The organism is Acuticoccus sediminis (assembly GCF_003258595.1).
Lineage (GTDB): Bacteria > Pseudomonadota > Alphaproteobacteria > Rhizobiales > Amorphaceae > Acuticoccus > Acuticoccus sediminis.
Genome location: NZ_QHHQ01000008.1, coordinates 114393 through 300241 on the forward strand (window position 1 = coordinate 114393; position 185849 = coordinate 300241).

At 69.7% G+C, this 185849-nt stretch carries 171 protein-coding genes and 3 tRNA genes (1 of these 174 only partly in view); 83 read left to right on the plus strand and 91 right to left on the minus strand.

Going from position 1 to position 185849, the window contains the following annotated elements; translation table 11 throughout:
- The 4 genes from hppD to DLJ53_RS28090 all read left to right on the plus strand — a co-directional run.
- Nucleotides 1–401, plus strand: partial view of a 4-hydroxyphenylpyruvate dioxygenase gene (gene hppD / locus DLJ53_RS28075; protein ID WP_111351536.1) — the end only. It extends 712 nt beyond the left edge of the window; only the last 401 of its 1113 coding nucleotides appear in the window; its start codon lies off the left edge, out of view; the stop codon is at nucleotides 399–401.
- A 114-nt stretch (nucleotides 402–515) separates the two neighbouring features.
- Nucleotides 516–1817: a homogentisate 1,2-dioxygenase gene (gene hmgA, locus DLJ53_RS28080; RefSeq protein WP_226578337.1), complete on the plus strand. Its 1302-nt coding sequence runs from the start codon at nucleotides 516–518 to the stop codon at nucleotides 1815–1817.
- 3 nt (nucleotides 1818–1820) lie between these two features.
- The gene (fahA, locus tag DLJ53_RS28085; protein ID WP_111351539.1) at nucleotides 1821–3098 is read left to right on the plus strand and encodes a fumarylacetoacetase; all 1278 of its coding nucleotides are present in this window, start codon (nucleotides 1821–1823) and stop codon (nucleotides 3096–3098) included.
- Complete coding sequence (locus tag DLJ53_RS28090) at nucleotides 3095–3481, plus strand: Rieske (2Fe-2S) protein (protein ID WP_211100694.1); 387 nt, start codon at nucleotides 3095–3097, stop codon at nucleotides 3479–3481. The genes fahA and DLJ53_RS28090 overlap by 4 nt, the downstream gene beginning before the upstream one ends.
- Before the next feature lie 25 nt (nucleotides 3482–3506).
- Here DLJ53_RS28090 and DLJ53_RS28095 read toward each other — a convergent pair whose 3' ends face one another.
- Both DLJ53_RS28095 and DLJ53_RS28100 read right to left on the minus strand, forming a co-directional pair.
- Nucleotides 3507–4529, minus strand: coding sequence for an alpha/beta fold hydrolase (locus DLJ53_RS28095; RefSeq protein ID WP_202913399.1), 1023 nt, complete (start codon nucleotides 4527–4529; stop codon nucleotides 3507–3509).
- The gene (locus tag DLJ53_RS28100; protein WP_111351542.1) at nucleotides 4526–5554 is read right to left on the minus strand and encodes an NAD-dependent epimerase/dehydratase family protein; all 1029 of its coding nucleotides are present in this window, start codon (nucleotides 5552–5554) and stop codon (nucleotides 4526–4528) included. Before DLJ53_RS28100 ends, DLJ53_RS28095 begins: the two co-directional genes overlap by 4 nt.
- Before the next feature lie 601 nt (nucleotides 5555–6155).
- Between DLJ53_RS28100 and DLJ53_RS28105 the strand changes: the two genes are divergently transcribed.
- From DLJ53_RS28105 to ccoS, 10 genes are all read left to right on the plus strand, one after another.
- The gene (locus tag DLJ53_RS28105) at nucleotides 6156–6884 is read left to right on the plus strand and encodes a Crp/Fnr family transcriptional regulator (protein WP_111351544.1); all 729 of its coding nucleotides are present in this window, start codon (nucleotides 6156–6158) and stop codon (nucleotides 6882–6884) included.
- 127 nt (nucleotides 6885–7011) lie between these two features.
- Nucleotides 7012–8637 (plus strand): cytochrome-c oxidase, cbb3-type subunit I, encoded by a 1626-nt coding sequence (gene ccoN / locus DLJ53_RS28110; RefSeq protein ID WP_111351545.1) that lies wholly within the window; start codon nucleotides 7012–7014, stop codon nucleotides 8635–8637.
- Between the two features lie 93 nt (nucleotides 8638–8730).
- Nucleotides 8731–9438, plus strand: a complete 708-nt coding sequence (gene ccoO / locus DLJ53_RS28115) for a cytochrome-c oxidase, cbb3-type subunit II (protein WP_202913413.1) — start codon at nucleotides 8731–8733, stop codon at nucleotides 9436–9438.
- Nucleotides 9435–9677 (plus strand): cbb3-type cytochrome c oxidase subunit 3, encoded by a 243-nt coding sequence (locus DLJ53_RS28120; RefSeq protein ID WP_111351548.1) that lies wholly within the window; start codon nucleotides 9435–9437, stop codon nucleotides 9675–9677. Before ccoO ends, DLJ53_RS28120 begins: the two co-directional genes overlap by 4 nt.
- The gene (gene ccoP, locus DLJ53_RS28125; RefSeq protein WP_111351550.1) at nucleotides 9674–10555 is read left to right on the plus strand and encodes a cytochrome-c oxidase, cbb3-type subunit III; all 882 of its coding nucleotides are present in this window, start codon (nucleotides 9674–9676) and stop codon (nucleotides 10553–10555) included. Before DLJ53_RS28120 ends, ccoP begins: the two co-directional genes overlap by 4 nt.
- A 58-nt stretch (nucleotides 10556–10613) precedes the next feature.
- Nucleotides 10614–11255: a pyridoxamine 5'-phosphate oxidase family protein gene (locus DLJ53_RS28130; protein ID WP_111351551.1), complete on the plus strand. Its 642-nt coding sequence runs from the start codon at nucleotides 10614–10616 to the stop codon at nucleotides 11253–11255.
- A gap of 136 nt (nucleotides 11256–11391) precedes the next feature.
- Nucleotides 11392–13008, plus strand: coding sequence for a cytochrome c oxidase accessory protein CcoG (gene ccoG / locus DLJ53_RS28135; protein WP_111351553.1), 1617 nt, complete (start codon nucleotides 11392–11394; stop codon nucleotides 13006–13008).
- A gap of 18 nt (nucleotides 13009–13026) precedes the next feature.
- Nucleotides 13027–13518 (plus strand): FixH family protein, encoded by a 492-nt coding sequence (locus DLJ53_RS28140; protein ID WP_111351554.1) that lies wholly within the window; start codon nucleotides 13027–13029, stop codon nucleotides 13516–13518.
- Nucleotides 13515–15704: a heavy metal translocating P-type ATPase gene (locus DLJ53_RS28145; protein ID WP_111351556.1), complete on the plus strand. Its 2190-nt coding sequence runs from the start codon at nucleotides 13515–13517 to the stop codon at nucleotides 15702–15704. The genes DLJ53_RS28140 and DLJ53_RS28145 overlap by 4 nt, the downstream gene beginning before the upstream one ends.
- Nucleotides 15704–15844, plus strand: coding sequence for a cbb3-type cytochrome oxidase assembly protein CcoS (gene ccoS / locus DLJ53_RS28150; RefSeq protein ID WP_111351557.1), 141 nt, complete (start codon nucleotides 15704–15706; stop codon nucleotides 15842–15844). Before DLJ53_RS28145 ends, ccoS begins: the two co-directional genes overlap by 1 nt.
- Here the strand turns inward: ccoS and DLJ53_RS28155 are convergent.
- Nucleotides 15841–17022, minus strand: a complete 1182-nt coding sequence (locus DLJ53_RS28155) for a YeeE/YedE family protein (protein WP_111351558.1) — start codon at nucleotides 17020–17022, stop codon at nucleotides 15841–15843. The two genes, ccoS and DLJ53_RS28155, sit on opposite strands and share 4 nt — an antisense overlap.
- Before the next feature lie 244 nt (nucleotides 17023–17266).
- Here DLJ53_RS28155 and DLJ53_RS28160 point away from each other — a divergent pair, with 244 nt between their 5' ends.
- The 8 genes from DLJ53_RS28160 (at nucleotide 17267) to DLJ53_RS28195 (ending at nucleotide 25800) form a co-directional block, all read left to right on the plus strand.
- A complete protein-coding gene (locus DLJ53_RS28160; protein ID WP_146620118.1) occupies nucleotides 17267–18511 on the plus strand; it encodes a tetratricopeptide repeat protein in 1245 nt (414 codons plus the stop codon).
- A 148-nt stretch (nucleotides 18512–18659) separates the two neighbouring features.
- Nucleotides 18660–19925 (plus strand): OpgC family protein, encoded by a 1266-nt coding sequence (locus DLJ53_RS28165; protein ID WP_244935179.1) that lies wholly within the window; start codon nucleotides 18660–18662, stop codon nucleotides 19923–19925.
- A 57-nt stretch (nucleotides 19926–19982) separates the two neighbouring features.
- Complete coding sequence (gene surE, locus DLJ53_RS28170) at nucleotides 19983–20777, plus strand: 5'/3'-nucleotidase SurE (RefSeq protein ID WP_111351561.1); 795 nt, start codon at nucleotides 19983–19985, stop codon at nucleotides 20775–20777.
- Between the two features lie 654 nt (nucleotides 20778–21431).
- On the plus strand, nucleotides 21432–21797 hold the full coding sequence (locus tag DLJ53_RS28175) for a DUF423 domain-containing protein (protein WP_111351562.1): 366 nt from the start codon (nucleotides 21432–21434) through the stop codon (nucleotides 21795–21797).
- 1712 nt (nucleotides 21798–23509) lie between these two features.
- Complete coding sequence (locus DLJ53_RS28180) at nucleotides 23510–23947, plus strand: helix-turn-helix domain-containing protein (RefSeq protein WP_111351563.1); 438 nt, start codon at nucleotides 23510–23512, stop codon at nucleotides 23945–23947.
- A gap of 74 nt (nucleotides 23948–24021) precedes the next feature.
- Nucleotides 24022–25410, plus strand: coding sequence for a class II fumarate hydratase (gene fumC, locus DLJ53_RS28185; protein ID WP_211100695.1), 1389 nt, complete (start codon nucleotides 24022–24024; stop codon nucleotides 25408–25410).
- Nucleotides 25407–25592, plus strand: a complete 186-nt coding sequence (locus DLJ53_RS28190) for a DUF4169 family protein (protein WP_111351565.1) — start codon at nucleotides 25407–25409, stop codon at nucleotides 25590–25592. The genes fumC and DLJ53_RS28190 overlap by 4 nt, the downstream gene beginning before the upstream one ends.
- A gap of 34 nt (nucleotides 25593–25626) precedes the next feature.
- Entirely contained in the window at nucleotides 25627–25800 is a 174-nt protein-coding gene (locus tag DLJ53_RS28195) for a ribbon-helix-helix domain-containing protein (RefSeq protein ID WP_244935180.1), read from the plus strand.
- A gap of 253 nt (nucleotides 25801–26053) precedes the next feature.
- Here DLJ53_RS28195 and DLJ53_RS28200 read toward each other — a convergent pair whose 3' ends face one another.
- Both DLJ53_RS28200 and DLJ53_RS28205 read right to left on the minus strand, forming a co-directional pair.
- On the minus strand, nucleotides 26054–29782 hold the full coding sequence (locus DLJ53_RS28200; RefSeq protein WP_162409632.1) for an AsmA family protein: 3729 nt from the start codon (nucleotides 29780–29782) through the stop codon (nucleotides 26054–26056).
- Nucleotides 29783–29875: 93 nt separating this feature from the next.
- The gene (locus DLJ53_RS28205; protein ID WP_111351568.1) at nucleotides 29876–31279 is read right to left on the minus strand and encodes an FAD-binding oxidoreductase; all 1404 of its coding nucleotides are present in this window, start codon (nucleotides 31277–31279) and stop codon (nucleotides 29876–29878) included.
- An 81-nt stretch (nucleotides 31280–31360) separates the two neighbouring features.
- Between DLJ53_RS28205 and DLJ53_RS28210 the strand changes: the two genes are divergently transcribed.
- Together DLJ53_RS28210 and DLJ53_RS28215 are read left to right on the plus strand one after the other, a co-directional pair.
- Entirely contained in the window at nucleotides 31361–31864 is a 504-nt protein-coding gene (locus DLJ53_RS28210; protein WP_111351569.1) for a thioesterase family protein, read from the plus strand.
- Nucleotides 31864–33642, plus strand: a complete 1779-nt coding sequence (locus tag DLJ53_RS28215; protein WP_202913400.1) for a chloride channel protein — start codon at nucleotides 31864–31866, stop codon at nucleotides 33640–33642. Before DLJ53_RS28210 ends, DLJ53_RS28215 begins: the two co-directional genes overlap by 1 nt.
- Before the next feature lie 36 nt (nucleotides 33643–33678).
- Here the strand turns inward: DLJ53_RS28215 and DLJ53_RS28220 are convergent, their stop codons facing one another.
- The 7 genes from DLJ53_RS28220 to DLJ53_RS28250 all read right to left on the minus strand — a co-directional run bounded on the left by DLJ53_RS28220 (nucleotide 33679) and on the right by DLJ53_RS28250 (nucleotide 40705).
- Complete coding sequence (locus DLJ53_RS28220; protein ID WP_111351570.1) at nucleotides 33679–34455, minus strand: HpcH/HpaI aldolase family protein; 777 nt, start codon at nucleotides 34453–34455, stop codon at nucleotides 33679–33681.
- Nucleotides 34456–34688: 233 nt separating this feature from the next.
- Nucleotides 34689–35918 (minus strand): OmpA family protein, encoded by a 1230-nt coding sequence (locus tag DLJ53_RS34885; RefSeq protein ID WP_202913401.1) that lies wholly within the window; start codon nucleotides 35916–35918, stop codon nucleotides 34689–34691.
- A gap of 205 nt (nucleotides 35919–36123) precedes the next feature.
- On the minus strand, nucleotides 36124–36663 hold the full coding sequence (locus tag DLJ53_RS28230) for a hypothetical protein (RefSeq protein WP_111351571.1): 540 nt from the start codon (nucleotides 36661–36663) through the stop codon (nucleotides 36124–36126).
- Nucleotides 36663–37787, minus strand: coding sequence for a hypothetical protein (locus DLJ53_RS28235; RefSeq protein ID WP_146620120.1), 1125 nt, complete (start codon nucleotides 37785–37787; stop codon nucleotides 36663–36665). Before DLJ53_RS28235 ends, DLJ53_RS28230 begins: the two co-directional genes overlap by 1 nt.
- Nucleotides 37788–37832: 45 nt before the next feature.
- Nucleotides 37833–38321 (minus strand): hypothetical protein, encoded by a 489-nt coding sequence (locus DLJ53_RS28240; protein ID WP_111351573.1) that lies wholly within the window; start codon nucleotides 38319–38321, stop codon nucleotides 37833–37835.
- The gene (locus DLJ53_RS28245; RefSeq protein WP_146620121.1) at nucleotides 38318–39805 is read right to left on the minus strand and encodes a hypothetical protein; all 1488 of its coding nucleotides are present in this window, start codon (nucleotides 39803–39805) and stop codon (nucleotides 38318–38320) included. The genes DLJ53_RS28240 and DLJ53_RS28245 overlap by 4 nt, the downstream gene beginning before the upstream one ends.
- A 117-nt stretch (nucleotides 39806–39922) precedes the next feature.
- The gene (locus tag DLJ53_RS28250; protein WP_111351575.1) at nucleotides 39923–40705 is read right to left on the minus strand and encodes a 3-deoxy-manno-octulosonate cytidylyltransferase; all 783 of its coding nucleotides are present in this window, start codon (nucleotides 40703–40705) and stop codon (nucleotides 39923–39925) included.
- Nucleotides 40706–40832: 127 nt separating this feature from the next.
- Between DLJ53_RS28250 and kdsA the strand changes: the two genes are divergently transcribed.
- The gene (gene kdsA / locus DLJ53_RS28255; protein ID WP_111351705.1) at nucleotides 40833–41678 is read left to right on the plus strand and encodes a 3-deoxy-8-phosphooctulonate synthase; all 846 of its coding nucleotides are present in this window, start codon (nucleotides 40833–40835) and stop codon (nucleotides 41676–41678) included.
- Nucleotides 41679–41781: 103 nt separating this feature from the next.
- Here the strand turns inward: kdsA and rnhA are convergent, their stop codons facing one another.
- The 3 genes from rnhA to ispH form a co-directional block, all read right to left on the minus strand.
- The gene (rnhA, locus tag DLJ53_RS28260) at nucleotides 41782–42270 is read right to left on the minus strand and encodes a ribonuclease HI (RefSeq protein WP_111351576.1); all 489 of its coding nucleotides are present in this window, start codon (nucleotides 42268–42270) and stop codon (nucleotides 41782–41784) included.
- A gap of 102 nt (nucleotides 42271–42372) precedes the next feature.
- Nucleotides 42373–43332 carry a homoserine kinase gene (locus DLJ53_RS28265; RefSeq protein WP_111351577.1) on the minus strand — a complete coding sequence of 320 codons (960 nt, stop codon included), beginning with the start codon at nucleotides 43330–43332 and terminating at the stop codon, nucleotides 42373–42375.
- Nucleotides 43333–43338: 6 nt separating this feature from the next.
- Nucleotides 43339–44301, minus strand: a complete 963-nt coding sequence (gene ispH / locus DLJ53_RS28270) for a 4-hydroxy-3-methylbut-2-enyl diphosphate reductase (RefSeq protein ID WP_226578342.1) — start codon at nucleotides 44299–44301, stop codon at nucleotides 43339–43341.
- On the opposite strand from ispH, the gene DLJ53_RS36190 reads away from it, so the two are divergent.
- Nucleotides 44191–44433, plus strand: coding sequence for a hypothetical protein (locus DLJ53_RS36190; protein WP_226578394.1), 243 nt, complete (start codon nucleotides 44191–44193; stop codon nucleotides 44431–44433). The genes ispH and DLJ53_RS36190 overlap by 111 nt on opposite strands.
- Before the next feature lie 28 nt (nucleotides 44434–44461).
- Nucleotides 44462–44998, plus strand: coding sequence for a hypothetical protein (locus tag DLJ53_RS28275; protein ID WP_162409614.1), 537 nt, complete (start codon nucleotides 44462–44464; stop codon nucleotides 44996–44998).
- Between the two features lie 36 nt (nucleotides 44999–45034).
- On the opposite strand, the gene DLJ53_RS28280 is transcribed toward DLJ53_RS28275, so the two are convergent.
- Nucleotides 45035–45958, minus strand: a complete 924-nt coding sequence (locus tag DLJ53_RS28280; protein WP_111351579.1) for a DMT family transporter — start codon at nucleotides 45956–45958, stop codon at nucleotides 45035–45037.
- A 256-nt stretch (nucleotides 45959–46214) separates the two neighbouring features.
- On the opposite strand from DLJ53_RS28280, the gene DLJ53_RS36195 reads away from it, so the two are divergent.
- Nucleotides 46215–46679: a PaaI family thioesterase gene (locus DLJ53_RS36195; protein WP_244935181.1), complete on the plus strand. Its 465-nt coding sequence runs from the start codon at nucleotides 46215–46217 to the stop codon at nucleotides 46677–46679.
- Between the two features lie 75 nt (nucleotides 46680–46754).
- Here the strand turns inward: DLJ53_RS36195 and DLJ53_RS28290 are convergent, their stop codons facing one another.
- From DLJ53_RS28290 to DLJ53_RS28300, 3 genes are all read right to left on the minus strand, one after another.
- Entirely contained in the window at nucleotides 46755–48932 is a 2178-nt protein-coding gene (locus tag DLJ53_RS28290) for an acetate--CoA ligase family protein (RefSeq protein WP_111351581.1), read from the minus strand.
- Between the two features lie 116 nt (nucleotides 48933–49048).
- Nucleotides 49049–52072, minus strand: a complete 3024-nt coding sequence (locus DLJ53_RS28295) for a FecR family protein (RefSeq protein WP_111351582.1) — start codon at nucleotides 52070–52072, stop codon at nucleotides 49049–49051.
- Nucleotides 52072–53388, minus strand: coding sequence for a tetratricopeptide repeat protein (locus tag DLJ53_RS28300; RefSeq protein ID WP_146620123.1), 1317 nt, complete (start codon nucleotides 53386–53388; stop codon nucleotides 52072–52074). Before DLJ53_RS28300 ends, DLJ53_RS28295 begins: the two co-directional genes overlap by 1 nt.
- A 289-nt stretch (nucleotides 53389–53677) precedes the next feature.
- Between DLJ53_RS28300 and DLJ53_RS28305 the strand changes: the two genes are divergently transcribed.
- The 6 genes from DLJ53_RS28305 to DLJ53_RS28325 all read left to right on the plus strand — a co-directional run bounded on the left by DLJ53_RS28305 (nucleotide 53678) and on the right by DLJ53_RS28325 (nucleotide 59339).
- On the plus strand, nucleotides 53678–55909 hold the full coding sequence (locus DLJ53_RS28305; protein ID WP_162409634.1) for a CHASE2 domain-containing protein: 2232 nt from the start codon (nucleotides 53678–53680) through the stop codon (nucleotides 55907–55909).
- Between the two features lie 126 nt (nucleotides 55910–56035).
- Entirely contained in the window at nucleotides 56036–56194 is a 159-nt protein-coding gene (locus tag DLJ53_RS35340; protein WP_162409636.1) for a hypothetical protein, read from the plus strand.
- Nucleotides 56195–56376: 182 nt separating this feature from the next.
- Nucleotides 56377–57237: a transporter substrate-binding domain-containing protein gene (locus tag DLJ53_RS28310; RefSeq protein ID WP_202913402.1), complete on the plus strand. Its 861-nt coding sequence runs from the start codon at nucleotides 56377–56379 to the stop codon at nucleotides 57235–57237.
- Between the two features lie 28 nt (nucleotides 57238–57265).
- Entirely contained in the window at nucleotides 57266–57907 is a 642-nt protein-coding gene (locus DLJ53_RS28315) for an amino acid ABC transporter permease (RefSeq protein ID WP_202913403.1), read from the plus strand.
- Nucleotides 57908–57916: 9 nt separating this feature from the next.
- Nucleotides 57917–58582 (plus strand): amino acid ABC transporter permease, encoded by a 666-nt coding sequence (locus tag DLJ53_RS28320; protein WP_111351585.1) that lies wholly within the window; start codon nucleotides 57917–57919, stop codon nucleotides 58580–58582.
- Nucleotides 58575–59339, plus strand: a complete 765-nt coding sequence (locus DLJ53_RS28325; protein WP_111351586.1) for an amino acid ABC transporter ATP-binding protein — start codon at nucleotides 58575–58577, stop codon at nucleotides 59337–59339. The genes DLJ53_RS28320 and DLJ53_RS28325 overlap by 8 nt, the downstream gene beginning before the upstream one ends.
- Before the next feature lie 277 nt (nucleotides 59340–59616).
- On the opposite strand, the gene DLJ53_RS28330 is transcribed toward DLJ53_RS28325, so the two are convergent.
- The 18 genes from DLJ53_RS28330 to DLJ53_RS28410 all read right to left on the minus strand — a co-directional run bounded on the left by DLJ53_RS28330 (nucleotide 59617) and on the right by DLJ53_RS28410 (nucleotide 81759).
- Nucleotides 59617–61404 (minus strand): ABC transporter ATP-binding protein, encoded by a 1788-nt coding sequence (locus DLJ53_RS28330; protein ID WP_111351587.1) that lies wholly within the window; start codon nucleotides 61402–61404, stop codon nucleotides 59617–59619.
- Nucleotides 61401–62252: an ABC transporter permease gene (locus DLJ53_RS28335; protein ID WP_211100700.1), complete on the minus strand. Its 852-nt coding sequence runs from the start codon at nucleotides 62250–62252 to the stop codon at nucleotides 61401–61403. The genes DLJ53_RS28330 and DLJ53_RS28335 overlap by 4 nt, the downstream gene beginning before the upstream one ends.
- Before the next feature lie 65 nt (nucleotides 62253–62317).
- On the minus strand, nucleotides 62318–63259 hold the full coding sequence (locus DLJ53_RS28340; protein ID WP_111351588.1) for an ABC transporter permease: 942 nt from the start codon (nucleotides 63257–63259) through the stop codon (nucleotides 62318–62320).
- Between the two features lie 126 nt (nucleotides 63260–63385).
- Nucleotides 63386–63838, minus strand: a complete 453-nt coding sequence (locus tag DLJ53_RS28345; RefSeq protein ID WP_111351589.1) for a GFA family protein — start codon at nucleotides 63836–63838, stop codon at nucleotides 63386–63388.
- Nucleotides 63839–63895: 57 nt separating this feature from the next.
- Nucleotides 63896–65440 carry an ABC transporter substrate-binding protein gene (locus DLJ53_RS28350; protein WP_111351590.1) on the minus strand — a complete coding sequence of 515 codons (1545 nt, stop codon included), beginning with the start codon at nucleotides 65438–65440 and terminating at the stop codon, nucleotides 63896–63898.
- A gap of 131 nt (nucleotides 65441–65571) precedes the next feature.
- The gene (locus DLJ53_RS28355) at nucleotides 65572–66285 is read right to left on the minus strand and encodes an SDR family NAD(P)-dependent oxidoreductase (RefSeq protein WP_111351591.1); all 714 of its coding nucleotides are present in this window, start codon (nucleotides 66283–66285) and stop codon (nucleotides 65572–65574) included.
- Complete coding sequence (locus DLJ53_RS28360) at nucleotides 66278–67411, minus strand: NAD(P)/FAD-dependent oxidoreductase (protein WP_111351592.1); 1134 nt, start codon at nucleotides 67409–67411, stop codon at nucleotides 66278–66280. Before DLJ53_RS28360 ends, DLJ53_RS28355 begins: the two co-directional genes overlap by 8 nt.
- Nucleotides 67408–68775: an FAD-dependent oxidoreductase gene (locus DLJ53_RS28365; protein ID WP_162409638.1), complete on the minus strand. Its 1368-nt coding sequence runs from the start codon at nucleotides 68773–68775 to the stop codon at nucleotides 67408–67410. Before DLJ53_RS28365 ends, DLJ53_RS28360 begins: the two co-directional genes overlap by 4 nt.
- Entirely contained in the window at nucleotides 68772–69035 is a 264-nt protein-coding gene (locus DLJ53_RS35345) for a (2Fe-2S)-binding protein (RefSeq protein ID WP_162409640.1), read from the minus strand. The genes DLJ53_RS28365 and DLJ53_RS35345 overlap by 4 nt, the downstream gene beginning before the upstream one ends.
- Nucleotides 69032–70138 carry an NAD(P)/FAD-dependent oxidoreductase gene (locus DLJ53_RS28370; protein WP_111351594.1) on the minus strand — a complete coding sequence of 369 codons (1107 nt, stop codon included), beginning with the start codon at nucleotides 70136–70138 and terminating at the stop codon, nucleotides 69032–69034. The genes DLJ53_RS35345 and DLJ53_RS28370 overlap by 4 nt, the downstream gene beginning before the upstream one ends.
- Complete coding sequence (locus tag DLJ53_RS28375) at nucleotides 70135–71298, minus strand: NAD(P)/FAD-dependent oxidoreductase (protein WP_111351595.1); 1164 nt, start codon at nucleotides 71296–71298, stop codon at nucleotides 70135–70137. The genes DLJ53_RS28370 and DLJ53_RS28375 overlap by 4 nt, the downstream gene beginning before the upstream one ends.
- Nucleotides 71295–72596 (minus strand): NAD(P)/FAD-dependent oxidoreductase, encoded by a 1302-nt coding sequence (locus DLJ53_RS28380; protein ID WP_211100696.1) that lies wholly within the window; start codon nucleotides 72594–72596, stop codon nucleotides 71295–71297. Before DLJ53_RS28380 ends, DLJ53_RS28375 begins: the two co-directional genes overlap by 4 nt.
- Nucleotides 72597–72612: 16 nt before the next feature.
- Nucleotides 72613–73641 (minus strand): ABC transporter ATP-binding protein, encoded by a 1029-nt coding sequence (locus DLJ53_RS28385; protein ID WP_111351597.1) that lies wholly within the window; start codon nucleotides 73639–73641, stop codon nucleotides 72613–72615.
- Complete coding sequence (locus DLJ53_RS28390) at nucleotides 73638–75488, minus strand: dipeptide/oligopeptide/nickel ABC transporter permease/ATP-binding protein (RefSeq protein ID WP_111351598.1); 1851 nt, start codon at nucleotides 75486–75488, stop codon at nucleotides 73638–73640. The genes DLJ53_RS28385 and DLJ53_RS28390 overlap by 4 nt, the downstream gene beginning before the upstream one ends.
- The gene (locus DLJ53_RS28395; protein ID WP_111351599.1) at nucleotides 75485–76441 is read right to left on the minus strand and encodes an ABC transporter permease; all 957 of its coding nucleotides are present in this window, start codon (nucleotides 76439–76441) and stop codon (nucleotides 75485–75487) included. The genes DLJ53_RS28390 and DLJ53_RS28395 overlap by 4 nt, the downstream gene beginning before the upstream one ends.
- On the minus strand, nucleotides 76441–77973 hold the full coding sequence (locus DLJ53_RS28400; protein WP_111351600.1) for an ABC transporter substrate-binding protein: 1533 nt from the start codon (nucleotides 77971–77973) through the stop codon (nucleotides 76441–76443). Before DLJ53_RS28400 ends, DLJ53_RS28395 begins: the two co-directional genes overlap by 1 nt.
- A 64-nt stretch (nucleotides 77974–78037) precedes the next feature.
- Nucleotides 78038–79654 (minus strand): hydantoinase B/oxoprolinase family protein, encoded by a 1617-nt coding sequence (locus tag DLJ53_RS28405; RefSeq protein ID WP_111351601.1) that lies wholly within the window; start codon nucleotides 79652–79654, stop codon nucleotides 78038–78040.
- Nucleotides 79654–81759 (minus strand): hydantoinase/oxoprolinase family protein, encoded by a 2106-nt coding sequence (locus tag DLJ53_RS28410; RefSeq protein ID WP_244935182.1) that lies wholly within the window; start codon nucleotides 81757–81759, stop codon nucleotides 79654–79656. The genes DLJ53_RS28405 and DLJ53_RS28410 overlap by 1 nt, the downstream gene beginning before the upstream one ends.
- Before the next feature lie 137 nt (nucleotides 81760–81896).
- Here DLJ53_RS28410 and DLJ53_RS28415 point away from each other — a divergent pair, with 137 nt between their 5' ends.
- Complete coding sequence (locus tag DLJ53_RS28415) at nucleotides 81897–82565, plus strand: GntR family transcriptional regulator (RefSeq protein WP_202913404.1); 669 nt, start codon at nucleotides 81897–81899, stop codon at nucleotides 82563–82565.
- 12 nt (nucleotides 82566–82577) lie between these two features.
- Here DLJ53_RS28415 and DLJ53_RS28420 read toward each other — a convergent pair whose 3' ends face one another.
- The 10 genes from DLJ53_RS28420 to DLJ53_RS28465 all read right to left on the minus strand — a co-directional run bounded on the left by DLJ53_RS28420 (nucleotide 82578) and on the right by DLJ53_RS28465 (nucleotide 91766).
- Nucleotides 82578–83210 carry an isochorismatase family protein gene (locus tag DLJ53_RS28420; protein WP_111351602.1) on the minus strand — a complete coding sequence of 211 codons (633 nt, stop codon included), beginning with the start codon at nucleotides 83208–83210 and terminating at the stop codon, nucleotides 82578–82580.
- Nucleotides 83211–83221: 11 nt separating this feature from the next.
- Nucleotides 83222–83962: a maleate cis-trans isomerase family protein gene (locus DLJ53_RS28425; protein ID WP_111351603.1), complete on the minus strand. Its 741-nt coding sequence runs from the start codon at nucleotides 83960–83962 to the stop codon at nucleotides 83222–83224.
- A complete protein-coding gene (locus DLJ53_RS28430) occupies nucleotides 83962–84810 on the minus strand; it encodes an MBL fold metallo-hydrolase (protein ID WP_111351604.1) in 849 nt (282 codons plus the stop codon). Before DLJ53_RS28430 ends, DLJ53_RS28425 begins: the two co-directional genes overlap by 1 nt.
- A gap of 162 nt (nucleotides 84811–84972) precedes the next feature.
- Nucleotides 84973–85719 (minus strand): maleate cis-trans isomerase family protein, encoded by a 747-nt coding sequence (locus tag DLJ53_RS28435; RefSeq protein ID WP_111351605.1) that lies wholly within the window; start codon nucleotides 85717–85719, stop codon nucleotides 84973–84975.
- A 176-nt stretch (nucleotides 85720–85895) separates the two neighbouring features.
- Entirely contained in the window at nucleotides 85896–86483 is a 588-nt protein-coding gene (gene leuD, locus DLJ53_RS28440; RefSeq protein ID WP_111351606.1) for a 3-isopropylmalate dehydratase small subunit, read from the minus strand.
- 1 nt (nucleotide 86484) lies between these two features.
- Nucleotides 86485–87876: a 3-isopropylmalate dehydratase large subunit gene (gene leuC, locus DLJ53_RS28445; protein ID WP_111351607.1), complete on the minus strand. Its 1392-nt coding sequence runs from the start codon at nucleotides 87874–87876 to the stop codon at nucleotides 86485–86487.
- A gap of 1 nt (nucleotide 87877) precedes the next feature.
- Nucleotides 87878–89404, minus strand: coding sequence for a tripartite tricarboxylate transporter permease (locus tag DLJ53_RS28450; RefSeq protein WP_111351608.1), 1527 nt, complete (start codon nucleotides 89402–89404; stop codon nucleotides 87878–87880).
- A 4-nt stretch (nucleotides 89405–89408) separates the two neighbouring features.
- Nucleotides 89409–89888, minus strand: coding sequence for a tripartite tricarboxylate transporter TctB family protein (locus DLJ53_RS28455; protein ID WP_111351609.1), 480 nt, complete (start codon nucleotides 89886–89888; stop codon nucleotides 89409–89411).
- Nucleotides 89889–89895: 7 nt separating this feature from the next.
- The gene (locus DLJ53_RS28460; protein WP_111351610.1) at nucleotides 89896–90903 is read right to left on the minus strand and encodes a Bug family tripartite tricarboxylate transporter substrate binding protein; all 1008 of its coding nucleotides are present in this window, start codon (nucleotides 90901–90903) and stop codon (nucleotides 89896–89898) included.
- Nucleotides 90904–91025: 122 nt separating this feature from the next.
- On the minus strand, nucleotides 91026–91766 hold the full coding sequence (locus DLJ53_RS28465) for a GntR family transcriptional regulator (RefSeq protein ID WP_111351611.1): 741 nt from the start codon (nucleotides 91764–91766) through the stop codon (nucleotides 91026–91028).
- A gap of 233 nt (nucleotides 91767–91999) precedes the next feature.
- Between DLJ53_RS28465 and DLJ53_RS28470 the strand changes: the two genes are divergently transcribed.
- The 12 genes from DLJ53_RS28470 (at nucleotide 92000) to DLJ53_RS28525 (ending at nucleotide 103108) form a co-directional block, all read left to right on the plus strand.
- The gene (locus DLJ53_RS28470) at nucleotides 92000–92878 is read left to right on the plus strand and encodes a polysaccharide deacetylase family protein (protein ID WP_111351612.1); all 879 of its coding nucleotides are present in this window, start codon (nucleotides 92000–92002) and stop codon (nucleotides 92876–92878) included.
- A gap of 19 nt (nucleotides 92879–92897) precedes the next feature.
- Nucleotides 92898–93836 (plus strand): hypothetical protein, encoded by a 939-nt coding sequence (locus DLJ53_RS28475; RefSeq protein ID WP_111351613.1) that lies wholly within the window; start codon nucleotides 92898–92900, stop codon nucleotides 93834–93836.
- Complete coding sequence (locus DLJ53_RS28480) at nucleotides 93833–94396, plus strand: TRAP transporter small permease subunit (protein WP_111351614.1); 564 nt, start codon at nucleotides 93833–93835, stop codon at nucleotides 94394–94396. The genes DLJ53_RS28475 and DLJ53_RS28480 overlap by 4 nt, the downstream gene beginning before the upstream one ends.
- Nucleotides 94393–95682, plus strand: coding sequence for a TRAP transporter large permease (locus tag DLJ53_RS28485; protein ID WP_111351615.1), 1290 nt, complete (start codon nucleotides 94393–94395; stop codon nucleotides 95680–95682). The genes DLJ53_RS28480 and DLJ53_RS28485 overlap by 4 nt, the downstream gene beginning before the upstream one ends.
- Nucleotides 95683–95760: 78 nt before the next feature.
- Complete coding sequence (locus DLJ53_RS28490) at nucleotides 95761–96789, plus strand: TRAP transporter substrate-binding protein (RefSeq protein WP_111351616.1); 1029 nt, start codon at nucleotides 95761–95763, stop codon at nucleotides 96787–96789.
- Between the two features lie 73 nt (nucleotides 96790–96862).
- The gene (locus DLJ53_RS28495) at nucleotides 96863–97486 is read left to right on the plus strand and encodes a GAF domain-containing protein (protein WP_111351617.1); all 624 of its coding nucleotides are present in this window, start codon (nucleotides 96863–96865) and stop codon (nucleotides 97484–97486) included.
- 131 nt (nucleotides 97487–97617) lie between these two features.
- Nucleotides 97618–98136 carry a MaoC family dehydratase gene (locus DLJ53_RS28500; RefSeq protein WP_111351618.1) on the plus strand — a complete coding sequence of 173 codons (519 nt, stop codon included), beginning with the start codon at nucleotides 97618–97620 and terminating at the stop codon, nucleotides 98134–98136.
- 23 nt (nucleotides 98137–98159) lie between these two features.
- Nucleotides 98160–99314, plus strand: coding sequence for an acyl-CoA dehydrogenase family protein (locus DLJ53_RS28505; protein ID WP_202913405.1), 1155 nt, complete (start codon nucleotides 98160–98162; stop codon nucleotides 99312–99314).
- Between the two features lie 99 nt (nucleotides 99315–99413).
- Entirely contained in the window at nucleotides 99414–100403 is a 990-nt protein-coding gene (locus DLJ53_RS28510) for a TRAP transporter substrate-binding protein (RefSeq protein WP_111351620.1), read from the plus strand.
- Between the two features lie 40 nt (nucleotides 100404–100443).
- Entirely contained in the window at nucleotides 100444–101016 is a 573-nt protein-coding gene (locus DLJ53_RS28515) for a TRAP transporter small permease subunit (protein ID WP_111351621.1), read from the plus strand.
- Nucleotides 101013–102305: a TRAP transporter large permease gene (locus tag DLJ53_RS28520; RefSeq protein ID WP_111351622.1), complete on the plus strand. Its 1293-nt coding sequence runs from the start codon at nucleotides 101013–101015 to the stop codon at nucleotides 102303–102305. The genes DLJ53_RS28515 and DLJ53_RS28520 overlap by 4 nt, the downstream gene beginning before the upstream one ends.
- A complete protein-coding gene (locus DLJ53_RS28525) occupies nucleotides 102302–103108 on the plus strand; it encodes an enoyl-CoA hydratase-related protein (RefSeq protein ID WP_111351623.1) in 807 nt (268 codons plus the stop codon). The genes DLJ53_RS28520 and DLJ53_RS28525 overlap by 4 nt, the downstream gene beginning before the upstream one ends.
- Nucleotides 103109–103152: 44 nt before the next feature.
- Here the strand turns inward: DLJ53_RS28525 and DLJ53_RS28530 are convergent, their stop codons facing one another.
- Genes DLJ53_RS28530 through DLJ53_RS28540 form a run of 3 tightly spaced genes read right to left on the minus strand, consistent with a single transcriptional unit; the run spans nucleotide 103153 to nucleotide 107239 of the window.
- Nucleotides 103153–104451 carry an amidase gene (locus DLJ53_RS28530; RefSeq protein WP_111351624.1) on the minus strand — a complete coding sequence of 433 codons (1299 nt, stop codon included), beginning with the start codon at nucleotides 104449–104451 and terminating at the stop codon, nucleotides 103153–103155.
- A complete protein-coding gene (locus DLJ53_RS28535; protein WP_202913406.1) occupies nucleotides 104448–105851 on the minus strand; it encodes a phenylacetate--CoA ligase family protein in 1404 nt (467 codons plus the stop codon). Before DLJ53_RS28535 ends, DLJ53_RS28530 begins: the two co-directional genes overlap by 4 nt.
- Nucleotides 105848–107239: an MmgE/PrpD family protein gene (locus DLJ53_RS28540; protein ID WP_146620125.1), complete on the minus strand. Its 1392-nt coding sequence runs from the start codon at nucleotides 107237–107239 to the stop codon at nucleotides 105848–105850. Before DLJ53_RS28540 ends, DLJ53_RS28535 begins: the two co-directional genes overlap by 4 nt.
- Before the next feature lie 226 nt (nucleotides 107240–107465).
- Between DLJ53_RS28540 and DLJ53_RS28545 the strand changes: the two genes are divergently transcribed.
- Nucleotides 107466–108224, plus strand: coding sequence for a GntR family transcriptional regulator (locus DLJ53_RS28545; protein ID WP_111351626.1), 759 nt, complete (start codon nucleotides 107466–107468; stop codon nucleotides 108222–108224).
- 3 nt (nucleotides 108225–108227) lie between these two features.
- Here the strand turns inward: DLJ53_RS28545 and DLJ53_RS28550 are convergent, their stop codons facing one another.
- From DLJ53_RS28550 to DLJ53_RS28565, 4 genes are all read right to left on the minus strand, one after another.
- Nucleotides 108228–109385: a CaiB/BaiF CoA transferase family protein gene (locus tag DLJ53_RS28550; RefSeq protein ID WP_111351627.1), complete on the minus strand. Its 1158-nt coding sequence runs from the start codon at nucleotides 109383–109385 to the stop codon at nucleotides 108228–108230.
- Nucleotides 109382–110572, minus strand: a complete 1191-nt coding sequence (locus DLJ53_RS28555) for a CaiB/BaiF CoA transferase family protein (protein WP_111351628.1) — start codon at nucleotides 110570–110572, stop codon at nucleotides 109382–109384. The genes DLJ53_RS28550 and DLJ53_RS28555 overlap by 4 nt, the downstream gene beginning before the upstream one ends.
- Nucleotides 110569–111426: an HpcH/HpaI aldolase/citrate lyase family protein gene (locus DLJ53_RS28560; RefSeq protein WP_111351629.1), complete on the minus strand. Its 858-nt coding sequence runs from the start codon at nucleotides 111424–111426 to the stop codon at nucleotides 110569–110571. The genes DLJ53_RS28555 and DLJ53_RS28560 overlap by 4 nt, the downstream gene beginning before the upstream one ends.
- Nucleotides 111427–111577: 151 nt before the next feature.
- Entirely contained in the window at nucleotides 111578–113167 is a 1590-nt protein-coding gene (locus tag DLJ53_RS28565; protein WP_111351630.1) for a bifunctional AfsR/SARP family transcriptional regulator/alpha/beta hydrolase, read from the minus strand.
- A 171-nt stretch (nucleotides 113168–113338) separates the two neighbouring features.
- Here DLJ53_RS28565 and DLJ53_RS28570 point away from each other — a divergent pair, with 171 nt between their 5' ends.
- The 4 genes from DLJ53_RS28570 (at nucleotide 113339) to DLJ53_RS28585 (ending at nucleotide 116712) form a co-directional block, all read left to right on the plus strand.
- Nucleotides 113339–114640: a cytochrome P450 gene (locus DLJ53_RS28570; protein WP_111351631.1), complete on the plus strand. Its 1302-nt coding sequence runs from the start codon at nucleotides 113339–113341 to the stop codon at nucleotides 114638–114640.
- Nucleotides 114641–114708: 68 nt separating this feature from the next.
- Nucleotides 114709–115248, plus strand: a complete 540-nt coding sequence (locus DLJ53_RS28575; RefSeq protein ID WP_111351632.1) for an STAS domain-containing protein — start codon at nucleotides 114709–114711, stop codon at nucleotides 115246–115248.
- A gap of 97 nt (nucleotides 115249–115345) precedes the next feature.
- Nucleotides 115346–115576, plus strand: coding sequence for a DUF1127 domain-containing protein (locus DLJ53_RS28580; RefSeq protein WP_111351633.1), 231 nt, complete (start codon nucleotides 115346–115348; stop codon nucleotides 115574–115576).
- A gap of 44 nt (nucleotides 115577–115620) precedes the next feature.
- Nucleotides 115621–116712 (plus strand): glutamine synthetase beta-grasp domain-containing protein, encoded by a 1092-nt coding sequence (locus tag DLJ53_RS28585; protein WP_111351634.1) that lies wholly within the window; start codon nucleotides 115621–115623, stop codon nucleotides 116710–116712.
- Between the two features lie 455 nt (nucleotides 116713–117167).
- Here DLJ53_RS28585 and DLJ53_RS28590 read toward each other — a convergent pair whose 3' ends face one another.
- From DLJ53_RS28590 to DLJ53_RS28605, 4 genes are all read right to left on the minus strand, one after another.
- Nucleotides 117168–119144: a calcium-binding protein gene (locus tag DLJ53_RS28590; RefSeq protein ID WP_111351635.1), complete on the minus strand. Its 1977-nt coding sequence runs from the start codon at nucleotides 119142–119144 to the stop codon at nucleotides 117168–117170.
- Nucleotides 119145–119406: 262 nt separating this feature from the next.
- Complete coding sequence (locus tag DLJ53_RS28595; RefSeq protein WP_111351636.1) at nucleotides 119407–120711, minus strand: TRAP transporter large permease; 1305 nt, start codon at nucleotides 120709–120711, stop codon at nucleotides 119407–119409.
- Nucleotides 120712–120762: 51 nt separating this feature from the next.
- Nucleotides 120763–121287 carry a TRAP transporter small permease subunit gene (locus DLJ53_RS28600; protein ID WP_202913407.1) on the minus strand — a complete coding sequence of 175 codons (525 nt, stop codon included), beginning with the start codon at nucleotides 121285–121287 and terminating at the stop codon, nucleotides 120763–120765.
- Nucleotides 121288–121437: 150 nt separating this feature from the next.
- The gene (locus DLJ53_RS28605) at nucleotides 121438–122436 is read right to left on the minus strand and encodes a TRAP transporter substrate-binding protein (protein ID WP_111351637.1); all 999 of its coding nucleotides are present in this window, start codon (nucleotides 122434–122436) and stop codon (nucleotides 121438–121440) included.
- 243 nt (nucleotides 122437–122679) lie between these two features.
- On the opposite strand from DLJ53_RS28605, the gene DLJ53_RS28610 reads away from it, so the two are divergent.
- Genes DLJ53_RS28610 through DLJ53_RS28620 form a run of 3 tightly spaced genes read left to right on the plus strand, consistent with a single transcriptional unit; the run spans nucleotide 122680 to nucleotide 127119 of the window.
- Nucleotides 122680–124770 carry a hydantoinase/oxoprolinase family protein gene (locus tag DLJ53_RS28610; RefSeq protein WP_202913408.1) on the plus strand — a complete coding sequence of 697 codons (2091 nt, stop codon included), beginning with the start codon at nucleotides 122680–122682 and terminating at the stop codon, nucleotides 124768–124770.
- Nucleotides 124767–126422 carry a hydantoinase B/oxoprolinase family protein gene (locus DLJ53_RS28615; protein WP_111351638.1) on the plus strand — a complete coding sequence of 552 codons (1656 nt, stop codon included), beginning with the start codon at nucleotides 124767–124769 and terminating at the stop codon, nucleotides 126420–126422. Before DLJ53_RS28610 ends, DLJ53_RS28615 begins: the two co-directional genes overlap by 4 nt.
- Nucleotides 126423–126456: 34 nt before the next feature.
- A complete protein-coding gene (locus DLJ53_RS28620; RefSeq protein WP_111351639.1) occupies nucleotides 126457–127119 on the plus strand; it encodes a TetR/AcrR family transcriptional regulator in 663 nt (220 codons plus the stop codon).
- 339 nt (nucleotides 127120–127458) lie between these two features.
- Here the strand turns inward: DLJ53_RS28620 and DLJ53_RS28625 are convergent, their stop codons facing one another.
- Complete coding sequence (locus DLJ53_RS28625; protein WP_146620126.1) at nucleotides 127459–128697, minus strand: MFS transporter; 1239 nt, start codon at nucleotides 128695–128697, stop codon at nucleotides 127459–127461.
- A gap of 378 nt (nucleotides 128698–129075) precedes the next feature.
- Here DLJ53_RS28625 and DLJ53_RS28635 point away from each other — a divergent pair, with 378 nt between their 5' ends.
- From DLJ53_RS28635 to DLJ53_RS28660, 6 genes are all read left to right on the plus strand, one after another.
- The gene (locus DLJ53_RS28635) at nucleotides 129076–129744 is read left to right on the plus strand and encodes a Crp/Fnr family transcriptional regulator (RefSeq protein WP_111351642.1); all 669 of its coding nucleotides are present in this window, start codon (nucleotides 129076–129078) and stop codon (nucleotides 129742–129744) included.
- Nucleotides 129745–129831: 87 nt separating this feature from the next.
- Complete coding sequence (locus tag DLJ53_RS28640) at nucleotides 129832–130038, plus strand: YgaP family membrane protein (RefSeq protein WP_111351715.1); 207 nt, start codon at nucleotides 129832–129834, stop codon at nucleotides 130036–130038.
- Between the two features lie 69 nt (nucleotides 130039–130107).
- Nucleotides 130108–130992 carry an MBL fold metallo-hydrolase gene (locus tag DLJ53_RS28645; RefSeq protein WP_111351643.1) on the plus strand — a complete coding sequence of 295 codons (885 nt, stop codon included), beginning with the start codon at nucleotides 130108–130110 and terminating at the stop codon, nucleotides 130990–130992.
- A gap of 73 nt (nucleotides 130993–131065) precedes the next feature.
- Nucleotides 131066–132763, plus strand: coding sequence for a bifunctional protein tyrosine phosphatase family protein/NAD(P)/FAD-dependent oxidoreductase (locus tag DLJ53_RS28650; RefSeq protein ID WP_111351644.1), 1698 nt, complete (start codon nucleotides 131066–131068; stop codon nucleotides 132761–132763).
- Nucleotides 132764–132917: 154 nt separating this feature from the next.
- Nucleotides 132918–133931, plus strand: a complete 1014-nt coding sequence (locus DLJ53_RS28655; RefSeq protein WP_111351716.1) for a L,D-transpeptidase — start codon at nucleotides 132918–132920, stop codon at nucleotides 133929–133931.
- A 200-nt stretch (nucleotides 133932–134131) separates the two neighbouring features.
- The gene (locus tag DLJ53_RS28660; protein WP_111351645.1) at nucleotides 134132–135001 is read left to right on the plus strand and encodes a universal stress protein; all 870 of its coding nucleotides are present in this window, start codon (nucleotides 134132–134134) and stop codon (nucleotides 134999–135001) included.
- A gap of 39 nt (nucleotides 135002–135040) precedes the next feature.
- Here DLJ53_RS28660 and DLJ53_RS28665 read toward each other — a convergent pair whose 3' ends face one another.
- Together DLJ53_RS28665 and DLJ53_RS28670 are read right to left on the minus strand one after the other, a co-directional pair.
- Nucleotides 135041–136117 (minus strand): NAD(P)-dependent alcohol dehydrogenase, encoded by a 1077-nt coding sequence (locus DLJ53_RS28665; RefSeq protein ID WP_111351646.1) that lies wholly within the window; start codon nucleotides 136115–136117, stop codon nucleotides 135041–135043.
- 216 nt (nucleotides 136118–136333) lie between these two features.
- Nucleotides 136334–136819, minus strand: a complete 486-nt coding sequence (locus DLJ53_RS28670) for an Hsp20/alpha crystallin family protein (protein ID WP_146620127.1) — start codon at nucleotides 136817–136819, stop codon at nucleotides 136334–136336.
- Between the two features lie 443 nt (nucleotides 136820–137262).
- On the opposite strand from DLJ53_RS28670, the gene DLJ53_RS28675 reads away from it, so the two are divergent.
- The gene (locus tag DLJ53_RS28675) at nucleotides 137263–138444 is read left to right on the plus strand and encodes an alpha/beta hydrolase (RefSeq protein WP_111351647.1); all 1182 of its coding nucleotides are present in this window, start codon (nucleotides 137263–137265) and stop codon (nucleotides 138442–138444) included.
- A 79-nt stretch (nucleotides 138445–138523) separates the two neighbouring features.
- Here DLJ53_RS28675 and DLJ53_RS28680 read toward each other — a convergent pair whose 3' ends face one another.
- From DLJ53_RS28680 to acs, 6 genes are all read right to left on the minus strand, one after another.
- The gene (locus DLJ53_RS28680) at nucleotides 138524–139948 is read right to left on the minus strand and encodes a 3'-5' exonuclease (protein ID WP_111351648.1); all 1425 of its coding nucleotides are present in this window, start codon (nucleotides 139946–139948) and stop codon (nucleotides 138524–138526) included.
- Nucleotides 139945–140457, minus strand: a complete 513-nt coding sequence (locus tag DLJ53_RS28685) for a hypothetical protein (RefSeq protein WP_111351649.1) — start codon at nucleotides 140455–140457, stop codon at nucleotides 139945–139947. Before DLJ53_RS28685 ends, DLJ53_RS28680 begins: the two co-directional genes overlap by 4 nt.
- Before the next feature lie 74 nt (nucleotides 140458–140531).
- Complete coding sequence (locus DLJ53_RS28690) at nucleotides 140532–142343, minus strand: DUF294 nucleotidyltransferase-like domain-containing protein (protein ID WP_111351650.1); 1812 nt, start codon at nucleotides 142341–142343, stop codon at nucleotides 140532–140534.
- Nucleotides 142344–142427: 84 nt separating this feature from the next.
- On the minus strand, nucleotides 142428–144206 hold the full coding sequence (locus tag DLJ53_RS28695; RefSeq protein ID WP_111351651.1) for a sodium:solute symporter family protein: 1779 nt from the start codon (nucleotides 144204–144206) through the stop codon (nucleotides 142428–142430).
- Nucleotides 144207–144210: 4 nt separating this feature from the next.
- Nucleotides 144211–144492: a DUF4212 domain-containing protein gene (locus DLJ53_RS28700; protein ID WP_111351652.1), complete on the minus strand. Its 282-nt coding sequence runs from the start codon at nucleotides 144490–144492 to the stop codon at nucleotides 144211–144213.
- Between the two features lie 66 nt (nucleotides 144493–144558).
- A complete protein-coding gene (gene acs, locus DLJ53_RS28705) occupies nucleotides 144559–146508 on the minus strand; it encodes an acetate--CoA ligase (protein ID WP_111351653.1) in 1950 nt (649 codons plus the stop codon).
- Nucleotides 146509–147278: 770 nt separating this feature from the next.
- Here acs and DLJ53_RS28710 point away from each other — a divergent pair.
- On the plus strand, nucleotides 147279–150206 hold the full coding sequence (locus DLJ53_RS28710; RefSeq protein WP_226577731.1) for an EAL domain-containing protein: 2928 nt from the start codon (nucleotides 147279–147281) through the stop codon (nucleotides 150204–150206).
- Nucleotides 150207–150306: 100 nt separating this feature from the next.
- Here the strand turns inward: DLJ53_RS28710 and DLJ53_RS28715 are convergent, their stop codons facing one another.
- Together DLJ53_RS28715 and DLJ53_RS28720 are read right to left on the minus strand one after the other, a co-directional pair.
- The gene (locus DLJ53_RS28715) at nucleotides 150307–153345 is read right to left on the minus strand and encodes a tetratricopeptide repeat protein (RefSeq protein ID WP_111351655.1); all 3039 of its coding nucleotides are present in this window, start codon (nucleotides 153343–153345) and stop codon (nucleotides 150307–150309) included.
- A gap of 195 nt (nucleotides 153346–153540) precedes the next feature.
- Nucleotides 153541–154524 (minus strand): Hint domain-containing protein, encoded by a 984-nt coding sequence (locus DLJ53_RS28720; protein ID WP_111351656.1) that lies wholly within the window; start codon nucleotides 154522–154524, stop codon nucleotides 153541–153543.
- A 486-nt stretch (nucleotides 154525–155010) separates the two neighbouring features.
- Between DLJ53_RS28720 and DLJ53_RS34890 the strand changes: the two genes are divergently transcribed.
- Together DLJ53_RS34890 and DLJ53_RS28725 are read left to right on the plus strand one after the other, a co-directional pair.
- Nucleotides 155011–155376, plus strand: a complete 366-nt coding sequence (locus DLJ53_RS34890; protein WP_146620128.1) for a hypothetical protein — start codon at nucleotides 155011–155013, stop codon at nucleotides 155374–155376.
- Nucleotides 155356–155439: transfer RNA gene (locus tag DLJ53_RS28725), tRNA-Leu, on the plus strand. The genes DLJ53_RS34890 and DLJ53_RS28725 overlap by 21 nt, the downstream gene beginning before the upstream one ends.
- Nucleotides 155440–155521: 82 nt before the next feature.
- On the opposite strand, the gene DLJ53_RS28730 is transcribed toward DLJ53_RS28725, so the two are convergent.
- Nucleotides 155522–156073 carry a MarR family winged helix-turn-helix transcriptional regulator gene (locus tag DLJ53_RS28730; protein WP_111351657.1) on the minus strand — a complete coding sequence of 184 codons (552 nt, stop codon included), beginning with the start codon at nucleotides 156071–156073 and terminating at the stop codon, nucleotides 155522–155524.
- A gap of 153 nt (nucleotides 156074–156226) precedes the next feature.
- Between DLJ53_RS28730 and DLJ53_RS28735 the strand changes: the two genes are divergently transcribed.
- The 8 genes from DLJ53_RS28735 to DLJ53_RS28770 are packed head-to-tail and all read left to right on the plus strand — an operon-like array spanning nucleotide 156227 to nucleotide 163623.
- Nucleotides 156227–157267, plus strand: a complete 1041-nt coding sequence (locus DLJ53_RS28735; RefSeq protein ID WP_111351658.1) for an ABC transporter substrate-binding protein — start codon at nucleotides 156227–156229, stop codon at nucleotides 157265–157267.
- Entirely contained in the window at nucleotides 157268–158323 is a 1056-nt protein-coding gene (locus tag DLJ53_RS28740) for an ABC transporter ATP-binding protein (RefSeq protein ID WP_111351659.1), read from the plus strand.
- A complete protein-coding gene (locus tag DLJ53_RS28745) occupies nucleotides 158320–159168 on the plus strand; it encodes an ABC transporter permease (protein ID WP_111351660.1) in 849 nt (282 codons plus the stop codon). The genes DLJ53_RS28740 and DLJ53_RS28745 overlap by 4 nt, the downstream gene beginning before the upstream one ends.
- Nucleotides 159165–159950 carry an ABC transporter permease gene (locus tag DLJ53_RS28750; RefSeq protein ID WP_226577750.1) on the plus strand — a complete coding sequence of 262 codons (786 nt, stop codon included), beginning with the start codon at nucleotides 159165–159167 and terminating at the stop codon, nucleotides 159948–159950. The genes DLJ53_RS28745 and DLJ53_RS28750 overlap by 4 nt, the downstream gene beginning before the upstream one ends.
- Before the next feature lie 8 nt (nucleotides 159951–159958).
- Nucleotides 159959–160777: a polysaccharide deacetylase family protein gene (locus DLJ53_RS28755; RefSeq protein WP_111351661.1), complete on the plus strand. Its 819-nt coding sequence runs from the start codon at nucleotides 159959–159961 to the stop codon at nucleotides 160775–160777.
- Nucleotides 160774–161490, plus strand: coding sequence for an SDR family NAD(P)-dependent oxidoreductase (locus DLJ53_RS28760; RefSeq protein WP_111351662.1), 717 nt, complete (start codon nucleotides 160774–160776; stop codon nucleotides 161488–161490). Before DLJ53_RS28755 ends, DLJ53_RS28760 begins: the two co-directional genes overlap by 4 nt.
- A complete protein-coding gene (locus tag DLJ53_RS28765; RefSeq protein WP_111351663.1) occupies nucleotides 161490–162218 on the plus strand; it encodes an SDR family NAD(P)-dependent oxidoreductase in 729 nt (242 codons plus the stop codon). Before DLJ53_RS28760 ends, DLJ53_RS28765 begins: the two co-directional genes overlap by 1 nt.
- A gap of 7 nt (nucleotides 162219–162225) precedes the next feature.
- Nucleotides 162226–163623, plus strand: coding sequence for an amidase (locus DLJ53_RS28770; RefSeq protein WP_111351664.1), 1398 nt, complete (start codon nucleotides 162226–162228; stop codon nucleotides 163621–163623).
- Between the two features lie 24 nt (nucleotides 163624–163647).
- Here the strand turns inward: DLJ53_RS28770 and DLJ53_RS28775 are convergent, their stop codons facing one another.
- Nucleotides 163648–164724, minus strand: coding sequence for a GGDEF domain-containing protein (locus DLJ53_RS28775; protein ID WP_244935186.1), 1077 nt, complete (start codon nucleotides 164722–164724; stop codon nucleotides 163648–163650).
- Between the two features lie 378 nt (nucleotides 164725–165102).
- Here DLJ53_RS28775 and DLJ53_RS28780 point away from each other — a divergent pair, with 378 nt between their 5' ends.
- Together DLJ53_RS28780 and DLJ53_RS28785 are read left to right on the plus strand one after the other, a co-directional pair.
- Complete coding sequence (locus DLJ53_RS28780) at nucleotides 165103–165885, plus strand: Stf0 family sulfotransferase (protein ID WP_162409646.1); 783 nt, start codon at nucleotides 165103–165105, stop codon at nucleotides 165883–165885.
- A gap of 67 nt (nucleotides 165886–165952) precedes the next feature.
- A complete protein-coding gene (locus DLJ53_RS28785; RefSeq protein WP_111351667.1) occupies nucleotides 165953–166750 on the plus strand; it encodes a glycosyltransferase family 25 protein in 798 nt (265 codons plus the stop codon).
- A 56-nt stretch (nucleotides 166751–166806) separates the two neighbouring features.
- On the opposite strand, the gene DLJ53_RS28790 is transcribed toward DLJ53_RS28785, so the two are convergent.
- From DLJ53_RS28790 to DLJ53_RS28810, 5 genes are all read right to left on the minus strand, one after another.
- Nucleotides 166807–166883: transfer RNA gene (locus DLJ53_RS28790), tRNA-Arg, on the minus strand.
- Nucleotides 166884–167172: 289 nt separating this feature from the next.
- Nucleotides 167173–168301 (minus strand): peptide chain release factor 2 gene (prfB, locus tag DLJ53_RS28795; RefSeq protein WP_111351668.1). Its coding sequence is split into 2 segments (ribosomal slippage): nucleotides 167173–168231 and nucleotides 168233–168301, totalling 1128 coding nucleotides; the frame shifts between segments, so codons are not numbered across the junction.
- Between the two features lie 74 nt (nucleotides 168302–168375).
- Nucleotides 168376–168486 (minus strand): DUF2474 family protein, encoded by a 111-nt coding sequence (locus tag DLJ53_RS28800; RefSeq protein WP_111351669.1) that lies wholly within the window; start codon nucleotides 168484–168486, stop codon nucleotides 168376–168378.
- A gap of 113 nt (nucleotides 168487–168599) precedes the next feature.
- Nucleotides 168600–169622 (minus strand): cytochrome d ubiquinol oxidase subunit II, encoded by a 1023-nt coding sequence (gene cydB / locus DLJ53_RS28805; RefSeq protein WP_111351670.1) that lies wholly within the window; start codon nucleotides 169620–169622, stop codon nucleotides 168600–168602.
- 57 nt (nucleotides 169623–169679) lie between these two features.
- Nucleotides 169680–171110: a cytochrome ubiquinol oxidase subunit I gene (locus DLJ53_RS28810; RefSeq protein ID WP_111351671.1), complete on the minus strand. Its 1431-nt coding sequence runs from the start codon at nucleotides 171108–171110 to the stop codon at nucleotides 169680–169682.
- Between the two features lie 322 nt (nucleotides 171111–171432).
- Between DLJ53_RS28810 and DLJ53_RS28815 the strand changes: the two genes are divergently transcribed.
- On the plus strand, nucleotides 171433–172218 hold the full coding sequence (locus DLJ53_RS28815; RefSeq protein ID WP_162409650.1) for an MBL fold metallo-hydrolase: 786 nt from the start codon (nucleotides 171433–171435) through the stop codon (nucleotides 172216–172218).
- 42 nt (nucleotides 172219–172260) lie between these two features.
- Complete coding sequence (locus DLJ53_RS28820) at nucleotides 172261–173265, plus strand: asparaginase (protein WP_111351673.1); 1005 nt, start codon at nucleotides 172261–172263, stop codon at nucleotides 173263–173265.
- A gap of 34 nt (nucleotides 173266–173299) precedes the next feature.
- On the opposite strand, the gene hmuQ is transcribed toward DLJ53_RS28820, so the two are convergent.
- From hmuQ to DLJ53_RS28840, 4 genes are all read right to left on the minus strand, one after another.
- The gene (gene hmuQ, locus DLJ53_RS28825) at nucleotides 173300–173614 is read right to left on the minus strand and encodes a heme-degrading protein HmuQ (protein WP_111351674.1); all 315 of its coding nucleotides are present in this window, start codon (nucleotides 173612–173614) and stop codon (nucleotides 173300–173302) included.
- A 65-nt stretch (nucleotides 173615–173679) separates the two neighbouring features.
- Nucleotides 173680–174294: a hypothetical protein gene (locus DLJ53_RS28830; protein ID WP_111351675.1), complete on the minus strand. Its 615-nt coding sequence runs from the start codon at nucleotides 174292–174294 to the stop codon at nucleotides 173680–173682.
- A gap of 27 nt (nucleotides 174295–174321) precedes the next feature.
- The gene (locus DLJ53_RS28835; protein WP_111351676.1) at nucleotides 174322–174690 is read right to left on the minus strand and encodes a DMT family protein; all 369 of its coding nucleotides are present in this window, start codon (nucleotides 174688–174690) and stop codon (nucleotides 174322–174324) included.
- A gap of 116 nt (nucleotides 174691–174806) precedes the next feature.
- Nucleotides 174807–175451, minus strand: coding sequence for an inner membrane-spanning protein YciB (locus tag DLJ53_RS28840; protein WP_162409652.1), 645 nt, complete (start codon nucleotides 175449–175451; stop codon nucleotides 174807–174809).
- A 107-nt stretch (nucleotides 175452–175558) separates the two neighbouring features.
- On the opposite strand from DLJ53_RS28840, the gene DLJ53_RS28845 reads away from it, so the two are divergent.
- The 5 genes from DLJ53_RS28845 to DLJ53_RS28865 all read left to right on the plus strand — a co-directional run bounded on the left by DLJ53_RS28845 (nucleotide 175559) and on the right by DLJ53_RS28865 (nucleotide 178804).
- Nucleotides 175559–176167 carry an ATP-dependent Clp protease proteolytic subunit gene (locus DLJ53_RS28845; RefSeq protein WP_111351678.1) on the plus strand — a complete coding sequence of 203 codons (609 nt, stop codon included), beginning with the start codon at nucleotides 175559–175561 and terminating at the stop codon, nucleotides 176165–176167.
- Complete coding sequence (locus DLJ53_RS28850; protein ID WP_202913409.1) at nucleotides 176167–176994, plus strand: aldo/keto reductase; 828 nt, start codon at nucleotides 176167–176169, stop codon at nucleotides 176992–176994. Before DLJ53_RS28845 ends, DLJ53_RS28850 begins: the two co-directional genes overlap by 1 nt.
- Nucleotides 176995–176998: 4 nt before the next feature.
- Entirely contained in the window at nucleotides 176999–177844 is an 846-nt protein-coding gene (locus tag DLJ53_RS28855; RefSeq protein ID WP_111351679.1) for a YdcF family protein, read from the plus strand.
- A gap of 126 nt (nucleotides 177845–177970) precedes the next feature.
- Nucleotides 177971–178621, plus strand: a complete 651-nt coding sequence (locus DLJ53_RS28860; RefSeq protein WP_111351680.1) for a glutathione S-transferase family protein — start codon at nucleotides 177971–177973, stop codon at nucleotides 178619–178621.
- 108 nt (nucleotides 178622–178729) lie between these two features.
- Nucleotides 178730–178804: transfer RNA gene (locus tag DLJ53_RS28865), tRNA-Val, on the plus strand.
- A 64-nt stretch (nucleotides 178805–178868) separates the two neighbouring features.
- Here the strand turns inward: DLJ53_RS28865 and DLJ53_RS28870 are convergent.
- From DLJ53_RS28870 to DLJ53_RS28915, 11 genes are all read right to left on the minus strand, one after another.
- The gene (locus DLJ53_RS28870) at nucleotides 178869–179771 is read right to left on the minus strand and encodes a tyrosine-type recombinase/integrase (RefSeq protein WP_162409654.1); all 903 of its coding nucleotides are present in this window, start codon (nucleotides 179769–179771) and stop codon (nucleotides 178869–178871) included.
- Nucleotides 179735–180019: a helix-turn-helix domain-containing protein gene (locus DLJ53_RS36725; RefSeq protein WP_111351682.1), complete on the minus strand. Its 285-nt coding sequence runs from the start codon at nucleotides 180017–180019 to the stop codon at nucleotides 179735–179737. The genes DLJ53_RS28870 and DLJ53_RS36725 overlap by 37 nt, the downstream gene beginning before the upstream one ends.
- A 407-nt stretch (nucleotides 180020–180426) precedes the next feature.
- Nucleotides 180427–180552 carry a hypothetical protein gene (locus DLJ53_RS36460; RefSeq protein ID WP_280525526.1) on the minus strand — a complete coding sequence of 42 codons (126 nt, stop codon included), beginning with the start codon at nucleotides 180550–180552 and terminating at the stop codon, nucleotides 180427–180429.
- On the minus strand, nucleotides 180549–180971 hold the full coding sequence (locus tag DLJ53_RS28880; protein ID WP_146620129.1) for a hypothetical protein: 423 nt from the start codon (nucleotides 180969–180971) through the stop codon (nucleotides 180549–180551). The genes DLJ53_RS36460 and DLJ53_RS28880 overlap by 4 nt, the downstream gene beginning before the upstream one ends.
- Nucleotides 180968–181249, minus strand: coding sequence for a hypothetical protein (locus DLJ53_RS28885; protein ID WP_111351684.1), 282 nt, complete (start codon nucleotides 181247–181249; stop codon nucleotides 180968–180970). Before DLJ53_RS28885 ends, DLJ53_RS28880 begins: the two co-directional genes overlap by 4 nt.
- Nucleotides 181246–181767 (minus strand): hypothetical protein, encoded by a 522-nt coding sequence (locus DLJ53_RS28890; RefSeq protein WP_111351685.1) that lies wholly within the window; start codon nucleotides 181765–181767, stop codon nucleotides 181246–181248. Before DLJ53_RS28890 ends, DLJ53_RS28885 begins: the two co-directional genes overlap by 4 nt.
- Nucleotides 181767–182264 (minus strand): Arc family DNA-binding protein, encoded by a 498-nt coding sequence (locus DLJ53_RS28895; RefSeq protein ID WP_111351686.1) that lies wholly within the window; start codon nucleotides 182262–182264, stop codon nucleotides 181767–181769. Before DLJ53_RS28895 ends, DLJ53_RS28890 begins: the two co-directional genes overlap by 1 nt.
- A complete protein-coding gene (locus DLJ53_RS28900; protein ID WP_111351687.1) occupies nucleotides 182261–182509 on the minus strand; it encodes a hypothetical protein in 249 nt (82 codons plus the stop codon). Before DLJ53_RS28900 ends, DLJ53_RS28895 begins: the two co-directional genes overlap by 4 nt.
- Entirely contained in the window at nucleotides 182506–182868 is a 363-nt protein-coding gene (locus DLJ53_RS28905) for a DUF6283 family protein (protein WP_111351688.1), read from the minus strand. Before DLJ53_RS28905 ends, DLJ53_RS28900 begins: the two co-directional genes overlap by 4 nt.
- Nucleotides 182865–184196, minus strand: coding sequence for a hypothetical protein (locus DLJ53_RS28910; protein ID WP_111351689.1), 1332 nt, complete (start codon nucleotides 184194–184196; stop codon nucleotides 182865–182867). The genes DLJ53_RS28905 and DLJ53_RS28910 overlap by 4 nt, the downstream gene beginning before the upstream one ends.
- An 11-nt stretch (nucleotides 184197–184207) precedes the next feature.
- Nucleotides 184208–185131, minus strand: coding sequence for a PD-(D/E)XK nuclease-like domain-containing protein (locus tag DLJ53_RS28915; RefSeq protein ID WP_146620130.1), 924 nt, complete (start codon nucleotides 185129–185131; stop codon nucleotides 184208–184210).
- A 343-nt stretch (nucleotides 185132–185474) separates the two neighbouring features.
- Here DLJ53_RS28915 and DLJ53_RS35800 point away from each other — a divergent pair, with 343 nt between their 5' ends.
- A complete protein-coding gene (locus DLJ53_RS35800) occupies nucleotides 185475–185795 on the plus strand; it encodes a hypothetical protein (RefSeq protein WP_111351691.1) in 321 nt (106 codons plus the stop codon).
- The last annotated feature ends 54 nt before the right edge of the window (nucleotides 185796–185849 follow it).

Below are 185849 nucleotides of genomic sequence, written 5' to 3' on the forward strand. Positions count from 1 at the left end.
TCAAGGAGTACAAAGGCGAGGGAATCCAGCATATCGCCGTCGGCACGGAGCGGATCTACGACGCGACCGACGCGCTCGCCGCGAACGGGCTCGAGTTCATGCCGGGGCCGCCGGACACCTACTACGAGATGTCCCATCGCCGCGTGCACGGCCACGACGAGCCCGTCGAGCGGATGAAGCAGCACGGCATCCTCATCGACGGCGAGGGCGTGGTGGGCGGCGGGCACACCAAGATCCTGCTGCAGATCTTCTCCAGAACGGTCATCGGGCCGATCTTCTTCGAGTTCATCCAGCGCAAGGGTGACGACGGGTTCGGCGAGGGCAACTTCAAGGCGCTCTTCGAGTCCATCGAGGAGGACCAGATCCGTCGCGGCGTGCTGTCGCCGGAAGCTGCCAAGTAACACCGGCCCGGAAGAACGAGGGGACAACCCCATGGAGGATCGCCGATGAACAAGCTGGAGCGGATCGCGGGCGATCCGGCCACCCGCCCGCGCGTCACCACGCACGAAGGCTACATGCCCGGCTTCGGCAACGACTTCGAGACGGAGGCGCTCTACGGTGCGCTGCCGGTCGGCCGCAACTCGCCGCAGCGCTGCCCCTACGGGCTCTATGCCGAGCAGCTCTCCGGCTCGCCCTTCACCGCGCCGCGCGTCGCCAACGAGCGCTCCTGGCTCTACCGGATGCGCCCGACGGTGCGCCACTTCGGCGCGATGGTGCCCGTCGACCTGCCGTTCTGGCGGTCGGCCCCCGTCCGCGGCGAGGCCAGGACCCCGCCGGTCCCGCTGCGCTGGGGCGCGACGCCGATCCCGGACGAGCCGCTGACGTTCCTGACCGGAATGCGCACCGTGTGCGCTGCGGGTGACGCCTCCGGCCATCAGGGCTCGGCGACGCACCTCTACCTCGCCACCCGGTCGATGGAGGACGACTATTTCTACAACGCCGACGCGGAGATGCTGGTCGTCCCGCAGGTCGGTGCGCTCACCTTCTTCACCGAGATGGGCATCATCGACGTCGCGCCGGGCGAGATCGCGATCCTGCCACGGGGCTGCAAGTTCAAGGCGATGCTGGGGGACGGTCCGGCGCGGGGCTATGTCTGCGAGAACTACGGCGCGAAGTTCACCTGCCCGGACCGGGGTCCGATCGGTGCCAACTGTCTCGCCAACCCGCGCGACTTCCTCACCCCCGTCGCGGCCTACGAGGAGAAGGACGGCACCGCCTGCACTCTCACGGTGAAGTGGGGCGGCGACTTCCACGTGACGCAGATCGACCATTCGCCGCTCGACGTCGTCGCCTGGCACGGCAACTACGCGCCCTATAAGTATAACTTGCGCAACTTTTCGCCGGTCGGTCCGATCCTGTTCGACCATGCGGACCCGTCGATCTTCACCGTGCTCACCTCGCCGTCCGGCGAGCCGGGGACGGCCAACGTCGACTTCGTGATCTTCCCGCCGCGCTGGCTGGTGGCGGAGAACACGTTCCGCCCGCCCTGGTACCACATGAACATCATGAGCGAGTTCATGGGCCTGATCGAAGGCGTCTACGACGCCAAGCCGGAGGGGTTCGTGCCGGGCGGCATGAGCCTGCACAACTGCATGCTCCCGCACGGCCCGGACACCGAGGCGTTCCTGAAGGGCTCGTTCGCGCCGATGGAGCCGGCCAAGCTCGACAACACCATCGCCTTCATGTTCGAGACGCTGCTGCCGCAGCACCTGACCCGCTACGCGGCCGAGCACCCGGAGCTGCAGGCGAGCTATCCGCAGTGCTGGGCGGGGATCGAGAAGAACTTCGACCCGACACGGCCGGAGTGGAGCGGCTGAGGGATGCGTGACGAGACTCACGACCCGGCCCGCCAGAGCTGGGTTCCCGGTGCGGCGGGCCACCCGGACTTCCCGCTGCAGAACCTGCCGTTCGGCGTCTTGTCGACCGGCGACCGGCCGCGGGTCGGCGTCGCGATCGGCGACCACGTCCTCGACCTGGCGGCCCTCGAGGCGGCCGGTCTCGTGCGCCCCGATCCCGAACGGACGGTGTTCGACGCCCCGGCGCTCAACCCCTTCATGGCCCTCGGGCCGGCGGCGTGGCAGGCGACGCGGGAAGCCCTGTCACGACTTCTGGGCGGCGAGGACGCGCGGCTGCGGGACGACCCGGTGCTGACCGGCCGTGCGCTGATCCCGGCGGAGCGGGCGATGCTCCAGCTTCCGTTCAAGGTCGCCGAGTACACCGACTTCTACGCCTCGCGCGAGCACGCGACGAACGTCGGCACGATGTTCCGCGGGCCGGACAACGCCCTCCCGGCCAACTGGCTCCACATCCCGATCGGCTACAACGGGCGGGCCTCGACGGTGGTCGTCTCGGGCGGCGGCATCGTGCGGCCGATGGGCCAGCTCAAGGCGCCCGGCGACCAGGCGCCGCGCTTCGGCGCGTCCGAGCGGCTCGACTTCGAGCTCGAGGTCGGGGCCGTCGTCGGTACCGCCACGGCGATGGGGACGCGCCTGTCGACGGCGCAGGCGGACCGGGCGATCTTCGGCTACGTCCTCCTCAACGACTGGTCCGCGCGCGACATCCAGGTGTGGGAGTACGTGCCGCTCGGGCCGTTCCAGTCGAAGGCGTTCGCGACGTCGATCTCTCCCTGGGTGGTGACGGCGGCCGCGCTCGAGCCGTTCCGGACCGAGGCGCCCGGGCGCCTCGCCCCGCTGCTGCCCTACCTGCACGAGGATACGCCCAACAACCTCGACCTGGAGCTCGCCGTCGACCTCGCGCCGGCGGACGGCGAGCCGGCGACGATCGCCCGCACCAATGCGTCGGGGCTCTACTATTCTTCGGCGCAGCAGCTTGCGCACCATACGGCGTGCGGGTGCGCGATGTCGGTCGGGGATCTCCTCGGTTCGGGCACCGTCTCGGGCCGGGCGCCGGGCAGCTACGGCTCGCTCCTCGAACTGGCGTGGAACGGCGCCCACCCGGTCCGCCTCTCCGACGGCACGTCGCGAACCTTCCTCGCCGACGGGGACACTGTCACGCTGCGCGGCTGGTGTGCGCGGGACGGGGCCGCGCGCATCGGGTTCGGGGCCTGTCGCGGGACGATCCTCCCGGCGCACGCGTGAGCGGGGTGTTGGACGGCGAGGCCTGGCGCGCCTACGCCTCCGCCCCGCCCGACGGGACGCCCGTCATCGCGGCGAGCGAGGTGGAGACGGTGCGGAGCGTCCCGGTGGTTTCGCCCCGGGGAGAGTTTCCGCTCCTCCTGGTGCGTGTCGGCACGGCGGTGGCCGCCTACGTCAACGCCTGTCCGCACCAGTACCTGCCGCTCGACTACCGCGGGCCGCAGATCCTGTCGGCGGACGGGGCGCGGCTCCTGTGCACCTCGCACGGGGCGCAGTACGACGCGGCGACCGGGGAGGGCGTCGCCGGGGTTGGTCTCGGCTGCTCCCTCGACCCCGTTCCGGTCCACACCGATGCCGACGGCCTCCTCAGGTTCGGCCGCGCCTAGCAGGGGGCTGCCGGTCGCGGCCGCGCTAGACGAGGGATTTGGCGGAGAGCCAGGCGTCGATGGCGCGGTTCACCTCGTCCGGCTTCTCGAGCATCAGGTGGTGGCCGGCCTCGACGCTCGCCTCGGAGAGGTCGGTGCAGTCCTCGCGCATGGGGTCGGCGAGGCGCCCGGCGGTGGTCTGGCAGACCGTGTCGAGCTCGGCATGGATGAAGAGGACGGGCATCGTGAGGCGCCCGAAGTCCGGCGCGGCGGCCGCGTGGGCCGCGTTGAGGCGGTCGTTCATGTACCATGCGTCGGCGCCGCGGAAGCCGGTGGCGCCGAACGCCGCGACGAGGGCGGCGAAGTCCGCGTCGGACATCAGCTGCGTGTGGCGGGGGGCGTCGGGGGCGCGGCCGGCCTCGCCGAACCAGCCGCCGCGGGCGCACACGTTCGCCGTGATCGCCGGCTTCCCGGCCGAACGGCGCGAGCCGAACCGGAAGAGCGCGGCCATGGTCGCCGGGATGTCGGCCTCGAAATGGCGCGCGGCGGCGGCGAAGCTCTCCCGGTAGTGGAGCCAGTAGTCCCACTGGCCGACGGGGTAGGTGCCGGCCGGGTAGATCGACCGGTCGACCAGCGGCACCAGCGTCTCCAGCGTGAAGCCGCGCGCGAGGTAGGGCACGCACATCGACACGACGCCCCGGCAGCGCTCGGCGTGGTGCGCGGCGAGGCCCCAGACGACGGGGCTGCCCCAGTCGCGCCCCACCCAGACCGCCGGCGCGCCGCCGAGCGAGTCGTGCAACTCGACCATGTCGGCGACGATCTCCGGCACGGCGTAGGCGTCGATCCGGTTCGGCACCGAGGAGCCGCCGTAGCCGCGCATGTCCGGGGCGATGCAGCGCCAGCCCTGCCGGGCGAAGTGGGTGAGCTGGTGGCGCCACAGGAGGCCGAGCTCCGGCCAGCCGTGGCACATGATCATCAACGGGCCGGTCTGCGGTCCCGCGTCGAGGTAGGCGGTGCGGTGTCGCGGGGACGTGGTGACGCCGAGGCGCACGGCGGGGGCGTCGGTCATGACGGGAGTTCCGAGGTGTTGTTCGGGGCGGTGCTCGAGGTGCCGGACGGCTCGCCGGGCTCGGGTTTCGTGGGACAGCCGAGGCCATGGAGCGTGATGCGCACGGCGTTGCGCAGCGGCGTGTGCGGCTCAGGGCCGATCGCGGCGACGAGGGACGCGTTGTCGAGCCGGTAGGGCGCCCGCCAGAAGGATTTGACGCGTGCGGACTCCCGCATCGTCTCGTTGAATAGCCCCAGCACCGCGAGCGCCGTCCACGGGACCCGTGTGATGCGCACGCGCGGCTCGGTCGAGAGCCGTGCGACGGTCTCCACCATCGTCGTCCCCGTCTCGTCGAGGTGGCCGGCGAAGTGGTAGCGCGCGAACGGGGGAAGGGTGGCCTCGATGTCGGCGAGGCGGGCGAGGGCCTCGGCGCCGTCGGGCGCGTAGGTCCAAGGGTGCGCGATGCCGGCCCGGCCCGGGTTGAAGACGCCGGTGATCGGCCGGCCCGGCCGGACCATGCCCTGCCGGAACCAGCTGCTCCTGAGGCGCGGGCCGAAGAAGTCGCCGAAGCGCAGGATGATGGTGCGTACGCCGTCGTCCGCCGCCGCCTCCAGCCGGCGCTCCAGCGCGACGCGCACGCGCCCCTTCTCGGTGCGCGGGTTCTGGGGTGAATCCGGGGCCAGCACGGGCATCGCGTCGGGGCCGTAGTTGTAGACGGTGCCCGGCAGGACGATGCGCGCCCCGCTCGCCCTGGCGGCGGCGATCACGGAGTCGGCCATCGGCAGCACCAGGCGCGACCAGCCGCGATAGCTGGGCGGGTTGGCCGCGTGGACGATCAGCGAGGCGCCGCGCGCCGCCTGCACCACGCTGGCGGGGTCCGTCGCGTCGCCCTCGACGAAGTAGAAGCTCGCTCCGGTGCGGGCGGCGCGGTCGACGTCGCGGGTCAGGGCCCGCACCACCCAGCCGTGGGCGTCTAGCGCTCGTGCCGCCTCGTAGCCGATGCTGCCGGTCGCCCCGAGCACGAGCGCAATCTTCGACGCCGTCATGTCCGCCTCCGCCCCGTCCCGAAGAGGGGTGCCACGACTGGCCGGGCCCTGTCGACCGGGCGTTTACGCTCGTGTGCAAGAGATGAGGCCTGCCGCAGACAGTAGGGGTGCAGAAGGCGGCGGCGGCCCCTCTGGCGGTTTGCCGGCGAAATATTGCAGGGTAGCCAGGACGAGGGTGGAGAGTGCCGCTCCCGGCCGGTCTCATGGAGGCGAAGACTTCGCTCGATGGGAAATGGTTCAGCGATGCGCCGCCGGGGCCGTACTCGACGCCATGCGTCCTCGGCATGTCTGAACGCGCTTCGAGGAGCGGTTGTCGGGGTCGCCGCCGTCGTTGAGCGGTCCGGATCAGGGCTCGCCCGGTGCGCGATCGAATGCGGATGAACCTCACGGATTGTCCGGACAAGCGGGGGAGGGAACATGAGGTGGCGGTCCGTTCGGGGATGAGGATTGCCAGACGCGCGGCACAGGGCGAGCCAAGCGCGAGACGCATGGCCGCACCCGCCTCGCGGAACATGTCGGGATTTGTGAAGAGCGATAAGACGTAATAATACGCAAGTGAATCGTTTCTCATTGATCGGCGGTGAGCCGGTCGGAGTAGGCCATGGGTACGGACATCAGCGGTTTGCCGCCGCAGTGTAGGCAGTGTGGGGTCCGCAGCCGCGCGCTCTGCAGTGTCCTCACCAACGAGGAACTCTCGCTGCTGAACGCGTCCTCGCGACACCGCCATTTCGACGAGGGGCAGACGATCGTCACCGAGGGCGACCCGGCCATCGTCGGCAACATCCTCTCGGGCGTGTGCATCGAGAAGAAGGCGATGCCGGACGGGCGCGAGCAGATCGTCTCGATCCTCTTCCCGTCGGACTTCGTCAGCGGGGACCTCGACGGCTCGTCGGATACGACGGTGCAGGCGGTCAGCGAGGTGCGCCTGTGCGTCCACGACCGCAACGGCTTCCAGAAGCTGATGGACGATCACGCCGGCCTTCAGAGGGCCTACCTCGCACACGCCCGGCACGAACTCTCCAACGCGCGGGAGTGGATGCTGCTGCTTGGCCAGAAGACCGCGGAGGAGCGTGTCGCGACCTTCCTCCTGCGTCTCGCCACCCGCTACACCGAGGCGGGCTGCCGCCACTACCCGCTGACGGAGGCGCGCGACGGGATGATCTTCGAGATTCCGATCACCCGCGCGCAGATCGCGGCCCACATCGGCCTGACGATCGAGACCGTCAGCCGCAAATTGCGCGCGCTATGCGACCAAGGTGCCATCGATCTGATCGGCACGCGATCCGTGAAAGTTAAAAACGTCGCTCGATTAAGGGCGATAGCAAGCTGACGTCGACTTCGGAGACACACCGAAAAATGTGTCTTCGGGGAGAATACTGGAACTTGATCAAGGTCAAAGATCGGGTGACCCTACCCCCCTAGCGTGCAGCGCAATTCGCGTACCCGCCGAGGAGCCCATGGGAAACGTCGCCCTTATACCGATCTTCGGTATTCTCTCTTTGCTGGCCGTCGTTGCTGCGGCGGTCGCGCGTGACTCACAGTTCGCGACCCACATGTGGGTCGTCGCGGTCATCACCGCGGTGGTCGCCATCATCAACGTCAGGCGCCTGCACTGGGAGCCGGACGGCTCGCTGACCAGCCGCAAGCCCGTCGACCTCGAAGCCTATGTCGACGGTCCGATCCGCGCCGGCGTCATCGCCGTCATGGTGTGGGGCACGGCCGGCTTCCTCGTCGGCGTCTTCATCGCCCTCCAGCTCGCCTTCCCGGACCTCAATATCGAGCCGTGGTTCAACTTCGGCCGGCTGCGCCCGCTGCACACCTCGGCGGTGATCTTCGCGTTCGGCGGCTCGGTGCTGATCCTCACCGCCATGCACGTGGTGCAGCGCACCACCCATGCGCGCATGTTCGGCGGCGAGGCGCTCGGCTGGTTCATCTTCTGGGGCTACCAGGTCTTCATCGTGCTGGCGGCGACCGGCTACCTGATGGGCGTCACCCAGTCGCGCGAGTACGCCGAGCCCGAATGGTACGTGGACCTGTGGCTCACCATCGTCTGGGTCGCGTTCCTGGTGATGTTCGTCGGCACCCTGGTGAAGCGCAAGGAGCCGCACATCTACGTCGCCAACTGGTTCTACCTCGCCTTCATCGTGACCATCGCGATGCTGCATGTGGTGAACAACCTGGCGGTCCCGGTGTCCTTCTTCGGGTCGAAGTCGTACTCGCTGTTCGCGGGTGTGCAGGATGCGCTGACGCAGTGGTGGTACGGCCACAACGCGGTCGGCTTCTTCCTGACCGCCGGCTTCCTCGCGATGATGTACTACTACATCCCCAAGCGCGCGGACCGGCCGGTCTACTCGTACCGCCTGTCGATCGTGCACTTCTGGTCGCTGATCTTCCTCTACATCTGGGCCGGGCCGCACCACCTGCACTACACCGCGCTGCCCGACTGGGCGCAGACGCTCGGCATGACCTTCTCGATCATGCTGTGGATGCCCTCCTGGGGCGGCATGATCAACGGCGTCATGACCCTGTCCGGCGCGTGGGACAAGCTGCGTACCGACCCGGTGCTGCGCATGATGGTGATGGCCGTCGCCTTCTACGGCATGTCGACCTTCGAGGGCCCGATGCTCTCCATCAAGTCGGTCAACTCGCTGTCGCACTACACCGACTGGACCATCGGACACGTGCACTCCGGCGCGCTCGGCTGGAACGGCCTCATCACCTTCGGCGTCGTCTACTACCTGGCGCCGGTGCTGTGGAACCGCACGCAGCTCTACTCGATGCGCCTCGTGAACTGGCACTTCTGGCTCGCCACGCTCGGCATCGTGCTCTACGCGGCGTCCATGTGGGTGTCCGGCATCACCCAGGGCCTGATGTGGCGCGAGTACTCGCAGGAAGGCTACCTCGTGTACTCCTTCGTGGAGACCGTGGCGGCGCTGCACCCGTACTACATCATGCGGGCGGTCGGCGGCATGTTCTACCTGGCCGGCGGCATCCTCTTCGTCATCAACATCACCCAGACGATCCGCGGGAAGGTGGCCGGCGAGCCGGCCTACGCGGGTCAACGCCTCGCGCCTGCGGAGTAAGCACCCGTGTCCGCCACTGACGCCAACACCACCCCCCCGCCGTCCGAGGACCCGCACGAGAGTTCCAGGGCGCCCGTCTGGGACCACGGCAAGATCGAGCGCAACGTCACGCTGCTCCTCGTCCTGTCGTTCATCGTCGTCGCGATCGGCGGCATCGTGGAGATCGCGCCGCTCTTCTACGTCGACAACACCATCGAGGAAGTGGACGGGGTGCGCCCCTACACCCCGCTCGAACTGGCGGGCCGCAACGTCTACGTCCGCGAGGGCTGCTACGTCTGCCACAGCCAGATGATCCGCCCCTTCCGTGACGAGGTGGAGCGCTACGGCCACTTCAGCCTCGCGGCGGAGTCGATGTACGACCATCCGTTCCAGTGGGGCTCGAAGCGGACCGGGCCGGACCTCGCCCGCGTCGGCGGGCGCTACTCGGACGCCTGGCACGTCCAGCACCTCATCGAGCCGCGCTCGGTGGTGCCGGAGTCGATCATGCCGAGCTACTCGTTCCTGATGAACCGCCCGGTGGACGGGGCGATGATCGGCGACGACCTCGTGGCCAACTCGGCCGTGGGCGTGCCCTACAGCGACGAGATGATCGAGAACGCGCGGCTCGACATGATGGCCCAGGCCGGCATGAGCGACGAGACCGACGGCCTGCTCGAGCGCTACGGCGACGACGTCAACGTGCGTGACTTCGACGGCAACCCGCGCCGCCTCACCGAGATGGACGCGGTTGTCGCCTACCTCCAGGTGCTCGGGACGATGGTCGACCTCTCGACGTTCGAGCCGGTGCGAGAAGGGCGATGAGCTACGACGCCTTCCGCCATTTCGCGGACACCTGGGGACTGGCGCTCCTCGTCATCGTCTTTCTGCTGATGCTCGTCTTCATCTTCCGCCGCGGCTCGACCGAGAAATACAAGCGCGCCGCGCGCATCCCGATGGAGGCGCCCGAGAGCCCGGCCGACAGCGACCAGAAGATCAATACCATCAAGGCTGAGGGGGCCGGCGCGCCCCGCGCCTCATCCGAGCGTGAGGACAGGACATGAAGCCGAACGGCAAACCGGTCGACGAGGTGACCGGCACGGAGACGACCGGCCACAGCTGGGACGGCATCTCCGAGCTCAACAATCCGCTGCCGCGCTGGTGGCTGTACCTCTTCTACGCGACCATCGTCTTCGCGGTGGTCTACTGGGTGCTCTTCCCGTCGTGGCCGCTCCTGACCCGCGGCACCACCGGCGTGCTCGGCTGGTCGAGCCGCGGCATGCTGATCGACGAGATGGCGACGGTGGCGGCCGCCCGGGCCGACTTCGACAACAAGATCGCCGACCTTTCGTTCGCCGACATCAACAACGACCCGGCTCTGGCGGACTACGCGATCCGCTCCGGCGCCTCGGCGTTCAAGATCGTCTGCACCCAGTGCCACGGCTCGGCCGCGCAGGGCAGCCAGGAGTACGGCTACCCCAACCTTTCGGACGACGACTGGCTCTGGGGCGGCACGCTCGAGGACATCTTCTTCACGGTCAGCCACGGCATCCGCAACGAAGAGGACCCGGACGCCCGCTTCTCCGAGATGCCGGCCTACGGTGCGCTCGACATGCTGAGCCGCGACGAGATCCGCGACGTCGCCAACACGGTGCGCTCGCTCTCCGGTCTCGACCACGACCAGGCGGCGGCCGAGCGCGGCCGGGAGACGTTCGAGACCCAGTGCGCCGCCTGCCACGGCACGGACGGCGAGGGCAGCATCGACGTCGGCGCCCCTGCGCTCAACGACGCGATCTGGCTCTACGGGTCGGACCTCGACCAGATCGTCGCGCAGATCAACAATCCGCGCATGGGCCAGATGCCGCCGTGGTCGGAACGCTTCGACGAGGCGACGCGCAAGAAGCTGACGCTCTACGTCCACTCGCTGGGCGGCGGCCAGTAGGTTTGTCGTGCCGCGGGGGTCGGGTGTACCCTTGCGGCACGATCCGGAGCGGGGCGGCATGGTTGAAAGCGACTTTGCCAGGTTCGACGGGGTGATCGGCAGCGAAACCGAGCTGGCCGAGCTCATCGGCACGCCACCGCCCAAGGTGGTGGACAAGGTGATCGACCGGCTCGACGACATCTGCCGCGCCTTCATCGCCCGCTCACCGTTCTGTATCATCGCCACCGCGACGCCCGGAACGCACATCGACGTCTCGCCGCGCGGCGACCCCGCAGGCTTCGTCACGGTGCTGGACGACCGGCACGTCGCCATCCCGGACCGGCCGGGTAACCGGAGGGTGGACACCTTCCGCAACATCCTCGCCGATCCGCACGTCGGCCTCATCTTCCTCGTGCCGGGCAAGGGCGAGACGCTACGTCTGCGGGGGGAGGGCCGCATCGTGCGCGACGAGGCGCTGCGCCGGTCGATGGCGGTCGACGGCAAGGTCCCGGCGCTGGCGCTGGTGGTGCGCGTCGACGAGGCGTTCGTGCACTGCCCCAAGGCGTTCATCCGCAGCGGCCTCTGGGACACGAACACCTGGCCGCAAACGGACACGCTGCCCGACATCGGCCGTGCGATGATCCGCCACGCCGGGCTCGACCAGTCGCCGGACGACCTGTTCGCCGAGGCGACGGCGGAAGGCCTGACGACACTCTACTGACGCCGGGTCACGACCGCCCGGCGCCGTGCCGCCCGTCCCGGCGGGGACCGGCCGACGTGGAATTGATCTAAGTCAACGCCCGCGCAACCGTGTGGGCGTACGGCGTGGCCTTCGCGAGTTTTCAGGAGTTTCTGAAATGTCTGTTACTCTGGTCGGAAACCGCACCCCCTCGGGCACCGCGCCGGAGCGTGCGAACGGCATTTCACCGTCGGTGGCCGACCCGGTGCCCGGCGCGCCGGTCAACCCGTCCGGCGTCCGCCAGTATCCCGACCAGGCCGTCAACAAGGGCAGGAAGCCGAAGCTCTACAAGGGCCGCGAACCGATCTATCCTCGCCGCGTCCACGGCCGGTTCCGGACGCTGAAGTGGATCATCATGGCGGTGACCCTGACGATCTACTACGTGGCCCCCTGGGTGCGCTTCGACCGCGGTCCCTATGCCCCGGACCAGGCGATCCTCGTCGACCTCGCGAACCGCCGCTTCTTCTTCTTCTGGGTCGAGATCTGGCCGCAGGAGTTCTTCTACGTCGCCGGCCTGCTCATCATGGCGGGCATCGGGCTGTTCCTGGTCACGTCCGCCGTCGGGCGCGCGTGGTGCGGCTACGCCTGCCCGCAGACGGTGTGGACCGACCTCTTCATCTGGATCGAGCGGCTGGTGATCGGCGACCGCAACGCGCGCATCAAGCTCGACAACTCGCCCTTCTCGGCCCGGAAGGCGCGCCTCAAGATCACCGTGCACACCATCTGGCTGCTGATCGCGGTGGCGACGGGGGGCGCCTGGATCTTCTATTTCGCCGACGCGCCGACGCTGGCCAAACAGTTCATCCGCGGTGAGGCGCCGGCAACGGCCTACATCACCGTCGCGATCCTCACCTTCACGACCTACACGCTCGGCGGCCTGATGCGCGAGCAGGTGTGCACCTACATGTGCCCGTGGCCGCGCATCCAGGCGGCGATGATGGACGAGCACTCCCTCACCGTCACCTACAACGACTGGCGCGGCGAGCCCCGCTCGCGGCATGCCAAGCGGATGGAGCGCGAGGGCAAGGTCGTGGGCGACTGCATCGACTGCAACGCCTGCGTGGCCGTCTGCCCGACCGGGATCGACATCCGCGACGGCCAGCAGCTCCCCTGCATCACCTGCGCCCTGTGCATCGACGCCTGCGACGAGGTGATGGAGAAGGTCGGCAAGCCCCGCGGCCTCATCTCCTACACGACGCTGTCCGACTACGCCGCGAACGCCGCGCGCGCCGCGACCGAGGGCGTCGAGGCGGCCAAGGCCGGCCAGGTCCTGCCCGGCTGGCGGGAGGTCATGCGTCCCCGTGTCTTCCTGTACTTCGGCTTGTGGAGCGCCATCGGCATCGGCATGGTGATCGCGGTTCTGGCGCGCGACCGGCTCGACCTCTCGGTGGCGCACGACCGCAACCCGCGCTTCGTCCAGCTGTCGGACGGCGAGGTGCGCAACGGGTACACGGTGAAGATCATGAACATGGAGCCCGAGCCGCGGGAGTTCGATTTCGGCATCGAAGGCCTGCCCGGCGGCCTGATGTGGAGCCCCAACATCGTCGACGAGCCGGCACGCCGCTTCGCCGTGCCGGTCGGGCCGGACCAGGTGCGCGAGTTCCGCGTCTTCGTGAAGGCCGACCCGAAGGACCTCGACAGCGAGACGACCCCCTTCAACTTCCGCACCTATGAGATCGGCGGGCGCGAGAACTCCGAGTTCGACGCCGTGTTCGATGCGCCGCCCAGGCGATAGGCGGCTGAAAGGCGAGCGATGGCGACGAAGACACCCAACGTGAAGGGGCCGCGGGAGTTCACCGGGCTGCACATGCTGATCGTCATGGTGACGTTCTTCGGCGTGGTCATCACGGTGAACGTCATCATGGCGGTCTACGCCAACACCACCTTCACGGGCCTGACGGCGAGGAACGGCTACGTCGCCTCCATCGACTACGCCAAGGACATCGAGAACCGCGCCCGCGCCGCCGAACTCGGCTGGACCGTCGACATCGTCGCCGACCATCACCGCATCGGCGTCGACCTCACCGGCCGCGACGGTGCGCCGCTGGTCGCCGTCGTGACGGGCACGATCGAGGCGATGGTCCGCCATCAGGAGCCGATCCCGCTCGAGTTCAGCGCCGTCGGCACCGGCCGCTACCGGGCCGATTCGCCGGTCCCCGCCGGGGAGTGGGTGGTCCGCGTCACTATCGAGCGCAACGGCGAGACGCTCGCCTGGCACGCCCCGCTGGAGACGTACACGCCGTGAGCTGCTGCGCGGACCCTCGCGCCGGCTTCTCCAACCAGTGGGGCACGCTGCCCGACTCGATCCGGGCCGCCATCACGCCGGAGGGGACCGGGGGACGGCTCGTCCTCCATGTGCCGGACATTCATTGCGCGGCCTGCATCTCCACCATCGAGGGCGCGCTCGCCCCGTGCGGCGGCAACGCGCGTGTGAACCTCACGCGCAAGACCGTCACGCTGGGGTGGGACGCACCGACCTTCGACCCGTCGGTGCCGGTCGGGGTCCTGCGCAACCTCGGCTACACGCCGCAGCCGCTCGCCACCACGACCGAGGTTCGTGACCGGCGCGGCGCGGAGCTGATGCGCTGCGTCGCCGTCTCCGGCTTCGCGGCGATGAACGTGATGCTGCTCTCGGTCTCCGTCTGGTCCGGCGCCGACGGGTCGACGCAGCAGCTCTTCCACTGGTTCTCGGCGCTGATCGCGCTGCCGGCGCTGGCCTACGCCGCGCGGCCCTTCTTCCGCTCCGCCTTCGGGGCGCTGCGCCACGGCCGCCTCAACATGGACGTGCCGATCACGCTCGCGATCGTGCTCGCCGCAGCGCATTCCCTCGCGACGACGATTTCCGGCGAGGGCGAGACCTACTTCGACGCGGCGATCACGCTGACCTTCTTCCTGCTGATCGGCCGCCTGCTCGACCACCTGACGCGGGAACGCGCGCGGCTTTCGGTGACGCGCCTCGCCGCGATGCGCCCGCCCTTCGCGCATGTCGTCACGGCCTCCGGCGTCGCGCCCGTCGCGGTGGAGGAGATCCGGCCCGGCAGCGTCATCGAGGTGGCGGCGGGCGAGCGCGTGCCGCTCGACGGGCGCCTCCTGCTGGGCGAGGCGGCGTTCGACACATCGCTCGCCACAGGGGAGTCGCATCCGGAGACGGTCGCCGCCGGCGGGGAGATCATGGCCGGCGCGCTGGCCGTCACCGGGCCGCACCGGCTCACGGTGCTGCGTCCCTCGGCGGACTCGTACGTCTCCCGCCTCGCGGCGCTCCAGGCGGCGGCGGAGAACGTGCGCTCGCGCCATGCCCGGATCGCCGACCGTGCCGCGGTGGTCTACGCGCCGACCGTGCACATCCTGGCGCTGGCGACCTTCGTCGGCTGGCTCGCGGCCGGTGCCGGTCCGGGCGCCGCGCTCACCACCGCGATCGCCGTCCTCGTCATCACGTGTCCCTGCGCGCTGGGGCTCGCGGTGCCGGCGGTCCACGTGGCGGCGTGCGAGCGGCTCTTCCGCCAGGGCCTCGCCATCAAGGACGGTGCGGCGCTGGAGCGGCTGGAGCGCATCGACGAGGTGGTCTTCGACAAGACCGGCACGCTCACCGTCCCTTCGCTCGCCGAACCGTCCGCCATCGCCCCGCGGGACCTCGCCGCGGCGACGGCCCTCGCGCGCCACTCCACGCACCCCGTCTCGCGCGCCATCGTCGAGGCGGCGGAGGCACAGGACCTGCCGCGCGTCATCGCCACGGACGTGACCGAGCTGCGGGGCCGCGGCATGGAGGGACGCATCGACGGCCGCCGGGTCTTCCTCGGCCAGGGCGCCCCGGCATGGGCCGAGGCCGCCGGCGAGGGGCTCGTCTTCGTGCGCGAGGGCGAGGCGCCGCTCGCCATCGCCGTCGAGGAGCGGCTGCGCCCCGGTGCCGAGACCCTGGTGGGCGACCTCAAGGGCCGGGGCCTTCCGGTCACGATCCTCTCCGGCGACCGGCCCGAGGCCGTGGCGCGCGTCGCCGGCGAGCTGGGCGTCGCCGACTGGCGCGCGCAGCTCACCCCGTCGGACAAGGTCGACCATCTCGCCGCCCGCCAGCGTGCCGGCGCGAACCCGCTGATGGTCGGTGACGGCCTCAACGACGGTCCGGCACTCGCCGCGGCGACGGCCTCGATCGCGCCCGCCGGAGCCTCGGACCTCTCCCAGACGGCGGCGGACCTCGTCATGACCGGCACCTCGCTGTCGGGCGTCTGGACCGCGCTCGCCACGGCCCGTGGAGCGCACCGGATCGTCCTGCAGAACCTCGGCGTCGCGCTCGCCTACAACTGCATCGCTGTGCCGATCGCGGTTTTGGGGTATGCCTCGCCCCTGGTGGCGGCGATCGCGATGTCCTCGTCGTCGATCGTGGTGACCCTCAACGCGCTGCGTCTCGTGCGCGGCCCGAGCGAAGGGAGGGAATAATGTCGGTCCTCGTCTTCCTCATCCCGATTGCCCTGCTCCTGGGCGGTCTCGGTCTTGTCGCGTTCATCTGGTCCGTCCGCTCGGACCAGTATTCGGACATGGAGGGTGCCGCGCGCCGGATCCTCAACGACCCCGACTAGGCCGGCACGGGGCGCGGCGCGTCCATCCCGATCAGCCCGCGCATCCTCACCCCGGCGATGGAGCCGAGGAAGGCGAACGCGAACCAGCCCCACCCGTGGAGGCTCCCCGAGGCGACGCCCGACAGCAGCGCGCCGATGTTGCAACCGGTGGCGATGCGAGCGCCGTACCCCATCAGCAGGCCGCCGACGACGGCGGTCGCGATGTCGCGGAGGGAGAGGTTGAAGGTCGGCGCGAACCGTCCGGCGAGACCGCTCGCCAGCATGGCGCCGGCGATGATGCCGAAGTTCATGACCGACGTGCCGTCCGCCAGCAGCGGCGCCTCGACCCGGTCCATGCCGGAGCGCCAGTAGGTCCACGTCTCGATCGGCACGCCCGCCACGTGGGCCAGCTTCGCGCCCCACAGCGTGAACCCCGAGGTGATCCCCCAGGGCCGGCCCAGGATCACCAGCGTCGCGGCGACCACGAGCGCCAGCGACAGCGCCCCCAGCCGGGGCGACCAGCGCGCGAGGGAGGGGGCGAGGTCGCCATGACGCGCCTTCTCCGCCCGCACGGTGGCGACCGCGATGACGCCGCACACCGCGAATGTCAGCAGGATCGCCCCCGGCACGCCGAAGAGTGTCGCAAGGCCGATCGCCGGGAGCCGGGGGAGGGCGGACCAGAAGTCCCAATGGGCGGTCGCGATCACCCCGCCGGCGATGAAGAAGACGAGCACCAGGACCATCCGGACCGATCCGCCGCCCACGGTAAAGAGCGTTCCCGAGGCGCATCCGCCGCCGAGCTGCATGCCGAGCCCGAACAGGAACGCCCCGACCGCCACCGCGACGCCGAAGGGAAAGACCCAGCCGCCGGCGTGAATGCCGAGGAGATCGCCGCCGTGGATGATCGGCAGCGCGAAGAGCGCGGCCAGCATCAGCATCAGGCATTGCGCGCGAATGCCGGCGCCGCGCCGCTCGACGATGAAGCGCCGCCAGGACCCGGCGAACCCGTACGCCGAGGAGACCAGAGCGAACCCCGCGAACGCGCCGATCAGCAGAGCGGGTCCGAACTCCGGCCGCTGCCGCGCGGCGGCGATGGTCAGCGCCGCGATCGCGGCTGCCGCGACGGCGACGACGAGCGGCTGGCGCTGCGGCGGTGTGCCCGCCGGCCGGGGCTCGTCGCGCCGTGTGGCGTTGCGCATGGATCTCTCGCGGGTTCGGTCGGGGAGGCAGAGCAAGGCTCTAGCACGCCAATAATCACATCCGCTTCAAACAAGAGTGATGTGGTTTCAAAGCCTCTCCGGAAATCGGTTCGTACATGATGTGTGCAACGGGCTCACCACGATGGCCCGAACTTGCGAGGATATCATGGTCGAATACACGGCGCCGCCGGTGCCTGCGTCCTTGCGCGGGCACGTCTCAGCGTGGACGTCCCTGACATCCGGCGTGCTCCAGCATGCCGCAAGTCTTCCCCGGACGCTCGGTCGCGCGCTCGACGAGGCGCCGGAGGCCCCGGCGCTCCTCGCCGCCAAGGGCATCATCATGATGCTCGCCGGACGCCGCGAGACCGTGTGCGAGGCGCGGGCCGCCGAGCGGGCCGCGGTGCGCGCGCTCGAGCGCTCCCGCGACCCTCACGACGCGGCCTACGTGCGTGCCCTCTCGCTCTGGCTGGAGGGACGCCCGTCCGAGGCGGCGGACGTGTTCGACGCCCTGCTGGAGCGCTGGCCCGGCGACGCGCTGGCGCTGAAGTTCGGCCAGGCCATCCGCTTCATCTACGGCGACGTCGGCGGCATGCGCGCCTCGGCGGACGCCGCCATCGACGCCTTCGCGGACGATCACCCCCACGCGGGCTACGTCCACGGGTGCCGCGCCTTCGCGCTGGAGGAGAGCTTCGGCTACGACGCCGCGCTCGAGGCCGGCTACCGCGCGCTGGCGCTGTGCGACGACGACGCATGGGGGCTCCACGCGGTGGCGCACGTCTACGAGATGACCGGCGCGCCGGAGGAGGGGCGGGCCCTCATCGCGGCGAACCGCCGGGCCTACGAGGGATGCAGCACCTTCCGCCATCACGTCGACTGGCACGCCGCGCTGTTCGAGCTGGAGCTCGGCAACACCGACGCGGCGATGGCGCTGTACGACGGCGCGGTGCGCTTCGACCGGACCGACGACTACCGCGACATCGCCAACGCGGTCTCGCTGCTCGCGCGGCTGGCGGCCGAGGGGGTCGACGTGGGCGAGCGGTGGGAGGAGCTCGCCGACATCGCCGAGCGGCGCGCCGACGATGCCTGCATCACCTTCGCGGACCTTCACTATCTGATGGCGCTCCTCGCAGGCGGCCGGGAGGAGGCGGCGGGCCGGATGCTCGCGCGCCTCGCCGGACCGAGCGACGGGACCGAACCCGGCGACATCGCCGCAGCGGCGGGCGGCCCGGCCTCCTCGGGGCTCGCGGCGTTCTACCGGGGGCGCTACCGCGCCGCGCTCGACAGCCTGCTCGCGGCGGGGGAGGTGATGCAGCGCGTCGGTGGCAGTCATGCGCAGCGCGACGTTTTCGCGCGGATCACCATCGACGCAGCGGTAAGGGCCGGGCGGCCTGATGTCGCACGCCGGCTGATCGCGGAGCGCGCGTCCATGCGGGGTCGCGACCGGTTCGCCCGCTCGCGCCTCTCCAAGTGCCTGCGGAGCGTCGCGTGAGACACCGGGCTTGTGGAGGCGCTTGGTCGCTGGGCTTGCGTTCAGCTTATCGTGTTACCTTTGTGGCGGGTCGCTCGACGCCGCCCTGCGTCGCGCCCATCCACATGGAGCCTGGAATGCCGTCACCGATCCCATCCGTGGACCGTTCGTGAGCACGCACCAACGGGCGCGCCGCCCACGCGATCTTCGGCTCGACTTCTTCCGGGGTCTGGCGATGTTCATCATCTTCATCGCCCACGTGCCCCACAATCCATGGAAGGCCTGGATACCGGCGGCGTTCGGCCCGTCCGATGCGACGGAACTCTTCGTGTTCTGCTCCGGCATGGCCTCGGCCATGGCGTTCGGCTCGCTGTTCCGCGACCGCTCCTTTTTCCTGGGAACGGCGCGCACGGCCTACCGGGTGTGGCAGGTCTACTGGGCGCATGTGTGCCTCTTTGCCGTGATGGTGACCATGATCGCCATCTTCGATCAGATGCACGGCGACGACTTCTACTCGACGCGCCTCTACACGCGCCCGATCTTCGACGACACGGCGCGCCACCTCATCGGGTTCATGACCCTGCAGTACGTGCCGAACTATTTCGACATCCTGCCGATGTACATGGTCATCCTGATGATGATGCCGGTCGTCATGGCGCTCAGCCGGATCAGCCGGTGGGCGGTGTTCGCCTTCATCGGCGGCGTCTGGTTCCTGACCCAGTTCGACATCCTGCAGCTCGGCGCGGAGGTGCGCGAGGGCAACGACCGCGAGTGGTTCTTCAACCCCTTCGGCTGGCAGATCATCTTCTTCCTGGGGTTCAGCTTCGTCATGGGCTGGATCAAGCCGCCGCCGCGCTCCTGGTGGCTCGTGCTGGCGGCGGCGGTGATCGTCGGGCTCGGCGTGCTCACCGCGTCGCGTTACGGCTGGGGCAACTTCGACTGGGTGATCCCGTTCCGGCGCGCCAACCGCTGGCTCTTCTGGAAGACGGACCTCGGCATCTTCCGCATCGTCCACTTCCTGGCGGTCTGCTACCTCGCGTGGTTCGTCGTCGGTGAGGGGGGCAAGCGGCTCGCGATGTCGGGCATCCCCGGCCGGATCGTCGACGTGATCCGCAAGGTGGGGCAGCAGTCGCTGGCGGTGTTCGTGTCCGGGATGGTGCTGTCCCAGTTCATGGGCGCGGCGCTGGACCAGACGGCGGAGCGGGGGCCGGTGGCGCTCGCCTGGGCCAACCTGACGGGCTGCGCGATCCTCATCGGCATCGCCTACCTGGTGGGCTGGTACAAGTCCGAGCCGTGGCGGCGCGAGGTGGTTGTGCCGGCCAAGCGCGTCGCCGAGCCGAGGGCCGAGCCGCGGTCCGAGGCCCGCGGCGGCGAGGCCACGTCCGCCGAGGTCCGCACGCTGGAGCCGCGGACGAAGGGGCGTGCCGCCGTCTGAGTGCTTGCGGGGCGCCGGCCGGCGGGGTACGGCGCCTTCGCACCAACGAGGACGGCGATGCGAATCCTAATCACCAACGACGATGGCGCGCGCGCTCCGGGCATCAAGCTCCTGGAGGAGATCGCGCGGTCTTTCACCGACGACGTCTGGATCGTCGCTCCCGAGTTCGACCAGTCCGGGGTCAGCCACGCCATCAGCCTGCACGAGCCGCTGCGCGTGCACCACGAGGGCGAGAAGCGCTATTTCGTGCGCGGCACCCCGGCGGACTGCGTGATCCTGGCGGTCGAACACCTGATGGACGGCAAGCCCGACCTCGTCCTGTCGGGCGTCAACCGCGGCGGCAACATGGCCGATTCGATCGCCTATTCCGGCACCGTCGGTGCGGCCATGACGGCGCTTACCGTCGGCGTCCCGGCGATGGCGCTCAGCCAGTACTTCCAGGGCACCGAGGTGAAGTGGGAGTGCGCTCGCGCCTACGCCAAGCCGCTGATCGAGCGCCTCCTCGAGGTCAAATGGCCGTCGAGCGTGGTGCCGAACATCAACTTCCCGCACCGCGCGCCGGGTGAGATCGCCGGCGTGAAGCTCTGCCATCCGGGGCACGGCTTCATCAGCGGCGTCAACGTGGTGGAGCGCGTCGACGTGCGCGGCCTCTCCTACCACTGGCTGCAGTTCCGCCGGGCGGCGGAGGACATCGACGATCCCGAGTGCGACATCAGCCTGCTGCGCGACGGCTACATCACCATCACTCCGCTGCGTCCGGACCGGCACGGCGAGTGGAACTGGGGCGATATGCGCGCCGAGTTCGGCGACCTCCTGACCGTCGCGCCGCTCGCCGACCTCAGCGGCGACTGAGCGGGGGAGGGGCGCGAGGCGCCTTTCGCCCACCGATTTCAGCGCGGCGCGCCCGGCGTGCCGCGCTTTTTTGTTCCCACGGTTGGGTGTAAGCTCCGCCTATGGGAAAATGCTGGGCTGGCTTATCGGCGGCGCTCCTGCTTCTCCACCCGGCGAGCGGATGGGGGCAGCAGGTGGCTGCTCCAAATTTATCCCGCCCTCCACCGAAGGAGGGATATTCGTACCCGGAATGCTACTGCACGGACTCGGATGGGGGACGCGTCGAGATCGGCGGCCAGGCGTGCCTGCGCCTCGGAGAGCGGCGCATCCTCGCCCGATGCGGGATGTCGCAGAACGTGCCCGCGTGGCGCAGGGAGGCCGAGGGGTGCCCGGTCAGCTGACGGACCGTCGTCGCGGTCATCGCGGATCGATTCGCGGGCAGGGCGATACGGCGGCGTGCGGATACGTCGTCCGGCGACTTCACAACGAATTCTTATTGCGCCGATTGCGCCCGGATTTGCAGTTAAATCCGGCATTTGATGGGCATGGACCCGGTGCGTCCCGGCCGAAGCCGCCAAAAAATCCAGACACCATGCATGGTTCTTGCTAGGCGGAGATGAGCGGTCCAGCCATCCACGGCTTGGCGGCAGCTGAACGGAAGACAAGAGGAATCTGATGCGGGTTGTTGTGGTTGGCGCTCTCTATGGCGCACTTGCGGTAGGACTTGGCGCGATCGGGGCGCATGCGCTCGACAGCAATTTCGTGCCGCAGAACGCCGAGATGTTCGACAAGGCCGTCTTCTACCAGCTCATCCATGCGCTGGCGATGGTGGCGATCGGTGGGCTGAAGGACCGCGTGCTGCCGGTTCTTCTCGGCGCGGCGTCGTGGGCGTTCGGGCTCGGCGTGCTGCTGTTCTCGGGCTCGCTCTACCTGCTGGCTCTCGGTGGTCCGGCCGACGTCATGTATGCGACGCCGATCGGCGGCGTCCTCCTGCTGCTGGGCTGGCTGATCCTCGCCGTCGCCGCCGCGCGGCGCATGTAAGCGTCCGGCCGACGGCGTCCGGATCCGCAAGGACGCCGTCGGCCGGCTTTCCCTCCTCACCGACGCCGCGGCTCGCAGCGTCGATGTGCGGCCCGCCGGCACGGACCCGGCGAGTGGCGCAGGACCGGGCCGAGGTGCATGTCGACCGTGCACCGCCCTCCGCCGCCATGCGACCGGCTTCGCCGGCGACGCGTCCCCTGCCGGCCGCGAAGGCCAGGCATCGCCAACCGGGCGCGGGCGCTTTCAGACCTACCGATCAACCCCTGGCGGCGCCTTCATCAACTCTGGGTTACCTGAGAATTCCGTCCTCGCCGCGTTGAAGTGTCAACACTTCGGTCTCGCGGTCCAGGCGGATCGGAATCCGGCAGTTCGATGGCGCCGCCGGTCGCAGAGGCCATCAGCGGGTCAGCCGGACCCGGCGATGCGGGTCGCCATCCTGTTCCTGACTGTTGATAAGTGGTCGTGACGCCTGCTTTGCGCGCGGCTCAGATATGCGGATTTGTGTTGGGTCTCCGCAGAATACAGTAGGGAAGTCGCCTATATTTGTAGAATTCGAGATATTCTAAGTCGATCTCGGAATGTACATCTAAAGCTATTGTAAAAAAGCTCGATTGATCTCGTCCGCTCCGGAAATGCGGCAAAACCATGATGGATCGCGGGGGATTTCGGTCGATCCCCGGGAGGGAAAGGGACGGATCGTCGGCAGGAAAATACAGCTTTCGGTTGCATGCTCCGTGATGCCAGGCGCCACCGTCGGGTCACCTCATCGGAATATTCGGTAGATGCGTACCGGGCAGCGAAACAGCGCGTGCGACAAACCCACGCGTATCGCGCCGGTCTCACACATCTCGAAGCTGCAGGAAGCTTGATCTGGTGCCGCAGGGGAGGATTGAACTCCCGACCTCACCCTTCGTACCACTTCGGCTTTCGCCGCCGCACCGAGGTGCGTTCGTGGTCTGGACTATCCCTTCACCCTTTTCCGGGAACCGGAAGGAGGGTGCCGCCCGTCTAGTCTCTACACCGTTCCGCCAAGCGGACTTGGCTCGGGATTGGCATTTCAGCTTTCCCCGAGTTTGAGCGGTTTTCATCCCACGGTTTCCCGTGGGTGAGGCAATCTGTTACCAAGGGTGCGCTCTACCACTGAGCTACTGCGGCAACGGGGGCGTCTATAGCCGCTCTCGGAGCGTCCGTCCAGTACCCTCTGTCTCTCTTTCCACCGGCCCGAGCGCTGCCGGTGATTGCATCATTTTGTTTCCAAGGATATGAATGACATGCGGACAGAAGCAGATGGTTACCTGTGAACGTCACGTTTTTGCCGCGAACGCGGTGAGCTGAAGTCAAAGATACCGCCGAAACAGCGCTGCCCCGCGAGTTTCAAAGTTCAAGTTGGGATGATTCTAAGAATACGGTCTTGAGCGGCCAGGCTGTCATCTGCCTGCGGCGTCACCACAAACCCTATAAATAGTCATTTCTTTCGGTGGCTTTGTGTAGAGACTGGTCATTCTTGGGTTGTCCAACGCGGACGTATCCGTTAGTTGCACAGCAGCTAACTTGTTGTGGATGTTGCCTTTCGTCGATGACACCCGCAACACCCTGCCCCACTTGCCTGAATTGAGGCGCCTCGCCATTCAACGCGTAATGGCAAGTGGGTCGGATCCGATCGGTCGAAGAGGACGTGGGAAATGTCGACAGCTGTAAGCGAGCCAAGTCAGATGAGTGAGCCGCGCTCAGAACCTGTTCCCAATCAGAGGTCGGCCAACTCCGTCGACGGACATGTTGGCTCCCGGGTGCGCCTCCGCCGGCTCGAGCTCGGCCTCAGCCAGGAGAAGCTCGCCGAGCAGCTCGGGATCACCTTCCAGCAGGTGCAGAAGTACGAGCGCGGCACCAACCGCATCGGTGCCAGCCGGCTCCACCAGATCGCGATCGTGCTCCAGGCACCGATCACCTATTTCTTCGAAGGGGCCACTGACGCCGGGATCTCCCGCGTCAACGACGCCACGCCGCTCTCGCAGGCGCTGAGCGATCCGGCCACCGTCCGCCTGGTGCGCGCCTTCGCGACCATCTCCGATCCGCAGCTCAAGCAGAAGGCTGTCGGGATCATCGAGGCCATCGCCGAGACGCCGGCCCTCAAGAACGGCACGGACGGATAACGGATCCACGCTCAAGAGCGTTGGACCCCTGCCGAAAACTTGGTAACTGACGCGGGCACGCAAGAGGCCCGCTGATGACCACCCGCACAGAAACGGATTCCTTCGGACCGCTCGAAGTCCCGAGCGAGCGCTACTACGGCGCTCAGACCGCCCGAAGCCTGATCAACTTCAAGATCGGCGAGCAGAAAATGCCCGCCCCTCTGGTCCGCGCTCTCGGCGTCATCAAGAAGGCCGCCGCGCTCGCCAACAAAGAGCTCGGCAACCTCGACGCCAAGATCGCCGACGCCATCGCCGACGCCGCCCAGGACGTGATCGACGGCAAACGGGGCGAGGATTTCCCCCTCGTCATCTACCAGACCGGCTCCGGCACGCAGTCGAACATGAACGCCAACGAGGTCATCTCGAACCTCGCGATCGAGCGTCTCGGCGGCGTGATCGGCTCCAAGGACCCGGTTCACCCGAACGACCACGTCAACCGCTCGCAGTCGTCGAACGACACGTTCCCGACCGCGATGCACGTCGCCGCCGCCGAGGAGATCACGCACAAGCTGATCCCGGCGATGACGCACCTGCGCGACGCGCTGAACGCCAAGGCGGAAGAGTTCGCCGACATCATCAAGATCGGCCGCACCCATACCCAGGACGCGACGCCGCTCACCCTCGGCCAGGAATTCTCCGGCTACGTCGCGCAGCTCGACTTCGCGATCCAGCAGGTGACGGCCTCGCTGGGCGCCCTCTATCCGCTCGCCCAGGGCGGCACCGCCGTCGGCACCGGCCTCAACGCCAAGCCGGGCTTCTCCGAGGCGGTCGCCAGGCACATCGCCGAGATCACCGGGCTGCCGTTCGTCACCGCGCCGAACAAGTTCGCCGCGCTCGCCGGCAATGACGGCTACGTCGCCGCCCACGGCGCGCTGAACACCGCCGCCACCGCGCTCTTCAAGATCGCCAACGACATCCGCTTCCTCGGCTCCGGTCCCCGCTCGGGCCTCGCCGAGCTCTCGCTGCCGGAGAACGAGCCGGGCTCGTCCATCATGCCGGGCAAGGTCAACCCGACCCAGTGCGAGGCGATGACGATGGTGGCCTGCCGCGTGTTCGGGAACCAGACCACGCTGACGGTCGCCGGCAGCCAGGGCCACTTCGAGCTCAACGTCTACAAGCCGGTGATGGCGGACGCCTTCCTGCAGTCGACGCGCATCCTCGCCGACGCCTGCGTGAGCTTCACCGACAACTGCGTCGTCGGCATCGAGGCGAATCGCGACCGGATCAAGGACCTGATGGAGCGCTCGCTCATGCTGGTCACGGCGCTGGCGCCGGAGATCGGCTACGACAACGCCACGAAGATCGCAAAGACCGCCCACAAGAAGGGCACTACGCTGCGCGAGGAGGCCGTCGGCGGCGGCTACGTCACCGAGGAGACCTTTGACCGGGTCGTGCGTCCGGAGAAGATGACGGGTCCTTCGTGACCGGCGAACTCGTCAACCTGCGGCGGGAGCGCAAGCGCCGCCAGCGGGATGCCGACCGGGAGGCCGCGGCCGAGAGCCGCGCCCGCCACGGACGGACCGCCGCACAACGCAACTCTGAGACGCTGAGCAAGGAGCGCGAAGATGCCCGGCACGAAGCGCACAAGCGCGACCGGACTTCATAAGCGCTCGGTCACTCTGCATGGCCACGCCACCAGCGTGGCCCTTGAGCCGGCCTTCTGGGATGCGCTCCAGCTCTGGGCGCACGAGGAGGGGGTGTCGCTGGCGGCGCTGATCGCATCGATCGACCGCCGCCGCGAGGACGGATCCCTCGCCTCGGCCCTGCGCCTCGCCGTGCTCGCCTATGCCTTCGCCCGCGAGCCCAGCCGCTGAAGCCTCCAGGCCGCCGCCCCCCGCGGCGGCTTTTTCTTTCGGAAGGCCAGGGCACCGCCGCGACGGTTCCGGTTGACGGTCGCCACATAGCAGTTATCGCCCGCGGTCCTGCCGATTTCGTCGGATACAGCGTACCGGCGCCCATCCCCCCGTCACCCGAAGCGGCGCGGGGCGTGTCCCACCGCCGGTCGTCACGTGCGCCGTCATTTGTCCCCGATCCTTGCGAGCGCCCTCCGGTGGCGCTCCGCTCGCGTCAGTCGGCGAGCGCCGGCTCGCGCGTGGCGCCGCCCGCCGGCCCCGGGCCGTCCGCGGCAGGATCCCCCGAGGGCTCGCGCGATTCGTAGGTCGTGACCGGCGGGTCGAGCGAGTGCGTGTTGCGGATGTAGTCGCCGACCGGGTCGGACGAGGCACCGGAATTCTCGGACCGCTGGGCGGGCGTCGCCTCCGCAGGGCCTGCCGGCGCCGCCGGAGTTGGCGCGCCGGTCCCGGCGCTCCGCCCGTCCTCCGGCGGCGCCGGGAGCGCGGGCGGGGGCGATGGGGTCGTTGCCCCGGCCGGGTCCGGGCCTCCGTCCTGCCCGGCCGAAGGGGCGGCCGGCGTCCCGGGCGCAACGCCCAGCTCTTCCAGCGCGCGGGAGGACGGTGCGCCCTGGGCGTCGGCCTCGGCGGCCAGCGCCTCGTTGTCGCTCTCCACCGCCTCGACCAGCCGCTCGATGCTGCGCAGCGCCGCCCAGGCGGTGAGGCGCGAGACGTCCACGGCCCGGTCCGGCTCGCCCATCGGCCCGGCGAAGATCACGCCGATCGGCACCGCCGGCGTCCCGGAGACGATCGTGCGCAGCGAAACGTCGGCGCGGAGCTGCCACGCGCCGAGGTCGAACGTCGCCGTCGAGACCGTCAGCTCCTGCGGCGGATCGAACGCGACGTGGCTGAGCCGCGCGGTCCCGTTGGCAATGGCGATGTCCGCTGTCAGCGTGTCGAATCGGGTGTCGGCCGCGCCGAGGTGCTGCACGAAGTCGTCGCGGACCTCTCCCTCCTGCGGCGCCGCGCCGGAGGCGTCGGGCCAGTCGAAGGGCGCGGCGTTGAAGGCGCGCAGCCGGCCGTCCGCCACGCTGAGCGTCCCTTCGCCCTCCAGTGCCGTGACGAGGTCGGCAACGGTGTAGCCGCGCGACATGAAGCGCGTCGCGAGCGACAGCGCCCCTTCGGCGACGGGTTCGCCGCCGGACGTCCACAGCAGCGGCGCAACGTTCGCGCCGGTGAGGTCGAACGCACCGCTCAGCTCCGCCGCGGCGCCGTTGCGCGCGATCTGGAGCGAGCCGCTCGCCTCGCCGTCCGCGAGGCGGCCGCTCGCGTCGGAGATGGTGAGGCGATCCCTGGCGAGGTCCAGCTTGAACCGGGCGTCGGCGAGGCTGTTGCGACCGAGCGCCAGGCTGTCGGCGGCGATGTCGAGCGTGACCGGGAGCGCCGGTCCCTCGATGCGTGCGAAGGCCGTGGCCGGCCACGCCGCGCCGTCCCCCGTGCCGGTCCAGGCGTCCGGGCCCAGGATCAGCGACGTCAGCGCCGCGAGGTCGGCCGCCCCGATGTCGAGCGATCCGCTGATCCCCTCGCGCGTCGCGCGCAGGCCTCCGGCGACGGCGACGCCGTCCACCATGCCGGAGATGTTGTCGAGCACGACCGCGTCCTCGGTGCGGACGTCGGCGCCCAGCGAGAGGGCGGCACCGGCCGGCAGCGGCAGATCGGTGAGGGAGGCGAGGGGGCCGAGCGTCTCGGCGTCGGCGGTCAGGTGGCCGTCGAGCCCGGTGTCCTCGCCGTACCGCAGGCCGCCGGCATAGCCGAGCGTCGTGCCGAAGGCGGTAAGCCGGACCTCCGTGTCGGCACCCGTCGCGGGCGTTCCGTCGACGCGGACGGTCAGCGATCCGGGTCCCGATCCCTCCGGCGGGACCAGGCCGAACTGCTGTGCCAGAATCGACGCGTCGGCGTTCGCGACGTCGAGCGAGAGGCTCGCCGGACGGCTCGTCCAGTCCGGGTCGAAGGGGTTCCCCGCCGTCTCGAGCGTCAGCGACGTCCCGTTGGCGCTCCCGTCGAGCGAGACGGCGAGCTTCGGCGCGTCCGGCGCGGTGTCGCCGACGATCCGGAAGGAGAAGTCGCCCGGCGCGAGGTGCGGGGCGATCGCGCCGAACCGCCGCGCCATGTCGCTGAGCGGGAAGAGCTGGCGCACGCTGGCGGCGAGCGCGTCGCCGTCGACGACCTTGATCGTTCCGGTGATGGAGCCGATCGGCTCGTCCTTCAGATCGCCGAGCTGGCCGATGGCGAATACCGATATGCCGCCGAACCGGTCCGCCTCCAGCGCGTCGATCTGCAGCGTCCCGTCGGCGTAGCTGGCGTTGACGTTGAGCGTGGACCCTTCCACCGAACCGATCACCACCCGGTCCACCGTCAGATTGACGGAGACGTCGGTGCCGTTGGTGGGCACGAGGCGGCGGGGCATGATCGCGACGGCGTCCATCACGTCGTCCACGTCGACGATGGGCGCTCCGAGCGAGATGTCGACCTTGCGGCCCGCCGGCGTCGAGCGCATCCGCCAGCGCCCGGTGGCGCGACTGTCGCCGACACGGATGGAAAGCCGCCGCGCGTCGAGCGATTGCGAGGTCGCGTCGATGTCCGCCTCGACGAGGATCGGGTCGACCACGGCCCCCGCGAACTCCTCTCCCGACCACCAGTGCGCGAAGATCGAGGGCTGCGAGGCGGATACGCGCACCGCTCCCGCGTACCCGTCAGACGTGATGCGGCCGTTGGTCTCGACGTGGGTGTCGCCCGGCAGCAGCGCCTCCGCGCGCTCCACCGTGAGCCCGCTGGCACCGGTCGCGAGCCGCACCGAGACGTCCCGTGTCACCGCGCCGCCGGCGATCAGCGTGCCGATGTCGATGTCGGCGGTGATCGGCACGTTCGGGAGCGTCAGGGAGCCGAGGCCGGAGACGGCGGGGGAGAGGTGGTCGACGAGCCGGTCCAGCATGTCCGCCGGGGCCGTCGGCTCCTCGGTCTCGCGCAGCGCGCGGTCCACCCGGTCGAGGTCCATCTGGCGGGCGGCGAAGGCGAGGGCGATCGGATCGGATTTCGTGAGGTTGTAGACCGCGCTGCCCGCGAGCTGCATCGGCGTATCGCCCTCGCCGTAGCTCAGCGTGGCGCGCCCGAGCCGCAGCGCGACGGGGTCGAGCGCCATGTCCCCCTGGATCGACCACGGCACGCCCGACGCGCTGGTGACGGCGAACGACCCTGCGAGGCCCGGCGCCGTCGGCTGGGGCGACAGGGCGCCGTCGAACGTCATCGCGACGCTCGTCCCCACCGGCGCGAGGCGGACGGACAGGGGGATCGTGCCATTGTCCAGCGCACCGGCCGAAATGCTGACGTTCTGGGTCCAGCCGTCGGCCTTGAGGCTGCCGGCGAGGTTGAAGGGCCCCTTCAGGGACCGCGCGCTTCCCGAGAGGGTGATGTTGTCCAGGGTGCGCCGGACGCCGGTCCGGTCGTCGACCACCACCAGCGTGGCGTCGGTGAGCGTGACGGTGTCGATCATCACGTCCGAGACGTCGAAATAGGACGCGATGGTGTGCTCGGCGGTCAGGTCCGGCAGCTCCATCCGCCCGTTCGGGGAGATGCGGGCGAAGATGATCGGCGCCTCGATGGCGAGGTTGGTGATCTGGATCTCGCGCTTCAGCAGCGGCGTCAGCTCGAGCTGCATCTCCACCCGCCGCGCCATCATCAGCGGGCGGGACGCGGGGCCGAGAGTGACGTTCTCCACGGTGACGCGCGGACGCGGCAGGATGCGCACGTCCGCGCCGCCGGCGAAGGCGACCTCCGTGCCCAGCGCGCGCTCGGCGTTCGCCTCGATCTGCGCGCGATAGAGGGTCCAGTCGATGAAGTGGGGGCCGACGACAGCGGCGGTCAGCGCCAGCACGATGGCCACGCCGACGCTGATTATGAACCAATTCACGCAGTTCACCTCGTTTTCGCCGGGCTCAGCTTAGCTGAGCCCGTGCGGTCGACATCCAGTCGCCCAAGCCGCGCCGATTGCTATCCTCGTCTTTTATTGAAAGATTTTGCCGGGATTGAGGAGCCCGTCCGGGTCGAGAGCGGTCTTGATGGCGCGCATCACGTCCACCGTGCCGCCCAGCTCCCGGCGCAGGTACTTCATCTTGCCCTGGCCGACGCCGTGCTCGCCGGTGCAGGTGCCGTCCATGTCGATGGCCCGCTTGGCGAGACGCTCCAGGAACTCCGAGGCGCGGTCGCGCTCGGCCATGTCCTCAGGATCCATCAGGATGAGAACGTGGAAGTTGCCGTCGCCCACGTGGCCGACGATCGGGCCGATGAGGTCGAGCACCTCGAGGTCGGCCCGCGTCTCCTCCACGCATTCGGCGAGGCGCGAGATCGGCACGCACACGTCGGTCGAGAAGACCGTGCAGCCCGCGCGCAGGCCGATGGCGGCGAAGTAGGCGTCATGGCGCGCCTGCCAGAGGCGCGTGCGTTCCTCCGCGCGGGTGGAGAAGTGGAAGGGGCCGCCGCCGAGATCCTCCGCGATCGCGGCCACCGCCTCGCTGTCAGCCGCGACGCCCGCCGCCGAGCCGTGGAACTCGAGGAACAGCGTCGGCGTCTCGGCGAGGTCGAGCTTGGAATGGGCGTTGACGGCCTTCATCTGCAGCGCGTCGAGAAGCTCGATCCGGGCGACGGGAATGCCGGACTGGATGGTCGCGATCGTCGCCTGGCACGCTGCCTCGACGGAGGGGAAGGGGCACACGGCGGCCGAAATCGCCTCCGGGATGCCCGAAAGCTTGAGGGTGACGGCGGTGATGATGCCGAGCGTCCCCTCCGACCCGATGAGCAGGCGGGTAATATCGTAACCCGCGGACGACTTCTTCGCCCGGCTCGCGGTGGTGATCTTTTCGCCGTTCGCCATTACGGCCTCCAGCGAGATCACGTTGTCGCGCATCGTGCCGTAGCGCACGGCGTTGGTGCCGGACGCGCGGGTCGCGCACATGCCGCCGATGGTGGCGTCCGCGCCCGGATCGATGGGGAAGAAGAGCCCCCGGTCGCGCAGGTACGCGTTGAGCGCCTTGCGGGTGATGCCCGGCTCCACCGTGCAGGTGAGGTCCTCGTCATGGACGTGGAGAACCCGGTTCATCCGGCTGAAGTCGATGCAGACGCCGCCGAGGGGGGCGTTGACGTGCCCTTCCAGCGAGGTGCCGACCCCGAAGGGGACGATCGGGACGCCGTGTTCGCGGCAGATGTCGACGACGGCGGTGACGTCGTCGGCGCTCTCGGCGAAGACCACCGCGTCCGGCGCCTCTGTGGGAATCCAGGTGGTTGTGTGGCCGTGCTGTTCGCGGATGGCCTGTCCGGTCTCGCACCGATCGCCGAATCGCTGCTTTAATATCGGCACGGCAAGGTGAATTCCGGAGTCGTTTCGTGATTGGCGCGTGAGGGGCGCGGCCATTGGAAGAGTCCCGTTCGTGTGGCTTATGCGGCACACTAACAAAAGCCAGCACCTGCACAAAGGGAGCCGACCGCGTCCATTATGCTTTCGCCGAACGAGCCCCCCTTCGGTCCGGACGGACTGATCTGGTCAGAGCCCTACGACATCGAGCTCGATTGGCTGGATTATAACGGCCACCTGAACATGGCCTACTACCATGTGATGTTCGACCGGACGGTGGACATCGCATTCGATATCCTGGGCCTCGGCCGCGCCTACCGGTCGAGCCAGCAGGCCTCTATCTTCAACGTCGAGACGCACGTGGTCTACCGCCGCGAGGTCTCGGCGCACGATCAGGTGCGCGTGAGCTTCCACCTCATCGGCCGGGACGACAAGCGCCTGCACGGCTTCCAGACGATGGTGCGGCTCGGCGACGACCAGCTCGCAGCGACCTCCGAGTCGCTGTTCATCCATGTGGACATGACGAGCCGCCAGGTCTCGCCGCTCCCGGCGCGGGGGATCGCGGCGGCCGACGAGATGATCGCGCGGCAGGCCGGTGTCGGCATGCCCGCCATGGCAGGACGACGCATCGCGCCGCTCAACTGATGACGCCCGACGACAAAGACCAGACCGACCCTTCCGCCGACGACGACGCCGAAGAAAGCGCCGACGCCATGGGAGAGGAGCTCGCCGACCTCGTCACCGGCCCCGTCGAACCGACGCCGCCGGCCCGCCGGTTCGAGCGCATCGCGACCAAGCTCGCCAAGATCAGCACCTGGTCGCTCGAACAGTACCGACGCTCCGCCGAAAACTTCTCGACCTTCCTCGCCGACCGGCAGCCGGGCCTCTGGCTCATCGCGTTGGCGGTGGGGCTGGCGATCGGCACCGCCGCGGTGGTCTTCCGCATCGGCATCGGCTGGGTCCAGTGGCTGTGGGTGGGGGAAACGAGCGAGTACGTCATCGACCATATCCGCGGGCTGCCGCGCTGGGTGGTCTTCTTCGCGCCGGTGGCGGGCGGTCTCGTGGTGGGGCTCCTCAACCAGTTCGTCCTCTCCGGCCGCCGCGCGGGGGCCGTCGCGGACGTGATCGAGGTGTCGGCCCAGGGCGGGCGGGGGCTCGGCCTCGCCAACGGGCTCTGGTCGGCGCTCGCGACGGTCATATCCCTCGGCGCCGGGGCGAGCGCGGGGCGCGAGGGGCCGGTGGTCCACCTCGGCGCCACCCTCGCGACGACGATGACGCGCGCGTTCAGCTACCCGGCCCCGGCCGCGCGCATCATCCTCGCCTGCGGTGTCGCCAGCGCCATCTCCGCGTCCTTCAACGCCCCCATCGCCGGCGTCCTCTTCGCCCACGAGGTGGTGCTGCGGCACTACGCGGTGTCGGCGTTCGTGCCGATCGTCATCGCCTCGGTGGCCGGAACGCTCGCCGGGCGGGTGCTCTTCATCGGCGACATGGCCGCGTTCCAGATCCCGGCCTACGCCATCGGCTCCTACTGGGAGATGCCGGCCTTCGCGCTCCTCGGCCTGACCGCGGCGGTGGTGGCGATCAGCTTCCAGTTCGCCCTCATCGTCTTCGACCAGACCGCGCGCTCGATCATGATGCCGGCGTGGTCGCGCCCGGTCGTGGGCGGCGCCGTCATGGGTCTCTTCGGCCTGACGCTGCCGCAGGTGCTGGGCGTCGGCTACGAGGCGACGGACATCGCGCTTCACGGCGGCTTCGGCCTCTGGATGATGATCACGCTGCTGGTCGCCAAGATCATCGCGACGTCGGTGGCGCTGGCCTTCCGCTTCGGCGGCGGCATCTTCTCGCCCGCGCTCTACCTCGGCGCGATGACGGGCGGCTCGTTCGGGATGATCGCCGCCGCGCAGGCCCCGGACCTCGCCTCCGACCACGGCCTCTACGCGATCCTCGGGATGGGCTCGGTCGCGGCGGCGCTGCTCGGTGCGCCGATCTCCACGACGGTGATGGTGTTCGAGCTGACCGGCGGCTACGCGCTGTCCATCGCGCTCTTGTTGTCGGTGTCGATCGCGACGGGGCTCCACCTCGCGATCCATGGCCGCTCCTACTTCTACCACCAGCTCGAGACGCGCGGCGTCGTCCTGGCGGAGGGGCCGCACCGCTTCTTCCTGAAGACGGTGACGGTCACCTCGTTCATGAGCCCGCTGGAGGAGGAGGCGAGCCTCACCGACCGCGGCGACCCCCGGACGGTGCGTGAGTTCGACACGCTGGAGACGGTCCTGCGCGTCTTCAACGAGACGGGCGCCGATGCGCTCGCCGTCATCTCGTCGCGGGATCCGGAGCTCGTCGTCGGCACCGTGACCCACGTGCAGGCCCTTCGCGCCTACAACCGCCGCCTGGTGGAGACGAGCGTCGAGGAGCACCGCTAGCGCCGTCCGGTCCCCGCCCGCACGCCGCGGGCGGCGTCAGTCGCCGACGAGGCCGCGCCACTCGCGGACGCTGGCGTCCGCCGCCGCCGCCAAAAGGCGCACGTCGCCGGAGACCGTCGTCATGTCGAAGCCCCAGGCGATGGCCTTCGCGGCGTATTGGGCCGAGCCGCAGTGGAGGGCCGCCCGTTTCCCCGCGTCCTTCGCCGCGGCGAGGATGGACTTGATCACGGTGACCATCTCCTCCTCCTGCCGGTCGAAGCCCGGGGGGAGGCGCCCCTTGGTGACGCCGAGCGTGAGGTCGGCGGGGCCGATGTAGAGGCCGTCGAGGCCCGGCGTCGCGGCGATCTCGGCCACGTTCTCCACCGCCTCGGCCGTCTCGATCATCGCGAAGGCCAGGATGGAGGCGTTCGCCTCCCCATAGTAGCCGGGGCCGGCGCCGACGGAGACGCGGGTCGGACCGTAGGAGCGCGCGCCGTCGGGCGGGTAGCGCATGGCGGCGACGAGCGCCTCCGCCTCGGCGCGGCTGTTGACCATCGGGCAGATGATGCCTTCCGCGCCCGCGTCGAGTGCCTTCATGATGATGCCCGGCTCGTTCCACGGCACCCGCACCAGCGGTGTCACCCCGGTGCCGCGCAACGCCTGCAGCATGGGAAGGGCCATGGAGTAGTCGAGCGCGCCGTGCTGGATGTCGATGCAGACGCTGTCATAGCCCTGCGCGGCCATGATCTCGGCGGTGAAGGGGCTGCCGATCGAGCACCAGCCGTTGATCGTTCCCCGGCCGTCCGCCCAGATTTCTTTGAGTTTATTTGGCATCGTCGTTTCCGCGTTTCGCCATTGGTGGCAGAACCCGGCACCCGTGTCGACGCCGCGCCTGGCGATCCCGGCGGGGCGTAACCGACCCTTTCGACGCAGCGTGCCAGAGGAATGGCAGCGGCCGGATCAGCGGTCCGGCGCCCCGAACGGCCGGGTGCGCGGGCGGCTTCACGCAAAAAAGAGACCGTCCGGCACGCGGACGGTCCTTCGGGGCGGCCCGGCCGGTGACGGCCTTACTGGTGGCCCTCGCGCGGGTCGCAGGCGACCGGCGTGCGGTAGCCGCCGAAGTCGTCGAGGTTGTGGCGCGGCGGGCGGGAGTCGTAGTAGCCGCGCGCCGTGGCGCAGACCGGGTTGTAGCCCATCGGCATCATCGGCTGCGGATGCATGTCGTAGAGCGGGGCGATCGACGCGGTGTAGGCGAAGTCGTCGAGGCCGTAGCCCGGCGCGATGGGGACCTCGGCCAGCGGCGCCATGCTGCGCGCGGAGGGATCCTCGATCAGCGTCACCTCGATGCGGCGGTTGACCGGGTCAGTGCCGTCGACGGCGTTGAGCGGGTAGTCCTCGCCGAAGCCGACCGCGACCAGACGTTCCGGCGCGATGTTGTGCTCCATGATGAGGAAGGCGCGCACCGCGTGGGCCCGCTTCTCGGAGAGCCAGTGGTTGTAGTCCGCCTCGCCGGTGGTGTCGGTGTGACCGCCGATGAGGTAGCGCTCGCCCTCCACGCCGGGTGCGGCGAGGGCGTCGGCGAGAACGTCGAGCTCGATCATCGCCTCGGGCGTCAGCGCGTATTCGCCGGTCTCGAACGGAAGCGGGATCACCTGCGAGTGGTTGGTGTTGAGGATGAACGTGCGCGCGACGCGCGGGCTGCGCGGATCGTGGTGCATCTCCTCGGCGATGTCGGGACGCATCATCGTCGGCGTGCGGTAGATGTTGCGCAGGTACTCCGTGCGCCCGTAGTCGACGCTGGTCCCCGGCGTCAGGACCGATTCCATCTCGGCGGCCGACATCGACGGCATCTCGTGGATCACCATGTCCACCTCGTCCATCGCCATCTCGGGGATCTCGTCGCCATCCGCCTCGACGATGCCCTCGGGGCCGTCGTCGCGCCCGACCTCGACGTCCTCGTCCTGATCCCCGGCGTCGGCCGGATCGGGCGCTGCGGCCGTGGCGACGTCGGTGTCGACGGGCTTGCCGGCGTCGGGGTCGAAGCCATCCGCCGTCTCGGTCACGGCTTCGTTTTCAGCCTCGGTGGACGGCGCGGTGCTCTCCGGAGCCGCCGCCGGAGCCGCCTCGGGCGTCGCCTCCGCCTGTTCGACCGGCATCGCCGCCGGCTCGGCGGCTGGCGGTGTCTGCTCGATCGGCGCCACGGCTTGCTCACGGGCGGCCTGCGTCTGCTGTTCGGCCACCGGGGGCGCGGCAAGCGCCTCGGCCTGCGGGCCGGCGGCAGGGGCCTGTTCGGGCATCGCGGCGGCGTCCTGAACGGTCTCCTGCGCGGCGACGGGTGTGTCAGGCGCAGGATTCGTCGTCTGGGCCATCGCAACGATGGGGGTCGTCGTCAGTAAAGCGGCAAGTAAAATACGTGTCGTCAACATCGGGAACTCCTCTCACCGGCCGGACCGGCCTCCTGAACAGGGGATGGAGAGCCCAGAGAGTTTTGCGCGCGGCGCCCTACCTGTCGACGAACGAAAGCGTGAACGTCTGGACATCTGCGCGTGATGCGGTTCCGGACCAGAAGACGTCGACAGGGACGTCGAGCCGGCCCACCGGCAGATGGCGGAGCGGGACGGTCGTGGTCTGGTTCGGCACCAGCGTCAGGCCGCGGAAAAGACGTTGGTCGGCGGTGATGGCGAGCGTCGCGAGGTCCTCGCCGACGCGCAGCTCCAGCGTGCGGTCCGGCGCGTCGTTGCGGAACTCCACCAGGCAGAGCCCGCCGAGCTCCAGCGCCAGGGCGTCGCCGGCGGAAGCCTCGAACCGGGTGCGCACCAGCGGGCGCGCGTCGAAGAGGGCGTCGCGGCAGGTTTCGCCCGGCAGGGGACGCCCGAGGATGATCCGCAGCGCGCTCACAGCCTCGTCGGTGACGGGATAGGCCTCCCTGGCCTCGCCCGACGGCCCGGCCGCCTCGCCGATGGCCGAGTTGATCGCGTCCTGCTGCGCGCCAGCCGGTCCGGCGGCCAGCAGCAGCGCGAGGGAGACGGCGAGGGCGCGCATCACCGGTCCTCCGCGCCGAAGGCGAGCGTCCTGCGCTCCTCCCGGCCGCCCGCGCCGAGCGTCAGCCCGGTGGTCCGGCCCGCCGGCGAGGCGCGGAAAACCAGCGTGTAGTGCGAACCGTTGACCACCGTGATCGCACGCCCGACCGGGGCGTCCGCTGCGATCAGCGTGTCCTGGAGGCGGTCGTCGAAGCGCACCGTGACCGGGGTGGCGCCGAGGGTCACGAACCGCAGCGCGCAGGTCGCCGGCGTGGCGGGGATCTCCAGCACCGGTTCGTCCAGCGGCAGGCGCCTCGCCGTCAGCGCTCCGCCGGAGAGGACCGCGTCGATACACGCCTCCCGGGTGGGCGCGGTGAGCTGTTCCATCCTGATCATCGCCGCGAGGCGCTCCCCTGTGCCGGTCTCCTCACCCAGAATGGACACGCCAAACGCGATCGCGGCAGCGAGCGCCGCCAGCACCGCCGCGCGAATCAGGATCGCGGCGGGCTTCGCGGTGCGGACCTCGCCCTTGCCGGCGGGGGGATTCGCGGGCGCGGGCGTGCGTGACCCGATGACCGCGTCGAGCATGCGCTCGATGTCCTCGAACGTCGAGAAGGTGTGGGCCGTGCCGCCGATCCGGCGGGCGGCTTCCGCGACCAGCGCGCCGTCCGGCGCATCGACGGCGACGAGAAAGTGCGCGCGCGGCCCCGCCACGTCGAGGGACGGCGCGCTGTGGGCGAGCTTCTCGGCGAGGTAGCGCGCCTCGCCGGCGGGCGCGAGCGCTGCGTCCACCGCGCCCGTCGCCCAGATCACCGTGTCGGCCTCGGTCACGTCGCTGAGCCGGGCGCCACGGGCGACGGCGCGGTGGGCGAGGACCACCGGAAGCTCCCAGCTCCGTCCGGTGTCGATGCGCTCGGTGAGGGCGAGGTGCCAGGGCGTCGGCGCCTCGTCGTGCGTGGCAAGGGGGCCCTCGACGAGACGGTGGTAGCCCTCCGCGATGGGGAGCGGACGGAAGTCGTCGACGTGCGTCGCCATCGAGCGGGCGAGGCGCGGGCGCCGCTCCAGCGAGGCGACGCGCGCGCATCCCCCCGTGGTCGGGACCAGGATCGCCAGCCGGGGCGGTTCGGGAGCGTGAGGCGTTTGCACCGGCCCGGTATGGGGCCGCTCCGCCCGCCCGTCCAGCGCGTCCCGCTACAGCAGGAAGATCGCGGTCGACGGATTCTCCAGGAGCGCGATCGCCTCGCGGCCCGCGAAGGTGGATCGGGAGAAGCCGACCTGCTGGACGCCGTCGATCGGCGGGTCGAGCGGCAGTCGCACCACGTTTCCCTCCGGGCCGACGAGCTCAAGCGTGACGGGGACCTCGGTGTCGCCGAGCTCGATCACCAGCCAGGTGACGTCCTCCTCGTGGACGGTGCGCAGGGTGACGCCGCCGACCGTCCGCTCCTGGTCGACCCCCGTGGCCGCCGCGCGCGCCATCGGGGAGGCGACGACCGCCTGGCTCGCCCGCAGCGCGCGGTAGAGCGGCAGCGCCCCGATGGGAATGACGCTCGGCCCGGTCCCGTCCGCGGCCAAGGCGCCGGAGACGATGGAGGAGACGGGGAGGGCGTTGCCGGGCCCGGCCTCGTCCGCCTCGGCGACGAGGGTCGCGGCGGCGAGGCGGTCGATGTAGTCGCGGGTCATTGAACGCCTCCCTCCGGGTCGTCTGCTGCGTCGTCGTGTAGGGCGTCGCTGTCCGGCCCGCCGCGGCCGAGGTAGCGCCTGGCAAACTCGGCGGCGAAGACCTCGCGGTCGTCCGCGAAGGTGGACTGGAGCCGCCCGCCCTCAGGGCCGTCGAAGGCGGCGACCACGCCGCGCACGTCCGCCGTCATCTCGGCGAGCGCGACCAGACTGGGCGCGATGCGCGAGAAGTGGGCGGCAAGCTCCGCCGGAGGGCGCGCGAACGACTTCGATCGCGACCGCGACAGGAGCATCGCCCCGGTGCGCGCGATCGCCGAGCGGTCCTCGCGCTGCGGAGTGCCGGCGGTCAGCGCGTAGTGGGCCGCGAGCCAGCCGGCGGTCTTGTCCTGCAGCGCGTCGATGCGCTCCAGGACCTCTCGGTACGTCGCCGCTTCCACGCAGGTCACCCTCTCTTCGACGGGCACCTTCGCCCGGCCGGTACGAAGGGTGTTGGAAAGGCCAGACTGGATCGGGTGGAACGCCAGGAGCCGCAGGACCGAGCGAACGTTGAGCCGGGCATCCGGCCACACGCTCTCGAGGAGGTCCGCGAAGTCCACCTCGGCCCTGGTGTAGACGTTGAGCGGCGTCGACTTCAGCGCCATCAGCATCGAGCCGGGATCGATGTCGGCGGTGTAGAGCAGGGCGAGCGGCGAGGGCGGGCCGCCGCCGTCGTCGTCCGGCACGATGCCGCGGTCGTTGCCGGGCTCGTCGACGGAGCCGGCGCCGGTGACCGCGGCGCGCTCCTCCACCTCGCGGCGCGACTTCAGGAAGGCGAGCGCGGCCGCGAAGGCGGTCCGGTAGGTGCCGAAGTGCGAATTGTCCGCGTCCGTCCAGAGGGCGAGGATGTCCGCGTCGGTCGGGGTCGCCTGGCCCAGCTTGCGGCGCACGTAGTCGAAGCTCGACGCAGCGTGCCCCTCGGCGAAGTGGGTCTTGCGGTACTCGTAGAGACGGCGGGCGAGGCTGCGGACCCCCTCCTTCAGCGTTTCCTGCGAGGGGCCGCGGGCCAGCGTCTCGAAGGTGGCGACGACCTCGGCCGCCCTCGCGTAGCCGTCCGCGGCGATCAGGAACTCCGCGATCTTGCGCAGGAGGCCGAGCCGCGTCCGGCTGAGGACGATGCTGGCCTCGTTCACATGGAGGCGCACGGCGGTGTGGCTGGCGGCGGAGGCGATGCCGGGCAGCCCGCGCTCGGCCGCCTCGAGCAGGCTGGAGAGCACGTCGCTCGGCCGCATCGCCAGGATCTCGAGACCGCTGGGGCGGCGCTGTGTCGTGCGGCCGAGCGCCTCGACGACGAGGGCGAGCGCCCAGACCGGCTTGTCGCGGTTCGGCGGCCAGCCGCGGATCAGTGCATCCGCGACCTTCTCGATGAACACCGGGGCATGATCGGCGTCCTCGAACAGCGCGGCGAACTCGTTCTGCGCCGTGTCTGACCAGTAGCGTGGCTTCAGCATGCGCGTCACCGATTGCATCGCCGTCACAATGGCCGCGCGCAGGCCATTGGGCAACGCTCCGGCCCCGGTGCGTCCCTCATGCGGCCGTCCGCCGGTGAGCGGACGGCGTCGTTCCGCCTACTCGATGCCCAGCTTGGCGAGCGCCGCCTCGACCCGCGGCACGTCCTCGGGGTTGTTCACCTCCCAGAACATGCTCTGCCGCGACTCGACCGTGACGCACTGAACGTCGATGCCGTTCTCGAGGAAGCGGAGCTGCTCGAGCCCCTCGTGCGTCTCCAGCGGGCCCGGCTCGAAGCCGACGTACTGGCGCAGTGCCGCCGGGCGGTACGCGTAGAGGCCGACGTGATGGTAGACCGGCGGGGCCGGCTTGTCGTCGGCGACGTAGGGGATCACTTCCTTGGAGAAGTACAGCGCGCGGCCGGCGCGGGTCATGACCGCCGTGGTGCCGCCGACGCGGCCGGCGGCACGGTCCTGGCGAAAGCGCGAGAGCGTCTCGTCGTCGCACAGGAGGGCAGGCGTCGCGACCGCGGCGTCGCCGATCCCGTCGATCAGCTCGGTCACGAAGTGCGCCGGCGTCAGCGGGGCGTCGCCCTGGAGGTTGACGACGAGGTCCGGCTCGGACGGCAGCTTGTCTAGGGAGTCCTCGCACCGCTCGGTGCCGTTGCGGCACTGGTCGGACGTCATCAGCACCTTGGCGCCGAAGGTGTCCGCGTGTTCGGCGATGCGCTCGTCGTCGGTGGCGATATAGACGGCGTCGATCCCGGGAACGCGCAGGGCCACGTCGTGGGTGCGTTGCAGGAGGGTCTTGGCGACCCCGGTGGCGCCGCGAAGCGGTTGCAACGGCTTCCCGGGGAACCGCTGGGACGGAAACCGCGCCGGGATGATAATGACGGTACCCAATTGTGACTCCCTCAGAGGCGAGGCTCGGCCATACAAGCTGACCGGAACGGCTGCAACCGCGTGGATCTTGTCGGCGCCGCCCAAGAGGGGCATTGAGACGCCGCAATCCCAACCCAGCGAGGCGATGATGGACCAACCGACGACCGTTCAACCCTCCAGCCGGGTCGACGTCGGCGGCGTCACGTTCGCCAACGACGCGCCGCTGACCCTGATCGCCGGTCCCTGCCAGATGGAGAGCCGCCAGCACGCCTTCGACATGTGCGGCGCGCTGGTGGAGATCACCGGCAAGCTCGGCATCGGCCTCGTCTACAAGTCGAGCTTCGACAAGGCGAACCGCACGTCGCTGAAGGGCGTGCGCGGCATGGGCCTCGACAACTCGCTCCCGGTCTTCGCCGACCTGAAGCGCGAGTTCGGCGCCCCGGTGCTGACCGACGTCCACACGGCCGAGCAGTGCGCCGTGGTGGCCGAGACATGCGACATTTTGCAGATCCCAGCCTTCCTCTGCCGCCAGACGGACCTTCTGGTGGCCGCGGCCGGGACCGGACGCGTCGTCAACGTGAAGAAGGGCCAGTTCCTGGCGCCTTGGGACATGACGAACGTCGTGCGCAAGGTGACCGAGAGCGGCAACCCGAACGTGCTCCTCACCGAGCGCGGCGTTTCCTTCGGCTACAACACGCTGGTCTCGGACATGCGCTCGCTGCCGATCATGGCGGAGACCGGGGCGCCGGTGGTGTTCGACGCGACGCATTCGGTGCAGCAGCCGGGGGGGCAGGGCGGCTCGTCCGGCGGGGAGCGGCGCTTCGTGCCGACGCTGGCGCGGGCGGCCGTCGCGGTCGGCGTCGCGGCGGTCTTCGTCGAGACCCACCAGGACCCGGACAACGCCCCGTCCGACGGCCCGAACATGCTTCCCCTGACCGACATGCCGGCGTTCCTGGAAACGCTGATGACGCTCGACAGGGTCGTCAAGGGCTGACGCGGCGCACCGGCCGCCCGGCTCGCGGGGCGGCCGCGGCGCGCTCCCGCGGGCACGGCAGGGCGCCCGTCCACGCCGAGACCCGTGCGACGCCGGGCCTCGGCTACCCGGCGGCCTTCTTGAGGTCCTTGATCCCGCGCCGGGCGAGCTCGTCGGCGCGCTCGTTCTCCGGGTGTCCGGCGTGGCCCTTGACCCACTTCCAGGTCACGTCGTGGCGCTCGGTGAGCTCGGAGAGCTCGCGCCAGAGGTCGTCGTTCTTGACGGGTTTCTTCTCGGCGGTCTTCCAGCCGTTGCGCTTCCAGCGCTGGAGCCACTGGGTGATGCCCTGCCGCACGTACTGCGAGTCGGTGACGATATCGACCTCGGTCGGGCGCTTCAGGGCTTCGAGGCCCCTGATGGCCGCCGTCAGCTCCATGCGGTTGTTGGTGGTGTGCGCCTCGCCGCCGTAGAGCTCCTTCTCGTGCGGTCCGAATGTGAGGATCGCACCCCAGCCGCCCGGACCCGGATTCCCGCTGCAGGCGCCGTCCGTATAGATGACGACCCTTGCGGGCGCGGAACGCTCCTCGGGGGCCGGGCTGGCGTCGGCGGTCATGGGGGCCTCATCGATGGGGTACGCGACGGGTGGTGGAACCACGGCCACCGCCCCCGCGCAACCGTCGCGGCGGCGGCGCGCACAGCCGCGCGCCGGTCGGCGCTACAGTCCGTACTCGGTGGCGCTGGAGACGCTGCGGTGGAAGCGCAGGCGCTCGTAGTAGGGACGCGGATCCTTCGGCGTCACGAGAGCGTCCTCCGGCACGCGCAGCCAGTCGTGCAGGCGCGTGAGGCAGAAGCGCAGCGCCGCGCCGCGGCACAGCAGCGGCAGCGCGTCCCGCTCGGCCGCCGACAACGGCCGCACGGCGTTGTAGCCCTGGATCATCGCCCGCGCCTTGGTGACGTTGAAGGCGAGATCGTCCTCGAAGCACCAGGCGTTGATGCAGATGGCGAGGTCGTAGGCCAACGTGTCGTTGCAGGCGAAGTAGAAGTCGATCAGCCCCGACAGCGCATCGCCGATGAAGAACACGTTGTCCGGGAAGAGGTCGGCGTGGATGACGCCCTGCGGAAGGTCCGTCGGCCAGGAGGCGTTGAGGACGCCGAGCTCGTCGTCGACGAGGGCGACGAGACCCGGCACCACCTCGTCCGCCTGATCGCGCGAATCGGCGAACAGTGGCCCCCAGGAGGCGACGCCGAGCGCGTTGGGCCGGCGCAGCCCGAAGTCGAGCGTCGCGTCGTGGAAGGCGGCGAGGCCCCGACCCAGCTCGGCGCAGTGCAGCGGCTTGGGTTTGCGCGTCGCCATCCCGTCGAGATAGGTGACGATGGCGGCGTGGCGGCCGCACAGCTCGCCCAGCAGCGTGCCGTCCTTGCGCGGCAGCGGCTGGGGTGTCGCGATGCCCTTGTCCGCGCAATGGTTCATCAGGTTGAGGAAGAACGGCAGGTCCGCCGCATCCACACGCTGCTCGTAGAGCGTGAGGATGTAGGTCCCCTCCGTCGTCATCATCACGTAGTTGGTGTTCTCGACACCCTCGGCGATGCCCTTGGCGGACAGCAGGTCACCGATGTCGTAGTCGTGAAGAAAGGCCGTCAGCGCTAGATCGTCGACGGCGGTGTAGACCGCCATGGAGTGTCAGCCAGAGACGGATTCGGTCAGCGACGGCTCGACCGGCTTGGTATCGCGCAGCGCGCGGGGGAGGGCGAACTCGATGTTCTCGTCGGCCGTGCGGGAGGTGGTCACTTTGATGTCGAAAGCCTCTGCAAAGCGATCCAGCACCTCCTCGACGAGAGCCTCCGGGGCGGAGGCGCCCGCGGAGATGCCGAGGGTCTTCACGCCGGCATACTGGGTCAGGTCGATCTCCGCCGCGCGCTGGATGAGCTTTGCATTACGGCAACCCGCCCGCAAGGCGACTTCGCGCAGGCGCTGCGAGTTGGACGAGTTCGGCGCACCGACGATGATCATCGCGTCGCACCCGGCGGCGACGGCCTTCACCGCCTCCTGCCGATTCGTCGTCGCGTAGCAGATGTCGTCCTTGTGGGGGCCGACGATGGCCGGGAACCGCTCGTTGAGCGCGGCGACGATATCGCGCGTGTCATCCACAGAAAGCGTCGTCTGGCTGATCCAGGCGATGTTCTCCGGGTCGCGGGGGGCGAGGCCGGCGACGTCCCGCACCGTCTCCACCAGGGTGACCGCGCCCTCGGGGAGCTGGCCCATGGTGCCGATGACCTCGGGGTGGCCGCGGTGGCCGATGAGGATGATCTCGCGCCCGCGCCTGAAGTGAATCTCGGCTTCCTTGTGTACCTTGGAGACGAGCGGGCAGGTGGCGTCGAGGTAGAAGAAGTTCCGCGAGGCCGCGTCGGACTTCACCTCCTTGGGCACGCCGTGGGCGGAGAAGATCACCGGGCGGTCGTCCTCCTCGATCTCGTCGAGCTCCTCGACGAAGACGGCGCCCTTTTCCTCGAGCGAGGTGACGACGTACCGATTGTGGACGATCTCGTGCCGCACGTAGACTGGAGCGCCGAATTTTTCCAAAGCGATTTCAACGATTTGAATAGCTCTATCAACGCCGGCACAGAAGCCGCGGGGCGCACACAGGACGACGTTGAGTTCGGCACGCTCGGACATCACGGCGTCACTCCGGATTTGATTGGCGTTCACGAACGTCATACAGGAGCGAAGCGCGACGAAGTCAAGGAGCGCAAGCGTGATGGAGTGGGATCGGCGTGAAACGTCGCATCGGACTTTGAAGACGAGTTTGGCCAAACGCCTCCTGCCAGCCGCGGCTTTGAGCGTCGCGTTGGCGCTGTCGGGGTGCGGCGCGGCAAACGACGCCGCGTCCGGCGTCGCCTCGGTGCTCAACATGGGCGCCGGGCCCGACAAGCCGCCGCCCGCACCGGTCGAGGACAAGCCCGACGTGTCGTGCCCGCAGGTCTACGTCCTCCCCGACAAGGAGGTGATTCGCCGCGAGGCCGCCGGCGGCGGTGCCGGGGCGCTGCAGTGGCAGGCGACGATCGGCAAGACCGCGCGGGAATGCGAACCGGGCGGCCAGGGCGTCGTCGTGCGCGTCGGTATCTCCGGCCGGCTGGTGCAGGGCGCCAAGGGCGGCAGCGGGACGCTGAGGCTGCCGGTCCGCGTCGCCGTGCGCGAGGGTGACCAGACCACCTACGACAAGACGCACACGATCACGGTCCAGCTCGATGCGCCCTCCAAGGACTGGGCCTTCGTGGACGAGAACGTCACCGTGAGCACGCCGCGCCGGGCGCAGATCTTCGTCGGCTTCAACGAGACCTGACCGGGTCACGGTCCGGTCCCGGCCGCTGGCGGCGCCTCAGGCGCGGCGCCGGCGGCGGCTGAGGAAGCCGATCGAGGTGAGGAGCCCGACGACGACGACCGCGATGCCGACGACCTGCATCGTCGTCGGCCATTCCCCGGTGATGGGCACACCGATCAGGATCGCGATTCCCGGCACGAGGGCCGGGAAGGCGGATGCGCGCCCCGCCCCGATGAGCTGGGCCGTGCGCGTGAACGTGATCGTCGCGATCAGGCCCGACAGCACCCCCTGGACCAGAACCTGACTGACGAGGCTCGGTAGCGGCAGCGCGAGGATGCGGTCGAACGTGTCCGTCAGCAGGAAGAAGGGCACGAACACCACCCCCGACAGGACGGAGATGACCGCGGTCGCGGCGAGCGGCTGCACGGCCCAGCGCTTGGCGAGCGCCGTGAACAGACCCCAGGAGCTGCCCGCGGTGAAGAACAGGAGATCGCCGAGCCAGGCATGGTTTCCGCCGCGGAAGAGGTTCGGCCCCGCCACCAGCGCGAGGCCGGAGATGATCACGACGAGACCGATGATCTGGGTGGGGCGGATCGTCTCGCCGAGGATCACGGTGCCGAGCACCAGGCCGGAGATGATGAGCCCCGACGGCTGGAACACCGCGCCATGGGCGAGCGGGGAGAAATAATACCCTCCCACCGCCAGGTACATGAAGCTTGGCCCGAGGATGAGGGCGAAGAGGATCCCGCGCGGCCAGCCGATGCCGGCGAGGTTGGCCGGGTCGTGTCGCAGCAGCCAGGGGCCGAGGATGAGCATCGCCGGTCCGAAGCGCAGCAGGGTGAGGTCCGCCATCGTCAGCCCGGAGGCCGTCCCGAAGCGGTTCATGGCGAGGTATGCACCCCAGATGCATACCGTGACGAGGCCGAGGACGAGGCCCAACTGCGTGTCCGACAGCGCCTGACGGCGGTCGAGGACGGTCATGGGCACTCCTTGGGTTCGCACGGGACCGAGCGGCAGACGCGGCGCGGCGCAATTTGCGTGTCGTGGCACAGATTGTCGGGCCGGGGTACCTCGTGAATCGCGATACCGTCATTCGCTGACGGCGTGGCGCTGTCTTGCCGCAGGCGAGGGTCGGTTGACTTGGGGGCCGGGTCGGCGAAGCGGATGGCCAGACCCTTGCGGGGCCGAGCGGGGGGATGACAGACTGCCGCCGAGAGCAACAACGTCAGGCGGCACGGTGGCTGAAAGCAAGATCGACGGCGATGCCGTCCGTTCCCGGGTCGAGACCGCGCTCGCCACGAACGCCCCCGGCTTCGAGACGTTCTTCCTCGCCCGCCTCCTCGACGCTTCGTTTCGCTACCTTCCGGAAGGCGTTGCCGATTCGGACGTCGAGGTCTGTCTGGTGAGCTTCCCCGTCGCACCGTTCCTGTTCAATCCACAGGGCACGCTGCACGGCGGGATCATCGCCATGGCGATGGACATCTCGATGGGCCACCTCCTCAACAAGGCGACCGGGGCGACCGGCACCGCCACCATCGAGATGAAGACACAGTACATGCGTCCCATCGGCGTGGGGACGGCGACCTGCGAAGGCCGCTTCCTGCGCCGGGGCCGCACCATGTGCTTCATGGAAAGCCGCCTGTTCGACGAGGCCGAGCGCCTCTGCGCCCACGCCACCTCCACCTGGAAGCTGCCGGGCTGACGACGCGCCCCCAAGCGGACGACGCGCCCGCGGGCGGCCGGAGAGCCGCCGCCGGGGCGGCGGCCCGGGGCAGGCTCAGGCCGGCTCGACCTGAGCCTCGCCGGAGACCTCCGCGGCGCCGGCCGTCACGATCAGCGCGTCCACGGCGATGATGTCCGTGCCGCGGCAGATCAGCGGGTTGACGTCGAGCTCGGCGATCGCGCCCGCATGGTCGGCCGCGAACTCGGACACCCGGGCGACGATGTCGGCGAGCCGCTCCACGTTCACCGCCGGGAGGTCGCGGAAGCCCTCGAGGATCGCGCGCCCGCGCAGCCGGCCCAGCATGTCCCGCGCCTCGCCCGGCGTCACGGGGGCGGGCGCGGCGACGCTGTCCTTCAGCAGCTCGACCAGCACGCCGCCGAGGCCGACCACCACGATGGGGCCGAACGCGGCGTCCACGGTGGCACCGACCACGATCTCGACCCCCTTCGGGATCATCGGCTGGAGGAGGACGCCGTCGAGCCGCGCGGAGGGGGCCGCGGCGGCGACCCTCTCCATCATCTGCGTGAAGGCGCTTTCGACGGCGTCGGGCGTCGAGAGGTCGAGGGCGATCCCGCCGACCTCGGTCTTGTGGGGCAGGTCGGGCGAATCGATCTTCATGACGAGCGGCATGGCGAGGCGCTCGGCGATGGCGCGCGCCTCCTCGGCGGTGCGTGCGCGCTCCTCGGTGACGACGGGGACGCCGTAGGCCGACAGCACGCGCTTGGCGTCGCGCTCGGCGAGCGTGCGCCCCGCGGCCGCGAGGTCCGGCGCGACCCGCGCCGCGGCGTCCGGATCGGAGATGCGGCCGCTCTGCGTCGACCGGCCTCGCCTGGCATGCCAGTCGGTCCACATCCTGATCGCCTTGAAGGTGAGGTTCATCGAGCGGGTGAGGATGAGGTGGCGCGCCTCCTCGACCTCCAGCGAGCCCGGCCCCTCGAGCCACGCCGTCAGCCACGGCACGATGATGGGCTTGCCCGCCTCGCCGGCGATCTGGTCCATGAGCGCGATGCGCGGCAGGCTCGTCTCGTAGGCGAGGACGTGCGGGACGATGACCGAGTTGTACTCGGCCTGGCCCATCACCGAACGGATGCATACCTCCAGCGATTCCATGTCGTTGATCACCTGTGCGGTGACGTCGCACGGGTTGCGCGCCGAGCCGAACTCGGGGATGCGCGCGGCGAGGGTCGCCGAGACCTCTGCGTTGGGCTGGGGAAGGGGAACGCTCGCCAACTCGGCCGCGTCCGCGGCCATGATCGCCGCGCCGCCCGATGTCGCGATGACGACGGTGCCGTTCGCGGCGGGCGTCCCGGCCTTGCCGAAAAAGGCGGTAACCTCGAGGAGCTCCTCGTAGCTTTCCACGAACACGCCGCCGGCTCGCTCCACCATCGTGCGGTAGGCGTCCTCCGACCCGGCGAGGTTGCCGGTGTGGGAGGCGGCGGCGCGCGCGCCTTCCTCGCCCTTGGCCATCTTGTAGAGGACGACGGGCTTGCCGGCCTCCGTGGCACCGCGGATCGCCGTCTCGATCTGCCGCGGATGGGGCATCCCTTCGAGCAGGCAGCCGATCACCGCGGTGTCCTCGTCGCTGGCGAGGTAGGCGATGCAGTCGGCGAGGTTCACGTCGGCGGAATTGCCGCAGGTCAGGATGGAGCTGAAGTAGACGCCGCGCTGCGCCGCCTGGCTCGCCGCGAGCCCGAGCGCGCCGGACTGGCTGATGAAGCCGATGCGCCGCAACTCGCGCGGCCGGTCCCAGCAGCGCTCGAAGGCGAGGTCGGACAGGAAGGTCGCCGCACAGCGCGATTCGTAGGCGACGAAACCGATGGTGTTGGGCCCGTTGAGCCGCACGCCGCTTTCGGCCGCCCGCGCCGCGAGGCGCGTCTGGATCGCCGCGGTCTCGGCATCGCCGGTCTCGGCGAAGCCCGAGGCGATCACCACGGCGCCACCCGCCCCGACCGCGATGCACTCCTCGAAGATCGGCTCCACCTGCTTGAGGTCCGTCGCGATCACCACGCAGTCGGGCGCCTCGGGCAGGGAGGAGAGCGACGGATAGCAGCGGCGGCCGTAGAGCTCGTCGCGCTTCGGGTTGATGAGGTAGAGCGTGCCGGTGAAAGCGTAGAGGTTGGCGACGAAGCGGGCGCCGAACGACGTCTCGCGCGAGGAGACGCCGACGATCGCGATGCTTTTCGGGTTGAAGAGTCGCCGCAGCGACTGTCCGGGATAGGGGTCGCGTGTCATGTCCGTTTCTCGTGTCCTTGGGCTTTTTGCGGACACTTTAAACGGTTTGACGAATTTCGAAACTCAGTTTCGAAGTGCGAGTGGCGGCGGGCCGTCGCGGCCGCCACTCGTTCCGGTCAGCGCTGGCCGACGAAGGTGCCGTTCGCCCGCCATCCGCGCTCGGACGCGTCGAACGATCCGATGACGCCCTGGGCGTGGGTCCGGGGACCGTCGACGAAGGCGCCGGTGACGTTGCCGGTCAGGCTCGGGAACTCGCCGCTCGTGTCGCCGCCGCTGACGCGGCCGCCGAACTGGTTCAGCGCCGAAGGGGCGTCCTGCATGCCGACCGCGCCGCCGAAGTTGCGCCCGTCGAAGTTGTTGAACTGGATGTTGCCGGCGCGCTCGCCGAAGTCGAAGTCCATCTTGACCTGACCGACGGCGACATAGTGCGCCGTGCCGGTCTCCGTCGCAGCGGCGACGTTGCCGACGGCGTGCCCGTTGAAGGTCGCCGAGCCGGAGGTGGGCATGTCGACCTGACGCGTCACGTCGCCGGCCGCCCAGGTGCCGAGGTGGACGAAGTCACGCCGCGTCTCGCCGTCGGCGACCTCGGTCTCCGTCTGCGTGCCCCACCAGCCCCATTCCAGGAACTTGCACTCGCACTCGGTGACCCCGGCGCTCTCGAAGAGCTCCTTCTGCGGCACCAGCGTCGAGGGGATCATGTACGTCGCCGGGCTCGTGCCGGCCACCTGGGGGGCGGACGTGCCGGCGTCGGTGGTGATCTTGGTGTCGGGGCTGCCGGGCCGGTTGTTGTAGCCGGCCTCGATCGCCGCATAGGTGTCGTGGTCGACGTAGGTCTCGGTGGTCGTGCTGCCGCGCACGATGGGCACGGCCGCCTCGGTCTGCCCGGTGATGTCGCTGCGTCCGGAGAGGTCGATCGTGCCGAGGCCGAACGGGACCTGCAGGGCCGCCACCGTGTCGTCGAGGTTCTGCGAGTCCTCGACGATGACGACGCCGCCGACGCCGGAGCGCTGCACCAGGGTCTGGAGCACGAACTGGCCGGTCTCCACCGACCGCATCGGGACCGCCCGGCCGTTGTCGGTCTCCATCATGCCGGCGGCGAAGCCCTCGAACTGGCCGACGACACGGTCGAACGCCGTCACCGGCGTCTCGCGCACCAGGTTGGCGAGAAGGCCGGTGCCGCTGGTCAGCTCGTTGTCGCCGAGGAAGCCGCCGCTCGACGGCTGCACGTCGACGAAGCCGACCGTCGGGTCGCGGAGCGGCTGTACCGCGTCGTCGGCGTAGACCTGATCGCCGTTCTGCGCCGCGCCTGTGCCGATGACGAAGGTCTCGCCGTTGGCGCCGTAGATCGTGCGCGGCTTGCCGTCGACGATGAAGTCGGCGTTGGAGATCGCGCCGGTCATCGCCGCCGCGCCGTAGTCGGACGAGACGCGGTAGGTGCCGCGGCGGCTGCCGATGGCGAACACGCCGGCATCGTCCGTGTCCTCGAACGTGCTGCTGACGAAGCCGACGCCGAGCGACAGCACCGAGCGCTGGTCGAAGCCCGAACCGCGGATGACGAGACCGGCCTGCAGGAAGCCCGGCTGCGCGCTGAAGTCGTTGGCGTCGACCATCAGCAGATCGGTGGTGCTCGCCGACAGGAGAGACCGGCCGAACTCGCGTGCCACGAGCGGATTGAGGAGCGGCAGCTGCGAGTTGAGATCCTGGCGCCGCCACTGCGGATTGGAGTCGATGCGGTAGGTGCGCACCAGCGGGTCGCGCTCGCCGGCCTCCGGGAAGAAGACGTCGAGCGGCGTCGCGACTCCGCCGTAGCCCGTGAACATCACCTGCTCGAACGCGCCGTTGGGCGTCGCCGGCTGGAGATAGTAGAGCACGAACCCGTCGGCGCGGCGGATCAGCAGGCCGTTCGACGGGTCGCCGTTGTTGAAGCCGAGCGTGTTGGACGGCAGGCGGAAGCGCCGGTCGCCCTCGGCCTCCGTGTACGGGAGCGAGGTGCCGCTTTCGGTGCGGATGCGGACGATCTCGCCTTCCTCGTTGCGCACATAGCTCGCCTCCTGGCGCACCGGATCGTTCACCAGCAGCGTCAGCGCGGCGGCAGCGCCCTCCTGGCCGGGGACGACGGGTGTGCGCGCGGAGCGCATCGTGAAGTCGTTCTCAGGCGGCGGAGGGGGCGGCGGCGGCGGAGGCGGGGGAGGAGGAGGCGGCGGGGGCGGCGGCTCGGCATTGTTGATCGCGTCGTCGCGGATGACGTCCGACGTCGCCTGCTCGACGATCGTCGTCTCGATCTGGTTGGTGACGGTCGGGATACCGACCTCGTTCTCTTCGGGCGCGAAGCCGCTGCGCACGATCTCCGGGCGCGGGCGCGGCAGCACCGTCACCGGGGCGAGGTTCGAGTTGGCGTCCGGGATGAGGCTCGCGACCACGTCCTCGTTGGTCGGGATGACCGTGGCGCCGCCGTTCCTGCCGGGGCGGCCGGACAGGCGGCTCTGCAGCCGCGACTGGTCGAGCCGCGAGGTCGGCACCGTCTCGACCGTCACGCCGGCCCCGGTGCCGAAGAAGGCGAAGGAGTAGCCCTTCTGGTAGATGCGCCGGCTCGGCCCGCCGCCGTCGGGGTTGAGCAGCAGCTCGTCGCCGAAGACGAGGGAGGCGGTGGCCGACGGGCAGCGCCCGTCGTCGAGGCAGGACGGCTCGAGGTCGATGTTGACGATGCCGCCGCGCACGCCGAGCGTTCCGACCGGCGTGCCGAAGCGCACCTGGCTGCCGGTCTTGGACAGCTTGCCGCCGACGAAGCGCAGCGCGCCCTGCGTCACCTCGGCCGCCAGCGAGCCGCTGCCGGTCGACGGGTTGTAGACGAACTCGTCGATCACCACGCGCGAGTTGGAGGCGATCGTGAAGGCCGACCCGTCCACGAACATGATCTGCGCCAGACCGTCGTTGGACGTGATGACGCGGTCGCGGAAGAGGATGTTGTCGCCGATCACCACGGTCTTGCGCACGGCGGTGCGCTCGACGTCGGTGCTCTGGTTGACGGCGGTGGTGACGCCGATGCGGTCCTGGGCCAGCGACGGCGCCGCGGCGAAGATCGTGGCGAGGGCGGTCGCGGCGAGGAAGGCCCGGCGGGGGGAGAAGGTGTGCGCCATCATCAGAACCTTCTGGAGAGACCGAGCGTGAAGATCGCGTTGGTGTACTCACGCGTGTCGTAGTTCGACGCCTGGTGGCGGATCTGGCTGGTGAAGAAGGCCGCGAAGTCGTGCTCCATCGGGACCGAGATGCCCGCCTCGGCCCACAGCGCGACGTCCTCCTCGGTGGTCCCCGGGTCGAGGACCGGGTCGGGACCCCAGTAGGGGCGGTAGGTGGCGCCGCCGGTCAGCGACAGCTCCCACGGCACGCTCCCCTCGAGCGGGCCGTAGTTGGGACCGAAGAAGCGGTAGGTGACGTTGCCGATGAGGTTGAGCTCGGCGAAGCTCTTGAAGTCCTCGCGGGCGTCGACGATGCGCGTGCCGAGCGCGAGCGAGGTGATCCACTGCGGCGACCACAGCCCCGTGATGCGCCCCGACGCGCGGTATTCCTGACCGGTCTGGAGACGCACGGTCGGGTAGTCGTCCGAGTTGTCGTAGTTGAGCGCCCGGACCTCGGCGCGCCCGTCGTAGAGGATGTTGTCGGCCAGCGAGCTCTGGAGGCGGACGCCCGCGCCGTAGGTGCCGGAGTACATCGAGTAGCCGAGCGCGTTGGCGCCGAGGATGCCGTAGACGCCGATGCGGGACGTATCGAGCCCCACGCGGCCGAGGCTGAAGGACGGACCGACCTGCGCCTCGATCAGGTTGAGGCTGAGCTGGTCCATGTCGAAGAAGACGCTGTTGTAGTTCGTCACGTCGACTTCGATCAGGTCGCCCTGGTTGCGAAGATCGTAGGAGAAGTGCACCCGGGCGAGGGAGAAGACGTTCCAGTCCGCAGTCGCCCGGGCGTCGTTGTTGAGGACGACGGGGATGCCGTTGACGACGACCGTGTCGTCACCGGGCGCGGCGTTGGCGTTGGTCTGGTACTGCACGCCGCCCACGACTTGCGCCGACATCACGAGCCGGCGGTCCTGCTTCGTGATCGCGCCGAGGAAGGATTCGACGCGCTCGCGCACCGGAGCGGGGAGGTTGGGCTGCGCGGCGACCGCCTCGAGGTAGCTGCGCGCCATGTCGCGCGCGCCGATGCGGTAGTAAAGGACACCGAGTTCGAGCTGCACGCGCGGCAGGTTCGGCGCGAAGACGAGGATGCGCTCCAGGGTGGCGATGGCGCCCTCGTAGTCGCCGAGCTTGGCGGAGATGAGGGCGTACTCGAACGCGACGTCGAGGTTGTCGGGGTCGTTGAGGGTGGCGAGAAAGAGCTGGTCGCGCCGCGCCTCCAGCGCCGATGGACCCGAGGTTCCCGTCTGCGCCGATGCCGCGCTGCACAGACTGAACACAACCATCAGCGCCAGAGCACGAACGAGCCAACCCCCGCGAAAAGTGCGGCGGCGGACCGTCGACGTGCCGATCATGGAAGACCCCTTCGCCAGGAACGCATATTCGTGCAATTTTCTACAGTCTAACTTGACACTATGGGCGCTCGAACACATCCAACATTCGGTCGTGATTCTGCGATCTGTTGCCCTGTGTCGCGTATAGGCAACAATTTGGGGATGACGGCGAGGTCGCCAGCCGATGCAACGCACCGTCGACGATGAAGATCTCGTCGCAGAGGCCCGTAATCGGCGCCGTTTGAAGCCGAATCGGTGGCGCCGCTCGCTCCGCCGGGTGGTGCCCCTGACGCTGATCACGCTGACCCTCGTGGTGATCGGCGTGCTCGTGCGGGTGGAAGATTATACCGCCCTCGAACGGCTGCGGACGATCGTGTTCGATGAGTACCAGAACCTGTCGCCGCGGGCCTTCGACCCGGACGCGCCGGTTCGCATTATTGCCATCGACGAGGAGTCGCTGCGCCGTGTCGGCCAGTGGCCCTGGCCGCGCAGCCAGATCGCGACGATGGTGGACCGGCTGACGGACCTCGGCGCCGCCGCCATCGGCCTCGATATCATCTTCGCCGAGCCGGACCGGATGTCGCCGGACAACATCGCCCGCCTGATGCCGGAGGGACCGGAGCGCGACCGTGTGGCCGCCGCGCTCCAGGGCGTGCCGCGCGGCGACGACATGCTGGCCGTGTCGCTCCAGCGGGCGCCGTCCGTGGTGGGGGTGCTGCTGGAAGCGGACTCCGGTCAGCAGCCGTCCTCCGACCGCGGCTTCTCGGACCCGAAGGCCGGCTACGCCTTCGCCGGCGACCCGCCGCACGATTTCCTGCCGAACTACGGGCAGATCAAGGGGCCTCTCCCGGCGCTGGCGCAGGCCGCGGTGGGCCTCGGCGCGCTCAACTGGCTGCCGGGGACGGACCAGATCGTGCGCACCGTGCCGCTGATGTTCCATGCCGGCGACGGCGTCTTCATGCCCGGCCTCGCGGCGGAGACGCTGCGGGTGGCGCAGGGGGAGACCGGCTTCGTCATCCGCTCCTCCAATGCGAGCGGGCAGACGGCGTTCGGCGCGGAGACCGGCATCAACGCCATCAAGATCGGCGCCTTCGTCGTCCCGACGACGCGCAACGGCAGCGTCCTCATGCACTACACCCCGCACGAGGACGCCCGGCACATCTCCGCCTGGCGCGTCCTGGACGGCGACGTGAAGCCGGAGGAGATCGCCGGGCGCATCATCCTCGTCGGTGCGACCGCGACCGGGCTCTTCGATCTCCAGGCGACGCCCATCGACGTCGCGATCCCCGGAATCGAGATCAATGCCCAGCTCATCGAGCAGATCGTCGCCGGCGTCTGGCTCGAGCGGCCGGACTGGGCGGACGGGATGGAGATCATCGTCTTCGTTCTGCTGGCGCTGCTGTTCGGCCTCGTGGCCGCGGTGCTCGCGCCGCAGACGGCGGCCGTCGTCGGCGTGACGACCATCGCGGTCGTCTTCGGGGCTAGCTACTGGGCGTTCACGCGCGAAGGTATCTTCATCGACCCGTCCTTCCCGTCGCTGGCGAGCGGGATCACGCTGTTCGCGATGACCGCGTGGGTGGCGGTGCGCGAGCGGGCGGACCGGCGCTGGGTGCGCCACGCCTTCAGCCGCTACGTCTCCAGCGACGTTGTCGAGAACCTCGCCGACGACCCGGCGCGCCTCACCCTCGGCGGAGAGATGCGGCCGATGACCATTCTCTTCACCGACATCCGCGGTTTCACCACCATCGGCGAGACGATGGATGCCGAGGCGCTGACGGCCTACCTCAACGCCTTCCTCACCGAGATGACGGGGGTGATCCTCGCCCACCGGGGGACCATCGACAAATACATGGGCGACGCGATCATGGCGTTCTGGAACGCCCCGCTCGACGACTTCGCCCACGCCGCGCACGCCTGCGAGACCGCCCTCAGCATGCTCGACGCGCTGGCCGCCTTCAACGCGTCGTCCGACCGGGACTTTCCCGTGACCGCCATCGGCATCGGCCTCAACACCGGCGTCTGCTGCGTCGGCAACCTCGGCGCCGACCAGCGCTTCGACTATTCGGTGATCGGCGACGACGTGAATGTCGCCTCGCGCCTGGAAAGCCAGACGAAGACCTACGGCGTGCCGATCCTCGTCGGTCCGCGCACGGCCGAGCAGGCCCGCCCCGCCGGCTACGTCTTCGCGCTCGTCGACAACGTCCGCGTGAAGGGCAAGACGGCGCCGATCGAGGTGTTCGCGCTGATCGGCGGGCCGAACCACCCGCCCTCCGAGGCGCTGGAGATCGCGGGGGAGGCGGTCGACGCGCTCGCGACCGCCGCCGAGGTTGGCGACACCACGGCGATGAACGACGCGCTCGAGACACTCGACGCCCTGGGCAGCACGATGCTCGACACCGTCGTCGCGATCTACCGCAGCCGCTACCAGCGGCTGATGCGCAGCGAAATCGGCGACATCGCGGCGACCGACTGACCCGGCGCGGCGCCATTCTTCGTCGGCAATCGAAAGGCCTGCGGCGCGCCGGTTGCGGCTTCGACCGGCGCCCCGATGCACCCCGGTGCGCGGCGTGCGCGATTTAAGGGCAACCGGGCATCTGGATTGGCGTCGAGACCCGGGGCCGAGGTCGCAATCCGCCTCGACGAAACGCCGGAGGCCGGTCCCAGCCGCGGCAACGACGCTCTCGTCGAGGCCCGGCCCGGCCTCGTGCCGGCCGTTGCCGGCGGGCTCGGCACCGGCGTCCTGCGCGCCGGCGCGTGATCGACCGGGAAAGCGAGGCCGTCCGGCGGCTCCGGCGATGCGGGGAGGGACGGCCGGTCCGCACCGTCCGCCGTGGCGAACGGCCCCCTGTTGGCATTGAGGTTGCAGTGCGTCCACCCACGCAACCCCGCCGGACTCACCTCCCGGCGCCCGGGCCGCGCAACACAGAATGGAGCACCGAAATGATGGACGTGTCCAAATTCCTGACGGGCGCAGCCGTCGCCCTCACCCTCGCCGTGGCGCCGCTCGCTGCCAGCGCGGCCGATCTCGCCGAGATCAAGGAGCGCGGCTACATGAACATCGCGACGGAGGACAACTACGCTCCGTTCGAGATCATGCAGGGCGACACGCCCACCGGCTTCACCCACGACATGGTCGCCGCCCTCAAGGAATACGCCCCGTTCGAGATCCACCAGGACATCCTGCCCTGGTCGGGCCTCCTCGCCTCGGTGCGCGCCGGCAAGTATGACGCGGCGATCACCGGCTCCATCATCTCGCCCGAGCGACTGCGCGTGTTCGACTTCGCCATCCCGACCGCGTCCGCGCAGCACTATTACATCAAGCGCGCCGATGAGGACCGGATCAACTCGATCGCAGACCTCGACGGGCTGACCGTCGGCGTCCAGGCCGGATCGGTGCTGCTGTCGCGCCTGCCCGAGCTCGAGGCCATGCTGAAGGAGACGGGCGGCTCCATGGGCCGGGTCGTCGAGTACACCTCGTATCCGGAAATCTACGAGGACCTGAAGAACGGGCGCCTCGACTACACCGTGAACTCCATCATCTCCGCCAAGAGCCTCATCAAGGAGCGCGGCGACGAGTTCGTCATCGGCGAGCCCGTCTCCGGCCCCGGCTTCCACGCCTATCCGGTGCCGAAGGGCAACGAGGAGCTGCTGGAGTTCGTCAACGGCTTCATCCTGGAGATGAAGGAGAGCGGCAAGCTCGCCGAGCTGCAGGAGAAGTGGTTCGGCCAGGCCTTCCCGGACCTCCCGGCCGAGCCGATCACCTCCGTCGAGCAGTACGAGAAGCTGATCTCGGTCGACTGATCCGGCCGGCGGGCAGGAGGCGGGACGGGTGACCGGCGCCGAATTCCAGATGCTCCTCTCGGGCGCGTGGACGACGATATGGATCTCCGCGCTCGCCATCCTCGGTGGCGTCCCCCTGGGCCTCGTGCTCGGCCTGGGGCGCGTCGCCGGGATCCCCGTCCTGTCGCAGGTGCTGGCGCTCTACATCTCCATCGGCCGCGCCACGCCGCTGGTGACGCTGGTGCTGCTCCTGTTCGTGGGGCTCCCGGTGATCGGCATCAACATCGACGCCGTCACCGCGGGCGTGCTCACGCTGCTCCTCAACACCGCGACCTTCAACGCCGAGATCTGGCGCTCGGTCTACGAGTCGTTCCCGCGCGGCCAGGTCGAGGCGGCCCAGGCGGTGGGGATGACGAAGCCGCTCATCTTCCGCCGCATCATGCTGCCGCAGATGTCGATGGCGGCCCTTCCGGGCCTCATGAACGAGGCGACGCTCCTCATCAAGGCGAGCCCGGCGATCGCCGTCATCGGCATCGTCGACCTGACGCGCGTGACGGATCGCATCTCGGCCCGCACCTACGAGCCGCTTCCGCCGATCATCGCGGCGGGCATCATCTACATGCTCATCATCGCCGGGATGGTGCGCCTGCAACGCATGCTCGAGAACCGGGCTGCGAAACGTGCCGTATGAGGCCCTGGCGTGAGTGACTGGGATATCGTCTTCCAGGAGTGGCCAAGGTTCGCGCGCGGCTTCTCCAACACGCTGATCCTGTTCGGCGTCTCTACCGTCGGGGCGTTCATCCTCGGGGCGATCCTCGTCAACGCCCTGGTCTCGCGCAACCCGTCGACCCGCGGCGCGGCGCACGTCTACGTCGACGGCATGCGGATGCTGCCGTTCCTGATCTTCGCCTACCTCCTCTACTACGGGCTTCCCTCGGTCGGGATCCGCATGTCGGCGTGGACGGCGGGGCTCATCGGCCTCGTCCTCTACCATGCGGCGTACGTGGCGGAGATCCTGCGCGGGGCATGGTCGCAGCTTCCCGCCGGGCAGACCGAGGCCGCACGGGCGATGGGCTTTCACGGCGCGAAGCTCTTCCTGCGGATCGTCCTGCCGCAGCTCGTGCTGGGGAGCGCGCCGATCCTCGGCAACCAGCTCATCTACATGTTGAAGGACACCGCTTTCCTGATGATCATCACCGTGCAGGAGCTGACCTATGCGGCGTCCTCGGTGCAGTCGATGTACTTCGTTCCGCTGCAGCCCTTCATCGTCGCGATCGCCCTCTACTGGGTGACGACGATGGCCATCGAAGGGCTCGTTTTCGTCGTCGGACGCTTTGCCAGGAAGAGGGGTCTCGGCCGTGCTTGACAGGACCGTACCGGCGCTCGAGGCCCGGCACATCTCAAAGACCTTCGGAGACCTCGAGGTGCTCCGCGACATCTCGCTGGTGGTGAACCCCGGCGACACGATCAGCGTGCTCGGCCCGTCGGGCTCCGGCAAGTCGACCATGCTGCGGTGCCTCAACTACCTGGAGACGCCGGACAAGGGGCAGGTCCTGCTCGGCGGCGAGCCCGTCGGGCGGCACCCCGACGGCAAGCTGATGAGCGACAGGGAGCTCGCCCGCAGCCGCGCCCGCATGGGAATGGTGTTCCAGAGCTTCAATCTCTGGCCGCACTTCACCGTGCTGCAGAACGTCATCGAGGCCCCGACGAAGGTGCTCGGCGTTCCGAGAAGCGACGCGGTGGCCCACGCCGAGATGCTGCTCGACAAGGTGGGCCTCGCCGACAAGCGCAACGTCTACCCCTTCGCGCTGTCCGGCGGTCAGAAGCAGCGCGTCGCCATCGCCCGGGCGCTCTGCATGAAGCCGGACGTCCTCCTCTTCGACGAGCCGACGAGCGCCCTCGACCCCGAGCTCGTCGGCGAGGTGCTCGCCGTCATGCGCGGCCTCGCGCAGGAGGGTATGACCATGGTCGTCGTCACCCACGAGATGAGCTTCGCCCGCGACGTGTGCGACGAGGTCGTCTTCATGGACCGCGGCGTCGTCGTCGAGCACGCGCCGCCGAGCGAGTTCTTCACCGACCCGAAGACCGAGCGGGCCCGGCGCTTCCTGGCCCGTTACGCCTGACGCGGGCGCTTCGCCTCCGACCGGGGAGGCGGTCACGCGTCGGGAGTCGGAGCGAGGGGAGTTCCCCCCTCGCGCTCCCCCCGTCTCGCCGACGGGCAGGCGTTCAGTTCGGATGGCTGAAGGAGCCAGCCGACCTGAACACCGGATCGAGCGTGTGAGGAGGGATGCGGCGGCCTCAAGCACCCGTCCTCCCCATGCTCGCTCTGCGAGCTGCGCGTGGGTCCGGGCGGGCACTTGACCCCGCCGCATCCCTCCGGCCGCGCGGGCCGGATGGGGGTCAGTGCTCCATCACGAAGTGCTCCGGGGCGACCTCGACCAGCGGCCGCTTCTCCGGCTCGTAGTCGAGCGGGCGCACCGTGCCCTTGATCTCGTCCGTCATCAGCGCCCGGCTGCCGTGCCGCTCCTCGGGATCGGCGATCGGCACGGCTTCGATGAGCTTCTGCGTATAGGGGTGACGCGGCGAGCCGAGCACGGCCGCACGCGGGCCGATCTCCACGATCTCGCCCAGGTACATCACCGCCACGCGGTGGCTCACCCGCTCCACCACCGCGATGTCGTGGCTGATGAAGACGTACGCGAGGCCGAGGTCGCGCTGCAGGTCGAGCAGCAGGTTCACGACCTGCGCCTTCACCGACGCGTCGAGCGCCGACACCGACTCGTCCGCGACGATCAGCGTCGGGTCGAGGGCGAGGCCCCGCGCGATGCAGACGCGCTGCCGCTGCCCGCCGGAGAACTCGTGCGGGAAGCGCAGGGCGTGGTCCGCGGAGAGGCCGACGCGCTCCAGCAGGTCGATGACCCGCTCCTCGGCCTCGACGGCGCTGGCGAGGCCGTGGACGCGGATGGGCTCGCTGATCGCCGCGCCCACGGTCTTGCGCGGGTTGAGCGAGCCGAACGGGTCCTGGAAGATCATCTGCATGCGCCGCCGGATGGTGCGCATCTCGTCCTGGCTCGCCGCCATCACGTCGCGGCCCTCGAAGGCGATGCTCCCGGCCGTCGGCTCGATGAGCCGCAGCAGCGAGCGGCCGGTGGTGGACTTGCCGCACCCGGACTCGCCCACCAGCGCCAGCGTCTCGCCGGCACGGACCTGGAACGAGACGTCCTCCACCGCGTGCACCTTGCCGACGGGCCGGCCGAGGAGGCCGCCGCGCACCGGGAAGCGCGTGACGAGGCCCGAGACGTCGAGGATCGGCTCGCCCCGCCGGTCGGGCTCCTGCGGCACCTCCACCGGCTCGGCCACGGTGAGATCGGCGAAGCGGCGCGGCGTCGTCGTCTCGCCGAGCGAACCGAGGCGCGGGACCGAGGCGAGGAGCATGCGCGTGTACGGCTCGCACGGGGCGGCGAAGACCTCGTGGACCTCGCCTTCCTCCACCTTACGGCCCTTCAGCATGACGACGACGCGGTCCGCGATCTCCGCCACCACGCCCATGTCGTGGGTGATGAACATCACCGCCATGCCGATCTCCTTCTGGAGGTCGGCGATGAGCGAGAGGATCTGCGCCTGGATCGTCACGTCGAGCGCGGTCGTCGGCTCGTCGGCGATGAGGAGCTTCGGCCGGCACGCCATCGCCATTGCGATCATGACGCGCTGCCGCTGTCCGCCGGAGAAGGTGTGCGGGTGCTGGTCGAAGCGCCGTTGCGCGTCGGGGATGCGCACCAGGTCGAAGAGGCGCAGCGCCTCCCTGCGCGCGTCCGAGGCCGACATGCCGCGATGGCGGCGCAGGGCCTCGGCGACCTGGAAGCCGGCCGTCAGCACCGGGTTGAGGCTCGTCATCGGCTCCTGGAAGATCATGCCGATGTCGGCGCCGCGCACGTCCCGCATCGCGCCGTCGTCGAGTGCGGTCAGTTCGCGTTCCTCCAGCGAGATCCGGCCCCCGATCCGCGAGACGCCCTTCTGCAGGAGGCGCATGATGGAAAGCGCCGTGACGGACTTGCCGGAGCCGGACTCGCCGACGACGGCGACGGTCTCGCCGGCGTCGATGTGGAACGAGACGCCGTCCACCACGGTGAGCCAGCGGCCCTCGGAGCGGAAGGCGACGGACAGGTCGTCGACCGTCAGGATCCTCATTCTTCACCCTTCAGGCGCGGGTCGATGGCGTCGCGCAGGCCGTCACCGAGGAGGTTGAGGGAGAACACCACGAGCAGGATGGCGATGGACGGGAAGACCGCGAGCCAGAACGAGTCGAGGATGTTCTCGAACCCTTCGCGGATCATGCCGCCCCAGGTCGGCGTCGGCGGGGAGACGCCGAGGCCGATGAAGGCGAGCGAGGCTTCGACGCGGATCGCCGTGGCGAGGTAGAGCGAGCCCATCACCAGGATCTCGGGGAGGATGTTGGGCAGGATGTGGCCCAGGATCAGGCGCCGGTTGGAAAAGCCGAGCGCGCGCCCCGCCTCCACGAACTCCCGTTCCTTGACCGAGATCGTCGGCGCCCGCGCGATGCGCGCGAACGGCGGGATGGCGGTGATCGCGATCGCGAAGATGAGGTTCTCCACCGAGGGGCCGAGCATCGCCACGATGAAGAGGCCGAGGATCAGCGACGGGAAGGCGAGGAGGACGTCCATGATCTGCATGAGGACGATGTCGATCGCCCCGCCATAGTACCCCGCGACCATGCCGATGACCGTTCCCACGACGAGCGCGAGGCCGATGGCGAGGAGGCCGATGGTGAGCGAGATGCGCCCGCCGTAGAGGATGCGCGAGAGCGTGTCGCGCCCGTAGTAGTCGGTGCCGAACCAGTGCTCGGCCGACGGCGGCTTCAGGCGCTGCAGGATGGACTGGTCGATGGGGTCGTAGGGCGCGATGTAGGGCGCCAGGATCGCCAGCAGGCAGACGAAGAGGAAGAGGCCGAGGCCCACCCACGACGTCTTGTTGGCGTTGAAGGCCTTGAGGAGGCCGGCGCCGAAGGCGCTCAGCATCCGCCGGACGTAGGCCATTCTGGACGTGGGCGCGCGCGGGGCGGCCGTGCGGGATGCGGCGCGGCTCATTTGTATTTGATCCTCGGATCGATCAGCCCGTAGACGAGGTCGGTGGCGAGGTTCACCAGGACGACGATCAGCGTGTAGATGACCATCATCCCCTGCAGCATCGTGTAGTCGCGCTGGTTGAGCGCGCCGACGATGAGCTTGCCGAGGCCGGGGCGGTTGAAGACGATCTCGGTCAGGACCGAGTTGCCGATGAGGTAGCCGAGGTAGAGGCCCACCACCGTCACCACCGGGATCAGCGCGTTGCGCAGGCAGTGGCGCCAGACGATGACGGCGAAGGCGAGGCCCTTCGCCTCGGCGGTGCGCACGTAGTCCTGGTTCAGCACCTCCAGCATCGCCGAGCGGGCGACGCGGGTGATGTAGGCGGCCATGATGAGGCCGAGGTTGATGGCCGGCAGCGCGAGGTCCGACAGGCGGTCGCCGAGCGTCGTGCCGCGCCCCGACGAGATCACCGGGAACCAGTCGAGCTGGATGGAGAAGGCGATCAGGAGCAGGATGCCCGACACGAACGCCGGCAGCGACAGGCCGAGCAGCGAGGAGATGCGGATCACGTAGTCGGTGAACTTGTTGCGCCTGAGCGCGGACCAGACGCCGAGCGGGATGCCGAGCACCGCGCCGATGACGAGCGAGACGCCGGTGAGCTCCAGCGTCGCCGGGAGGACGTTGAGGACCTCCTGGATCACCGGCCGGCCGGAGACGAGCGAGGTGCCCCAGTCGCCCACCAGGACGCCGCCGAGGAACGAGAAGTACTGGACGATGAGGGGCTGGTCGAGGCCGAGGCGCGTGCGCAGCGAGGCCAGCGAGGCCTGGCTGGCCTGGTCGCCGAGGATGATGAGGGCCGGGTCGCCCGGCAGGACGCGCACGATGAAGAAGACGACCGTGAGGACGCCGAACAGCGTGATGCAGGCGAACCCGAGCCGCTTGATGACGAAGGCCGTCACCTGCGCTCGTGCCCCGAAAGAGGATGTCCCGTCATGGGATGGTCTCCAGCTTGAACGGACGGACCTCGGCGGCGGCGGACGGGCGCACGGCGCGGGACGCGGTGGTGCGCGCCCGCTCCGCCGACCTCATGCGCCGCTCTCCGCCGGGCGGTCCCGGTCGTAGGCGGGAAGGTCCGGGTCGATCCCGGCCCACGCGACCCGCGAGCGCATCCAGCTCTGGTGGGCCGGTGCGACCACGGCGTGGTCGTCGAACGCCCCGGCCTTCACGAAGATCCTGTCCGGATGATGGGGGGAGGAGGTGTAGAGCGGTGCTCCGCAGTCGGGGCAGAAGTGCCGGGTGAGCGCGTTGCCGCTCTCGGCGGTGGCGGTGAACCCCTTCGGCGTCCCCGACAGCAGCGCGAACGACGTGACCGGGACGCCGATACTGACGTTGAAGGCGCTGCCGGTCGTTCGCCGGCAGTCGCTGCAATGGCAGTATGCGGCGGGGCCGATGGGGCCCGCCACGACGAAGCGCACGGCACCGCACAGGCAGCCGCCCGTTGCGCCGCTCGCCGCGATGCCGGCCGTCTCCGTCTCCATCCTGATCTCCCTGCGAAGGCGGGCGACGGCCGTCCGGCCGCCACCCGCGACACGGCGTTATTCCGTGAAGTGCGCCTTCTCCGTCACCGCGGGGGAGAGGTTCAGCGAGGCGTGGATGTCCGCGCCGAGGTCCAGGTTGTCCTTCCAGGCCCAGAGCTGGAGGTTCTGGTAGATCGGCACGGCGCAGACCTCCTCCATGATCTTGCGCTGCGCGGTCGCCCAGAGCTCGAGCTGCTTCTCCGCGTTCGGCTCGGTGCGGGCCGCCTCGATCTCCTCGTCCGCGACGTCGCAGTGCGAGAAGTTCGTGATGGCGGTCGGCGTGCCGACGATCGCGTCGGAGTGGAAGAACTGCGTCAGGTAGGTGTCGGCGACCGGGAAGCGGGCGGCCGAGTAGTGCACCACCTGGCTGGCGTCCTCGCGGATCTGGCTGTGGAAGGTCGCGTGCTCGACCGTCTCGATCTCGAGGTTGATGCCCGCCTCGCGCAGGAGCGCCTGGATCACCTCGATGGTCGCGAGCATGCCGGGGAGCGTGGTGTGGATGGCGTGGATCGTGATGCCGTCGGGGTAGCCGGCTTCGGTCAGCAGCGCCTTGGCCTTGTCGATCGAGTACTCGTAGACCGGCACGTCGTCGGAGTAGCCGAGGTAGCCTTCCGGCACCGGGGAGATCGCCGGCAGCGTCACGTCGCGGCCACGGAACTCGGTCATCGCGTCGATGTTGATCGCGTGGGCGATGGCCTTGCGCACGCGGATGTCGTCGAGCGGCGGCTTGGTCATGTTGAGGTGGAGGACCGACATCTCGCCCGGCGTCATTACCGCGACGTGGGTGTTCGGCACCTTCGAGATGCGCTCCACCCAGGTCTGGTCCTGGCGGCCGTAGATCATGTCGATCTCGCCGGCCTGGAAGGCGAGGTCACGCGCCGCGTCGGACGGAATGTAGCGGTAGTAGATCTCCTTGATCTGCGGCTCGCCGCGGAAGTACTCCGGGTTGGCGACCAGCTTCACGTACTGCTGCGGCTGGTACTCGGCGAACATGAACGGGCCGGTGCCGATCGGGTGGGTCTTGAAGTCGTCGCCCAGCGCCTCGACCGCGTCCTGACAGACGATGTTGCCGCCATGGTAGGGCACGAGGAGGCCGAGGAGGCTCGGGATCGCGTGCGCGAGGGTGATCGTCACCTCGTACTCGCCTGTCGCCTCGATGGACGAGATCGGCGCGTAGTCCTTCGCGAAGGACGAGGTGTCCGGGTTGGCCGAGCGCTTCAGCGAGTAGACGACGTCCTCGGCATCGAGGTTGCCGTATTCGCCCTGGCAGTCGACGTCGTCACGCAGCTTGAAGGTCCAGGTGAGGCCGTCGTCGGACGTCGTCCAGCTCTCGGCGATGTCGGGCTCGATGAACTCCGGGCTCGCCTCGCCCGGCTTGATTCGCACGAGGCCGTTGAACATCCAGTGCAGCAGGCCCTTGTCCGGCGTCGTGGTGGCGACGTGCGGGTCGAGCGTGCCGGCGTCGGCCGTCCCCATGCCGACATTGAGTGTCGTTCCGTCGGCAAGGGCGGCACTGGCGAGAAGCGCGCCCGTGAGACCTGCGAGAATGGCGGTTTTTTTCATTGAACTCCTCCTTCGATATTTTTCGAATCGGTGCGGGTCCCCGGGCCGTCGACGGATCGGGGAGGTGGTGCTGCCGCGGGCCCGGTGGTGGGGCCGAGCCCGCGGCGCTCACGCCGGCGCCAGGCTACCCGTCAGAACAGGTCCTCCAGGCGGCAGTTGACGAGCATTTCCGCCATAACCGCATTGTTCGGCAGGGCGATGGCCGTGGCAATGAGCTCGGCGAGATCGTCGGGATCGATCATCTCCTCGCGCGTGACCGCGGTGACGCCGGCGGTGAGGTCGGTGGCGACGAAGCTCGGGCAGACGGAGGTGGCGCGCACGCCGTCCTCCCAGCCGATCCGCCGCGTCCCATGGGTGAGGGCGATGAGCGCGTGCTTCGTCATCGCGTAGGCGATGTTGTCGTTCTTCACGCGCTTGCCGGAGAGTGAGGCGACGTTGACGATCCGCCCGGAGCCCGCCTTGCGCAGGTGGGGAAGCGCAAGCCGCGTCATGTAGAGCGGGCCCTTGATGTTGATGGTGAAGAGCTGGTCGAGGTCGGCCTCGTCGCCGCTCTCGATGGTGAAGCGGTTGGAGGTGCCGGCGTTGTTGACGAGGCCGTCGATGCGGCCGAACTGCGCGACCGTGGCTTCGATCCAGGCCTGGTACGTGGCGCGGTCCTCCGCATCGTACCTGACGGCGAGGAAGCGGCCGTCCGGCGCGTCGGGGATGGCGGCGGCCATGGCGTCCGGGTTCCGCGCGCCGGCCGACACGGTGTAGCCCTTCCCCAGCAGCGTCCTGGCGGCGGCGAGGCCGATACCGCGGCTCGCCCCCGAAATCATGATGACGCGGCCCTCGGGCTCAAGCATATCGGCGCTCCTCCGAAGCGGGTTGGAAACGATCGACGCCGAACGGCGTGATCGGGGCTGACGGAGGCCGCGCGTCGGCGATCTCCATGACGAGGCGGGCAACCAGCGGCGACAGCGCGAACCCGTGTGCGGAAAAGCCGAAGGCATGAATGAGGCCAGAAACCTTTCGGCTCGGCGAAATAACCGGCAAGCCGTCCCTGGTGATGCCTTCAAGGCCGGCCCACGTGCGCACGATCCGCGCCGCGTCGAGATGGGGGAAGAGGCGCGCGGCGTTGGCGAGGTTCTCGCTGACGAGCGTCGGCCGCGGCCGGCCGATGCGGTGGGCGGCGTCGACGTGGCCGGCAAAGCCGCCGCCGATGACGACGTGGCCCGCAGCGCTCTGCTTCAGCGAGAGCATCCCGCTTTCCGTTCCCAGCACGGCGGCCACGAACGGGGCGACCGGCTCCGTCACGCTCATCTGCAGCGCCGTGGGGGTGACGGGGACGGTCTCGCCGACCAGCGCGGCGATGGCGTTCCCCCAGGCGCCGGCGGCGTTGACGACGAGCGGAGCGGTGAACTCGCCCGACTCGGTGACGACGATGAGGGGCGAGCCGGCGGCGAGGCCGATGACGCGCCGTCCTTCCTCGACGATGACGCCGGCGGCATGCGCAGCACGGGAGAGCGCGTGGATGGTCCTCAGGGGATCGGCGAAGCCGTCGTCGCGCACGACGAGGGCGCCGAGGCAGTGCGGCGCGAGCGCCGGCTCCAGGGCGAAGAGGGCGTTGGCGCCGACGATCTCCTCGTGCGTGTAGCCGAGGGCGCGGGTGGCGGCGGCGCGGTCTTCGAGGCGTGCCAGCCCGGCCTCGTCCTCGGCAACGCGGATCTGGCCGGAGGCGACGTATCCGACGTCCGCGCCGAGGTCGCGGGCGGCCTCGCGCCACAGCGGGAGGGCGGCGCGGGCGAGGGGGATCTCAGCCGGGTGGCGGTTGAGGCTGCGCACACCGCCGGCGCTGGCGGAGGAGGCGTGCCGGCCGATCGTCTCGGCCTCGAGGAGGCGGACCCGGCGGCCGTCGCGGGCCGCCAGGACGGCGGTCCAGAGGCCCATTAGGCCGCCGCCGATCACGATGAGGTCCGCGCCCTCCCTCATGCGCTGTCGGTGGCGGCGAGGGTGGCGTAGTCGGCGAGGAGCAGCGGCTTCAGCGGCGGGCGGATCCGGAGCGCGCCGACATCGCGCGGCGCACGCCCCGTCTCCTCGGCGACGAGGCGCGTGAGGTTGGCGCCGCAGATGCGCCCCTGGCACGGCCCCATCCCGCACCGCGTCGCGGTCTTGACCCGGTTCGGCCCCGTCGCGCCGTCGGCGATGACGCGGCGCACGTCGCCGAACGTCACGCTCTCGCACCGGCACAGCAGCGTGTCGTCGGCGGCGAAGTGGGACACCGGGAGCGGCGCGTAGAGGCGGTCGACGAAGGTGCGCGCCCCTGTGCCGCGCGGCGCGTCGCCGGCGGCCGGGATGGTCCCGAGCGCCCGGCAGATCGCCCGCGCTGTCGCCGCGCCCTGCGCCGCCGCCCGCTCCGCGCCGCCGATCCCGGCGCCGTCGCCGGCGACCCAGACGTTTTCGCGCGAGGAGAGCCCGTCGGCGTCCACCTGTGGTGCGAACGCGGCCTGCCCGTCGATCCAGCGGTGCGCGAGGCCGAGGAGGCGGGTGAGCTGCGTGTTCGGGATCACGCCGTCGTGGACCGCGAGCCGCGTCGTCGGGATCGTCACCGTCTCGCCGGCCGCGCGGAAGCGCACGGCCTCGATGCGGCCGGCACCGACCGCCTCGAGATCGCGGATGTCGCGGTAGGCGCTGCCCGAGAGGAACCGGCGCGCGGCAAGCGCCGCGCCTTTCGCCACGAGACCGGGATCCGCGCCGATCGCCCCCGGCAGAGCCCCGAGCGCGGTCCGGGACGGGAACGCCGACGCGACGTCGAGCGTCGCCGCGATCGGCACGCCGAACGCCGCGAGCTGCTGCGCGACGAGGAGGAGAAGCGGTCCCTGACCGGCGAGCACGACCGGGCCGTCCGGAACCATGCCGCCCTGCTTCAGCGCGATCTGCAGCGCGCCGACGCCGGTCACGCCGGGCAGCGTCCACCCGGGGAACGGGACCGGCCGTTCCATCGCGCCGGTGGCGACGAGGATCGCCCTGGCGCGAGTCTGGTGCAGCGTCCGTGCGGTCTTGTCGAACCACAGGACATCGCGGTCGGGGGAGACGTCGACGACCTCGGACTCCGTCGCGAACCGCGCGTGCTGGCGCGCGATGGCGATGGCGGCCATCGCGCCCCGGTAGCTGGACCCGAGTGCGGCATGGCGCACCGGGTCGGCGCCGACCGCCTCGGCCGCACGCCAGATCTGGCCGCCGGGCGCGGCCTGCTCGTCGATCACCAGGGTGGAGAGGCCCGCTGCGCCGGTGACCGCGGCGGCGGAGAGGCCGGCGGGACCCGCGCCGACGATGAGGACGTCCACCGCCTTCACGACGCGGCCTCCGTGGTCACCGACAGTCCCTCGCGCACCGGCGTCATGCACGCCTGCTCGGACGGACGGCCGTCGATGGTGCAGAGGCAGCCGAAGCACACGCCCATGAGGCAGTAGGGCGTCGGCCCGGTGCCGATGGTGAGACGGCCGCTCGCCATCAGCGCCAGCGCCACGCTGTCGCCCTCGCGCGCCTCGACCGGTTTGCCGTCGACGAGGATGGTCACGCGCCGGGACTCCCCGACGCGGGCGAAGCCGGTCATGCCGATACCTTTGCAAATCGATCCGGTGAGAAGGCCGGGTAGCGCGCGGCGAGGGTGCCTGAGAGCACCGCCTCGGCAACTTCGCCGGCATGGGCGGCGGCGAGCGTGACGCCGCTGTGACAGGAGAGGGACATCGCGCCCGGATGCGTCCGGGACTGCGCGTAGATCGGCAGTCCGTCCGGGGACATCACCCGCAGCGCACCCCACTGGCGCACGATGCGCGCGTCGGCGAGGCAAGGGAACATCCTGAGCGCGCGCTCGGCCATCGCGCCGCCCACCGCTGGCGTCGTCCCGCGGTCGAAGCCGACGTCCTCCTTGGAGTCGCCGATGAGGACGCTGCCCTGGTTGGTCTGGCGCACCGTGAAGCATGCGGGGCCGAGGAAGGGGGCGAGCCTCTCCGTCACCAGGATCTGCCCGCGTTCCGGCCGCAGCGGTACGTCGAGGCCGAGCATCGCGGCGAGCGCGGTGGTGCCGTGGCCGGCGGCGAGCACGACCTTCCCGGCGCCGAACCGCTCCCCCTCCGCGAGGACGGTGAAGCCGTCCCCGTCGGGGACGATCCCGTCGACGCGGCGGCGCACGACCGCCGCGCGGGCGGTGGTCCTCAGCGCGATGCGCAGGGCGATGTGGGTCGCCAGCGGGTCGGCGTGACCGTCGGCGGCGCAGTAGGATCCGCCGACAGCCTCCGGACCGACGGAGGGGACGCGATCGACGAGCTCCTCGCGCGAGATCATCACGACGTCGTCCGAGCCCTGGTTGTGCAAACGGCGCACCGAGGCCTCGAGCGCCTCCATCTCGCTGTCGCCGAGGGCGATCTTGATGCCGCCGCACCGGTCGTAGGCAGGGTTCTTGCCCGATCGCCCGGCGATGTCGGCGGCGAAGTCCGTCCAGGCGGCGGCGGAGCGGCGTGAGAGGGCGGCGTAGTCCGGAGCGCCGACGCCCTTGCTCTGCACCCAGACGAGCCCGAAGTTGCCGACCGAGGCATGCAGGTCGTCCGCATCCGGGTCGAACATGAGGACCGAAGCGCCGCGCGATGCGAGGCCGTAGGCGAGCGCGGAGCCGACGAGCCCGCCGCCGACGATCGCGATATCGGCGGTGCGGCTCATCCGTGCAGCGTCAGTTCGGCCGCGTTCGCCTCGAGCCCGGCGAAGCGGTCGAAGCGGAAGGCGTCCAGCGGGAATCGCGGCGCGCGGCCGAGAACGAGGTCGGCGGCGAGCGGTCCGGTGACCGGGCCGATTCCGAAGCCGTGCCCGGAGAAGCCGGCCGCGACGACCGCGTTCTCCAGCCCCGGCACGTGGTCGATCACCGGAAGAGCGTCCGGCGTCAGGTCGAGGAGGCCGCCCCAGACGGCCTGGAACCGCGTCTCGCCGACGACCGGCAGCACCTCGGCGACGCGGGAGATCGTCGTCGCGACCTGCTTGATGCGCGGGCGGGCGAGGGGCCGGCCGTTCTCCTCGACGAGGGTGTCGTCGAAGTCTTCCCGCCCGCTCGTGAGCCGGAAGCAGCCGTTCGCCTCCTGCCGAACCGCGAGGTTGGCGTTGGCAACGCCGAGCACCGGGCCGAGCGTCGGCGCGACGGGCGTGGTCTGGACCACGGTGACGATCGGGACGGTCAGCGGGATCGTCTCGCCGAGCGGCTCGAGGAGGTCGTTGACGTGGATCCCGCCGGCGATCAGCACCGCGCCGGCCGCGATCTTTCGCCTGTCGGTGACGGCGTGGGTGATGCGGCCGCCCTCGCGCTCCAGCGAGACGACGCGCTCGCCATAGGTGAGCCGCGCGCCGGCCCGCTCGGCGGCGGCGAGGAAGGCGGTCACGGTGGCGACGGGATCGGCGTGCCCGTCGGTCGGGCAGAACGAGGCCGCGATGACCTTGTCGGAGATGGCGGGCGCGACGGAGCGCACGTCCGACAGGGTGGGCAGAAAGGTGAGGTGGAGGCCGAGTGCGGACTGCGACGCCACCAGGCGCTTGATGATCTCGACCTCGTCGTCGCTCCGGGCGAGGCGCAGGTTGCCCTCCTGGCGGTAGCGCGTCGGCGCGCCGAGCTTCTCATCGAGGTGCGGCCATTCGGCGACGGCGGCGAGCGCCAGCGGCAGCTCGGCCGGATCGCGGCCGGACTGGCGCACGCCCGCCAGCGTCCACCCCGAGGCCATCGCCGCCGGTCCGTATGCGTCGACCACCTCGACCGAGAGGCCGGCCTCGGCGAGCGCGAGCGCGGCCGTCGCGCCGGTGATCCCGGCTCCGATGACGAGGACGTCGACGTGGCTCATTGCGCATCACCCAGATGGCGGAACGACGAGAAGCGGGACAGGCGGAACGGGTCCGGGTCCACCACCGGAGTGCGCCCCATCAGGCGCTGCGATGCAAGCCGCCCGACGCCGGGGCCGATGCCGAAGCCGTGCCCGGAGAGGCCGGTCGCGATCCAGAGCCCCGGCGTGCCGGGGGTTTCGTCGATGATCGGGACCTCGTCCGGCGTGACATCGATCATGCCGCCCCAGCTCTCGGCGATCCTGATGTCGCCGAGCTTCGGGTGCAGCCGCTTGGCGGTAGCGAGCATGTCGGCGAGGAGCTTGTGGTCCGGCTCGGGGTCGAGGATGCGGACCTTCTCCATCGGCGTGGCCTGGTCGTTGGTCCAGCGGGCATGGCCGAGCGGGCCGAAGAAGTCCGGTCCGATGCGGATCTTCGCCATCCCCCAGCGGTGCCGCAGGGTCGGCACGAAGGTGAGGAAGTGCCGGAACGCGGCGGGGACGATCTGGAACGTGGAGGCGTTGGTGCGGCCCAGCGTGTAGCCACCGTCGAGCCGGCGGCGGAGCGAGGCGCCGGTCGCGCCGATGCCGCCGGGGTGGATCTCCGGCGCCGGCGTGGTGCGGCAGGCCTGCGAGCGGACGGCCAGCTGCGGGATGAAGACGCCGAGGTTCTCCAGAAAGGTGCGCGACCACGCCCCGCCGCCCAGGATCGCCGCCGAGCAGGCGATCGTGCCGCGCTCGGTGACGACGCCGGAGAGGCGGCCGCCCGTCGTCTCGACGCCGCGCGCCGCGCAGCCTTCGATCACGGTGACGCCCTCCGCCGCGGCCTGCCTGGCGAAGGCGGGGACAGCGAGGCTCGGCTCGGCCGTCATGTCCGACGGGGTGTGGAGCGCGCCGACGAACCGGCGGTCGTCGCGGCCGAGCAGCTCGTCCGTCTCGGCGGCGGTGAGCAGGCGCGTATCGAGCTGGTAGTCGCGCGCCGATTCCAGCCACGCCGCGCGCTCGGCGAGCTCGTCGTCGTTCATCGCGACGTAGGTGGTGGAGTGCCGGCCGAAGCCGATCTCGTCGCCGATGTCGCCCGCGAGCTCCTCCCACAGGCGCGCGCTCTCGATCATCAGCGGCAGCTCGATCGGGTCGCGGCCCTGCTTGCGGATCCAGCCCCAGTTGCGGGACGACTGCTCGGCGGCGATGCGCCCCTTCTCCAGCAGCGCGACCTTGAAGCCGTCGCGGGCGAGGAACCAGGCGGCGGTCACGCCGACGATGCCGCCGCCGATGACGACGACGTCGGCGGAGGCGGGAAGGGGAGCGGGCGGATTCGTCACGGGAGCCATTGTAAAGTTACAAACCGGTAAGGGGCTTTATGCAAGCGGCTCGCCGTTTGTCGCCGACGGGTGAGAGGGGCGGTTCGGCCTGCGCGCAACGCGCCTCGGCGAGAGGGCAGCGGGTGCGGAACGTGCAGCCGGACGGTGGCTGCACCGGGTCCGGCAGCTCGCCTGCGAGCGGCGGCTCGGTGGCGCGTGCCGTCATCGACGGCGTCGCCTCGATCAGCGCGCGCGTATAGGGGTGCGCCGGGCGGCTGAAGACGTCGCCCGCCGGGCCCTCCTCGACGATGCGGCCGAGGTACATCACCGCGATCCGGTCGGAGAGGTGGCGCACGACATGGAGGTCGTGGCTGATGAACACGAGGGCGAGCTTGAGCTCGGCCCGCAGGTCCGCGAGGAGGTTGACCACCTGGGCCTGGATCGAGGCGTCGAGCGCGGACACCGGCTCGTCGGCGACGATGAAGTCGGGCCGGGTAGCGAGCGCCCGCGCGATGGCGATGCGCTGGCGCTGGCCGCCAGAATATTCGTGCGGCTTGCGCGCCGCGGCGGCCGGATCGAGACCGACGAGCGCGAGGAGCCGGGCGACCTCGGCCTTGATCTCGGCGTTCGGGACGACCTGGTGGATGCGCAGGCCGTCGGCGATCTGCGCGCCGACGCTGCGGCGCGGGTCGAGGCTGGAGAAGGGGTCCTGGAAGACCACCTGCATCCGCGACCGCAGCGCCCGCTTCGCCGCGCCGCTGCGCGCCGACAGCGGTTCGCCAGCGAAGCTGACCTCGCCCCCCGTCGGCCGGGCGAGGCCGAGGAGCAGGCGCCCCAGGGTGGACTTGCCGCAACCCGATTCGCCGACGACGCCGACCACCTCGCCGGGGAAGACGTCGAGGTCGACGCGGTCGACCGCGCGCAGCCACGCGGTGCGGGCGAAGAGGCCGCGGCGAATGGGGTAGGCGCGCGACACGCCCTTCGCCGATACGAGCGGTGCACGGGAGTGCGGACCGGGGGCGGGCGAAGCGGGAGCGGGCGGTGCCGGGACGACGGGGGCGCTCATGCGAGTTCCCGCCACTTGAGGCAGCGCACGTCATGGCCGTCGCCGGACCGGTCGAGGTCGGGGTGGCGCCGGTGGCAGGGGTCCGTGGCGTGGCCGCAGCGCGGGGCGAAACGGCAGCCCTCGGGAAGCTCGTCCGGCGCCGGGACGACACCGGGAATCGCGAGAAGGCGGTCCGCCCCGCTCTCCGGCACGCAGTTGAGGAGGGCCGCCGTGTAGGGATGGCGCGGCGCGCCGAAGACCGCGGCGACGGGGCCGGCCTCGACCAGCTCACCGGCGTAGAGCACCACCACGCGGTCGGCGATCTCGGACACGATGGCTAGGTTGTGCGTGACGAACACCATGGCCATGCCCTGGGTGTCGTCCTTCAGCTCCTTGAGGAGGGCGAGGATCTGCGCCTGGATCGTCGGGTCGAGCGCGGTGGTGGGCTCGTCGGCGATGAGGAGCTTCGGGCCGTTGGCGAGCGCGGCCGCGATCATCGCGCGCTGGCGCTGACCGCCGGAAAGCTCGTGCGGCCAGGCGCGGGCGGCGCGCCTCGGATCCGGCATGCCGACGCGGGCGAGGAGCGCCTCGGCACGGCGGCTCGCCTCGCGCCGGTCGACGGTGGCGTGCGCGCCGATCGACTCGGCGATCTGCTCGCCGACGCGCATCACCGGGCTGAGGCTCGCCGAAGCGTCCTGGAAGACCATCGCGACGTCGCGCCCCCGGAGGCGCCGAAGCTCATCCTCGGGGAGGGCGAGGGCGTCGGCGGCGCCGGCGTCCGTCGCGATCGGGACCGCGCCGCGGGCGACGAGGCCGGGCGGCAGGAGGCCCATCATGGCAAGGCCGGACAGTGTCTTGCCCGACCCGCTCTCGCCGACGAGGGCCAGCGTCTCGCCGGGCTTCACTGCGAATGACACGTCGCGCACGAGCCGCGTGGCATCGGCCTTGCCGCCGATCGACACGGTGAGGTGGTCGAGCCGCGCCAGGTCGCTGCCGACGGGCGCAGCGGCCGGGACGGGGGCACGGCGCGCGCGCAACCAGCTCACGGTGCCCTCGGCGGCAGCGCGCGGGTCGAGCACGTCGCGCAACCGGTCGCACAGGAGATTGAACGAGAAGATCGCCAGCACCAGCGCGAGGCACGGCCAGACGAGGAGCATCGGCGCGGTGTCCATCGCCGCCCGCGCGCCGCGGATCATCAGGCCCCACGAGGGCGCGGGCGGGACGACGCCGAGGCCGAGGAAGGAGAGGCCGCTCTCGATCACCATCGCCGACGCCACGGTGACGGAGAGCTGCACGAGGAGCGGCGGGGCGATGTTCGGCAGGAGCGTGCGCGCCAGGATCGGCACCGGGTGGCGACCGAGCGCCTCCTGCGCCATGACGAACTCTAGGTTTCTCGTCTGCAGTGTCGCGGCGTAGGCGACGCGCACGAAGCGGGGCGTGTAGAGGATGGAGAGCGCGATGACGAGCGTGGTCGCGCCCGATCCGAGGAGGGTCACGACGAGGAGGGCCAGCAGCAGCGGCGGCAGGCACAGCAGCACCTCCGCCGCGCGCACGGTGAAGAGCTCGGCGAGACCGCGGAAGTAGCCGCCCATGAGGCCGAGCGCGGTGCCGATGGCGGCGGCGACGAGGGACGAGAGGATCGCCACCGTCAGCGACGCGCGTCCGCCCCAGACGATGCGGCTGAGCTCGTCGCGGCCGAACTCGTCCTGCCCCAGCGGGTGGGCCCAGGAGGGGCCGGCGAAGCGGTGGGGGATGTCGATCTTCGTCGGGTCCATCAGCGGCAGGACCGGTGCCAGCGCCGCTGCACCGACGATGAGCACGACGAGGGCGACCGGCAGGGCCAGCTTGCGAACCGTCCGTGCCCTCATGCGCTGAGCCGCACCTTGGGATCGAGCACGGCGTTCACCAGGTCGACTACGAGGTTGAGCAGCACGAAGAGCGCCGAGATGGTGAGGACGATGCCGACGACTTCGGGGTAGTCGCGCGCGTCGACGGCGCGCACCAGGAAGCCCGAGAGGCCCGGCCAGTTGTAGACGAACTCCACCAGCACCGTGCCGCCGAGGAGCGTGCCGAGCTCCAGCCCCGTCACCGTCACCACCGGGACGAGCGCGCTGCGCAGGACGTGCCGCGCCAGGATGCGCCGGGGCGCCACGCCGCGGGCGCGCACGGCCCGCACGAAGTCGCGCTCCAGCACCTCCAGCACAGCGCTGCGCGTCATGCGCACGACGACGGCCGTCAGCGGCGCGGCGACGGTGAGGGCCGGGAGGACGAGGAGGCCGAGGTGGCGCAGCGGGTCCTCGGCGAAGGCGACGTAGCCGCCGGCCGGGGCGATCTTCAGCGTCTGCGCGAAGAGGAGGATGGCGAGGGTGCCGATGACGAACACCGGCGTCGACAGCGCGATCGCGGCGAGGCCGGTGGCGATACGGTCGGTGAGGCCGCCGGCGTGCGTCGCCGCGCGCACGCCGACCGGAATGCCGATGCCGGTCGCGAGGATCGCGGCGGTCACGATCAGCTCCAAGGTGCGCGGCAGGCGCAGCGCGACCTGCTCGGCGACGGGGGTCCCGTCCTGCAGCGACGCGCCGAGGTCGCCGCGCAGGAGGCCGGTCAGGTAGTCCCAGTACTGGACGTGGAGCGGCGCGTTGAGGCCCAGCTTCTCGCGCAGCGACGCGACCGCGGCGGGATCCGGCGCGGTGCTCCCCGTGGAGAGGAGCAGCTCGGCCGGGTCGCCGGGCACGATGTGCAGGAGCAGGAAGACGATCGTCGCCACCAGCCACACCATGAGGAGGGCGACACCGACGCGCCGGGCCACATAGGCAAGCATCAGGAGAGCGCGGTCTCTTCGAGCGTGAGGCCGGAGTAGAAGGTGAGCTGGCCGGGGAGGTTCTTGAAGCCCGAGACGCCGTCGTGGAATGCGTATCCCTGCGCGCGCCAGCACAGGCCCACAAGCGGCACCTCGTCCATCGCGATGCCCTCCAGCTTCTCGTAGACCTCCTTGCGCGCCTCGCTGTCGAAGGTGGCGCGCCCCTCGGCGAGGAGCTTCGGAATGTCCGGAAGGTCGAGGTTGGCGCTGCGCACGAACGAGGTCGGCAGGCTGGTGTCGATGAGGCGGGCGATGCCGTCCGGATCGTTGGAGTCGGCGGAGGTGCCCATCACCGCGAAGTCGAAGTCGCCGGCGTTGCCCTTCTGCACGCGGGTCGCCCAGTCGGGGAGGTCGAGGGTGACGTTGATGCCGATCATCGAGAGGTAGGCCTGCGCGATCTCGGCGGTGGAGGTGTGCATGCCGTACTGGGCGGTCGACAGGAGCGTGCAGTCGAACCCGTCCGGGTGGCCGGCCTCGGCGAGGAGCGCCTTCGCCTTCTCCGGGTCATAGGCCCACGCGTCGGCGTACTGCGGATTGTAGAACGGGCTCGCGTCGGAGATCGGCAGGTGCGCGAGGCCCGCGCCGCGGCCGAAGAAGGCGGCGTCCACCACGTCCTCGCGCTTGATGGCGTGGGCGATGGCCTGGCGGACGAGCTTGTTGTCGAACGGTTTCCTGGCGCCGTTGAAGGTGAGGTACATGAACGGCCCCTCGACCACGTCGAGCGTCAGCGAGGGGTTGTCGTCGATGGCGCCCATCGCCGGCCACGGCACGTACTCGATGAGGTCGACGTCGCCCGCCTCGAGGGCCGCGACGCGCAGGTTCTCGTCCGCGTAGGCGACGGCCTTGATGCCGGCGAGCCTGGGCAGGCCCGGCCTGTAGTAGTTCTCGCTGGCGACGAGGTCGATGGAGACGCCGCGCTCACGGCCCGCCAGCTTGAAGGGGCCGGCGCCGACGAGGCCCTCATCGTCCGATCCTTCGGGCAGCATCGGCATGTTGTAGTGGGCAAAGAGCGTCTCGGCAGTGGCGAACGGCTCGGAGAAGGTGAGCTTCACCGTCTTGTCGTCCGGCATCTCGATCTTCTCGATGAGCTGGAGCGGCGTCTTGTAGGCGGCGGCCGAGTCCGGCGCGGCACCCGATTCGATGGTCCACTTGATGTCCGCCGCGGTCACCGGCCGGCCGTCGTGCCACACGGCGTTGTCGCGCAGCTTGAAGGTCCAGACGCCGGCGTCGTCGACACCCCATTCCTCGGCCAGCTCGCCGCGTAGCTGGCCGGCCTTGTCGTAGCCGAGGAGGCCGCGGTGGATCATCAGCTTGACGGTGCCCGCCGCGGTCCCGGTCGACTGCAGCGCGGCGAAGCTGGGCGGATAGGAGGAGAGGCCGAAGGTGAGGATGCCGGTGGCCTGAGCCCGCGCGGTCGGCGCGCCGATGAACGGGATGGTGCCCGCCGCGGCCGCGGTGGCCATGAAGCGGCGACGTGTCAGTGCAAGGCTCATGTCGTCTCTCCCCTAGGTGGACGCGGCGTCGGTCCTGATGTCGTCCCTGTCGATCGTTCCGTGCTCAGCTCGTTGCAGATCGAATGCCATCGAGATCGTCGATGCTCGTCAAGTCGGGATCGCGCTCCGCGGCCGGGCCGAAGCCGCCGCCGCCCGGCGTGCGCAGCGCGAACCACTGTCCGGCCGTCAGCGCGCCCTTGTCGTGATCGAACTCGGCGACGCCCGGGCCGCGCTCCAGCGCGCCGTGCCCGCCTTCGCCGCCACCCTCCAGCCCCCACGAGCGGGATCTGGTCCGCGAGACGTCGACGCGCACGAGGCAGTCCTCCTCCGCGCGCACGACGCGGCGCAGGCCCATGCCGCCGCGGAACCGGCCTTCGCCCGCCGACCCGTTGACCAGCTCGTAGCGCAGGACCGTCAGTGGATATTCGAGCTCCAGCGCCTCGACCGGGAGGTTCGAGGTGTTGGTGACGTGCACGTGGATTCCGTCGAGCCCGTCCTTGTTGGGCCGCGCGCCGCCGCCGCCGCCGAACGTCTCGAGGTAGACCCAGATGGTCCCGTCCGCCTTGCGCTGGCCCGTGAAGGTCGCGACGCAGCAGGCCGAGTTGGTGCAGGCCGTCACCTTGTCGGGCGCGGCCTTGTAGAGGGCGCCGAGGGTGAGGTCGGCGACGCGCTGGCAGAGCTGCACGCGTCCGTTGACCGCCGCCGGGTGGACGCAGTTGAGGAGCGATCCGGGCGGTGCCGTCACGGTGACCGGCCGGGCGAGGCCGGCGTTCGGCGGCACTGTCGGGTCCACCACGGCCTTGACGATGTAGTAGACGGTCGCCGCGAGCGCGGTCCACGTCATGTTGATGCCGGCGCGCTGCTGCGGCGGGGCGTCGAAGGCGACCGTCATCTCGTCGCCCGCCACCGTGAGGGTGACCGCGAGGGGGAGCGTCGTGTCGAACTCCGGCCCGTCGAACACGTCGGCGAAGGTGTGGACGCCGTCCTTCAGCGCGGCGATGCCGGCGCGCATCTTGCGCTCCGCGTAGTCGAGCAGCGCGTCGCCCGCCGCGAGCACCGTCGCGGTGCCCCACTTGGCGCATAGGTCCTGGAAGCGCTGCACGCCGACGCGGTTGGCGGCCATCTGCGCGCGCAGGTCCGACAGGCGCTCGCGCGGGACCTGGCAGTTGAGGAGGATGAGGTCCTGCACGTCCTTCTGCAGCACGCCCGCCCTGTAGAGGCGGATCGGCGGAATGCGCAGGCCCTCCTGGTAGATGTGTGCGTGGCCGCGGTCGGCGAAGTCGGCGTGGTGGGCGAGGTTCACGGTCCACGCCGCGATCTCGCCGTCCACGAAGATCGGCTCGGCGAGCACGATGTCCGGCAGGTGGGTGCCGCCGCCCATGTAGGCGTCGTTGCCGACGAAGACGTCGCCCGGCGCCATCCCGGCGACGTCGTGCAGCTCGAGGATCTTCGGGATGATGCCGATGAAGGAGCCGAGGTGCAACGGGATGTGCTCGGCCTGGCAGAGCGTCTCGCCCTTGGTGTTGAAGAGGGCGGTGGAGCAGTCGCGCCGCTCCTTGATGTTCGTCGAGTAGGACGCGCGGATCAGCGCCTCGCCGGTCTCCTCGACGATGGACGAGAGCGCGGCGCCGATCACCTCAACGGTGATGGGGTCGAGGTGGGCGGCGGCGGGACGGTCCATCACGAGGCCTCCATGATGAGGTTGCCCATGGCGTCGACGGTGAGGCGGGTGCCGGGCGGGACGATGGTGGTGGTGTCCATCTGCTCGACGATCGCCGGTCCCTCGAAGGTCATGCCGGCGCGGAGTTTCTCGCGGGCGTAGACGGGAGTGGCGACGACCTCGCCGACGCCCGCGAAATAGGTCTGGCGGGTGCCGGTCGCGGCCGGGGCGGGGTCGGGCTCGCCGGGCGCGGCGCGGGGGAACTCGGCCTTCCTGACGACCCCGAACGCCTCGACGCGGAAGGTCACGAACTCCACCGCCTCCTCCTCGGCGAGGAAGCCGTAGCGCTGCTTGTGGGCGTCCTCGAAGCCCTTCACCAGCGCGTCGATGGCGGCGGCGGTCACCGGGCCCTCGGGGACGCGGACGGCGAGCTCGTAGTTCTGGCCGCGGTAGCGCATGTCGACGGTACGGCTCAGGCGGCGGGCGTCGGGCGCCACATGCTCGGCCGCAAGCCAGCTCTCCGCCTCCTCGACGAGGGGGGCGAGCGTCGCCTCGGCGGCGTCCGCGTTGGCGGGCTCGGCGGGCATCAGTCTCGTCGCGGCGAAGTCGGCGCGCAGGTCCGTCAGCAGCAGGCCGATGGCGCACATGATGCCGGGGCTCGGCGGGATGATGATCCGGCTCATGTCGAGCGCTTCGGCGAGGCGCGCGGCGTGGAGCGGCCCGGCGCCGCCGAAGGCCATCAGCGCATAGTCGCGCGGGTCGTGGCCGCGCTGCACCGAGATGGTGCGGATCGCGCGCGCCATGTTCGCCGTCACCACCGCGAGGATGCCCTCGGCGGTCTCCATCGTGGAGAGGCCGAGCGCCGCCCCCAGCCCGGCGATCGCCTCCTCGGCGAGGTCGCGGCGGATCGGCATGCGGCCCGCCAGCAGGTGCGTCGGGTTCAGCGTGCCGAGCACCACGTTGGCGTCCGTCACCGTCGGGGCGGTGGCGCCGCGATCGTAGCAGACCGGCCCGGGGTCGGCGCCCGCCGATTGCGGCCCGACCTTCAGGAGGCCGCCGGAGTCGATGTAGGCGATGGACCCGCCGCCCGCGCCGACGGTGTGGATGTCCAGCATCGGTGCCTTGATCGGATAGCCGTGGACGATCGCCTCCGAGGCGAGCTTGGGCTGGCCGCCCTGCATCAGAGCGACGTCGGTGGAGGTCCCGCCCATGTCGAAGGTGATGAGGTTGGAGAAGCCCGCCTCCCGGCCGATCGCCTCCGCCGCGACGACGCCCGTGGAGGGGCCGGACAGCACGGCGCGGACCGGGGTGCGCGAGGCGGCCTCGAAGCTGACGACGCCGCCGTTCGACTGGGTGAGGTGCGGCGGCGCGGCCATGCCGAGCGCTTCGAGCCGCGGCGTGAGGCGGTCGATGTAGCGCTTCATGATCGGGCCGAGATAGGCGTTCACCACCGCCGTCGACAGCCGTTCGAACTCGCGGAACTCCGGCGCGATCTCGTGGCTGGCGCAGATGAAGGCGTCCGGCAGTTCCTCCGCGACGATGGCGCGGGCGCGCGCCTCGTGTGTCGGGTCGACGAACGAATAGAGGAAGCAGATGGCGACCGCCTGGCAGCCGGCCTCGGCGAGCTCGCGCGCGGCCCTGCGCACCGCGGTCTCGTCGAGCGGGGTCTCGACGGTGCCGTCGTGGCGCAGCCGTTCCGCGGCCTCCTTGCGCAGGCGGCGGGCAACGAGGGTGTGCGGCTTGTCCTCGAACAGGTCGTAGAGGCTCGGCCGCTTCTGCCGGCCGATCTCGAGGAGGTCGCGGAAGCCCTCCGAGGTGACGAGGCCGACGAGGGCGCCGCGATGGGTGATGAGCGCGTTCGTCGCCACCGTCGTGCCGTGGCCGAAGTAGGCGATGCGGGCGGCGGCCTTGTCCTCGCCGGGCACCACCCGGGCCATCCCCTCCGCGACGCCGGCGGCGATCCCCTCGGACGGGTCGGACGGGGTCGAGGAGACCTTCCAGACCTCGGTGCGCCCGGTCGCCTCGTCGAAGAGGCAGACGTCGGTGAAGGTACCCCCGGAGTCCACTCCGACGCGCCAGGTCCGCTCCGTCTGCGTCCGCCCGGTCTGCATCGGCTCGGTTGGCATGGGGCCTCCGGGTTGGTCGATGGCGCATTGTGCATTTGCCGTGTATACACGGCGGATACATAACGGCGCCGGCACGGTTCGTTGTCAACCGCCTGCTGCCCCGAATTTTAAGGTCCGCTCCGACACAACGAGGCGCTATGGGCAAGCAGACCCTCCCGGAAAAACCCGCCATGACCGCCCGCGCCAAAGCGTACGACTATGTTCTCGACCGCATCATTCGCGGAGAGTTTCCCGGCGGCGAGTTCATCGAGGAGGAATGGATTTCCACAGCGGCCGGCGTCTCCCGCACGCCGGTGCGCGAGGCGTTCCACAAGCTGGAGTCGGAGCGCTTCCTGGAGCTTCTCCCCCGGCGCGGGGCGCGGGTGCGGCAGGTGACGGCGCAGGAGATGCTCGACGTCTACGAGGCGCGCCGGCTGATCGAGGGCTTCGCCGCGCGACGGATCTGCGAGGCCCGAACGGGCGCTCCGCCGGAGATGAAGCGCCTCGCGGCGGAGATGCGCACGCTCGGCAGCGCGGACCTTCGCCGCCACGTCGACCTCGACCGCGACTATCACGTCGCGCTCGTCGAGGGCTCGTGCAACGGGGTGCTGATGGACGTGCTGGACGCGCTTCGGGCGCGTCAGCAGCAGGTGGCGTACGCCGCCCTCAACGCCGACCCGTCACGCCTCGAGACGATCCTCGCCGAGCATGAGGCGATGGTCGAGGCGCTGGACCGGCACGACGGCGACGGCGTGGTGGAGCTTCTCAACCGCCACCTGCGGCCGATCCAGCACGTGATCGACCGCCTGCCGGGCTCCACCGGCTAGCCCGGCCCGCGGTCAGGCGGCGAGCTTCGCGCCGAGGAAGGTCAGCGTCTCCGTCTCGGACACGACGTCGGCGTACTTGGCGTTCATGTCGAACAGGTTGGCCTCGTGCGGGCCGGGGTGACGGTCGCCGCACGCCTCGGCGACGACGGCGGTGCGGAAGCCGTAGGAGACCGCGTCGATGCAGGTCGCGCGCACGCAGCCCGAGGTGGTCAGCCCGGTCAGGATGACGCTGTCGATCCCCGCCGCCGTCAGCGTCGAGGAGAGGGAGGTGCCGAAGAAGGCGCTCGGGTACTGCTTGGTGATGACGAACTCGTCGTCCCGCGGCACGAGCCCCTTCGCGAACTCGGCCGTCGGAGCGCCCTTCACGAAGGCCTTGAGCGGCGTCGCCTTCTCGAAGAAGCGGCCACCGTCGATCCCGTTCTGCTGGTACCGCACTTCGGTGAGGATGACGGGGATGCCGGCGGCGTGGGCCGCCTCGCGCACCCGCAGCGCCGAGGCGAGCGCGTCGTCCACTCCGGCATAGAGGCTGCAGTCCGGGTCGAAATAGGCGTGCGCGAAGTCGATCAGGATGAGCGCCGGGCGGGCGCCGAAGCCGACGCGGGTATTGTAGGCCCGCGCATAGTTGTCGTCGAGATTTTCGGACACGTGGGTCTCCGTTAGTGTTCGGTCAGAAGGCGGCCGGCGCCGGGGACGGGATCGGCGATCCCGGCCCGCCGGAGAGCGGCCCAGAGCGTTGCCGTGTTGGACGTGACGACGGGGATGCCGAGCTCGGCTTCCAGCGGCTCCACCAGCGGAAGCGCCGGGAAGTCGGTGCAGGTGATGAGGAGGGCCTCGCTTCCCGGAACGAACGCGGCGCGGGCGTGGGCGGCGACGGCTTCGAGCGGCGTCTCGGCGATGCGCACGTAATCGTGCGCCCCGCCGGCGCCGATGCCGAGGCCGACGAGGTTCACGACGGTGAAGCCGTGGTCCTCGAGGAAGTGCGTCTCGTGCGCGTTGAGGGCGTCGGCGTAGGGGGTGGCGACCGAGAGCCGCGTCACCCCGAGCGCGGTGAGGGCGGCGATGATGGCGGCGGCGGTCGTGACCGTGGCGACGCCGGCGCGGGCCGTCAGCGCATCCGGGAGGGAGGCGGCGGGCGTCACCATGGATCCGGCGGTGCAGGCGTACGCGACCGTGTCGACGCGGGCGGCGGCGAGCATCGCGACGGCGGCATCGAGGTCGGTCTCCAGCGCGGCCCGGCCGGCGGGGGAGGCGGTGTCGGTATGGAGGGCCATGCGGTGGGTGTGGACCGTCACGCCCTCGGGGACGAGGCGCTGCCGCTCCGCCTCGTTCACCGTGTTGGTCGGCGGCACGATGAGGCCGAGCTTGCCGCGGCCGCTGTAGGCGGAGGCATGGCGCATCAGAGGAAGTCCGGCACGAAGGCGTCGCCCTCGGCGCGGATCCTCATGCCGGTCCAGCGGCGAAGGTGCGCGGGGAGGAGGCACGTCCCCCGGTCGGCCGCGTCCTCCAGCAGCGCGACGCGGGAGGCGATGGCGAGGCCGGGGTCGACGCAGAACCCGCTCGACCACTCCGGCCGGTACACCTGCAGCGGCGAATGGATGGCATCGCCGCAGATGACCGTCGGTCCGTGTGGACCGGCGAAGCGCAATCCGACCTGACCCGGCGTGTGGCCGGGGTGGGGCATCAGGGTGAGGCCGGAGGCGATCTCGTAGCCGTCCTCGACCGCGTCGACGAGGCCGGCCTCGACGACGGGGAGCACGCTGTCGGCGTAGGCGCCGGCGGGGTTCGATCCGTTCACCGCCGCCCAGTGGGCGAGCTCCGTGCGGCCGATCAGATAGCGCGCGTTGGGGAAGGTCGGCACCCAGCGCCCGTCGACGAGCCGCGTGTTCCAGCCGACGTGGTCGGCGTGGAGATGGGTGCACAGGACGACGTCCACCTCCTCGGGCGCGACACCGGCGGCGGCGAGGTTAGCGAGGTATTGCGTTGCGCTGCGCTGGTGCCAGTCGGCGCGGGCCGGCCGCGCCTTGTGTTCGCCGACGCACGTGTCGACGAGAACCGTGAGGCCCGCCGAGCGGACGAGCCAGCTCTGCACCCCGAGCAGGATCGCCTCGGCCTCGAAGTCCACGTGGTCGGGTGCGAGGACGTCCCGGTAGGGGGCGAGCTCGGCGAGGTCGCGGCCGGGAAACAGCATCGAGGCGGGCAGGGGAAACGGATCGAGGTCGACGATCCGGGTCAACGTGGCAGTCATGCTCCGCCTCCTCCATGCGGGGTGTGCGCACCCAGGCGCCGCTCCAGAACTGCATGATCATTGCCAGACCGGGCGGGCGGAAGCCTCGTCCGCCCCACCTGTTGCCGCGACGCATCGCCTGGGCCCCGGCGAACCCTCGGGCGGCGCGGCGGGCCGGGCGGATCAGTAGTCGGTGAGGAGGGAGCCGAAGCCCTGGACCTTGTCCTCGATGCCGTTGGTGCGCAGCGCGTGCCAGTAGGTGGCGGTGTTGATGGCGAGCACCGGCTTGTCGAGCCAGAACTCGGCAATTCCGGCGACCCGGGCCATGGCGAGGTTGGTGCCCACCTGGACTATCGCCTCGACGGAGGGGTCGTTCACCTCGTTGATCGAATCGCGCAGCTCCTTCTCGGAGACGTGGGCGATCAGCTCCGGTCCCGCGCACTTCAGGCCCTTGAGCGCGACGACCTCGAAGCCGCAGTCGTTGAAGAAGCGGACCACCTGTTCGTCGCCGACGGGCATGTACGGGGTGATGACGGAGATCCGCTTGATGTCGCCATACTTGCGCAGCGCCGCCTGGCAGGCGTCCGAGCCCATGGCGACGGTGGTGCCGGCGTGCTCCTCGATCCGCGCCTTGAGGACGTCCGAGCCCTCCTTGCCGTCCCAGAAGGTCTCGGCGGACATCCCCATGATGAGCGCGTCGGGGCTGCAGGTCATCACCGCGTCGACCGCCGCCATCAGCGTCTTGCGGATGTTGACCATGAGCAGGCTGAAGTCCTCGTCCGAGCGGACGGGGTCGTTCGGGATGACGATGCGCGAGAAGTGGTTGGTCACGCCGACCGGCCGCATGGAGTCGAACTCGGGCTGCACGGAGGTGTTGGTCGACGGCGCGATGACGCCGAATTTCCGGCGATAGCCGAGGCTGTCCACCATGACGGGGAGATCCTTTGTGTTGCGAGGGCCTCGCCCGTCAGGGACCTGACGGACGCTGGCGCGTGGGGCCCCACAAGTATTGCGCTGGCACAGGGCGGAGCGCAATTGTCCGGACATATTTTAATCCCGTCCGCCTCCTTCGTGGGCGGTGGGCCTCGTTCCCGGCCGGTCGGCCGTCAGCCCTTGCCGGGAGTGAGCCAGGGCATCGCCTCGAGGTGCTCGCCCTCGAAGTCGGTGATGGAAGGGAGCTCGCGCAGTGTCATCTGGACCTCCGATAGACCCTCGAGCAGCGCGTCGCGGTGATGCGGCTCGATCTCGAACGGGACGGAGTGGTTGCCCCAGACGACCGTCCCGGCCTCGAGGTCGACGGTGATCTCGGTCGGCGCGACCTCCATCAGCTCCGCGACGGTCTCGGCCGGAAGGCGCACCGTCATGAGGCCGTTCTTCATGGCATTGTTGTAGAAGATGTCGCCGAAGCTCGGGGCGATGACGACGCGGTAGCCCCCGTCGGAGACGGCCCAGACCGCGTGCTCGCGGGAGGAGCCGCAGCCGAAGTTGTCGCCGGCGATCAGCACCGTGGCGCCCTCGTTCCCGGGCGCGTCGAGCACGAAGCCGCCCTTGTCCCTGAGGTCGCGGAAGAGCGTGTCGGCGTAGCCGGCGGCGCGGGGCCGGTGGAGGTATCGGGCCGGCACGATCTGGTCGGTGTCGACGTTGGCGGAGGGCAGGGCCGCCGCGCGGCCGGTGTGGCGGACGAAAGGCTGCATGTCAGAGCTCGCGCGAATCGGTGAGATGGCCGGTGACGGCGGCGGCCGCCGCCATCGCGGGGCTGACGAGGTGGGTACGGCTCCCCTTGCCCTGCCGCCCGGCGAAATTGCGGTTGGAGGACGACGCGCAGCGCTCGCCCTCCGGCACCAGGTCGCCGTTCATGGCGACGCACATGGAGCAGCCCGGGTCGCCCCACTCGAAGCCCGCCTCGATGAAGATGCGGTCGAGGCCTTCCGCCTCGGCGAGCCGCTTCACCTCTCCCGATCCCGGGACGACCAGCGCCGGCACCCGCGCCTTGCGGCCGCGCGCGACGTCGGCGGCGGAGCGGAGGTCCTCGAGGCGGCCGTTGGTGCAGGAGCCGATGAAGACGCGGTCGACGGCGATGTCGGCGAGGGGCGTGTCGGGGGTGAGGCCCATGTAGGCGAGCGCCGCCTCGACGGACTTGCGCCGCGCCGGATCCTCGAAGTCGCTGGGATTGGGGACGCGGGCGGTGATCGGCGCGGCGTCCTGCGGGGAGGTGCCCCAGGTGACCATCGGCGCGATGGTGTCGGCGTCGAGGCGCACCTCGCGGTCGAAGCGGGCGCCGGCGTCGCTGGCGAGGGTGCGCCAGTGGGCGACCGCGCGCTCGAAGGTCTCGCCGGCCGGGGCGAGGGGGCGGCCCTTGAGGTAGGCGAAGGTCTTCTCGTCCGGCGCCACCATGCCGGCGCGCGCGCCGGCCTCGATCGACATGTTGCAGACGGTCAGTCGCCCCTCCACCGAAAGCTCCCGGACGGCCGAACCGGCGTACTCGATCACGTGGCCCGTGCCGCCGCCCGCGCCGATCGTGCCGATGAGGGCGAGGATCACGTCCTTGGCGCTGACGCCCCGGCCGAGCGTGCCGTCGATGGTGACGCGCATCGACCTCGGCTTGTTCTGCCAGATCGTCTGCGTCGCAAGGACGTGGGCGATCTCGCTGGCGCCCACCCCGAAGGCGAGGCAGCCGAGGGCGCCGTGGGTCGCGGTGTGGCTGTCGCCGCAGACCAGCAGCACGCCCGGAAGGGTGAAGCCGAGCTGCGGCGCGGCGACGTGGACGATCCCCTGCTGCGGGTCGCCGGCGCCGTGGTGGCGGATCCCCCAGCGGGCGGCATTCTCGCCGAGCGCGTTCACCATGTCGTCGTAGGTCGGCGTGCGGCGGGCGTTGGAGGCTCCGGTCGCGACGTAGTGGTCGGCGAGGCTGAGGGTGAGGTCGGGGCGGCGAACCGAAAGGCCCTCCGCCTCGATCATGTCGAACGCCTGGCGCGTGCCGTCGTGGACGATGTGGCGGTCGACGAACAGGAGCGAGGCGCCGTCGGCGCGGGTGAGGACGGTGTGCGCGTCCCAGATCTTTTCGAACAGGCTTTTGGGTTCGGTCATGTCAGGCTTCCGGCGTCGCGCGTACGCGGCCGCGCACCAGGTTGCGGATGCGGTCGGCCTTGAGGACCGGCCAGGCGACGGTCAGGACCATCGCGATGAGGAGCCCCAGCGCGATGGGGCGCTCGAAGATGATGGTCAGGTCGCCGCGGCCGAGCTGCCAGGTGCGCAGGAGGTTGCCCTCCATCATGCGCCCCAGGAGGATGCCGATGACCATCGCGACGACGGGGTAGTGGTAGCGCTTCATCACCACGCCGAGGATGGCGGCGGCGGCGAGCGTCACCGGCCCCGCCATCGTGCCCGACAGCGCGTAGGTGCCGAGGACGGTGAGGGCGGTGATGGTCGGCACCAGGATCCTCAGCGGCACCTTCACGACGAGGACGGCGACCCGCAGGAAGAGGAGACCGACGCCCGCAAGGAGTAGCGCCTGGACGAGGTTGCCGGCGATGATGGCGTACACGATGTCCTTGTTGTCGGAGATGAAGCGCGGGCCGCCGGTGACGTTGTGCATCGCGAAGGCGCCCAGCATGATCGCTGTGCCCGCGCCGCCCGGGATGCCGAGCGCGAGGAGGGCGACCATCGATCCGCCCTCGGAGCTGGAGTTGGCCGATTCGGCGGCGATCACACCGTCCGGGCACCCCTTGCCGAACTCCTCCGGATGGCGCGAGAGGCTCTTCTCCGCCGTGTATGAGACGAGGTTGGCGACCGACGAGCCGACCCCCGGCACCGTGCCGATCACCGAGCCCAGCAGCGAGCCGCGCAGGATGATGAAGATGCGGCTGAAGGCGTGGAGGAAGCCCGACGCGATCCGCCGCAGCTCCACCGTTCGGGCGGAGGCGTCGGCGACGATGTACTCGGCCCGCACCAGTGCGAACAGCTCGGACGCGGCGAAGAGGCCGATGAGGGCGGCGGTCGAGTCGATCCCGTCGAGGAGGTACATGGAGCCCGCCGTGCCGCGCATGATGCCGGCCGAGCTCATCCCCATGGTGCCGATGAGGAGGCCGACCGCGCCGGCCAGCACGCCGCGCCAGAAGTACCCCTCGGAGAGGGCCGCGATGAGGAGAAGGCCCCAGAGCGCGATCATGAAGAGCTCCGGCGCGCCGAGCTGCAGGACGAGCCGGGAGACGGGCTGGATCAGGAGGAGGAGCAGGATGTAGCCGACGGCCGTGCCGACGGTGCTCGCCGCGAGGGCGATGCCGAGCGCCTCGTTGTGCCGGCCCTGCCGGGCCATCGGGTAGCCGTCGAAGCAGGTGGCGACGGCGGCCGTGGTGCCGGGGACGTTCATGAGGATCGCCGGGACCGAGCCGCCGAAGCCGCCGCCGGTGAAGATCGCGGTGAGGAACAGGATCGCCGAGACGAAGTCCATGTTCAGCGTGAACGGCAGGAAGACCGCCATCGCGATCGGCACCGAGAGGCCTGGCAGGACGCCGAACACGAGGCCGATCAGGAGGCCGATCGGCACCACCACCCACGCCGTGGGCGAGGAGGCGAGGAGGGAGAGCGCTTCGCCGAATGCGCCGAGGTCGATCATCCGCCTAGCCCACGACGAGGGAGGGGACGGGGACGGACAGCACGGTCTCCATCGCGTACGTGGTGAGGGCGCCGACGAGGGCGCCGAACGGGAGCGACACCCACGGCCGCCGCTCGCCCTGGAGCGTCATCCCGGCGGCCACGAACAGCGCCGTCGCGACGTCGAAGCCGATCCACGGCATCAGCATGACGTAGGCGGCGAGGCCGGCGCAGGCGGCGGCGACGCCCCAGCGCTCGCGGAACGTGCCTTCGCGCGGGGCGGGCTCGGCCGAGCGCGCGATCCGCAGGCGCGGCACCTGCGTCGCGAGGGTGACGGCGCACAGCACCGCCGCGACCAGGCCGACCGGACCGATCAGCAAGAGGTTCTTGATCTTGGACGATGCGGCGTAGGCGTCGGCCGTGTACCAGCCGACGAAGGCCGCGAAGCCGAGGACCAGGAGGCAGTGCCCCCATGGTCCGGTGAAGCGGAGCGTGCCGATGGACATCGCCCGGTCACTCTTCGAGGCGGTCGATGTACTTCTCGAAGGTGGCGTAGCTCTCGTCCAGCGAGGCCTTGGTGGCTTCGGGGCCCATCCAGTCGCCGGCGATCTGGCTCTCGCCGATGAACGCCTTGAAGTCGTCGCGGTCCAGCATCCGGTGGTAGGCGTCGACCAGCATCTGGTAGGTCTCGGGGTGCTCCTCGGCGAACGAGGTCTGTACGGTGAAGGTGCGCAGGTCCGCCGCCAGCACCGGGATCTCGACACCGTAGTCCGCCAGCGCGTCGTTGATCAGCGGTGCGTCCCACAGCGCGTGCGGCTCGGTGCGGAAGACGGCGAGGGCGCGCACGTCGTCCTTGATGACGTCGCTGCCGAGGCCGGAGATGACCGACATCGTCACCTGGTCGCCCGCGAGCGCGGTGCGCATCGGGCCGCCGCCGTCGTAGGTGATGAAGTTGATGGCGTCGGAGGGCAGGCCGAGCTGCTCCAGCATGATGAGCGTGGAGAGGTGCCCGCCGTCGCCGGCGATGATCGCGCTCGACGCTTCGCCCGGGTTCTCCTTGATGAAGTCGACCAGCTCCTTGAACGACTGGTACGGCTCGTCCTTGGGCACCAGGAGGACGTAGTAGTCCTGCCACTGGCCGTTGACGAACTTGAAGGCGTCCCAGTCCAGCATGCCCTGGTCGCGCAGGATGTTGGAGATCAGGTACGGGTTGACCGGGCTGACGAGCGCGGTGGAGCCGTCGTCGGGCTGCTGCAGGAAGTAGGTGTGGCCGAGGGCGCCGGAGCCGCCGGGGCGGTTGACGACGGTGACCGGCACGCCGAGCTCCTCGGGCAGGAACTGGGCGATGGCGCGGGCCATCCGGTCGGCCGAGCCGCCGGGGTTGAACGGGACGATGATGGTCAGGCGGTCGGCCGGGTAGTCGGCGGCCCGCGCGGGGGCGGGAAGGCCCGCCCATCCGGTCGCGACGGCCGCCGCTGCCAGTGCGCCGAGCGCGGCTCTGCGGGTCATGTGTCGGATCATGGTTTCCTCCGGTCCTGGTTGTTTTGAGTGGCGCTTGTTCCTCGCCACAGCGTTCGAGCACGGGGTTCCTGCACTCGGGCCCTCGGGGTCGGTCCCCGGGGAAGGTCGTCTCCTCGTGTCCGTCAGTTGCGGCGTGGGGGAAGGGGCGGCGTGTCGCGCTCGGCCGGCTCGGCGCCGAGGCGAAGCGGCATGAAGTCGGTGTCCGGCAGCTCCATCAGCCGGCAGAGCGACTGGCGCAGGTGGCGGCGCATGGCGCCCTCCGCGGCCATCGCGTCGCCCGCCAGGATCGCCGCGGCGATGGTCGCGTGCTCGCGGCCTGAGGCGTCGATGTCGTTGTGCGTCATGAGGTGGCGCAGCTGCACCATCATCACCGGCAGCGCGAGGCGCTCGATCAGCTCGCCGAGGTGAGGGTTGCCGCTGAGGCGCACGATCGTGCGGTGAAGGGCGCGGTTGTCCTCCATGAAGGTGAGCGCGCTGGCCCCGGTCCGCTCTCCCCCGACGGCGGCCCAGACCGCCTCGAAGGTGGCCCGGTTGTCGTCGAGGTGGATGCGCGCGGCGGCGAGGTGGGCGGCTAGCCCCTCGATGCGCTCGCGGATCGGGAACACGTCGATGATCTCCGCGCGGGTGAAGCGGCGGACGGATGCGCCGCGATTGGGCGTCAGCTCGATGAGCCCGTCGGCGGCGAGGCGGCGGAAGGCCTCGCGCAGCGAACCGCGCCCGATGCCGAGCTCCTCCTCCAGCTCCCGCGACACGAGCCGCTGGCCGGGCGCGAAGCGGGCCCCGGTGATGGCACGGCGCAGGACGTCGACCGCCGCCTCGACGGTCGTTCCGCGCTTCGTTTCGTGGTCCGCCGAGTCGGTCACGCGGGCAGGTACTCCGGTTTCATCGGACGATTAACACACTCTTTTAGGGGACGAAAGTAGCGGCTAAGATTGTCCGATAATTTTAGCGGGCGATTATCCGCTTGATCATATTGCCGTTTCCAGAAGCATGCTTGAATTTGAGGCAAGTCAGGCTTGACACGGCTTCAAGCGACTGAGAATGCTGGATTTGTCCGTACATTTTGTCGACGCCGCCGCGGCGCACCGGAGGACCCATGACGAGCGATCTCACCTGGCCAGATGGAAAGACTCTCGCGCTTTCCGTGGTGGTCAACGTCGAGGAAGGCTCGGAAATGACCATCGCCGATGGTGACAAGAAGCCGGAGCCCGTCGATGAACTCGGCGTTGCTCTCGGCATCCCGATCCGCAACTACGTCAACGAATCGAACTACCAGTACGGCATCCGCGCCGGCGGCCCGCGCATCTTTCGCTTGCTCGAGAAATACGGCGTGACGACCACGGTCACCGCCGCGGCCCTCTCGCTGGAGCGCGCACCCGAAATCGCCGCGTTCATCCGCGACGGCGGCCACGAGCCATGCTCCCACGGCTACCGCTGGATCCATCAGTTCAGCTTTAAGGAAGACAAGGAACGCGAGTTCGTCGCCAGGGCCGCGTCGTCGATCGCCGAGACCTGCGGCGAGCGGCCGGTGGGCTGGCTGTCGCGCTACCTGCACACGCCCATCACCCGCCGCCTCCTCGTGGAGGAGGGCTACACCTACCACATGGACGACCTCTCCGACGACGTGCCGCGCTGGGAGCCGGTCGAGATGCCGGACGGGTCGGTGAAGCCCCTGGTGTGCGTGCCCTACGCCATCGACACCAACGACATGAAGTTCTGGACCGCGCCGTCATACGCCCCACAGGACTGGCTGGACTATGCCCGCCGCAGCTTCGACTGGATGCTCGCCGAGAGCGCCGAGCAGGGGCCGAAGATGATGTCGGTGGGGCTACACCTGCGCATCATCGGCCGCCCGGGCCGGATCTGGGCGCTCGAGGAGTTCCTGCGCCACGTCACCGCCGCCGACGGCGTCTGGATCACCACCCGCCGGGCGATCTCGGAACGCTTCGCTGAATGCGTGCCCTGGCGTGGCTGACGCGGTGCGTGGAACTGTGATGGACGGCGCGCTGCGTTCCATCGCATTGCACGCGCCCCTCGTGATGGTCGGCGCCGTCGTCCTCGGCCTCGCCCTGCCGAGCCTCGCCTCGCTGCTGAGCCCGATGGTGGTGCCGCTGGCGACGCTGCTCATCGTCATCTCGATGATGCGGGTCGACCCGCACGCGCTCCGCCTCGCGTTCCGCCGTCCGGGTCACATCGCGCTCGCCTCCGTGGTGCTCTTGGTGCTGATGCCGGCGATCACCCTCGCGATCGCGATCGCGCTCGGCCTCCCGACCTGGCTCGCCACCGGGCTGACGCTGATCGCCGCCGCGCCACCGCTCTCCTCGGCCGCCGCCTTCGCCGTGCTGGTGCGGATCGACCCCGCCCTCGTCACCGCGCTGTCGATCCCGGCGACGCTCGTATCCCCGCTCACGGTCTGGTCCGTCACGTCGGTCCTGCCGGGGCTGGAGCGCGGGCTCGACGTCACCGCGCTGTCGCTGCGGCTCGGCATCCTGGTCGCGACGGCCTTCGGCCTTGCGCTGATCGCCCGGCGCCTCTTCGGCCGGGCGCGGATCGAGCGGAGCGCGCCGGCCATCGACGCCTCGTCGGTGATCCTCATCGGCATCATCGGCATCGGCCTCACCTACGATATCGGCATCGCGCTGCGCCTCGACGCGCTCGAGTGGTTCGCCATCCTCGCCGCCACCTCGATCCTCAGCTTCGGCTCGTGCGCGGCGACGCTGGCGATCTTCTGGCGCGCCGGGCGGGACCGCGCGGTCGCGGCGTCGCTCGCGGCGGCGGTGCGCAACATCGCGCCGATGATGGCGGCGATCTTCGGGGTGGTGGAGCCGCGCATCTATCTCGTCGTGGTGACGGCGCAGATCCCCAGCTTCGCGGCACCGCTCTTCATGCGCCCGCTCTTCCAACGTCTCGGCCGGATGGGGGGACCCGCATGACGCCGACAAGACTCGACCGGATCGTCGGGACGCTCAGCCGCTGGTCGGCGCGACTGGGCGGAGCCGTCGTGCTCGCCTGCGCGCTCCTCGTCGCCGCCGAGGTGATCCTGCGCAACCTGCCGGGCGGGATGCCGGAGGGGATCCGCCTCCATTCCTTCGACCTCACCAACTACGGCTACGCGGCCGCCGTCGCGTTCGGCTTCTCCTACGCGCTGACCGAGCGCGCCCACATCCGCATCGACGTCCTCTACGCGCTGATGCCGCTGGCGCTGCGGGCGATCCTCGACGTCTTCGCGCTCGTCTGCCTCGCTGCGACCGCGGCGACGATGGCCTGGTACGCCTGGGACGTCGCGATGCGCAGCGCCGCCATGGGCGCGATGCCCAACTCCACCCTGCGCCTGCCGCTCGCCATCCCACAGTCGATCTGGGCGGCCGGGCTCACCTGGTTCGCGATCGTCGCGACGCTCCTCACCGTGCAGGCGCTCGTCCAGCTCGCCCGCGGCCGCATCCGCCAGGTCCACGAGAGCACCGGCGTCGTGCGCGAAGGAGAGGGACTGTGATCGCCGTCGCCGCCATCATCCTGGCCGTCCTCGTCGCCCTCGCGGTCCCGGTCGCGGCCGCGCTCGGGATCCTCGCCGTCGCGCTCTCCGAGCTCTACGCCTTCTTCCCGCTGCTTCCCGCGCTCGGCGAGACGCTGTGGTCGAACTCGACGGAGTTCGTGCTCGTCGCCGTGCCGATGTTCATCCTGATGGGCGAGATCCTGCTGCGCGCGGGAATCGCCGAGGACATGTACCGGGGCGTCGATTCCTGGGTGAACCGGGTGCCGGGCGGGCTGATGCACACCAACATCGCCTCCTGCACGCTGTTCGCCGCCACCTCGGGCTCGTCGGTGGCGACTGCGGCGACCATCGGGACGATCTCGATCCCGAACATGAAGCGGATGAACTACGGGCCGTCGCTCTACCTCGGCTCCATCGCCGCCGGCGGCACGCTCGGCATCCTGATCCCGCCGTCGGTCAACATGATCCTCTACGGCGTCCTCGCCGAGGTGTCGGTGACGCAGCTCTACCTCGCGGCGCTGATCCCCGGGGTGCTGCTGGCGGTGCTCTTCTCCGTCGCCATCGCGGTGTTCTGCATCGTCCGCCCGGACCTCGACGGCGAGCACGCCGATGCCGACTGGTCGGCGCGTTTCCGCGGCCTGCGCGCCCTCGCGGCGCCCGTGCTCCTCTTCCTGGTGGTCGTCGGGTCCATCTATGCCGGCTGGGCGACGCCCACCGAGGCCGCCGCGCTCGGCGTCGTCGCCTCGCTCATCCTCGCCCTGTCGCGGCGCCGGCTGAGCTGGCCGGACTTCCTCGCCGCGCTGGAAGGGACCATGCGGACCACCTCGATGGTCGTCCTGATCGTCACCGCGGCCTTCTTCCTCAACTTCGTGATGGTCTCGATCGGCCTCACTTCGGCGATCACCTCGGCGATGACGGGGCTCGATATCTCGCCCTTCATGGCGATGGTCATCATCGTCTGCGTCTATCTGGTGCTCGGCTGCTTCATGGAGACGCTGTCGCTGATGGTGGCGACGACGCCGATCGTGACCCCCATCGTCGCCTCCTTCGGCTACGACCTCGTGTGGTTCGGCGTCGTCTTCATGATCCTCATCGAGGCCGCGCTCATCACGCCGCCGATCGGGGTGAACCTCTTCGTCGTGCAGTCCGTGCGCGGCGGGGCGCCGGGGCCGATCCGCCAGGTGATGCTGGGCTCGCTCCCCTTCCTCATCATGATGGTCGCGATGGTCTTCATCCTGATCGCCGTGCCCGGTCTCGCGACCTGGCTGCCGCGGATCGCGATGTGACCGGCGCGGCTCACCTTTTCCCGCCCACCGGCACGAGCCGGGTCGGCCGTCCGTTCGACCGTGACAAGGAGAACTACGATGCGTGAGACCACCGCGGCCGCCGCCGCACTTCTCGTTGCCCTGACGGGCGCCGCGCATGCCGAGACGCAGATCAACGTCGTCGGCAACCTCGGCATCACCACCCAGTCGCGCGAGCTGGAGCGCCCGTTCTGGGAGGAGAAGATCGGCGAGCTCTCGAACGGCGAGATCAAGGCGAATTTCAAGCCGTTCAACGAGATCGGCCTCAAGGGGCCGGAGATCTTCCGCCTGCTCGGCACCGGCGTCATGAACATCGCGACCGGCCAGCTCGGCCACTCCTCGGGCGACGTGCCGATCAACGATGCCACCGACCTCGCCGGACTGTCGCCCACCATCGAGGAGTTCAAGGCCGTCACCGACGCCTTCCGCGGCCCGCTCACCGAGTACTACGCGGACAAGCTCGGCCTCGTCATCCTGACGATGCAGTCCTACCAGGCCCAGATCCTCTACTGCCGCGACGAGCTGAAGGGGCTGGCCGACCTCAAGGGCCGCAAGATCCGCTCCTCCGGCGCCTCCCAGGCGGACTTCATCGAGTATTTCGGCGGCACCGCGGTGGCGATGAGCTTCGGCGAGGTGCAGCAGGGCCTCCAGCAGGGCGTCATCGACTGCGCCATCACCGGCACGCTGGGCGGCTACATGGCGAAGTGGTCGGAAGGCGCGGACTACCTCTACACGCTGCCCGTGAACTGGGGCGCGGGCTCGACCATGGCCAACAAGGCCTGGTGGGACGGACAGAGCGAGGAGGTCCGCCAGACGATCATCGAGGGCCTCGGTGATCTCGAGGCCGAGATGTGGGCGCTCAACGCCAAGGAGAACGAGATCGGCATCGCCTGCAACACGTCCGGCCCGTGCCCCGAGGGCGAGCCGGCGGGAATGGTCCGCGTCGATCCGAGCCCCGAGGATGTCGAGTTGCGCCGCAAGGCCCTCGTGGAGGCGGTCCTGCCGGGCTTCAAGCGCCGCTGCGGCGACGAGTGCGCCGGGATCTTCAACGAGACGATCGGCGAGGTCGTCGGCCTGACGATCGAATGATGCGGCGCCCGGCGTCGATGCTCCGGGTCGAGCTTCGCCTCGGGCGGGGCGCCGGCGACCGGGGGGCGCGCTGATGCCGCGCGTTCCGGCGGGGCCCGCCCTCGACCGGCTCGCCGCGGCCTGCCGGGACGCGGCGGGGGAGCGCGACCTCGAGGCGGCGTTCGCCCACCTGACCGGCGCCGCGTTGGAGACGCTCGGCGATCCGGACGCGGCGCTGCGGCCGGGGGCGCTGAAGGAGGGGGAGCGGGACTACCGCGTCTCCGGCGTGTTCCTGGTGACCCCGGACGGCACGTACAACATGCTGGTCGCGAGCCAGGGCTTCCCGGCCGAGCAGCGCCGTCTTGCCATTCCGATCGCCTGGAACCACCCGGGGGAGGTCGTGCGGAGCGGCCGGCCGATCCTCCTCGAGAACACCGACGACCACGGCCAGTTCCGCCAGTTCCTGAAGACCTCGCGGATGGGAAGCGCGCTCTACCACCCGATCCACGCCGGCGGTGCTCTCGTCGGCCAGATCATCGCCGCCTCGCGGGCCCGCCGCACCTACGACGCGGACGACCTCGTGCGCCTGTCGCTGCTCGCCGCCGCGGCGGCACTGGTCTGGACCGCCGCCGACGGTCCCCGCTGGCTTGCCGCCGACTACCCCGCGCCGGACCTCTGGCGCAGCGACGTGCGCTCCCTGACGGACGAGGGCGCGTGACCGCATCCGGGAGAGCGGGCGCCGGTGTCGTGCCTCGTTGAAAGTTGTCCGGACAAATTCTTGACTCGGAGGCCACCTGCCGTGGATTGTCGTCCCCAGGATTGGCTTCAATGGGAAGGGCAGGACCCCCGATGACAGGGTATGTCGAGAAGGTTGGCGAGAACCGGTATCGCGAGCGATTCGGCCGCTACTACGAGGATTTCCAGCCGGGCGACATCTACGAGCACCGGCCCGGCCGCACGATCAGCGAGACCGACAACACCTGGTTCACGCTGCTGACGATGAACCAGCACCCGATGCACTTCGACGCCGAGTACGCCAAGCACTCCGAGTTCGGCCGCATCATCGTCGCCTCGCCGCTGACGCTGGCGATCCTGGTGGGGCAGTCGGTCTCGGACGTCAGCCAGAAGGCGATCGCCAATCTCGGCTGGACCGACATCAAGATGACCCACCCCGTCTTCGCCGGCGACACGCTGACGTCGGAGTCGGAGGTGAAGTCCAAGCGCGAGTCGAAGTCGCGCCCGAAGGCCGGCCTCGTCACCGTGGAGACGCGCGGCTTCAACCAGGACGGCAAGACGGTCTGCACCTTCGAGCGCACCATCCTCGTCGCCAAGCGTGGCTTCGAGAACGAGGAGAAGGCGGGCTACTGACCCGCCGCCGGGAGGACATGAGCGTGAGTGACACCCTGAGCGACGACGACCGACTGATCCTCGAGGCGGTCGAGAAGTGGCTCGAGCGCGACGTTCGCCCGAACGTCCTGGCGCTCGACCATGCTGACGAATACCCCGAGGAGATGGTCGAGCAGATGAAGGAGCTCGGCCTCTTCGGCGCGACCATTCCGGAGGAATATGGCGGTCTCGGCCTCTCCGCCGAGACCTACGCGCGGATCGTCGAGAAGATCGCCGAGACGTGGATGAGCCTTTCGGGCATCTTCAACTCCCATCTCATCATGGCGGCCTGCGTGGCGCGGATGGGCACGGAGGAGCAGAAGCGCGCCTACCTGCCGCGCTTCGCCACCGGCGAGCTGCGCGGCGGCCTGGCGCTGACCGAGCCCGACGCGGGGACGGACCTGCAGGGCATCCGCACCCGCGCGCGGCGCGAGGGCGACGGGTACGTCATCGACGGCACCAAGACGTGGATCACCAACGGCATCTACGGCCAGTGCTTCGCGCTCCTCGTGAAGACGAACCCGGACGCCGAGCCGCGGCACAAGGGCATGTCGATGTTCATCGCCGAGAAGGGGCCGGGCTTCTCGGTCTCCAAGCGGCTGGAAAAGCTCGGCTACAAGGGCATCGACTCGGCCGAGCTCTCATTCGACGGCTACCGTGTCGGCGCCGACAAGCTGATCGGCGGCGTGGAGGGGAAGGGCCTCCAGGCGGCGCTCTCCGGTCTCGAACTGGGACGCATCAACGTCGCCGCCCGGGGCTGCGGACTGGCATCGGCGGCGCTGAAGGACAGCGTGAAGTACGCGCAGATCCGCTCCACCTTCGGCAAACCCATCGGCCAGCACCAGGCGATCCAGCTGAAGCTCGGCGAGATGGCGACCCGCTGCCGCGCCGCGAGCCTCCTCACCTACGACGCCGCGCGCGCCTACGACCGGGGCGAACGCTGCGACATGGAGGCGGGGATGGCGAAGTACTTCGCCTCGGAGGCCGCGGTCGCCAACAGCCTGGAGGCGATGCGCATCCACGGCGGCTACGGCTACTCCAAGGAGCTGCATGTCGAGCGCTACTACCGCGACGCCCCCCTCATGTGCATCGGCGAGGGGACCAACGAGATGCAGCGCATCATCATCGCCAAGCAACTGATGGAACGCCATCCGGCCTGAGCCTTGCACCGACAGGCCGGGACGACACCTCGCCCCGGCCGCGCCTGCCGCGAGGTGCCCCGGCGCCTCGTCATCAACAATCAACGAAGGTGGCACACCATGACGACGAGAATCCTTGCCTTCGCCGGCCTCATCGCCGGCACCCTCGCCGCAGGCCCCGCGGCGGCCGAGGTCCAGTGGGACGTGTCGATCCCCTGGGGACCGACCGAGTTCCACACCATCGACGCGGAGAACTACGCCAAGGCCGTCGAGGAGGCGACCGACGGCGAGGTGAAGCTCGTCATTCATCCGGGCTCGTCGCTGGGCATCAAGGCCAACGAGTCGCTGCGCGGCGTCGAGGACGGCGCGGTGCCGATGGCCGAGTACGGCATGTTCCAGAACGAGGGCGAGCTGCCGCTCCTCGGCATCGAGGCGCTGCCCTTCATGGTGAAGGACTACGACCAGCTCCGCATCCTGCACGAGCTGGTGCGGCCGATCTGGGAAGAGCAGCTCATGCAGCGCAACCAGAAGGCCCTCTACATGGTGCCGTGGCCCTCGCAGAACTTCTTCATCAACAAGTCGGTGAAGAATTTCGAGGACCTCGCGGGCATCCGCATGCGCACCTACAACGCCAACACCGCGACGATGTCGCAGCGTCTGGGCATGGTGCCGCTGCAGATGAACAACGCCGACATCGTCCCCGCGCTCGCCACCGGCAAGCTCGACGCGGTGATGACCTCCGGCACGACGGCGGCGGCGCAGAAGTACTGGGAATTCCTCAAGTACATCTACAACACCAACCACCAGTGGGCGTCCAACGTGATGGTGGTGAACCTCGACTACTGGAACGAGCTCACCCCCGAACAGCAGGAGACGATGGAGCGCATCGCGAAGGAGATGGAGCCCGAGTTCTGGGCGATCTCCGAGGCCGAGCACGGCAAGCGGATGGAGCAGCTCACCTCCGAGGGCATGGTCATCGAGCCGCTGTCGGACGAGCTTAAGGCCAAGATGATCGAGGTCACCGCCGACATGGCGGACGAGTACGTCACGCGCGTCCCCGAGGCCGGCCCGATCATCGAAGAGTTCAAGGCCCGCATCGCGGCGCAGTAGGCCGCACCTCGCGTCGCGGTCCAGTCCTCAGGAGACTCCGATGGCCATTGTACTTCGTATCCTCGACGCGCTGTGCGCTCTCGGAGGGCTGATCGCGGCGCTCGCGTCCGGAGGCCTCGCGGTGATGCTCATCGTCGAGGTCATCGCGACCTCGTTCTTCGCCTGGTCGCAGCCCTGGGCGGTGGAATATTCGAGCTATCTCCTCTGCGCCTCGCTGTTCGCGGGCGCGGGGTGGACGCTGCGGGACGGCGGTCACGTGCGGGTGCAGATCCTCACCGACCGCCTGCCGGAGGGGGCGCAGCGCTGGGCCGACCTCCTCGCCACCGTCTTCGCGCTCGGCATGGCCGGGTTCGCGGCGATGGCGCTGGTGGAGAATGCCATGCGCTCCTTCAGCCTCGGCTCCACCTCGTACTACCCGACGCGCACGCCCCTCTACTGGCCGCAGGCTCTGCTCGCCTTCGGCTTCGTGGTCCTGTCGCTCGGCCTCCTGGCGCGGGCGATCCGGGTCCTGATGAGGCTCCCGACAGAACACCAGGGCGTCGCCTCCGCCGAGGAGGGTGCGGGCCTCGCCGGCGACGGCGCGCGGCCCGCGAGCGAAGGAGCCCCGGCATGACCGCACCGCTCGCACTCATCTCGGGTCTCCTCCTCCTCACGCTCGGCGGCGGCGTCTGGGTCGGCTTCTCGCTGATGTCGGTCGGCGCGCTGTCGCTCGAGGTGTTCAAGAACATGCGGGTGGACCGCTTCCTCGCCTCGGACATCTGGACGACGTCCACCAGCCTCGAGCTGGTGACGCTGCCGCTTTTCATCCTGATGGGCGAGATCCTCTTCTACACCCGCCTGTCGGAGAACATCTTCGCCGGCATCGCGCCGTTCGTGCGGCGCCTTCCGGGCCGCCTGCTGCACGTCAACGTCCTCGGCTGCACCGTCTTCGGCGCGGTCTCCGGCTCCTCGGCGGCGACCACGGTGACCGTCGGCCGCATCACCATGAAGGAGCTCGAGGCGCGCGGGTACGACCGTTCGATCGCCGCCGGATCGCTGGCCGGTTCGGGGACCATCGGCTTCCTCATCCCGCCGTCGATCCCGCTCATCGTCTACGGGGTGCTCGCCGAGGTCTCGATCCTCGACCTCTTCATCGCCGGCGTCATCCCCGGCCTCATCCTGGCGGGGCTCTTCATGAGCTGGATCGGGGTGAAGACGATCATCTCCCCCGAGATCGCGCCGCCGGCCGACCCGTCGACCACGTGGGCCGAGAAGGGGCGGGCGATCCTCAGCCTCGCGCCCGTCGCGCTCCTCATCCTCTTCGTGCTCGGCTCGCTCTACGCCGGCTACGCGTCGGTGACGGAGGCGGCGGCGGTCGGCGTCCTCGGCGGGCTCATCCTCGCTGCGTGCGAGGGACAGCTCACCTTCACGATGCTGAGGAAGGCGCTGATGGGGACGGTGCGGACATGCTCGATGATCGGCCTCATCCTCGCCGGCGCGCTGTTCCTCTCCAAGGCCATGGCGCGGCTGACGATCCCGACGGACGTCGCGACCGCCATCGAGGCGCTGCATCTCTCGCCGGTTATGCTCATCCTGCTGCTGACGCTCTTCTACCTGATGCTCGGCTGCTTCCTCGACGGCCTCTCGACCATCGTCATGACGCTGCCGGTGACGCTGCCGCTGGTCATGCAGGCGGGCTACGACCCGCTGTGGTTCGGCATCTTCCTCATCGTCACCATCGAGATGGCGCAGATCACCCCGCCGATCGGCTTCAACCTCTTCGTCATACGCGGATTGACCGGGCTCCCGTTGGGGCGGATAGCGCTCGCGTCGATGCCGTTCTGCATCCTGATGGTGGCGCTCGTCGGCCTTCTCGTTGCCTTCCCGCAGCTCGTCACCTTCCTGCCCGAGGCGATCCGATGACGATCCCGCCCGGCGGGCGGACCTGGGCCGACGGCACGGTCGGCGTCACCGTGCGCGAGGGGATCGCGACGCTGCTCCTCGACCGCCCGGCCAAGCGCAACGCCATGACGGCGGCGATGTGGCGGGCGATCCCCGAGGCGGTCGCCGCCATCGCCGCCGACGATGGCGTCCGCGCCGTCCTCATGCGCGGCGCGGGCGAGGCCGCGTTCTGCGCCGGCGCCGATATCGGCGAGTTTCCGGACGTCTACGCCACGGCCGAGGCGACGAGGGCCTACAGCGATGCGGTGCGGGCCGCGCAGAACGATCTGGCGCGGCTGCCGAAGCCCGTGGTGGCGGTGGTGTTCGGCGTCTGCGTCGGGGGCGGCTGCGGCCTCGCGCTGGCCTGCGACCTGCGGTTCGCCGCCGCCGGAGCGCGCTTTGCCATCCCGCCCGCGAAGCTTGGCGCGGCGTACGCGTTCGCCGACGTGAAGCAGCTCACGGACCTCGTCGGCCCCGCGCGGGCAAAGGACATCCTCTTTACCGGGCGCCTCGTCCCGGCGGCGGAGGCCCATGCCATCGGCCTCGTCGACCGCGTCGTCCCGGAGGAGGCGCTTCTCGCCGCTGCCGAGGCCTACGCGGCGGAGGTTGCCGGCCTGTCGTCGGTCTCGACCGCCACCACCAAGGCCACCGTGCAGGCGATCCGCGACGGGGTGGACGAGGAAACCGGCGAGCTGCGCGCGATGTTCGACGCGACGTTCGCGGCCGAGGATTTCCGTGAGGGCTATAACGCCTTCCTGGAGAAGCGGAAGCCTGTCTTCCGCTGACGCCGCCCTGCGAGATGACGGGTCTCGCGCGCCTTGCGGCGGCGTCAGGTGGCGAGCTCGGCCTCGATGTGCTCGGCCCAGGCGAGGAGCGATCCGTCCGACCACGGCTTGCCGACGAGCTGCACCGAACCCGGAAGCCCTCCCTCCGCCAGGGGGACCGGGAGGGCGACCGCCGGCACACCCGCGAAGTTCGCGATCGCCGTCAGGTCCGCCTGGTTCGCCGGCGCGGGCCTGTCGTGCGGGAAGGCCCGCTGCGGGGCCGTCGGCAGGATCAGCGCATCGACCGCGGCGAGCGCGCGGTGGCACGCCGCGCCCGCCGCGCGCATCCGCGCATAGGCGTCTACGAGGCGGGGGGCGCCGGCATCGCGCCCATAGGCGAGGAGGCCCTGCAGATAGGCGCTGATGGCGTCCTCGACGTCCATCAGCGCGGCCATCGCGACGGCGCCCTCCGCCTCCGACACGAGAAGCCCACCGCGCCGGGCCCGGCCCGGCTCCCAGCCGGCGACGTCGACGGTCACGATCTCGGCGCCCGCCGCGCGCGCCGCCTCGAGCGCGAGCGCGAACGCGGTCAGGACGGCGGGCTCGCAGTCCACGTCGTCGATCTGGCGCGGCACGCCGAAGGTGAGGCCGGAGAGGTCGCACGGCTGCTGGCCCTCGGTCCACGCGGCCGGGGCGGCGAGGCTGTCGGGGTCGCGCACGTCGGGTCCGGCGATCGCCGCGAGCACCGGCCAGAGCCGCGCCACGGACGGAGCGAGCGGGCCGACGCTGTCGAGCGTCGGCGCGAGGTAGGCGAGGCCGCCGCGCCCGACGAGGCCGGCGGTCGGCTTGATTCCCGCGACGCCGCAATAGGCGGCCGGTATGCGCACCGATCCCATCGTGTCGGTGCCGAGCGCCACGTCCGCCATCCCGGCCGCCACCGCCGCGCCGGAACCGCCGGACGAGCCGCCGGGCGTGAGGCCCGCGCCGAGCGGGTTGGCGCAGCGGCCGAAGGTGGGATTGTCCGTCGTCGCGCCCAGCGCGCCTTCGTGCAGGTTCACCTCGCCGAGGATGATGGCGCCGGTCGCGCGGAGGCGGGCGACCGCCGTGGCGTCCCGCTCGGCGATGCGCCCGCGCCAGCCGGCGATGCCCGCCGTCCAGGGGGCGCCCGCGACCGCGAGGTTTCCCTTCACCGCGACCGTCACCCCGTCGAGCGGCCCGAGCGGGCGGCCGGCGGCGATCCGCGCGTCGCTCGCCTCGGCGGCGGCGATCGCCCGGTCGGCGTCGACGCGCAGGAAGATGGCGTCCTCGGGCCGCGCCGCGATGCGCTCGAGCTGATCCGCGACCTTCCGGGCGATCGCCTTCACGCGTCCTTCCTCCTGTCGATCAGGCGGATCGGCTTCTGGCGCTGCTCGATCTCGGTGAGGTGGGCGGTCTCGCCGATGCCGGCGAGCTCGACGTCGATCTGCACGCCGAGGCGTGTCCTGAGCTGCTCGGCCATCGCCTCGGCGAGGCCCGCGGGGCGCTCGCGCACCTCGGCGATGACGACCATCTCGTCACGTCCGTCGCGCTTCTCCACACGGCAGACGTACTCGGCCGCCATCTCTGGGAAGTGGGCGGAGAGCAGCGCGCCGATCCCCTGCGGATAGATGTTGATGCCGCGCAGCTTCACCATGTTGTCCGAGCGGCCCATGAAGCCCTGGATGCGGCGGAACGGGAGGCCGAGCGGATTGTCGCCGGGGAGCGTCTGGGTGACGTCGTGGGTGTTGAAGCGGACGATGGGGTAGAGGTCGTCCTTGTGCAGGCACGTGCAGACCATGTCGCCGATCTGCCCCTCCGGGACGGCGTCGCCGCTCTCCACGTCGAGGATCTCGAGGAACTGTGCGTCTTCCATGACGTGCATGCCGTCCCGGTCCGGACCCTGGCCGGCGATCGGGCCGGTATCGCCGACACCGTACCAGTCGTAGACCTCCGGGCCACCCCACGCCTCGGAGAGCGCCGAGGCGCTGTCGGCGCCGATGTGGCCCGAGATGAGCCCCAGCCGGATGTCGCGACCGGGGAGGATCCCTTCCTCCCCGGCGACGTCGGCAAGGCGCTTCAGGTAGTCGCCGAAGCCGACGAGGGCGGTGACGCCGAAGTCGCGCATCATCTGCACCTGGCGGGCCGAGCGCATGTCGGCGCCCGTGCCGGCTGTGAGCACCGGCGCACCGACCCAGTGGCTGATCGCCTCGCGCACGAAGTGGCCGCCGTTGACCATGCCGAAGCCGTAGACGCTGTGGACGACGTCGGCGCGCTTCATGCCCTGCATCAGGTAGATGCGGGCGAGGATCATGTTCTGCACCTCGCGCCCCTTCGGTCCCCAGATCAGGGGTTGCGGCTTGCCGGTGGTGCCGGACGTCGTCTGCAGCACCATCGGCGGGCGCTCGCCCTCCGGCCAGGTCTCGATGCCGGAGAAGTCCCCGAACGGGGGGAATGCCTCGACCGAGGCCATCAGGTCGGACTTCGAGTAGGGCGGCAGCTTTGCGAGGTCGTCGAGCGAGCGGATGTCGCCCGGCTCGATCCCCTTCGCGCCCCAATGCCGCTGGTAGAAGGGCACCTTCCAGGCGGTGGCCATCAGCGCGCCGAAGCGCGCGTTCTGCAGTGCGTGGAGTTCGTCCCGGCTCATCCCGCGGTAGGTGGAGAGGAAGTCCGCCACGGGATAATCCCGCGCCATCCGCGCGCTGTCGAAGACGTCGAAATAGCTCGGGCCTTGGGAGCGTTGGGTCACTGCACAGTGTCCTTGGTGGGGCGGGCTGGAGGCGTGGCGAGAGCGGCCGCGAAGTCGGCGAGCGTGCCGGCGTTGGGAAGGGCGAGCGCGGTCTCGATCAACCGGTCGGCGGCAGTGTCGCTGTGGCCCGCCGAGAGGATCAGCGCGCGCGCCTTGCGCGTGAGGCGGTCGATGTCGACGGGGTTCGCCGGGTCGCCGAGGGCGTCGGGCGCGGTCTCGGTCAGCGTCTCGCCATTCGCGAGCGTCACGCTCACCTCGGCACCGTAGCGTTCCGGATAGGCGGAGACGAACGGCTCGCCGGCGGCGACGGTGGTCGCGGCGCGGAGCCGGGCGACGTCCTCGCGGGCGATGGCGGGCGGCTCGAACGCCTCGAGCGGCGGCGGGCCGTCCAGCAGCACCACCGCGACCGAGTGCTGGAGCGAGAATTTCGCCTGGATGACGGTGGCCGGCTCGGGCCGGTCGCAGAAGCGCAGGGCATCGTCGTAGGTGCGCACGGCGATGCTGCGCACGGCGTCCGCCGCGACGCCGCGCCGGCGCAGCGCGAGGGCCGCGTCGATGGTCGGGTGGGCGTGGCGGCAGGCCGGCCAGGGCTTGAAGCCGACGTCCCACATCCGCCACGGGCCGTCCGGCTCGGCGGTCACCACCTCGGGGCGCGGGTCGGGGCACATGGCGGCGTAGAACCCCTGCGCGCCCTCCAGCATGCCGGCCGGGCCGGTGAAGCCGAGGGCGGCGAGCTCAGCCGCCTGGAGGCCGGACTGCGCGGCGCGCGCGGTGTGAAGCTGCTTCGTCATCACCGGCTCGTGGCGGCAGCGCCAGGGACCGGACGCCTGCGCGCCGGCATTGCCGAGCGCCCAGACCGTCGCCTCCTCGTCGAGCTCGAGGACGGCTGCGGCGGCCGCCGCCGCGCCGAAGGGGCCGCAGGTGGACGTGTTGTGCCACAGCGCGTAATGGCCCGGGCCCACCGAGGCGCCGATGCGGATCATCGCCTCGTAGCCCCGCGCCACCGCGTCGAGCAGCCGGGCCGGCGGGGCGCCGGTCGCCATCGCCTCGGCGAGCGCCGCCGGCACCACGACCGGGCCGGGGTGGAGGATCGAGGTCCGGTGGATGTCGTCCATCTCCAGGACGTTGCCCACGCCCCCGTTGAAAAACGCCGCGGCCGATGCGGAAAGGCCCGGCCGGCCGACACCGGCACATGGACCGGTCCCGATCCGCGCGGCATGCTCGGCGAGGAGCCTCCCCGCCGGGGAGGCCGCACCGGCCACCGCGCAGCCCGCCCAGTCGAGGACATGGAGCGCCGCGCGCTGCCGGTCGGACGGCGACACCGGCCGGGCCAGCAGGGTGGCGAGACGGCGAAGGAGCGGCATCTCCGGATGGGGGGGCGTATCCACGTCTTGGGGCCTGTTCGAGCTGTGTGGCGGATCCAGGTTGAGGGGCAGGGCGGCAACTGCGAAGGTGTCGCAAATTTGTCCGGACAAGTTGTGCCGAATTTCGCTAGACTGCGCAATGGGTCAATTGAGTACGAGACCATCTGATCGGGTCGCGGGGGGCTGGACAACGGCGACCCGGCCCACGACTTAGAGCGCCCCACCACGGAGCCCGGAACGCGATGGCCATATGAACGACACCGCTTCGGACGCTCTGTCCAAGGGCGAGCCCCGCTACCAGCAGATCGCGGCGCTGCTCCAGGACCGGATCGCGGTCGGCGAGTACAAGGTCGGGACCGTCATGCCGACCGAGCAGGAGATCTGCACCGAGTTCTCGATCAGCCGGCACACCGCGCGCGAGGCGCTCAGGCGGCTGACGGCGCTCGGCCTGGTGCGGCGTCGCCAGGGCTCCGGCACGGAGGTCATCGCGAGCACCCCGCCGGCGGTCTACCGCCACTCGATGCGCTCGCTGCGCGAGCTTCTGGAGTACGCCGCGGACACGCGGATCCTGTTCGAGCCGGCGGCGCGGGTCGTCCCCGTTCCGGCGGACCTTCAGCGCGTCTCCAAGCGGGGGAAGTGGAACAGCTTCCAGGGGGTACGCCTCACCCTGGCGGGTGCGCCGATCTGCTTCACGCGCATCTGGATGCCGGCCGCCTTCGCGGCGATCGCCGACGAGCTGCCGACCGCGCACGGGCCGATCTACGAGCTGATCGAGCGCCGCTTCCGCCGGCGCGTGGTGGAGGTTGTGCAGGACTTCACCGCCGAGCCCATGGGGGAAGAGGCGGCAGAGGCGCTCGGCCGCGAGGTCGGCGCGCCGTCGGTTCGGGTCGTGCGGCAGTATCTCGGCGCAGGTGAGCAGCCGCTGATCATCGCCGCCAGCTGGCATCCGTCCGAGACCTTCGCCTACACGATGCGCCTCCGCCGCGAGGAGACCGGGCCGGACGCGTGAGCCTCAAGGGATGCGCTTCAGGCAGGCGGCGATCGTCGCTTCCGGAACGCCGGCGCCGCGCAGCACGGTCTCGGTGTGCTCGCCGAGGGCGGCGAGGCCGGGGTCGATGCGCCCCGGCTCGTCGCGGAACTTGATCGGCGTCCCGATGTGGAGGGCGCCGTCCTCCGTGCGCACCTTCATCTCGCGCAGGGCCACCTGCGGGCGGTCGAACGCCTCCTTGAGATCGAGGACCGGCGCGAAGCAGACGTCGAGGCTCTCGAACCACGCCTCCCACTCGTCGCGGGTCTTCGTGGCGAAGGTCTCGGCGAGGAAGTCCTTCACCGGCTGCTGCGGCGGACCGGGCGGGCCGGCGGCGATCCCGATCAGGTCCGGGCGCCCGAGCGCATTGAGGAGGTTGGCGGCGAACTTGTGCTCCACGCCGCCCAGCGCGACGTGCCGGCCGTCGCTGGTCCGGTAGATCGAGAAGAAGGCGTAGCCGCCGAAGGAGCGCTCCTCCTTCACGCGCGGCGCCCGGTTCTCCGCGAAGACGGGGCCGACGACGTTGGGCAGGAACGACATCGCCGCGTCCTGCATCGACATGTCGATGACGTCGCCGCGCCCGGTCGTCTCGCGCCGCAGGAGGGCCATGAGGACCGCGACCAGGGTCATCAGCGAGCCGGACAGGTCGGCCACCGGCATGTGCGGGTTGGTCGGTTCGCCGTCGGCGCCGAGGTTCAGCGAGACGATGCCGGCGAGCGCCTCGATGGCGAGGTCGTGCCCCGGCCGCTTCGCCTCGGGCCCGACCTGCCCGAAGGCCGAGATGGACGCGTAGACGATCCGCGGGTTGCGCGCCGTGACCGCGTCGGGGCCGACACCGAGCCGGTCGACGACGCCCGGGCGGAACGCCTCGATGAAGACGTCGGCGGTGTCGACGAGGGTCATCAGCGCCTCGCGCCCCGCCTCGGTCTTGAGGTCGAGGACGACGGAGCGCTTGCCGCGGTGGGTGTTGCGGTACCAGACCGACACGCCGTCCTCCGACCGGTAGCCCAGTCCACGCGCCGGCTCGCCGGACGGCGGCTCCACCTTGATGATCTCGGCGCCGTGGTCCGCCATCAGCGTCGTCAGGTACGGGCCGGGCAGGAACATCGAAAGGTCGAGGACGCGCACGCCTTCGAGCTTCATCGCACTGTCCCCGCCGCCTTCAGCGCGGCGATCTCCTCGGCGCCGTAGCCCGCCTCGCCGAGCACCTCGTCGGTCTGGCCGCCGAAGGCGGGGCCGGCGTTCGAGGGGGCATCCGCGCCGGTGCGGATCGGCGAGGCGACCATGGCGAAGTCCGGCCGCAGCGGGTGCGGCGCGACACGCACGCCGCCGCGCTCGCGGAAGAACGGGTTGTCGAGCGCCTTGTCGATGGTGAGCACCGGCGCGGCCGGCACGCGGCCCCCGAACGCCTCCATCCACTCCGACGTGGTCCGGGTCCTGGCGAGCGGGTCGAGGATCTCCATCATCGCGTCGCGGTTCCCCTTGCGGCCCTTCTGGGTATTGAAGCGAGGGTCCTCGGGAAGCTCCGGCGCGCCGAGCGCCTCGCACAGCGCCACGAAGAACTTCGGCAGGACGCACATGACGAAGACCCACCCGTCGGCCGTCGGCATCATCTCGCACGGGACGAAGTTGGGGTGGCCGGAGCGGGGGCGGGGACCCGTGACGGTGCCTTCGTTGAGGTACCACGTGGCCGGGTAGGAGAGCTGGTGCATCGCGACGTCGTAGAGCGAGACGTCGACGTCCCGCCCGCGGCCGTTGCGTGCGGCGCCGAGGAGCGCCGAGACGAGGCCGAGCGAGGCGGTGATGCCGGTCATGTAGTCGACCACCGAGAGGCCGGCCCGGGTCGGCAGGCCGTCCGGCTCGCCGGTCACCGACATCCACCCCGCCTCGGCCTGCATGAGGTAGTCGTAGCCGGGCCATGATGCCCGCGGTCCGGTCCGGCCATACGCGGAGAGATGGCAGCAGACGATCTCGGGTTTCAGGTGGCACAGCGCCTCGTATGTGAGGCCGAGCGCGTCGGGCTGGTCGCCGCGCAGGTTGTTCATCACCGCATCGAAGCGCGGCACGAGGCGGTGCAGCACGGCCTGACCCTCGGCCGTCTTGAGGTCGACGACGATCGAGCGCTTGTTGCGGTTGAAGGTCTGGAAGAAGTGGCTGTCGTTCTCGGACAGGAAGTGCGGGCCGGACATGCGGGCGCTGTCGCCCTGGGGCGGCTCGATCTTCACGACGTCGGCGCCCATGTCGGCGAGGTAGAGCGTGCCGAACGGGCCGGCGCCGAACTGCTCGACGGCGAGGATGCGCACACCCTCGAGTGGAAGGGGAAGGCTCACGCGGGGACCTCCATGCCGGCGGCGCGCGCGGCCTCGAGTCGGGCCCGCATCGTCCGGACGACGGGAGCCTCGATCAGCTTGCCGTCGAGGACGGCGACTCCCGTCCCCATGGCGTCGAACGCGGCGAGGACGCGGGCGGCCTCGGCGACCTCTGCGACGCTGGGGGTGAAGACGGCGTTGATGGCGGCGACGTTCGCCGGATGGATCGCCGCCTTGCCGGTGAAGCCCATTGCGCGGGCGGCCTCGGCCTCGGCGGCCACGGCGTCGTTGTCCCGGAAGTCGAGCGACGGCACGTCGAGGAGGCTGCACCCGGCGCGGCGTGCCGCATGGACGAGGCGGCCGCGTGCATAGGCGAGCGGGCCCGGCGAGAGGTCGAGGCCGAGGTCGGCCGAGAAGTCGACGGCGCCGAAGAGGAGCACCCGGAGCCGGCGCGAGGCGGCCGCGATGTCGTGGACGGCGTCGAGCCCGTCGCCGGACTCGATCAGCGCGCCCAGCGTGCAGGTGGCTCCGGCTTCGGACAGGATGGCATCGGCGACGCGCACCTCGCCCGGCGTCTCCACCTTGGGAAGGAAGACGAGGCCGGATGCGGGCCGCGCGTCGGCCAGCGCCGCGAGGTCGAGAAGTCCGGCGCGCGTCGTCAGCGCGTTGATGCGCACGGCGCGCTCGAACCGTTCGCCGGTCGCTGCCCCCGTCAGCCAGGCGATCGCTTCGGCGCGGGCGCCGTCCTTCTCCTGCGGCGCGACCGCGTCCTCGAGATCGACGCAGACGATGTCCGCGCCGCTCGCCGCGGCCTTCGCGAAGCGGTCGGGCCGCGTGGCCGGAGTGAAGAGCAGCGATCGGCGGGGGTTGGCCATGCGTCCTCTCGGGTGGCGGATGGGGCGGCGCGCTGACGGATCGCGCAAATATGTCCGGACAAATTCGCGGTCCCGACAGCCGATGTCAAGCAGTGCCGCGCCGCCCTTCCGCAGCGACGTGCACGCGTGGGCGCCGAGCGGACGCGGCGGCTCAGATCCGGTAGTCGCCGAGGAATTGCCCGACGGCGTCCAGGCAGACCCGCCACGCCGGCTCGTGGTCGACCAGCACGTGGTTGCGGCTTTCGAGCGGGACGAAGTGGGCGTCCGGTATCCCCGCGGCGACGGCGCGCCCGTGCTCCAGCGGGATGCGCTGGTCGTACTTGGAGTGCAGCACGATGGTGGGCGTGCGCACCTCGGCCAGACGGTCGCGCACGTCGATGTAGCCGAACGCGTCCTGGAAGCGGGCGGCGTTGCGGGGCGAGGTGGTCTGCCGCTGGAACTCGTCGAACCAGGCGAGCTCGCCCGGTCCGGCGTCCGGCATGAAGGTCTGCGAGAAGATGTGCCGGTAGGCGGGGTTGTCGGTGCCCCAGCCGAGCTCGGTGAGGGTGAGCACGGCCTCGCGCCGGGCCTGCTCCTCCGCGCTCGCGAGGTGCCGCCAGCCGGCCGCGTAGCCGCCCACAAGGATCAGGCCGCTGACGCGCTCGGGATGGCGCACGGCATACTCGATCGAGACCGCGCAGCCCTGCGATACGCCCAGCAGCGGGAAGCGCTCTAGCCCGAGCCGGTCGGCCACCGCCTCGAGGTCCTCGACGAAGGCCTCGAAGCTGAGGTCGTCCACGTCCCAGTCCGACAGGCCGCAGCCGCGCTCGTCGTAACGGACGAACGTGCGCTGGCGCGCGATCGCGGCGAAGCTTCGCCCCCAGATCGGGCTCGACCAGTCGAACTCGAGGTGGTTCAGCCAGTTCGCGGCCTTGAGGAGGGGCGGGCCGGCGCCGACGGTGGCGTAGGCGATCTTCGTGCCGTCGGGCACGTCGCAGAAGCCGATCCGCTGCGCGCGCAGGGGACGCCGCCGGGTGATCGGCGTCGAGCCGGTCGCCGGAGCAGGCTTCGCCCGTCTCCCCCCGAGGGGGGCGGGACCGGCGGCCTTGCGCCCCGGGCTCGCGCGGACCTGGGGCGGGACCGGGGCTGCGGCCGGCGGGTCGGTCTCCTCCGCGTCCGGCGCGGGGGCACCGGCGGGGTCCGCCTCCCGCCAGAGCAGCAGCCACTTGGGCGCGGCGAGGGGCGAGATGTCGGGATGCGTCGCCAGGCGCCGCAGGACTTCGGCGCGGGCCTCCGCCGCGTCGTGCCGCTCCACCGCGAGCCAGGATTCGAACGCCGTGTCGCCCGCCCCGTCGAGCCCGTCCAGGAAGACGAGGTTGAGCTGGCCGGCCATCTCCTCCAGCTCGGCGACGGTGAGATCGCCCGTCCGCCGGCGCAGTCTCGCCTCGATGTCGCTGAGGTCGACGCGCACGTCGGCCGCGTCGAAGGTCACGCGCTCGCGGTCGGCGATGATGCGGGCGCGGTCCGGCGCGTCGACCACCTTGCGCAACTTGCTGAGCGACCAGCGGAGCGCCGCCTTCGGATCGTCCGGCAGGCCCCAGAACAGTTCGCACAGCCGTTCGCGGCGTTGCGGACGCCCCGTCGCGACGAGGAACGCGAGGAGCGCGCGCGCCTTGCGCGAGGCCGGCAGAACCACCTCGACGCCCTGCGACACGACCCGCAGCTCGCCGAACAATGAGATCTCCAGCTCGTGTGACGCCATGCACGGGCTCCAGTGGATTCAAAACAACGCGTGTGGGGTCGGAATAATACGCCCTCCACAACGCTGACAACAACGCTGAGCCCACAGATTGCGATTTGAGCCATCGATCTTTGGATTTTGCAGCGACGACTGTTCGGCGCGGCGCGGTGGCTATCAAAAAGGCGTGAAATCGTGGACGTTTTTAAGAAGAATTCCAATCCTAATACTTCCGAGGATGGCGCGCCGATCCGGTCCTTCATCGGACCGGAGAGCGGCCCCGGCGCGAACGGGGCCGAGGCGGGGCGGGCACCGCCGGTCATCGACATGCGGAGCTTCCTCGACGATCCGCACGGCGCCTTCGCGGCGCTGCGGGAGACACATCCCGTCGTCCAGGTCGGGGTGATGCAGTACTTCGTTCTGCGGGCGCGCGAGGTGCTCGACCTCTTCACCGACGGGCGCACGCGGCAGATCACGGGCGGCGACTACATTCGCTTCAACGCGATCCCCGAGGGCTTCACCGCCCAGTTCATCGAGGACGTGATGCTCTTCAACGAGGGGGAGGAGCACCGGGCCAAGCGCGGCCTCTTCGCACGAACCTTCACCTACGCGCTGATGCGCTCGAAGCGACCCGACGTCGCCGTGGTGGCGGATCGGATCGTGGCCGCGCTGCCACGGGGCGAGACCTTCGACTTCGTCGACCGGATGGCGGCGCGCGTGCCGGCGGAGATGATCGCGACGATCCTCGGCCTGCCGGTGCAGGACGCCCAATACTTCGCGCCCCGGGTCTACGCGCTCTCGAAGGCGCTGACGCCGATCTACCCGCACGCGTGCCACAACGAGATCGAGGCGGCGACGGCGGAGCTCTACGCGTACGTCGCCGGGCAGCTCCGCTCCCGTCAGCGGGTGGCGCGGAGCGACGTGCTCACCAGCCTCGTCGACGCGTGGAGCGCCGATCCGGTGATCGGCTTCTCGAGCCTCGTCAACCAGGTGATCGGCGTCATCCTCGCCGGGAGCGACACCACCCGCGCGGCGTTCGCGATGCTGGTGGCCCTGCTCCTGGAGCATCCCGAGCAGTGGGACGCGGTGAAGCGCGATCCGGATCTCATCCCCGGCGCGATCGCCGAGGGCATGCGCTTCGAGCCGTCGGTCGGCTCGATCTCCCGCACCGCCGTCGTGCCGATGGAGATCGCCGGCATGACGGTGCCGGCGGGGGCGATGCTGCGCCTCAGCACCATGTCGGCGATGCGCGACCCGGGCCTCTACAGCGAGCCCGACCGCTTCGACATCCGCCGCGACGACCATCCCCGGCTGCACGCGGTGTTCGGGATGGGGCCGCACCGCTGCCTCGGCGAGATGCTGGCACGCATCGAGATGGAGGAGAGCCTCGCGGCCCTGATCCGCGGGGCGCCGGACCTCGCGATGGAGGCCCGGCCGCAGATGACCGGCCTCGGCGGGATCCGCCAGATCACGCCGATGCCGGTCCGCATTCACTGACGGGCGCCGCGCCGGGCGGGGCTCGTCCCGCCGGTGCGTTTGCACCCGCAAGTCGGAAAGCATTTCAAATGAACATTTGGGTCAACGCCCACGGGGATCTGTTGATCGTCGGGGTTTCGGGGGTCGTCGACAGCCGCGCTGCGGGTCCGCTCTACGACACGCTCGTCGGGTGCTCCCGGCACCGTGGCGCCAGGCTGATCGTGGACCTCGGCGGCGTGACGCGGCTGACGCGGGCCGGCGTGCGCGGCCTCCTCGTGGCCGCGCGCCTGGTGCGGCAGGGCGGCGGTACGATGCGCATCTGCGGTGCCGGCCCGGAGGCGGCGTCGCTGCTGGCGGACCTGGGGTTCCGGTCGCTCGTCACCCTCGACGCGGACCGGGCCGCGGCGGTGGCGGCGATCGCGCCGGAGATGCCTCGGGTACCTCCCGCACGGTCCCTTGCGGCGGAGGCGGCGGTGTTCTCGACCCGCCCGGCCGCCGGGCTCGACCGCGCGCCTGTCGCCGCGCAGGACCGCTGCCGACACCCCGCCTCACGACCCGCAGAGCCGGTGTTCGCCCCGTTCGAAAGGGATCCCGGCAATGCCGCCCGCTGGTACGGAGCGGGCCGATAGGCACGGCTCCGACGCAGACCCGCCGCTCGCCCGCCAGTCCTCGGTGGATGAGCGCGGGGTCCCGTCCTCGTTCCCATCACAACAATGGAGATCTCCAATGTATCCGAAGAAGGCCGCTGCGACGATCGGCGTCCTCGATCCAGAACGTCACAAGACCATCGCCCAGTCTTTCGGGAGCGTCGTGTGGCGCACGGCCCGCCGCATCGGAAAATACTTTAGCAATCACCGTCAGTACGACGAACTTCTCGAGATGCCCGACTATCTGCTCGCCGATGTCGGCCTCTCCCGCGCGCAAGTGATCGAAGTGAAACGCGATCTTCGCCTCTAGGCCGGCGCGCCGCTCCTCCTCGCCTCGACAACCACGGAACCATCATGACCATCAAAGGCTTCGCCGAATACATCTGGCTCGACGGGACGCGGCCGACGCAGCAGCTGCGCTCCAAGGCCCGTGTCGTGCGCCTCACCGCCGATCCGTCGCCGGAGGATTTCCCCGTCTGGAGCTTCGACGGCTCCTCCACGGGGCAGGCCGTCGGCGACGATTCGGACTGCCTGCTGCAGCCGGTGCAGGTCGTGCGGGATCCGCGGCGCGGCGGGCGCGGCGTCCTCGTACTGTGCGAGGTGCTGAACCCGGACGGCTCGCCGCACGCCACCAACACGCGGGACCGCCTGCGCCGCGTCCTCGAGGCGGCCGGCCCGGAGGTCGACGCGTGGGCGGGCTTCGAGCAGGAGTACACGATCTATCGCGGCGAGCGTCCGCTCGGTTTCCCGGTCAACGGCTACCCGGCGCCGCAGGGGCCCTACTACTGCAGTGTCGGCGCGGACGTCGCCTTCGGGCGCGAGCTCGCCGACGCCCACGCCGACGCCTGCCTCGAGGCGGGCCTCTCGATCTACGGGACCAACGCCGAGGTGATGCCCGGACAGTGGGAGTTCCAGATCGGCTACCGCGGCATCCATGGCGAGCCGTGCGACGCGCTGACGATGTCGGACCACCTGTGGCTCGCCCGCTACCTCCTCCAGCGCGAGGCGGAGCGGTTCGGCTACCGCATTTCCTTCGCCAACAAGCCGGTGGCCGGCGACTGGAACGGCGCGGGCATGCACACCAACTTCTCGACCGCCGCGACGCGCAACCCGATGAGCGGCCTGCAGGCGATCCGCGCGGCGATCGAGGCGCTGTCGTCGCGCCACGACGAGCACATCGTCCACTACGGGGAGGGCTTGGCCGCGCGGCTGACGGGGCTGCACGAGACGTGCAGCATCCACGACTTCCGCTCCGGCGTCGCCCACCGCGGCGCATCGATCCGCATTCCCCAGCCGGTGGCGCAGAAGGGTTGCGGATACTTCGAGGACCGCCGCCCCGGGGCCAACGCCGACCCGTACCGCGTCGTGGCGTCCCTGATCACGACCGTGTGCCACGTCGCCGAGGCGAACGGCCGGCCGGCGATGGCGAGAGCGGCGAACGACTGACCGACCGCCGACGCGCCCGGGCGGCCGGGCAGCTCGGCCGCCGACACGACGAACCCGATGGCCCCGGAGCGAATTCCTCGCTCCGGGGCCATTTCGTTTGTGTCGTGTCGCTGCCGGTCGATCCGGCTGCGGGCACCCGGTCGCCAGAGGCGGCGTGGCGGGACCGGTCCGGCGGAACGCCGGCGCCGGCGGGCATCGCATCGGGCAAGGCGGGGTCCATCGTCCCGGTCCCGAACCCGTGGCGGACGTGCGCCGGTGGTGACGGACAACGCCCGGCACCAGCCTCGCAAACGAACGCCGCCCGGCGGATCCGCGGGGATCGGCCGGGCGGCGCGGTGGGGGTGCTGGCGCGGTTCGGTCGCGGGGTGGCTCGAGACGGACCGCGCCAGCGAGGGCGCTAAGGGCGCCGGGGGATGGGGCGGGCCGCCGGACCGGCCGCCCGCCCCGGTCCGCGATCAGAAGATGAAGTCGAAGAAGCCGATGTCGTTGACGTTCGTGTTCTCGAGGGTCAGCACGTTGCCGTTGCCGAGATCGATCTGCGCGTGCGCGCCGACCTGGGTCAGGCCCGCCTGCACGTCGCCGAAGTTCACGTCGAGTTCGTCGGCGAATTCGATCCGGTCGTTGCCGACGCCGAAGTCGCGCACCGTGTCCTCGCCCTCGGAGAAGACGAAGACGTCGTTGCCCTGGTCGCCGGCCAGCGTGTCGTTACCCTCGTCGCCGGAGATGCGGTCGTCGCCCTTGCTGCCGAAGATCGTGTCGTCCCCGGCGTTGCCCGACAGGCGCAGGTTGATGAACCCGTCGTCGAGGGCGCGCGCGTCGATGCTGTCGTCGCCGCCATATCCCTTCACGATGAGCGTCTCCGTGTTGGAGATGTCGAGCGTGAAGTTGCCGAAGTTGACGCGTTCGAACACCACCTCGCCGTTGACGGTGGAGCGGATCTCGAACTCGTCGCCGGCGAAGTCGGAGCCGGTCACCATCGCGGTATCGTTGCCGTTGCCGCCGTTCATGACGTCGGAGCCGTCACCGTTGTTCCAGACCATGGTGTCGTTGCCGCCACCGCCGAGCATCGTGTCGTCGCCCTTCGCGCCGACCAGGGTGTCGTCGCCCTGGCTGCCGATCAGCTCGTCGTCCCCGTTGCCGCCGTTCATGACGACGTCGATCAGGCCGCCACGCAGCGCGCTCGCGTCGATGGTGTCGTTGCCTTCGAGGCCGCTCAGCTCCAGCCGCTCGGTGTTGGTGATCTCGAGGGAGAACGGGCCGAGGTTCACGCGCTCGAACAGGACGGTGGCGAGGTTGCTGTCGACGACGAAGTGGTCGCCGTTCTCGCCCGACGAGCCGTTGACCTGTGCGACGTCGGCATTGCCCGCGCCGCCGTCCATGACGTCGGACCCGTCGCCGTTGTTCCAGACCATGGTATCCCGGCCGTCGCCGCCTTCCATGGTGTCGTCGCCCTTGTTGCCGACGATGCGGTCGTCGCCGGTGCCGCCCTGCAGCAGGTCGCCGCCGGCGCTGCCGAAGAGGCGGTCGTTGCCCGCGCCGCCGTCGGCGACGATGCTGATGAGGCCGGCCGGAAGCTCATGGGCGTTGATGGTGTCGTTGCCGCCGAGACCGTTGATCTCGAGCCGCTCGGTCTCCTTGATGGCGATGCTGAAGGGGCCGAGGTTCGTGCGCTGGAAGAGCACCTCGCCGTCGGGAGCACTGACCTTGAAGGAATCGGCGCTGTCCTCGGAGCCGTTGACCTGGGCGGTGTCACCGCCGGCGCCGCCGATCATCGTGTCGGACCCGTCGCCGTTGTTCCACACCATCAGGTCGCGGCCGTCGCCGCCCTCCATGGTGTCGTTGCCCTTGTTGCCGATAAGGACGTCGTTGTCGGCGCCGCCGCGCAGAAGGTCGCTGCCGTTGCTGCCGCTGACCGTGTCGTTGCCGTCGCCACCGTCGGCGAAGAAGTCGACGATGCCGCCCTCGAGGGCGCTCGCGTCGATGTTGTCGTTGCCGTCGAGGGCGCGGACGACGATCTTCTCGGTCGTGCCGATGCTGACGATGGACGGCAGCACCAGGCCGTCGCGGAACTCGATCCGCGCGCCGACCGAGGCGATTTCGAAGTTGTCGCCGACGAGGCCCTGGGAGCCGTGGAAGTTGGCGGTGTCGTAGCCCGCGCCGCCCTCGACGACGTCCGACCCGTCTCCGGTCCGCCACGTGATGACGTCGTTACCGGCCCCGCCGGTGACGGTGTCGTCGCCGCCGTCGCCGAAGAGGGTATCGTCGCCCTCGTCGCCGATCAGCAGGTCGTTGCCGGCGCGGCCACGGACTTCGTCGTCGCCGCCGCCGGCGAATACGACGTCGTTACCGCCCAGCGCGTCGATGAATTCAGGATCGTCGGTGCCATTGATGATATCGCGCAGGTTGCTGCCGACAATGGTCTTCTCGGGCATTTTCACGCTCCATAGACATGGTCATTGACAGGCAAGCCACCGCGGCGTTGCCTCGGGACCGGCATGAGCGTGTCGAGTTGGAGCGACCGTGAGATTCACCGTTGTAAACCAACGGCGCAATCGTGGTAATTGCGGCCGCACGCCACGATCCGGCCCACAAATGCGTGATCGTGGGGCCGGACGGTGTCCCGGTCGGGGCGCCGGGCGGGCGACATGTCCGCGGCGCGAACGGCCCGCCTGCGCGCCTGCCCTCAGCGGCGCGTCAGAGGAGGCTCGGGAGCCAGAGGGCGATGCCGGGGAAGGCCGCGAGGAGCAGGCCGCCGAGCAACATCAGCAGGAAGAACGGGAACGTGGCGAGGGCGATGCGGCCGATCGGAATGCCGGTGATCCCGCGCAGCACGAAGAGGTTGAAGCCGATCGGCGGCGTCACCATCCCGACCTCGACCATCAGGACGAGGTAGACGCCGATCCACACCGGATCGAACCCGTTGGCGACGAGGAGCGGCAGCGTGATCGGCACGGTCATCAGGATCATCGAGATGCCGTCCAGCACCGCGCCGAGGAGCACGTAGACGATCGTGAGCACCAGGAGCAGCATCATCGGCGAGAGCTGGAGCGCCGCGATCGCCTCGGAGACGAGCTGCGGCAGGTGCAGGAAACCGATGGCGCTCGCGAGCAGCGCCGCGCCCGCGACGGCGCTGCCGATCATCGCCGTGGTGAGGACCGCGCTCATCGCCGAATCGTAGATGTCGCGCAGCGTGATGCCGCCGCTGAAGTGGGCGATGACGAGCGCGCCCAGGACGCCGACCGCCGCCGATTCGGACGGTGTCGCGAACCCGCCGTAGATGCTGCCGAGCAGGAAGATCACGAGGATCACGGTCGGCAGGAGGCGCAGCAGGCCGCGCCGCCGGTCGGCCCAGGTGAAGGTCTCCGCGGTGGGCGGGTTGAGGCTCGGCCGGACGACATGGGCGGCGGCGATGTAGCTCGAATAGAGCGCGCCCAGCATGATCCCCGGCAGGACGCCCGCCGCGAAGAGCCGGGCCACCGAGACCTCGGCGATGAGGCCGTAGACGATCAGGGTGATCGACGGCGGGATCATGATGCCGATGGTGCCGGCGACCGTGATCGACCCGAGCGTCAGCTTCTGGTCGTAGCCGCGGCTGAAGAGCTCGCGGCTGGTGACGCGGCCGATGGTGGCCGTGGTGGCGACGCTGGAGCCCGAGAGCGCCGAGAACAGCACCGAGCCGCCGACGTTGGCGTGGAGCAGGCCGCCCGGAAGCCGGTTCACCCACGGCGCGAGCCCCTGGAAGAGCATCGCCGAGACGTTGGTCCGACTGATGATCTCGCCCATCCAGATGAACAGCGGGACCGCCGCCAGCTCGAAACTCACCACCCCCTTGAAGATGATCGGCTTGGCGATGGAGCCGACCCGCACCAGCGGGAAGTCGAGGAGGACGAGGAAGCAGAACAGCGCGGCGACCATCAGCCCGGAGAAGATCCAGATGCCGGCGCCGAGCGCGATGAAGACGACCGCCAAGAGGAGGAGGGCGGTCAGAAAGGGGTCCATGTCATCCTCTCCCGTCGTGCCCGGGCCCGGCGCGGAGGCCGGCGGGCGTGCTCATTCGTTGATCCCGCTCTCTTCGATCAAGGCGCCGCCGACGAGGAGACGGAGCGCGTAGACGGCGAGGGTCAGCCAGAAGATGCCCATGCCCGCGAAGATCACCGCCTCGGGGATCCACATCGGCGTCGCCGCCGTGGTCATGGAGATCGTGCCGCGCTGGTAGTTCCGGCTGACGCTGATCCAGAAATACTTCATCACGAACGCCATCACCGCGAGCGTCACGAGGCAGAGCACGACCTCGAGCGCGCGGCGGGCGCGGCTCGGCAGCTTGCCGAGGACGATGTCGACCCGCACGAGCTTGCCCTGGCGCAGCGCGTGGCCGAGCGCGAGGAACACCATCGCGCCGAGGCCGTAGCCGACGAACTCCTCCAGCACCTGCGTCGACGTGCCGAAGAAGGAGCGCAGGACGATCTCGGTCAGGATGTGGCCGGTGATGAAGACCATGATCGCCGCGGCGCACCACGCGGCGACGAGCGCGAGGGCGCCGGCGATCCGGTCCAGAACGTCGACGACGGCCTTCACGGGCGCCCGCCGGGCGACCGGCCGCGCCGGGCGGAACGGCGCGGGTCACAGGCAAGGTGGGGCGGCGCGGTCCTGCTCACATCTCGCTCCGGTGCGGTGGACGGGCTGCGCCGCGGAGCGCGTCCGTGGCGCGCACCCGCGGGCCGGGGGTCAGCGGCCGACCGCGGCGAGGTATTCGTCTAGCGCCTTGGCGTTGTCGCCGGCACGGGTGCGCCAGTCGTCCAGCACCGGCTGCGCCGCCTCGCGGAGGGCCGCCATCACGTCCTCCGGCGCGTCTTCCGCGACGGTGACGCCCGCCTGGCGCATGCCGGCGTAGTTATCGGCGACCTGGGTGGTGAGACGGTCGAAGGTCCGCTTCGTGGTCTCCGCGCCGGCGTCCATGACCTCGGCCTGGATCTCCTCCGGCAGGCTGTCCCACACGTCCTTGTTGATCGCGATGGTCGACAGCGGCACCGCCCAGTTGATCTCGGTGAAATTGGGAAGATACTCGTAGATGCCGGATGCAAAGCCGAGGTCGGCGGAGGTGACGACCGCGTCGATGGCGCCGGTCGACAGGGCCGGCAGCACGTCGCCCCAGTTCATGTTGACGGCCGCGGCGCCGGCGCCGGTGAAGGTCTGCAGGCTGTTGAGGTCGAAGGCGCGGATTTTCAGCCCCTTGAGGTCGTCGAGGGAGTTGATCGGCTTCTTGCTCCAGATCCCGCTCGGCGGGAACAGGCCGTAGCTGACGACCACCTGGTTGTAGTCCTCGAACGCCATGTCGACGTAGGGGGCGATGATCTCGTGCATCGTCGTGACGTCGGAATCGGTCTGGATCAGGAACGGTAGCGTCGACAGGAGGAAGATCGGGTCGTAGCCGCCGTAGTAGGACATCGGGTGGCGGGCGAGCTGGACCGCGCCGTCCTGCACCGCGGTGAGGTGGTCGACGCCGCGGTAGCCGAGCGAGCCGTCGAAGTGGTGCGTGATCTTCACCGCGCCGTCGGTCTTCTCGGTGACGAGTTCCCCGAAGACGACGTCGGCGACACCGTCGGACGAATTGCGGCCGAAGGTGTTGGGCATGTCCCAGCTGTACTCCTGCGCGGATGCCGGCGCGGCGAGCGTCGCCACTGCGAGCCCGACGAGAGCTGCCGTCTTCAGGAACCGTGTCGCCATGGAGTGTCCTTTTGCGCTGGGTGAGGCCGCCGGTCGGCGCCCGGATATGCACAATACAGGACCGTATGGTCGCGGCCGAGATAGTGTCAATGCGGTGAAATTTTACCTGCGCAAACTTTACGCAACTGGCTGCGAAGTGGACGGCGATTGCTGACGATTTGGCGTCGAGGCGGCCAACCGTGCGTTGACCGGTTTCGCCCGGCAAGGCTACCTTGGGCCGACTTTCCTGACAGTGGTGTATGGATGCTGCGGCTAGGTGTCGATATCGGCGGAACTTTCACGGATTTCGCCCTCGTTGAGAGCGCGGGCGGGCGATCCGCCATCCACAAGCGGCTGACGACGCCGGACGATCCCGCCCGCGCGGTGATCGAAGGCGTCGAGGCGATCGCCGCCGCCGAACAGATCGCCGTCGCCGACATCGCCGAGATCGTCCACGGCACCACCCTCGTCACCAACGCCCTGATCGAGCGGCGCGGCGCCCGGGCGGGCATGCTCGTCACGAAGGGCTTTCGCGACACCTTCGATATCGGCAAGGAGGTGCGCTACGACCTCTACGACCTGCGCCTGCGGTTCGCGGATCCGCTGGTGGAGAGGCGCCTGCGCGTCGAGATCCCGGAGCGGATGCTGGCGGACGGAACGGTCCATGTCCCCCTCGACGAGGAGGCCGTCGCCGCCGCCGTCACCCATCTCGTGGAGGAGGAGGGGATCACCGCCCTCGCGATCTGCTACCTCCACGCCTACGCCGACCCGGCGCACGAGGAGCGCTCCGCCGCGATCGCCCGCGACCTCTACCCGGACCTCTACATCTCCACCTCCTCCGGCGTCTTCCCCTACGCCCGCGAGTTCGAGCGGTGGACCACGACGTGCGCCAACGCCTACGGCCAGCCGATGGTCGACGCGTACCTCGCGCGGCTCGAGGAAGGGCTGGAGCGGATCGGCTTCACCGGGCACCTCGCCATCATCGGCTCCGGCGGAGGGCTGATGACGCTCTCGACCGCGCGCCAGCACCCGGTGCGGCTGCTGGAGTCGGGGCCGGCGGCCGGCGTCCTCATGGCGGCCCGCATCGGCCAGGTGCTGGACGTCGACAACCTCCTCGCCTTCGACCTCGGCGGGACCACGGCCAAGGGCGCGCTCGTCCGCGGCGGACGGCCGTTCAAGGCCTACACGTTCGAGGCCGCGCACACCTACAAGCACAAGAGCGGCAGCGGCCTCACGCTGCAGATCCCGGTCATCGACATGGCCGAGATCGGTTCGGGCGGGGGGAGCATCGTCTCGGTGGACGAACTGGGCCTCCTGCGCGTCGGGCCGCGCTCGGCGAGCGCCGTGCCGGGGCCGGCCTGCTACAGCCGCGGCGGCACCGACCCGACCCTGACCGACGCGAACCTGACCCTCGGCTACCTCGACCCCGACTTCTTCCTCGGCGGGCAGATGGCGCTCGACGCCGCGGCGGCCGAGAACGCGATCGCGGCCCGCACCGCCCCGCTCGGCCTTGAGACCATCCGTGCCGCCTGGGGCATCCACGACATCGCCAACGAGGACATCTCCCGCGCCTTCCGGATGCACGCCACCGAGCGCGGCTTCGACTACCGCCGCTCGGCCATGGTGGCGTCGGGCGGCGGCGGGCCGATCCACGCCGCGCGCATCGCCAGGAAGCTGAAGGTTCCGCAGGTCATCTTCCCGGCGGGTGCGGGCGTCATGTCCGCGTTCGGCATGCTCGTCGGCGCCACCTCGTTCGAGATCGTGCGCTCCTACCGGGCCATCGTCGGTGCCATCGACACCGAGACGTTCACCGCCACCCTGCGCGAGATCGAGGCGGAGGCGACGGCCTACCTGATCGAGGCGGGGCTCTCGCCGGACGACATCACCATCGAGCGCCGGCTCGACATGCGCTACGCCGGCCAGGGCTACGACATCGAAGTGGCGGTCCCCGGCGACCGCGCGGCCGGCGATATCCCGGCGGCGCTGCCGGACCTCTTTGCGACCGCCTACCGCGCGACGTTCGACACCACGCTCGACCAGCCGCTGGAGATCGCCTCCCTCAAGGTCGAGGCGATCGGGCCCCGGCCGGAGCTTCCGGTCTCCGCCGGCAACACCGGTGTCGGCTCGGTCGAGGGGGCGAAGAAGGGCACCCGCCGCGCCTACTTCCCGGCGGCCGGCGGCCTCGTCGACTGCCCGGTCTACGACCGCTACCGGATCGCGCCGGGCGAACGGCTCGCCGGCCCCTGCCTTGTGGAGGAGCGCGAGTCGACGATCCTGCTCGACGCCGGGGACGTCGCAGTCGTCCACCCGTCCGGCAGCGTCGTCGCAACCATTGCCGTGGAGGGCAGCCGATGAGCGATACCGCGGGCTTCGACGCCGTCGACCTCTCCATCTTGTGGGAGAGGCTCGTCTCGATCACCGACGAGGGCGCGACCGCGCTGATCCGCACCTCGTTCTCCACCCTGGTGCGGGAGGGCTTCGACCTCTCGGTGCTGATCTTCGACGCGGACGCGCGGATGATCGCGCAGTCGACCAAGTGCATCCCGGTCTTCATCGGCACCGCGCCGATCACACTGTCGCACATGCTGGCGAAGTTCCCGGGCGAGACGCTGGACCCGGGCGACGTCGTGATCTCCAACGATCCGACCATCGGCACCGGCCACATGTACGACCTCGCGGTGATGCGGCCGATCTTCCGCGACGGGGCGCTCGCCGGGTACGCCATGTCCATCACCCACCTGCCGGATATCGGCGGCATGGGCTTCTCGGTGTCGGCGCGCGAGATCTACCACGAGGGCCTGCGCCTCCCCATCACCAAGCTGATGGTGAAGGGAGAGCTGAACGCCGACCTCATGGAGCTCATCAAGCTCAACGTGCGCGTCCCCGAGCAGGTCGCCGGCGACATCCACGCCAACCTCGCCTGCACCGCCGTCGTCGTGCGCCAGGTGCTGGAGTTCATGGACGAGTACGGCCTCGACAGCCTGGCCGCTCTCGCTGACGAGATCCTCGCTCAGTCTGAGAACGCGGTGCGCCAGGCGCTCCTCAGGATGCCGGACGCCGAATACACGAGCGAGGCCGACGTCGAGGCCTATGACGAGATCCGCACCCTCAGGTGCCGCGTCGTGAAGAAGGGCGACCGCCTGCGCATCGACTTCGAGGGGACGGGGCCGTGCGTCGGCGCCGGCATCAACGTGCCGTTCCCCTACACGCGGGCGATGGCGCTCTATGCGATCAAGTGCATCACCACCCCGTCGATCCCCAACAACGACGGGGCGACGGCGCTGATCGAGGTGGTCGCCCCGGTGGGCTCCATCCTCGCCGCCGTGCCGCCGGCACCGTCCGCGGGCCGGCACACCATCGGCCATTTCGTGGTGCCGCTGATCTTCGACGCGATGGCCAGGATCGTTCCCGACCGGGTGATGGCGGCGAGCGGCCTCATCGACATCATGACCTTCCAGGGCCGCCATGCGGACGGGCGGGAGATGGCGGCGAACTACTTCGTCTCCGGCGGCTTCGGCGCGCTGCAGGACCTCGACGGGCGGCAGACCACGCCCGGCTCCTCCAACATGGGAACCACGCCGATCGAGGTGTTCGAGCCGTTGAGCGGCCTGCTCGTGGAGGAGAAGGCGCTCCTGCCGGACAGCGGCGGCGCCGGGACCTTCCGCGGCGGCGCAGGACAGACGGTGGTCCTCGTCAACGCCTCCGGCAACGACATGGTGCTCTTCTCCATGGCCAACCGCACGCGCTTCGCCGCAGAGGGCCTCTTCGGCGGGTTGCCCGGCGCGAAGCGCAGCCACATGATCGACGGTCAGGAGGTGGTCGGGCAGGGGCGCCACGTGATGCCGCCGGGCAGCCGCCTGACGCTGCGCCAAGCCGGCGGCGGCGGCTACGGCCCGCCGGAGGGCCGCAGCACCGCCGACATCGAGAAGGACATCGACGACGGCTTCCTGACCCGCGACGGCGCCGTCGCCGCCTACGGCGAGCGCGCGCGCGGCGCGGGCGGGTAGGGAGCGGACGGTTGGCCGGGAAGGCACCCCGGACGTGGTGAAGGCCGGGGGCCGTGGCAGCGGGGCCGCCGAGGGCTCGGTGGGGGCCCCGGCCGGTCCGGGCGCGGCGAGCCCCCTGTCGCGCCAGAGCTGGATCGACGCCGCCCGCGCCGCCGCCACGGCCCAGGGGATCGGTGCGGTCAAGGTGGGGCGCCTCGCGGAGGCGCTGGGTGTCAGCCGCGGCAGCTTCTACTGGCACTTCGCCGACCGGGACGACCTCCTCGACGCGCTCCTGCGCGACTGGGCGGACGAGACGAGCGATCCCTTCCTGCGCGTCGTCGGCACCGGCGAGCCGATCGACCAGATCGTGCGCTACTGCGAGGTATGGCTGTTCGATCCCACGTTCGAGCCGGAGTACGATTCGGTGATCCGCGACTGGGCGCGCACCGACGACCGCGTCCAGGACGTCGTGCGCGGCATCGACACCCGCCGGCTCGACGTCCTCGTCGAGCTCTTCGGCGCCCTCGGCTACGAGGCGCCGGAGGCGGACGTCCGGGCCCGCGCGCTCTACTATCACCAGATCGGCTACTATTCGTTGAAGATCGCGCAGTCGCTGGAGGAGCGGCTCGAGCTCTTCCCGGTCTACTTCCGCGTCCTCATCGGCCTGCCATTGCCGCCCTGGAGCCGCGCCTCCGCCGCCACGCGGGCCGGGGCCTAGCGGTCCGTTCCGGGAGCCTCGTCCCACTGCGGGGAGGCCGGGGCCTCCGGCGGGCTCGGGACCCACCAACGATCAGTCCCGCCTGACCGCCGGAGCCGCCGTCGCGCTTTCCCCCTGGCAGCGTCCGGGACCCGGCGCAAGGGCAAGCGGCTTCGCCGGCCTCCGGCCCCTTGCACCGGGTCCCGGACACTGCCCTTCGGGGGGCGCGACGGCGGCTCCGACGATCAGGCTCCCGCCCCGGATTGTGTGGGCGCCGCACGAGGGGGCGGTGTGAACGGGGAGCTGGTCGCGGGGCCGCGACGCCTTTTGGAGTGCCTCGGCCGGGCGGGATGCCGCGCCTCAGGCGGCTTCCTCGTGCCTTGTCCGTCGCGAGCGCTGCGCCGCGCCGACGCCGATCCAGAGGAGCATACCCGACATCGCCAGCATCACCGCGTTGCCGGCGAGCGCGCCGGAGTAGCCGAAGGTGGTGAGGTCGTGTACCAGGCCGACGAGGATCGGGCCGATGACGAAGCCGGCGTCCGCAATCGCCCGCTGCGTCCCCATCGCCGGTCCGAAGAGGTTCGACGGCGTGATGTCGGCGATCGCCGCGGCGACGGACGGGCCGTTGAAGCCGGAGCCGATCCCCATCATCACGAGCGCCGTCCAGTAGAAGACGTCCTGGTCGGAGAAGGCGACGATGAGGAGCGCGGTCGCGACCACGGACGTCGAGAGCGCGGCCACCGTCACCGCGCCGAAGCGCGTCGTCGCCGGGCCGACGAGCGGCAGCATCGCAGCGTTCGCCACCGCCGAGGCCGTCAGCGCGAGGCCGATCAGGTCGACCGACAAGCCGAAGCGCTGATTGCCGACCAGCGGGATCGCCAGCCACTGCGCCGCCGTGCGGGTGAAGAAGATCCAGAAGGTCACCGCGCACAGGAGGACGTAGGCCCGGTTGCGCAGGAAGGCGCGCATGGTGATCGGCGGGCCGCTCTCGTCCGCCTCGTTCGGCTCCGGCTCGGCCGGCTCCCGGAAGGCGGTCAGCACCAGCACGAGGGCCGCGGTCGCCACGACCGCGTAGCCCCAGAACGGCGCCGCGCTGCCGAACCGCGCCGCCAGGAAGCCGCCGAGCGCTGGGCCGACGCCCGCGCCCAGCAGCAGGAAGCCCTGGTAGAGCGCCATCACGTAGCCGCGCTTGCCGGGCGTCGAGAGCTGCACCAGCACCGCCGCGGATGTCGTCATGTAGATGCCCGACCCGATGCCTTGCACCAGACGCCAGAAGAGCAGCATCTCGAAGGTGTCCGACATCGCCGCCCCGACGGCGCCGACGGCGATGAGCGCCGGTCCCGCCGAGAGAAAGGGCCGACGTCCGAACTTCTCGGAGAGGATGCCCGCCGGCACGTTGGCGATGAGGCGCCCGACGCCGAACAGCGTGATCAGCATGCCGACGAGGGCGCCGCCGACACCGAATTCCATCGCGTAGAGGGGCAGGACCGGAGCGACGATGCCGTTACCGGCCATGACGAGGCTGATGAGGACGAGGAGGATCGCGAGCTGGGGCCGGCGACCCAGAACGGAGGACCGCAACGGGAGTTGGAGCGCCAAGGTCGGGGGTCCTTGTAGACGGTGTGTGAGCGGAACGGGCGGCCGGCGCCCCGCGACGGAGTGCCATTCCTTCGGAACATAGGGCCGTTCGCCGGGAAGGAACCCGCCGTCGCACCCCACCGTACCACGTGCCGTTCAGACTTTGTTACAATATGCGGACAATGCGGACGAAAAGGTCATCGCCCCCCGCGCCGGGGTGGCGCTTTGGCACCGCATCGGCCGCCGCAGGCGGGCCGCGCGGCCGTCCGGGCGCCGGCGCGAAAGATTGTCGTCGCCTTGCGATGGATCGGTGTCGCCGGGTGGAAATCCTGTTAGCCACCGAATTCGCGGGGCGAGGAAGAGGGCAGGCATGCCCCGCGGCATCGGGGAGGGGAGAGAATGGCCGACGCCTCATGGATCGACGGATTCGACGAGCTCAACCGGCTGCCGGCGGACCTCCGCGACACCCTGGTCCGGGGGGCCAGGGTGATGCACGCACCCGCGGGCGCCGAGGTCTTCCACCCGGGCCAGTCGGTCGACAACCTCCTCCTCCTGATCGAGGGGACGGTGCGCGTGCAGCAGCGCTCGGAGAACGGCCGCGAGATCCTCCTCTACCGTGTCCACGCGGGCGAGACGTGCGTCCTGACGACCGCCTGCATGCTCGCCTTCGAGGAGTACTCGGCGGAAGGGATCGCCGAGACGGACGTCGTCGCCGTCGCGATCCCCCGGCGGACGTTCGACGACCTCGCGGCGCGCTCGGCCGAATTCCGCGAGTTCGTCTTCCGGGCGTATTCGCGGCGGATCACCGACCTCTTCACGCTGATCGACCACATCGTCTTCCAGCGCAAGGACGTGCGTCTCGCCGCGCGCCTCCTCGAGCTGGCGCAGGACGGTCTGGTGCGCGCGACGCACCAGACCCTGGCGTTCGAGCTCGGCACCGCGCGCGAGGTCGTCACGCGCACGCTCGCCGAGTTCCAGCGGCGCGGGTGGATCGAGCAGTCGCGCGGCATGGTGCGGATCCTCGACCGGCCCGGCCTCGCGCGGCTATCCCAGTCCGGCGCCGACTGACGCGCTCTGTGACTTAGTCACCGACGGCCGCCCGCGCGCGTGCGATCACGAGGCGCCTTCAAGGGCCTCGAAATGGAGGGTCGCACCATGAAGAACGTCGGGCCGGTCGACCGGCTGATCCGCGCGGTGGCGGGCATCGCACTCCTGATCGCCGCATTCACGGCGGCGCCGCTGCTGGCGGGATGGCCGCACTACGTCGCCCTCGGCGTCGGGACCGTCCTCGTCCTGACGGCCGTCGCCGCCTTCTGCCCGGCCTACCTGCCGTTCGGCATCAGGACCTGCCGGACGCGCTGAGCACGGTTCCGGCCGTGGCGGTCGCGGCGCCGCGACATGAAACCCCGCAACGGGACTAGGGAGCGAGACATGGGCTACGTCACTCACCCCGAGGTCAGGCCGGAGGTCACCGGCTTCTTCGACCCGGCGACCAACACCATCAGCTACGTCGTCAGGGACCCGGCGTCGAATGCGTGCGCCGTCGTCGACAGCGTGATGGACATCGACTACGCGGCCGGCCGCATCTCCTACGGCCACGCCGACGGGATCATCGCGTTCGTCCGCGAGCACGGCCTCGCGGTGGAGTGGCTGATCGAGACGCACGTCCATGCCGACCACCTGTCCGCCGCGCCGTACATCCAGGGTCGGCTCGGCGGTAAGCTCGGCATCGGCAAGAACATCGTCATCGTGCAGGACACCTTCGGCAAGATCTTCAACGAGGGCACCGAGTTCCAGCGCGACGGCTCGCAGTTCGACCGCCTGTTCGACGACGGCGACACCTACACGGTCGGCGGTATGGAGTGCCTCGCGATCCATACGCCGGGTCATACGCCCGCCTGCATGACGCACGTGATGGGCGACGCGGCCTTCGTCGGCGACACGTTGTTCATGCCGGACGGCGGCTCCGCCCGCGCCGACTTTCCCGGCGGCGACGCGGGTACGCTCTACGATTCCATCCAGAAGGTCCTGTCCCTGCCGGACGCGACGCGGCTCTTCATGTGTCACGACTACGGGCCCAACGGGCGCGACATCCGCTGGGAGACCACGGTCGCGGACGAGAAGGCGCACAACATCCACGTCGGCTGCGGCAGGACGCGGGACGAGTTCATCCGGATGCGCAACGCGCGCGACGCGCAGCTCGACATGCCGCGGCTCATCATTCCGTCGCTGCAGGTCAACATGCGCGCCGGCGAGCTGCCGCCGGCGGACGAGAGCGGGCGCCACTTCCTGAAGGTGCCTGTCAACACGCTCTGACGGACCGCCAGCACCGTCCATCAGCCGAGGGGCCCGACACGGTCCCCGCCAGAGTACGCGGGAAGGAGACACCATGGATCCAAGACGGATCGACGACCGCCTCAGCGTCAGCCCGCAGATCACCGCGGCCGACGTTGCCGAGCTGAAGCGCCTCGGGTTCCGGGCCATCATCTGCAACCGGCCGGACGGCGAGGGCGCCGACCAGCCGACGTTCGACGAGATCGAGGCCGCGGCGAAGGCCGTGGGGCTCGCCACGCGGTATCTCCCGATCGCCTCGGGGATCGTGCTCGATGGCGATGCGGACGACTTCGCCCTGGCGCTGGGCGAGCTTCCCGGCCCCGTGCTCGCCTACTGCCGCTCGGGCACGCGCTCCGCGACGCTCTGGTCGCTGAGCCAGGCCGGGCGCCGGCCGCTGCCGCAGATCCTCGCCGCCGCGAAGGCCGCCGGCTACGACATGAACGGCGTCGCCCGCCGGATCGCCAACGGCGGCCGCACGCCGACGGACGTGGCTGATGCGCGCTACGACATCCTCATCGTCGGCGCGGGGGCGGCGGGGATCGCGGTCGCCGCCAGCCTCAGGGCGCGCAGCGAGAGCCATTCGATCGCGGTCATCGATCCGGCCGACATCCACTACTACCAGCCCGGCTGGACGATGGTCGGCGGCGGCGTGTTCGAGCCGCAGATCACCGCGCGGACCATGGGGTCGCTGATCCCGGACGGCGTCACGTGGATCAAGGCCGCCGTCGCCGCGTTCGAGCCGAAGGACGACGCGGTGATCCTCGACGGCTGCCGGGTGGTGAAGTACGGGCGCCTCGTGGTCTGCCCGGGCCTGAAGCTCGACTGGGGCAGGGTGAAGGGGCTGGAGGAGACGCTCGGGCGCAACGGCGTCACCTCCAACTACCGGTACGATCTCGCCCCCTACACGTGGCAGCTCGTCCAGTCGCTCCAGCGTGGCCGGGCGATCTTCACGCAGCCCCCGATGCCGATCAAATGCGCCGGCGCGCCGCAGAAGGCGATGTATCTCTCCGCGGACGCCTGGAACCGGCGCGGCGTTCTGGACGACATCGACATCCACTTTTGCAACGCGGGCGGCGTGCTCTTCGGCGTGAAGGACTATGTGCCGGCGCTGATGACCTACGTGTCGGCCTATCACGCGTCGCTGGACTTCTTCCACAACCTCGTCGCGGTCGACGGGCCGGCGCGCCAGGCGACCTTCGAGGTGAAGGCACCGGAGACGGAGGCGAAGACCGTCACGATGGACTTCGACTTCCTGCACGTCTGCCCGCCGCAGACCGCGCCGGACTTCATCCGCGTCTCGCCGCTCGCCGACGCCGCCGGCTGGGTCGACGTCGACCAGGCGACGCTGCGCCACAGGACGTACGACAACATCTGGTCGCTCGGCGACGTGATGAACGCGCCGAACGCCAAGACGGCGGCCGCCGCGCGCAAGCAGGCGCCGGTGGTGGCGGAGAACGTCATCGCCGACATCCAGTCCCGTTCGCCGGCGGCGCAGTACGACGGGTACGGCTCCTGTCCGCTCACCGTCGAGCGCGGCAAGATCGTGCTGGCCGAGTTCGGCTACGGCGGCGCGCTGAAGCCGAGCTTCCCGCGCTGGCTCATCGACGGGACGAAACCGAGCCGTCTCGCCTGGCTCCTCAAGGAGCGGATGCTCCCGCCGATCTACTGGAAGGCGATGCTGCGCGGGCGCGAGTGGCTCGCCAAACCCGAGAAGATCCAGGCGGTGCCGCAGCCGCCGAAGACCGCCGGGTAGGGCGCCCCGGCGATCGGCTTTCGGACCTCGTTGCAGGAAAACCTGTAACGATACCTCCACATGGTGGCGGAAAACCCTGACGGCCCGGCGCGAAAGACTTCTCCCGGTGGTCCCGCTCAGTAATGTGGAGCGGGAAACCCGGGGGAACGCCTTGATGCTTTCGCGACGACAGACGCTGGCCGGACTGCTCGCCACCGTGGCGGCGACGGAGACCGTCATCGCACAGGTGCCGATGCCGAGGGAGGCGCCGCTCAGCGCGAACATCGACAGCGGCGCGCTGGCGCCCGGCAGCTTCGTCTGGCACCCGGAGCTGTCGCCGGAGGGGCCGGTCATCATCATCGTCTCGCTGAGCGAGCAGCTCGTCCACGTCTACCGCAACGGGATCGAGATCGGCGTCTCCACCTGCTCCACCGGCAAGCCGGGGCACGACACGCCGACGGGGGTCTTCCTGATCCTCCAGAAGGACCGCGACCACCACTCCTCGACCTACAACAACGCGCCGATGCCGAACATGCAGCGCCTCACCTGGGGCGGTATCGCGCTGCACGCGGGGAACCTTCCCGGCTATCCGGCCTCGCACGGCTGCGTGCGCCTGCCGAAGCAGTTCTCCGAGCTGATCTTCGGAATCACGCACCTCGGCATTCCCGTGATCATCGCCGACGAGGCGAGCGAACCCGAGGCCGTCTACCACGCCGGCCTGATGCTCCCGCCGGAGGCGGAGGCCGAGGCGAATGCGGCCATCGTCGCCGCGGCGAAGAAGTCCCACCACCCCGTCGACGCGACCACGCAGACGCACGACGTCGTCTCGATCCTCATCTCGGGCGCCGACAAGGCGGCAATGATGTTCATGGACGGCATCGAGGTCTGGTCGTCGCCGGTGCGCATCAAGGATCCGGAGCGCCCGCTCGGCAACCACGTCTACAAGCTGATGGCCGCCGACCCGGACGGAGCGGGGGCGCAGTGGCTCACCCACCCGATCCAGGCGGTCGACGGCGGGGACACGGCCGGCGAGGCGCTGTCGCGGGTGACGATCGAGAACTGGGCCGAGGCGGTCGAGATCCTGGGCGGTCTGCGCCCCGGCTCGACGCTCGTCGTCACCGACCTGCCGACCGGCGACCACACCCAGAGCTCGGGCGACTTCGTCATCATGCGTTCCGCCGAGGTCTGATACGGCCGCAGCGCCCTGCCGGGACGGGTCATCGCGTCTCCGGTGCTTTCCATGCAAGGGAACGCCCGGACCGTGCGGGCGCGGCGTGGCCGCCTGCATTCGCGTCGACGCCGCGTTGATTTAACTCAATGGGCGCAGCCGGCATGTGCGCTCAAATGGGAAGGAGCGACCAAGACAAAATAGTTCAGGGAGGACGCGCCATGGCGCTGAAGTCCATCATCTGTCTGTTCGACGGGACGGATCCCGATGTCGCGGCGTTGGAGACGGCGATCGCGATCGCCAAGGCGCGGAGCGCGCACCTGCGCGTCGTCCATGCGCACTTCCCGTTTCTCGTCTACGGTGGCGGACGCGGCGGATATCTCCTGTCCGACGACACCTGGATCGAGGCGATCAACCGCCAGCAGTTCCAGCAGGAGGCGAACGCGCACAGCCGCGCCAAGGAGGTGTGCCAGCGGCTCGACCTGCCGCTCGACGGCGAGGGCAAGACCTTGCCCCACGCCTCGTTCGTCCCGGTCCACTCGACCATCGCGGCGGACCTGCTGCGGGAGCTGTCGCTCTGCGATCTCTTGGTCCTCGGGGGCAAGGCGCAGGGCGACGGGCTGGAGAGCAGTGTCGCCGAGATGGCGCTGTTCTCGAGCGGGCGGCCGGCCCTCATCGTGCGGCCGCGTGACGACGGTGCCACCCCGCAGTTCGACGGGGAGCGCCTGGCCGTGGCCTGGAACGGGGGGCCGCAGGTGGTGCGCGCGCTCGTCGGCGCCATTCCGGTGATGCGCCATGCGCGCGACGTCGTGTTGCTGAAGGCCGAGGGGCACCGGCACACCGGCGCGACCAGCGGCGACACGACCGCGCTCGTCTATCTGGACGCGCACGGCGTCAACGCGTCGCTCGAGGTCGTCGAGATGGAGCACCGGTCGGCGGCCGAGGCCGTCCTCGACCGAGCCCGCGAGCTGAAGTGCGCCGGACTCGTCATGGGCGCCTACGGCCACAGCGTCTTCCGGGAGATGGTCATCGGCGGATTCTCGCAGCACATGCTGCGGAACTGCGAGCTCCCGCTGCTGATGAGCCACTGACGGGACCGGCCGCCGGGGCTGGCGGCCGGGCGGGGCCGATCAGGGCGTGATCGCCACCTTCAGGACGCCGTCCCGCTGGTGCGAGAAGAGGTCGTAGGCCGCCTCGATGTCGTCGAGCGCGAAGCGGTGGGTGACGAGCGGGCGCGTGTCGAGCCGGCCCGAGGCGATCACCGACATCAGCCGGCGCATGCGCTCCTTGCCGCCGGGGCACAGCGTGGTGCGGATGGTGTGGTCGCCGAGGCCAGCGGCGAAGGCGTCGAGCGGCAGCCTCAGGTCGCTCGAATAGACGCCGAGGGAGGAGAGGGTGCCGCCGGGGCGGATGACCCGCAGCGCCGCCTCGAAGGTCGCCTGCGTGCCCAGCGCCTCGATCGCGACGTCGACGCCGCGCCCGTCGGTCAGCCGCATGATCTCCTCCACCGGGTCGACGGCGCGGAAGTCGACGATATGGTCGGCGCCCATGCGGCGGGCGATGTCCATGCGCGCCGGCACGGTCTCAACGCCGAAGATCGTCGTCGCGCCCATCAGGCGCGCGCCGGCGGTGGCGCAGAGGCCGATCGGCCCCTGGGCGAACACGGCCACCGTGTCGCCGATCTTCACCGCGCCGGACTCCGCGCCGGAGAAGCCGGTGGACATGATGTCGGGGCACATCAGGACCTGCTCGTCGTCGAGCCCGTCGGGGATCGGGGCGAGGTTGGCCATCGCGTCGGGGACGAGGATGTACTCGGCCTGAGCGCCGTCGATTGTGTTGCCGAAGCGCCAGCCGCCGAGGGCCTTGAAGCCGTGTCCCGTCGGCCCGCCGTCCTGCGAGTGGCAGCCGCAGAGGCAGGCCGAGCTCGTGCCGGACGGGGTGATCGCCCCGGCGATGACGCGCTGGCCCTCCGCGTAGCCCTGAACCGCCGAGCCGAGCTTCTCGATGACGCCGACCGGCTCGTGGCCGATGGTGAGGCCCCTCGCGACAGGATACTCGCCCTTCAGGATGTGCACGTCCGTGCCGCAGATCGTCGTGGTCGTGACCTTCACCAGAGCGTCCAGCGGGCCGACGTCGGGCAGGGGCTTCTCGTCGAGGACGATGCGGCCGGGTTCGACGAACACCGCGGCTTTCATCTTCTGCGCCATGGTCGATGGGTCCTTGTGCCGTTCACATGGAACCCGACCGCTACCAGCTCCCGGCCGGGCGCGATTTGAGCGTCGTCAATAATGGGGAACTTATGGGTTGCCGGGGCGAAAGTGCCGCACCGCAGGCGGAGCCTCGCCCGGCGCCGGCGGGATCCCGCGCCGGCGCGCTCTGCCGCGATGGACAGCGGCGCGGGGCGTCCCCGCGCCCGTTCGGCCTCAGGACTGGGCCTGGATCGCGATCTTCTTCGCCTCGGGCTTGCGGGGCTCGGTCGGCTTGGGAACGGTGATCGTCAGGACGCCCTTCGCCATCGACGCCTTCACGTCGTCGGCCTTCACGCCCTCCGGAAGCTCGATCGCCCGGGCGAACGATCCGAACGTCCGCTCCGAGAGGTAGCAGTTGTTGTCCTGTTTTTCTTCGCGCTCGGTCTTCTTCTCACCCTTGATGGTCAGGATGTTCTGGTTGACCTCGATGTCGACGTCTTTCTCTTCGAGGCCCGGAAGCTCGGCGGTCATGATGATGTAGCCGTCCTTCTCGACGATATCCATGCGCGGGAGCGCGGCATGGGGCCAGTCGAAGGAAACGGTCGGCCAACCCCGGGAGAAGTCGGAGAAGACCCGCTCGACCTCGCGCTGGAGGGACACGAACGGGTTGGGGTCAGCCGGAGCCATGTCGGGATGCTTCTTCAGGAATGGGAGATTCATGGCAAGTCGCCCTCGAATTGGCGCACCGCCCTGGTGCGTCTTCGCGCCGGAGGCTACGCGGGCCGCCGAGGCGGTGTTTGCGAATTATCAAATCCCGCGGGGGCCGCCGCAGAGGGAACCGACCCGCCGGTTCCGGGGCGGAACGGGCCGGAGCCGGCGCCTTCCGGGCGCGGGTTTTCGGGGCTCCGTCGATGCCGCCCGCGCAGGTGAGTTTCGACCCTGTCCCGCGCCGGGCCGCCGAGATGCCGTTTCGGTCTCCACCCCGAACGATTCTTCGCAAATCGGTGTTGCAATCGATCAACCTGCAAGTTCAGGATGCGGTCGATCCCGCAACCAGCTCCGGGCTCGCGGCACGGCGGGCGCGGTGATGGGGATCGTCGAATCTTCTGGGCCCGTTCCGCGGCGCTGCTCGGAGCCGGCCGGCGACTTTGGGTGATACGCCGATGTCCCATTCGCCTCCAACCGATCCGTCCGTCCTGACGACGCTGCGCACGGCGCAGCTCACGGCGATGGACCAATGGCGCGCGATGCAGGCCCGAACGCTGGACGCCTTCGGCTTCGGCGCCCGCGAATGCGCCTACAGGATCGTCTCGACGCATCCGACATGGCGACTGCGGCACTACGCGGGGCCGACCGGCGGGACGCCGCTGCTGATGGTGCCGGCGCCGATCAAGCGGCCGTACATCTGGGACCTGTCGCCGAGTGTCAGTGCCATCCGCTTCTGCCTTGCCCGCCAGTTCGATGTCTACCTCATCGAGTGGCAGGCACCGGGGCCAGGCGACGGGGGCGCCGGGATCGAGGCCTACGCCAGGTCGATCGCCACTGCGGCAGAAGGCATCGCGGCGATGCATGGCGGGGCGGCGCCGCTCGTCCTCGGCCACTCGCTCGGCGGCACGCTGTCGGGCATCGCCTGCACGCTGCGGCCGGAGATCGCACGCGGTCTCGTCCTGCTCGGCGCGCCGCTCAGCTTCACGCCCGGGTCGAGCCCCTTCCGCGACGTCGTCGTCGCCAACGGGCACGGGATCTCGCAGGAGCTGCCGGTGCCGGGGGCACAGCTCTCCCAGTCCTGCGCGCTCCTGTCGCCGGGGACATTCGTGTGGCCGCGCTGGATGGACGGCGTCTTCAGTCTGGCCGACCCGGTGGCGTTCGACACGCACGTCCGGGTGGAGCGGTGGGCGCTCGACGAGGTGCCGCTGCCGGGGAAGCTGGTTCACCAGATCGTCGACTGGCTCTACCGCAAGAACCAGTTCCTGGAAGGCCAGCTCGAGCTGGACGGGCGGACGCTGGGGCCGGAGGATCTTCAGGTTCCGGTGCTCGCCGTGGTGAACGACGTCGACGAGATCGGCCCGCGCCTGTCGGTCGAGCCGTTCTTCGCCCGGATGACCGGTGTCGAGACCGACATTCTCGAGCATCCGGCCGAGGTCGGCGTCGGCTTGCAGCACCTCGCCATCCTCGTCGGCCAGAAGGCGCACGCGCAGTCCTGGCCGAAGATCGCCGACTGGATCATGCACCATGCCGGGCGCGGCCCCGTCGCCGATACCGAGAAGGGCCGCGCACCGGCGCGCTCCAGCAAAGGCGCGCGGGCGCCCCGTCGCTCGTCATCCCGTCGCCGGACGGCCGGGTGATGATCCCGAACGCCGCGCCGGGCGCGCCTTAGGTCGCCCCGAGCGACGCCACATCGATCAGGCGCCGGCCCGGCCGGTGTCAGGGGCGCTGCGGGGGCGCGAAGAGCGTGCCGGCCTGCGGCATCAGGCGCTGATGGCGGCGCATCGCCGCCTGCGCGTCGCCGAGGGTCCTGATCCCCGCCGCTTCCAGCATCGGGATCATGTGGAGGAGGACCTGCGCCGTCGCGACCGCGTCGCCCATCGCGGTGTGGCGGGCGGCGGCGTCGATGGTAACGCCGAGGCGTTCGGCAATGGCGTCCAGAGTGTGCGCCTCCGCGGCGCCGAACAACGCCGCCGACAGCAGCACCGTGTCGAGCACCGGCTCGTCGAAGGCGATCCCGTCGGCGTGGCGCGCCAGGATGGCGAGGTCGAACGGGGCGTTGTGGGCCACCAGCGTCTCGGCGCGGGCGAAGCGGTGGAAGGCGGCGACGGCCGGAGCGGGCTCCGGCGCGCTCGCCACCATCTCTGCGGTAATCCCGTGGACGCGGGTCGCGGAGGCGGGGATCGGCCGGCACGGGTTGACCAGCGTCTCGAACGCCTCGCCCTCCAGCATGCGGCCGTTGAGGACGCGGACCGCACCGATCTGCACAAGGCTGTCGCGCTTCGGGTCGAGGCCGGTCGTCTCGGTGTCGAACACCACGTAGGGCAGGGCCGAGAGGGCGATCGACGGATCGACGCCCTGGACGGTGCAGTCGATGAGCGCGAAGTCGAACACCAGCGGGCGCTCGGCGACCACCTCCGGCTCGACGTCCATCGAGATGATGTAGCCGCCGCCGCGCCCGGTCAGGCGCAGCCGGGCGGGGAGCGTTCCGGCACCGTCGGCCGTCGGGAGGTCGATCTGCAGCGGCGCGCCGGCCTGCGCCTTCAATGTCTCGACCGCCGTGCGCAGAGCAGTCTCCTCGAAGTAGCGGAAGACCGAGCGGCCGAGACCGAGCGACGCCACCCCGCCGAGGGCATGGACGGTCTGGCGGTCGTAGAGGGTGATGCGGTGGTTGTGGTCGACGGCCATCACCGCGATCGGGATCTCGGACAGGATCTCCGAGAGCCGGGCCTTCTCGGCCTTGAGTTCCGCCGTTGCCTCGGCGAGGCGCTCCGCGGCCCCCTGGTGCGCCGTCGAAAGGCGCTCGCACAGAGCCGCTGCGGCGGGGGCGAGGTCGGCGAGGTACCGGGCGCTGCTCACCTTGAGCGGAACGCTCAGCCTGCCATGGGCGTGTGCCCGGAGGGCGGCGGCCAGGGCGCCGATGGGACGGGCGACGTTCTCGTCGAAGAGGAGCGCGATCAGTGCCGACGACACGAGGATGCCGAAGGCCGCGACCGCGGCCGGGCCGATCAGCGCGGCCGGCGCGACCCCCTCGCGCACGGCGAGGACCCCACCGAGCCCCACCGACAGGAGGGACACGCCCGCGAGCGCGGCGAACAACAGCGCCATGCGGAGCCTGAGGGAAAGGCGCGGGCCGGACGTCATGTGCAGACGCTCTTCACGACCGGGTTGTCGCGCCCGCTCTCGTACCAGGTGGCGCCTTCGAGGGTGCCGTCCTCCGCGAGCCGGACGCCGGCGGTCAGGTCCGCGCGGCGGCCGGTCGCGCAGTCGAACACGGCGCGCACGCGCGTGGGGGCCTGCCAGCGGGCGAAGACGATCAGGTCCGCGAGGCGCTGGTCCGGCACCTTGTCGTGCGTCCTGATCGAGCCCCGGTCGACGGCGATGAAGCGGTCGACGTACGGGACGGCGTAGGTCCACGGCCGCCAGGGCGCCCGCACCTCGTGGGTGAGGGCGACGTCGACGCCTGAGGGAAGGTCGTCCGTCGTCCGGCCGAACCAGGAATATTCGAGCGAGACCGCGACGATCAGCATGGCGCTGCCGGCGGCGACGGGGACCAGCCAGCGCGGCAGGGTCCTGACGGTTCGCCGCAGCATGAGGGCGGCGCCGCCTCCCAGAAAGCCGGCCGACACGACGGCGATCAACTCGAACAACATCCCAGACCTCCCAGCCGGCCGCGGATGGCGGTGCCGGCGACCGACCCCGGTCCCGGGGCCTTGCTAGCGCATGTTTACAGGACGCCCCGGCCTTGCGTGGCGGCGGCTTGCATCTGTCGCACCACGACGAAGGCGTTGCGAAGGTGGCTGCGCTCGAACTCGCTCAGGACGGCGGGTCGCATGAAATTGTCCGGCCGCTCGCCCTCGCGAACCTGCCGCGCCTGATGCTCGAGCCGCATCTGGGCGATGAGGTCGTAGGCGTCGATGAGATCGTGCCCGCCCTTGTCGGAGATGACGCCCGCCGCCTGCGCGGCCTCGAGCCGGGCGCGCGTGTTCACCGGCGTCAGGCGGCCGCGCAGGGCGTAGATTCGGCCGAGGTCGACGATCGGCACGACGCCGTTCAGCTTCATGTCGAGCGCGTTGCGGTGCTCGCCGGACCGCAGCGTGGCGATGCCGCGCAACAGGTTCAGCGGCGGTGCGTGCTTCAGCGAGTTGGAGACCATGTGCGCGACGAAGATCGAATTCCTCGACGCGGCCTCCAGCGTTTCGGTCTGGAGCCCCGCGTGGAGGCTGGCCGTGCCGCCGATCGGCCGCAGGTCGAACATCACCGAGGCGAGCATCTGCGCCATCGGGTCCGGCCTGTCGATCCAGCCAGTGAAATAGCGGCGCCAGACCGCGACCGGCTGACGCCAGCGCGGGTTCGTCGCCATCATCTCGCCGGGGCAGTAGACGTAGCCGCAAGCGTCGAGGCCGTCGGCGACGAACCGGGCGAGGGCGGCGAAGTAGGCGTCGTCGTCCTTCGTCGCAGCGTCGTCGAGGATGAGGCAGTTGTCCTGGTCGGAGACGCCGGTCTGCTCGCGCCGGCCCTGGCTGCCGCAGGCGAGCCAGAGGTAGGGAACCGGGGGTGCGCCGAGTTCGCCCTCGGCGAGCCGCAGCAGGCGGCGGGTGACGGCGTCGGCGATGTCGGTGATGAGGCGCGTGACGACCTCGTGCCGGTTCCCCGCGCCGACGAGCTGCGCCAGAAGCTTCGGGATGCGCGCCGTCACCGCCTTCATGGCGGGGACGTCGCACGCGGCCGCGAGGTCGCCGATGAGGTCGGCGGAGGTCTCCGCCTGGAAGCGCGTCAGGTCCGTCTTGGTGACGATGCCGGCGACCCCGGCGGGTCCGACGATCGGCACGTGGCTGATCTGCCGCTCGACCATGGCGTGGAGGACGTCGCTGCCCAGCGCATCGGCGGGGAGGGTCAGCGGCTCCGTCGTCATGATCTCGGCGACGGGGCGGCGCGGGTCGAGCTCGGCGGCGACGACGCGGCCGGTCATGTCGCGCACCGTGACGATGCCGAGGATCGAGCCGTTCTCGGTGACGAGGACGCTCGAGATCTTGCGGTCGCGCAGCATCCTCGCGGCGTCGGCGATCGGGGTCGCGGGCGCGATGGTGAGCGGGTCGGTGGACATCAGCGCCGCGACGCGCGTCTCGGCGAGGCTCTTGACGGCGGGCCGGGCCGGCCGGCGGCGCGCGAAGAAGTCGTGGAGCGTTCCCTCCTTGTCGACCAGCGCCATGAAGCGGGGCGCCGGCAGCATGAGGAGGGTGGCGTCGGTGATGGCGATCGCCGAGACCTGCGCCGTTCCGTCGCCGATGAGGCCCCGCTCGCCGAAGGTGTTGCGGGGGCCGAGGAGGGCCAGCGTTTCGCCGGACCCGGTGGAATCGATGATCTGGACCTGGCCGGAGACGATGACGAAGAGCCCCTCGGCGGGGCTGCCGGCGCGGAAGACCGGCGTCGCCGAGGGTACCACGCGCTCCACGAAGCTCGCCGCGATGACGTCGAGCTCGGCGGGGGGCATGGCGGCCCATGGGGGGATCGTGGCAAGGAATTCGGCGGTGTTCATGACCCGACCGTGCGTTGGATCCGGGCGGGACGGGGCCCGCCCGGAGAGAGTGTGGGCCGGGGACGGTACGCCCCCGGTCCCCGGTCAGTGGGCGGAGGCCGCCCCGGCGCCGCGCGGCACGCGGACGCTCTCGACGAGGTCCTTGATGTGCTGCGGCGTGTCGGCCGTGCGCGCGGCCACGAAGTAGGCGACGGCGAAGTTGATCACCGCGCCGACGGCACCGATCGCGGTCGACTGGATGCCCAAGAGCGAGCCCTGGATGGTGTCCGGGAACTGGTTGGTGCCCGGCAGGAAGAACCAGCCCTTGTGCATGAAGATGTAGACGACCGTGAAGAGGAGGCCGGCCAGCATCCCCGCGACGGCGCCGCGGTCGTTGATGCGCTTGGAGAAGATGCCCATCATCAGCGCCGGGAAGATCGTCGCCGCGGCGAGGCCGAAGGCGAGGGCCACCGTCTGCGCCGCGAAGCCCGGAGGGTGGAGGCCGAGGTAGGTGGCGACGGCGATCGCCACGGCCATCGAGATGCGTGCCGCGAGGAGTTCGCCGCGTTCGGAGATGTTGGGGTTGATCGTCGCCTTCACGACGTCGTGGCTGATCGCCGAGGATATGGCGAGGAGGAGACCGGCCGCCGTCGACAGGGCCGCCGCGAGGCCGCCCGCCGCGACGAGCGCGATCACCCAGCCCGGCAGATGCGCGATCTCGGGGTTGGCAAGCACCAGGATGTCGTTGTTGACCGCGAGCTCGTTGCCCTTCCAGCCACGCTGCTCGGCGGTCGCCGCGAAGCCTTCCGACTTGTCGTTATAGTACTGGATGAGGCCGTCCTGGTTCTTGTCGTCCCAGTTCAGCAGCCCCGTGACCTCCCAGTTCTTCATCCAGTCCGGCCGGGCGTCGCCGGCGATCGGCGCCTCGGCGGTGCCGTTCGGGTAGATGGTGTCGACGATGTTGAGGCGGGCCATCGCGCCGACCGCGGGGGCGGTGACGTAGAGGAGCGCGATGAAAACCAGCGCCCAGCCCGCCGACCAGCGCGCATCCGCCACGCGCGGCACGGTGAAGAAGCGGATGATCACGTGCGGCAGCCCGGCGGTGCCGATCATCAGCGACAGCGTGAAGAGGGTCATGTTGATGACCGCGGCGGGGGAGCCGTCCTGCCGGGTGTAGGCCGCGAAGCCGAGCTCCTGGATGACCTCGTTGAGGCGCGACAGCAGCGGCTCGTTGGAGGCGATGTCGTTCGAGAACAGCCCGAGGCCCGGGATCGGGTTGCCGGTGAGCTGAAGCGAGATGAAGACCGCCGGGATGGTGTAGGCGGTGATCAGCACGATGTACTGCGCGACCTGGGTGTAGGTGATGCCCTTCATGCCGCCCAGCACCGCGTACATGAAGACGATCGCCGCGCCGATGAAGAGGCCCGTCGACGCGTCGACCTCGAGGAAGCGCGAGAAGGCGACGCCGACGCCGGTCATCTGGCCGATGACGTAGGTGACGGAGGCGACGATGAGGCACACCACGGCGACGAGGCGCGCCGTGCGGCTGTAGAACCGGTCGCCGATGAACTCCGGCACGGTGAACTTGCCGAACTTGCGCAGGTACGGCGCGAGCAGCAGCGCGAGGAGGACGTACCCGCCGGTCCAGCCCATCAGGTAGGCGGAGGCGGAGTAGCCGGCGAAGGCGATCAGCCCGGCCATCGAGATGAACGAGGCGGCCGACATCCAGTCCGCCGCCGTCGCCATGCCGTTGGTGACCGGGTGGACGCCGCGGCCGGCGGCGTAGAACTCCGACGTGGACCCGGCGCGGGCCCAGATGGCGATGCCGATGTAGAGCGCGAAGGTCGCGCCGACGATCAGGAGATTGAGCGTATATTGGTCCACGGCATCACTCCTCGTCGACGCCGAAGTGGCGGTCGAGGCTGTTCATGCGGATCGCGTAGAAGAAGATCAGCACGAGGAAGACGAGGATCGATCCCTGCTGGGCGAACCAGAAGCCGAGGTCCGTGCCGCCGACCGCGATCCCCGACAGGAGCGGGCGCAGAAGGATGCCGAAGCCGAAGCTGACGAGGCCCCAGACGATCAGGCAGCCGACGATGAGCCGCAGGTTCGCCTTCCAGTAGGCCTCGCCTTCTGACGTCAGGGTAGACGAATGGGTTGTTTCGGCCATCGGCCGTCCTCCTTGATTCTTGCGCGTTGTTGTTCGGTTCGGGGGCTGGCGGGGGACCGCCGGCCGTCAGCCGCGGTTCATGCGGTGGGACACGAGGTCGTCGACGACCGCGGGGTCGGCGAGTGTCGACGTGTCGCCGAGCTCGCCCGGCGCATCCTCGGCGATCTTGCGCAGGATCCGGCGCATGATCTTGCCGGAGCGCGTCTTCGGCAGGCCCGGCGCCCACTGGATGAGGTCGGGTTTGGCGATGGGGCCGATCTCCGCGCGCACGAAGTCGGAGAGCTCCTTGCGCAGCGCGTCGGTCGGCTCGACCCCCTGCATCAGGGTCACGTAGGCGTAGATGCCCTGACCCTTGATCGGGTGCGGGAAGCCGACGACGGCGGCCTCCGCCACCTTCTCGTGCGCGACGAGGGCGCTCTCCACCTCCGCCGTCCCCATGCGGTGGCCGGAGACGTTGATGACATCGTCGACGCGGCCGGTGATCCAGTAGTAGCCGTCCTCGTCTCGCCGGCAGCCGTCGCCGGTGAAGTAGGTGCCGGGGTACTGCTGGAAGTAGGTGTCCATGAAGCGCTGGTGGTCGCCCCAGACGGTGCGCATCTGGCCCGGCCAGCTGTCGGCGATGCACAGGACGCCCTCGGCCGGGTTCCCTTCGACGAGCGCGCCGGTCGACGGCTCCAGCACCACCGGCCTGACGCCGTAGAAGGGCAGGGTCGCGCTTCCCGGCTTGGTCTCGATCTGGCCCGGGATGGGGGTGATGAGGTGGCCGCCGGTCTCGGTCTGCCACCAGGTGTCGACGATCGGGCAGCGACCCGTGCCGATGACCCGGTCGTACCAGTTCCAGGCCTCCGGGTTGATCGGTTCGCCGACGGTGCCGAGGATCCTGAGGCTGGAGAGGTCGTACTTGGCGACGATCTCCTCGCCCTGGCCCATCAGCGCGCGGATCGCGGTCGGCGCGGTGTAGAACTGGTTGACCCCGTGCTTCTCGCACACGGCCCAGAAGCGGCCGGCGTCCGGATAGGTCGGCACGCCCTCGAACATCAGCGTCGTCGCGCCGTTGGCGAGCGGGCCGTAGACGATGTAGCTGTGCCCGGTGACCCAGCCGACGTCCGCCGTGCACCAGAAGACGTCGCCCTGCCGGTAGTCGAAGACGGTCTCGTGGGTGATCGAGGCCCAGACGAGGTAGCCGCCCGAGGTGTGCACCACGCCCTTCGGTTTGCCTGTCGAGCCGGAGGTATAGAGGATGAAGAGGGGGTCCTCGGCGCCGATCTCCTCCGGCGGGCAGTCGGCGGGGACGGTGGCCTCCATCTCGTGGAGCCAGTGGTCGCGCCCCTCGTACCAGGCGACCTGCTGCCCGGTGCGCTTCACCACGAGGACCTGCGGGTCGACGGCGGCGTGGTTCAGCGCCCTGTTGACGTTGTCCTTGAGGTTGGTGACGCGGCCGCCGCGCGGCGCCCCGTCGGCGGTGACCACGACCTTGGCGCCGCAGTCGTCGACCCGGTTGGCGAGCGCGTCGGGCGAGAAGCCCGCGAACACGACCGAGTGGATCGCCCCGATGCGGGCGCAGGCGAGCATCGCGACCGCCGCCTCGGGGATCATCGGCAGGTAGAGGACGACGCGGTCGCCGCGCGTGACGCCCAGCGCCTTCAGGACGTTGGCGAAGCGGCAGACGCGGCCGTGGAGGTCGCGGTAGGTGATCGCCTGCGCGGCCTCGTCCGGACTGTCCGGCTCGAACAGGATCGCCGTCTGGTCGCCGCGTTCGGCGAGGTGGCGGTCGATGCAGTTGGCCGACACGTTGAGCGTCCCGTCGGCGAACCATTCGATGGCGACGTCCGGGTAATGGAAGTTGACAGATCGCACGGTCTTGAACGGGACGATCCAGTCGATCCGGCGCGCATGGTCAGCCCAGAACGTGTCGGGGTCGTCGATCGACGCCTTGTAGGTCGCATCGTACACCGCGCGATCCAGCGGCTGGGAGGAGATCACTGGGCCGGGAACGGTGGAGCTTAGGGTCTCCATGACAGTTCTCTTTCATGAGTCTCAGCGGCACGCTGCGCGCTTACACATCAATCCAGAGTTTTGGGAAGATCTCGGAGGGCCCGGGAAACGATCTTGTAAATTCATTCTTGGTTGGCGCGCGAGTTTGAAAATTTCTCACGATATTGCAACCATGAAATATCGTGGTCCTTTACACGCCACTTGGACAATTGGGCCAGAAAATTGGCGCTTTCCGTCATGGGTCTTCATGAAGATGCGCCCGATCAGACGCATTGTAATGCGAGAGCTTGGCGTGGCGCCGCCCGTGTAAATGCTTCACTCGGCATGCCATGCGGCGAGCGGCGCGAGGTGACCCGTCGCGGGTGCAGAAATCCCTTCGGAAGCGGCGCCGCCCTCTATCATCCGACCATTGATCCGGGTCAGATAGTCCTGCCCTTGTCGCACCGCGTCATCCGCGGCGGGGGGACACGAGGTGCAACCGTCATCGCCCGCCAGGCCCACGACCCGGACGTCACTCGCGACTTGGCCGCCGCGTGCGGTCGACGGGCCGATGCTCCCGCCCGGAGTTTCGGGACGCGGAGCGTCCCGGCGCGCGCTTCCGGTCGTTCCGGGTCGCGTCAAAACGTTCGGAACGTTAGCGCGGCGTTGCCTATGTCACCCGCACAATTTCATTTTCGTCCTTATTTTGCCTTCCATTCATATGTCGCCGGCCGCAGAGTGATTTCGGCCGCGCGGGCGCAGTGGATGCTCGGATCGACGCGCCTCGGCCATTTGGAACGATGGGTACGACCATGAGTGCGGAGAGCAATTCCCCAGCCACGGAGCCCAGAAAGAACGAAACCTTTGCGGGGCAGGCGGACGAGACGCTGTTCGAACGCGCGATGTCGGACGCCGCGATCGGAATGGCGATCGTGTCGCTCGACGGCCGGTGGATCAAGGTCAACGACGCCGTCTGCACCTTCTTCGGCTACCCGCGGGAAGAGCTGCTCGACCTGTCGTTTCAGGACATTACCTACGCCGACGACCTCTTCAGCGATCTCGACCTCCTGAACGCGACCCTCGAGGGGAAGATCAGCAACTACCGGCTCGAGAAGCGCTACATCCACAAGAGCGGCGCCATCGTCTGGGCGTTGCTTGTCGTCAGCCTCGTGCGCACGTCGTCGGGCGCGCCGAAATTCTTCATCTCCCAGATCGAGGATATCGACGAGCGCAAGCGCGCCGAGGTGGCGCTGGCCGACAGCGAAAGCCGCTGGAACTTCGCGCTGGAGGCGGCCGGACACGGGGTCTGGGACCGCAACCTGAAGACCGGGACGCTGTACCGCTCGCCCCTCTGGTACAGGATGCTGGGCTACGAGCCGTCCGAGTTGCCGGTCGACGGGCGCACCTGGATCGAGCTCGTCCACCCGGACGACCGGGCGATCGTCGAGTCGGCCGACCGCGACGCCTACGACGACGACACGCAGGACACTCGCAGCGAAATCCGGATGCGGCACAAGGACGGCCACTGGGTCTGGATCCTGAACCGCGGCCGCGTGGCGGAGCGAGACAGCGCCGGCAACCCGGTGCGCTTCATCGGCACCCACACCGATATCACCGAGCGCAAGGCGCGCGAGGAGCGCCTGCGTGCCGCCAACGAGCGGGTGGAACTCGCCGTGCAGGCGGGCAACGTCGGGATCTGGGAGCTGGACCTTGCCAGCGGGCGCGTCACCTGGGACGAGCGGATGTACCAGCTCTACGGCATCACGCCCGACCAGTTCGACAACACCCGTCCGAGCTGGCGGCGGCTCATCCATTCCGATGACGTGAAGACCGTGACGGCGGCCATGGACGCCGTCATCGCGGAGCGCGGGCGCACGCAGATCGACTTCCGCATCGTCCGCGGCGACGGGAGCATCCGCCACATCCGCGCGCTGGCCCAGATCCCCGAGTCGGTTCCGGGGGACGGCGAACGGCTGATCGGCACGCAGTGGGACATCACCGATCACAAGAACCTCTCCGACGAGCTCTTCGAGGAGAAGGAGCGGCTGCGCATCACGCTCCACTCGATCGGCGACGCGGTCGTCACGACGGACGTGAACATGGCGGTCACGTTCATGAACCCGATCGCCGAACGCCTGACCGGCTGGACCTACGAACACGCCGAGGGGATGCCGCTCATCGACGTCTTCCGGATCGTGAACGCGGAGACGCGGGAGACCGTCCGGAACCCGATCGAAGAGTGCCTGGAGCGCATGCAGCCCTTCTACCTCCAGGCAGGCACCGTCCTGATCTCGCGATCGGGACAGGAGTTCTTCATCCAGGACTCGGCGGCGCCGGTGCGGACCTCGACGGGGGAGGTGATCGGCGCCGTACTGGTGTTCCAGGACGTGACCCACGCGCGTGCCATGCAGGAGGAGCTGGTGCACGCGGCGATGCACGACAGCCTCACGGGCCTGCCCAACCGTCGCTCCTTCGAGCAGACGCTGGAGGAGCTCTGCCGTGAGACCGAGGGCCGGACGAGCGCGCATACACTGTGCTTCATCGACCTCGACCGCTTCAAGCTCGTCAACGACACGGCCGGTCATGCCGCCGGCGACGCCCTTCTCGTCGAGGTCAGCAAGATCCTGCGGAGCTGCGTGACGGTGGAGCACCACCTCGCCCGTATCGGCGGCGACGAGTTCGCCCTGCTTCTTCCCAAATGCCGGCTGGAGCTCGGCCAGGAGATCGCCGTCCGGATGGTCGACGCGATCTCGCACCACTCCTTCCTGTGGGGCGGGCGGCACTACGACGTCGGTGCGAGCGTCGGCCTCACCGAGATCACGGCGGAGCAGCACGACCCGATCGCGCTCATGAAGGAGGCGGACGTCGCCTGCTACACGGCCAAGTCCGAGGGCCGGGGGAAGGCGTCCACCTATCGTCGCGACAAGGGCTCGGCGGAACGGCGGCACCGCGAGATCCACATCGCCGCCTCGCTCCAGGCGGCGATCGACGCGAACCGCTTCACGCTGTTCGCCCAGCATATCCGCGAGCTCAACGTCTTCGGCACGGCGCCGCACGAGACGCTGGAGGTGCTCGTGCGCATGCGGGACGACGACGGCGGCATGATCCCGCCGTCCGAGTTCATCACCGCCGCCGAGCGGCACGGCGTGATGCACAAAATCGACCGCTGGGTCCTCTATACGCTGTTCAACGACTACCGGTCGCTGCTGGAGCAGAACGACCACATCGACCTTTCGATCAACATCTCGGCGAGTTCGCTGGACGACCCGTTCCTGTGGCCGTTCGTGCGGGACATCATCTCCGAGACCACGATCGCGCCCTCACGGATCTGCTTCGAGATCACCGAGACGGCGGTCATCAACAACGCGAGCGTCGCCATCAAGTTCTGCCGTTCCGCGCGCGAATACGGCTGCCGGATCGCGCTGGACGACTTCGGCGTCGGCCTGTCGTCGTTCGCCTACCTGAAGAACTTCCAGGTCGACGAGCTGAAGATCGACGGGAGCTTCATCCAGAACATCCAGTCGAGCGAGATCGACCGCAAGCTGGTCGAGGCGATGGCGGGCGTCGGCCGTGCGCTGGGGATCGTGACGGTCGCCGAATGGGTGGAGGACGCGGCGACGCTGGAGGTCGTGCGCAACATCGGCATCGACCGCGCCCAAGGCTACCACATCGCGCGTCCCATGCCGCTGAAGACCGTCCTCGAGATCGGCTACGTCGAGCGCGCGCTGGCCCAGCACTAGGTTTGCCGGTACCCCGTACTCGAACTTCGGGACCGGGCGGCAGCGCCGCCGAATCAGCCTGCAGGCCCCCGCACGGCTGCGCGGCGGTCGGGATTCCGGACTACGGATCGTCGGCCGTGGGGCTCGGCGCCAGGAGCTGAAGGATGTCCGCGGCCGAGCCCGACGACGCACGGACCGACGCGTTCCAGTACTTCGCCGTCGACTTGTAGGGCAGGCGGACGTGGGGGCTGACGTGGCGATAGAGCCGGTGGTGCGGCAGGATCGTCATCCCGTGGTCGGGCTCTCCCGCCAGCGTGCCGACGATATAGGTGGCCGCGGCGCGCGTCAGCAGGCCGGGGCCGGTCTTCGACCAGGTGCCGTCGTTCTCCCGCGCCAGCAGCGACTGAAACGCCATGTCCACCGCCCGCTCGAGGAGCGGGTGACCAGGACAGGCGCACATGACGTTGTTCGAGATGGCGCCCAGCGGCTCGCGGAAGAGGAGCATGCCGCGAGCCTCGGCGCGGAGCTGGTCCGGATCGCCCACCAGCCGGTCGTCGGCGTCCGCATAGATCCCGCCTTCGCGGTAGAGCAGGCAGAGGCGCAGGAAGTCGCACTCTTCCGCGACGTTGCCGGCCAGCCGAAAGGCGCGGACGTGGTCCGGGCCGAAGGACTCGCGCAGGTAGGCCTGCGCGCTGCGGCGGTCGAACACGGTGTGCCGATAGGACGAGGAGGCGCGCCAGCTCGCCATGACGCCGGACACCTGGGGCGGAATGTTGCGACTGTCCCAGTACTGGAACACCTGCCGGGGGATCTCCGGCGACCCCTCGCGGGCGGGCGCCGGGGGGGCGTTCCGGATCCGGCGGTCGATCACCCGCTTCGCCGCGAAATAGAAGCCCTGGCAGAGGGTCTCGTCGTCGGCCCCTTCATCCGGTCCGCATCGGCCCTTCGTTTCCCGCTGGTACATGTCCAGCTCGTTCAGAAGAGAGCCGACGTGGGACGCCTTGAGGTGCGCCATTCGCGTGTAGGAGTATTCCGACGCGTCCCGCAGCACCCGTCGCGCGCCGTCGAGATCCTCCAGCGAGAGGTGCAGGCGCAGCAGGATTTCCGTCGGGGTCTTCTTCCCCTCCCGCGCCAGCTCGTCCGCCACCTCGAGCGCCGCGGCGTGCCGGCCCTGATGCCAGAGCAGCCGCACCCGCATCGCGCGGCAGTCGATCGGCGGATCGGAGGCTTCCATGACGGTGAGCAGGGCGTCGGCGTGGTCCAGACGGCCGGTGTCGACGGCGAGGTCGATGAGCAGATTGCGGAAGACGCTCGTGTGCGGCCATCGCCGCCGGCACAGCCTGACGTACCGGAAGGCGAGGGCGCTTCGCTTCGCCTCCCGCAGGAGCCGCGCCACCCTGGCGGCGTCGAGAGCGCCGCGCGGACTTCCGATGACCCGCCGCGCCGCCTCGAGAGCCGGCTCGGGCCCGAAGCGCAGAAGATCGACCTCGACCTTGAACGCGTTCCGCTGCTCCGGCGACAGGCGGGCGGCCAGCTGTTCCGCCAGTCCGTCCAGGTGGTGCGACGGTCCCTTCGCGAGGCCGCGCCGGACGACGTGCATCGCCGCCGCCGGGGAAATCCGGTTCCCGGCGAGCGCTGCGGACAAGGCGGCGCTTGCCAGCGCCGTTCGCCCGAACTGCTCGCCGATGACCGCGAGCTTGATGAGCTGGGGGTCGGAGAACCGGTCCAGTGCACCTTCGGCCAGATTGAGCCCGCGCTTCAGGCGGTCGGGGTCTCCGACATGCGAGGCGAGCTCGCAGACCTTCAGGATGAGACCCGCTGCGGGCGACGGTCCCGGTCCCGCGTCCATCGCCGGGCGGTCGAGGGCGTCGTCGAGGATGCCCCACGCCCTGTCGCAATGACCGAGAGAGACCGCGAGGTCGACGCGGCCGAGGATCGCGGCGACGTCGTCCGGCCGAAGGCGCAGCAGCTTCGCGTAGGCGGCGTCGGCACCGACGGGGTCGCCGGCGTCGCGCAGGACGCTCGCGAGCACCAGCAGCGAGGCCGGATCGTCCGGCGCCTCGGCGACGATCGCGCGCGCCAGGGCGGCGGCTTCCTCGGACCGGCCGGCCGCGCGGAGAACCCTCGCGCGCTTGCGCCCGATATCGATCTCCGCCGGGAACTGCAGGGCCGCGCTGTCGCTCCGTGCCAACGCGGCGTCGACGTCGCCGGAGGACAGCGCCACGTCGATCGCGCCCGCCAGCGCCTCCTTGTGGTCCGGGCGGGCCGCCAGCACCTCGGCGTAGATGGCGCCGGCGGCGGCCAGATCGCCGATGGCGCGCAAGACGCCGGCGAGCTGCATCCGGGGGACCGGATCGTCCGGCGCTGCGGCGATGATCTCGCGCAGGAGGTCGGCCGCGTCGTCGAAGCGGTTGAGCAGGCGGAGCGCCTTCGCCCGGCGCCGCAGCAGGTCGGCGTCGCCGGGTGCGTGCGAGATGGCCGCCTCGCTCCGCGCCAGCGCCGTGCCGTATTCGCAGAGCGCCAGGGCGACGTCGATGGCCGAGATCGCCGCGAACTTGTGGGCCGGCTGCCGGTCCAGGACCTCGACGTAGAGATCCCCGGCGGCGCGGAGATCTCCATTGGCCCTCAGGAGGTGGGCGAGCTGCATCCTGGCGCCCGGATCCTGCGGGAGCCTGGCGACGACGTCGCGCAGGATCCGGACGGCCTCATCCAGGCGGCCCATCTGCCGAAGGACGCTGGCGTGCCTGCGCAGGGCGAACGGCTTGCCGGGGAAACGGGCCTGAAGGTCGAGGCTGCGCGCATGGGCGACCTCCAGGTCCTGCCGCTCGAGCGCGACGTCGATGGCCGCCTGCAGGGCGTCCTTGTGGCCGGGGCGCCGGCGGAGGACTTCGGCGTACTGCGCATCGGCCGCGTCGAGGTCTCCGGCCTTGCGAAGCGCGTCGGCCAGCCGAAGGCGCGCGGCGGGATCCTCGGGCGACGTTTCGACGAGGGCCTGGCAGGTGGCGACGGCCGTCCCGGCGCTGCCGGATCGATCTGGCGCGTCGGCCTGCTCCCGGTTCGGGGCGGGCGGCCCCGCGCGACCGGGCATGGGTCGGGCGATGTCGTCGGCGAAAGCGGTAGCGCGATCGCGCTCCGAGAGCGCGATCTCAACGTCGACCATAGCGGTGCCCTTGTGGCTGCTGCTCGGACGCTGCAGGCCAACGTCCGCCGGGGAGAGCCGCGATCCACGATGCGGCCCCTCAGAAACGCCTGACGGTCAGGGAACGCCCTCCGCGGTCAGACGCCGTCGAGGGGCGGGCGAGCGTCGCGGTTCTGTCCCGCGACGGTCGAGAGTGCCGGCCGAAGCGGCTCGGGTTCAGGCGGCGGCGCTCGTTCCCGTGCGCAGGGCCTCGGCGGCTGCGGCGATCCGCTGGCGGATCACGCCGGGGAGGAGACGGCGTGCCGAAATCCGCGGCGCCGGAAGTTCCCGGATCGGAGTCTCGTCGCCGTAGAGGTCGAGATACTGCTGAAAATTGTCGAACGCGCGTCGGCCGATGTAGTCGATATAGGTTTCCGCTGCCGCTCCATTGGCGACGATCAGGTCATGATCGGCGGTTTCGACATGATAGTACGTCACGGCGTCCGGCAAGTCCGCCACCGGGACGAAGCTTACGGTATCGCCGTTCACCAGCGCGCCGGCGTTGACGACATATCCCTCGAGCCACAGGCCGTGCTCGGCGGTCAGCGTGAGGTCGGAGTGCGGGAGGTTGTCGCCGAGGGCACCGGCGGCGATCCGGACCGGCGAGAAGCGGTCGGGACTTGAGAACATCTTCTTGGATGTCCGCCGGCCGAGCCACTTGACGGCGACGGTGCGGCCGTCGGTCGTCGTGACGTGATCTCCGATCGCCAGGGATTCGACGGCGCGTTCCCCGTCGGGCGTTGCGATCAGCGTCCCCGCGGCGAAGCAGAGGGGATCGAGGCTCGTCGACTCCGTGCCGTCCGCAAGAGCCGACGCGCTGACCGGGTAGTTTTCGTCGCCCACCGAGGGGGAGAACACCACGTTGACATCGACGAGTCCGATGCCCGCAACCTCGGTCGTCCCGGTGAAAATGGGAGAGTCGACCCCGTCGACGGTGGTGTAGCCGGAGTACGTCAGGTCCGACAGCTGGACGACCTGAAGGTCACCGAGGCCGACGTCGATCTGGATCTCCAGCGTGTCGTCGTAGCTTTCGCCCAGCTCGAACGCGTTGTCGTCGACCTGTTCGTCGATAGAACCTGACGATTCTGAGTAGTTATCGAAGTTAAGAATACCCGAAACTGTCGTGAAAGCCTTGTACGAGTTGTACGCGTAGATCGCCATCGACGTTCTCCTATCAGAGCAGACGCACAGCGCCGGGGTCGGATCGCTGTGAGCGGACGCGAACCTAACGGTCGAATAAGCGATGAGTTATGTCAACGAGTTACACTGTAATAGAACCGGTAAAAAATGTCATTGCATGTATATTTTCTCAGAATATTGAGAAATGAATCGAAATCGAATCAAGGCGTATTGATGAGTCGCCTTCGTTTCATGGCGCAAAGGCGATTATATTGCAGGAAGTAAATTGCAGGTGTATTTGGGTTTTGTAGGCAATGGCATGCCACACATCGATGCGATTTCGCTCAAACCTTGATCGCGGCGGGCTTGCCTGCCGCAGCAGCGTGGTCAGAGGGCTGATCGTGGCATCAACCGCCGTGGGTCGAACGATGGGCGGGCCGGATCCGGGCGCGGCAACCGGAGCGTGCAGATACACGCATTGCGACTTGGGGATGCGTTCGATGCTTCGGGGCAATTGGAGGCATCCAATTGGTTGAGTGGCTCACAAAAAACAACCAAAAATGTAGTTCCGGTCACCGGAACGACCGTTCTGTCCGGGTCGGCGGGCGCATTGTTGGCCGCCGGGCGATGATTGCAGCGATGCATCGCCCCCGGCAGCCGCCTGATGCCGCGAAAAATCCGCTCTCTGGTTGGGTGGAGGCGGCCGAAGCGGCGCGCCGATGGCGGGTGTTGCAGGAACGGTCCGGCGTAGAACGCTTGGCACGGGCTCCGCTCGCACGCTATCAAGCGGCTGGAAGGTCGCCGGAATCGAGCGCGACGAGCCGCGTCGAGCGCTGGCGGGCCGTCCCGAAATCAGCCAGTGATTTGAAGGCTGCGGGCGTGATGGAATGGTAGACATACCGGACTTAAAATCCGGAGGCGCAAGCCGTGCGGGTTCGAGTCCCGCCGCCCGTACCAATGGCTCCCGCCCGTCCTGGCGCGGTCGCCGGGCGATCCTGCCCGATATCCTGAAATGTGCCGCCCTCCGACGGGTGCCGCGTCAGAAACCCTCGCCGGTGGGCTTGCTGCGGATGAGCTTGGTGAGGAGGGACTCCAGCATGTGGCGTTCCCCCTCGTCGAGGCCGGCGATCAGGTCCTGATCGGCCTCCACCTGGACGGGCATCGTCATGTCGGCGAGGGCCGCGCCCTGGTCGGTCAGTGAGACGGTGACGCCGCGGCCGTCGTGGGCGGCGGCGGTGCGGGCGATGAGGCCCCGCTCGGCGAGCCGCCGCAGCAGGTTGGACAGGCCACCCGAGGTGAAAAGCATCGTCTCGCGCAGCTCGGTCGGGGACATCGGGATGTGCCGCCCGTGTGCCCTCAGGGTCGCCAGCACCGCGTACTCCGTATAGCGCAGGCCGAAGGGGGCGAGGGCGGCATTGTAGCGCCGCGTGACGCGGTCCTGCAGGGCGATGATGCGCCCGAGGATCGCCTTGCCCTGCGTGTCGAGCTCCGGCTTTTCCGTGTTCCACCAGCGGATGCCCTGGGCGACCACGTCGTCCGGCCCGCCTGTCGCGGCCTCGCCGTCCTCGTCCATGTCCGATCGTAGCGCCATGAGAGTCGCCCTCCTGCGGGCCCTATTGTTCCGCGTCCCGGTCGTTGGCGCAACAATGAGCACGAAGCTTTCTTGAAAGGTAGTTGCCTAAGGGGTAGGCTGCGTGGCGTTGGACGACCGTGACCCGAAGCGCCAGCCCTCGAGAGGACAATCATGGCGAACCGAACCCTGCGGCTTCTCACTGCCACCGCCACGGCCCTGCCGCTTCTGCTCGCCCAGGCGGCGACCGAGGCAAGTGCCCAAGAACTCGTCATCGCCACCTTCGGCGGCTCGTTCCTCGACGCCAGCAAGGAGTGCCACATCGCGCCCTTCGAAGAGGCGACCGGCTCCGAGGTGGACACCGTCGTCGGCAACACCACGCAGCACTCGGCCTCGATCCGGGCGATGGGCGGGCAGTCGGAATACGATGTCGTCTACCTCGACGATTCGGCCGCGACGCAGCTCAAGAACGAGGGCCTGCTCGCCGACATCGACAGGAGCCAGCTCACCGCCGCCGGCCAGATCGACCCGCGCGCGTTCGACGAATCGGGCCAGTACGTCGTCTTCATGACCGGCGCGACGGCGATCGCCTACAACACCGACCTCGTCGACACGCCGCCGACCTCCTGGAACGACCTCTTCGACGAGAAGTGGTCCGGCCAGATCGCTATCGGCGACGTGACCGGCACCTCCGGATGGCAGTTCCTGCTCGCGGTCAACAAGTTGCACGGCGGCACCCTGGAAGACATCACGCCGGGCCTCGAGGCGATCAAGCCGCTCGCCCAGGACGCCGTCACGCTCTACACCCAGGCCGACCAGCTCATCGCCCTCTTCGAGCGCGGCGAGATCGCCATGGCCCCGTGGTACCCGGACCGCGCCGGCTCGGCCGCCGACCAGGGCCTGCCGATCGCCATCGCCTACCCGAAGGAGGGGGCCGTCGGCATCCGTCCGACGCTCGTCATCCCGAAGGGCGCGCCGCACCCCGAGCTCGCGCTGAAGTACATCGACACGGTCCTCTCCAAGGACGGCCAGGAGTGCTTCGCCGAGAAGAAGTACGCCGGTCCGGTGAACCTCGACGTCGAGCTCTCCGACAAGGCCGCCGCGATCGTGCCCTATGGCGAGACGCTGCAGCAGCTCTGGTTCCTCGACCCGGCGGTCACCTCCAAGGAGCTGCCGAACTGGATCGACCGCTGGCAGCGCGAGGTCCTGCGCTAAGTGTCCTCGCTCTCCCTCCAGGGCCTCACGAAGACCTACGGCGACACGCCCGTCGTCGACGGCGCGACCCTGACCGTCGAGGAGGGGGAGTTCGTCTCGCTCCTCGGCCCGTCCGGCTGCGGCAAGACGACGATCCTGCGCATGGTCGCCGGGCTCCTCGCGCCGAGTGGCGGGTCGATCCGCATCGGCGAGAGGGACGTCACGCGGCTTGCGACGCACAAGCGGCGCATCGGGCTGGTGTTCCAGTCCTATGCGCTGTTCCCGCACCTCACGGTGTTCGAGAACGTGGCCTTCGGGCTCAAGCGACAGGGCGCCTCGGACATCAGGTCCCGCGTTGCCGAGGCGCTCGACATGGTCCAGCTCGGCCATGTCGCCGAGCGTTACCCCAAGGCGCTGTCCGGCGGGCAGCAGCAGCGCATCGCGCTCGCCCGCGCCCTCGCGCCGCGCCCGAGCCTGCTCCTCCTCGACGAGCCGCTGTCGAACCTCGACGCCCAGCTCCGCGACGACATGCAGATCGAGCTGAAGCGGCTGCAGCGTGAACTCGGCATCACCAGCCTCTTCGTGACGCACGATCAGTCCGAGGCGCTGTCGATGTCCGACCGGATCTGCATCCTCGCCCACGGCAGGATCCAGCAGTACGCCGCGCCGGAGGAGGTCTACCGCCGCCCCGCGAACGGCTTCGTCGCCCGCTTCATCGGCAAGCCCAACGCGCTGTCGGGCACCCTCGCCGGGGACCGGGTCGACATCGGCGTGCCGCTCGCCTTCCAGCCCACCGTTCCTCTCCCCGGCAGCGGGCCGGTCGAGGTGGTCGTGCGCCACAGCGACGTCGCGCTGAGCCGCGCGCCCGCCGAGGGGCCGAACGTCTTCGCCGGCACCGTGCGGCTGCGCGCCTTCGTGGGGGCGCGCATCCAGTACGTCGTCGGCATCGCGGGCGGGCCGGAGCTGATCGCAGAGGTCGACTCCAACGATCCGGCCGGCGATCTCGTCGTCGGCGACACCGTCTCCGTGCGGATCGAGCCCGCGGCGGTCTACGTCTCGCCGAAGTTCGCCGCATGAGCCGCCTTTCGGGCACCGCGCTCGTCGCGCCGCTCGTCCTGGTGCTGGCGGGGGTGTTCGTCGGCCCGCTGCTCGTCATGCTGCCGACGAGCTTTCATCCGTACGTCCCGGGGCAGGGGATCGGCACCGCGTGGACGCTCGAGAACTATATCGAGCCGTTCGCCGACAGCTACTACCGCGACGTCATCCTGCGCACGCTATGGATGGGCTTCATCGTCACCGCCATCGCGCTGCTGATCGGCTACCCGCTCGCCTACTTCATGGCGCGCACGACGCGGACCTGGCGGGCCGTCGCGACACTGCTCGTGATGTTCCCGCTGTTCCTGAACCTCGTGGTGCGCTCGTTCGGGTGGATCGCGCTTCTCTCCAACCGCGGCGTCATCAACACCTGGCTGATGGACCTCGGCGTGATCGAGAAGCCGCTCCGCATGATGTTCGACATGACCGGCCTCGTGATCGGCATGGTCCACATCTACCTGCCGTTCATGGTGTTCATGCTGCTGTCCTCCATCTCGCGCGTGCCGCGGGACGTCGAGGACGCCGCCGCCACGCTCTCCGCCAGCCCGTCCCGCGTCTTCTTCTTCGTCACGCTTCCGCTGACGGCGCCCGGCATCCTCGCCGGCTGCACGCTGGTCTTCGTCCTGACGATCTCCGCGCTCGTGACGCCGCGCCTGCTCGGCGGGCCGACGTACAAGGTCATGTCCACGCTCATCTACGACGAGTTCCTGGTGAAGCTCGACTGGCCTTCGGGCACGGCGTTCGCCTTCATCCTCACCGCCATCGCGCTCCTGGTCATCTGGGGTGCCAACCGGGTGGCGCGCCGCGTCACGGGAGGGGCGTGGTGAAGGGGCCGCCGGTCTGGGTGGCGGCCGTCGCCGTCCTGGTGCTGGTGTTCCTCCAGCTCCCGGTGATCGTCGTGGCGATGGCGTCGGTCTCCACGACGTCCTACCTCACCGTGCCCCCCGTCGGCTTCACGCTCGACTGGTTCGTCGAGGTGCTGACGGACAGGGACTATATCGAGGCGATCCAGACGAGCTTCCTGCTCGCCTTCGCCGCCACCGCCGGCTCGCTGGTCCTCGGCACCGCCGCGTCCTACGCGCTGCACCACCGCCTGGTCCCGGGCGCGGACGCGCTGGCCTCGTTCTTCATGGCGCCGCTGATCTTCCCGGCGGTCGTCATCGGCGTGGCGCTGCTGCAGTACTATTCGCTGGTCGGGCTGCGCTGGTCCTTCTGGGGGCTGCTGCTGGCGCACATCGCGATCACCGTGCCGTACGTGATCCGCGCCTGCCTCACCTCCCTTGCCGGCGTGAAGTCGGAGCTGGAGGAGGCGGCGCGCGTCCTCGGTGCCAGCGGCTTCAACGCCTTCCGCCTCGTGACCCTGCCGCTGTTGAAGCCGGGGCTCGTGGCGGGTGCGTTCTTCGCCTTCATCACCTCGCTCGACAACGTGCCGGTGACGATCTTCCTCCTCGGCCCGCGCCAGTCGACGTTGCCGGTGAAGATCTTCACCTCCATCGAGCACGGCGGCGTCGACCCCGGCCTCGCCGCCATCTCGACGCTTCTCATCCTCGTCACCGGACTCGCCCTCGTCATCGCCGAGCGCTGGGTCGGTTTCTCCCGCTTCGTCTGAGGCTCACGATGTCCTTCACCAGCCGCGGTTTTCCGCTCTTTCTCACCTTCGACGTCGACTGCGAGACGCTCTGGACCGCGCGCGATCCGAAGAACGCCGAGCGGCCCATCGTCATGTCCCAGGGCCGCTACGGGTGGAAGCGCGGCATCTGGCGTGTGCTCGACCTTCTGAAGAAGTACGAGCTGACCACCACCTTTTTCGTCCCCGGCGTGGTCGTCGAGCAGCAGCCGGCGATGGTCGAGGCGATCCTGAAGGGCGGGCACGAGATCGCCCACCATTCCCACACCCACAAGTGGATCCTCAACTGCACCCACGAGGAAGAACACGAGGAGATGCAGAAGGGGATCGAGGCGATCGAGAAGGCGGCGGGCTACAAGCCCCGCGGCTGGCGCTCCCCGGCGGCCGAGTTCTCCGACATCACGCTCGGCCTCATCGAGCAGTACGGCTTCGACTACTCCTCGAACTTCTTCGACGACGACGAGCCCTACCTCCTCGATATCGGCGGCCGGCGGACCGACATCGTCGAGCTACCGTTCCGCTGGGTCCTCGATGACGCGCCGTTCTTCAACTACTCGATCACCCTGCCGGGCCGGACGATGCAGGCCCCGTCGGCGCTGCTCGAGGCCTGGGTCGCCGAGTTCGACTGCCTCTACGCCGAGGGGCGGATGATGATGATCGGCATGCACCCGCAGATCATCGGCCAGCCCTCGCGCCTCAAGGTCCTGGAGGGCCTCATCGAGCACGCCCTGAAGCACGACAACGTGTGGATCGGCCGCTGCGATGCGATCACCGACGACATGCGGCCGCGCCTGAAGGCTGCCGCATGACGGGCCGCCTGGAGGGCCGGCGCATCCTCGTGACGGGCGGGGCCAGCGGCATCGGCCTTGCCACCGTCGAGCGGTTCCGGGCGGAGGGCGCCGGCGTCGCGGTCATCGACCTGAAGGGGCCCGGTGTCCTCGCCGCGGACCTTCGCTCCGCAGAGGCGACGCGGGAGGCGGTGACCGCCGCGGCCGGCGCCCTCGGCGGGCTCGACGGCCTGGTCAACGCGGTCGGCATCGACCTGCTGACGCCCTTCGGCGACATGACCGACGCCGAGTGGGACGACGTGATGGCCGTCAACCTCACCGGGCCGATGCGGGTCTGCCGCTACGCGCTGCCGCACATGTCCGCGGCGGGCGGCACCATCGTCAACGTCGCCTCGGCGGCGGGACTGTCGCCGCTGGCGCGCCGCGCAGCGTACTGCTCGTCCAAGGCGGGGCTCATCATGCTGGGCAAGACGCTGGCGAAGGAGCTGGCGCCGGCGGGGATCCGCGTCAACACCGTCTGCCCCGGCGCGGTCGACACGCCGCTGTTCCGGACCTCCTACGAGAACGACGCCGACCCGGGTGCCGCGCTGGAGGCGATCCGCGACCGCTACGCGCTGCACCGCGTGGCCGAGCCGCACGAACTCGCCGACGCGATCCTCTACCTGACGTCGGACGAGTCGAGCTACGTCACCGGCACGGCCTTCGCCGTGGACGGCGGCCGGACCTTCCACTGATGCGCCGCCTCGAAGGGCGCGTCGCGCTCGTCACCGCCGGCGGCGGGGGAATCGGCGCGGCCACCGTGCGCCGCTTCCTCGCCGAGGGCGCAAAGGTCGCGGCCCTCGACCTCGACGTCTCCGCCCTCGCGGACACCGGGGCCCTCGCGATGACCGGGGACGGCACCGACCGTGCCACGCTGGAGGCGTTCGTCGCCGAGGCGGAGGCGCGCTTCGGCCCGCCCGACATCCTCTTCAACAACCTCGGCCAGAGCGCGCGGGAGAAGGGCGGCCCGTTCCTGTCGTCAGAAGAGGAGACGTGGCGCTTCGTCCTCGAGATCTCGCTCGTCTCGGCGATGCGGATGAACCGCCTCGTGGCCCCCGGCATGGCCGGGCGCGGGCGCGGGCGGATCGTCAACATGTCGAGCGACGCGGCGCTCGTGGGCGACGCCGGCCTCGCCGACTACGCTTCCGCCAAGATGGGCGTCATCGGCCTCACCCGGTCGCTCGCCCGCGAGCTGGCGCCGAAGGGGATCACCGTCAACGCGGTCGCGCCCGGCGCCGTGCGCACCGCAGCCCACCAGCGCCTCTCCCGCGAGGTGCTGGACCGCATCGTCGCCGCGACCCCGGTCGGCTTCATCGCCGATCCGGACGACGTCGCCGCGGCCGTCGCCTTCCTCGCCTCCGACGAGGCCCGTTTCATCACCGGACAGACGCTGCTGATCGACGGCGGCCGCTGGATGACCTGAGGACACCATGACCGATCTCGCCGATCTCACCGCGACGGAGCTCGCGGCCGGCTACCGCGCCGGCACCTTCTCGCCGGTGGAGGTGGTCGATGCCGCGCTCGCCCGCATCGAGGCGCGCGCCGACCTCAACGCCTTCATCACCGTCACCGCCGACGAGGCCCGCGCCGCGGCCCGCGAGGCGGAGGAGGCGATGCAGTCCGGCAGCGAGCTGCCGCCGCTCTTCGGCCTGCCGTACTCGGTGAAGGACCTGACCCTGACGAAGGGCGTGCGCACGACCTTCGGCTCCAGGGCCTACGCCGACAACGTGCCGGACGAGGACGCCGTCGCGGTCGCCCGCGCCAGGGAGGCCGGCGCCATCCTCCTCGGCAAGACGACGACGCCGGAATTCGGCCACAAGATCCACACCTCGGCCCCGCTCTTCGGCCGCACCCTCAACCCGCACAGCCCGGACGTGACGCCGGGCGGCTCGTCCGGCGGCGCCGCGGTCGCGGTGGCGGCCGGCATGGGGCCGATTGCGCTGGGGACGGACGGGGGCGGGTCGGTGCGCATCCCCTCCGCCTGCTGCGGCACGGTCGGATTCAAGCCGACGCTGGGGACCATTCCCAACCTGCAGGCGGGCGATCTCTTCTCCTCGAACGTGCACGTCGCGCCGATGGCCCGCACCGTTGCCGACACCGCGCTGCTGTTCGAGGCGGTCGCCGGGTTCGACCGGCGCGACCCCTACGGTCAGGCGAACCTTCCCTTCCAGATGAAGGTCGAGGGCCTCGCGGGCCTGCGCGTCGCCTGGCTCCCGTCCGCCGGCAATCCCGTGGACGACGAGATCGCCGAGATCACCGGCCGTGTCGTCACGATGATGGCCGATGCCGGCGCCATCGTGGACGAGATCGAGCTCGACTTCGCCTCGCTGGAGGAGACGTTCATGTTCGTCCTGGAGACGCTGCTCGCCTCACGCGCGCGGCCGATCCTCGATAAATACCGCGACCAGCTCGACCCGACGCTCCTCGTCCACGTCGACAACGGCTTCAAGCACTCCGCGTTGGAGCTGACCGGCGCCGGAGCGGCCCGCACGCGCGCCTTCAAGGCGGTGCAGAAGGTGTTCGAGTGGGCCGACGTGATCGTCTCGCCGACGCTTTCCGCCCCGCCGCTGCCCCACGAGCAGGACCCGCACGGTCCGGTCGTGATCAACGGCAAGCCGGCGGGCCGCGTCCGTGCCGCCTGGTACCCTTATACCCTGGCGTTCAACCTGACGGGCCACCCGGCGATCTCGATCCCGTGCGGCTGGACCGCCTCGGGGCTGCCGGTCGGCTTCCATCTCGCGGCCCCCTGGTACCAGGAGCGGGCGCTGCTGGCGGTCGCCGCCGACCTCGAGGCCCGGCTCGCCGTCGGCGCCGCGCAGGAGGCCTGACCCGGCGTCGGGGCGAGGGGGCGATCAGGCCGCGTGCAGGGAGACGCAGTTGCGGCCGTCGCGCTTCGCCTCGTAGAGCGCCTGGTCGGCGCTCGACAGGATCTCGAACTTGCTGTCGAAGCCCTGGTGCGAGCCGCTGACGCCGAAGCTGGCGGTGAAGCGCAGCGGGCCGGTGTCGAGCAGCAGCGTCGAGTCCTCGATCCGCCTGCGGATGCGCTCGGCCGCGACGTACCCGGTGCGCTGGTCGGTGTTGGGCATCAGCACGGCGAATTCCTCGCCGCCGATCCGCGCGGTCACGTCCGCCGCCCGGCACTCCGCGTTGAGGATCGTGCTGAGCAGGCGGATCACCGAATCGCCGGTCGGATGGCCGTAGCGGTCGTTGATCGTCTTGAAGTAGTCGATGTCGAGGACGATGATCGTGAAGGGATCCTTGTAGCGCAGCCAGCGTTCCCACGCCTTGTCGAGATGCATGTAGAACGAGCGGCGGTTGTTGAGCCCGCTGAGCTCGTCCGCGTAGGCGAGGCGCTGGATCTCCGACTCGGCCTCGACGCGGCGATGCTCGTGCAGCATGACGCTGCCGAGGAAGGCGATCCCCAGCATCCGCACCACGTTGAGCGGGACGAAGCTCTCCTGCAGCGTCTTCAGGGCGATGTCGATCGGCAGCAGGAAGGCGCCGAGCGAGCAGATCGGGGCGACGAGGGTGAGGACGAGGACGTGGGTGTGGCGGAAGGGCTTGCCCGGCGTCACGAGGATCGAGCGGCAGACCAGTCCGAGCCCCGTGCTCAGGAGGAGGATCGTCACGCCCGGGATGGCACCGTCCCCGCCGAGCCAGAGCCGGTACGCGCCGGCGATCACGGCGGACACGAGCCCCGCGACGGGACCGCCGAAGAATGCCGCCAGCATGACCATCGTGGTGCGGGAATCGACGAAGACGCCGGGCACGACCTCCGTCGGGTCGAGCATGGTGATCAGGCCGCCGATGCCGAGGATGATGCCGGTGCAGACCGGGGGGATGCGACCCCGCCAGTAGGACAGGGCGAAGCCGTAGAAGAGCGCGACGAACGCCAGCAAGCCCGTGTTGCGCAGGAGTGTGAGCGTCATTTCGAACAAGGCGGACAATCCTCGTCGCATCGCCGGTCGACCACGGCTGTCCGCGTCATACTCACACCGCCCGCGACATCGCCGGCCCCGACCTAACACGCACGTTAAATTGCGTTAATAGTCACACCTGAAATTCCGTCATCGATGGACAGCTTTCGCGTCGCGGCACGGGCGTCAGATCGCCGCAGCGGCGGGGGAGGGGCATCGGGACGGGAGCGCCAAAAAATCGCGTGAAGGACGACCCATGCACTGAACGCGTAACGCACATGTCCATATGGACAGAACGCGCGCGCTGCCCTTTGTGTGCGTTGGGATTGAATGGCATTGTCGGAACGCGAGTCGCTTCGCCATGCGGCCCAGTCAAGAAACGGACGGTTAATGTCGACTCTTCAGTACCTTATCAGAGAAAAACTGCATTCTGCCCCAATCCTCAAATTGTTTGAGGGCGATGTATTTTACAATGGTGCTCCTGTCTTCGATGTGCCTCTAGTCGTTATGCTGTTTTGCAATAGGTCGGGGTCCAATCTTGCTGCTCAATATCTTTTGAACACGGGGCTGGTCGGGGGGCTGCAGGAGAGCACCAACCACGCCAGCGTTGCGTTTGCGAAGAAGAAGTATAACGCATCGTCCTATGGCGAACTCTTCGAGGCTCAAGCCAGGGACGTTATCGACCGGGGGCGGTGGTACGGCATCAAGGCCAGCCCCAATCAGTTGGCCATGCTGAAGAAATGGGGGCTTCTCTCCCTGTTCCCGTCGGTAAAAATTCTGAATTCAACTCGCAAGGATGTCGTTGGCCAGGCCGTATCGCTTTCGATCGCGATGCAGACGCAGAAGTGGACGAGCCAGGCGGACGTCCCTGATGTGGAAGTCGGCTATGACTTCCAGGATATTACAGGGCACATCAACCGCATCTGCACCCAGGCGGCGGCGTCGCACATGGTCGCGGCCGCACTGTCGACCCCGATGCATGAACTGGTCTACGAGGATGTCGTCGAGGATCCGATCGGCGCGATCCGAGGGGCCGTCCGATTTATGGGCTTTCCGGACGGTGACCTCGATATCGGCGAGCCGAAAATCCAGAAACAGGCCGATGAAAAGAACGACCTTTTCATAAAGATGTACGGGGAAGAGTTGCTCGGTCGCATCGTGAAGTCCGTATAGTCTGGTTGGCTGGGCGATGTGCCGCTAGAGTTATCGGCAAGTGACCAGCGAGTGTCGTGTGATTTAAATGAAAACGTACTACATAAATCGGGAGGTCGATGACGCTCGTCGCCAGGGGCTGATCGATGCCGCCGCATCGTTCGAGACCCTGGAGCTCGAACGAATCGAGGCCGTTGACGGTCATCGCGGTGGTTTTTCGCCGGCGACGGCGCTGCCGGACCTGTTTCCGAACCTGCCCGAGCGGATCAGGGATCCGAGTGCGCGCGGCTATACGGCCGTCTTCATGAGTCACGCCAAATGCTGGCGCAAGCTGCTCGAATCCGATCGCCCGTACGCGCTGATCGTCGAGGATGACGTCCGCTTCACGTCCGATGCCAGGTCGCTCGACGATGCCATCGCGTCCCTCGATCGCCCGTTCGACATCATCTTCGTCAACAGCCGGGCGAACCGGATCATGACGCTCGCTGGATACGAGCGTGGCCGTGACGTGTTCGTGCCGGTCGATGGAATGTATGCGAATCTTCTACGGCACCAGCCAGCCGAATGCCTGGAGGCGAGCTGGGTCAGCAAGGACGGTGTCCTTCCCGCACCCGGTGGGGATGGGTACGTTGTGTCCCGCGCCGGTGCACGCAGGCTGCTCGATTACGTCGCGGGGCTGAAACAGCTCTTCCATGTCGATGTCTTCCTGTTCTGCGCTGCCGCGGGGGCGACGCTGCGCGACGCGCCGCACCTCCCTCTCCTGTTCCGTCGCGCCCCTGACATCGGGTTGAGCCTCGACGGTTACGTCTGGGCGAAATTCGCGTCGTTCCCGCGTCAGGACATCACATCGTCGGTCCGCGCGGGCAGACCGCTGAGCGAGGCGTAGCGCATCGTTCGGCCCTGTGGCCGGGAGGGAATCGGGGAGGAGGGGTGCTGTGAGCCTGGTGCACCCGACAGGATTCGAACCTGTGACCTCTGCCTTCGGAGGGCAGCGCTCTATCCAGCTGAGCTACGGGTGCCTAGGCGAAGAGACCTAATGGAACCGGGGCGGAACGGCAAGACGCAGTTTCGACTATCCCGATCCGGCGGGGACAACTTTCGCCGAACCGGCGTTGTCCGCCACACGCCGGGGGCCCGGTGCATCGCGCAGGCGAGCGCCAGCCATCGCGTCGCCGGCCGGGCGGTGGCCGGGCCGCGTCGTCCCGTTGCTCCGGCGGCCAACCCGGCGACGACGGAGCAGACCGCCCCCGGGTACCGGCCCGTCCTGTCGGCGGGGCCGCCCGGCGGGGCGGGCCGCCGGGCGAGGGGTCATTCGACGTCGGCGACGTCGGCGGTCGTGCCGTAGGCGCGTTGTGCGAGCGAGGCTTCCATGAACGGCGTCAGCTCGCCGTCGAGGACGTCGTCGGGGGCGGTCGATTCCACGCCCGTGCGAAGGTCCTTCACGAGCTGGTACGGCTGCAGAACGTAGGAGCGGATCTGGTGGCCCCAGCCGATGTCGGACTTGGAGTCCGCCTCGGCCTGCGCCTTCTCCTCGCGCTTCTTCAGCTCCGCCTCGTAGAGGCGGGCGCGCAGCATGTCCCACGCCGTGGCGCGGTTCTTGTGCTGCGAGCGCTCGTTCTGGCACGCCACCACGATCCCGGTCGGAACGTGCGTGATGCGCACCGCCGAATCGGTCGTGTTGACGTGCTGGCCGCCCGCGCCGGAGGCCCGGTAGGTGTCGATCCGGCAGTCGCCCTCGTTGATCTCGATGTCGATCCGGTCGTCGATCACCGGATAGACCCAGATCGAGGCGAAGGACGTGTGCCGGCGCGCCTGGCTGTCGTACGGCGAGATGCGCACCAGGCGGTGGACGCCCGATTCGGTCTTCAGCCAGCCGTACGCGTTCTCGCCCTTCACCTCGATGGTGGCGGACTTGATGCCGGCCTCTTCGCCGTCCTGGTACTCGATGGTCGAGACCTTGAAGCCGGACTGCTCGGCCCAGCGCACGTACATGCGCAGCAGCATCGAGGCCCAGTCCTGCGACTCGGTTCCGCCCGCGCCGGAGTGGATCTCGACGTAGCAGTCGTTGGCGTCCGCCTCGCCCGAGAGGAGGGCGGCGATCTGCTTCTTCCCGAGGTCGGCCTCGAGCTGCTTCAGCGCGGCTTCGGCGTCGGCGACGACGGTCTTGTCGCCCTCCATCTCGCCGAGCTCGATCAGCTCGACGTTGTCGGACAGCTCGCGCTCGATCCCGTTGATCGTGTTGATCTGGGTCTCGAGGCGCTGGCGCTCCTGCATCAGGCCCTGGGCGCGCTGCGGATCATCCCACAGGGTGGGGTTCTCGGCGGCGGCGTTCAGCTCTTCGAGGCGTTTGACGGCGTTGTCCCAGTCAAAGATGCCTCCTCAGCAGGCTGAGTGCCTGCTTGATCTCGTCTACGAGGGTCTCGGTCTCGGCCTTCACGGCGGTCTCCTTGTTCGGAGGTCTCGATATCGTCGCCTCGGCCGCGGACGCAAGGGCCAGACGGGGATTGCCGGTCAGCCCGAGCCGATCATGAAGCGGATGGCGATGGCGACGGAGCCCACGGTGGCGACCCCGGCGCACCAGAGCGCCACGAACCACAACAGCTTACGCACGGAGGAGGGCATGGATGCACTTCGTCGGTTGCGGGCCGGATGGGTGGCCCTGTTCGGGGGGCCGGGCGGCGCGGCCCGCGCCCGGCGGAGGAGAGGCCGCGGCGCGGGCCCGGCGGCCGGCGGCGTCAGTGGTAGCCCTTGTCCGGGTCCACCTTGCCGCGGAAGACCCAGTAGGAATAGGCCGTGTAGCCGAGGATGATCGGCAGCAGCACGATGGCGCCGACGAACATGAAGAGCTGCGACTTATACGGCGCGGCGGCCTGGTAGATCGTGACCGACGTCGGGATGACGTAAGGCCACATGGAGATGCCGAGCCCCACGAAGGTGATGAAGAAGAGCGCCAGTGCGATGAGGAATGGCGCGACGTCGCGGTTGTGGAGCATCAGCGAGCGGAACAGCGCCACCGTCAGCACCACCACCAGGATCGGGACGGGCGCCGCGAAGAGGAGCGCCGGCCAGGCGAACCAGCGTTCCCAGTAGGCGGTGCCGAGATAGGGCGTGAAGAGGCTGACGATGACAATGAACGCGACCGTGCCGAGGCCGAAGCCCCAGGCGAGGCGGCGCGCCTTCTCCTGCGGCTCGCCCGACAGCTTCATGTTGAGCCAGGTCGCGCCGAGAAGGGCATAGCCCGTCACCACCGCCGCGCCGGTCACGACGCTGAACGGCGAGAGCCAGTCCAACCAGCCCCCGGCGTAGGCGCGGCCCTCCACCTGGACCCCCTGCAGGATGGCCCCGAGGATGACGCCCTGGCTGAAGGCGGCCACCGTCGAGCCGCCGATGAAGGCGCCGTCCCAGACGATGCGGCGCCGCTCCGAGGAGCGCCAGCGGAACTCGAACGCGACGCCGCGGAAGACCAGCGCCAGGAGCATCGCGATGATCGGCGGATAGAGCGCCGGCATCAGGATCGCGTAGGCGAGAGGGAAGGCGGCGAAGAGGCCGCCGCCCCCCAGCACCAGCCATGTCTCGTTGCCGTCCCACACCGGGGCGACCGAGTTCATGAGGAGGTCGCGGTCGGCCTTCTTCGGGAAGAAGGGGTAGAGGATCCCGAGGCCGAGGTCGAAACCGTCCAGCACGACGTAGATGAAGATGCCCGTCGCGAGCAGGATCGCCCAGGCGACCGTGAGATCAAAGCTGATCGCCAAGTCCATGGCACAGGCTCCCCGTCGTTGCGTGTGTCGGTCGTTTCGGAAGGTCGGTGATGGCGGTCATTCGGCGGGGCCTCCCTTGAAGGCGCTCCGCCCGGCGACCTGGGCCGTGGGGGTGATGCCGGCGGTGCGGATCGGCCCTGGCTCGTCGGACGCGTCGTCCTCGGCCGGGCCGGGTGTCTGGCGCAGGAGCCTCAGCACGTACCAGACGCCGCTGCCGAACACGACGAAGTAGATAACGATGTAGGCGATCAGCGACGCGCCGACGGCGGGGGCGGCGACCGGCGACACGCTGTCGGCCGTCCGCAGCACGCCGTAGACCGTGTACGGCTGGCGGCCGACCTCTGTGGTGATCCAGCCGGCGAGCACCGCGACGAGGCCGGACGGGCCCATCACCATGGCGGCGCGGTGGAGCCAGGTGTTGGTGTAGAGCGTGCCTCTCCAGCGCGCCCAGAGGCTCCAGACGCCGACCCCCAGCATCAGGAAGCCGAGGCCGACCATCACGCGGAAGGCGAAGAAGACGATCGCGACCGGCGGCCAGTCCTCCTCCGGCACGCTTTCGAGGCCCTTGAGCGGACCGTCCAGGCTGTGGGTCAGGATGAGGCTGGAGAGCTTGGGGATCTCGACCGCGTAGTCGACGCGGCGTTCCGCGTCGTTGGGAATGCCGAAGAGGACGAGCGGCGCGCCCTCCGGGTGATCCTGGTAGTGACCTTCCATGGCCATCACCTTGACCGGCTGGTACTCGAGCGTGTTGAGGCCGTGCGAGTCGCCGAGGAAGATCTGCACCGGCGTGACGATCGCCGCCATCCACATCGCCATCGAGAACATCGTCTTCACGGCGCGGTTCGCGCCGCGTCCACGCAGGAGCTGCCAGGCGCCGACGCCGCCGACGATGAAGGCGGTCGTGAGGTAGGCCGCCGTCACCGTATGCGCGAAGCGGTGCAGGAACGACGGGTTGAAGATGATCGCCCACCAGTCCGCCGGGAGATACTGCCCGTCCGCGCTCACCGTGTAGCCGGCCGGCGTGTGCATCCACGAGTTCACCGACAGGATCCAGGACGCCGAGATCGCGGTGCCGACCGCCACCATGAGGCAGGCGATCATGTGCAGCGTCTCGCCGACCCGGTCGCGGCCGAACAGCATGATCCCGAGGAAGCCTGCCTCCAGGAAGAAGGCGGTCAGCACCTCGTAGGCCATCAGCGGCCCGATCACCGGACCGGCCCTGTCGGAGAACACCGACCAGTTGGTGCCGAACTGGTAGCTCATGGTGATGCCGGAGACGACGCCCATCGCGAAGACGATGGCGAACGGCTTCACCCAGAACTTCCAGAGCTGGAGATAGGCTTCATCGCGTCGCCAGAGCCACATGAAGTTCAGGACCGCCAGGTAGCTCGCAAGGCCAATGGTGACGGCAGGGAACAGGAAGTGGAATGCGACGGTGAAGCCGAACTGGATGCGTGCCAGCAGCAGCGCATCGAACTGATCGAGCATGGGCCTCTCCCGTTCGGATTTCAGACATTTCTGAAATCTGTGATACTTATAATGTCAAGGCAATCGCCCCTGCGAGCCTATCCGCCATGCAGATCGGCACGGTGACAGGATCACATGACGTGCCGGCATCGTCGCGCATTCGGGCGCCGATCTGCGCTAGAATGCCGCAGAATGAGGATGGGTGTCCGGGCGCGAATGAAACCGCCGCCTCGACGCAAGGCGTTGCCGGACATCGCGCTTTCGTGGCGCCTGGGCTATTGAGGGCCGATGTGGGGAATGTGCGAATGAGTGGCAGCCGCCGGGTCCTGAGCGGGAGCGATCGGTGACGAACGTCCTCGACCTGACGGTCCTGCGCTGCGGGACCGCCTTCGCCGCGAGGCCGACCGGGGCCGGAAGCGATGCGGCGGCGGGCGTCGTGAGCGAGCCGATCCTCGCCTACCTCGTCAGGACGCTGAACGGGGTGGTGCTGTTCGACACCGGTCTCGACCGGCGGCATCTCGCCGACCCGGTCCGCCGCGCGGCGATGTTCTCCGCCGCCGGCTGGCCGGCCCCGCCGGTGGTCGGCGAGGGGGAGGATCTCGTGTCGCAGCTCGCCCGGCAGGGCCTGCGGCCGGAGGACATCGACCACGTCGTGGTGAGCCACCTGCATGCCGACCGCACCGGCGGCCTCAAGGCGACGCCGCGGGCGCACAAGACGCTCCAGCGGGCCGAGCATGCGGCGGCGTTCGCCCCGGAAGGGGCGCCCGACGCCCGCTACCTCCCGCTCGACTACGACCTCGCATCGGTCACGTTCGACGTCGTCGACGGCGATACGGTCCTCGACGAGGGACTGACCGTCGTCGCGACGCCCGGCCGCACGGTCGGCCACCAGTCGCTGATCGTCGAACTGGCCGGGACGGGCCCGGTGATCCTCGCCGCCGGGGCGTGCGGGAGCCGCGCGGACCTCGCCGCCGCGGTGCCGCCGTCGCCGTGCCGGGACGCTGCTGCCGCGCTCGCCTCGCTCCGGCGCCTCGACGCGCTGGCGTGGACGCTGGGCGCCGAGATATTGGTCGGCGACGATGCGCGCCGGGTCGGGACCCTCGGTCGCGCGGCGGAGCAACATGCGTAGGCGCCGCGCGGCACGGCCGGCCGGCAACGACAGGACAGGGCGATGACGAATCCGATCATCTGTGAGGTGACCCGCGGCGCGCTCGTCGAGTCGCTGCACCGCGGCGCTTACGTGGTGGTCGATTCGGCGGGGGCGGTCGTGGCGGCCTCCGGCGACATCGAGCGCCCCGTTTATGCCCGGTCCTCGATGAAGATGATGCAGGCCCTGCCGCTCGTCGAAAGCGGAGCGGCGGACGCGGCGGGCTTCGGCGTCCGGGCGCTGGCTCTCGCCGGCGCGTCGCACTCGGGCGAGCCCGGCCACGTCGCGATGGCGTCCGAGATGCTCCAGCGCGTCGGCCTGACGGAGGACGCGCTCGGCTGCGGACCGCAATGGCCGGCGGAGGTGCGCGACATGGCGGCGCTCTACGCGACGCGCGGCAGGCCGGGCCGGATCCACAACAACTGCTCCGGCAAGCACGCCGGCTTCCTGGCGACCGCGCGCCACCTCGGCCACGACGTCGCGACCTATCTCGACCCCTCCAACCCGGTGCAGAGGGAGGTGAAGGCGGCGGTCGAGGCGGTCGCGGGGACGGTTCTCGACGCCGGATGCTGCTCCATCGACGGCTGCTCTGCGCCCACCTTCGCGATGCCGCTGGTCAGCCTCGCCCACGCCTTCGCGCGCCTCGGCACGGGCGCCGACCTCGCCCCGTCGCGGGCGGAGGCCGCGCGCCGGCTGATGGAAGCGGCGATGGCCGAGCCGTGGCTTGTGGCGGGGACCGGACGGATGTGCACGGAGCTGATGGCGCTCGCGCCGGGCCGCATCTACGCCAAGACCGGTGCGGAGGGCGTCTACGTCGGCGCCTTCCCCCAGGCCGGTCTCGCCGTGGCGCTGAAGTGCGACGACGGGACGACCCGTGCGTCGGAGGCGCTGATGGCCGCCCTCGTCCTGCGCCACGCCGCGCTGCCAGCGGAGGCGGCGGCGCAGGTCGCCGGAATGGCCGATCGCCCGGTCACGGACCGCAACGGGGCCGAGGTGGGTCGCATCCGGGGCGTGCTGGCGGGCGCCTGACGGCCCGGCGCTGGCTCTGCGCCGTCGCCGCGGGTCAGTTCACCGTCTGGATGATGTCGAAGCTCTCGAGCTCGGGATGGCCGAGGTAGAGGGGCTTGTTGTCGCCCGCGCCGGCGTGCGCCTTGCGGAACGCCTCGGAGCGGGTCCAGTCGAGGAAGGCCGCCTCCGACTCCCAGATCGTGTGGGAGGCATAGAGCGTGTAGTCGTCCTTCTGCGGCCCCTTGAGGAGGTGGAACTCCACGAAGCCGGGGACCTCGTTGAGGTGGGTGTCGCGTCCCAGCCAGACGGCCTCGAAGTCGGCCTCCGAGCCTTTGCGCACCTGGAAGCGGTTCATCGTGATGTAGGACATGGGCGGCCTCCTGCGGCGCGGAGCACACCCCGAGCGGCCACGTTCGTCAAGCGCCGTGTGATGCGTCACCGGTGTCTGTGCGAAAGTTCGTCACGGGCGAGCGCGACGACGAGGTGCGGGAACGACTTGCGCGGGACCGTCTCTGCAAGCGCCTTCGCGTCACGGCCCATCCGGTGCCGATTGGCGGCCTCGAGCGCGAGGTCGTCGGCGAACGGGTAGAGCTCGTCCCAGACGGCCTGGACCTCGCGGAAGAAGATGTCGACCGCGGTGTCGCCGACGCCCTTCACCGACTTGAGCCGCGCCCGCTCGTCCTTCGGGTCGTGCCCGGCCGCCTCGCGCAGGCGCCGCAGGTCGCCGCCGTAGTCGTCCACGATGAGCTGCGCCGCGTCGCCGAGGATCGAGGCCGTGCGCTCGTCGAACCGAGCATAGCCGTTTTCGTTGAGAATCTTCCTGCGCGTCTCCCACGTGGCGTCCGCCATCTTCCGCGCCGTCGTCAGTCCCGCGTCGGCGAGCGCCCGCGCGGCGCGGGCGGCCTGGTCGTGGCGGATCGGGCTGGCGGAGAGGATGCAGGCCGTCAGCCAGCGAAAGAGGGGCGAGGGCGTCCCCCTGGCGAGCGGGATCGACAGCTCCTCGCAGAAGGTGCGGCCCTCATCGGCCATCAGCGTCCGGGCCTCGGTCATGGGACCTCCTCGGCCTTTGTCGGCTCCTCAGAACGGGCCGCGGAACACGAAGGCGACCCCTATGAAGATGAACACGAAACCGATCCCATGGTTCAACGTGAACCGCTCGCCCAGCACCGTCACCGAGAAGACGGCGAAGACGATCAGAGTGATCACCTCCTGGATCGTCTTCAGCTCCGCGGCCGAGTAGACGCGGTGGCCGATCCGGTTGGCCGGGACTGCGAGGCAGTACTCGAAAAAGGCGATGCCCCAGCTGACGAGGACGACGAGCCACAGCGCGCGCCCCTCGAAGCGCAGGTGCCCGTACCACGCGAACGTCATGAACACGTTGGAGCACAGCAGGAGGACGATAGGCGCGATCGCGGGCCAAAGGGGTCCACTCAGCCAGGACGACATCGACAGACTTCTCCGTAAGGGGTCGGCCGAACCTAGCGTGAGTCGGCGCCGGGGAAGGAGATGGCGTCGCGACGGGGCAGAGGTGCGAAACCGGCGCGGCGGGCGTCAGGCGCCCGTCAGGTCGTCCGAACGGCGGGATTCAACGCCGATTTCGCTCCGGCCGGGGGGCCTTCGTTCAGCCTTGCGCCGTTCTCCGCGTAGAGGTTGGCGCGGATCAGCGGCCAGTTGGCCCACAGGAACAGGATGTTGAAGATTGGCCCCAGCGTCTTGAACCACGCCCACGCCTCCACCGACATCGTGCGCCAGACGACCTCGTTGGCGAACGCCATGGCGAGGAGGTAGCCGATCATCCGCAGGGACAGCATCCACCACGCCCCGTCCGTCAGGCGAAACCCGTCCTGGAGCGAGGCCTTGAGGAGGAGGCGGCCCGTGAGAAGCCCGGCAAGAATAGCCATCGCGCCGCCCGCGTTGACGAGGGTTGCGCGAAACTGGATGTAGTCGGCCTTGTCGAACGCTATGGTCAGCGCACCGAAGAGACCCGCCACCAGGACCATGCCCGCCGGAATCAGCGGAAAACGCCGCTTCTCGAACCAGGAATATCCCGCCGCCACCGCGGTCGCCGCCACGAACAGGAGCGTCGCCGCGTTGAGGTGGACGAGCTGGAGCGCGGCGACGAAGACGACGGCGGGTCCGATCTCGATTGCGAAGCGTTCAAGCAGCTTCGGCTTGTTCACACGCTGCCAGGGGGTCTTGCCATCCATCATCATTCTCCGGTCGGATCGGAGAACGCGTCTTGGCCGCCATTCGATCCCGTTTGCGTTTCGGGTCACAGACTCATAGATACCGCCCAACACTCGAGAGGACGAGAATGCCCCTATTTTCCCGCTTCGACGATGACGACGACGAGGACGAAGAGAAGCTGAAGAGCCAGCAGTCGATCCCTGTCGACAAGCACCTCTTCGACGCGCGGCAGGTCATGATCGTCGGCCAGATCTCGATGGACCTGGCGCGAGACGTCTGCCAGCGCCTCCTGGCGCTGTCGCATGTGTCCAACGATCCGATCACCGTCATCGTGTCCTCGCCCGGCGGCCACGTGGAATCGGGCGACATGATCCACGACACGATCGGCATGATCTCGCCCAAGGTGAACATCCTCGGGATGGGCTGGGTCGCCTCCGCCGGCGCGCTGATCTACATCTCCGTGCCGAAGGAGCAGCGGTTCTGCACCTCGAACACGCGCTTCCTGCTGCACCAACCCTCCGGCGGCGCCGGCGGTGCGGCCTCGGACATCGAGATCCAGGCGCGCGAGATCATCAAGATGCGCGAGCGGCTCGACCACCTGTTCGCCGCGGCGACGGGCCAGCCGCTGGAGCGCATCCAGAAGGACACCGACCGCGACCACTGGATGAGCGCCAGCGAGGCGGTCGACTACGGCCTCGTCGGCAAGATCGTCTCCCGCGCCGGGGACATCTCCTGATGGCGATGCCGACGTTCGACGTCGCCGGCGTGTCGATCCCGAAGATCGGGATCGGCACCTACGGCATGGACGGCGAGCCGGCCAGCACCGCGGTCTCCGAGGGGCTGAAGGGCGGCTACCGTCACGTCGATACGGCGGAGATGTACGGCAACGAGGTGGCCGTGGGCGAGGGGATCCGCGCCTCCGGCCTGCCTCGTGAAGAGATCTTCGTGACCACCAAGGTCTGGCACGACCACCTGACCGACAGCGCCATGCAGGCCGCCGCCGAGGGCTCCCTGCAGCGCCTCGGCCTCGACCGGGTGGACCTCTACCTGATCCACTGGCCGAGCCGGGACGTGCCCGTCTCGGAGGCGGTCGCGGCGCTCGGGTGGATCCGCAGCCGCGGGCTCGCCCGTGCTGTCGGCATCTCCAACTTCCCGGTCAAGCTGATCGAGGAGGCGGTCGCCGCGTCCGAGGTGGAGCTCGCCGTCAATCAGGTCGAGTACCATCCCTTCATGGACCAGAGTGCGGTCCTGGCAGCGCTGCGGCGCCACGGCATGGGTCTCACCGCCTACTGTCCGCTCGCCCGCGGCAAGATCCTCGACGACGAGACGATCTGCGGCATCGCGGAGCGTCACGGCGTCACTCCGGCCGCGATCACGCTCGCCTGGCTCATCGGCCAGGAGGAGGTCATCGCGATCCCGAAGTCGAGTTCGCCGAAGCGCCTGATGGAGAACCTGAAGGCCCTCGACGTGGTCCTCACCGAGGCGGAGCGGTCGGCGATCGACGCCCTGCGCAGCCCCAGGGGCCGCCTCGTCAATCCGGACTTCGCGCCCGACTGGGATTGAGCCGTTGGGACCCTTCGAAGACGCGTTCGCGCTTCTGAAGCCCTCGAACGCCGTGTACATCGCGGCGCTCGCCGGCTTCGTCCTCATGTTCTGGCGGCGCGGGCTGGGGATGACGGTCACCGGTGTCGCGCTCGTCCTGTGGGGCGCCATCGCCTACCTGCCCATCGGCCGGCTGATGACCGAGCCGCTGGAGACGCGCTTCGAGCGCCGGAACGTCGACAGGATCGACGGCATCGTCCTCCTCGGCGGCTTCCTCGGCCGCGTGGAACCGGACCCGCTCTGGACCGAGCTCGGCCGGCATGGCGGGCGCCTGGTCGCGACCGCGCTCCTCGCCAGGCGCTTCCCGGACGCGCAGATCCTGATCACCGACATTTCCGAGGCGAAGAGCGCCGCCGCCGTGCTGATCGAGCTCGGCGTCGACGAGGACCGGATCATGACCGAGACGCGGGCGACCTCGACTTGGGAGAACGCGCGCTATTCCTACGAGATGATGCGCCCCGACCCGGACAAGGTCTACGCGCTGGTGACCTCGGCGAGCCACATGCCGCGGTCCGTCGGCGTGTTCCGCACGGCGGGGTGGCCGGAGATGGTGCCGGTCCCGACCGACCGGATGTCCGCGCCCTGGTCGGTGTGGCACGGTGTCCCGCTCGACGCGGAAGACGGGTTCGCCGATTTCGACTGGGCGATGCGCGAGTGGCTCGCCCTCGTGTCGTACCGGATCATGGGGCGGACCGGGAGCCTCGTTCCGGGGCCGGACCCGGAGGAAACGCCGCCCGGAAAGCGCGACGCCGGCGACGAGCGGACGGACCCGGCCGACGGCCGATCCGAGGATCCGCTCACGCCGGCCTGATCCCATCCGTCCTTGCCGGGCCGGCATGGTTCGGCAGTCCGGGCGTGTTCATGTTGCCATGGCGAGCGCCGCCACGACATAATTCGCCCAACCACCCCGCGGGGAAGAGACAACCTAGGACCGTCCATGAAGTACACCATCGTCATCGGCAACAAGAACTATTCCTCCTGGTCCATGCGGCCGTGGCTGGTGCTCGATCACTTCGGCCTCGAGTACGATGAGGTGATGGTTCCCCTCGACATGCCGGAGACCCGCACGACGATCCTGTCCTTCTCGCCCTCCGGCCGGGTGCCCGTCCTCGTCGACGGCGGCTTCGCGGTATGGGACAGCCTGTCGATCATCGAGTACCTCGCCGAGAAGCATCCCGACCTCGGCATCTGGCCGTCCGATCCGCACGACAGGGCCCGCGCCCGCTCGCTCGCGGCGGAGATGCACGGCGGCTTCACGGGCCTTCGCGTCGCCTGCCCGATGAACCTCAAGGCGGTGAAGAAGTTCAAGGCCCGCGGCGGCTCGGCCGCGGCGCGGGACGTCGCGCGGTTCGAGGGGCTCATCAGCGACCGCGTCGCGCGCTCCGGCGGCCCGTTCCTGTTCGGCGAGTGGTCGGCCGTCGACGCGATGTATGCGCCGATGACCGCGCGCCTCACCGGCTATTCCTGGCCGATGGAACCCGCCACGCAGCGCTACGTCGAGGCGGTGCAGTCCGAGGCGAGCTACAAGAAGTGGCGCGCGGCGGCATTGGAGGAGCGCTGGGTCCACCCGCGGTCCGACAGGGCCTGACTACCCCGCCGGGGCCGCGCGACGGGGCCTGGGGACAATCGCGACATTCGGCGCGAATGTCCCCTTGCCACCAACGAAGGAACTTCGTATATCGCGGCCTCTGGCTGAGGGCGCGTAGCTCAGCGGGAGAGCATTCCGTTCACACCGGAAAGGTCACTGGTTCAATCCCAGTCGCGCCCACCATACTTTTCAATGACTTAGCAGCCTTCGTCGGAATTCCCTCTGGTTCAATTCCTGGTGCAGTCCTTCAAAACTCAAGGGAACTGGCTGCTTTTCGCAGGTGGTAAGGGCTGAACCGAGCGTAGACTCGTTCCGTGATCCTGCTGTCTTCGTGACCGAGGAATTGCGCGATCTCCGCCATCGGGACGCCGGCCTCTGCCATCCAGACTGCTGCGGTGTGCCGAAGCACATGGGGCGTTACTCCGGCGACTTTGGAGCGCACCACGGCGGCATTGAACCCGCGCTTGACGGTTGTGACCCGACGCCCTGCATATTCGATCACCCACGGTGAGGTCGCAGACTTGCGCGCTGTCTGAAGCTCCTCACGCAACAGGTCATTCATAGGCGGAGAGCCGCGGCCCTTGCGGCGCTGGCCCGAGAACAGGCCCAAGCGCACAACCCCTCTTTCGAAATCGACGCGGTCCCAGGTCAGCTCGAGCGCCGCCTCGTTCCGGGCGGCCGTAGTGAGAAGCAGGACGATGTAGAGGCGAATGTGGGGCATCTCGGCGCTGTCCATCAGCCGCCGTGCCTCTGTCCGGGTGAGGTGACGATCTTTTGGCGGCGGTTTCATCGGTAGCTCGATGAATGGAGCTTTCTCGATGATGCCCCTCTCCGACGCCCAGTTGAGCACGGTGCGGAGGTGCCCGAGCTCGGTCCAGATCGTCCCGTCCTTGATCTTCTTCTCCCGCCTGGCGGCAGCGTAGTCTCGGCTGTGCTGCACGGTGACGTGCTCGGGCAGAAGGTGACCGAAGACCGGCCCGAGGGATTTCCATTCGGAGCGCATGGCGACCAGGACGCGCTTCCCTTCCTTGTCGACGCAGTACGCGTCCCACAGGTCAGCGATCGATCGCCCCTTGGGCTTCTTGATTGTGGCAAGGAAGGCGGTGAATGCCTCTAGGCTTTTCGCCTCGTCTGCCGTTCCGAGCGCCACGCGCTCAGATCCTCGAGCACTTGGCCGGACGGCATACCAGCGTCCTCGGTAGAGCTTGCGCTGCCAGTCTGGCATTCTTCGTACCTCACCACATCCTCCAGTCGGATGCGCCACAGCTTACCGCCCGCGCGGAAACCAGGAAGCTCCTTGTTGCGAAGCATCCGGCGCACGGTCGCTTCGGAGCAGCCCCAGCGCTCCGCGACGTGTCGCGGGAGTAGGGCCTGCGGGCTCGTGCCTTGCATCGTCATTCCTCCTCCTCCCTCTGGCGCATCCTCTCCCTCTCGGCGAGGACCATCATCACGAAGAACCCGGCGAGCGCGGTCAGGATGATCAGCGTCTCCAGCATCACGTCACCCACGACACGGCGGCGGCGATGAGCGCGGCCCAGATCGTGAGCGACAGGGCGAGGCCGGCGGCATGGCCGGCGACGACCGCCGAGCGTGGTGGGAGCGGCGCCGGCGTCATCGCCGTGTACTCCTGACCTTCTGGATCGCGGCGACCCATCGACGGACTGCCGCTTTGTCGTGATCGTAGAGTGGGCGGAGGTCTGGGTTCACCTCCGTCCAAATCGCCTCGATCTCCGCGTCGGTGGGCTCCCATTCTCTGGTCGGTACCTGTACCGGCCGCAGCGGAGGGTTGTACTCCTTCGGTCCGATCATCGGCCGGCCTCCTTCACGGGCTTCGGCTTTGGGACCGGCGCCGCGTGGGTATCCGCCGCCAGCGCCGGGCCGGCCATGAGCGCCACTGCGAGCGCGATTCGTGGGACGATCGAGGTCGTCATGCCTTCGTCCTTTTCGGGAATGGCCTGGACCGCATCTTCCGCTTGGCGCGGGTCGGCGCAGGCGTTTCATCGGGAATGGTTTTCGCGAGGATCCGGCGGCGGAACTCGGTATGCCCCTCGGACATGCGTTCCGTCTTCCTGATCCGGTGGACATCGCTGCCGGCGGTCGTCGCCTTCGCCGTGCCGCCGTTGGTCTTGATGGCGTGGTCTTCCTTCAGCCGCGGCGTCAGGTAGCGGAAGTCGTTCGGCGCGGGCACGAGCTCGCCCGTCGTGGGGTCCTCGAACCGCAGCGCAAGTGCTGGGTCGTGGTCCCACTCGATCCGGTCGTTCTCGACGGCCTCCTCGGGGAAGCCGAGCATCAGGAGGACCGACTTCAGCTTCACGCTGAGGGGGATGTGCCTGCGGTGAGGGTGGCTCATGCCGGCAGCGCCTCGGTCCGCGCGTAGGCCGGGCGAAGGTGCTCGCCGATCTCGATACCGTAGTGGAGGGTCATCGACGCTTTGAAGCGTTCCCACGCCTCAGGCGGGGAGAGGTCGTGGACGCAATCCAGACACTGCTGGCCTGTGGCGAGCTGCTCGTCGAGGTCGCGGTGGACGTCGATGCCGCGTCGGGAGAAGCGTCCGACGCACATGCCGGTCTGCGAATTGACCCACACGGTGTTCCCGTCCGACCAGACGTCATAGACCGGACCGATCATGCCGCCCTCCGGAGGGCCTGGACGCTGTCGTGCTGGAAGAGCGCGAGGACGCCGTTGAGGCCCGAGGATGGTGCGCCGAGAAGCGCCGCGGTGGCTTCCGCGAGCGTCGGCGCGGGCCCACCGTCGCGCCCCATCAGCAGCGCTGCGTCGGCGGCGGTATCGATGAGGATGTGCCGCGGCTTGATCCATTCCGGCCCTTCGCGGCGGGTCCTTCGGCACACGCGCAGAGCCCAGTCGGTCTCCTCGGCGTCGTGGCAGACGACGTGGACCGCAGCGTCGATGAAGTCGGTGAGGATCGGCAGCGGCGAGATCTCCCGGACACCGCACCGGTTGGCGCGGTCCGGGTCGGGCGCGGTCCAGCCGTCGGGGCGGATGATGGCGTCGACCCGTCCGGCCTCCGCCATGGCGCCGTCGAAGAGGCGCGCCTCGATCCGGATCGGGTGAGGCTGGTGAGAGGAGGTGAGGTCCGACGCTCGGTCGACGCGGCCGGTCATTGTGAGGTGGATTGCGAGCAGCATCACGCGCCTCCCTCACGGGCGCGCATCATCGCGTCGGCAATGGAGTAAGCCGTGCGGGCGGTTCGCTCCACGATGTCCGGAGCGAATGTATCGTTCCAGGCAGCGTTGGCGCACATTCCGCTCAGCGCCTGACCCGCGAGCCAGTCCCGCAGCTCGAACCCGTCTACCGCCGGCGAGGCCGGTCGGTCGGAGAGCGAACCCTCGATCGCCATGGCAATTTCGGAGTTCAGAGAGCGGCCGCCCTCCTTCGCTCGGGCCTTGGCCTTCTCGCTCAGCCACGCCGGGATGCGAACGGTGAGGCGGGTCTCTTGGTCGTCGTTGGACACGATCTCATCAACCCCATCTGCGGGAAAGGACGCCTCCAGCACGCGGATGATCTCGGTGTTCATGGAGCGGCCGTTGCGCTCGGCGTAGGCCTTCACGCGGTCGCGGAGGCCGTCCGGAAAGCGAACCACGAACTGGTCTTGCTCGGCACTGGGGCACCTAGGACGGCTCACGACGCGCCTCCCTGCTTCGTCGCCACCATCGCCAAGCGATCGTCCATGCGCGGCGCCAGACCCTCAGACATCAGGCAGGCTGCGATCCGTGGATCACGGTCTGCCGCCGCCAGAAGCACAGTTGCGACCGCGTGCTCCAGCGTCACCATGACGGCCGGCATCTCGGTGACCGGGTCACGCCCACCGATGATCTCCATCGCTGCGCGGAATGCTCGGTTGGAATCCTCCCGGTGCTCCTCGCTCATCGACCCGCCTCCGCCGGCTGGGGAAGCGTGTCCTCGAACCGCTCGTGCTGCGGTCCGTCGAGCTGTATCGCCCCCACGTTCTCGCAGCGCGTCATCGCGATCCGCAGAGCGATGTTGTTGCCGGGGCCGAGCTGGTTCGCGAGCCAGCCGACGCAGTGCGCATCTTCCCCCGGCGGATGTTCGTGGCAGGCCATGTTCCGCAACGGGCCGCCGAACGAGACGGTGCCTGGGGTAGCGATGGTGTGGGCGAGGTCGCGGTGGAGGGACTCCTCGTAGCCGTGCGGGATCTCGCGCGGATCCGTCGAGAGCTTCCAAGGGCACTTCTCGCACTGGCGCAGGCGCTTCAGCTTGAAAGTCATCGGCCCGCCTCCGCCCCGGCAGCCTCGGCGAGTTCCTTCGACCGCCGCGCGCAGAGCTTCCTCGCCTGGTCCTGCGCCCCCGCGGCGTAGATCCGGTCCTTCCAGTCCTGACGGAGTTGCTGGAGCTGCTCGACGGAACGGGCCTCGGCGACTTCCGCCGCGAACTCATCGATCACGCTCGGCTCATCGTCCTGCGGGGACGACGCTGCCCCAGCCGCGCCGTCCCCTTCCAAGGTTGAGGTCGCGCGGTCGTCTACATGGCTCTCCTCCTGCGTTGGCAGGCCATCATCGCTGGCGTGCTGGGGGGCATCCGGCGAGGGACCCTCGTCCATTTTCTCGCCGGTATTCGAGTGGGGCGGCCGCTCCTCGTCGGGAGCAGGCGCCGCCCCGGCGCCACGTTCACGTGACGCCTTTGCAGAGGCCTCGGCAGGGGCGCGGTCGTCCAAGCCCGGGCCGTCCTGCTGTGCCTCTGTGATCTCGCCGGTGTCCGGGTCGACGGTTGGCGTGTCGTCGGCCAACGGGTTCGAGACGATCTTGTGGTTGGAGCGGCGCGGTTCACGCGCGCTGCCGAACATCTCTTCGACCGTGGCCTCGCCGTTCTTCAGCGTGGACAACATGCCGCGGAGAATCGTCACGTGGTCTACGGTGAGGTCTTCCTCGCCGCTGACGCCCATTGCCGCGATCACATCCTCTCCGGATTTCCCGTAGATGGCGAACTTTGAGATCACGAGGCGCCGAGCCTCAGAGAGCGTCGTGATGTCGCCTGCGATGGTGCTCTGCACAGCGTCGTAGGCTTTGCGCCAAAGCGGCTTCGGCACTCCACCGAGGATCGCATTGCGCTTCGCGATGGCGCACGCCGCGTTGCCGGTCATGATGATCATGTCGTCGTTGAAGAGCCGGCCACGCTTGTCGCTGATCCGCCGGCGCACACGTGCAGACGTCGCAGCGTTGGTCTCCAGATCGTGGAAGATGCCTTCGGCTTCGACGTACATCTCGACCTTGTCCACGTGGACGACGCGGGCGGCAGCGCGGCAATTGCCATAGGATTGCTGGAGGATCTCCGCGAACCTGATGGAAGGCCCCTTGATGGGCTTGCCGCCCCGTGGAAGCGCGTAGATGCACTCCTCGGCCGACTCCTCATCCAGGGTGGCCATGCCGCGGATCCGGCTGGCAACCTGCTTGATCGAGCGAGGATAGGTCCGCGCCGTCGCGATCTGCATGTCGACCTCAGCTCGCGTCAGGCCGACGGCGAGGCTTTGCGAGACATCGATCACCATCGTCGCAGGCAGATCGTCGGCCTCGTCCAGAATTTCAGCATGAGTGTTCATGGTGGTCTCCGTCAGGCCGCGCGGTCGCGGTAGAACCAGTTGTCGATCTCGTCGGGTTGAATCTCCGCCAGCGGCTCGTGGGTGACCCACGCGACGTCGGGGCCGAATTCTCGGCGGCAGTCGACGAATGTGCGAAGAGCGAGCGCGATGTCGTTGCGTGCCTGGACGATCTTCGGATTGGCTGGCGAGAAGACCCCACCCCAGGTGTTGGGCGCTCCGGTGCTGGACCAGAAGCACAGCACGAAAGCGAAATCCTCCCGGCTGGCCACCTCGCGCAGCCACGCCGGATCGTGGTCGCCATAGACGGCCCCGTCGGCCACGAACTGGGTGATCTTCTCTCGCGCCTGGAGGTATGACGCCGCTTGGATGTCGTAGCGGTAGGTCTTGATGGCCCTGAGGCAGGACGTCGAGAACGAGACGCCCTCCATGGGGTCGTGGCTCTTGAGGTCAGGGATGGCCCGCGGCTTCAGGTAATCGAAGCGGGCCTTCTCCTCGACCTCCTCGCCGTCCACTATTGTCCGCCAGAAGACGGAGACCTCCGGATATCCGCCGATGAATGCGGACTGGATCTCCGGATTCGCCCGGATGGTTGTGGCGGCGGCGACGATGCGGTCGAAGTCTTTCGCTGCCAGGGCGGTCTTTCCCTCGGAAGCGAAATCCGCACGTTCATCTTTCCCGGCCTTGATGTTGCCGGGGAATTCGCATCGTCCGTAGGCGGCATCGAAAGCCTCGGGACCGAACAAGACGTAGCAATGGGCCGCGCGACCCTTGAGCTTCGCCGGTGTGTCCTCGTCAGGCTCACGCATCGGGTTCAGCGGGCTTCGCCACCAGTAGGCGAGAGGGTCTCCAAGGAGGGTTTTCTTGTCGGTAGATCCGAGCGCCGGATCCTCGTGATAGACGGACTCGTGAAAGCCGAAATAGACCCCAGGCGTCATCAGAGCCTCCCAGATCCGCAGCACTCCGGGCACTCGGTGCCCCGCTGATCGATCAGGCCCTCGCCCTCACAGGTCTCGCAGGGGACCGGGTCAGGACGCTGGCAGTTCTGCCCGCCGCAGTGCGGGCACTCGGTGTGGGTGAGATTGCTGAGCGGACCCATCCATCGGATGCCGGCTCGCTCGCAGAGGCTACAGAGCATCATGGCGAGCCGCCTCAGAACCGGACGGCGGTGTGCGGCACGTCGCCGGCACAGATCGCGCTGAAGATCTTGTCGGCCCGCTCGGTGCCGATGTTGCCGGCGCGAGCGATCGCCGTGACCGCCTCGGCCCTCACGGTCTCGCGGTGCGCGGCGTTGCGGGCACGCGCTTCCTGCTCGTCCTGCCGCCTCCGGGCCTCGGCCTGGCGTGCCTCCTCGGCGGCCCGGTGCCGGGCTTCCTCGCGCGCCGCCTCAGCGTCGCGCTGACGGATCTCCTCCTCGTGCTTGCGAGCCATCTCCTCACGCTCGCGCGCCGCGGCCTCCTCGGCCTCGCGGATTTTGCGCTCGGCATCTTCCCGCGCGCGCTGCTCGGCCTGCCTGGCGATCTCGGCGTCGCGCTGCCGGCGCTCCTCCGCCTCACGAGCCTCGCGTTCCGCCTTCTCCTGTCAATCGGCGCGGAAGTTTGACCCCTTATCGGCGTCCAATTTTGACCCCCTGAAGCTGGGTGATCCCGTCGGCGA

Coding starts and splice junctions, on each gene's coding strand:
- DLJ53_RS28785 (WP_111351667.1), top strand. CDS start 165,953: ATGAAAACGTACTACATAAATCGGGAGGTCGATGACGCTCGTCGCCAG.
- DLJ53_RS28355 (WP_111351591.1), bottom strand. CDS start 66,285: ATGCTTGAGCCCGAGGGCCGCGTCATCATGATTTCGGGGGCGAGCCGC.
- cydB (WP_111351670.1), bottom strand. CDS start 169,622: ATGGACTTGGCGATCAGCTTTGATCTCACGGTCGCCTGGGCGATCCTG.
- fumC (WP_211100695.1), top strand. CDS start 24,022: ATGACCACCCGCACAGAAACGGATTCCTTCGGACCGCTCGAAGTCCCG.
- DLJ53_RS28205 (WP_111351568.1), bottom strand. CDS start 31,279: ATGGCCGCGCCCCTCACGCGCCAATCACGAAACGACTCCGGAATTCAC.
- DLJ53_RS28650 (WP_111351644.1), top strand. CDS start 131,066: ATGGATCCAAGACGGATCGACGACCGCCTCAGCGTCAGCCCGCAGATC.
- DLJ53_RS28590 (WP_111351635.1), bottom strand. CDS start 119,144: ATGCCCGAGAAGACCATTGTCGGCAGCAACCTGCGCGATATCATCAAT.
- DLJ53_RS28395 (WP_111351599.1), bottom strand. CDS start 76,441: ATGCTTGCCTATGTGGCCCGGCGCGTCGGTGTCGCCCTCCTCATGGTG.
- DLJ53_RS28120 (WP_111351548.1), top strand. CDS start 9,435: ATGAGCTACGACGCCTTCCGCCATTTCGCGGACACCTGGGGACTGGCG.
- kdsA (WP_111351705.1), top strand. CDS start 40,833: ATGGACCAACCGACGACCGTTCAACCCTCCAGCCGGGTCGACGTCGGC.
- DLJ53_RS28775 (WP_244935186.1), bottom strand. CDS start 164,724: ATGACGCTCACACTCCTGCGCAACACGGGCTTGCTGGCGTTCGTCGCG.
- DLJ53_RS28735 (WP_111351658.1), top strand. CDS start 156,227: ATGGCGAACCGAACCCTGCGGCTTCTCACTGCCACCGCCACGGCCCTG.
- leuD (WP_111351606.1), bottom strand. CDS start 86,483: ATGCAGCCTTTCGTCCGCCACACCGGCCGCGCGGCGGCCCTGCCCTCC.
- DLJ53_RS28635 (WP_111351642.1), top strand. CDS start 129,076: ATGGCCGACGCCTCATGGATCGACGGATTCGACGAGCTCAACCGGCTG.
- DLJ53_RS28840 (WP_162409652.1), bottom strand. CDS start 175,451: ATGGATGGCAAGACCCCCTGGCAGCGTGTGAACAAGCCGAAGCTGCTT.
- DLJ53_RS28640 (WP_111351715.1), top strand. CDS start 129,832: ATGAAGAACGTCGGGCCGGTCGACCGGCTGATCCGCGCGGTGGCGGGC.
- DLJ53_RS28910 (WP_111351689.1), bottom strand. CDS start 184,196: ATGAACACTCATGCTGAAATTCTGGACGAGGCCGACGATCTGCCTGCG.
- DLJ53_RS28495 (WP_111351617.1), top strand. CDS start 96,863: ATGCCGCGCGTTCCGGCGGGGCCCGCCCTCGACCGGCTCGCCGCGGCC.
- DLJ53_RS28470 (WP_111351612.1), top strand. CDS start 92,000: ATGACGAGCGATCTCACCTGGCCAGATGGAAAGACTCTCGCGCTTTCC.
- DLJ53_RS28510 (WP_111351620.1), top strand. CDS start 99,414: ATGACGACGAGAATCCTTGCCTTCGCCGGCCTCATCGCCGGCACCCTC.
- DLJ53_RS28330 (WP_111351587.1), bottom strand. CDS start 61,404: ATGAGGATCCTGACGGTCGACGACCTGTCCGTCGCCTTCCGCTCCGAG.
- DLJ53_RS28450 (WP_111351608.1), bottom strand. CDS start 89,404: ATGATCGACCTCGGCGCATTCGGCGAAGCGCTCTCCCTCCTCGCCTCC.
- hmgA (WP_226578337.1), top strand. CDS start 516: ATGCCCGGCTTCGGCAACGACTTCGAGACGGAGGCGCTCTACGGTGCG.
- surE (WP_111351561.1), top strand. CDS start 19,983: ATGCGAATCCTAATCACCAACGACGATGGCGCGCGCGCTCCGGGCATC.
- DLJ53_RS28800 (WP_111351669.1), bottom strand. CDS start 168,486: ATGCCCTCCTCCGTGCGTAAGCTGTTGTGGTTCGTGGCGCTCTGGTGC.
- DLJ53_RS28100 (WP_111351542.1), bottom strand. CDS start 5,554: ATGACGGCGTCGAAGATTGCGCTCGTGCTCGGGGCGACCGGCAGCATC.
- DLJ53_RS28375 (WP_111351595.1), bottom strand. CDS start 71,298: ATGAGCCACGTCGACGTCCTCGTCATCGGAGCCGGGATCACCGGCGCG.
- DLJ53_RS28425 (WP_111351603.1), bottom strand. CDS start 83,962: ATGCGCCATGCCTCCGCCTACAGCGGCCGCGGCAAGCTCGGCCTCATC.
- DLJ53_RS28220 (WP_111351570.1), bottom strand. CDS start 34,455: ATGCCAAATAAACTCAAAGAAATCTGGGCGGACGGCCGGGGAACGATC.
- DLJ53_RS28755 (WP_111351661.1), top strand. CDS start 159,959: ATGTCCTTCACCAGCCGCGGTTTTCCGCTCTTTCTCACCTTCGACGTC.
- DLJ53_RS28860 (WP_111351680.1), top strand. CDS start 177,971: ATGAAGTACACCATCGTCATCGGCAACAAGAACTATTCCTCCTGGTCC.
- DLJ53_RS28295 (WP_111351582.1), bottom strand. CDS start 52,072: ATGATGGCGCACACCTTCTCCCCCCGCCGGGCCTTCCTCGCCGCGACC.
- DLJ53_RS28685 (WP_111351649.1), bottom strand. CDS start 140,457: ATGTTGTTCGAGTTGATCGCCGTCGTGTCGGCCGGCTTTCTGGGAGGC.
- DLJ53_RS28890 (WP_111351685.1), bottom strand. CDS start 181,767: ATGCTGCTCGCAATCCACCTCACAATGACCGGCCGCGTCGACCGAGCG.
- DLJ53_RS28675 (WP_111351647.1), top strand. CDS start 137,263: ATGTCCCATTCGCCTCCAACCGATCCGTCCGTCCTGACGACGCTGCGC.
- DLJ53_RS28905 (WP_111351688.1), bottom strand. CDS start 182,868: ATGACTTTCAAGCTGAAGCGCCTGCGCCAGTGCGAGAAGTGCCCTTGG.
- DLJ53_RS28700 (WP_111351652.1), bottom strand. CDS start 144,492: ATGGCCGAAACAACCCATTCGTCTACCCTGACGTCAGAAGGCGAGGCC.
- DLJ53_RS28345 (WP_111351589.1), bottom strand. CDS start 63,838: ATGGAGACGGAGACGGCCGGCATCGCGGCGAGCGGCGCAACGGGCGGC.
- DLJ53_RS28585 (WP_111351634.1), top strand. CDS start 115,621: ATGACCATCAAAGGCTTCGCCGAATACATCTGGCTCGACGGGACGCGG.
- DLJ53_RS28405 (WP_111351601.1), bottom strand. CDS start 79,654: ATGGACCGTCCCGCCGCCGCCCACCTCGACCCCATCACCGTTGAGGTG.
- ccoP (WP_111351550.1), top strand. CDS start 9,674: ATGAAGCCGAACGGCAAACCGGTCGACGAGGTGACCGGCACGGAGACG.
- DLJ53_RS28655 (WP_111351716.1), top strand. CDS start 132,918: ATGCTTTCGCGACGACAGACGCTGGCCGGACTGCTCGCCACCGTGGCG.
- DLJ53_RS28350 (WP_111351590.1), bottom strand. CDS start 65,440: ATGAAAAAAACCGCCATTCTCGCAGGTCTCACGGGCGCGCTTCTCGCC.
- DLJ53_RS36725 (WP_111351682.1), bottom strand. CDS start 180,019: ATGACGATGCAAGGCACGAGCCCGCAGGCCCTACTCCCGCGACACGTC.
- DLJ53_RS28780 (WP_162409646.1), top strand. CDS start 165,103: ATGTCGACTCTTCAGTACCTTATCAGAGAAAAACTGCATTCTGCCCCA.
- DLJ53_RS28210 (WP_111351569.1), top strand. CDS start 31,361: ATGCTTTCGCCGAACGAGCCCCCCTTCGGTCCGGACGGACTGATCTGG.
- DLJ53_RS28240 (WP_111351573.1), bottom strand. CDS start 38,321: ATGACCCGCGACTACATCGACCGCCTCGCCGCCGCGACCCTCGTCGCC.
- leuC (WP_111351607.1), bottom strand. CDS start 87,876: ATGACCGAACCCAAAAGCCTGTTCGAAAAGATCTGGGACGCGCACACC.
- DLJ53_RS28180 (WP_111351563.1), top strand. CDS start 23,510: ATGAGTGAGCCGCGCTCAGAACCTGTTCCCAATCAGAGGTCGGCCAAC.
- DLJ53_RS28455 (WP_111351609.1), bottom strand. CDS start 89,888: ATGTCCATCGGCACGCTCCGCTTCACCGGACCATGGGGGCACTGCCTC.
- DLJ53_RS28580 (WP_111351633.1), top strand. CDS start 115,346: ATGTATCCGAAGAAGGCCGCTGCGACGATCGGCGTCCTCGATCCAGAA.
- DLJ53_RS28645 (WP_111351643.1), top strand. CDS start 130,108: ATGGGCTACGTCACTCACCCCGAGGTCAGGCCGGAGGTCACCGGCTTC.
- DLJ53_RS28230 (WP_111351571.1), bottom strand. CDS start 36,663: ATGCGCGCCCTCGCCGTCTCCCTCGCGCTGCTGCTGGCCGCCGGACCG.
- DLJ53_RS28560 (WP_111351629.1), bottom strand. CDS start 111,426: ATGGCCAACCCCCGCCGATCGCTGCTCTTCACTCCGGCCACGCGGCCC.
- DLJ53_RS28915 (WP_146620130.1), bottom strand. CDS start 185,131: ATGACGCCTGGGGTCTATTTCGGCTTTCACGAGTCCGTCTATCACGAG.
- DLJ53_RS28370 (WP_111351594.1), bottom strand. CDS start 70,138: ATGAGCCGCACCGCCGATATCGCGATCGTCGGCGGCGGGCTCGTCGGC.
- DLJ53_RS28660 (WP_111351645.1), top strand. CDS start 134,132: ATGGCGCTGAAGTCCATCATCTGTCTGTTCGACGGGACGGATCCCGAT.
- DLJ53_RS28610 (WP_202913408.1), top strand. CDS start 122,680: ATGCTGCGGCTAGGTGTCGATATCGGCGGAACTTTCACGGATTTCGCC.
- DLJ53_RS28885 (WP_111351684.1), bottom strand. CDS start 181,249: ATGATCGGTCCGGTCTATGACGTCTGGTCGGACGGGAACACCGTGTGG.
- DLJ53_RS28155 (WP_111351558.1), bottom strand. CDS start 17,022: ATGCGCAACGCCACACGGCGCGACGAGCCCCGGCCGGCGGGCACACCG.
- DLJ53_RS35345 (WP_162409640.1), bottom strand. CDS start 69,035: ATGACCGGCTTCGCCCGCGTCGGGGAGTCCCGGCGCGTGACCATCCTC.
- DLJ53_RS28265 (WP_111351577.1), bottom strand. CDS start 43,332: ATGGCGGTCTACACCGCCGTCGACGATCTAGCGCTGACGGCCTTTCTT.
- DLJ53_RS28550 (WP_111351627.1), bottom strand. CDS start 109,385: ATGAAGCTCGAAGGCGTGCGCGTCCTCGACCTTTCGATGTTCCTGCCC.
- DLJ53_RS28820 (WP_111351673.1), top strand. CDS start 172,261: ATGACGAATCCGATCATCTGTGAGGTGACCCGCGGCGCGCTCGTCGAG.
- DLJ53_RS28175 (WP_111351562.1), top strand. CDS start 21,432: ATGCGGGTTGTTGTGGTTGGCGCTCTCTATGGCGCACTTGCGGTAGGA.
- ccoS (WP_111351557.1), top strand. CDS start 15,704: ATGTCGGTCCTCGTCTTCCTCATCCCGATTGCCCTGCTCCTGGGCGGT.
- DLJ53_RS28835 (WP_111351676.1), bottom strand. CDS start 174,690: ATGTCGTCCTGGCTGAGTGGACCCCTTTGGCCCGCGATCGCGCCTATC.
- DLJ53_RS28900 (WP_111351687.1), bottom strand. CDS start 182,509: ATGAGCGAGGAGCACCGGGAGGATTCCAACCGAGCATTCCGCGCAGCG.
- DLJ53_RS28385 (WP_111351597.1), bottom strand. CDS start 73,641: ATGAGCGCCCCCGTCGTCCCGGCACCGCCCGCTCCCGCTTCGCCCGCC.
- DLJ53_RS28880 (WP_146620129.1), bottom strand. CDS start 180,971: ATGAGCCACCCTCACCGCAGGCACATCCCCCTCAGCGTGAAGCTGAAG.
- DLJ53_RS28565 (WP_111351630.1), bottom strand. CDS start 113,167: ATGGCGTCACACGAGCTGGAGATCTCATTGTTCGGCGAGCTGCGGGTC.
- DLJ53_RS28310 (WP_202913402.1), top strand. CDS start 56,377: ATGATGGACGTGTCCAAATTCCTGACGGGCGCAGCCGTCGCCCTCACC.
- DLJ53_RS28595 (WP_111351636.1), bottom strand. CDS start 120,711: ATGGACCCCTTTCTGACCGCCCTCCTCCTCTTGGCGGTCGTCTTCATC.
- DLJ53_RS28410 (WP_244935182.1), bottom strand. CDS start 81,759: ATGCCAACCGAGCCGATGCAGACCGGGCGGACGCAGACGGAGCGGACC.
- DLJ53_RS28710 (WP_226577731.1), top strand. CDS start 147,279: ATGAGTGCGGAGAGCAATTCCCCAGCCACGGAGCCCAGAAAGAACGAA.
- DLJ53_RS28760 (WP_111351662.1), top strand. CDS start 160,774: ATGACGGGCCGCCTGGAGGGCCGGCGCATCCTCGTGACGGGCGGGGCC.
- DLJ53_RS28715 (WP_111351655.1), bottom strand. CDS start 153,345: ATGGTCGACGTTGAGATCGCGCTCTCGGAGCGCGATCGCGCTACCGCT.
- DLJ53_RS28845 (WP_111351678.1), top strand. CDS start 175,559: ATGCCCCTATTTTCCCGCTTCGACGATGACGACGACGAGGACGAAGAG.
- DLJ53_RS28850 (WP_202913409.1), top strand. CDS start 176,167: ATGGCGATGCCGACGTTCGACGTCGCCGGCGTGTCGATCCCGAAGATC.
- DLJ53_RS34885 (WP_202913401.1), bottom strand. CDS start 35,918: ATGCCCGAACAGGCCCCTGCCGCCGGCCCGCAGGCCGAGGCGCTTGCC.
- DLJ53_RS28605 (WP_111351637.1), bottom strand. CDS start 122,436: ATGGCGACACGGTTCCTGAAGACGGCAGCTCTCGTCGGGCTCGCAGTG.
- DLJ53_RS28415 (WP_202913404.1), top strand. CDS start 81,897: ATGGGCAAGCAGACCCTCCCGGAAAAACCCGCCATGACCGCCCGCGCC.
- DLJ53_RS28830 (WP_111351675.1), bottom strand. CDS start 174,294: ATGACCGAGGCCCGGACGCTGATGGCCGATGAGGGCCGCACCTTCTGC.
- DLJ53_RS28475 (WP_111351613.1), top strand. CDS start 92,898: ATGGACGGCGCGCTGCGTTCCATCGCATTGCACGCGCCCCTCGTGATG.
- DLJ53_RS28390 (WP_111351598.1), bottom strand. CDS start 75,488: ATGAGGGCACGGACGGTTCGCAAGCTGGCCCTGCCGGTCGCCCTCGTC.
- ccoG (WP_111351553.1), top strand. CDS start 11,392: ATGTCTGTTACTCTGGTCGGAAACCGCACCCCCTCGGGCACCGCGCCG.
- DLJ53_RS28745 (WP_111351660.1), top strand. CDS start 158,320: ATGAGCCGCCTTTCGGGCACCGCGCTCGTCGCGCCGCTCGTCCTGGTG.
- rnhA (WP_111351576.1), bottom strand. CDS start 42,270: ATGACCGCCGACGCCAGCCCGGCCCCCGAGGAGCGTTCCGCGCCCGCA.
- DLJ53_RS28500 (WP_111351618.1), top strand. CDS start 97,618: ATGACAGGGTATGTCGAGAAGGTTGGCGAGAACCGGTATCGCGAGCGA.
- DLJ53_RS28720 (WP_111351656.1), bottom strand. CDS start 154,524: ATGGCGATCTACGCGTACAACTCGTACAAGGCTTTCACGACAGTTTCG.
- DLJ53_RS28095 (WP_202913399.1), bottom strand. CDS start 4,529: ATGACCGACGCCCCCGCCGTGCGCCTCGGCGTCACCACGTCCCCGCGA.
- DLJ53_RS28665 (WP_111351646.1), bottom strand. CDS start 136,117: ATGGCGCAGAAGATGAAAGCCGCGGTGTTCGTCGAACCCGGCCGCATC.
- DLJ53_RS28290 (WP_111351581.1), bottom strand. CDS start 48,932: ATGACACGCGACCCCTATCCCGGACAGTCGCTGCGGCGACTCTTCAAC.
- DLJ53_RS28615 (WP_111351638.1), top strand. CDS start 124,767: ATGAGCGATACCGCGGGCTTCGACGCCGTCGACCTCTCCATCTTGTGG.
- DLJ53_RS28490 (WP_111351616.1), top strand. CDS start 95,761: ATGCGTGAGACCACCGCGGCCGCCGCCGCACTTCTCGTTGCCCTGACG.
- DLJ53_RS28400 (WP_111351600.1), bottom strand. CDS start 77,973: ATGAGCCTTGCACTGACACGTCGCCGCTTCATGGCCACCGCGGCCGCG.
- DLJ53_RS28130 (WP_111351551.1), top strand. CDS start 10,614: ATGGTTGAAAGCGACTTTGCCAGGTTCGACGGGGTGATCGGCAGCGAA.
- DLJ53_RS28515 (WP_111351621.1), top strand. CDS start 100,444: ATGGCCATTGTACTTCGTATCCTCGACGCGCTGTGCGCTCTCGGAGGG.
- DLJ53_RS36460 (WP_280525526.1), bottom strand. CDS start 180,552: ATGACGACCTCGATCGTCCCACGAATCGCGCTCGCAGTGGCGCTCATG.
- DLJ53_RS28430 (WP_111351604.1), bottom strand. CDS start 84,810: ATGACTGCCACGTTGACCCGGATCGTCGACCTCGATCCGTTTCCCCTG.
- DLJ53_RS28140 (WP_111351554.1), top strand. CDS start 13,027: ATGGCGACGAAGACACCCAACGTGAAGGGGCCGCGGGAGTTCACCGGG.
- DLJ53_RS28480 (WP_111351614.1), top strand. CDS start 93,833: ATGACGCCGACAAGACTCGACCGGATCGTCGGGACGCTCAGCCGCTGG.
- DLJ53_RS28360 (WP_111351592.1), bottom strand. CDS start 67,411: ATGAGGGAGGGCGCGGACCTCATCGTGATCGGCGGCGGCCTAATGGGC.
- DLJ53_RS28215 (WP_202913400.1), top strand. CDS start 31,864: ATGACGCCCGACGACAAAGACCAGACCGACCCTTCCGCCGACGACGAC.
- hmuQ (WP_111351674.1), bottom strand. CDS start 173,614: ATGTCCTACATCACGATGAACCGCTTCCAGGTGCGCAAAGGCTCGGAG.
- DLJ53_RS28525 (WP_111351623.1), top strand. CDS start 102,302: ATGACGATCCCGCCCGGCGGGCGGACCTGGGCCGACGGCACGGTCGGC.
- DLJ53_RS28435 (WP_111351605.1), bottom strand. CDS start 85,719: ATGGTGGACAGCCTCGGCTATCGCCGGAAATTCGGCGTCATCGCGCCG.
- DLJ53_RS28545 (WP_111351626.1), top strand. CDS start 107,466: ATGAACGACACCGCTTCGGACGCTCTGTCCAAGGGCGAGCCCCGCTAC.
- DLJ53_RS28680 (WP_111351648.1), bottom strand. CDS start 139,948: ATGACGTCCGGCCCGCGCCTTTCCCTCAGGCTCCGCATGGCGCTGTTG.
- DLJ53_RS28670 (WP_146620127.1), bottom strand. CDS start 136,819: ATGAATCTCCCATTCCTGAAGAAGCATCCCGACATGGCTCCGGCTGAC.
- DLJ53_RS28730 (WP_111351657.1), bottom strand. CDS start 156,073: ATGGCGCTACGATCGGACATGGACGAGGACGGCGAGGCCGCGACAGGC.
- DLJ53_RS28335 (WP_211100700.1), bottom strand. CDS start 62,252: ATGCTGAGCGCCTTCGGCGCCGGCCTCCTCAAGGCCTTCAACGCCAAC.
- DLJ53_RS28765 (WP_111351663.1), top strand. CDS start 161,490: ATGCGCCGCCTCGAAGGGCGCGTCGCGCTCGTCACCGCCGGCGGCGGG.
- DLJ53_RS28810 (WP_111351671.1), bottom strand. CDS start 171,110: ATGCTCGATCAGTTCGATGCGCTGCTGCTGGCACGCATCCAGTTCGGC.
- acs (WP_111351653.1), bottom strand. CDS start 146,508: ATGGAGACCCTAAGCTCCACCGTTCCCGGCCCAGTGATCTCCTCCCAG.
- DLJ53_RS28575 (WP_111351632.1), top strand. CDS start 114,709: ATGAACATTTGGGTCAACGCCCACGGGGATCTGTTGATCGTCGGGGTT.
- DLJ53_RS28105 (WP_111351544.1), top strand. CDS start 6,156: ATGGGTACGGACATCAGCGGTTTGCCGCCGCAGTGTAGGCAGTGTGGG.
- DLJ53_RS28460 (WP_111351610.1), bottom strand. CDS start 90,903: ATGATCCGACACATGACCCGCAGAGCCGCGCTCGGCGCACTGGCAGCG.
- DLJ53_RS28300 (WP_146620123.1), bottom strand. CDS start 53,388: ATGGTTGTGTTCAGTCTGTGCAGCGCGGCATCGGCGCAGACGGGAACC.
- DLJ53_RS28245 (WP_146620121.1), bottom strand. CDS start 39,805: ATGCTGAAGCCACGCTACTGGTCAGACACGGCGCAGAACGAGTTCGCC.
- DLJ53_RS28770 (WP_111351664.1), top strand. CDS start 162,226: ATGACCGATCTCGCCGATCTCACCGCGACGGAGCTCGCGGCCGGCTAC.
- ccoN (WP_111351545.1), top strand. CDS start 7,012: ATGGGAAACGTCGCCCTTATACCGATCTTCGGTATTCTCTCTTTGCTG.
- DLJ53_RS28690 (WP_111351650.1), bottom strand. CDS start 142,343: ATGAACACCGCCGAATTCCTTGCCACGATCCCCCCATGGGCCGCCATG.
- DLJ53_RS28520 (WP_111351622.1), top strand. CDS start 101,013: ATGACCGCACCGCTCGCACTCATCTCGGGTCTCCTCCTCCTCACGCTC.
- fahA (WP_111351539.1), top strand. CDS start 1,821: ATGCGTGACGAGACTCACGACCCGGCCCGCCAGAGCTGGGTTCCCGGT.
- DLJ53_RS28280 (WP_111351579.1), bottom strand. CDS start 45,958: ATGACCGTCCTCGACCGCCGTCAGGCGCTGTCGGACACGCAGTTGGGC.